202 protein-coding genes, 1 tRNA gene, 1 other RNA gene and 3 pseudogenes (2 of these 207 cut by a window edge) are annotated in these 230,686 nt (G+C 64.9%); 73 read left to right on the top strand and 134 right to left on the bottom strand.

Going from position 1 to position 230,686, the window contains the following annotated elements:
* The 25 genes from IPK65_08250 to rpsB all read right to left on the bottom strand — a co-directional run.
* A protein-coding gene (locus IPK65_08250) for a hypothetical protein (GenBank protein MBK8163126.1) crosses the window boundary here: on the bottom strand, positions 1–526 show its 5' portion. The gene continues 1,646 nt to the left of window position 1, outside the view; 526 of the gene's 2,172 nt are visible here — the first part of the coding sequence; it begins with the start codon at positions 524–526; its stop codon lies beyond the left edge, outside the window.
* A gap of 246 nt (positions 527–772) precedes the next feature.
* Positions 773–1,291: an aspartate carbamoyltransferase gene (locus tag IPK65_08245; GenBank protein MBK8163125.1), complete on the bottom strand. Its 519-nt coding sequence runs from the start codon at positions 1,289–1,291 to the stop codon at positions 773–775.
* A 406-nt stretch (positions 1,292–1,697) separates the two neighbouring features.
* Positions 1,698–2,132 carry a VOC family protein gene (locus IPK65_08240; GenBank protein ID MBK8163124.1) on the bottom strand — a complete coding sequence of 145 codons (435 nt, stop codon included), beginning with the start codon at positions 2,130–2,132 and terminating at the stop codon, positions 1,698–1,700.
* A 75-nt stretch (positions 2,133–2,207) separates the two neighbouring features.
* Positions 2,208–2,699 (bottom strand): VOC family protein, encoded by a 492-nt coding sequence (locus IPK65_08235; protein ID MBK8163123.1) that lies wholly within the window; start codon positions 2,697–2,699, stop codon positions 2,208–2,210.
* Positions 2,700–2,805: 106 nt separating this feature from the next.
* Positions 2,806–3,486 (bottom strand): dihydrofolate reductase, encoded by a 681-nt coding sequence (locus tag IPK65_08230; protein MBK8163122.1) that lies wholly within the window; start codon positions 3,484–3,486, stop codon positions 2,806–2,808.
* Positions 3,487–3,594: 108 nt separating this feature from the next.
* Complete coding sequence (locus IPK65_08225) at positions 3,595–4,047, bottom strand: GNAT family N-acetyltransferase (protein MBK8163121.1); 453 nt, start codon at positions 4,045–4,047, stop codon at positions 3,595–3,597.
* A 348-nt stretch (positions 4,048–4,395) separates the two neighbouring features.
* Positions 4,396–5,085, bottom strand: coding sequence for a DUF4238 domain-containing protein (locus IPK65_08220; protein ID MBK8163120.1), 690 nt, complete (start codon positions 5,083–5,085; stop codon positions 4,396–4,398).
* 700 nt (positions 5,086–5,785) lie between these two features.
* Complete coding sequence (gene tilS / locus IPK65_08215; GenBank protein ID MBK8163119.1) at positions 5,786–7,171, bottom strand: tRNA lysidine(34) synthetase TilS; 1,386 nt, start codon at positions 7,169–7,171, stop codon at positions 5,786–5,788.
* Positions 7,155–8,111 carry an acetyl-CoA carboxylase carboxyltransferase subunit alpha gene (locus IPK65_08210; protein ID MBK8163118.1) on the bottom strand — a complete coding sequence of 319 codons (957 nt, stop codon included), beginning with the start codon at positions 8,109–8,111 and terminating at the stop codon, positions 7,155–7,157. Before IPK65_08210 ends, tilS begins: the two co-directional genes overlap by 17 nt.
* Before the next feature lie 214 nt (positions 8,112–8,325).
* Entirely contained in the window at positions 8,326–11,793 is a 3,468-nt protein-coding gene (gene dnaE, locus IPK65_08205) for a DNA polymerase III subunit alpha (protein ID MBK8163117.1), read from the bottom strand.
* 42 nt (positions 11,794–11,835) lie between these two features.
* Positions 11,836–12,414, bottom strand: coding sequence for a ribonuclease HII (gene rnhB / locus IPK65_08200; GenBank protein ID MBK8163116.1), 579 nt, complete (start codon positions 12,412–12,414; stop codon positions 11,836–11,838).
* A 32-nt stretch (positions 12,415–12,446) separates the two neighbouring features.
* The gene (gene lpxB, locus IPK65_08195; GenBank protein MBK8163115.1) at positions 12,447–13,598 is read right to left on the bottom strand and encodes a lipid-A-disaccharide synthase; all 1,152 of its coding nucleotides are present in this window, start codon (positions 13,596–13,598) and stop codon (positions 12,447–12,449) included.
* Between the two features lie 10 nt (positions 13,599–13,608).
* Positions 13,609–14,379, bottom strand: coding sequence for an acyl-ACP--UDP-N-acetylglucosamine O-acyltransferase (gene lpxA, locus IPK65_08190; GenBank protein MBK8163114.1), 771 nt, complete (start codon positions 14,377–14,379; stop codon positions 13,609–13,611).
* Positions 14,376–14,816, bottom strand: coding sequence for a 3-hydroxyacyl-ACP dehydratase FabZ (fabZ, locus tag IPK65_08185; GenBank protein ID MBK8163113.1), 441 nt, complete (start codon positions 14,814–14,816; stop codon positions 14,376–14,378). The genes lpxA and fabZ overlap by 4 nt, the downstream gene beginning before the upstream one ends.
* Before the next feature lie 52 nt (positions 14,817–14,868).
* The gene (gene lpxD, locus IPK65_08180; protein ID MBK8163112.1) at positions 14,869–15,903 is read right to left on the bottom strand and encodes a UDP-3-O-(3-hydroxymyristoyl)glucosamine N-acyltransferase; all 1,035 of its coding nucleotides are present in this window, start codon (positions 15,901–15,903) and stop codon (positions 14,869–14,871) included.
* 27 nt (positions 15,904–15,930) lie between these two features.
* Complete coding sequence (locus tag IPK65_08175; protein MBK8163111.1) at positions 15,931–16,470, bottom strand: OmpH family outer membrane protein; 540 nt, start codon at positions 16,468–16,470, stop codon at positions 15,931–15,933.
* A gap of 20 nt (positions 16,471–16,490) precedes the next feature.
* Complete coding sequence (bamA, locus tag IPK65_08170; GenBank protein MBK8163110.1) at positions 16,491–18,785, bottom strand: outer membrane protein assembly factor BamA; 2,295 nt, start codon at positions 18,783–18,785, stop codon at positions 16,491–16,493.
* Positions 18,786–18,807: 22 nt separating this feature from the next.
* Positions 18,808–20,175: an RIP metalloprotease RseP gene (rseP, locus tag IPK65_08165; GenBank protein MBK8163109.1), complete on the bottom strand. Its 1,368-nt coding sequence runs from the start codon at positions 20,173–20,175 to the stop codon at positions 18,808–18,810.
* Positions 20,172–21,362, bottom strand: a complete 1,191-nt coding sequence (locus IPK65_08160; GenBank protein ID MBK8163108.1) for a 1-deoxy-D-xylulose-5-phosphate reductoisomerase — start codon at positions 21,360–21,362, stop codon at positions 20,172–20,174. The genes rseP and IPK65_08160 overlap by 4 nt, the downstream gene beginning before the upstream one ends.
* Complete coding sequence (locus IPK65_08155; protein ID MBK8163107.1) at positions 21,359–22,219, bottom strand: phosphatidate cytidylyltransferase; 861 nt, start codon at positions 22,217–22,219, stop codon at positions 21,359–21,361. The genes IPK65_08160 and IPK65_08155 overlap by 4 nt, the downstream gene beginning before the upstream one ends.
* A complete protein-coding gene (locus tag IPK65_08150) occupies positions 22,212–22,997 on the bottom strand; it encodes an isoprenyl transferase (GenBank protein MBK8163106.1) in 786 nt (261 codons plus the stop codon). Before IPK65_08150 ends, IPK65_08155 begins: the two co-directional genes overlap by 8 nt.
* A 65-nt stretch (positions 22,998–23,062) precedes the next feature.
* Entirely contained in the window at positions 23,063–23,620 is a 558-nt protein-coding gene (gene frr, locus IPK65_08145) for a ribosome recycling factor (GenBank protein ID MBK8163105.1), read from the bottom strand.
* 9 nt (positions 23,621–23,629) lie between these two features.
* Positions 23,630–24,361: a UMP kinase gene (gene pyrH, locus IPK65_08140; GenBank protein MBK8163104.1), complete on the bottom strand. Its 732-nt coding sequence runs from the start codon at positions 24,359–24,361 to the stop codon at positions 23,630–23,632.
* Positions 24,362–24,364: 3 nt separating this feature from the next.
* Positions 24,365–25,252: an elongation factor Ts gene (locus tag IPK65_08135; GenBank protein ID MBK8163103.1), complete on the bottom strand. Its 888-nt coding sequence runs from the start codon at positions 25,250–25,252 to the stop codon at positions 24,365–24,367.
* A gap of 41 nt (positions 25,253–25,293) precedes the next feature.
* The gene (rpsB, locus tag IPK65_08130) at positions 25,294–26,253 is read right to left on the bottom strand and encodes a 30S ribosomal protein S2 (protein ID MBK8163102.1); all 960 of its coding nucleotides are present in this window, start codon (positions 26,251–26,253) and stop codon (positions 25,294–25,296) included.
* Positions 26,254–26,723: 470 nt separating this feature from the next.
* Between rpsB and map the strand changes: the two genes are divergently transcribed.
* The 3 genes from map to rrtA all read left to right on the top strand — a co-directional run bounded on the left by map (position 26,724) and on the right by rrtA (position 30,806).
* On the top strand, positions 26,724–27,491 hold the full coding sequence (gene map, locus IPK65_08125; protein MBK8163101.1) for a type I methionyl aminopeptidase: 768 nt from the start codon (positions 26,724–26,726) through the stop codon (positions 27,489–27,491).
* Between the two features lie 68 nt (positions 27,492–27,559).
* Complete coding sequence (gene glnD, locus IPK65_08120) at positions 27,560–30,190, top strand: [protein-PII] uridylyltransferase (protein MBK8163100.1); 2,631 nt, start codon at positions 27,560–27,562, stop codon at positions 30,188–30,190.
* Positions 30,180–30,806: a rhombosortase gene (gene rrtA / locus IPK65_08115; GenBank protein MBK8163099.1), complete on the top strand. Its 627-nt coding sequence runs from the start codon at positions 30,180–30,182 to the stop codon at positions 30,804–30,806. The genes glnD and rrtA overlap by 11 nt, the downstream gene beginning before the upstream one ends.
* A gap of 167 nt (positions 30,807–30,973) precedes the next feature.
* Here rrtA and IPK65_08110 read toward each other — a convergent pair whose 3' ends face one another.
* Positions 30,974–31,198 (bottom strand): hypothetical protein, encoded by a 225-nt coding sequence (locus tag IPK65_08110; protein ID MBK8163098.1) that lies wholly within the window; start codon positions 31,196–31,198, stop codon positions 30,974–30,976.
* A 396-nt stretch (positions 31,199–31,594) separates the two neighbouring features.
* Between IPK65_08110 and IPK65_08105 the strand changes: the two genes are divergently transcribed.
* Positions 31,595–35,143, top strand: a complete 3,549-nt coding sequence (locus IPK65_08105; protein ID MBK8163097.1) for a DUF1631 family protein — start codon at positions 31,595–31,597, stop codon at positions 35,141–35,143.
* An 8-nt stretch (positions 35,144–35,151) separates the two neighbouring features.
* Here IPK65_08105 and IPK65_08100 read toward each other — a convergent pair whose 3' ends face one another.
* From IPK65_08100 to IPK65_08090, 3 genes are all read right to left on the bottom strand, one after another.
* The gene (locus tag IPK65_08100; GenBank protein MBK8163096.1) at positions 35,152–35,616 is read right to left on the bottom strand and encodes a peptidylprolyl isomerase; all 465 of its coding nucleotides are present in this window, start codon (positions 35,614–35,616) and stop codon (positions 35,152–35,154) included.
* A gap of 191 nt (positions 35,617–35,807) precedes the next feature.
* Positions 35,808–36,164 carry a DMT family protein gene (locus IPK65_08095; protein ID MBK8163095.1) on the bottom strand — a complete coding sequence of 119 codons (357 nt, stop codon included), beginning with the start codon at positions 36,162–36,164 and terminating at the stop codon, positions 35,808–35,810.
* 113 nt (positions 36,165–36,277) lie between these two features.
* Entirely contained in the window at positions 36,278–37,099 is an 822-nt protein-coding gene (locus IPK65_08090) for a glutaminyl-peptide cyclotransferase (GenBank protein ID MBK8163094.1), read from the bottom strand.
* Between the two features lie 386 nt (positions 37,100–37,485).
* Between IPK65_08090 and IPK65_08085 the strand changes: the two genes are divergently transcribed.
* Positions 37,486–37,692, top strand: a complete 207-nt coding sequence (locus tag IPK65_08085) for a DUF2061 domain-containing protein (protein MBK8163093.1) — start codon at positions 37,486–37,488, stop codon at positions 37,690–37,692.
* Between the two features lie 84 nt (positions 37,693–37,776).
* On the opposite strand, the gene IPK65_08080 is transcribed toward IPK65_08085, so the two are convergent.
* Positions 37,777–38,619 carry a 23S rRNA (adenine(2030)-N(6))-methyltransferase RlmJ gene (locus IPK65_08080; protein MBK8163092.1) on the bottom strand — a complete coding sequence of 281 codons (843 nt, stop codon included), beginning with the start codon at positions 38,617–38,619 and terminating at the stop codon, positions 37,777–37,779.
* Positions 38,620–38,833: 214 nt separating this feature from the next.
* Between IPK65_08080 and IPK65_08075 the strand changes: the two genes are divergently transcribed.
* Positions 38,834–40,108 (top strand): HAMP domain-containing histidine kinase, encoded by a 1,275-nt coding sequence (locus IPK65_08075; protein MBK8163091.1) that lies wholly within the window; start codon positions 38,834–38,836, stop codon positions 40,106–40,108.
* Entirely contained in the window at positions 40,101–40,652 is a 552-nt protein-coding gene (locus IPK65_08070) for a response regulator transcription factor (GenBank protein ID MBK8163090.1), read from the top strand. Before IPK65_08075 ends, IPK65_08070 begins: the two co-directional genes overlap by 8 nt.
* 72 nt (positions 40,653–40,724) lie before the next feature.
* Here IPK65_08070 and IPK65_08065 read toward each other — a convergent pair whose 3' ends face one another.
* The 14 genes from IPK65_08065 to IPK65_08000 all read right to left on the bottom strand — a co-directional run bounded on the left by IPK65_08065 (position 40,725) and on the right by IPK65_08000 (position 50,683).
* Positions 40,725–41,459, bottom strand: coding sequence for a carbonic anhydrase family protein (locus tag IPK65_08065; GenBank protein MBK8163089.1), 735 nt, complete (start codon positions 41,457–41,459; stop codon positions 40,725–40,727).
* Positions 41,460–41,541: 82 nt separating this feature from the next.
* Positions 41,542–42,273: an LrgB family protein gene (locus IPK65_08060; GenBank protein MBK8163088.1), complete on the bottom strand. Its 732-nt coding sequence runs from the start codon at positions 42,271–42,273 to the stop codon at positions 41,542–41,544.
* Positions 42,270–42,632 (bottom strand): CidA/LrgA family protein, encoded by a 363-nt coding sequence (locus tag IPK65_08055; GenBank protein MBK8163087.1) that lies wholly within the window; start codon positions 42,630–42,632, stop codon positions 42,270–42,272. Before IPK65_08055 ends, IPK65_08060 begins: the two co-directional genes overlap by 4 nt.
* Before the next feature lie 36 nt (positions 42,633–42,668).
* Entirely contained in the window at positions 42,669–43,421 is a 753-nt protein-coding gene (locus tag IPK65_08050; protein ID MBK8163086.1) for a DUF2238 domain-containing protein, read from the bottom strand.
* A gap of 60 nt (positions 43,422–43,481) precedes the next feature.
* On the bottom strand, positions 43,482–43,922 hold the full coding sequence (locus tag IPK65_08045; GenBank protein ID MBK8163085.1) for a hypothetical protein: 441 nt from the start codon (positions 43,920–43,922) through the stop codon (positions 43,482–43,484).
* Between the two features lie 192 nt (positions 43,923–44,114).
* A complete protein-coding gene (locus tag IPK65_08040; GenBank protein ID MBK8163084.1) occupies positions 44,115–44,702 on the bottom strand; it encodes an NAD(P)H-dependent oxidoreductase in 588 nt (195 codons plus the stop codon).
* Positions 44,703–44,719: 17 nt separating this feature from the next.
* A complete protein-coding gene (locus IPK65_08035) occupies positions 44,720–45,379 on the bottom strand; it encodes a glutathione S-transferase family protein (GenBank protein MBK8163083.1) in 660 nt (219 codons plus the stop codon).
* 109 nt (positions 45,380–45,488) lie between these two features.
* On the bottom strand, positions 45,489–45,842 hold the full coding sequence (locus tag IPK65_08030; protein MBK8163082.1) for a rhodanese-like domain-containing protein: 354 nt from the start codon (positions 45,840–45,842) through the stop codon (positions 45,489–45,491).
* Positions 45,843–45,925: 83 nt separating this feature from the next.
* Positions 45,926–46,630 (bottom strand): DNA alkylation repair protein, encoded by a 705-nt coding sequence (locus IPK65_08025; protein ID MBK8163081.1) that lies wholly within the window; start codon positions 46,628–46,630, stop codon positions 45,926–45,928.
* Positions 46,631–46,701: 71 nt separating this feature from the next.
* Positions 46,702–47,607, bottom strand: a complete 906-nt coding sequence (locus IPK65_08020; protein MBK8163080.1) for a hypothetical protein — start codon at positions 47,605–47,607, stop codon at positions 46,702–46,704.
* Between the two features lie 11 nt (positions 47,608–47,618).
* Positions 47,619–48,329 carry a hypothetical protein gene (locus tag IPK65_08015; protein MBK8163079.1) on the bottom strand — a complete coding sequence of 237 codons (711 nt, stop codon included), beginning with the start codon at positions 48,327–48,329 and terminating at the stop codon, positions 47,619–47,621.
* Positions 48,330–48,400: 71 nt separating this feature from the next.
* Positions 48,401–48,643: a hypothetical protein gene (locus tag IPK65_08010; GenBank protein ID MBK8163078.1), complete on the bottom strand. Its 243-nt coding sequence runs from the start codon at positions 48,641–48,643 to the stop codon at positions 48,401–48,403.
* 200 nt (positions 48,644–48,843) lie between these two features.
* Positions 48,844–49,332: a metallophosphoesterase family protein gene (locus IPK65_08005; protein MBK8163077.1), complete on the bottom strand. Its 489-nt coding sequence runs from the start codon at positions 49,330–49,332 to the stop codon at positions 48,844–48,846.
* A 103-nt stretch (positions 49,333–49,435) separates the two neighbouring features.
* Entirely contained in the window at positions 49,436–50,683 is a 1,248-nt protein-coding gene (locus tag IPK65_08000) for a TIGR03862 family flavoprotein (GenBank protein MBK8163076.1), read from the bottom strand.
* 151 nt (positions 50,684–50,834) lie between these two features.
* Between IPK65_08000 and IPK65_07995 the strand changes: the two genes are divergently transcribed.
* Complete coding sequence (locus IPK65_07995; protein MBK8163075.1) at positions 50,835–51,581, top strand: hypothetical protein; 747 nt, start codon at positions 50,835–50,837, stop codon at positions 51,579–51,581.
* A 103-nt stretch (positions 51,582–51,684) separates the two neighbouring features.
* Here IPK65_07995 and IPK65_07990 read toward each other — a convergent pair whose 3' ends face one another.
* The 4 genes from IPK65_07990 to IPK65_07975 form a co-directional block, all read right to left on the bottom strand.
* Positions 51,685–51,921 (bottom strand): hypothetical protein, encoded by a 237-nt coding sequence (locus IPK65_07990; GenBank protein MBK8163074.1) that lies wholly within the window; start codon positions 51,919–51,921, stop codon positions 51,685–51,687.
* Positions 51,922–52,046: 125 nt separating this feature from the next.
* Positions 52,047–52,499 carry a tRNA adenosine(34) deaminase TadA gene (gene tadA / locus IPK65_07985; GenBank protein ID MBK8163073.1) on the bottom strand — a complete coding sequence of 151 codons (453 nt, stop codon included), beginning with the start codon at positions 52,497–52,499 and terminating at the stop codon, positions 52,047–52,049.
* A gap of 256 nt (positions 52,500–52,755) precedes the next feature.
* The gene (locus IPK65_07980) at positions 52,756–53,694 is read right to left on the bottom strand and encodes a peptidoglycan-binding protein (protein MBK8163072.1); all 939 of its coding nucleotides are present in this window, start codon (positions 53,692–53,694) and stop codon (positions 52,756–52,758) included.
* 240 nt (positions 53,695–53,934) lie between these two features.
* Positions 53,935–54,636: a phosphatase PAP2 family protein gene (locus IPK65_07975; GenBank protein ID MBK8163071.1), complete on the bottom strand. Its 702-nt coding sequence runs from the start codon at positions 54,634–54,636 to the stop codon at positions 53,935–53,937.
* 133 nt (positions 54,637–54,769) lie between these two features.
* On the opposite strand from IPK65_07975, the gene IPK65_07970 reads away from it, so the two are divergent.
* Both IPK65_07970 and IPK65_07965 read left to right on the top strand, forming a co-directional pair.
* A complete protein-coding gene (locus IPK65_07970; protein ID MBK8163070.1) occupies positions 54,770–55,708 on the top strand; it encodes a hypothetical protein in 939 nt (312 codons plus the stop codon).
* Entirely contained in the window at positions 55,596–58,619 is a 3,024-nt protein-coding gene (locus tag IPK65_07965) for an OmpA family protein (protein MBK8163069.1), read from the top strand. Before IPK65_07970 ends, IPK65_07965 begins: the two co-directional genes overlap by 113 nt.
* Positions 58,620–58,734: 115 nt before the next feature.
* Here the strand turns inward: IPK65_07965 and IPK65_07960 are convergent, their stop codons facing one another.
* A complete protein-coding gene (locus IPK65_07960; protein ID MBK8163068.1) occupies positions 58,735–58,902 on the bottom strand; it encodes a hypothetical protein in 168 nt (55 codons plus the stop codon).
* A 477-nt stretch (positions 58,903–59,379) separates the two neighbouring features.
* On the opposite strand from IPK65_07960, the gene IPK65_07955 reads away from it, so the two are divergent.
* From IPK65_07955 to IPK65_07945, 3 genes are all read left to right on the top strand, one after another.
* Positions 59,380–59,946: a porin family protein gene (locus tag IPK65_07955; protein MBK8163067.1), complete on the top strand. Its 567-nt coding sequence runs from the start codon at positions 59,380–59,382 to the stop codon at positions 59,944–59,946.
* A gap of 71 nt (positions 59,947–60,017) precedes the next feature.
* Complete coding sequence (locus tag IPK65_07950; GenBank protein ID MBK8163066.1) at positions 60,018–60,257, top strand: DUF2171 domain-containing protein; 240 nt, start codon at positions 60,018–60,020, stop codon at positions 60,255–60,257.
* Between the two features lie 464 nt (positions 60,258–60,721).
* Entirely contained in the window at positions 60,722–62,101 is a 1,380-nt protein-coding gene (locus IPK65_07945) for an L-serine ammonia-lyase (GenBank protein MBK8163065.1), read from the top strand.
* An 80-nt stretch (positions 62,102–62,181) separates the two neighbouring features.
* On the opposite strand, the gene IPK65_07940 is transcribed toward IPK65_07945, so the two are convergent.
* The 4 genes from IPK65_07940 to guaB all read right to left on the bottom strand — a co-directional run bounded on the left by IPK65_07940 (position 62,182) and on the right by guaB (position 66,735).
* Positions 62,182–62,391 (bottom strand): hypothetical protein, encoded by a 210-nt coding sequence (locus tag IPK65_07940; protein ID MBK8163064.1) that lies wholly within the window; start codon positions 62,389–62,391, stop codon positions 62,182–62,184.
* Between the two features lie 83 nt (positions 62,392–62,474).
* Positions 62,475–63,431: an HNH endonuclease gene (locus IPK65_07935; GenBank protein MBK8163063.1), complete on the bottom strand. Its 957-nt coding sequence runs from the start codon at positions 63,429–63,431 to the stop codon at positions 62,475–62,477.
* 28 nt (positions 63,432–63,459) lie between these two features.
* Entirely contained in the window at positions 63,460–65,139 is a 1,680-nt protein-coding gene (gene guaA, locus IPK65_07930) for a glutamine-hydrolyzing GMP synthase (GenBank protein ID MBK8163062.1), read from the bottom strand.
* Between the two features lie 135 nt (positions 65,140–65,274).
* Positions 65,275–66,735 (bottom strand): IMP dehydrogenase, encoded by a 1,461-nt coding sequence (gene guaB / locus IPK65_07925; protein MBK8163061.1) that lies wholly within the window; start codon positions 66,733–66,735, stop codon positions 65,275–65,277.
* 123 nt (positions 66,736–66,858) lie between these two features.
* Between guaB and IPK65_07920 the strand changes: the two genes are divergently transcribed.
* From IPK65_07920 to IPK65_07910, 3 genes are all read left to right on the top strand, one after another.
* Positions 66,859–68,232: an exodeoxyribonuclease VII large subunit gene (locus IPK65_07920; GenBank protein MBK8163060.1), complete on the top strand. Its 1,374-nt coding sequence runs from the start codon at positions 66,859–66,861 to the stop codon at positions 68,230–68,232.
* A gap of 179 nt (positions 68,233–68,411) precedes the next feature.
* Entirely contained in the window at positions 68,412–69,248 is an 837-nt protein-coding gene (locus IPK65_07915) for a peptidoglycan DD-metalloendopeptidase family protein (GenBank protein ID MBK8163059.1), read from the top strand.
* A gap of 209 nt (positions 69,249–69,457) precedes the next feature.
* Positions 69,458–70,030 carry a cytochrome c3 family protein gene (locus IPK65_07910; protein ID MBK8163058.1) on the top strand — a complete coding sequence of 191 codons (573 nt, stop codon included), beginning with the start codon at positions 69,458–69,460 and terminating at the stop codon, positions 70,028–70,030.
* A gap of 146 nt (positions 70,031–70,176) precedes the next feature.
* Here the strand turns inward: IPK65_07910 and IPK65_07905 are convergent, their stop codons facing one another.
* From IPK65_07905 to IPK65_07830, 16 genes are all read right to left on the bottom strand, one after another.
* Entirely contained in the window at positions 70,177–70,632 is a 456-nt protein-coding gene (locus tag IPK65_07905) for a hypothetical protein (GenBank protein ID MBK8163057.1), read from the bottom strand.
* A gap of 273 nt (positions 70,633–70,905) precedes the next feature.
* Entirely contained in the window at positions 70,906–72,750 is a 1,845-nt protein-coding gene (locus tag IPK65_07900; protein ID MBK8163056.1) for an adenosylcobalamin-dependent ribonucleoside-diphosphate reductase, read from the bottom strand.
* Between the two features lie 10 nt (positions 72,751–72,760).
* The gene (der, locus tag IPK65_07895; GenBank protein ID MBK8163055.1) at positions 72,761–74,161 is read right to left on the bottom strand and encodes a ribosome biogenesis GTPase Der; all 1,401 of its coding nucleotides are present in this window, start codon (positions 74,159–74,161) and stop codon (positions 72,761–72,763) included.
* Between the two features lie 280 nt (positions 74,162–74,441).
* Positions 74,442–75,650, bottom strand: coding sequence for an outer membrane protein assembly factor BamB (gene bamB, locus IPK65_07890; protein MBK8163054.1), 1,209 nt, complete (start codon positions 75,648–75,650; stop codon positions 74,442–74,444).
* 7 nt (positions 75,651–75,657) lie between these two features.
* Positions 75,658–76,296, bottom strand: a complete 639-nt coding sequence (locus tag IPK65_07885; protein MBK8163053.1) for a tetratricopeptide repeat protein — start codon at positions 76,294–76,296, stop codon at positions 75,658–75,660.
* Positions 76,297–76,327: 31 nt separating this feature from the next.
* Positions 76,328–77,608, bottom strand: coding sequence for a histidine--tRNA ligase (hisS, locus tag IPK65_07880; GenBank protein MBK8163052.1), 1,281 nt, complete (start codon positions 77,606–77,608; stop codon positions 76,328–76,330).
* Between the two features lie 58 nt (positions 77,609–77,666).
* Entirely contained in the window at positions 77,667–78,806 is a 1,140-nt protein-coding gene (gene ispG / locus IPK65_07875; GenBank protein MBK8163051.1) for a flavodoxin-dependent (E)-4-hydroxy-3-methylbut-2-enyl-diphosphate synthase, read from the bottom strand.
* Positions 78,807–78,819: 13 nt separating this feature from the next.
* Positions 78,820–79,704: a helix-turn-helix domain-containing protein gene (locus IPK65_07870; GenBank protein ID MBK8163050.1), complete on the bottom strand. Its 885-nt coding sequence runs from the start codon at positions 79,702–79,704 to the stop codon at positions 78,820–78,822.
* A gap of 6 nt (positions 79,705–79,710) precedes the next feature.
* Positions 79,711–80,463, bottom strand: coding sequence for a type IV pilus biogenesis/stability protein PilW (gene pilW, locus IPK65_07865; GenBank protein MBK8163049.1), 753 nt, complete (start codon positions 80,461–80,463; stop codon positions 79,711–79,713).
* The gene (rlmN, locus tag IPK65_07860; GenBank protein MBK8163048.1) at positions 80,460–81,596 is read right to left on the bottom strand and encodes a 23S rRNA (adenine(2503)-C(2))-methyltransferase RlmN; all 1,137 of its coding nucleotides are present in this window, start codon (positions 81,594–81,596) and stop codon (positions 80,460–80,462) included. Before rlmN ends, pilW begins: the two co-directional genes overlap by 4 nt.
* Positions 81,571–82,002 (bottom strand): nucleoside-diphosphate kinase, encoded by a 432-nt coding sequence (gene ndk / locus IPK65_07855; protein ID MBK8163047.1) that lies wholly within the window; start codon positions 82,000–82,002, stop codon positions 81,571–81,573. Before ndk ends, rlmN begins: the two co-directional genes overlap by 26 nt.
* A gap of 172 nt (positions 82,003–82,174) precedes the next feature.
* Positions 82,175–82,498: an iron-sulfur cluster assembly protein IscA gene (gene iscA, locus IPK65_07850; GenBank protein ID MBK8163046.1), complete on the bottom strand. Its 324-nt coding sequence runs from the start codon at positions 82,496–82,498 to the stop codon at positions 82,175–82,177.
* Positions 82,499–82,560: 62 nt separating this feature from the next.
* Entirely contained in the window at positions 82,561–83,706 is a 1,146-nt protein-coding gene (locus tag IPK65_07845) for a cysteine desulfurase (protein ID MBK8163045.1), read from the bottom strand.
* A 33-nt stretch (positions 83,707–83,739) separates the two neighbouring features.
* Positions 83,740–84,228: a Fe-S cluster assembly transcriptional regulator IscR gene (gene iscR / locus IPK65_07840; GenBank protein ID MBK8163044.1), complete on the bottom strand. Its 489-nt coding sequence runs from the start codon at positions 84,226–84,228 to the stop codon at positions 83,740–83,742.
* 56 nt (positions 84,229–84,284) lie between these two features.
* Positions 84,285–85,160 (bottom strand): serine O-acetyltransferase, encoded by an 876-nt coding sequence (cysE, locus tag IPK65_07835; GenBank protein MBK8163043.1) that lies wholly within the window; start codon positions 85,158–85,160, stop codon positions 84,285–84,287.
* Between the two features lie 56 nt (positions 85,161–85,216).
* The gene (locus IPK65_07830; protein MBK8163042.1) at positions 85,217–85,984 is read right to left on the bottom strand and encodes an RNA methyltransferase; all 768 of its coding nucleotides are present in this window, start codon (positions 85,982–85,984) and stop codon (positions 85,217–85,219) included.
* Between the two features lie 118 nt (positions 85,985–86,102).
* Here IPK65_07830 and suhB point away from each other — a divergent pair, with 118 nt between their 5' ends.
* The 7 genes from suhB (at position 86,103) to IPK65_07795 (ending at position 97,665) form a co-directional block, all read left to right on the top strand.
* On the top strand, positions 86,103–86,894 hold the full coding sequence (suhB, locus tag IPK65_07825; GenBank protein MBK8163041.1) for an inositol-1-monophosphatase: 792 nt from the start codon (positions 86,103–86,105) through the stop codon (positions 86,892–86,894).
* Positions 86,895–86,975: 81 nt separating this feature from the next.
* A complete protein-coding gene (locus IPK65_07820) occupies positions 86,976–87,221 on the top strand; it encodes a hypothetical protein (GenBank protein MBK8163040.1) in 246 nt (81 codons plus the stop codon).
* A gap of 109 nt (positions 87,222–87,330) precedes the next feature.
* On the top strand, positions 87,331–88,143 hold the full coding sequence (locus IPK65_07815; GenBank protein MBK8163039.1) for a sulfurtransferase: 813 nt from the start codon (positions 87,331–87,333) through the stop codon (positions 88,141–88,143).
* Positions 88,144–88,213: 70 nt separating this feature from the next.
* Complete coding sequence (gene mutS / locus IPK65_07810) at positions 88,214–90,799, top strand: DNA mismatch repair protein MutS (GenBank protein MBK8163038.1); 2,586 nt, start codon at positions 88,214–88,216, stop codon at positions 90,797–90,799.
* Positions 90,800–90,942: 143 nt separating this feature from the next.
* Positions 90,943–91,266, top strand: coding sequence for a ferredoxin family protein (locus IPK65_07805; GenBank protein ID MBK8163037.1), 324 nt, complete (start codon positions 90,943–90,945; stop codon positions 91,264–91,266).
* A gap of 79 nt (positions 91,267–91,345) precedes the next feature.
* Entirely contained in the window at positions 91,346–94,255 is a 2,910-nt protein-coding gene (locus IPK65_07800; GenBank protein MBK8163036.1) for a PD-(D/E)XK nuclease family protein, read from the top strand.
* Positions 94,252–97,665 carry a UvrD-helicase domain-containing protein gene (locus IPK65_07795; protein ID MBK8163035.1) on the top strand — a complete coding sequence of 1,138 codons (3,414 nt, stop codon included), beginning with the start codon at positions 94,252–94,254 and terminating at the stop codon, positions 97,663–97,665. Before IPK65_07800 ends, IPK65_07795 begins: the two co-directional genes overlap by 4 nt.
* 10 nt (positions 97,666–97,675) lie before the next feature.
* On the opposite strand, the gene IPK65_07790 is transcribed toward IPK65_07795, so the two are convergent.
* From IPK65_07790 to IPK65_07745, 10 genes are all read right to left on the bottom strand, one after another.
* Entirely contained in the window at positions 97,676–98,407 is a 732-nt protein-coding gene (locus IPK65_07790; GenBank protein ID MBK8163034.1) for a DsbC family protein, read from the bottom strand.
* Between the two features lie 88 nt (positions 98,408–98,495).
* Positions 98,496–99,431: a site-specific tyrosine recombinase XerD gene (gene xerD / locus IPK65_07785; GenBank protein ID MBK8163033.1), complete on the bottom strand. Its 936-nt coding sequence runs from the start codon at positions 99,429–99,431 to the stop codon at positions 98,496–98,498.
* Positions 99,385–99,942, bottom strand: coding sequence for a methylated-DNA--[protein]-cysteine S-methyltransferase (locus IPK65_07780; protein ID MBK8163032.1), 558 nt, complete (start codon positions 99,940–99,942; stop codon positions 99,385–99,387). The genes xerD and IPK65_07780 overlap by 47 nt, the downstream gene beginning before the upstream one ends.
* A gap of 13 nt (positions 99,943–99,955) precedes the next feature.
* Complete coding sequence (locus IPK65_07775) at positions 99,956–100,336, bottom strand: hypothetical protein (protein MBK8163031.1); 381 nt, start codon at positions 100,334–100,336, stop codon at positions 99,956–99,958.
* Positions 100,337–100,542: 206 nt separating this feature from the next.
* Positions 100,543–100,887, bottom strand: coding sequence for a 50S ribosomal protein L19 (gene rplS, locus IPK65_07770; protein ID MBK8163030.1), 345 nt, complete (start codon positions 100,885–100,887; stop codon positions 100,543–100,545).
* Complete coding sequence (gene trmD / locus IPK65_07765; GenBank protein ID MBK8163029.1) at positions 100,884–101,684, bottom strand: tRNA (guanosine(37)-N1)-methyltransferase TrmD; 801 nt, start codon at positions 101,682–101,684, stop codon at positions 100,884–100,886. Before trmD ends, rplS begins: the two co-directional genes overlap by 4 nt.
* Positions 101,685–101,698: 14 nt before the next feature.
* Positions 101,699–102,214, bottom strand: coding sequence for a ribosome maturation factor RimM (rimM, locus tag IPK65_07760; protein ID MBK8163028.1), 516 nt, complete (start codon positions 102,212–102,214; stop codon positions 101,699–101,701).
* 52 nt (positions 102,215–102,266) lie between these two features.
* A complete protein-coding gene (gene rpsP, locus IPK65_07755) occupies positions 102,267–102,521 on the bottom strand; it encodes a 30S ribosomal protein S16 (protein ID MBK8163027.1) in 255 nt (84 codons plus the stop codon).
* A 218-nt stretch (positions 102,522–102,739) separates the two neighbouring features.
* Positions 102,740–104,086: a signal recognition particle protein gene (gene ffh, locus IPK65_07750; protein ID MBK8163026.1), complete on the bottom strand. Its 1,347-nt coding sequence runs from the start codon at positions 104,084–104,086 to the stop codon at positions 102,740–102,742.
* A 106-nt stretch (positions 104,087–104,192) separates the two neighbouring features.
* The gene (locus IPK65_07745; protein MBK8163025.1) at positions 104,193–104,957 is read right to left on the bottom strand and encodes a 3',5'-cyclic-nucleotide phosphodiesterase; all 765 of its coding nucleotides are present in this window, start codon (positions 104,955–104,957) and stop codon (positions 104,193–104,195) included.
* A gap of 311 nt (positions 104,958–105,268) precedes the next feature.
* Between IPK65_07745 and ccsA the strand changes: the two genes are divergently transcribed.
* Both ccsA and IPK65_07735 read left to right on the top strand, forming a co-directional pair.
* Positions 105,269–106,078, top strand: coding sequence for a cytochrome c biogenesis protein CcsA (gene ccsA / locus IPK65_07740; GenBank protein ID MBK8163024.1), 810 nt, complete (start codon positions 105,269–105,271; stop codon positions 106,076–106,078).
* A 43-nt stretch (positions 106,079–106,121) separates the two neighbouring features.
* Positions 106,122–107,405, top strand: a complete 1,284-nt coding sequence (locus IPK65_07735) for an HlyC/CorC family transporter (GenBank protein ID MBK8163023.1) — start codon at positions 106,122–106,124, stop codon at positions 107,403–107,405.
* Here the strand turns inward: IPK65_07735 and IPK65_07730 are convergent.
* From IPK65_07730 to hrcA, 6 genes are all read right to left on the bottom strand, one after another.
* Positions 107,399–108,241: a hypothetical protein gene (locus IPK65_07730; GenBank protein ID MBK8163022.1), complete on the bottom strand. Its 843-nt coding sequence runs from the start codon at positions 108,239–108,241 to the stop codon at positions 107,399–107,401. The two genes, IPK65_07735 and IPK65_07730, sit on opposite strands and share 7 nt — an antisense overlap.
* Positions 108,242–108,388: 147 nt before the next feature.
* The gene (gene dapB / locus IPK65_07725; GenBank protein ID MBK8163021.1) at positions 108,389–109,192 is read right to left on the bottom strand and encodes a 4-hydroxy-tetrahydrodipicolinate reductase; all 804 of its coding nucleotides are present in this window, start codon (positions 109,190–109,192) and stop codon (positions 108,389–108,391) included.
* Positions 109,193–109,239: 47 nt separating this feature from the next.
* Positions 109,240–110,370 carry a molecular chaperone DnaJ gene (dnaJ, locus tag IPK65_07720; protein MBK8163020.1) on the bottom strand — a complete coding sequence of 377 codons (1,131 nt, stop codon included), beginning with the start codon at positions 110,368–110,370 and terminating at the stop codon, positions 109,240–109,242.
* Between the two features lie 189 nt (positions 110,371–110,559).
* Positions 110,560–112,494, bottom strand: coding sequence for a molecular chaperone DnaK (gene dnaK / locus IPK65_07715; protein MBK8163019.1), 1,935 nt, complete (start codon positions 112,492–112,494; stop codon positions 110,560–110,562).
* 91 nt (positions 112,495–112,585) lie between these two features.
* On the bottom strand, positions 112,586–113,206 hold the full coding sequence (gene grpE, locus IPK65_07710) for a nucleotide exchange factor GrpE (protein ID MBK8163018.1): 621 nt from the start codon (positions 113,204–113,206) through the stop codon (positions 112,586–112,588).
* 119 nt (positions 113,207–113,325) lie between these two features.
* Positions 113,326–114,363: a heat-inducible transcription repressor HrcA gene (hrcA, locus tag IPK65_07705; protein MBK8163017.1), complete on the bottom strand. Its 1,038-nt coding sequence runs from the start codon at positions 114,361–114,363 to the stop codon at positions 113,326–113,328.
* 176 nt (positions 114,364–114,539) lie between these two features.
* On the opposite strand from hrcA, the gene IPK65_07700 reads away from it, so the two are divergent.
* Entirely contained in the window at positions 114,540–115,418 is an 879-nt protein-coding gene (locus tag IPK65_07700) for an NAD(+) kinase (GenBank protein ID MBK8163016.1), read from the top strand.
* A gap of 27 nt (positions 115,419–115,445) precedes the next feature.
* Positions 115,446–117,122 (top strand): DNA repair protein RecN, encoded by a 1,677-nt coding sequence (gene recN, locus IPK65_07695; protein ID MBK8163015.1) that lies wholly within the window; start codon positions 115,446–115,448, stop codon positions 117,120–117,122.
* A gap of 32 nt (positions 117,123–117,154) precedes the next feature.
* On the opposite strand, the gene fur is transcribed toward recN, so the two are convergent.
* Positions 117,155–117,565 carry a ferric iron uptake transcriptional regulator gene (fur, locus tag IPK65_07690; protein MBK8163014.1) on the bottom strand — a complete coding sequence of 137 codons (411 nt, stop codon included), beginning with the start codon at positions 117,563–117,565 and terminating at the stop codon, positions 117,155–117,157.
* Between the two features lie 128 nt (positions 117,566–117,693).
* Between fur and IPK65_07685 the strand changes: the two genes are divergently transcribed.
* Entirely contained in the window at positions 117,694–118,014 is a 321-nt protein-coding gene (locus tag IPK65_07685) for an outer membrane protein assembly factor BamE (GenBank protein ID MBK8163013.1), read from the top strand.
* 10 nt (positions 118,015–118,024) lie between these two features.
* Here the strand turns inward: IPK65_07685 and IPK65_07680 are convergent, their stop codons facing one another.
* Positions 118,025–118,336 (bottom strand): RnfH family protein, encoded by a 312-nt coding sequence (locus IPK65_07680; GenBank protein MBK8163012.1) that lies wholly within the window; start codon positions 118,334–118,336, stop codon positions 118,025–118,027.
* A complete protein-coding gene (locus tag IPK65_07675) occupies positions 118,323–118,760 on the bottom strand; it encodes a type II toxin-antitoxin system RatA family toxin (protein MBK8163011.1) in 438 nt (145 codons plus the stop codon). Before IPK65_07675 ends, IPK65_07680 begins: the two co-directional genes overlap by 14 nt.
* 331 nt (positions 118,761–119,091) lie before the next feature.
* On the opposite strand from IPK65_07675, the gene smpB reads away from it, so the two are divergent.
* Together smpB and ssrA are read left to right on the top strand one after the other, a co-directional pair.
* Positions 119,092–119,574 (top strand): SsrA-binding protein SmpB, encoded by a 483-nt coding sequence (gene smpB / locus IPK65_07670; protein ID MBK8163010.1) that lies wholly within the window; start codon positions 119,092–119,094, stop codon positions 119,572–119,574.
* A 156-nt stretch (positions 119,575–119,730) separates the two neighbouring features.
* Positions 119,731–120,099, top strand: a transfer-messenger RNA (tmRNA) gene (ssrA, locus tag IPK65_07665).
* 470 nt (positions 120,100–120,569) lie between these two features.
* Here ssrA and IPK65_07660 read toward each other — a convergent pair.
* From IPK65_07660 to IPK65_07650, 3 genes are all read right to left on the bottom strand, one after another.
* On the bottom strand, positions 120,570–120,851 hold the full coding sequence (locus IPK65_07660) for a DUF768 domain-containing protein (GenBank protein ID MBK8163009.1): 282 nt from the start codon (positions 120,849–120,851) through the stop codon (positions 120,570–120,572).
* A 160-nt stretch (positions 120,852–121,011) separates the two neighbouring features.
* A complete protein-coding gene (locus tag IPK65_07655; protein MBK8163008.1) occupies positions 121,012–121,773 on the bottom strand; it encodes a dioxygenase in 762 nt (253 codons plus the stop codon).
* A gap of 309 nt (positions 121,774–122,082) precedes the next feature.
* Entirely contained in the window at positions 122,083–122,352 is a 270-nt protein-coding gene (locus tag IPK65_07650; GenBank protein ID MBK8163007.1) for a hypothetical protein, read from the bottom strand.
* Between the two features lie 266 nt (positions 122,353–122,618).
* On the opposite strand from IPK65_07650, the gene IPK65_07645 reads away from it, so the two are divergent.
* Positions 122,619–123,518, top strand: a complete 900-nt coding sequence (locus IPK65_07645) for a LysR family transcriptional regulator (protein MBK8163006.1) — start codon at positions 122,619–122,621, stop codon at positions 123,516–123,518.
* Here the strand turns inward: IPK65_07645 and IPK65_07640 are convergent.
* The 5 genes from IPK65_07640 to IPK65_07620 all read right to left on the bottom strand — a co-directional run bounded on the left by IPK65_07640 (position 123,515) and on the right by IPK65_07620 (position 131,870).
* Positions 123,515–125,980, bottom strand: coding sequence for a tetratricopeptide repeat protein (locus IPK65_07640; GenBank protein MBK8163005.1), 2,466 nt, complete (start codon positions 125,978–125,980; stop codon positions 123,515–123,517). The two genes, IPK65_07645 and IPK65_07640, sit on opposite strands and share 4 nt — an antisense overlap.
* Complete coding sequence (locus IPK65_07635; protein MBK8163004.1) at positions 125,977–126,258, bottom strand: hypothetical protein; 282 nt, start codon at positions 126,256–126,258, stop codon at positions 125,977–125,979. The genes IPK65_07640 and IPK65_07635 overlap by 4 nt, the downstream gene beginning before the upstream one ends.
* Positions 126,189–128,138, bottom strand: coding sequence for a tetratricopeptide repeat protein (locus IPK65_07630; GenBank protein ID MBK8163003.1), 1,950 nt, complete (start codon positions 128,136–128,138; stop codon positions 126,189–126,191). The genes IPK65_07635 and IPK65_07630 overlap by 70 nt, the downstream gene beginning before the upstream one ends.
* 37 nt (positions 128,139–128,175) lie before the next feature.
* Positions 128,176–129,582, bottom strand: a complete 1,407-nt coding sequence (locus IPK65_07625) for an FkbM family methyltransferase (protein MBK8163002.1) — start codon at positions 129,580–129,582, stop codon at positions 128,176–128,178.
* Positions 129,583–129,683: 101 nt separating this feature from the next.
* On the bottom strand, positions 129,684–131,870 hold the full coding sequence (locus IPK65_07620; GenBank protein ID MBK8163001.1) for a tetratricopeptide repeat protein: 2,187 nt from the start codon (positions 131,868–131,870) through the stop codon (positions 129,684–129,686).
* Positions 131,871–132,131: 261 nt separating this feature from the next.
* Here IPK65_07620 and IPK65_07615 point away from each other — a divergent pair, with 261 nt between their 5' ends.
* Positions 132,132–133,898 carry a cation:proton antiporter gene (locus IPK65_07615; protein ID MBK8163000.1) on the top strand — a complete coding sequence of 589 codons (1,767 nt, stop codon included), beginning with the start codon at positions 132,132–132,134 and terminating at the stop codon, positions 133,896–133,898.
* A gap of 30 nt (positions 133,899–133,928) precedes the next feature.
* Here IPK65_07615 and IPK65_07610 read toward each other — a convergent pair whose 3' ends face one another.
* Complete coding sequence (locus IPK65_07610) at positions 133,929–134,645, bottom strand: copper resistance protein B (protein MBK8162999.1); 717 nt, start codon at positions 134,643–134,645, stop codon at positions 133,929–133,931.
* Positions 134,646–134,656: 11 nt separating this feature from the next.
* Entirely contained in the window at positions 134,657–136,501 is a 1,845-nt protein-coding gene (locus IPK65_07605; GenBank protein MBK8162998.1) for a copper resistance system multicopper oxidase, read from the bottom strand.
* A gap of 796 nt (positions 136,502–137,297) precedes the next feature.
* On the opposite strand from IPK65_07605, the gene IPK65_07600 reads away from it, so the two are divergent.
* The 14 genes from IPK65_07600 to IPK65_07535 all read left to right on the top strand — a co-directional run bounded on the left by IPK65_07600 (position 137,298) and on the right by IPK65_07535 (position 153,002).
* The gene (locus IPK65_07600; GenBank protein MBK8162997.1) at positions 137,298–137,519 is read left to right on the top strand and encodes a hypothetical protein; all 222 of its coding nucleotides are present in this window, start codon (positions 137,298–137,300) and stop codon (positions 137,517–137,519) included.
* Between the two features lie 127 nt (positions 137,520–137,646).
* Positions 137,647–137,723, top strand: a tRNA-Arg gene (locus IPK65_07595).
* Between the two features lie 557 nt (positions 137,724–138,280).
* Positions 138,281–140,260 (top strand): bifunctional aldolase/short-chain dehydrogenase, encoded by a 1,980-nt coding sequence (locus IPK65_07590; GenBank protein ID MBK8162996.1) that lies wholly within the window; start codon positions 138,281–138,283, stop codon positions 140,258–140,260.
* Positions 140,261–140,488: 228 nt separating this feature from the next.
* On the top strand, positions 140,489–141,565 hold the full coding sequence (locus IPK65_07585; protein MBK8162995.1) for a MinD/ParA family protein: 1,077 nt from the start codon (positions 140,489–140,491) through the stop codon (positions 141,563–141,565).
* A gap of 74 nt (positions 141,566–141,639) precedes the next feature.
* Positions 141,640–141,918 (top strand): hypothetical protein, encoded by a 279-nt coding sequence (locus IPK65_07580; protein ID MBK8162994.1) that lies wholly within the window; start codon positions 141,640–141,642, stop codon positions 141,916–141,918.
* A gap of 78 nt (positions 141,919–141,996) precedes the next feature.
* Positions 141,997–144,444, top strand: coding sequence for a poly-beta-1,6 N-acetyl-D-glucosamine export porin PgaA (gene pgaA, locus IPK65_07575; GenBank protein MBK8162993.1), 2,448 nt, complete (start codon positions 141,997–141,999; stop codon positions 144,442–144,444).
* A gap of 1 nt (position 144,445) precedes the next feature.
* Positions 144,446–146,398 carry a poly-beta-1,6-N-acetyl-D-glucosamine N-deacetylase PgaB gene (gene pgaB / locus IPK65_07570; protein MBK8162992.1) on the top strand — a complete coding sequence of 651 codons (1,953 nt, stop codon included), beginning with the start codon at positions 144,446–144,448 and terminating at the stop codon, positions 146,396–146,398.
* A gap of 24 nt (positions 146,399–146,422) precedes the next feature.
* Positions 146,423–147,667, top strand: a complete 1,245-nt coding sequence (gene pgaC, locus IPK65_07565; GenBank protein ID MBK8162991.1) for a poly-beta-1,6 N-acetyl-D-glucosamine synthase — start codon at positions 146,423–146,425, stop codon at positions 147,665–147,667.
* On the top strand, positions 147,664–148,110 hold the full coding sequence (gene pgaD / locus IPK65_07560) for a poly-beta-1,6-N-acetyl-D-glucosamine biosynthesis protein PgaD (protein ID MBK8162990.1): 447 nt from the start codon (positions 147,664–147,666) through the stop codon (positions 148,108–148,110). Before pgaC ends, pgaD begins: the two co-directional genes overlap by 4 nt.
* A gap of 215 nt (positions 148,111–148,325) precedes the next feature.
* Positions 148,326–150,170, top strand: a complete 1,845-nt coding sequence (locus tag IPK65_07555; protein MBK8162989.1) for a carbamoyltransferase — start codon at positions 148,326–148,328, stop codon at positions 150,168–150,170.
* Positions 150,171–150,184: 14 nt separating this feature from the next.
* Positions 150,185–150,406, top strand: coding sequence for a hypothetical protein (locus IPK65_07550; protein MBK8162988.1), 222 nt, complete (start codon positions 150,185–150,187; stop codon positions 150,404–150,406).
* Between the two features lie 194 nt (positions 150,407–150,600).
* Entirely contained in the window at positions 150,601–150,753 is a 153-nt protein-coding gene (locus IPK65_07545) for a hypothetical protein (protein ID MBK8162987.1), read from the top strand.
* Between the two features lie 151 nt (positions 150,754–150,904).
* Positions 150,905–152,104, top strand: a complete 1,200-nt coding sequence (locus tag IPK65_07540) for a hypothetical protein (protein MBK8162986.1) — start codon at positions 150,905–150,907, stop codon at positions 152,102–152,104.
* Positions 152,105–152,555: 451 nt separating this feature from the next.
* A complete protein-coding gene (locus IPK65_07535; protein MBK8162985.1) occupies positions 152,556–153,002 on the top strand; it encodes a hypothetical protein in 447 nt (148 codons plus the stop codon).
* Positions 153,003–153,188: 186 nt separating this feature from the next.
* On the opposite strand, the gene IPK65_07530 is transcribed toward IPK65_07535, so the two are convergent.
* The gene (locus IPK65_07530) at positions 153,189–153,329 is read right to left on the bottom strand and encodes a hypothetical protein (GenBank protein ID MBK8162984.1); all 141 of its coding nucleotides are present in this window, start codon (positions 153,327–153,329) and stop codon (positions 153,189–153,191) included.
* Between the two features lie 71 nt (positions 153,330–153,400).
* On the opposite strand from IPK65_07530, the gene IPK65_07525 reads away from it, so the two are divergent.
* Both IPK65_07525 and IPK65_07520 read left to right on the top strand, forming a co-directional pair.
* Positions 153,401–153,838 (top strand): group 1 truncated hemoglobin, encoded by a 438-nt coding sequence (locus IPK65_07525; protein ID MBK8162983.1) that lies wholly within the window; start codon positions 153,401–153,403, stop codon positions 153,836–153,838.
* 175 nt (positions 153,839–154,013) lie between these two features.
* Positions 154,014–154,367, top strand: a complete 354-nt coding sequence (locus IPK65_07520) for a helix-turn-helix transcriptional regulator (GenBank protein ID MBK8162982.1) — start codon at positions 154,014–154,016, stop codon at positions 154,365–154,367.
* 17 nt (positions 154,368–154,384) lie between these two features.
* Here the strand turns inward: IPK65_07520 and IPK65_07515 are convergent.
* The 7 genes and pseudogenes from IPK65_07515 to IPK65_07485 all read right to left on the bottom strand — a co-directional run bounded on the left by IPK65_07515 (position 154,385) and on the right by IPK65_07485 (position 166,241).
* A pseudogene (locus IPK65_07515) lies at positions 154,385–156,720 on the bottom strand (SEC-C domain-containing protein).
* Between the two features lie 285 nt (positions 156,721–157,005).
* Positions 157,006–157,878, bottom strand: coding sequence for a succinate--CoA ligase subunit alpha (sucD, locus tag IPK65_07510; GenBank protein MBK8162981.1), 873 nt, complete (start codon positions 157,876–157,878; stop codon positions 157,006–157,008).
* Positions 157,875–159,047 carry an ADP-forming succinate--CoA ligase subunit beta gene (sucC, locus tag IPK65_07505; GenBank protein MBK8162980.1) on the bottom strand — a complete coding sequence of 391 codons (1,173 nt, stop codon included), beginning with the start codon at positions 159,045–159,047 and terminating at the stop codon, positions 157,875–157,877. Before sucC ends, sucD begins: the two co-directional genes overlap by 4 nt.
* Before the next feature lie 302 nt (positions 159,048–159,349).
* Positions 159,350–160,801, bottom strand: a complete 1,452-nt coding sequence (lpdA, locus tag IPK65_07500; protein MBK8162979.1) for a dihydrolipoyl dehydrogenase — start codon at positions 160,799–160,801, stop codon at positions 159,350–159,352.
* Positions 160,802–160,948: 147 nt separating this feature from the next.
* Complete coding sequence (odhB, locus tag IPK65_07495) at positions 160,949–162,169, bottom strand: 2-oxoglutarate dehydrogenase complex dihydrolipoyllysine-residue succinyltransferase (protein MBK8162978.1); 1,221 nt, start codon at positions 162,167–162,169, stop codon at positions 160,949–160,951.
* Between the two features lie 21 nt (positions 162,170–162,190).
* On the bottom strand, positions 162,191–165,073 hold the full coding sequence (locus tag IPK65_07490) for a 2-oxoglutarate dehydrogenase E1 component (protein ID MBK8162977.1): 2,883 nt from the start codon (positions 165,071–165,073) through the stop codon (positions 162,191–162,193).
* Positions 165,074–165,218: 145 nt separating this feature from the next.
* Positions 165,219–166,241: a tetratricopeptide repeat protein gene (locus tag IPK65_07485; protein MBK8162976.1), complete on the bottom strand. Its 1,023-nt coding sequence runs from the start codon at positions 166,239–166,241 to the stop codon at positions 165,219–165,221.
* An 817-nt stretch (positions 166,242–167,058) separates the two neighbouring features.
* Between IPK65_07485 and IPK65_07480 the strand changes: the two genes are divergently transcribed.
* Genes IPK65_07480 through IPK65_07470 form a run of 3 tightly spaced genes read left to right on the top strand, consistent with a single transcriptional unit; the run spans position 167,059 to position 171,767 of the window.
* Complete coding sequence (locus IPK65_07480; GenBank protein MBK8162975.1) at positions 167,059–168,981, top strand: PrkA family serine protein kinase; 1,923 nt, start codon at positions 167,059–167,061, stop codon at positions 168,979–168,981.
* Positions 168,982–168,993: 12 nt separating this feature from the next.
* Entirely contained in the window at positions 168,994–170,262 is a 1,269-nt protein-coding gene (locus IPK65_07475) for a YeaH/YhbH family protein (protein ID MBK8162974.1), read from the top strand.
* Complete coding sequence (locus tag IPK65_07470) at positions 170,259–171,767, top strand: SpoVR family protein (GenBank protein ID MBK8162973.1); 1,509 nt, start codon at positions 170,259–170,261, stop codon at positions 171,765–171,767. The genes IPK65_07475 and IPK65_07470 overlap by 4 nt, the downstream gene beginning before the upstream one ends.
* Positions 171,768–171,777: 10 nt before the next feature.
* On the opposite strand, the gene IPK65_07465 is transcribed toward IPK65_07470, so the two are convergent.
* From IPK65_07465 to IPK65_07450, 4 genes and pseudogenes are all read right to left on the bottom strand, one after another.
* Positions 171,778–172,032 carry a hypothetical protein gene (locus IPK65_07465; protein MBK8162972.1) on the bottom strand — a complete coding sequence of 85 codons (255 nt, stop codon included), beginning with the start codon at positions 172,030–172,032 and terminating at the stop codon, positions 171,778–171,780.
* Between the two features lie 159 nt (positions 172,033–172,191).
* Positions 172,192–172,638, bottom strand: coding sequence for a CBS domain-containing protein (locus tag IPK65_07460; GenBank protein ID MBK8162971.1), 447 nt, complete (start codon positions 172,636–172,638; stop codon positions 172,192–172,194).
* 283 nt (positions 172,639–172,921) lie between these two features.
* Complete coding sequence (locus tag IPK65_07455; GenBank protein MBK8162970.1) at positions 172,922–175,648, bottom strand: HAD-IC family P-type ATPase; 2,727 nt, start codon at positions 175,646–175,648, stop codon at positions 172,922–172,924.
* Positions 175,638–176,641: pseudogene (locus IPK65_07450) on the bottom strand (sodium:calcium antiporter). The gene IPK65_07455 and the pseudogene IPK65_07450 overlap by 11 nt, the downstream one beginning before the upstream one ends.
* 233 nt (positions 176,642–176,874) lie before the next feature.
* Here IPK65_07450 and IPK65_07445 point away from each other — a divergent pair.
* From IPK65_07445 to IPK65_07435, 3 genes are read left to right on the top strand one after another with little or no spacing between them, the layout of a single operon-like run.
* Positions 176,875–177,078, top strand: a complete 204-nt coding sequence (locus tag IPK65_07445) for a LapA family protein (protein ID MBK8162969.1) — start codon at positions 176,875–176,877, stop codon at positions 177,076–177,078.
* Positions 177,079–177,107: 29 nt separating this feature from the next.
* Positions 177,108–178,841, top strand: a complete 1,734-nt coding sequence (locus IPK65_07440; GenBank protein ID MBK8162968.1) for an outer membrane protein assembly factor — start codon at positions 177,108–177,110, stop codon at positions 178,839–178,841.
* The gene (locus tag IPK65_07435) at positions 178,838–182,617 is read left to right on the top strand and encodes a translocation/assembly module TamB domain-containing protein (protein ID MBK8162967.1); all 3,780 of its coding nucleotides are present in this window, start codon (positions 178,838–178,840) and stop codon (positions 182,615–182,617) included. The genes IPK65_07440 and IPK65_07435 overlap by 4 nt, the downstream gene beginning before the upstream one ends.
* A gap of 210 nt (positions 182,618–182,827) precedes the next feature.
* Here the strand turns inward: IPK65_07435 and phoU are convergent, their stop codons facing one another.
* The 5 genes and pseudogenes from phoU to IPK65_07410 form a co-directional block, all read right to left on the bottom strand.
* Positions 182,828–183,529 (bottom strand): phosphate signaling complex protein PhoU, encoded by a 702-nt coding sequence (gene phoU / locus IPK65_07430; protein MBK8162966.1) that lies wholly within the window; start codon positions 183,527–183,529, stop codon positions 182,828–182,830.
* 49 nt (positions 183,530–183,578) lie between these two features.
* Positions 183,579–184,467: pseudogene (locus IPK65_07425) on the bottom strand (phosphate ABC transporter ATP-binding protein).
* Positions 184,468–184,497: 30 nt separating this feature from the next.
* Positions 184,498–185,820 carry a phosphate ABC transporter permease PstA gene (pstA, locus tag IPK65_07420; protein MBK8162965.1) on the bottom strand — a complete coding sequence of 441 codons (1,323 nt, stop codon included), beginning with the start codon at positions 185,818–185,820 and terminating at the stop codon, positions 184,498–184,500.
* The gene (gene pstC, locus IPK65_07415; GenBank protein MBK8162964.1) at positions 185,813–187,195 is read right to left on the bottom strand and encodes a phosphate ABC transporter permease subunit PstC; all 1,383 of its coding nucleotides are present in this window, start codon (positions 187,193–187,195) and stop codon (positions 185,813–185,815) included. Before pstC ends, pstA begins: the two co-directional genes overlap by 8 nt.
* 99 nt (positions 187,196–187,294) lie before the next feature.
* The gene (locus IPK65_07410) at positions 187,295–188,341 is read right to left on the bottom strand and encodes a PstS family phosphate ABC transporter substrate-binding protein (GenBank protein ID MBK8162963.1); all 1,047 of its coding nucleotides are present in this window, start codon (positions 188,339–188,341) and stop codon (positions 187,295–187,297) included.
* 394 nt (positions 188,342–188,735) lie between these two features.
* Between IPK65_07410 and IPK65_07405 the strand changes: the two genes are divergently transcribed.
* The 3 genes from IPK65_07405 to IPK65_07395 all read left to right on the top strand — a co-directional run bounded on the left by IPK65_07405 (position 188,736) and on the right by IPK65_07395 (position 192,515).
* On the top strand, positions 188,736–190,247 hold the full coding sequence (locus tag IPK65_07405; protein MBK8162962.1) for an NAD(P)H-dependent oxidoreductase: 1,512 nt from the start codon (positions 188,736–188,738) through the stop codon (positions 190,245–190,247).
* A gap of 98 nt (positions 190,248–190,345) precedes the next feature.
* Positions 190,346–190,543, top strand: a complete 198-nt coding sequence (locus tag IPK65_07400; GenBank protein ID MBK8162961.1) for a DUF1289 domain-containing protein — start codon at positions 190,346–190,348, stop codon at positions 190,541–190,543.
* Positions 190,544–190,601: 58 nt separating this feature from the next.
* A complete protein-coding gene (locus tag IPK65_07395; protein MBK8162960.1) occupies positions 190,602–192,515 on the top strand; it encodes an ATP-binding cassette domain-containing protein in 1,914 nt (637 codons plus the stop codon).
* Here IPK65_07395 and IPK65_07390 read toward each other — a convergent pair.
* Complete coding sequence (locus tag IPK65_07390) at positions 192,473–193,111, bottom strand: SprT-like domain-containing protein (GenBank protein ID MBK8162959.1); 639 nt, start codon at positions 193,109–193,111, stop codon at positions 192,473–192,475. The genes IPK65_07395 and IPK65_07390 overlap by 43 nt on opposite strands.
* Before the next feature lie 35 nt (positions 193,112–193,146).
* The gene (locus tag IPK65_07385) at positions 193,147–194,034 is read right to left on the bottom strand and encodes an ABC transporter substrate-binding protein (protein MBK8162958.1); all 888 of its coding nucleotides are present in this window, start codon (positions 194,032–194,034) and stop codon (positions 193,147–193,149) included.
* A gap of 175 nt (positions 194,035–194,209) precedes the next feature.
* Between IPK65_07385 and IPK65_07380 the strand changes: the two genes are divergently transcribed.
* The 3 genes from IPK65_07380 to IPK65_07370 all read left to right on the top strand — a co-directional run bounded on the left by IPK65_07380 (position 194,210) and on the right by IPK65_07370 (position 195,909).
* On the top strand, positions 194,210–194,764 hold the full coding sequence (locus IPK65_07380) for a Slp family lipoprotein (GenBank protein ID MBK8162957.1): 555 nt from the start codon (positions 194,210–194,212) through the stop codon (positions 194,762–194,764).
* A gap of 12 nt (positions 194,765–194,776) precedes the next feature.
* Positions 194,777–195,271, top strand: a complete 495-nt coding sequence (locus IPK65_07375) for a Slp family lipoprotein (protein MBK8162956.1) — start codon at positions 194,777–194,779, stop codon at positions 195,269–195,271.
* A 155-nt stretch (positions 195,272–195,426) separates the two neighbouring features.
* Positions 195,427–195,909: a cyclic nucleotide-binding domain-containing protein gene (locus IPK65_07370; GenBank protein ID MBK8162955.1), complete on the top strand. Its 483-nt coding sequence runs from the start codon at positions 195,427–195,429 to the stop codon at positions 195,907–195,909.
* Between the two features lie 56 nt (positions 195,910–195,965).
* Here IPK65_07370 and IPK65_07365 read toward each other — a convergent pair whose 3' ends face one another.
* From IPK65_07365 to IPK65_07340, 6 genes are all read right to left on the bottom strand, one after another.
* On the bottom strand, positions 195,966–196,394 hold the full coding sequence (locus IPK65_07365; GenBank protein MBK8162954.1) for an HIT domain-containing protein: 429 nt from the start codon (positions 196,392–196,394) through the stop codon (positions 195,966–195,968).
* Positions 196,387–198,609, bottom strand: a complete 2,223-nt coding sequence (locus tag IPK65_07360) for a YgiQ family radical SAM protein (protein ID MBK8162953.1) — start codon at positions 198,607–198,609, stop codon at positions 196,387–196,389. The genes IPK65_07365 and IPK65_07360 overlap by 8 nt, the downstream gene beginning before the upstream one ends.
* A 152-nt stretch (positions 198,610–198,761) precedes the next feature.
* Positions 198,762–200,495: a DUF2339 domain-containing protein gene (locus IPK65_07355; protein ID MBK8162952.1), complete on the bottom strand. Its 1,734-nt coding sequence runs from the start codon at positions 200,493–200,495 to the stop codon at positions 198,762–198,764.
* A 151-nt stretch (positions 200,496–200,646) separates the two neighbouring features.
* Complete coding sequence (locus IPK65_07350; GenBank protein MBK8162951.1) at positions 200,647–201,537, bottom strand: patatin-like phospholipase family protein; 891 nt, start codon at positions 201,535–201,537, stop codon at positions 200,647–200,649.
* A gap of 62 nt (positions 201,538–201,599) precedes the next feature.
* The gene (locus IPK65_07345; GenBank protein ID MBK8162950.1) at positions 201,600–203,540 is read right to left on the bottom strand and encodes a M48 family metallopeptidase; all 1,941 of its coding nucleotides are present in this window, start codon (positions 203,538–203,540) and stop codon (positions 201,600–201,602) included.
* Between the two features lie 15 nt (positions 203,541–203,555).
* Positions 203,556–204,155: a LemA family protein gene (locus tag IPK65_07340; protein MBK8162949.1), complete on the bottom strand. Its 600-nt coding sequence runs from the start codon at positions 204,153–204,155 to the stop codon at positions 203,556–203,558.
* A 241-nt stretch (positions 204,156–204,396) separates the two neighbouring features.
* Here IPK65_07340 and IPK65_07335 point away from each other — a divergent pair, with 241 nt between their 5' ends.
* Positions 204,397–204,900: an ATPase gene (locus IPK65_07335; GenBank protein ID MBK8162948.1), complete on the top strand. Its 504-nt coding sequence runs from the start codon at positions 204,397–204,399 to the stop codon at positions 204,898–204,900.
* Positions 204,901–204,934: 34 nt separating this feature from the next.
* Here IPK65_07335 and IPK65_07330 read toward each other — a convergent pair whose 3' ends face one another.
* Positions 204,935–205,537, bottom strand: coding sequence for a glutathione S-transferase N-terminal domain-containing protein (locus IPK65_07330; GenBank protein ID MBK8162947.1), 603 nt, complete (start codon positions 205,535–205,537; stop codon positions 204,935–204,937).
* 267 nt (positions 205,538–205,804) lie between these two features.
* Between IPK65_07330 and IPK65_07325 the strand changes: the two genes are divergently transcribed.
* Both IPK65_07325 and IPK65_07320 read left to right on the top strand, forming a co-directional pair.
* Positions 205,805–206,179, top strand: a complete 375-nt coding sequence (locus tag IPK65_07325) for a group 1 truncated hemoglobin (protein ID MBK8162946.1) — start codon at positions 205,805–205,807, stop codon at positions 206,177–206,179.
* A gap of 96 nt (positions 206,180–206,275) precedes the next feature.
* Complete coding sequence (locus tag IPK65_07320; GenBank protein ID MBK8162945.1) at positions 206,276–207,250, top strand: 2Fe-2S iron-sulfur cluster binding domain-containing protein; 975 nt, start codon at positions 206,276–206,278, stop codon at positions 207,248–207,250.
* Between the two features lie 74 nt (positions 207,251–207,324).
* On the opposite strand, the gene IPK65_07315 is transcribed toward IPK65_07320, so the two are convergent.
* Positions 207,325–207,651 (bottom strand): hypothetical protein, encoded by a 327-nt coding sequence (locus tag IPK65_07315; GenBank protein ID MBK8162944.1) that lies wholly within the window; start codon positions 207,649–207,651, stop codon positions 207,325–207,327.
* Between the two features lie 367 nt (positions 207,652–208,018).
* On the opposite strand from IPK65_07315, the gene IPK65_07310 reads away from it, so the two are divergent.
* The 4 genes from IPK65_07310 to IPK65_07295 are packed head-to-tail and all read left to right on the top strand — an operon-like array spanning position 208,019 to position 211,475.
* Positions 208,019–209,671: a hypothetical protein gene (locus tag IPK65_07310; protein MBK8162943.1), complete on the top strand. Its 1,653-nt coding sequence runs from the start codon at positions 208,019–208,021 to the stop codon at positions 209,669–209,671.
* Between the two features lie 13 nt (positions 209,672–209,684).
* Positions 209,685–210,674 carry a hypothetical protein gene (locus IPK65_07305; GenBank protein MBK8162942.1) on the top strand — a complete coding sequence of 330 codons (990 nt, stop codon included), beginning with the start codon at positions 209,685–209,687 and terminating at the stop codon, positions 210,672–210,674.
* Positions 210,661–211,203, top strand: coding sequence for a redoxin domain-containing protein (locus IPK65_07300; GenBank protein ID MBK8162941.1), 543 nt, complete (start codon positions 210,661–210,663; stop codon positions 211,201–211,203). The genes IPK65_07305 and IPK65_07300 overlap by 14 nt, the downstream gene beginning before the upstream one ends.
* Positions 211,200–211,475 carry a cytochrome c gene (locus IPK65_07295; GenBank protein ID MBK8162940.1) on the top strand — a complete coding sequence of 92 codons (276 nt, stop codon included), beginning with the start codon at positions 211,200–211,202 and terminating at the stop codon, positions 211,473–211,475. Before IPK65_07300 ends, IPK65_07295 begins: the two co-directional genes overlap by 4 nt.
* 67 nt (positions 211,476–211,542) lie before the next feature.
* Here the strand turns inward: IPK65_07295 and IPK65_07290 are convergent, their stop codons facing one another.
* Both IPK65_07290 and IPK65_07285 read right to left on the bottom strand, forming a co-directional pair.
* Positions 211,543–211,734: a DUF2892 domain-containing protein gene (locus tag IPK65_07290; protein ID MBK8162939.1), complete on the bottom strand. Its 192-nt coding sequence runs from the start codon at positions 211,732–211,734 to the stop codon at positions 211,543–211,545.
* Between the two features lie 106 nt (positions 211,735–211,840).
* Positions 211,841–212,506 carry a Crp/Fnr family transcriptional regulator gene (locus tag IPK65_07285; protein ID MBK8162938.1) on the bottom strand — a complete coding sequence of 222 codons (666 nt, stop codon included), beginning with the start codon at positions 212,504–212,506 and terminating at the stop codon, positions 211,841–211,843.
* A 106-nt stretch (positions 212,507–212,612) separates the two neighbouring features.
* Between IPK65_07285 and rlmKL the strand changes: the two genes are divergently transcribed.
* The gene (gene rlmKL, locus IPK65_07280) at positions 212,613–214,835 is read left to right on the top strand and encodes a bifunctional 23S rRNA (guanine(2069)-N(7))-methyltransferase RlmK/23S rRNA (guanine(2445)-N(2))-methyltransferase RlmL (protein MBK8162937.1); all 2,223 of its coding nucleotides are present in this window, start codon (positions 212,613–212,615) and stop codon (positions 214,833–214,835) included.
* Between the two features lie 87 nt (positions 214,836–214,922).
* On the opposite strand, the gene IPK65_07275 is transcribed toward rlmKL, so the two are convergent.
* Entirely contained in the window at positions 214,923–215,309 is a 387-nt protein-coding gene (locus IPK65_07275) for a group II truncated hemoglobin (GenBank protein ID MBK8162936.1), read from the bottom strand.
* A 150-nt stretch (positions 215,310–215,459) separates the two neighbouring features.
* On the opposite strand from IPK65_07275, the gene gstA reads away from it, so the two are divergent.
* On the top strand, positions 215,460–216,068 hold the full coding sequence (gstA, locus tag IPK65_07270) for a glutathione transferase GstA (GenBank protein MBK8162935.1): 609 nt from the start codon (positions 215,460–215,462) through the stop codon (positions 216,066–216,068).
* Between the two features lie 313 nt (positions 216,069–216,381).
* Complete coding sequence (locus tag IPK65_07265; protein MBK8162934.1) at positions 216,382–216,762, top strand: DUF2892 domain-containing protein; 381 nt, start codon at positions 216,382–216,384, stop codon at positions 216,760–216,762.
* Between the two features lie 240 nt (positions 216,763–217,002).
* On the opposite strand, the gene IPK65_07260 is transcribed toward IPK65_07265, so the two are convergent.
* From IPK65_07260 to IPK65_07240, 5 genes are all read right to left on the bottom strand, one after another.
* Positions 217,003–217,143 (bottom strand): transposase, encoded by a 141-nt coding sequence (locus tag IPK65_07260; protein MBK8162933.1) that lies wholly within the window; start codon positions 217,141–217,143, stop codon positions 217,003–217,005.
* 481 nt (positions 217,144–217,624) lie between these two features.
* On the bottom strand, positions 217,625–217,774 hold the full coding sequence (locus IPK65_07255) for a lmo0937 family membrane protein (GenBank protein ID MBK8162932.1): 150 nt from the start codon (positions 217,772–217,774) through the stop codon (positions 217,625–217,627).
* A gap of 42 nt (positions 217,775–217,816) precedes the next feature.
* Positions 217,817–218,929, bottom strand: coding sequence for an OmpA family protein (locus IPK65_07250; GenBank protein MBK8162931.1), 1,113 nt, complete (start codon positions 218,927–218,929; stop codon positions 217,817–217,819).
* 42 nt (positions 218,930–218,971) lie between these two features.
* Positions 218,972–219,373, bottom strand: coding sequence for a DUF4398 domain-containing protein (locus IPK65_07245; protein ID MBK8162930.1), 402 nt, complete (start codon positions 219,371–219,373; stop codon positions 218,972–218,974).
* Between the two features lie 87 nt (positions 219,374–219,460).
* Positions 219,461–219,781 carry a hypothetical protein gene (locus IPK65_07240; protein MBK8162929.1) on the bottom strand — a complete coding sequence of 107 codons (321 nt, stop codon included), beginning with the start codon at positions 219,779–219,781 and terminating at the stop codon, positions 219,461–219,463.
* Positions 219,782–220,430: 649 nt separating this feature from the next.
* Between IPK65_07240 and IPK65_07235 the strand changes: the two genes are divergently transcribed.
* The 3 genes from IPK65_07235 to IPK65_07225 all read left to right on the top strand — a co-directional run bounded on the left by IPK65_07235 (position 220,431) and on the right by IPK65_07225 (position 222,192).
* A complete protein-coding gene (locus tag IPK65_07235) occupies positions 220,431–221,147 on the top strand; it encodes a Crp/Fnr family transcriptional regulator (GenBank protein ID MBK8162928.1) in 717 nt (238 codons plus the stop codon).
* Between the two features lie 161 nt (positions 221,148–221,308).
* Positions 221,309–222,016 (top strand): Crp/Fnr family transcriptional regulator, encoded by a 708-nt coding sequence (locus tag IPK65_07230; protein ID MBK8162927.1) that lies wholly within the window; start codon positions 221,309–221,311, stop codon positions 222,014–222,016.
* A gap of 29 nt (positions 222,017–222,045) precedes the next feature.
* A complete protein-coding gene (locus IPK65_07225; protein MBK8162926.1) occupies positions 222,046–222,192 on the top strand; it encodes a hypothetical protein in 147 nt (48 codons plus the stop codon).
* Between the two features lie 95 nt (positions 222,193–222,287).
* Here IPK65_07225 and IPK65_07220 read toward each other — a convergent pair whose 3' ends face one another.
* Positions 222,288–230,686: the 3' portion of a cyclic beta 1-2 glucan synthetase gene (locus IPK65_07220; protein ID MBK8162925.1), read on the bottom strand. 451 nt of this gene lie beyond the right edge of the window; only the last 8,399 of its 8,850 coding nucleotides appear in the window; the start codon falls outside the window, past its right edge; it ends in the stop codon at positions 222,288–222,290.

The raw sequence follows: 230,686 nt of genomic DNA, 5'->3' as shown, positions 1-230,686 counted from the left end.
GGTCGGCGTATTCATCGGTATTGATGATCAGTGCGGTACGATCCAGCTCCACCCCGGACAGCAGGACGTTCGGATCAATGGTCGGCGCCAGCGTGACCTGGACCGAGGCGGTGTTGTCCTCCTCGTCCCCCTCCGCGATCTCTTCCACCGGATCGACCACGACGGCGATGTGATACGGGCCGCTGATCTCCACGCTGGAGGGCACGTTGACGTTCAGCTCGTGGTCACTGCTCCCCGCCGGCAGGTCCTCGATGACCTCGGTGCCCAGCGGGATCTGCCTGACTTCGGCGTTGGGATCGGAGGTTTCGTCGATGGCGAACAGCGAGACGGTGACGTTCTCTGCCGGCTGATCCGCGCTCAGCGACACCGTCGTCGTCAGCGGGTAGGCGATGCGGGGGGCCGGGGTATTGACGACGATCGCGACCGCGGTGATGTTGTTCGGCGAACTGTCACTCCCGCTGTTGCAGGCTGGCAGCGTTGATATGGCGATGGCGACGACTGCCGCGCGCATGATACGAATAATCATGAGCATCCCCCCGCTCTCTCCCAGCGTAATGAGGTCGATTCTTGAATATCCGGGTGCATATGTCAATTTTGCGGCCAGATCAGGCCGGATTCACGGGAATGTCATATCCCGCGGGTCGACGCGACAGGTGTCGACGCAGTGCTCTCGCCATGTGCGACTTAGCCGCGAACGGCATCTACGTCATTTATGCAAAGCATCCGGTCGGTTGGCGCGGTGGTCAGGACTGACTCCCGTCATGATCTCTGCTTATTGATTCCCGTGCATATGATGATGAGAATGACCCGGAATAGCATGACGGGCATGATCACTGAGCTGGGCATCGAACCATCGATGGATGGCATTGATCAGCCCAGCATCATTACTTGAGTAGTCGATTTCCGCACCGCCGGGCAGTTCCTTATACACAATCCTGATCCGGCCCGCTTGCGCCGCCCTCAATTCCGCCAGGCCCGGCATGTCATCACCATGGATTTCCGCAGGATCCGAAAAGTTTCCTTGCGTGAACTCCGTTGCGATCTCTGACAGGTGCTCGCGTATCAACTCGACTTGTTCGGTATTGGAATCGTCCTTGACGATGACCTGCTGCAGGCCGCCCTGGTCCGTTTTCGTAAAGATATGGGTTGTCTGCTCCAGGCTGAATGGCATCACATGCGCCCCGTGCCTGGCGACCTCGTCCAGCCGCTCCTCCGTCGCCTTCTCTGCCGCATGGGCGGAGAATGCTATCAATAACAGCGCAGACAATGTCACGGTCAGTCCTTTCTTCATTTTGTCTTTCCTGTTGTATGGTTGATCATGGTCATTCCCTGGCCCCCCCCCCCCGCCCCCCCTTCCCCACCCCCCCCCCCCCCCCCCCCCGCTTTTCTGCCCCCCCTTTTCCCCCCCCTTTTCTTCCCCCCCCCCGGGGGGTTGTCCCCCTTTCTCCCCCCCGTTTTTTTCCCCTTAAAAACCCCCCCCCCGCGCGCCCCCCCCCCCCCCCCGGCGGGTGCCCCCGGGCCTGTGGGGCGCTGGCGTTGCGGGCAGTCTGGGCCCCCGCACCCCCCCCCCCGCTATTTTTTCGCGCCCCCAAAAAAAAAGACGCGCCCCCCCCCGGCTGGCCGCCGCCGGCGCGGCCCTATTCAAGAGCCTTGATCCGATGCGAGGTTATGCGTGCCTCGCATTGAACGCTGCCTGATCACTCCTGGAACGTAATGCGGACCGAGGCAGCGCTGCGAGTTGCTTCACCATGGTAAACCGCCTCGATGTTGTTGCCGTCGGGGTCCAGAACAAAAGCGGCGTAGTAGCCGGGATGGTATGGACGCTCCCCAGGGGCGCCATTATCCGTGCCACCGTGGGCCAGTGCGACGCTGTAGAACGCGTCCACCATGGCCCGGTCCTGCGCCTGGAACGCCAGATGATGACGCCCGGTCAGCCTGCCTTGAGCGGCCTGGCTGTCGGCAGTTGATACGAACAGCTCATCCGCCCAGAAAAATCCATCGCCAGCACCTCCCATGGGGACGCCCAGGACACCAAAGATCGCTGTATAGAAGTCCCTGCTGGCAGAAAGATCTCGCACCACCAACTGGATGTGATCAATCAGACGACCGCGATGCAGTTCTTGCGCCTCCATTGGCTCCTCCTTACGAATGACATCCAACGCAAAAATATACGGCGGTGTGCGTGCGGTTAAACGACGTGTCAGATATCACTTCCGGCCACGAACCGCTGCCTCGATCACGGCGATATCGATCTTTTTCATCATCATCATGGCATCGAACGCCCGCCTGGCGGCGGAGCGATCGGGGCTGGTATATGCCTTGATCAACGCGACTGGCGTAATCTGCCAGGAGATTCCCCACTTGTCCTTGCACCAGCCGCACTCGCTCTCCTGGCCGCCGTTTCCGACGATCGCGTTCCAGTACCGATCGGTCTCGGCCTGATCCTCGGTGGCGACCTGGAACGAAAACGCTTCACTCTGCTTGAACGCGGGCCCACCGTTAAGTCCCAGGCAGGGAATGCCCATCACGGTGAACTCGACAGTCAACACGTCCCCCTGCCTGCCCGACGGAAAGTCGCCCGGTGCGCGATGCACAGCCCCGATGGACGAATCGGGAAAGGTCCTGGCGTAGAACCGCGCCGCTTCCTCGGCATCGCGTTCGTACCAAAGGCAAATCGTGTTCTTTGCGATCTTCGTCATGCTGTTCCTCCATCGTGACTGGAATCAGGGTCTGCTTGGTTCCGGACGACTGCGTCGAACCCCCGTTGGCGGTCTGACGCCATGCCGGTCAGCGGCCGGCCCGCCATCACCCGACGCCGGGTTCCGGCGTGCAATCGTGCCCCTGGCGCCGGAGTACAACATGGGTGGCTTTCTCCGACGCAACGAACTGAACGCATTCGTATCCCAGCGCGCGCATGTCAACCCCGTCGAACAGCCGCTCTCCCCCGCCCAGCAGGACCGGCGAGACAGCGACGTGAAGCTCATCGATGAGGCCCGCACGAAGATATTGCCGGATGGTGCCAGGTCCGCCGCCAATGCGCACATCCATTCCGTTGGCTGCCTCGCGCGCCCGGTCAAGAGCCTCGTGAATACCGCCGGTGACGAAGTGGAACGTCGTTCCGCCTTCCATCCGGATGGGCGGACGCGCGTGATGAGTCAGGATGAACGTTGGAACATGATAGGGTGGGCTATCCCCCCACCAGCCTTTCCAGTTCATGTCGGGCCAGGGACCGCGAACCGGTCCGAACATGTTTCTTCCGAGAATCCAGGCGCCGACATTTCTGAAGCCCCGCGCGGCGAAGTCGTCATCAATCCCCGTTGTGCCGCCGTCGGCGCCGAACAGGGTCCGCTGGAGCGTCCGGGTCGGGATTAACCACTGGTGCAAATCTGTCCCGCCCACGCCGAGCGGATTCCTGATGTCCTGATTCGGACCGGCTCCGTATCCGTCAAGCGAGATGGTAAAGCTCTCAACCCGGACGCGTGTCATTCTAATACCTTCCTTTCGATTGACGCCTGACGCTCGGGCTCAGGGGCGCGTAGCGAAGCGGAGCGTCCCTTGGGCCCATTGTTATGTGATCATTTACTCTGCAACTAATCATTTAAACCTCAAAAACAAACCGAGGTAGTTATCATGGATGGCGCTCTTCCAAGGCTTGCCATAATGCCGAAAACCCAACGTTTCTAAGATTCTCACCATTCCAGGATTGGCAGAAACTTCTGTTGAAGCCATAAGGTTATCTTGACCGTGCGCATCAACCAGCAACTTCGCAACATTCCCGGCGATACCTTTTCGAGTATGTTCCGGGTCAGTAAACAAATATCCAAGCTCCCAATCGAAATCATCACTCAGTTCTGAGAGATCAGCTTTTTGTTCAGAAAAATCTGATTTCGTTTTTGTCTTTATTGCGCCTATGCCAACTACTTCCTCATCTATTCTTGCGATGCAAAGGAGTTTGCACCTATCGGCCTTTTTGCTCAGGTCGCCTTGAACCTTCCCCTGCCGCCTCAGGGCTTCCGCGAAAGTTTCGAACCGAATTGTTGATCTCATTCTTGGCGACGACCTGAAATTCAATCCTCATGCCGATGGTGTTCCCGGGTTTCTTACACATAACGCTGTGCATAAGCCGAGAGCAAAAGCGCCTCGCTTTTGCGAATCGGGCGACCGAAGGGGAACTTATGCATTGTTCGGCGTCCCCATTTCCAAAATATCTCCGATCGTATGAAGTGCCGCTTCCACAACAGCAACGACGACAAGCACCAACGTCAAAATATTCATCTGCCTTGCCATTTTGTCTTGCTCTCGACAAGCAACGTTTGTAGCCGTAGTTCAGGGCGACGGCTCGGGATCGCCGAACCCCGAGCCATCAGAGAACCGGAGGCCCCCGGCCGCGGCTCGTCAGAGCCGTCGCGCCTGCAGCGAATGGTTAGACATCAACACGGCATGCCTCATACCGGTTGAGAATAATCTGACCAGTACCTGCCGGGATGCGCACAACGTTATTTTGGACCCTCCACGAGGTTTCACTTCCAGCCATTGGTCACGGCAAGAATGAAGAATAGTCATTTCCGCAGACCTGACCATTTCCCTGTTCAATAGATGGACAAACTCAGGTTTTGCTGACGCAACCTCATCTTGGGTTCTTTGGTATCTATCCAGCTCCTCAAGGCGGAACTCTGGCGTTCTCGGATCCCTTTTTGTTAGAAGAGCCAATTTTGGAGTTAACGGAACGTACGTGATATCCGTATACGCGCCTTCTCTTAGGTATATCGTCGGCGCAGGATTGTCTGAGGTGATGAATGGCGTGTCTGTTTCATTGTGGAGTACAAGCCATCCTGAGCAGAACAATCTACAAGACAGCGAGGAAAGAACCGCAATTGATTGGGCATGAGCGTACTCGGGGTCAACCTTGACCTTTATGCCGCCGGAGCTGACTTCCCTTTCGATTATTTGTTTTATATCTGGATCAAGCTCGCCGTCCTCCAGCAATGCCTGCGCCAGGTCTCCCGAGCTCCCTCCATTAGCGCCAGCGCGCGCAGGTCCTGGGAAAAGAATACCGCTTATCTCAATGCGCAGATCCGCAAACATTTCCGTTTCAGAAGCGGACCCGCCCAGGATTTTGAAGTGGGGAGGTATGACAGGATCTGGCGAAAGTGGTCTTATCGCCATCAATCTCGCAGATCTGCTCCGGCCCTTGGCTTTCCGACAAGTTTGCAGTCTCTTAACGTGGGATGCCTCCCTCTGCGCGGAAACCCGCAGGTACGTTCGCAGGGATCCTTTGACACGCTACAGCACATCCTTGATGTCTAACAGTATCGAGCTAAGCCGCGCGCGACAGCTTCGGTATTAATACCTCTGCTCATTGATCGCGCGTCGGCTTTTGCGAGTGGTTGAACGGCATAGGGCTCACGGGGCATGCGCAGTTGCCCTGGATTCTGCAATCTGCACCAGCTGCCTGATAATGTGGGATAAATTGGACTAAGCGAAGCAATCGCCGTCCGCATTAACGCCGTTATGCGACGCTTGCGTTGCTTTATCGCCATGTTTTTCGCCCAGCACTATCCGCCATTTGTAGGGTCCGCTCATATTTTATTGTTAAAACTTCTGGGCTTGGGCTTCTTTCCGTGAGGCCTATGATCGGTCAACATTGAGTAGGTATAAAAGTTATACGTTATAACGTAGCAGTTTTAGATATAACACGCATCGTGACTCCCAGATCACGCTGATTCTTCAGAAGAACCATGACATTCACGCGTACAAACGGATAATGTATCGGATATCCGCCACCTCACCCATTCCGGCCACCCTCTTCCGGCGTCAAGGCCTGAAACGTCCATTCAAGCTCCACGCCCGCCTCGCCCTCGCCGGCCTGGAAGCCTTCGCAGATGAACAGGTCGCCGGCGGCGGCGAGCTCGTCGCCGACGTAGAGCAGCGGCACGCGTTCGCGCAGCCAGGGCGGGACGGCGGATTCCTGCAGCAGCTTGCGCAGTTCGTGGGTGTGGCCGCGGCCGGCGGGGCGGCAGTGCTCGCCGCCGCGGCGGAAGCGGACGGTGACAGGGCGATCCTTGAGCAGCACGCGCCGGATGCCGTGCCCGGCGACGTGGCGCGCGACGAGGCGGCCGCCGCAGGTGGGCAGGTCGAGCGGCGCCGCGAGATCCCACGGCACGACCTGTTCCGGGTCGTGCGGCGGCAGCGGCCACATGGCGTAGAGCAGGCTGCGGTAACGCCGCACCTCGGCGCCGGGCCAGGCGAGCAGCGGCGCGCTGTCCTGCGCCGCCTTCAGGATGTCCTCGTGCAGGCGTTCCAGGTGCGCCGTGCTCGGCAGCGGCAGCTCGAGCGTGCGCAGCCAGTAGCGCAGCACGTTGTTGAGGCGCTCGGGACTGAGCTGCATCAGTGCGTCGATGGAGAGCGTCGCGGCCTTGGGGCCGGCGACGGCCGTGAAATCCTCGGCGCCGACCTCGTCGAGCAGGCGCGCGGATTCGGCGTGGTGCGCGGCGCTGCGCGACAGCGTACGGGCGAAGGCCGGCCACTGCCGCTTCAGGAGCGGCATGACCTCGTGGCGCAGGTAGTTGCGGCGCAGGCCGGTGTCGAAGTTGCTCGGGTCGTCGATCCAGCGCAGGTCTCGCGCCGCGGCATAGGCCCTGAGCTCGGCGCGCGTGAGGTCGAGCAGCGGGCGGGCATGCCAGCCGGCGGCAAACGGCGCGTGCGGCGGCATCGCCGCGAGGCCCGCCACCCCGCTGCCACGCAGCAGTTGCAGCAGCACGGTCTCGGCCTGGTCGTCCTGGTGGTGCGCGGTGAGCAGGCAGTCGCCGGCCTCGATCAGCGCGCGGATCGCCGCGTAGCGCGCGTGGCGCGCGGCCGCCTCGGGGCTCTCGCCCGACCCCGGCCGCGCGTCGACCTCGACCGCGTGCAGCGGGATGCCGAGCGCCTCGCAGGCGGCTCGGCACTCGCGCGCCCAGTCGGCGGCGGCGGGCTGCAGGCCGTGGTTGACGTGGACGGCGCACAGTTCGGCCTCGATCCGCGGGCGCAGCTCGGCCATGGCGTGCAGCAGGACGGTGGAATCGAGGCCGCCGCTGAAGGCGACCCGGTAGCGGCGGATGCCGGGCAGGCGCTCCAGCGCCGGGAGGACCCGATCGAGGACTACGGCGCCGGGATCATCAGCCTTTGAAGACACCGTAACTCATGATGCGCTGGTAGCGCGTCTTGAGCAGGTCTTCGATGCGCTTGCTGTCGAGCCGCGCGAGCGATTCGACCAGTGCCTGCCTGACGGTCGCGATGGTGGTCTCGACGTCGCGATGCGCGCCGCCGAGCGGTTCGGGGATCACCTGGTCGATCAGGTTGAGCAGCTTGAGGCGCTTGGAGGTGATGCCCATCGCATCGGCCGCCTCGGAGGCGCGGCTCGCGCTCTTCCACAGGATGGAGGCGCAGCCCTCGGGCGAGATCACCGAGTAGGTGCTGTATTCGAGCATCATGACGTGGTCGCCGACGCCGATGGCGAGCGCGCCGCCGGAGCCGCCCTCGCCGATCACGGTGCAGATCACCGGCGTGCGCAGGTCGGACAGCACGAGCAGGTTGCGCGCGATCGCCTCGCTCTGCCCGCGCTCCTCGGCGCCGATGCCGGGGTAGGCGCCGGGGGTGTCGATGAAGGTCAGGATCGGGAGCTTGAAGCGCTCGGCCAGCTCCATCAGGCGCAGCGCCTTGCGGTAGCCCTCGGGGCGCGGCATGCCGAAGTTGCGCCGCACCTTCTCCGCGGTGTCACGCCCCTTCTGGTGGCCGATGACCATCACCGGACGATCGTCGATGCGGCCGATGCCGCCGACGATGGCGGGGTCGTCCGCGTAGCGGCGGTCGCCGTGCAGTTCCTCGAACTCGGTACAGATGCGCTCGACGTAGTCCAGCGTGTAGGGCCGCTGCGGATGGCGCGCGAGCTGCGAGATCTGCCAGGCGGTGAGCTGGGAGAAGATGGTCTCGGTCAGCGAGCGGGCCTTGTCCTCGAGCCGCCCGATCTCCTCGCTGATGTTGACCGCCTTGTCGGTGCCGACGTAGCGGAGTTCCTCGATCTTGGCCTCGAGCTCGGCGATCGGCTGTTCGAAATCCAGGAAGCTGAGTTTCATCAAAAGTCGGTGTAGCCGTTTTTTGGGGGACATCCGCCTGTAACCGCCATTCCCGCGCGGGCGGGATCGGACTGTGCGGATATCCCCGGATTGTTGTCAGTTCAACACTACGCTGCACGCCATTGTGTCATAAAGATTTTCCGGCGCAAGTGGGGGCGGCGTTATTGTCCCGGCCGCGCCGGCCCCGCTTGACAGCCGCCGGTTTTGGTCCCACTCAATAGATCACCCGCACCCCGTCCGGTCCCGCCACCTCGCCCAGGCGGTGCAGCAGCTCGTCGGTGGGATTGACGCTCCATTCGCGGCCCAGGGCCATGCGCGCCCGCGCGCCCGCGCCCACGTAGTTGATCCACACCGGGCAGCGGCCCTCGCGGAACGGCTCGAGGATGCGCGCGAGCATGGCGCTGAAGCCGTTCGCGGCGGCGCGCGCCTGCACGTCGATCTCCACCCCCTTGGCGTACACCCCGCGCGCGCGGTCGATATCATAGATCTTCTCCGCGCTCATGCGGTATCCGCCCGAATACTCGTCCACGCTGACGCTGCCCTCCACCACCAGCAGCCGGTCCTTGACGAGCAGCTCGCGGTATTTCTGGTAAGCCTCGGAGAACACCGCGATCTCGATGCGGCCGCTGCGGTCGTCCAGCGTGAGGAAGGCGATGCGATCGCCGCGCCGGCTGTTCATGGTGCGGATGGCGACGACCAGCCCGGCCACCACCACGGTCTGGTCCGCCGTCGGCTTGAGCTGCGCGATCGACGCCGAGACGAAGCGCGCGAGCTCCTTGCGATAACGTTCGATCGGGTGGCCGGTGAGATAGAGACCGAGGGTCTCCTTCTCGCCGAGCAGGCGCTGTTCCTCGTCCCACTCCGGCACCGCGCGCGCGAGCGCTTGCGTGATGTCGTCGTCCGGCCCGGCATTCGCCGCGGCACCGCCGCCGCCGAACAGGTCGTTCTGGCCCAGCTCGCTGTCGCGCAACTGGCGCTCCGCCATCTGCAACGCCTCGGTGAGCAGCGTCATCGAGCGCGCGCGGTTGGCGTCAAGCACGTCGAGCGCGCCGGAGCGGATCAGCGCCTCGAGCACGCGCCGGTTGGCCTTGCGCGGGTCGATGCGCCGGCACAGGTCGAACAGGTCGCGGAACCGGCCGTGCTGCGCGCGCTCGGAGGTCAGCCCGCCGAGCGCCGCCTCGCCGACACCCTTGATGGCGCCGAGGCCGTACAGGATGGTGGCGTCGTCCTGCACCGTGAAGGCGAAGTCGCAGAGGTTGATGTCGGGCGGCTGCACCTTGAGGCCCATCGAGCGGCACTCGTCGATCAGCATCACGACCTTGTCGGTGTTGTCCATGTCCGCCGACAGCACGGCGGCCATGAAATCGGCCGGATAGTGCGCCTTCAGCCAGGCGGTCTGGTAGGCGATCAGCGCGTAGGCCGCCGAGTGCGACTTGTTGAAGCCGTAGCCGGCGAACTTCTCCATCAGGTCGAAGATGTGGGCGGCGGTCTTCTCCTCCACGCCGCGCCGGACGGAACCGGCGACGAAGCCGGCGCGCTGCTTGGCCATCTCCTCCGGCTTCTTCTTGCCCATCGCGCGCCGCAGCAGGTCGGCCTGGCCCAGGCTGTAGCCGGCGAGCACCTGCGCGATCTGCATCACCTGCTCCTGGTAGAGGATGACGCCGTAGGTGGGCTTGAGGATCGGCTCGAGATCGGGGTGCGGGTAATTGGCCCGCTGGCGCTTGTGCTTGACGTTGATGAAGTCGTCCACCATGCCGGACTGCAGCGGGCCGGGGCGGAACAGCGCGACCAGCGCGATGACGTCGTCGAAGCAGTCCGGCTGCAGGCGCTTGATCAGGTCCTTCATGCCGCGCGACTCGAGCTGGAACACGGCGCTGGTGGAACAGCGCTTGAGCAGCTCGTAGGTCGGCGCGTCGTCCATCGGCAGGTTGGTGATGTCGATGGCGGCGCCGGTGCGGCTGCGGATGCCCTTCACCGCGCGGTCGATGATGGTCAGCGTGCGCAGGCCGAGGAAGTCGAACTTGACCAGGCCGACCGCCTCGACGTCGTCCTTGTCGAACTGCGTCACCGTCGCGACCGAGCCCTGCTCGCAGTACAGCGGCGTGAAGTCGGTGAGCTCGGACGGCGCGATGACCACGCCGCCGGCGTGCTTGCCGGCGTTGCGCACCAGGCCCTCCAGCGCGCGCCCGAGGTCGATCAGGGTGCGCACCTCCTCCTCGTCCTCGTAGCGGCTCCGCAGCTGCTCCTCGTCCTCCAGCGCCTTGTCGAGCGTAATGCCGAGCTCGAACGGGATCAGCTTGGCGATCTTGTCGACGAAGCCGTAGGGATGGCCGAGCACGCGGCCGACATCGCGCACCACGGCCTTCGCCGCCATGGTGCCGTAGGTGATGATCTGCGACACCTTCTCGCGGCCGTAGCGCTGCGCCACGTATTCGATCACGCGGTCGCGCCCGTCCATGCAGAAGTCGATGTCGAAGTCCGGCAGCGAGACGCGCTCCGGATTCAGGAATCGCTCGAAGAGAAGCTCGTATCTTATTGGATCAAGATCAGTAATATCCAGAGAATACGCGACCAGCGAGCCCGCGCCCGAGCCGCGTCCCGGCCCCACCGGGATGTCGTTCGCCTTGGCCCAGCGGATGAAGTCGGCGACGATCAGGAAGTAGCCCGGGAAGCCCATCTTGGTGATGACGCCGAGCTCCAGCTCCAGCCGCGCCGCGTACAGCGCGCGCCGTTCGGCCTCCTCCTCCGCCGTGGCGCAGGCGGGCATGCGCTGCATGCGCCGCGCGAGGCCGGTGCGCGCCTCCTCCGCGAAATAGGCGTCGGCGCCCATGCCCGGCGGCGTGGGGAAATCCGGCAGCACATTCTCGCCGAGGCTCAGCTCGAGGTTGCAGCGGCGCGCGATCTCGACGCTGTTCTCGATCGCCTCCGGGATGTCCGCGAACAGCTCCGCCATCTCCGCCGGCGTGCGCAGGTACTGTTGCGCGCTGTACTGGCGCGGCCGCCGCGGATCCTCCAGCGTGCGCCCGCTGTGGATGCACACGCGCGCCTCGTGCGCCTCGAAGTCCTCCGGCGTGAGGAAGCGCACGTCGTTGGTGGCGACCACCGGGACGCCGTGCTCGAGCGCCAGCCCGACCGCGTCCTGCACGTACTGCTCCTCGCGCGCGCGGCCGGTACGCTGCAGTTCAAGGTAGAAGCGCTGCGGGAACAGGCTCGACCAGAACTCGAGCCGGCGCGCGGCAAGCGCGCGGTTGCCGGCGAACAGCGCCTGGCCGATGTCGCCCTCGCCCGCGCCGGACAGTGCGATGAGACCCCCGGCGGCGTCGCGCAGCCAATCGCGCCGCACGGTCGGCATGCCATGATACTGGCCCTCGATGAAGGCGCGCGAGATGAGCCGGGTGAGGTGCAGGTAGCCGCCGCGGTCCTGGCACAGGAGCACCACCCGCGCGGGCGCGTCCCTGGGATCGTCCTGCACCCACAGGTCGACGCCGGCGATGGGCTTGACGCCGGCCGCGACCGCGGCGCGGTAGAACTTCACCAGCGCGAACATATTGCACTGGTCGGTCATCGCCACCGCCGGCATGCCGGCGTCCGCCACCGCCTGCACCAGCGGCTTGATGCGCACGATGCCGTCGATCAGGGAGTAATCGCTGTGGACGTGGAGATGGACGAAGCTGGGCGGCATGGCCGGTATTTTAACCAAGCCAGGCGGGACCCGCGAGGACGTTCATGCGCCGCCGAGCAGGTCGCGTACGGGCGCGAAGCTGCGCCGGTGGACCGGCGTCACGCCCAGGCGCTGCAGCGCCTCGACGTGGTCGCGCGTCGGATAGCCCTTGTGGCGGGCCAGGCCGTAGCCCGGATAGAGGGCATCGAGCGCCTCCATCTCGCGGTCGCGCGCCACCTTGGCCAGGATGGAGGCGGCGGCGATGGCGGCAACCTTCTGATCGCCCTTGACTATCGCCTGCGCGGGGCAGCCCAGGCGGGGGCAGCGGTCGCCGTCGACCAGGACCCGGCGCGGGGCGGGATCGAGCGCCGCCACCGCGCGCTGCATGGCAAGCAGGGTCGCCTGCAGGATGTTGAGGCGGTCGATCTCCTCGACCTCGGCCCGCCCCAGCGCCCAGGCAAGCGCCTGCGCCTGGATGGCCGCCTCGAGGCGCAGGCGCCGCGGCGCGGACAACAGCTTGGAATCGTTCACCCCCGCGATGGGGCGGTCGGGGTCGAGGATCACCGCCGCCGCGATGACCGGACCCGCGAGCGGGCCGCGCCCGGCCTCGTCGACGCCGGCGACCAGCAGCTCCACGCCGATCTCGAAGACCGTCACCGGTTCCGCCACGATGCTCACGCCGCCGCCCCCCGGCGCCGCGTGACCAGATCCAGCACCGCCTCTGCCGCCTGCGCGTCGGCGTCGCGGCGCAACATCGCATGCAGTTCGGCGAAACGCTCGCGCAGCCGGCCGGATTGTTCCGCGGCGTCGAGCGACTCCAGCAGCGCCGCGCCAATCGCCGCGGGCGTGGCTGCGTCCTGGATGAACTCCGGGACCAGATCCTCGCCGGCGAGCAGGTTGGGCAGGGCAAAGCGATCGATATACAACAGGCGGCGGGCCAGCCAGTAGGTCAGCGGCGCCAGCCGGTAGGCAACCACCATGGGACGCTGCAGCAGCATCGCCTCCAGGGTGGCGGTGCCGCTGGCGAGCAGCACGGCGTCGGCGGCCGCCATCACCTCGCGCGCGCGCCCGTCGAACAGGGTCACCGGAAGTTCCGGGGCGGCTGCCAGCGCCGCCGTGAAAATTTCGCGCAGCTCCGGAGTGACCAGCGGCACCGCAAAGCGCAGTTCCGGGCGCCGTTCGCGGCACCAGCGCGCGGCCGCGACGAACAGTTCCGACAGGCGGCGGACCTCGCCCTCCCGGCTGCCCGGCAACAGCGCGATCAGGCGACCGGCAGCCGGCAGCCCGAGCGCCGCGCGCGCGGCCATCCGGTCGCCGCCGCCGGGCGGAATCGCATCGGCGAGGGGATGGCCGACGCAGCGTACCGCGATGCCATGCTGTTCATAGATTGCGGTCTCGAACGGAAACAGCGTCAGCACGAGATCGTCCGCGCGGGCGATCTTGCGCAGGCGCCGCGCCCGCCACGCCCAGACCGTCGGACTGACGTAATGCACGGTGGGGATGCCCGCCGCGCGCAGCCGCGTCTCCAGGCCGAGGTTGAAATCGGGGGCGTCGATGCCGACGAAGACGTCCGGCGGATCGGCGCGCAGGCGCCGGATCAGGTCGGTGCGCAGCGCACGCAGTTCGCGATAGCGCCCGAGCACCTCGACCAGGCCCATCACGGAGAGTCGTTCCATCGGATGCCATGCGCGGCAGCCCGCCGCGATCATGCGGGGCCCCGCGACGCCCTCGAACACCGCGTCCGGAATCCGCGCCCGGAGCGCACGGATCAGGCCTGCGCCGAGCATGTCACCGGAGGTCTCGCCCGCGACCAGGGCTATGCGCAGCACAGCGATGTCAGCGCACGATGCCGCGCTGCGAGCGCTCGATGAAGTCCGCCATGACGGCGACCTCCGGGCACTCGGCGCCCAAGGCCTTCAGTTCGGCGACTGCCTGCTCCTGCAGCAGCTTCGACCGGTAGACGATCTTGTAGGCCTGCCGCAGCATGCGCACCGTGGCCGGACTGAAGCCGCGCCGCCTCAAACCCTCGACGTTGAGCCCGTAGGGCTTCGCCATCTGGCCCGACACCAGCACGTAGGGCGGCACGTCCTTGATGATCATGCTGGCGGCCGAGGAGAAGGAGTGCCGGCCGAGCACGCAGAACTGGTGCACCAGTGAACAGCCGCCGAGGATCACGTAATCCTCGATGACGACGTGCCCGGCGATCTGGGTTCCGTTGGCGAAGATGGTGTTGTCGCCGACGATGCAGTCGTGGGCGATGTGGACGTAAACCATGAACAGGTTGTCGCTGCCGATCCGGGTCACGCCGCCGCCCTGCACCGTGCCGCGCTGCAACGAGACGTACTCCCGGATGACGTTGCGGTCCCCGATCTCGAGCGTTGTCGCTTCGCCGCGGTATTTCTTGTCCTGGGGCACCTCGCCGATCGACGCGAACTGGAACACCTGGTTGTCGCAGCCGATCCGGGTCGGCCCCGTGATCACGACGTGCGGGCCGATCCGGCAGCCGGCGCCGATCTCCACATCGGGACCGATGATCGAAAACGGTCCGATGCTGACGCCGGCAGCGATGCGGGCGGCGGGATCGACGATGGCGCGCGGGTCGATCACGCAGTCACTTCCTTGGAGGCGCACATGATGTCGGCGCTGGCGGCGAGCTCGCCGTCAACGCGCGCCTCCGCGCTGAAGAACCAGATGTTGCGTACGTTGCGCGCGAACTTCACCTCGATCCTGACCTGGTCGCCGGGCCCGACCGGGCGCTTGAAGCGCGCCTTGTCGATGCCGACCAGGAGATAGAGCGAACCGTCCGTGGGCTGCGAATCCGTGGTGCGGAAGGCGAGGATACCGGTCGCCTGCGCCATCGCCTCCAGCAGCAACACGCCCGGCATGACCGGCTGCACCGGGAAATGGCCGGTGAAATAGTGTTCGTTGTAGGACACGTTCTTGATCGCCACGAGGTAGTCACCCGGGGCGTAATCGATCACGCGGTCGACCATCAGGAATGGATAGCGATGGGGCAGATACTTGAGGATATCCTGGATATCCATGCCCGCGGCTTCGTTCTGGTTCGTGTCTTTGTCGTTCATCCGGATCCCGTGTTTACTCGCCATCGTCAATCTTGGCCATGACGAGCTTCTCGAGTTCGTGCAGGCGTTTAGCCATCTCATCCAGCTGTTTCATGCGCGCGTGGTTCTTGCGCCAGGCCGCCGTCGCCTCCAGCGGTGCGCCGGAGGAATAGCTCCCGCTTTCGGTAATCGAGTGCGTCACCAGCGTCCGCGCGGTGATCTGCACGTCATCGGCGATCTCAAGATGGCCGAGGATACCGGCCCCGCCCCCGATCGCACAGCGGCGGCCGATGCGCGCGCTGCCGGCGATGCCGGTGCAGCCCGCGATCGCGGTATGCTCGCCGATGTGCACATTGTGGGCGACCTGGATCTGATTATCCAGCTTCACCCCGTCCTCGATCACGGTATCCCCCAGCGCCCCGCGGTCGACGGTGGTGTTGGAGCCGATCTCGACATCGTTGCCGATAATCACGCAGCCGAGCTGCGGGATCTTGATCCAGCCGTCGCGGTCGCGCGCGAAACCGAAGCCGTCGCTGCCGATCACCACCCCCGGATGGATCAGGGCGCGCTCGCCGATGCGGCAGCCGTGGCGCACCGTCACCTGGGCCACCAGCGTGCTGCCGGCGCCGATCTCCACGCCGTCCTCGATGATGCAGCCGGGCCCGATGCGCACATCGCGGCCCAGGCGCACCTGCGCGCCGATGACCGCGTGGGCGCCGATGCTGACCCCGTCCTTGAGTACGCTCGAGGTCTCCACGCAGGCGGTGGGATGCACGCCCGCCGCCGGCCGCCGCGCCGGATACAGCAGCTGCGCCACGCGGGCGTAGACGGCATAGGGATTGTCCGTGACGAGTGCGTGGGTCGGGCACTCGCCGGCGTAGCGCGGCGCCAGGATGACGGCCGCGGCGCGCGTGCCGGCCAGCAGGCCGCGGTAATGGGGATTCGCCAGGAACGAGATCTCGCCGGGGCCGGCCTGTTCCAGGGTGGCGACCGCGTGCACCATGCAGCCGCTGTCCCCGTGTATCTCGCCGCCGAATCGCTCCGCCAGATCTCCCAGGCTGAATTCCACCCGCCGCTTGTCCCTTCGAGGTTTTTGTTATTTGCCCTTCGAGGCGGCGGAGGCGCCCTGATAACGCTTCTTCAGGCCTTCCAGCACCTGGTCGGTGATGTCCAGCGCCGAATTGGCGTAGGCGATGCCGTCGAAAAAAATCAGATCGAAGCGCTGTGCGCTGCCGATGTCCTCGATGGTCTGCTTGATGAGCACCTGCAGGTTGCCGATCGCGTCGTTGCGGCGGATGTTGACGTCCTCGCGGAATTCATCCTGCATGCGGCGCAGCTCGCGCTTGCGCGAGAGTATGTCCAGCGTCTGCTTCTTGCGCTCGTCCTCGCTCATCACCGCGCCGTCGCGCTGCAGCGCCTCTTCCAGCCGTTTGATCTTGTCCTGCGCGAGGGCGATCTCCTCCTCGCGCGAGGCGAATTCGTCCTTCAGGCGGTTGGTGGCGTCCTTCGCCTGCGGCGCCTCGTCCAGCAGGCGCGCCGCATCCACGTAGCCCAGCCTCAGCTCCGCCGCGGCCGCGAATGCGCCACCCGCCAGGGCGGCGACCAGGGTGACCACAATCAATGCAATCTTCTTCAATGTCCGGCTCCAGATAGGTATTAGAAGAAAAACGACCCGAGCGTGAACTGGAATCTCTCTGTATCGTCCTCCGGCTGGTCGTTCATGGGCCACGCCAGACTGAAGGTCATCGGTGCGATCGGGGTAAACCAGAGTACGGAGACGCCCACCGACTGACGCAGCTCCCCGGTGTCGAAATCGTCCACGTCCGCAAAGACACTACCAATATCAAAGAAAGTGCTTACGCGCAACGATTTGTTGTCCGCCGCGAACGGCAGCGGGAAGATAAATTCGAGGTTGCCCACGGTCTTGAACGCCCCCCCGCGTGCGTCGCCATCCTCCTGCGGACCGAGCGAACTCGAACTGTAGCCGCGCACCGACTCCGGGCCGCCGGCGTAAAAGTTCTCGAAAAACGGCAGCCCGGTGGTATCGCCGTAGCTGTCGCCGTAGCCGACGTCGCCTTTCAGCAACAGGGTGTAATCCCCGTACAACGGCAGGTACTGCAGCGCGCGGTAGCGCAGCTTGTAATACTCCAGCCCGCTCCCGGGCATCGCGACCTCGGTGCTGATGCTGTGCAGCCTGCCGCGGCTGGCAAGGATGGCGCGGTTGCGCGTGTCGTGGGTGATTCCTCCGGTCAGCTTGTAGATGTCGAAATGATCGGAGTTCTCCGCGATGAAGTCGAAGATCGACTGCGGCGTGCTGTCGGTGGTCTCGATGCTGGTGTTCTCGTAGCCGAGCGACAGGTTCGCGGTATTGAACTCGCTCAGCGGAAAGCCGTAGTCGACGCTGACGCCCTTGACATCGGTCGTGTAGTCCACCACCACCGAGGTGTCGCCCGCGTCGGTCTCCCGGCTGAAGATGCTGAAGCCGCGGCTGATGCCGTTCAGTGTGTAGTAGGGATTGGTGTAGGAAAAGCTGTAGGTCCGGTTGATCGAGCTGTTGTTCACCGTGGCGCTGACGCGCTTGCCGCTGCCGAGCACGTTGTTCTGGCTGATGCTCGCGTTGACCAGGAATCCCTGCGACTGCGAGTAGCCCACGCCGGCGGTGAGCGAGCCGGAGGGCCGCTCCTTGACGGAGAAGTTGACGTCGACCTGGTCGGCGAGCCCCGGCACGGCCGGAGTCTCCACCGTGGCCTCTTCGAAGAATCCGAGCCGGTCCAGCCGGGTGCGTGACAGGTTGACCTTTTCAGTGGAAATCCACCCGCCCTCCATCTGGCGCAGTTCGCGCCGGATGACGTCGTCCTGCGTCTTCGTGTTGCCCGCGACATTGATCCTGCGCACGTAGATGCGCCGGCCCGGATCGACGAAGAAGACCAGTTCGACCTCGCGCCTGTCCTTGTCCACCTTGGGCGACGGATTGACGTTGGAGAATGCGTACCCCTCCCGGCCCAGGCGTTCGCTGATCGCGGCGGCGCTCTGCGTCGCCGCCTTGCGCGAGAACACGTCGCCGTCCCCGATGCTGATCAGCTTGCGCAGCTCATCCTCGGGGACGATCAGCTCGCCGGCGAGCTGCACGCCGGAAACGGTGTACTTGTCTCCCTCGGTGACGTTGATGGTGATGTAGACGTCGCTCTTGTCGGGGGTGACGGAGACCTCGGTGGAGTCGATGGAGAAGTTGATGTAGCCGTTGTCCAGATAGTGCGAGCGCAGGGATTCGAGGTCGCCGGACAGCTTGCGGCTGGAATACTGGTCGCTGTCGGAGAAGAAAGCGAACATGGTGCGCGGGCTGAGCTCGAAGGCATCCAGCAGTTCCCCGTCGCTGAACGCCCGGTTGCCGATCACATTGATGCGGCGGATCTGCGCCACGCCGCCTTCATCGATGTCGATGACGATGTCGACGCGGTTGTCGGGGAGTTCGGTGACGGTGCTCTGCACCTTGACGCTGTATTTGCCCTGGCTGAAGTACTGCCGCTCGAGCTCGAGCTTCATCTTCTCCAGCGAGGAGCGGTCGAAGATGCCGCCCTCGGACAGGCCGATGGATTTCAGCGCCTCCTTCAGCTGGTCCGTGGTGATGTCCTTGTTGCCCTCGATCTTGACGGTGGCGATGGCCGGCCGTTCCACCACCTCGACGACCAGCACGTCGCCGTCCTCGCGCAGGCGGATGTCGTGGAAGAAACCGGTCTTGAACAGGGCGCGGATGGTGCCCGCCGTGCGCGAGGCGTCGAAGGTCTCGCCCACGGTCACCGGCAGGTAGTTCAGCACCGTGCCGAGCGAGATGCGCTGCAGGCCCTCCACCCGGATGTCCCTGATGACGAAGGGGTCGAACGACCAGGCACACCAGGACGCCGTCAGGCCGAGGATCAGGGCGGTCAGTCTGTAACGCGCGCGGGAAATCATCCGATGATTCTGGGGGTCTGCCTTAACCGAAGAGCTGAACGATGTCGTTGTAGAACGCCAGGACCATCACCCCGATCAGGAGCGCGATGCCTATGCGCTGGCCGAAGGCCTGCACCTGCTCGGACAGCGGGCTGCCCTTGACCAGCTCGATGAGATAATACAGCAGATGCCCGCCGTCCAGCACCGGGATCGGCAGCAGGTTGAGCAGACCAAGGCTGATGCTGATGAGGGCGAGGAAGCCGACGAACTGGACGATGCCTGCGTCGGCGGAGGCGCCCGCGTACTGGGCGATGCGGATCGGCCCGCCGAGGTTGGAGGCGGACACCTCGCCGCCCACCATGCTGACGAGCATCTTCGCCGTCAGCCAGGTCATGTCCCAGGTGCGCTGCGCGGCCACCAGCAGCGCCGTCGGCGCCGCATAGCGTTCCTTCGCGCGCAGTTCGTCGGCCTGGTCGTCGGCCGCGATCTTCACCGCGGCGCCGATGCGCCCGATGTCGCCCTGCTCCGTCGCCACGCGCTGCGGCGTCAGCGTGATGGCGACCGCCTCGCCGTCGCGCTCGACCTCGGCCTCGAGTTCCTGCTCCGGGCGCGCGCGCACATAGTCGACCCATTCCTCCCATTGCGCGATCGGGCGCCCGTCAACCGCGACGATGCGGTCGCCCGCGCGCAGGCCGGCCTGTTCCGCCGCACCGCCCGGCTCGAGCGTGCCGATCACCGCCTCCAGGCTGGGGCGGTATATCCCGAGCCCGATCACCTGCAGCAGGTTGGAGCGGTCGACGCCGGCAGGCAGCCGGCCGAAATCGAGCGCGCGCTCGTGCCCCTCCCCGTCGGCGTCGATGACACTGACCGCGACGCGCTCGCTGCCGAGGCTGCGGTTGAGCAGTTCGAGGAAGACCATGTTCCAGGTCGCGGTGTCCTCGCCATCGACGGCAGTGATGAGGTCGCCGGAGCGGAAGCCGGCCTCGGCCGCGAGCGAATCCCTGTTCACCTCGCCGACGAGCGGCTTGATCCCGTCGACGCCGAGCACGAAGATCAGCCAGTAGGCCAGGATGGCGAACAGGAAATTGAAGATCGGACCGGCCGCGACGATGGCGAACCGGCTCGCCAGCGGCTGGCGGTTGAAGGCGTGCGGCAGATCGGCCTCCGGCACCGGCGCCTCGCGCTCGTCCAGCATCTGGACATAGCCGCCGAGCGGCAGCGCCGCGATGACGTACTCGGTCTCGTCGTTGCGGCGGTGCCAGCTCCACAGCGGCATGCCGAAACCGACCGAGAAGCGCAGCACCTTGACCCCGAGCCGGCGCGCGACGATGAAGTGCCCGAACTCGTGCACCGTCACCAGCACGCCGATGGCGATGATGAAGAAGAATACGGAGGACAGCACGCCGTTCACGCCATCACCCCCAGCGCGGAATCGTGGATCCACTCCGCGGCGCAGGCGCGCCCGGCGCGGTCTGCCGCGAGGATCGCATCCAGCGTCGCCGCCTCGTGCGCCGGCACCGCGGCCAGCGCGGCCTCGACGACGGCGGGGATGTCGGTGAAGCGCAGGCGGCGCTCGAGAAAGGCGTGCACGGCCACCTCGTTCGCGGCGTTCATGACGGCCGGCGCGGTACCGCCCGCGCGCGCCGCGTCGAACGCGATGCGCAGGCAGGGGAAGCGCCCGAGATCCGGCGCCTCGAAGTCGAGCCGCGCGACGTCGAACAGGTTGAGGCGCTCGGCGCCGGATTCCATGCGTTCGGGCCACGCCAGCGCGTGCGCGATCGGGATGCGCATGTCGGGGCTCGCGAGCTGCGCCAGCATCGAGCCGTCGACGTATTCGACCAGGGAATGGATCACGCTCTGCGGGTGCACGACAACCTCGATCATCGTCGGATCCGCGTCAAACAGCCACTTTGCTTCAATCACTTCCAGCCCCTTGTTCATCATGGTCGCGGAATCGACCGATATCTTGCGCCCCATCACCCAGTTGGGGTGCGCGCAGGCCTGCTCCGGCCGCACCTCGTGCAGCGAACGCGGCTGCAGGCGGAACGGCCCGCCCGAGGAGGTCAGCAGGATGCGTCGCACGCCGACCCGCGCCAGGCCGCGGGAATAGTCGCCCGGCATGCACTGGTACACCGCGTTGTGCTCACTGTCGATCGGCAGCAGCACGGCGCCGCGGGCGCGCACCTCCTCCATGAACAGCGCCCCGGCCATCACCAGCGCCTCCTTGTTGGCCAGCAGGACGCGCTTGCCGGCGCGCACCGCGGTGAGTGTCGGCAGCAGCCCCGCCGCGCCGACGATCGCCGCCATGACGTAGTCCGCCCCGGGCAGTCCCGCCGCGCGGCACAAGCCTTCCATCCCGGCCGCGACCTGCGTGGCGCATCCAGCTTCGACCAGTTTGCGCTCCAGACGTTCCGCCGCCGCGGCGTCGGCCATCACCGCGAGTTCCGGGCGGTGGCGCAGGCACTGCTCGAACAGCCGGTCGACATCGGAGTTCGCGGTCAGCGCGGCGACCCGGTAACGATCCGGCCGGCGCGAGATCACGTCCAGGGTGCTGGCCCCGATCGATCCCGTCGCCCCCAGGATGGTCACGCCGATCATGCCACCACTCCCTGCCAGATCAGACCCAGGGCGAACACCGGCGCGGCCGCGGTCACGCTGTCGATGCGGTCGAGCATGCCGCCATGTCCCGGCAACAGGCGCCCGCTGTCCTTCACACCCGCCAGACGTTTGACCATGCTCTCAAACAGATCGCCGATGATGGAAAACAGCACCGTCACGAAACCCAGCAGCGTCAGGGACACCAGGGTGCGCCAGTCGAGGCCGAACCACAGGCCGGCGCCCAGCACCGCCAGGGTCGCCGTCGCAAGCCCGCCGTAGACCCCTTCCCAGCTTTTTCCGGGACTGACCTCCGGCGCGAGCCTGGTGCGCCCCCACAGGCGCCCCGCGACGTAGGCGCCGCTGTCCGCCCCCCACACCACGAGCATCAGCAGCAGCACAAGGTAGCCGCCGGCGAATGCATTGCCATGTATGACGATCACACCGAGCCAGGCCGGCACCAGCACGATGACACCGAGCATACCGAAAAGCCAGCGGGGAGGAAAACCCGGCGGGCGGTCCGGCCGGAAGGAACGCAGAAAGCCGGCCGGGTCCCGGCTGTAGCGCCGGATCAACGTCATGGCGACAGCCCACCAGATCACGGCGCCCGCCAGCACGAACTGGCGCAGCAGCGGCACCGTGGCGAGCCAGGCGGCGCCGGCGATGGCGGCGCCCACGAGCGCGAGGTAGGCGGCGCGCTCCCCGCGCCCGGACAGGCCGACCAGCCCGGCCCATTCCCACGCCCCGATCAGCACCATCAGCGCGACGCACAGCGCGAAGTACTCCGTAGGCAGCGCGAGCACGCACCAGACGAAGAGGGGGAGCAGTACCGCGATGGTGAGCAGGCGCTGCTTAAGCACCCTTGGCCTGCTCTACCTGGTCACCGGTGCGCCCGAAGCGGCGCTGGCGCGATGCGAACGAGGCCAGCGCCTCATCGAAGGCCTGCGCGTCAAAATCGGGCCACAGGGTCGCGGTGAAATACAGCTCGGTATACGAGAGATGCCACAGCAGGAAATTGCTGATGCGCTGCTCCCCCCCGGTGCGGATGAAGAGGTCCGGTTCGGGCAGGCCGCGCAGGCAGAGGTTCTCCTCGATCATGCCGGTGTCGATGTCGTCGGCCCGGATCTCGCCCGCCTCGACCCGCCGCGCGACCTGCCGCGCCGCCTGGGTGACGTCCCAGCGGCCGCCGTAGTTGAGCGCGATGACGAGGGTCAGCCCGCTGTTCGTTGCGGTCATTTCCTCGGCCGAACGCATCATCTCGATCAGTTTCGGCTTGAATGCCGAGCGCTCGCCGATGAACAGGAGGCGCACGCCGTTCCTGTGCAGCTTGTCTATCTCGCGCTGCAGCGAGGTCAGCAGCAGATCCATCAGCAGGTCGACCTCGGCCTCCGGCCGGCGCCAGTTCTCGCTGCTGAAGGCAAACAGTGTCAGCACCCGGACGCCCTTTGCGGCGCAGGCCTCGACGATGGTGCGCACCGCCTCCACCCCCGCGCGGTGCCCGGCGATGCGGGGCATGTGGCGCCGCCTGGCCCAGCGGCCGTTGCCGTCCATGATGATGGCGACGTGCACGGGCGGCGCGGCGGACGGTTCCGCCGGGGCCGGGGTGAGTGGGGGCGAACTCTTGGAGAAAAACGCCATGCGGATGCAAACCGGGACTGTTGATCGGGGACTTTCCGAAATGCTGGACGGCGGCCGCTGAGGTTTTACACCTCCATCAGTTCCGCTTCCTTTTCATGCAGCAGTTTTTCCACCTCGGCGACGTACTTGTCGGTCAGCGCCTGGATCTCCTCCTGTCCGCGGCGCTCCTCGTCCTCGCTGATGTCCTTCTCCTTGAGCAGGTCCTTGAGGTCGCCGTTGGCGTCGCGGCGCACGTTGCGGATGGCGACGCGCGCGGCCTCGGCCTCGCCCTTCACCACCTTGACGAAATCGCGGCGCCGTTCCTCGGTCAGCGGCGGGATCATCACGCGGATGACGTTCCCGGCGGTGGAGGGGTTGAATCCAAGGTTCGAGGCGATGATGGCCTTCTCCACCACGGGCACCATGGCCTTCTCCCACGGCGTCACGGTGAGCATGCGGGCGTCGGCCGCGGAGACGTTTGCCACCTGGTTCAGCGGCATTTCGTTGCCGTAGTACGACACGCGGATGTGGTCCAGCAGGCTGGTATGCGCACGCCCGGTGCGCACCTTGGAAAATTCGTGCTTGAGCGACTCGATTGACTTGCGCATGCGGGAATCCGCGTCTTTCCTGATATCAGTGATCATCCTTCGCTCCTATTCGACGATCGTCCCCTCGTTCCCTTCCATGACCACACGGCGCAGCGCCCCCGGCTTGTTGATGTTGAAGACGCGCAGCGGCATGCGGTTGTCGCGGCACAGGACGATGGCGGTGGCGTCCATCACGTCGAGCTTGCGGTGCAGCACGTCGTCGTAGCTCAGACGGGGATAGAATTCGGCATCGGGATGCTTGTGGGGGTCGGCCGAATAGACGCCGTCGACCTTGGTCGCCTTGAGCACGGCGTTGGCGCCGACCTCGATGCCGCGCAGGCTGGCGGCGGAGTCGGTGGTGAAGAAGGGATTTCCGGTGCCGGCGGCGAACACCACCACGCGCCCCTTCTCCAGGTGGCGGATGGCGCGGCGCCGGATGTAGTCCTCGCAGATCTGGTGGATCTGGATGGCGGACATCACGCGGGCGTACATGCCGTGCTTTTCCAGCGCGTCCTGGATCGCCAGCGCATTGATGACAGTCGCCAGCATGCCCATATGGTCACCGGTGACGCGATCGAGCCCGCCCTTGGCGAGCTGGATGCCGCGGAAGATGTTGCCGCCGCCGATCACCAGCGCCACCTGGATGCCGTAATCGATCAGGTCCTTCACCTCCACGGCGATGCGGTTGATCACGGCCGTGTTGATGCCGTAGTCGTCCTCCCCCATCAGGGCCTCGCCGCTCAGCTTGAGCAGGATGCGGCGGTACAGCGGCTGCGAGGATCCTGCCCGCGCCTGCATGCGTCAGCCTCCGCGGACCTGGGCCATCACTTCGGCGGCGAAATCGGTGGCGGCCTTCTCGATGCCCTCGCCCACCTCGTAACGCTGGAACCGGATCACGCGCGCCTTTGCCTTGTCGAGCAGCTTGGCCACGGTGGTCTCGGGGTCCTTCACGAAGGGTTGCCCCAGCAGGGTGACCTCGGCAAGGAATTTCTTGATGCGCCCCTGCACCATCTTTTCGATGATCTCCGCCGGCTTGCCGCTCTCGGCGGCCTGCGCGCTGAAGATCTCCTTTTCCTTGGCGATGACATCCGCCGACACGTCCTGCTCGGAGACCGCGACCGGACGGCTGGCCGCGATGTGCATGGCGATGTCCTTTGCCAGCGCGGCGTCGCCGCCCTGCAGCTCGACCAGCACGCCGATGCGCATGCCGTGCATGTAACCACCGACGATGCCGCTTTCCGGCCTGAACTGCACAATGCGGCGCAGGTTGATGTTCTCGCCGATCTTCATGATCAGTTCCTTGCGCGCGGTGTCGATCGTGGTGTCCTTGCCCGCGTCGATCGGCAGGGCAAGCAGCTGATCGACATCCTGCATGTTCGCAGCCACGGCGCGCTTCAGCGCCTGCTCGGCGAAGGCGTTGAAATCGTCACCCTTCGCCACGAAATCCGTCTCGCTGTTGACTTCGAGCATGGCGCCCGAGCGACCGTCGGCGGCCACCTGCATGACGATGCGCCCGTCAGCCGCGATACGGCCGGCCTTCTTGCCGGCCTTGACCAGACCCTGCTTGCGCATCAGGTCGATGGCGGCCTCGACGTCGCCCCGGGTCTCGACCAGGGCCTTTTTGCATTCCATCAGTCCGGAGCCGGTGCGCTCGCGCAGGTCCTTAACCAGTGCTGCTGTGATTTCCATCTTCAAACCTCGTATATCTGTTGACCGTGCGATCGATCCGCTCAGACCCCGGCGACCGGCTGTTCCAGATCTTCGTCGACGGCGTCCACGGCCTTGTCGCCGTCGCCGGCTTCACCTTCCTTCTTCTTGCGCACGCGCGCCTTGGGCGCCGACACGGTCACCTCGGCAGCACCGCCTTCGGCGGCATCCTTGGTCGCGCCCTTCCGCTTGACGGCGACCTTTCTGGCGACGGCCTTCTTGCCCGGCGCCTTCGCCTGCGGCGCGCCGCTCTCGTCCACCTCGACGAACTCATCGGCCTCACCCTGCATCTGCAGGGCGGCGGAGCGTCCTTCGAGGATCGCGGCGGAAGCCGAACCGAGGTAGATCTTGATGGCGCGGATGGCGTCGTCGTTGCCCGGAATCACGTAATCCACCCCGATCGGGCTGCCGTTGGTATCGACCACCGCAACCACCGGGATGCCGAGCTTGACGGCCTCGCTGACGGCGATCTTTTCATGCCCGACGTCGATGACGAACAAGGCGTCGGGAAGTCCGGCCATGTCCTTGATGCCGCCCAGGCTGCGCTCGAGCTTGTCCAGCTCGCGCCGGCGGTTCAGGCCTTCCTTCTTGTTGATGCGCTCGTGCCCGCCACCTTCCTCGAACAGCGCCTCGAGATCCTTCAGGCGCTTGATCGACTGCTTGACGGTCTTGAAATTGGTCAGCATGCCGCCCATCCAGCGCTGGTTCACGTACGGCATGCCGCAGCGCACCGCCTCTTCCTGGATGGTGTCGCGCGCGGCGCGCTTGGTGCCGACGAACAGGATCTTGCCGCGATTGGCCGCAAGACTGCCGACGAAGTTCATCGCGTCATTGAACAGCGGCAGGGTATGCTCGAGATTGATGATGTGGATCTTGCTGCGTTCCCCGTAGATGTACGGTGCCATCTTGGGGTTCCAGTACCGGCCCTGGTGGCCGAAATGCACGCCAGCCTCAAGCATCTGGCGCATGGTGACGTTTGCCATGGTAACTACACTCCTATTATGGGTTAATCCTCCACATACCCCACGTATCCACCCGCTGCGCGGGCACCCAGATACATGTGCGTGGCATGTGTGTGAAATTCAGCCTGGACAATCTGCGGCGTATCGCCCCGGGTTCCGCCTGCGCGGACCGGGAGCGCGAAAGCCCCGAATTATACGCACTGAAATGTACTTTATATATAGTATGTTGCGCGCGTTTTATACCACATACCGGGGGACAGTACAAATCCGGCGTGGATGCGGGACCGGGCCGCATCGCGGCGCTGTAAATTTGTCCTGATCCACTGTACTATCCGTAGGCATGGAAGAATCTTCAGGTATAACAGTCATGTACCAAATCGTCGGCGGCCGGCGCGCGGCCAATTCCCACCCCCGCAGTCAACCACCCGCGCGGTGCGCCGGGAGCGGTCGGCCTCCGTCCGGGCCGCGGGCCGGGACATGAGCACGCGAACATGAGCATCCACATCAAGACCGCGGAAGAGATCGACAAGATGCGCACCGCCGGCCGCCTCGCGGCCGAGGTGCTGCGCATGATCCGCCCCCACGTCATTCCCGGCGTCACCACGGTACGGCTCGACGACATCTGCCACGATTACATCACGCGCGTGCAGGACGCGATCCCGGCGCCGCTGAATTATCACGGCTTCCCCAAGTCGATCTGCACCTCGATCAACCACCAGGTCTGCCACGGCATCCCCGGCAACAAGGTGCTCAAGGGCGGCGATATCGTGAACATCGACATCACCGTGCTGAAGGACGGCTATCACGGCGACACCAGCAAGATGTTCTTCGTCGGCGAACCGTCGATCATCGCGCGGCGCGTCACCCAGATCAGCTACGAATGCCTGTGCATCGGCATCGAGATGGTCCGGCCGGGCGTGCGCCTGGGCGACATCGGCTTCGCGATCCAGCATCACGCCGAAGCGAACAACATGTCGGTGGTTCGCGAATACTGCGGCCACGGCATCGGGCGCAACTTTCATGAGGAGCCGCAGGTGCTGCACTACGGCATGCCCGGCACCGGGCTTGCACTCGAGCCCGGCATGACCTTCACCATCGAACCGATGGTGAACGCCGGCAAGCGCCACGTGAAGCTGCTGCCGGACCAGTGGACGGTGGTCACCAAGGACCGCAGCCTTTCGGCGCAGTGGGAACACACCATCCTCGTCACCGGAAACGGCCACGAGGTACTGACCCGCCTGCCCGACGATCCGCTCTGAAGCGCAGCCGCCGCGCTTCCCGTCGCAGCACATCCCTGAACCGGACATCCGCCGTGCCCCTCACCGACATGCAGCTCTTCTTCAGCGGTTCCTTCGACCGCGCTCTGGCGAGCACCACGACGCCGCTGGAGCTGTTCCGCCATACGCTCCAGTCCGTCGACCAGGCGCTGGCGGAGCGCTTCGCCAAGGGCGTCCCGGTCACCGACCTGGTGCGCCAGCGGGTATGGTTCGTGGACGAACTGCTGCTGCGCGCCTGGCACCGCTTCATCCCGCCGCAGGGCGGCGGCATCGCGCTGGTCGCGGTCGGCGGTTACGGCCGCCATGAACTGCATCCGAATTCCGACATCGACCTGCTGATCCTGCTCGAGCCGGACGCGCAGGCCGCACGCCAGGGCAGCCTGGAGAAATTTCTCGCCTTCCTGTGGGACATCGGCCTCGAGGTCGGGCACAGCGTGCGCACCGTGCAGCAATGCGTCGAGGAGGCCGGCCAGGATGTCGGCGTCGCCACCAACCTGATGGAGGCGCGCCTGCTCGCCGGGGACGATGCGCTGTTCCAGACGATGTGCGCCCGGACCGGGCCGGAGCATGTCTGGCCGACGCGCGCGTTTTTCGAGGCCAAGTGGCGCGAGCAGCTCGCCCGCCACCGCAAATACCACGACACGGCCTACAACCTCGAGCCGAACGTGAAAGAGGGACCGGGCGGCCTGCGCGACATCCAGACCATCGCCTGGGTGGCGAAACGCCACTTCAGGACCGGCACGCTGCGCGACCTGGTCGCGCGCGACTTTCTCACCCAGCGCGAGTACGCCGACCTCGCCCAGGGCCGGGAGTTCCTCTGGAAGGTGCGCTACGCCCTGCACCTCCTGACCGGACGCAACGAGAACCGCCTGCTGTTCGATTACCAGCGCACCCTGGCCGCGCAGTTCGGCTACCAGGACGACCATCGCCTTGCGGTCGAAAATTTCATGAAGGACTACTACCGCGCCATCACCGAGCTGAGCCGGCTCAACGAGATGCTGCTGCAGCTGTTCCAGGAAGTCATCCTGCACGCCGACGCTCCGGTGGAGATCGTCAGGATCAACAAGCGGTTCCAGTCCTGCAACGGTTTCATCGAGGTCGCTGACACGGGTGTGTTCAGGCGCTATCCGTTCGCGCTGCTGGAGATCTTCCTCCTGCTGGAACAGGACCGCACCCTCAAGGGCGTGCGCGCGGCCACCATCCGGCTGATCCGCGACCACCGCCACCTCGTCGACGACCGCTTCCGCAACGACCTGCGCTGCCGCAGCCTGTTCATGGAGATCCTGCGCCAGCCGAGCGGCGTCACCCACGAGCTGCGCCGCATGAACCGCTACGGGATACTGGCGGCCTACTTCCCGGCCTTCGGCACAATCGTCGGTCAGATGCAGTATGACCTGTTCCACGTGTACACGGTCGACGACCACACCCTGCACGTGCTGCGCAACCTGCGCCGCTTCACGGTGCCGGCCTACGAGCAGGAGTTTCCGCTCTGCAGCCGCATCATGAAGCGCATCCCGAAGCCGGAGCTGCTTTACCTCGGCGCGCTGTTCCACGACATCGCCAAGGGGCGCGGCGGCGATCACTCCGAACTCGGCGCCGCGGACGCCTTCGCCTTCTGCCGCCATCACGGCCTGAGTGACTACGACGCCCACCTGGTTTCCTGGCTGGTGCGCAACCACCTGATCATGTCGAGCACCGCCCAGCACAAGGACATCAGCGATCCGGACGTGATCGCCGAGTTCGCGCGCAAGGTGGGCGATACGGCCCGGCTCGAGTACCTCTACCTGCTCACCGTGGCGGATATCCGCGGCACGAACCCGACGCTGTGGAACGGCTGGAAGGACGCCCTGCTGATCGACCTCTACAGCTCGACGCGCAGCATCCTGGGACGCGGACTGGATTCTCCCGTCGACAAGGACGAGCGCATCGCGGAGACCCGCACCGCCGCCCTCGCGCTGCTGGCGGTCGCCGATGCGGAGCGCATCATTACGGTCTGGAGCGAGCTCGACGAGGAATATTTCCTGCGCCACTCACCCGACGAGATCGCCTGGCAGATGCGCCTGATCCTCGCCGGCCGCCCGGAGGACCTGCCCCTGATCCGCGTGCGCGAGGAGACCGGCCGCGGCGGCACCGAAATCTTCATCTATGCCCGCGACCAGGACCATCTCTTTGCCATGACCACGAGCGCCCTCGACCAGCTCGGACTGAACGTCCTCAACGCGCGCGTCATCACCACGCGCAGCGGTTACACGCTCGACACCTATATCGTACTCGACGAGAACGGCGGCACGATCCGGGATCCGCACCGCATCCGCGAGATCGCCGACACCATCCGCACGCGCATCTCCCGCGGCGACATCCGCGCCGCGCGCACCTCGCGCCGGCCGGCGCGCCAGTTGCGCCACTTCTCCATACCCACGCAGGTGGTGTTCAGCGAGGATGCGCATCACCGCTACACCATCGCGGAACTCACCACCGTCGACCGGCCCGGCCTGCTCGCGCGCGTGGGCCAGGCCTTCGTGGAGTGCGGCGTCCGGCTGCAGAACGCCAAGATCGCGACCTTCGGTGAACGCGTCGAGGACGTTTTCTTCGTCACCGACAAGAGCAACAGGCCGCTGAATGGCCAGGCGCAGCTCGATGCGCTGCGCGATTCCCTCATCAGGCATCTCGATGAAAAATGACGCCGGCACGGGCGCACGGCGCGGATACGGGGAAATTACGGCGCGGCACGCCCTGCCGCTCGCCCTGGCACTGCTCGCGGTGGCGGCGATGATCGGCGGACAGGAGCTGCGCCCGTGGCTGCGCTACGACCGGGCGGCCATCCTCGAGGGTGAGGTCTGGCGCCTGCTGTCCGCGCACATCGCACACCTCGGATGGAAGCACCTGGCAATGAACCTGGTCGGGCTGGGCCTGATCTGGATGCTGTTCGGACGGTTCCACACCATGCTCGAATGGCTGGCGGTCACGCTGTTCTGCATGCTCGGCGCCAGTCTCGCCCTGCTGGTGCTGCAACCCGAGGTGCACTGGTATGTCGGACTGTCCGGCGTGCTGCACGGCCTGTTCGTGGCCGGCGCGCTGGCAAGCCTCGCGGCAGGGTATCGCGCGGAGCTACTCCTGCTCGGCCTGCTCCTTGCCAAACTGGTATGGGAACAGATGTTCGGCGCGCTGCCGGGCTCGGAGAGCTTCGCCGGCGGCACCGTGCTCGTGGACTCGCATCTCTACGGCGCGATCGCCGGGCTGCTCGCCGGCGCGATGCTCCTGATGCGCACGCGGCGGCGAGGCAAGGCGGCGGACTAGTCACGTCCGGGGCCGCCGCGGCAACGCGGCGGCGGCCCTCGTCAGGCCCGCGCGCCGCGCGCATATCTATATAAAGAGGAAAGGGCCCATGCGGGCCCTTTCCGGGTATATCATCCGCCGCGGCGCCCGTATCTCCCGGGTTGCGGCAAGACCGGAGGCCCGGTCCGTTACTGCCCTTCGGCCGGAGCGGGTTCCGCGGGTGCTGCGGGTTCCGCGGGCATCTCGCCCATCGTGGCGTCGTGGCTCTGCTCGTCGGTATGCTCCATCATCGTGTCGGCGGAGTTCTCCATCGTGTCCTGCGGCTCCTCCATGCTCTCGTCCTTGCCGCTGCAGCCGGCCAATCCCAGCACCAGGGCCAGCATCACCGCCGATATATTCGCTGTCTTGTTCATTTCCGTCTCCTTGTCATATAGATATCTCATGCATCGCCAGGCGAAGAATCTTCCGCTCGTCAACCCGCGTGATTGTAGGGAGCGCCTCAGGCAAAGTCCACATGGGGGCAGGAGGCGCAGCCGCATCCGGGGACCGGATCCAGGGGCCGGGTTCCGCGCTGACGAAACGCACCTTGCCGCCGCCCAACCCGGGGAACAGCTTGAACGGCCTGGGATCAATCGTAAATTCTAATATATTTCATTTAGTTACAGGATCGGCGACGATGCCGTAACGGTCACAGCCCGTCTGTCCCCAATGACTGCCCGCTTCCCGCGCATCCCGAAAATGCGAACTGATTCAAAATTCTTACCGTAACGCCGATAGCCTCTACCAAGGGGAATAGCCGGCATCCATTTATGTCATCAGCGAGCAAACGATCGGTTACGAGCGAGCGCGGCGGCGCCGACAAGCGCCATTTTCAGCGCTATCGCGTGCGCCTCGACGCCGTCTGCAGCACCCTCCGGGGCTCGCCGCAGCACCGCTGCGAGATTCGCGATCTCTGCCTCAGCGGCATGCTGCTGAACTACCAGCAGGACACGGCGAAGAATTTTCTGCCGGTGGTCGGCGAGCAGGTGGACATCCGCTGCGCCGTGCCGGGCGACGCACGCCAGAACAACCTGCGCTTCCGCGCCCGCGTCGTTCGCACCGACGGCGAAAGCGCCGGCGTCGCGCTGATCGATCCCGACCTCAACGCATTGCAACTGCTCATCGACTTCGCCGTCACACAGGAAGGCGGACGGCGGCGGGACGCGGACGCCGGGAGGACGGCTCCGGTCGCGGGTTCGCCGGGAGCCGCAGACAGCCGCCGCCTGCTGGACGCGTGTCGCGGAATGGCGCGCGATATCATGCGTCCGCTGATGGAGGGTTTCATCTCCCATGCCGGCGGCCAGTTGTTCGACTCGGCGGACCATGCCAGGAACGTCACGGAACAAAACTCGTATTTCGACGCGCTCGGCATCCTCAACCGTTCCCACGGCATCCTGCAGGAAAATTTCACCGGCTCCTACCTGGAGCGCCTCGAAAGCACACCCAGGGCCCTCGCAGGAAACGCCGGCGGTGCCGGCCCGTCTGCGGCCAAGCTTTCACTGGTCGAAGAGGACGTGCTGGACGACTGGCTCGCCGTTTCGGACATCGCCAACTACATCGAAGCGCGCCAGCAGAGGGAAATGAACGAGCTCGAGCAACGCCTGGGCCTGCTTTACGGCGTCTCCGTCGACAGGGAGGGCAACCCGCTCGGCCCGTATGCCTTTGCGCAGGCCTTCCAGCAGGCGCTCAAGCTGCTCGAACTGGCCCGGCCCGCCACCCAGATCTGTTACGCGTCGTTCAAGGCCGTGCTGCTCGATCACCTGAGCGATCTGTACGCCCGCATGAACGCCTGCCTGATCGAGAACGGCGTGCTGCCCGACATCAAGATCGGCGTCATCGTGAAGCGCACGGAGGCCCAGGAGTCACAGCGCACCCGGGAGGAAGCGCCGCGGAAAGCCCGCGCGGCGACCCGCACGGACGCCGCAACCGTCCCGGCCGCCACGGAGGGCGACCGCAATGATGGTGACCGCGATCTCTACGGCATCGTGCGCGACATCTTCTCGCTGCGACGCCAGTTCGGCCACCACGACGGCGGGATGGAAAGCTTCGACCTGGAACAGAACAGCGCGGCCGCCGGCGGCACGCCCGCGGCGGGCGACCCGCACGGCGGCAAGGTTTATTCCACGGAAGAGATACTCACCGCCCTCTCGCAGTTGCAGGGCAGGCGCGGAGACATGCAGGAAAGCGGCGGCGCGGGCGGGTATCACTCGAAGATTCTTCCGCTGATCAGCGAGCGCGGCGCCCTGGGCGATGCGGACAAGCGCATCGGAGGGCGCGAGAGCGGCATCATGTACGTCGCCGGCAATGTGTTCGAATCGATGTTCAAGGACATGCTGCTGGAGAAGGGCGTGCGCGCCTGGCTGCAGCGCCTCGAGATACCGCTGCTGAAACAGGCCATCCTCGACGAATCCATCTTCCTGGACAAATCCCACGTCGCGCGCCAGGTGGTCAACAGGATCTCGCAGCTCGAGCTGTACGGCGACGGACAGGACGGCGACGGCGGCAACGCCATCCAGAGACAGGTGAACACGCTCCTGAACCGCATCGCCGACGAGATCGACATCGATCCCGAGGTCTTTTCCAAGGTGCTCAGAAAACTCAATACCCTGGTCCAGATCCAGGACACCGCCTACTCGGAAAACGTGCGCGACGTGATCGACGTCTGCGAAAGCGAACAGGCCGTGGACGCTGTGCAGGAGGCCCGCGCCGTGGAGGACGCATCCGCCGGCACGGACACGGAGGAGCTGCAGGAATGGCGCAAACGCGCATCGCGGCTCAAGGTGGGCAGCTGGGTGCTGTTCGTGACGGACTCCGACAACCCGCAGCGCCTCCGGCTCGCCTGGGTTTCGAAAAACTGCGACCGCTACGTGTTCGTGAACCTGCGCGGACTGCGGGAAAAGACCGTGGAACTCGGCCAGCTGTCACGCCAGCTCCATGACGGCGCCGCCGTCATCCTGGACAGCGGCGACGAACCGGCGATGGACCGCGCCCAGTACAGCATGCTGCAGAACCTGCACCACCAGCTGCTGTTCGAGACCACCCACGACCAGCTGACCGGCCTGTACAACCGGCGCGAGTTCGAACGCCTGCTGCAGGAAAAGATCGAGGATGCCCGGCTGGGGGCCGCGGTGCACGCCCTGCTCTATATCGACATCGACCAGTTCAACGTGATCAACACGACCTGCGGCTACGACGCCGGCGACAAGCTCCTGCTGGAGATCGGCGAGCTGATGAAAACGAGCGCCGCCGGCATCAATGCGATCGCGGGACGCATCGGCGCGGATGAATTCTGCCTGCTGCTGGACAACTGCTCTACCATGGAGGCGAGCCGCATCGCCGAGGAACAGATCGACAGGATCCGCGACTACCGCTTCACCTGGGCGGAAAAGAAATTCTCGGTGTCCTTCGGCATCGGGCTCGCGCAGATCGACGGGACGTCCAGCCATGCCGCGCAGGTGCTCCAGGCGACCGAATCCTCCTGCCGCGCCGCCAAGCAGCAGGGCGTGAACCGGATCCAGATACACCGTCCCGACGACGCGCTCCTGCGCGACGAGCAGCGCTCGATGAAATGGATTTCACGCATCGACAAGGCGCTGGAGGAAGGCGAGCTGGACCTGCGCTACCAGAGCATCGTCCCGATCGCGGGCGAAGGTGCGCAGCCGCCGCACCACGTCGAGGTCCTGCTCGGCGTGACCGACGAGGACGGCAACCCGATGTCGCCGCAGGAGCTGATCCTCGCGGCGGAACACTATCACCGCATGCCCGCCATCGACCGCTGGGTGATCCGCACCGCGTTCGCCTGGATGGCGGAGAACCGGGACAAGATCGACGCGCTGGGCGGACTCGCCATCAACCTGTCCGGACGCTCGCTGAGCGACGATTCGTTCAAGGATTTCATCCTGGATGAGGCGGCCCGCAGCGGCGCGCCGATGGACCGCGTCTGCTTCGAGGTGACCGAGACGGCCGGCATCGGCAGCCTCACCGACGCGGCCGAGTTCATCCTGGACATGAAGAAGAGCGGCTGTACGTTCGCGCTCGACGACTTCGGCAGCGGGCTCTCCTCCTACGCCTACCTGAAAAACCTCCCGGTCGATTTCCTCAAGATCGACGGCGCCTTCGTCAAGGAGATGGACCGCAACCCGAGCGATTACGCCGTTGTGAAATCGATCAGCGAGATCGGCCACTTCATGGGCAAGAAGATCATCGCGGAGTACGTCGAAAACGAGGCCATCCTGGCCCTGCTGCGCGAGATCGGGGTGGATTACGCGCAGGGATACGTCATAGACAAGCCGCGCCGCCTGTTCGATTTCACCGGCTGACGCGCGCCCTAATGGGCGTGCCCGTGGGCCAGCTCCTCCTCGGTCGCGGTACGCACACCTTCGATGCTGACGCTGAAATACAGGATCTGCCCCGCAAGCGGGTGATTCGCATCGATCAGCACGCCCTCGTCGTCGCTCTCCCTGACCGTGACGCGCATGACCTGTCCGTTCGGCCCCTGGGTCTGGAACTGCATGCCCGGCTCCACCCGCTCGATGCCTTCGAAGGCGTCGCGCGGTACCCGGCGGATCAGGTCCGGATCGACCTCGCCATAGCCGTCCTCCGGCTGCACCGTGACCTCGAGCCGGTCACCCGCGCTGCCGCCGACCAGGGCGATTTCCAGCCCCGGGATGATATTGCCGGCGCCGTGAAGGTATACCAGGGGATCCTGGCCGACCGAGGAATCGAGCTCATCGCCCTCCTCGTTGGTCAAGGTGTAATGAATGGACACCACGCAATCGTCTTGTATCTGCATCTGACCCCTCCGACAAATGAATAGACAAAACCGCCCGCCCGGCCCGTGCGATTTCCGGTCCGGCGTCCTCCCCTGCAACCTTCGCATTATCGGCCGCGGACTGCAACCGCGGCCGGTACTGTCGCCCGCTCCGACCGCGAGGTGTGCGCATCCTGCCGCCGCGCCACGCCGGCCGTCGGACGGCGCCCGGCCTATGCAGCGAACACCTTGGCACGGAACAGGAAAAACACCGCGCCGAGCAGGCACAGACCCGCCCACAGATAATCGAGGGTCAGCTTTTCCTTGATGTAGAACAGCGCGAACGGGACGAACACCGTCAGCGTGATGATCTCCTGCAGGATCTTCAACTGCCCGACGGTCATCACCTGGTGGCCGATCCGGTTCGCCGGCACCTGAAACATATATTCGAAGAAGGCGATGCCCCAGCTGACCAGCGCCGCGATCACCCAGGGCTGATGGGGAAGGCTCTTCAGGTGACCGTACCAGGCGAAGGTCATGAAGATGTTGCTGCAGCACAACAGAAGGGTTGTCGTCAGATATGCGTTCATCGGTCTGCCTGCCAGTTGGAGAATGGTCATTGGCGGGCGCGTCGGACGCGCCCGGCGCCAAGATACCGCATTCCGGCACAAACCGGATACCGCCCGCGCCGGCCCCCGCCGCTTCACCGCCGCGGCGTCTGCCCGTCGACCAGCCTGATCTCGAACAGTCTCGGCCACCGCTTGCCGGTCACGAACAGCCGGTCGTTTTCCGCATCGTAGGCGATGCCGTTCAATACGCTGCCCGGGGCGCCCTTGTCCGCGGGTGCGAGCAGGCCCGCGAGGTCGATCCAGCCGGTCACCGCTCCGGTCCCGGCCGCGATGCGCACGATCCGGTCGGTCGGCCACACATTGGCAAAGATCTCCCCGTTCACGTATTCCAGCTCGTTCAGGCCGGTGATCTCGCGCCCGCCGTCACGCACCGGCAGGACCCCCATCTCCTCATAGGTCCAGGGGTTGAGGTAGCGCAGGACGGAAGTCCCGTCGCTCATGATCAGGCGCTCCCCGTCGTGCGTCAGCCCCCAGCCCTCGCCGGCATAGGTGAAGGTCTGGCGCAGCCGCAGTGTGGCGCGGTCGTAGACGAAGCCGAGATTCGAGCGGAGCGTCAGCTGGATCAGGTTCGGCCCCCAGGCGGCGAGGCCTTCACCGAAGTACTTCCCGTCGAGTGGCAGTTTCTGCAACACCCGGCCGCTCTTGAGCTCGACCCGGCGCACCGACGAGGCGCCGTTGAGCCCGGTACCCTCGTACAGCTCGCCGTCCAGGTAGACCAGGCCCTGCGTGAAGGCACGGCGGTCGTGCGGGTAGATGCGCACGATGCGGAAGCCGGATACCGGGGCGGACCCTGCCTGACCCGTGGCGCCCGCCGGTGCCGCGCCGTTCACATCGGCGAGGAGGAAGGCGCACAGGATCAGGGACAGCAGAAGTCCCCACCGCGCAGGTGAATGCATGCGCGCTGTTCGCGGGATCATAGAATGAGATCGTGCGTCACGTTAGATCAGTACCGCTTTCTCACGGCCGACGGGAGCTTCACCGCTCCCCCTGAAAGTATTATGGTGGATGCCGGATCAAACGGCTATGGTAAGAACCAGGAGACGTACTGCCAGGGACGGCCATCATAAGACGGCGAGCCCGGCATCGATCCGACACCGCTGTCATCCGCCATGCGCGTGCGATCGTTCATGGCACCTACGCATCACCTTCCTGTCCCCTGCCACACCGCGTCACTGAGGCCCCGGCCATAGCCGCGCCCTATCGCCCGCCAAGAATAAATCGACTTTGATCCTGCATGAGAACCATTATTATCTATTACAGGACCTCGTGAACGGGACAGACCATGACCAAGACACTGACATTCGCCATCCTGCACTTCTCGATCGCCTTTGCGGTCGCCTGCCTGCTGACCGGCGACGTGGTGATCGGCGGCGCGGTGGCCCTGATCGAGCCGGCGGTAAACACGGTGGCGTTCTACTTCCACGAACGTGTGTGGCGCAGGATCGAGGCGCGGGGCGGGACTCATGCCCCGCCGCACCTTGCCGCCTGAATGACGGGCGGTGGCTGGCGCGCACCCGGCAGGGAACACCCTGCCCGCGCCTCTCCAGCCGGATGACCGGCTGAAGAATCCCGGCTACTCCGGCACCAGCTCGAACATGCGGTAGTGGCCGCCGCCGTCCCGGCCCAGCGCGTCGGCGAGAAACGGCAGCACCGCCTCCATCTCCTCGTGCAGGGTCCAGGGCGGGTTGACCACGATCATGCCGCTCGCGGTCATGCCGCGCTCCCGGCCGTCCGGTTCGACACCCAGCTCGAACAGCATGACACGGCGGACCCCGCTCCGCCGCAGTGCCTCCTCCATCCCGTCGATCCTGCGGCGCTCGATCACCGGATACCAGAGCGCGAAGATCCCGGTCTCGAATTGACGACAGGCGCGCGACAGCGCCTCGACCGCCCGGCGATAGTCGGTCTTGATCTCGTAGGACGGGTCGATCAGGACGAGGCCGCGCCGCTCGGTCGGGGGGAGGAAACCGATGCATTCGCGGAAGCCGTCGCCGTACACCACCTTGATGCGCCGGTCCTTCTGCGCGAACGATTTCAGCTCCCTCAGCTCGGTCGGATGCAGCTCGCACAGCACGAGCCGGTCGCGGGCGCGCAGGCGGCGGCGCTCGAAATACGGCGATCCCGGATAGGCGCGCAGGCGGTCGGAGGCGTTGTACTCCTGCACCGCGGCGAGATACTCCGCGAGCGGGGCCGGCAGGTCACCGCGCCCCCAGAGCCGGCCGATGCCGCCTTCGAATTCGCCGTTTCTGCGCGCGTACGTGCCGGTCAGGTCGTAGCCGCCCGACCCGGCATGGGTGTCGAGGCAGAAAAAGGGCTTGTCCTTGATGGCCAGGTGGGCAAGGATCCGATCGAGCACCAGATGCTTGAGCACATCGGCGAAATTACCTGCGTGGAAGGCGTGGCGATAGCTCAGCATGGCGGAGGACCCGGGGCGACCCGCGCATGATAGCAGGATGGCCGCACGATCACACGACAGCGGCCCGCGGCAAGACAGGCCGCCACGGCCCGCCCGTACCTGGCGCAGAAGCCATCCGCGCCGGCCGGCGTACTGCGACAAAATGCCGCACCCCGGCCCCCGGGCGCGGGCCTGTGCTATAGTTTGCGCCGAGCCGCCACGTCACGCGCAATCCATGCACGCGCTACTCCCCGCATTCACCGCCTCCACCCGCCTGAACCTGCAACGCCTGGTGCTGTTGCGCGCCGTCCTCAACGGGGGCGAACTCGTCGCGCTGATCGTGGCCACGACGGCGCTGGGGATCCTGCTGCCCGTGGCGGCCATGAGCGCCGTGGTGCTGGCGCATGTCCTGCTCAATCTTTATACGGCCTGGCGCCTGCGCCGCCCGTCTCCGGTCCGCGAACGCGAGCTGTACGTACAGCTCGCCCTGGACATCCTCGCCTTCGGCGCCCTGCTCTACCTCAGCGGCGGGGCCACCAACCCGTTCTCCTTCCTCCTCCTGCTGCCGCTCACGGTGTCGGCGGCGGCGTTGCCGCAGCGCTACAGTTACGCCACTGCCGGGCTCGCGATCGGCGGTTACAGCCTGCTGATGCTGTTCTACCGCCCCCTGCCGCAGCCGAGCGCGCACGGTTTTCACATGCACGTGGTGGGCATGTGGATCGGGTTCGTCCTGAGCGCCGCGCTGATCGCCTATTTCGTGACCCGGATGGGCATCGCGCTGCGCGAACACCAGCAGCGCCTGGCGCACGCGCGCGAGCGCGCCCTGCGCGACGAGCGCCTGCTCGCGCTCGGCACGCTCGCGGCCGGCGCAGCCCACGAACTGGGGACGCCGCTCGCCACCATGGCGGTGGTGACCGACGAGCTGGCGCGTGAATGCGCGGACGATGCCCGCCTCGGCCGGCGGCTGGCGATCGTGCGCGCCCAGATCGACCGCTGCAAGCAGGTGCTGTCGGGGCTCTCTGAACAGGCCGGCGAGGCGCGCGCGGAATCCGGACGCAAGCTGGGGCTGCGCGCGTATCTCGACGCACTGATCGAGCAATGGCACCGGCGCCGTCCGGAGGTCCGCCATCAGGTCGACTGGACGGGCGCGCAGGGAGCGGGACCCTGGATCGTGGTGGACCGCACGCTGGATCAGGCCTTGTACAACCTCCTCGACAACGCCGCCGACGCCTCGCCCGACAGCGTGGAGATCGTGGCGGGCTGGGACGAGGATACGCTGCGAATCAAGGTCTGCGACCGCGGCCCCGGCTTCCGGCCGGAGGACCTCGCGCGCGCCGGCCAGGCCTTCTTCACCACCAAGGACGGGGGACAGGGGCTCGGACTGTATCTGGCGCTCGCCACGGTCACCCGCTACGGCGGCAGCCTGGATATGCACAACCGAGGCAGCGGCGGCGCCTGCGTGCACCTGACCCTCCCCCTCGCGCGCATCCGGGTGGACGCGGATGAATGAGTCCGCCGCCCCGCGCCTGCTGCTGGTCGACGACGACGCGATCTTCAGCGAGGTGCTCGCCGAGGCCCTGGCGTATCGCGGCTACCGTGTCGATGTCAGCCACGACGCCGTGGACGCCCTTGTGCAGGCGGAACGTGCGCCGCCGGATTACGCGCTCCTCGATCTGCGCATGCCCGGCCCCTCGGGCCTGACACTGATCAGGGCCCTGACCGAGCTAAACCCCGCCGTTCGCATCGTGGTGCTGACCGGCTACGCCAGCATCGCGACCGCCGTGGAGGCGATCAAGCTGGGCGCCGTACACTACCTCACCAAGCCGGCCGGCGTGGAGGATATCCTCGCCGCGCTGCGGGACACCGCGGAAGCCGTCTCCCGGCCCGGGTCGCCGCCCCCCGCGCAACGCCCGTCGCCCGAGCGGCTGGAATGGGAATACCTGCAGAAGGTCCTGCAGGAGCACGACGGCAATGTCTCCGCCACCGCGCGCAGCCTCGGCATGCACCGCCGCACCCTGCAGCGCAAACTCGGCAAGCATCCGGTCAAAAAATGATCCGCCAGCGGCGGGGTCCGGTCCCGGATGAGGCCCGGCGCGCCTGCGCCGGGCCATGAGAAACGTCAGTAGTTACTGCAGAACGGGACGTGCGAAGAGCGGCTGCAAGGGACGGTTGGTGGGATGGTGCATCACATGCGCGAAGTGTTCGATCTGCGCCTCGGATGCCGTCATGGCCTCCTTCATCACCAGCCAGCGCACGCCCTCGGAGCACGGCGGCGTGGTCAGGGAGCCGTTGAAGCGATAGTAATCGCGCTGCGCCGGCAGCAGGCCTTCCGCCGAGACTTTCGCACCCAGCGCCGACTTGTCGCCGGCCTTCTCCGGCATTACCTTCCAGGCCTGGCCGATGACCTCGTTGGCCGCGCCCGTCTCGAACATCACCGCCACCACCGCAAGATTGCCGTCCTTGTCGGCATGCACCAGATGTCCTTCGAGGGCATAGGACCTGCCTTTGATATGATTTTCACTCGGGGCATGGAAGTGGAACTGCTTGAGATCGAACAGCCGCCCGTCGATCGCGATACTGCTGCCGGACTCGAAGTTGACCTGGATGGTATGGCCGTTATTTATTATCTCATGTCCGGCGGCCTGATACTTGAATTCGATCGGGGCCAGCTCGGCCTCGATCATGGCGTCGAGGTCGATCGGCGTCTGGTTCCTGCCGGAACCGCACAGGCTGAATTCGGGACTCAGCTCCCCCCAGTGTTCCGGTCCGGTATGGCCGGAATATTCCCAATGTGATTTGTCCCCGGCCCAGGCCAGGCCGGTGGCAAACAGGATCCCCGAAACGAGCGCGGCACTTTTCATCAGCTACCTCCGTTGCTTGGTGATGGAAAAAAACGCGATGGTAGCAGGTCGCGCGCGGCAGGAAAACCGCGGGCACGGCGCCTCAGATGATGTGCGCGACCAGCCGCATCAGCCAGGGCAGGATGAGCGAACTCGCCAGCGCCGACAGCGCCATGGCCAGTCCGGAGAACGCGCCCATTTCACTGCTGATCTGGAAGGCGCGCGCGGTACCGATGCCGTGCGAGGTCACTCCCATGGCGACGCCGCGGATCCCGTCGTCGCGGATGCGCAGCAGGTCGAACACCTTTCCACCCAGCACGGCGCCGAGTATGCCCGTCATCACCACGAGGACGGCGGTGAGCGACGGCAGCCCGCCGATGCGTTCCGAGATGCCCATGGCCACCGGCGCGGTCACCGACTTGGGCGCGAGGGACAGCGCGGTGACCGGGGTCGCGCCGAGCAGGCGCGCGATCACCGCCGCGCTCACCGCCGCGGTGCAGACCCCGGCCAGCACCGCCGCGCCGACCGGCAGCCACAGCGTGCGCAGCTTGGACAACTGGCGGTAGAGCGGCACCGCCAGCGCCACCGTCGCCGGACCGAGCAGGAAGTGGACGAACTGCGCGCCCTCGAAATAGCTGCCGTAGGGGATGCCGGTGATGAGCAGGAAGGCGATCAGCAGGCCGACCGCGACCGCCACGGGATTGAGCAGCGGGCTCGCGCCGGCGCGCTGATAGAGGTGCCACGCGGCGAGGTAGGCCACCAGGGTGACGGTCAGGCCCAGCAGCGGCGAGGCGGAGAGATAGACCCAGATGTCCGACAGGTCCGTGCGCATCACTCCGGTCCTCCGCGGGCGACCAGGCGCTGCATCACGCGCATCACCAGCGCCGTCACCGCCAGCGTAACCAGCGTGCCGAGCACGAGCGCGACGCCGATCGGGAGCCACTCGTCTCCGATCCGGTGGAAGTGCACCAGCACACCCACACCGGCCGGCACGAACAGCAGCGAAAGGTGGCTCAGCAGGGAGGTCGACGCGTTCTCCAGCGGCGCCGCCGCGCCGCGCCGGATCACCAGGGTCAGGAACAGCAGGGCCATCCCGACCACCGGCCCGGGGACCGGAATTCCCAGCAGCAGCACCGCCGCCTCACCGATGAGCTGATAGATCACCAGTATCGTAATGCCGGTCAGGAAATCCATCGGGCCCCATCCTTCCTGCTGTCCGTCCGGCGCACCCTACTCATCGACGCGGTGATCCTGCTTCTCCCGCCACAGGCGCGCGATCTCGTCCTCGCCCAGCGGCCGGACATGCTTGACGCGCAGGCTTTCGGCCCATTCGCGTGCGAAATCCTTCTGCAGGTAGAGGTTGATGCCGAGCACGATCAGCATGGCGATCAGCGCGCCGATGCTCGCCAGCAGCATGTCCTTGTGCGCGTCCCAGATGTCGCCCTGGGTGCCGAGATAGGCCATGCCGAGTTCACCGCCGAACGCCTCCGCTGCCGCCCACTCGATCAGCTCGTACACCATCGAGGTGGACATGGCGAAATCGAGCGGCAGGAAATAGCCCCAGAAGCCACCCGCCCGCGCGACCCGGAAATAGATCTCCCGGATCGGATAGAACAGCAGCAGGCCATAGAGGAAATGCACGATGCGGTCGAAGTTGTTGCGCTCCCACCCGACCAGCTCGTTGAAACCCGTCCCGGCAAGCGCGTGGAACCATGCGTCGTAAGGGACCTCCGCATAGGTGTAGTGCGCGCCGACCTCGTGGATGAACAGGAACGCGAAGATCAATGTATAGGAGACGCGCGACAGCGGCAGCCGGCCGGCCGTGAGCCAGAGCAGGCCGAGGAACAGCACCGGCAGCACGTTTTCCAGCAGCCAGTCGCTGCGGTAGCTGGGATCGATCGCCAGCAGCAGCCATTCCACCAGAAACAGGAGGGTGAGGATCAGCAGGTAGCGGCGATGGGAAACCGGGCGCAGCGACATCATGTCGATAACCGCATGTGAAATCCCGTCCGGCCGTTCATCGCCGCCCCCGAAGGCCTGATACTAGAACCGCGAGAAGACCACTGTAACCATCATGGCCGCCGCCACCCCGGCGACCGGGGCCGCGATCACCGCCAGCATCGGCAGCGGTCGCGGCGCATCCGCGTCCTCCGCACCCCGGCCGGGAACCGTCATGAAGACCAGCGTCAGCAGCGGGAACAGCAGGACGGATCCGATCAGCCCGAGAAAGGCCTTCGGCACGGACCAGCCGAGATCGAGCGCGCGGCGCAGCGTGAGCGGGACGAACAGTAACATCAGGACGGCCATCAGCACGAGATTGACGCCGAAACCCAGGCCGCTGATGCGCGTGTCACCGCCGGTCTGGCCATCGAGCGTCACGAGTGCGAGCGTGAGCAGGGCTCCGAGCACGAACAGGATCCCGGCGACGAAGCGGCCGCGGTCGAGGGCGCCCCAGGCATGAAACAAGGGCTTGCGCTTATACACGTGTGGAATTGTTCTTCTCGTCGTCAAACATGCCGCCGGCCGCGACTGCGGCAACCGGAATCCCTGCCGGACCCCTCCGGGACATTGCGCCGGAAATCGATCGCCGCCCGTGACTCCAGACAGCATGATATCGCCCGTTCCACCGGCGGGCAATGCGGCGTGTGGTTCCTGTTGCGGCGGAGCGCCGGGCGCTCAGGCACCCGCGCGCCCCAGGTCGCGCATACGATCGAGCCAGCGTTCGCGCCGTGCGGCGGCGCCCGCCTCGACCATGCCGATCAGGGTCTCCCGGATCGGGCCAATGCCGCAGAAGCGCAGGATGTTGCGTTCGAGGCTCCTCAGGCTGTGGGCGCGGAAATACCAGCGATACAACAGCGCCGGCATGCCCATCGTGACAACGATGCGGGCGCTCCTGCCTGCGAGCAGTTTCCTGCCCATGCCGCCCTCTTCCGGCCGCGCGATGGCGAAGCCCGGACGCATGACCTGTTCGAGGAAGGCCTTCAACAGCGCCGGCATCGAGCCGAGCCAGAGCGGATAGATGATGAGCAGATGCCCGGCCCAGGCGATCGTCTCCTGCGCCTGCCGGATCGCCTCCGCCGGCGGCCCCCGCTCCCAGTCCTGCCTGCCGCGCAGCAGGGGGAAATCGAGTGCGCCCACCTCGATGACCCTGACCTCGTGGCCCGCCGCGGCCGCGCCGCGCGCATAGGCCTCGGCCAGCGCGCGCCCGAAGCGTTCGGGCGCCGGATCGGGATGGCCCTGGATGATCGCGATGCGTTTTCCCATGCCCGGCCGCTCCGTCGTCAGCCGTACGGCTCGAACTGCTCCAGCCGCTCCGGCTCGCGGCGCGCGGCGTCGACCCACTCGACCATGGCCGGCAGGGCCAGCAGGGTGCTGACGTAGGCGGCACAGACGGGATCGAGCTTCACATCGTAGGTCTGGAAACGCAGCGCGACCGGCGCGAACATCGCATCGGCAATGGAAAAATCCCCGAACAGCATGGCGCCCTCCTCGCCGAAGGTCGTGCGGCAGTGCCGCCACAGGGCGAGGATGCGCCGGATGTCCTTCTGCGTCTCCGCGTTGAGTCCGCGGCCGGGGAAGTACCCGCGGCAGTTCATCGGCATGTGTTCGCGCAGGGCGCGGAATCCGGCGTGCATCTCGGCGGAGGCCGAACGCGCCACCGCGCGCGCCGCCTGGTCCGCGGGCCAAAGCTGGCGGTCGGGATGGAGCTCGTTCACGTGCTCGCAGATCGCGAGGGAATCCCAGACCGCCACCTGGCCGTGCCGCAGCACCGGTACCAGGCCGGAGGGTGACAGCGATTCGATCCGCGCCCGCGTGTCATCGCGGTACAGCGGAAGCCGGACCTCCTCGAAGGGGATCCCGGCGTGGCGCAGCAGCAGCCACGGCCGCAGCGACCACGAGGAGTAATTCTTGTTGCCGATGACGAGGGTCATGGCCGACATGGCGCGCATGTTCCCATCCGATCCTGTTCAGGCGGATCTGTGCGTTAATGAATGCGATACGCAACCGGGCCGGAACCGCCCGACTGCTGCCCAGACCCGCGGGCGCGGGTCAGGAAAGGGTATGGCTGCCCTGCTCCATCGGGAGCTCGGCCGCCAGCCAGCCGCGGATGCCGTTGGACAGGACGCAGACGTTGATGTAACCCATCTGCTTCGCGCGCCGCGCGGCATAAGGGCCGGCACCGCACCACGGCCCGGAACAGTAGAAGACGACGCAGGTATTTTTGTTTTCGGGAAGATCGCGTTCCGGATATTCCGAAGGATCGACGTTGACGGCACCCGGAAGGTGGCCGTTCAGCCAGCTCAGGTGGGGATTCGCGTCAAACACGGAGACCGATCCGAGCTGCATCTTCTGATGCAGCCTCCACGGCGATATCGTTGCCACACCCATCATTCGCGCAAACATGCTGGTGCCCTCCCAAGGTCGATGCCAATCTATGCTGCCATCCGATGCAACGGGGGTAACGAAAATCTGAGCCTGTTCAAGATCTATGCTACCCCTTCCAGGTACATGTTTCTATCCTTGGGTGGAAATTTCTCGATCGCATAGCGCAGCATGGTGCGGGGCATCACTGTGTAATGCTTGTTTAGGAAGGTTTTTTCCGCAGACAGGTCGCGCTTGCCGACCTCCCGCAGCATCCAGCCGACGGCCTTGTGGATCAGGTCGTGCCCGTCCTGCAGCAGCAGGGCGGCGATCTTCAGGGTGTCATCGTAGCGATGGCCCCGGAGGAGATGCAGCGTCGCGGTGGTCGCGATGCGGCGTTCCCACAGCGAGGCGGAACGCGCGAGCCGGTACAGGACTCGCCTGTCGCGGTCCTCGAGGTAGGCGCCGACGATGTACGGCGCGGAGGAGTCGACCAGATCCCAGTTGTTGACGCAGCCGGTATGCGCCAGATACAGGCGGTAGATCGCCGCCCGCTCCGCGGCGTCGCCGCGGCGGAACCGGTCCACCAGCAGCAGGAGCGCGAACAGTCGTTCCTCGTGAAACGCGGAATGCAGCAGGGGCAGGGTTTCAGGCAGCGCCAGGCCGCGGCAGTCTTTCACGATGCGCCGCAACACCGGGACACGTATGCCGAGGAAACGGTCACCCTCGCCGTATTCTCCCTTCCCGGTCTTGAAGAACCGCCGCGCATGCACGGCGATGGCGGGATCGGCGAGGCTCCTCAGCGTGTTGCGAACGGCGCGTGCGGTCATTTGGGGTCAAGCCTGGCGAAACAGAGGGATCCCGCGCGCCCGTCGCCGGGATCCCCGCATCGATCGTAGCGCTAGAAACCCAGTTCCTTTTCCAGGTCGTCCTGTTCCTGCTTGAACTGTTCCTGCCGCCTGGACTCTTTCTTCTGATTGGCCTCTTTCGTACGCTTCTCGAGGTCAGCCGCCTTGTCATCGGCGCCGGCCAGAATGTAGAAGTTTGCCGCCGTCGTCGTCTCGCCGGTCTTCACGTAGGCATCCCCGAGACGCAGCGCCTTGTCCTTCACCTGCTGCACCTTCTGCGGTTTGTCGGCCAGGTTGAAATAACGGATCGCATTTTCGAGCATGCCCAGTCCGTCCTTCACGATCAGTGCGTCGCCGCGCTTCTCCGCGCGCGCGGACTTCCGCGTCATCTGGTCGTCGCCGAGATAGCGCAGCCAGTCGCCCGCCCTGTCCAGCTCATCAAACGAGACCAAGCGCGCGGCGAAGGCCCGCTCCTCATCGGCCAGCAGCTTGTCCGCGTTCTTTGCCGCCATCGTGAGCAGTTCCTTCAACGTGGACTCGGCCTCGCGGCGCTTGAAGTGGTCGTAGGCATTGCCGAAGACGTTGATATCCTCGGGCCTCGACTTCACGTGCAGCAGCTTCACCCGGTCCGCCTCGGCCGCATGGCCTCCACGCTCGTACCAGTCAAAGGCGGCGGCGAGCTGCCCCTTCTTCTCTTCCTGTCCGCCCAGGGTCCTGCCGACGCGCTGCCTGAGCGCATCGACGCGCTTCTGATCGGCGCACATCGTGTCGACCGATACCGCCGTGTTGTAGGCCTCGCTCAGCTTGCCGGCCTTTTCCAGCGCCTCCGCCTTGTTAAGCTGCGCCACCGCCTGCCTTTCATCCTCGGTGGCGCAGCCGTCCGCCCGCACCGTCGGGATCGCGGCCGCGAGACCCGCCGCACACGCCAGCAGCGCCAGCGCCTTTATGCCTGCCCTCATGGATCGCCCCCTCAATTCACCATGTCGATGATGCCCTTCAGCCCGAAGCCGCGCTTTTCCTTCTTCTCCGCCGGCGCCTGCTCCTGTTCCTCCGCATCGGCAGACCCGGACTCGCCGCCCTCCTCCCCGCCGCCGCCCATCAGCATGTTCATCATGCTCATCTTCTCGTATCCCGCGGGGATCTCGAACAGCGCCGGATCCTGGCGTCCGACGTTGATGTTCTTCAGCTCCTTCTTGATGCGCGCCTTGCTGCCCTTGTCCATCGCGATCACATCCATCTTCACCACGATGCCTTCATTGCTCGTCCACCAGAAGCCGCCCATCTTGTCGCCTTTCCTGCCGGTCATGACGATCTTGCTCTTGGTCGTCATGACGCCGTTGACCTCTTCCGGGCCGACCGTCGTCTGCTCGATCTCGTAGCCCGACAGATCACCCTGGCCGGCGCCGGCGTCGCCCAGTTTGATCTCCAGGTACATGCGCTGTTCCGGCATCAGCGTCCACATCACCTTCTTGTCGGGACGCGTGATCATGATCTGGCGCATGCCCTCAATCAGCGTCTCGCGTCGCTCCTTTCCGGCGGAGTAATACGCCGTGCCTTCGATCGACATCTCCGCCGTCTGCATGGTCTCATCGGCGGAGTAATCCACCGGCGCCGGTTCCACGGCCATCGCCGCCCCCGCCAGACCCCAGGCCGCCAGTGCCAGCCATCCTCTGTTACGCATATACGATCCCCCTGTGGTTGTGTTACATCATGCGCATGGACGCGCCGTGCCGCCTGCAGGACATGAAGGCATCAGGGCGTCCGTGTCTGCTCCGTCGCCATCCCCTCGTCCTGCGCCTCCTTGCGCTCCCGCCGGTACTGTTCGTAGCTGACGCGGTTGACATTGTCGAGGCAGGACTGCACCTCGCCATGCGGCAGCCTGTAGCACTCCTGCCGCCGCGTGTCCTGAAAACCCTCGTACCATGCCTTGTAGGTACAGCCCGTGCCGGACAGGGACAGCAAAATCACGGTCCCGGTGAGATATCGCATGGACAAATCGCGCCTCCCCTCACCGCCTGCGATTGCCGTCTCCCCGCAACCGGCATGATCAGTGCGGCGGCATGGGGCGGTTGAGTGGCGGCGAACCTGGTTACGGACATGGCGGATTCCCGTTGGAGTGCGCTCGGAGCATGATACCCCAGCCGCTCCGGCCGGGTACATTCACCCGCGCCGCAATACCCGATTGGCGCGCCGGGTTATCCGCCGCTGTCGATCTGTAACTCGAACAGCTTGGGCGCAATCCGCCCGCCCGTGATCACGAGCTGGCCGACCGCGACCGGCAGGGAAAAACGGCGCGGTCCCGCGCTGCCCGGATTCACGTACAGCACGCCGCCCTTGTTCCGCCAGCCCGGCCGGTGCGAATGGCCCGAGATCACCACCCGGAAACCGGCCGCCGCCGGGTCGAGATCGATGTCGGCAAGGTTATGAATGACGTAGATGGAAACTGCACCGGCGGTCAGCACCTCCGTCTCGGGCAGGCGCCTGGCCCACGCCTCCGTGTCGTTATTGCCGCGGATCGCCGTGAGCGGCGCCAGGTCGGACAATGCCGCTAGGATATCCCGATCGCCGATGTCGCCCGCGTGGACGATGAAGTCGCTGCCGCGCAGGGCCTCCACGGCCTCGGGCCGCAGCAGCCCGTGGGTGTCGGAGATGAGCCCGACGGTGAGTGATCGATGCGATGCCATTCTTTATCCTGCTTCCATGTGGCCCGGATGCAGCGCAGCGGAATCCGGGATACTCCGGGACATCCCCGGATGACGGCGCCCCGCGCCTGCATCTGGCTACCCTCTACATATCCCTGATCCAGTCCAGTACGCCGCGACCCGCCGCGTGCCCGCTGGCGAAACAGGCGGTGAGCAGATAACCGCCCGTCGGCGCCTCCCAGTCCAGCATCTCGCCGGCGCAGAACACGCCCGGCAGCGCGCGGATCATCAGGCCTTTGTCGAGCGCCTCGAAGGGAACGCCGCCCGCCGTGCTGATCGCCTCGGCGAGCGGCCGCGCGGCGACGAGACGCAGCGGCAGGGACTTGATCACTGCCGCCAGCCGCTCCGGATCCGCGAAGTCCTGCGCCGGCGCGCACTCGCGCAGCAGCCCAGCCTTCACGCCCTCGATCCCGAGCCGGCGGCGCAGGTGGCCCGCCATCGACTTCGATCCGCGCGGCTGAGCCAAGGCCTCGACCACGCGCGAAGGCGCACGGTCGGGCACGAGGTCAAGGCGCAGGATCGCCTCGCCGCGCGCCGCGATGGTGTCGCGCAAGGGCGCGGACAAGGCATAGATCAGGCTGCCCTCCACGCCGCCGGAGGTGACGATGAACTCGCCCTGGACGCGCTGCTCGCGGCCCGCCGCATCGGTAAACGCCGCGCCCACGGTCTTCACCGGCTGGCCGGCGAAGCGCGCGCGGAAATGCTCGCTCCACCCGGCGTCGAATCCGCAATTCGAAGGCTTCAGCGCCGCGACCGGCACGCCGCGTCCCTCCAGCAACGCCGCCCACGCCCCATCGGAACCGAGCTGCGGCCAGCTCCCGCCGCCCAGCGCCAGCACCACGGCGTCGGCGCTCACCTCGCGCGGGCCCTGTGGAGTGTCGAAGACCAGCGCACCGCCGTCCGACCAGCCGCGCCAGCGATGACGCACGTGGATGCGCACACCGGCGCCGCGTAGGCGGTGCAACCAGGTACGCAGCAGCGGGGCCGCCTTCATCCCGGCGGGAAAGACGCGACCGGACGAGCCGACGAAGGTCTCGATGCCCAGCCCGCCCGCCCAGGCGCGCAGGTCCTCCGGCCCGAAGGCGTCGAACAGCGGCCCGATCTGCGCACGCCGCGCGCCATAGCGCGCGAGAAACGCCGGGCGCGGCTCGGAATGCGTGAGGTTCAGGCCGCCCTTGCCGGCGAGCAGGAATTTGCGCCCCACCGACGGCATGGCGTCGAACAGCTCGACGCGTACCTCGCCGGCGCTCAGGACCTCCGCCGCCATGAGCCCGGCGGGCCCGCCGCCGATCACGGCAACGGGGAAAGCGGAAGGAGCGGACGGGGCAGACATGGATTCGACTCGACGGCGACGATGATGGCGCAGACTACCACATCCCGCGGTGCAAGCGCGCCGTCCTGTGCGTTACAGCCGATCCGAGGTGTCGCACGCGGGGCCGCGGCATTTGCACTTTGCCGCGCGGGCACGTATTAATGACGGCATCATGAGCGCGACGTCCCCGGAAAGCGTACCCCTCACCGTCCTCGGCGCCGGCTATGTCGGGCAGGCGCTGCTGCGGCGCTTCCCCGCCACGGCAGCGACGCGCCGCCGGGCCGCGCCGCCGCTGCAGTCCTTCGACCTGCGCGACCCCGCGAGCTGGGGCAACCCGCCGCTCTCGGGGCGCGCGGTCGTCTGGACCTTCCCCGCCGAGCCACTCGCCCTCGTGCAGGCGTTCTTCGCCGCGCACCTGCAGGACGCCGCCGGCCTCATCGTGCTCGGCAGCACCTCGGCCTATCGGGTGGCTGATGCCGCGGGATCGCCCATCGTCACGGTCACCGAACAGACTCCGCTCGACCTGGGCCAGCCGCGCGTGCAGGGCGAGGAATGGCTGCGCGAGCGGGGCGCGACCGTGCTGCAGCTCGCCGGCATCTTCGGACCCGGACGCGACCCGGTGAGCTGGCTGCAGAAGGGACTCATCAGGGACGGCGCGAAACTGGTCAACCTGATCCACGTCGACGACATCGTCGCGGTCATCGCGCACGTGCTCGTGCAACCTCTGCCCGGCGCGCGGATCAACGTCGTCAACGGCGAACCGCTGCCCTGGCGCGAACTGGCGGCGCGTTTCCGTGCAGACGGACGCCTGCCGGCGGATTTCGTGCTGCCGGAAACCGGCCCGCTGGAGTTCGGCAAGCGCATTGACAACCGCCTGCTGCGTTCATTGTTGCCTGACCACCGCTTCCTGCGGCCCTGAAATCAAGGATTGAAACGCGGGGACAGATTTGCTGCGGCAAGAGGGGACAGATTTAAAATCTGTCCCCGTATTTATTAAGAATAAATCTGTCCCGGGTTTTCTTCTAAGCCCTTTCGACCAGCACACGGGTCAGCCTCCTGACCAGCGGCAGCACCGCAGCAGGTCGGAAGGCGATCATCCATGACCAGCCCCATGCCCCCGCCAGGTGTGCAGCAAACCATGGGTCTGCCCATGCCTGCAGCGTGCTGACAAAAGAGACGATGCCGCTCATGAAGATGGACAGCAGCAGAGGCATGACGATACCGGCGTAGCGCCCAGGGAGCTTGCGCAGGCCAAAGATCGTACGGGAAGGCGGTGAATCGGAACTCATGGGTTCTCCTCGAACAGGTACCGACTGGCAGGCAGGGGGACAGATTTATAAATCTGTCCCCATTGATTGCGATATTCCGTCCGGCGTTGGAAAAATCAGCGCCGCTGCCGGAAGAAATCCGTCAGCAGGTGCCCGCACTCCCCGGCCAGCACAACGCCATCGACCTGGACGAGGTGATTGACCTTGCCCGAGGCGAAGACGTCGAACACGCTGCCCGCCGCGCCGGTCTTGGGATCGGCCGCGCCGAACACCAGCCGTTTCACGCGCGCATGCACGATGGCGCCGGCGCACATGATACAGGGCTCCAGAGTCACATACAGGGTGGTATCAACGAGGCGGTAATTGCCGAGCGCCGCAGCGCCCGCACGCAGCGCCCCGATCTCGGCATGCGCAGTGGGATCCTGCCCGGAGATCGGATGATTCCAGCCCTCGCCGATGATCGCGCCATCCTGCACCAGCACCGCGCCGACCGGCACCTCGCCTGCATCCGCCGCGCGGCGGGCGAGCGTTAGGGCGTGGTGCATCATCGCGGTGTCGATATCAGTCATGCTGCCGGATGGGAGAGGCACGATGGAACGGATCATTGCGTCAGAGTCGGGCAGCAGCAGGTTTGGTCAAAGGCTGTATTCAGACGAATTCTACCATCATCATTCCAAAAATACTGTGTCGAGCGGTGAGCCCGCAGAGCCCCCTATTGAGGACAGAACACAGATACTGCAGCCTTCCCCCCATAATCCGGGCGCCACTAATAAAAAACGGCCCTGCGCGATGCACAGGACCGTGTATATTCAATTTCCTGAACCGTTACTTGGCCAGGCCGAACGAGGGCGAAGTCACCCAGCCTTCATTGCCGAGTTCATCCTGCACCTTCCACCACACGCCGCTCTTCTCTCCGGTGGGGTACAGCGTCATGCCGGTATCCAGATCGCGCACCTTCTCGCTCTTGTTGTTGGCTTCGGAAAACATCACGCCGGCCTTGGCCATGGTGACCGACTGCTGCACATTGGCGGTCTTCGCGTCCGGTTCACTGTTCCTCACGTCATCGACCATCTTGATGTAGGCATCGAGATAGGCCTTGGTCACCACCTGGCCGATCTCGGTGTTGGCATAGCTGCTGGCGCCGGCCGCGGCAAAGCCGCCGAAGAACGCCCCGCCGCCCGCGCCCCAGCCCAGGTCGGTCTTCTTGGCGTGGCCCTGCTGCAGCGATATCTGCTCGGTGGAACGCACGTCAGTCAGGGTCAGCACCACATCTGCCGTCTTGCTCTTCAGGCTGACGCCGCCCATCAACGCGCCGGCCGTGCCGCCGACCATGCCGCCCAGCAGACCGCCGATGTTCGAGCCGCCGGCCTTTGCGTTCTTGCTGACCAGGTCAGGCACCAGCACGTAATCCGCCGCCTTCATCTGGCCCTTGCCCACATTGGAGCCGCCGCGCAGTTCGCCGCCGCTGGCGAGCGCGCGTTCGGCCTGCGCCGCCTCCAGTCCCTTGCCACGATCCACCAGCGTGAAACATTTCGATTCCGACACGAATACCTTGATCAGTGCGACCGGCGATTCGAGCTGAAGATCACGGTACCAATAGCGGTTGGGGGAGTCTTCGGGTTCCACCACGGAAAGCGTGCCGTACTTCTTCTCGCAGGTGGGGATGGTGGGTTCCTTGTCAGCGGCATAGGCTGCGCCGTTCAGTCCCAGAACTGCCGTTATCGCAGCGGCCGCCCAACCGGCGCCGGTCTTGTGCTTGGACATATATCCGCTCCTTTTATTATTTGAGTGCTGAGAAGGATAAACGCCCTTTATGTCCGGGTCCAGCAGTGCATTCCGTCAGCGGACTGGCCGAACACCGTCCGACGCACCGAAATGATCCCGGATACCCTGTCCCCGGTAAAATCTGGCACAGATTTATTAACCGCCAGGGGCAGTTTTCCCTTTCTGGGGACAGATTTTGAAATCTGTCCCCTCCTGAAGCAGTTGCGACGACGGGCAGTTTCACACAGGTGCGCCGGCCTGCCGGCCGCCTCGCAGCGCAGGTACGAGTCGACTGAGCACCGCGCACAACACGAAGCAGATCCAGCCGGTCCACAGCGTGTGGCTGGGATAGTGCGCGCCGCGCAGCATCTGGGCGCCGCCGAACACCACACCGGCCAGCAGCACGCCGGCCAGCCACCAGCGCGCCGCGCGCGGAGCGTGTATCCGCAGCGCGAACCAGCCGCTCACGAAGGAGAATGCCGCCGACGCGTGGCCCGACGGGAAGCAGCGCCCCGGCCCGCCATCGGTAACCCCGCGCACCCAGTGCGACACATACTGCGCGGTGCCACCGAACTCGATCAGATCCCACGGGCAACTGGTCAGACTGCGCGCCTTCAGCAGCGGGATCACACTGGCGCAGACCAGCGTAGCCAGCACCCACCACATCTGCACAACCTTCGGCAGGGTCCGCGCAAACGGGAGGGGGCGCCAGATGCCGACCACCAGCACGACGAACACGAGCCAGCCGGCGATCCGCCCACCCCGGTGCAGCACGTCGCTCGTCAGCCAGTGCCTGCGCCACGGGAACCCGTCCGGCCCGGCCACCTGACGCACCGCCCACAGATCCGCGCCGCTAGCATCCCAGGCCATCAGCGCCAGCAAGGCGACAACGATCACGATCAGGTCATACAGCCACAGCGGGCGGCGGGGGTGAATGTGCATGGGCGGGGATGATGGCAGGAAAACCGTGGCATGTCCCCAATTGACACATATTTCCCATGATTTGGATTGAATTTAGCGCAACAGACAGGCACCATGTGCCGTCCTTCACCGGAACAGTCATCGGGGAATAATAATGACAAAGATACAGATGCTGGCCGTGACCGCGGCCGTCTATGTTGGCACCGCCCTCATCGGAACGGCCAGCCACGCCGCCCCCGGCACGTATTTCACGCACGTGGACAACGCCAGCAACGCGAACGTCCCCGGCACCAACACCAACACCGTCCCTGACAACGACATGGCGACCGGCAGCCTGCTGACCGAGCCGGCGCCCGGTATCACCTTTGGTCGCACCGACCCGGAGGCGCCGATCGAGTTCAATATCGATGTCACCGTCCTGCCGGTGAACTCGGCCTCGCTGACGATCCGTGCCTATGACGTCGACGAGGAAGACGGCGAGCAGGACGACGTCTATCTGAACGGTCATCTGCTCGGCAGGCTGACCGGCGCCAACAACGTGTGGAGCACCACGGTACTCAGCATCTCCGACCTGTCCTGGCTCGTCGCGGACAACAACCTGGTGCAGATACAGATCGATACCAGCGGCGACTCCACGAACTGGGTGGCCGCCGCGCGCTGGGGCCAGCTCCTCGCCGACGGCGGCGCGGCCGACCGGGCCAATACCGGCAGCGTCGTCATCACCGGCTGCGTGACGCGCACCGCCACGGCGGCGGGCTGCAGCGTCTCCAATGCCGTAGCCGCCGGTACGGTGCGGATCGACACCGAGGCGACGGTCAACGTCGTCACCGCCGGCAACTATCGTCTGGAGGTCACCATCATCGACCCGGCGGGGAATTCCTCCTCCGTGCTGACGGACAGCTTCTCCGCCACGGCCGGCAGCACCGATCCGCACGGTCTCGCCGACCTACGCCCTGAACGGCGCCACCGGCACGTACACCGTGCAGTCGCAGCTCTTTTACATCGATGGCAGCAATTTCCCGGTGCAGCAGGACATCGCGACCGCGACCTTCCGGCACACCGCCGATGTGGGTCCGACCGACCTCGACGATGACGGCCTGACCTATGCCGGGGAGACCGCGCTGGGCACTGACCCGATGGACAGCGATACCGACGGCGACGGCATCACCGATGGCGTCGAGGTGGGCGCCGATGCCAACAATCCCGTGGATACTGACGGCGACGGCATCATCGACGCGCTGGAGTCGGACGTGACGGACACCGACGGCGACGGCAGCGCCGACGCGGCGGATACCGACAGCGATAACGACGGCATCCCCGACGCCGTGGAGCGCGGACCCGATGTGAACCCGGTCGATACGGACGGCGACGGCATCCCGGACTACCAGGACCGCGACAGCGACAACGACACCCTCCCGGATGCCCTCGAGGCCGGCCCCGTGCCGTCGTCGCCCGCCGATACGGACAATGACGGCCGGCCGGACTACCTGGACCGCGACAGCGACAACGACGGCGTGCCGGATCGCCTCGAAGGCGGCGGCCTCGGGCTGGACAGCGACAGCGATGGCATTGACGATGTCTTCGATGTCACCAATCAGGGCGGCGTCGACGTCAATCTCGATGGCGTGGCGGACGGCCTTGGCTCGTACGACATCGATCTGGACGGCGTGGCGGACTTCCTCAGCGTCGACAGCGACAGCGACGGCATCCTCGATACCGCCGAGACCGACCTGTCCGGGCTCGACAGCGACGGGGACGGCATCGACGATGCGCTGGATACCGACCTCACCCTCGGCGCGGACCTCGATGGCGACCTGATAGACGATGCCTACACCCTGCCCGATACGGACGGCGACGGCGTGCCCGACTTCCGCGACCTGGATACCGACAACGACGGCATCCCCGACGTGAACGAGGCCGGCTTGCCTGACGCGGACCTGGACGGACTGATGGATGCGGGCGGCACCCGCACCGGCGCCCCGCGCGACACCGACAGTGACAACACGGAGGATTACCGCGACCTCGACGCCGACAATGACGCTGCGTTCGACATCGCGGGCACGGACAATGCGGCCGCCGACGCGAATAACGACGGGCGCGTCGATGCCGCGACGGATACCGACGGCGACGGCATTGCCGACGTCGTCGACGCGGCGCCCGCGCTGTTCGGCACCCACCTCGACAGCGACGGGGACGGCATCCCGGATGTCGCGGACCTGGACGCGGACAACGACGGCATACCGAATGACCAGGACGGCACGGACGACGTGGACGGCGACGGCCTGCCCAACTACCTGGATCGCGACAGCGACAACGACGGCCTGACCGACACCATCGAGGCCGGCGGCGTCGATGCGGACCGCGACGGCGTCATCGACGACATCACCGACACCAACGCCAACGGGCTGGCCGACAGCGTCGAAGTCGCGCTCGGCGGCTCGTCCCTGCCGCTGCCGGACACCGACAACGACGGCCAGGCCGACTATGTCGACCTGGACAGCGACGGCGACGGCCTGAACGACATTATCGAATCGAACGGCGTCGATGCCGACAGCGACGGGCGCGTCGACGCCGCCGTCGATTCCGACAACGACGGACTGATGGACAGCGTCGATGGCGACATCACCGGCAGCGTACCGCAGAACCCGGTGGACAGTGATGACGATGGCCGGCCCGACTATGTCGATGTCGACAGCGACGACGACGGTATAGCAGACAACCGCGAGGGCGTTTCCGATTCCGACGGCGACGGGATAGCGGACTATCGCGACCCGCCGGGCAGGCTGGAGACGGCGCGGCGCGGCATCGGTGCGTTTGACGGCTGGATGCTGTTACTGCTGGCCCCGCTGCTGTGGCGGCGCCGGGCGCTGGTACGGTCCGGCGTCCCGGTCGTGCTCGCGGTGATGGTCCTGGCGGGCCTGAACACGCCGGCTGCGCAAGCGGAGATCGCCGACGATCACAAAGGCGAATGGTATCTCGGCGGCGACCTGGGCCGGTCCTGGCTGGAACCGCGCGACATCAACGGCGGCTATCGCGTGGATGACACCACCAGCCACGGTTATCGCCTGCTGGCGGGTAACCAGACCTGGCGGGATTTCTCCCTCGAAGGTTTCTACATCCATGCCGGCGAGGCCGGTATCAGCTCCGACAATCCCGTCGTGGGACACCTCGGCGAGGTGGAATACGACCTGTACGGCGCGGGCACCGAATGGACGCCGCTCACGGGCGGCCGCGCCCGCACCCTGTATCCGGTGCTGAAGAGCGGCCTCGTGGTGACCCGCAACAGCACCAACAGTCCGACCATCAACTACGACAAGGTCCATTCGCTCAGCATCTATATGGGAGCGGCCGGTGTCTGGCAGTTCGCCGAGTCCTGGCGCGCACAACTGGAACTGTCAAGCTACGACCAGGATGAACTGATGCTGACCGTCGGCCTGCGCAAGACCTTCGGCGGCAACCGGCAGTCGGCCGTAGTCACTGAACCCGAACCGGAGCCGGCCCCCGTGCCGGTGGAACCGGAGCCCGCGCCGGAACCCGAACCCGTTCCGCAGGAAGTAGCCCCTGCCCTGCCGGCAGACGGCGACCACGACGGCGTACCGGATGCGGACGACCTGTGCCCGACCACCCCCGCCGGTGACGCGGTGGATGGATCAGGCTGCAGCCTGAACGTGCGCCTGCAGGTGTACTTCGAAAACGATTCCAGCCGGCTCAAGCCCGAATCACATGCCGACCTCGATCGCCTCGCGGCCTTTCTGCAGGCGGTGCCGCAGGCGGCCGGTGAAATCCAGGGCCACACCGACAACGCCGGCCCGGCCCGTTACAACCTGACCCTCTCGAAGAAACGCGCGGAGTCAGTCCGGGCCTATATCGTCGGCAAGGGCATCGACGCGGCACGCCTGCAGGTGAACGGTTACGGCGAGACGCAACCGGTGGGAAACAACAAGACCGCCGAAGGTCGTGCCGAAAACCGCCGTGTACTGTTCGTACGGACGGATGTTCAATAAAAATCGGGGGCAGACCACGGTCTGACGATATCGCTGATTTCTCTATACGGGGACAGATTTTGAAATCTGTCCCCTCTCGCCGCGCCCTGTAAGTCGCGCACGGCGACCTACTCCCCTACCCTGCCGTCCTGTATCGCCACAGCCTACGCCTGCTGGCGATAACCAGCATCTCATAGCCGACGACCGTGACGACCGGCGCGAGCATCAGGATGACGAGGCACACCGCCATGTCGACGCCGGAAGCCGCGGCCGCGCGTCGGTATCGCAGGCGGAGGCGAACCATAAAAAATTGATCCACACCCGGCAGATCGCGAAGCTCGCGAACCCGAAGCCGGACAACGCAGCACCGCAACGCCCCTCCACCGGTCAGCGGGAGAACTGCGACGCGTCCAGCTCGAAGGCTGCCGAGAAGGTCAGGTCAAACAGCAGATCGAGCGGGGTCGCGGTTCGCTTGTAGCCGGTCGCGACAGCCTATGGCGCGGGCGTGGTCATGTAATTTGCCGGCGTCGGGCAGAGCGGTATTCATTTATTATTCATCCGTCGCAGGACCAGACTGGAATTATCCTGATCACCAGGCGTTATTATTCAACAACCTGCGCCGCCAGTTCGCCTGAACACACTTCATACGTGTTAATTTCCTGTGTTGCATAGCGCACAGACGATATCTTCCAATAAGTCTACTTTCGATCCCCGGTAAGCCATTTTCCCGTTTGTACTTCTTCTATTTATATTGAAAGGAATCGCCATGTTAATGAACAGAATGAAATTCTCCGCATTATCCATAGCGCTTATCGGAGCGATGTGCACAAGCGCCGCCCATGCGGTCGACAATGGTGTCTATATTGGATTGGACGCTGGCAATGCTGAGGCGCGCAAGTATTGCAGCAATATTGCAAACTGCGATAGCGCTGATACCAGCGTTCGCGGTGAGCTTGGCTACCAGTTTAACAGCGGCCTGGGTGCTGAATTGGGCTACACCAGTTTCGGAACATTGTTCGACTCCAGCGACAACAATGTTAATGCCAAACAGGATTCCAGCGCGTGGACATTGAGCGTACTAGGAACATGGCCGTCCACCGATGGCTTCGGAATCTTTGGGCGGCTGGGCCTCGCTCGATACGACGTCGACAACAGCGGTACTGTGCAGGGAGTTCCAGTCGATGACGATAACGGCACGGAGCCATATTATGGCGTCGGCGTGAAATTCGATCTTTCGAGCAACTGGATGCTGCGCGCGGAATACCAGCTTTATGCGGATATTACCGGCGTTGACGGCACGAAGGACAATGTTCATGCGTGGTATGCAGGCGGGGTATATCGCTTCTGAATGGAGACAGACAGTAATATCGATGATGCCTATTGATCGAGAAACCACTCAATCTTAACAAGGAGAGAAACATGATAAATATAGCCCAGATCAAGCCTGATATGCCTGTTGTCTGTTCTGATGACGGCCAGTTTGGCACTGTCGATCATATGGAAGGACGGAATAGCATCAAGTTGAAGAAAGACAAAGCCGGCCAGCATCATTACATTCCGGCAAGCTGGGTAACCACGACCGAGGGTGGAAAGGTTAAAGTAAATCGCCCCGGCGACCAGGCAATGCGGGAGTGGACAACAACGCCGCCTGCCATATAGGTGAATGCATTGAAATAGCGCTGCGCACCAGTATCGAGCAATTCGATATCTTACTTCTATATTTCCGCGCCCAAGGAGCCTTCATCATACGCCCTCGTAATATTGGCTCCGGATTATTGGACCTGATTATTGGGTCGGTCCAGTTATGCGGTTTCCGTACAGACCCGGCCTGATGGGTAACCTCAGTATTTTCTGATTAAATATCCAGCCCTGGATTTCCGGACAGCAGTTCGAGCGGGGTTGCGGCGCGGTGCGCCTCGTGCGGGTCGCGGCCGCCCATGGTGCGGGCATGATGATGCAAGGTGTCGGCATCGGGCGGAGCGGTATTCATTTTCTTCTTCCGTCGAAGGGCAGAACGGCGTTAGATTATCACCAAAGGATGGCAATATGACCTGACAAGGCGTGGGCCAACTGTCTGTTACCCGGCCTCGGAATGCCGTCGAATGGATGACCGTGGAGCCGCCATGTTCATAAGCGTGCTGGATCTGTTCAAGATAGGTATCGGCCCGTCGAGTTCGCATACGCTCGGCCCGATGATTGCCGCACATGCCTTTATCGGACACCTGCGGGATAAATACTTTGCTGACGCCAGCCTGAAGGGCGCATGCATCCGCTGCACGCTGAAGGGATCGCTGGCCTTCACCGGCAAGGGACACTCCACTGACCGCGCCGTCGCCCTCGGGCTGCACGGCCACCTGCCCGCCGATCTGGTCGATGCCGACATCGACGGCCTGATGACACAGATCCGGGAGCGCGGCCGTATCAGCCTCGGGGGAAAGCCCGCCATCGCCTTCGACCCCGACACGCATATCGTGTTCGACAAAGGCGAACCCCTGCCCCAGCACCCGAACGGGATGGTGTTCGCGCTGATCGGATCCGAGGGCACGGAATTCTATTCGGAGACGTATTTTTCCATCGGCGGAGGCTTCATCAATACGCTGGCGGAGATCAGCCAGTTGCAGGCCCCGCTCAAAATGGAATCGGCCGCCTCATGCCGCTATCCATTCGATTCGGCGGCCGCCATGTTGCGAATGGCGCAGGAGGACGGCCTGTCCGTGGCGCAGATGAAGCGGGTCAACGAACTCGAACACCGGCCGGCTGCCGCCCTCGATACAGGCATGGACACTATCTGGCAGGCCATGCAGACCTGCATAGAACGAGGCTTGCAGACCGAAGGCACCTTGCCGGGCGGGCTGGACATCCCGCGGCGCGCCAGAAACCTGTATCAGGGCATCAAGGCCCATCCGGCCGGCGCGACCATCAACGACTGGCTGTGCGCCTACGCCATGGCCGTCAACGAAGAGAACGCCGCCGGCCATATGGTGGTAACCGCGCCGACCAACGGCGCGGCCGGCGTCATCCCGGCCGTGCTCTATTATTTCATCACTCATGAACAGGGCACGCAGGAACAGATGCGGGACTTTCTGCTGACCGCGAGCGCGATCGGCGGGTTGATCAAGCACCGCAGCTCCATCTCGGGCGCCGAGGTGGGTTGTCAGGGCGAGGTCGGCGCCGCGGCGGCAATGGCCGCGGCCGGCCTGTGCGCGGTGCGCGGCGGCACGCCCCGCCAGGTGGAAAACGCCGCCGAGATCGCGCTCGAACATCACCTCGGCATGACCTGCGACCCCGTCAAGGGCCTGGTCCAGGTGCCGTGCATCGAACGCAACGGCTTCGGCGCGATCAAGGCGTACACGGCCGCCTCGCTCGCCCTGCGCGGCAGCGGCGAACACTTCATCCCGCTGGACAACTGCATCGAGGCGATGAAGCGTACCGGAATGGAGATGTCACATAAATACAAGGAAACGGCGCTGGGCGGGCTGGCTGTAAGCCTTACTGAATGCTGATTGGCTGCCTGTCGCGCTGCGGAAACCATCAAAGCCGTATCGCACTAAAATCCGCGGTCTGTCCGCGTTAATCTCAATTCTCACATGTTGGATGAGTCACCCTTGTCTACCTGCTTCATTAGTGTCTGCAACTGCCATCCGCACAAACAGATGAACGCCCGATCCAAAACGTCCTTGCCCGCGTCATCTGCTGATAGATAAACATCTGCCAGCATCTGGGACTGATCCTCGTCGTCGTTCGCCATCTCATGACTGATGTGTGCTACCAGTCGCTCGTATCGGTCGGTCATTGATTGCTCCTGAATAGTCAGTATTACAGTCGAGACCACGAACGATCCTGGCACCTACCCGAGTCAAATGGAATGTGCAGTACCTACGGCGATATAGCCGACAGGAGATCCAGCAGCGGATCCGAAGCACGACCCAATGCTTTGTCGAACACAGCGTTCCGATGATACTCAAGGTAAGCTTTCTGCTTTTCGTCGAACAATCCGCAATTGCGGCCCACCTTCAGATTCAGGCCGATCCGATCGATCACACCTGCTGGAAGTTGATTCGACCGTAGCAGCGCTCCGCCATCTTCAAATGAGATCCACCCTCGATCGAACAGGAAATCAGCATGAGGACTCAGTAACAGTCCGTTGTTTCCATCAACTCGTTCGCCACCCGTTGCACATTTGGACCACGGCTTAATATGGCTTGCACGTAAGAACCGAAGATCCGCAATTCCAGTCAATCGGCATTGCTTTTCTACTGTTAGAAGCCTTCTTCGGAACAGCGACTGCTTTGATCTCACGGATACTACTTGCGATGATGATGTTGCCGCCAACTCGATTACAGAATCTGATGGCACCTCATCTGCGATCGCATTCTGGAATGGTCTGAAGTCCTGCTCGATAGGCTCTAACTTGAATACGATGGCTACACGAGGCACACCGCTGGTATCAGGAATTCCTGGCTTATGGTATGCACTTCTGAATCTGAATTCCCCCCAAAATCGAACAGGACGATGGGAACCCATCATTTGAAATAGCAAAAGGCGTTTGCCGTTCTTTAGGTGCTCGCGGATGGCACGATTGCCACCCTTGTCCTTCATGTCACCTTTCTGTCCCTCGCCGAAATAGTGGAGAACATTCTCGTCGTCCCAGCGATCATGGTACCCGTGCTGTTTTCCTGCTTCACCGGTAAATAATATAACAAACGGACTATTTGCAGGTGTTGATATTCCACCTTGGGTCTGGCCGCCGAATCGCCCATGAATATCTTCACGGCGCTTATACAAGGCGCCGACCTCAAAGGGAAGACTATCTGAGATCAGCAATCCTTCCATAACTGCGTACTTCTAGTAGCCACTCGATCTACTCCCACTCAATCGTAGCCGGCGGCTTGCTCGAAATATCGTAAGTCACGCGCGATATCCCGCGCACTTCATTGATGATTCTGTTGGAAACGTGTTCGAGGAGTTCGTACGGCAGGTGCGCCCAGCGGGCGGTCATGAAGTCGATGGTCTCGACGGCGCGCAGCGCGATGACGTAGTCGTAGCGGCGCTCGTCGCCCATGACGCCTACGGATTTGACGGGGAGGAAGACGGCGAAGGCCTGGCTGACCTTGTCGTACCAGCCGCTCTTGCGCAGTTCCTCGATGTAGATGGCGTCCGCCTGGCGCAGGATGTCGGCGTATTCCTTGTGCACCATACCCAGGATGCGCACGCCGAGGCCGGGGCCGGGGAAGGGGTGGCGGTAGACCATGTCGGACGGCAGGCCGAGCTCGACGCCGATGCGGCGCACCTCGTCCTTGAACAGTTCGCGCAGCGGCTCGACCAGGCCGAGCTTCATGTCCTCGGGCAGGCCGCCGACGTTGTGGTGCGACTTGATCACCGCGGCCTTGCCGGTCCTGGCGCCGGCGGATTCGATCACGTCGGGGTAGATGGTGCCCTGCGCGAGCCACTTCGCGTCCTTGATCTTGCCCGCCTCGTCCTCGAACACCTGGATGAAGGTCTTGCCGATGGCCTTGCGCTTCAGTTCAGGATCACTGACGCCGGCGAGCGCGCCCATGAAACGCGCCTCGGCGTCGACGCGGATCACCTTCACGCCCATGTGCTGGGCGAACACGGCCATGACCTGGTCGCCCTCGTTCAGGCGCAGCAGGCCGTTGTCGACGAAGATGCAGGTGAGCTGGTCGCCGATGGCGCGGTGCAGCAGCGCGGCGACGACGGAGGAATCGACGCCGCCGGACAGGCCGAGCATGACGTGGTCGGAGCCGACCTGTTTGCGCACCTGCGCGATCAGGTCGTCGATGATGTTGCCGGAGGTCCACAGCCCGGCGCAGCCGCAGATCTCGTGCATGAAGCGCTCGAGGATGCGCTGGCCCTGGCGCGTGTGCGTGACCTCGGGGTGGAACTGCACGCCGTAGAAGCGGCGCGCCTCGTCGGCCATGGCGGCGATGGGCGCGTTATCGGTGCTCGCCATCAGCTTGAAGCCGGGCGGCAGCGCGATGACATGGTCGCCGTGGCTCATCCACACGTCGAGCATGCCGTAGCCCTCGGGCGTGGCGTGGTCCTCGATGTCGCGCAGCAGTTGCGTATGGCCGCGCGCGCGCACCTGGGCAAAACCGAATTCGCGATGCTTCGCGCTCTCGACCCTGCCGCCGAGCTGCGTGGCCATGGTCTGCATGCCATAGCAGATGCCGAGCACCGGCACGCCGAGCTCGAACACGATCTGCGGCGCGCGCCCGGTGTCCGCCGCGGTCACGCTGTCCGGCCCGCCGGACAGGATGATGCCCTTCGGATTGAAGGCACGGATCGCCGCCGGGTCCATGTCCCAGGGGTGCAGTTCACAGTAGACCTTGCCCTCGCGCACGCGGCGGGCGATGAGCTGGGTGTACTGCGAGCCGAAGTCGAGGATCAGGATGCGGTCGGCGTGGATGTTCGGATGGGATGCAGTGGCCAAGGCGGTCGATTCTTTAGTTGCGGTGGTGGTCCTGTTTCGTTGGGCAAGGCGCGCCGCACCATGCCCAACCTGCGTATTTCTTGTTGTCATCCCCGCGAAGGCGGGGATCCAGGGTTCAGTCTACTCGGACGGGCTGGATTCCCGCTCGCGTGCCCTTCAGGGTATTCGCGGGAATGACGGACTTAGTGCTCTCCGTCCTCAGTCCTCAGTCCTCAGTCCTGTGTATTAATCAATCCGGTAATTCGGCGACTCCTTCGTGATGCTGACGTCGTGGACGTGGCTCTCGCGCATGCCGGCGGTGGTGATGCGCACGAACTTCGGCTTGCTGCGCATGTCGTCGATGGTGTGGCAGCCGGTGTAGCCCATGCTGGCGCGCAGGCCGCCGATGAGCTGGTGCATGATCGCGATCACCGAGCCCTTGTACGGCACGCGGCCCTCGATGCCTTCCGGCACCAGCTTCTCCACCGCCGACTCGGCGTCCTGGAAGTAACGGTCGGAGGAGCCGTAGGCCTCGGCCATGGCGCCGAGCGAACCCATGCCGCGGTAGGACTTGTAGGAGCGGCCCTGGTACAGCTCGACCTCGCCGGGCGATTCCTCGGTGCCGGCGAACATGCTGCCGATCATGACGCAGTGCGCCCCCGCCGCGATGGCCTTGGCCAGGTCGCCCGAAAAACGGATGCCGCCGTCGCCGATCAGCGGGACGTCGGTGCCGCGCAGGGCGTTGGCGACGTTGGCGATCGCGCTCACCTGCGGCACGCCGACGCCGGTCACGATGCGGGTGGTGCAGATCGAACCCGGACCGATGCCGACCTTTACCGCGTCGGCGCCCGCCTCGTACAGCGCCCGCGCCGCCTCGGCGGTGCCGATGTTGCCGCCGATGACCTGCATGTCGGGATAGCGCTTCTTGAGCGCGCGCACGGTGTCGAGCACCTTCTGCGAATGGCCGTGCGCGGTGTCGACCACGATCACGTCGACGCCGGCGGCGACCAGCGCCTCGGCGCGGTCGTCATTGGCGGTGCCGACCGCGGCGCCCACGCGCAGGCGGCCGTGGTCGTCCTTGCAGGCGCTGGGGAAATCCTTCGCCTTCTGGATGTCCTTCACGGTGATCATGCCGCGCAGGTGGAACTTGTCGTTCACCACCAGGATCTTCTCGATGCGGTGCTTGTGCAGCAGCCGGATGATCTCGTCGCGCTCGGCGCCCTCCTTCACGGTCACCAGGCGCTCCTTCGGCGTCATGATGCTGGAGACCGGCTGGTCGAGCTTGTTCTCGAAGCGCAGGTCGCGCCGGGTGACGATACCGACCAGGTCCTCGCCCTGCACCACCGGCACACCGGAGATCTGGTTCTCGCGCGTGATCTTCAGCACGTCGCGCACGCTGGTGTCCGGCGAGACCGAGATCGGGTCCTTGATCACGCCGCTCTCGAACTTCTTCACCATACGCACCTGCTGCGCCTGCTGGTCGGCCGGCATGTTCTTGTGCACGATGCCGATGCCGCCCTCCTGCGCCAGGGCGATGGCGAGCCGGGCCTCGGTGACGGTATCCATGGCCGAGGAGACCAGCGGGATGTTGAGCGTGATCGTGCGCGTCAGGCGGGTGCGCAGGCTCACTTCCTTCGGGAGCACCGTCGAGTGGTCGGGAAGGAGCAGGACGTCATCAAAAGTCAGCGCATTCTCGAGATTCTTCATAGCATTCCGCCTGTCGGAGAAAAATTCTGTCTATTATAAGGATCCGGAGGGGCTGGGTAAACCGCGGCAAATCCTTAGGCCTGAAGCGTTTTTTCCCCGCCGGCTGGGGTATCATGGCGCGCTATGGATGAGGAATTCGACCCGCTGGAGGCCTCGACGCCGGGGCGCGACGTCTATTCGGTCTCGCGCCTGAACCGCGAGGCGCGCGAGCTGCTCGAGACCGGCCTGCCCCTGTTGTGGGTGGAAGGCGAGCTGTCGAACCTCGCCCGACCCTCCTCCGGCCACCTCTATTTCTCGCTCAAGGACCCGTCCGCGCAGGTGCGCTGCGCCATGTTCCGCAACCGCAACCAGCTCGTCCGCTTCCGCCCCGCCGACGGCATGCAGGTGCTGGCGCGCGCCCGGGTCAGCCTGTACGAGGCGCGCGGCGACTACCAGCTCATCGTCGAATCCCTGGAAGAGGCCGGCGACGGCGCTCTGCGCCGCGCCTTCGAGCAGCTCAAGCAGCGCCTGCTCGCCGAGGGCCTGTTCGACGCCGCGCGCAAGAAATCCGTCCCGGAACTGCCGCGCCGCATCGGCGTGATCACCTCGCCCACCGGGGCGGCGATCCACGACGTGCTGACCGTGCTGCGGCGGCGCTTCCCGGCGATCCCGGTGCTGGTCTACCCGGTGCCGGTGCAGGGCAAGGCGGCCGCGCCCGAGATCGCGCGCATGATCCGTCTCACCTCGGCGCGCGCCGAGTGCGACGTGCTGATCCTGTGCCGCGGCGGCGGCTCGCTGGAGGATCTGTGGGCCTTCAACGAGGAGATCGTTGCGCGTGCAATAGCGGACTGTGAAATACCGATCGTCACCGGCATCGGCCACGAGGTCGACGTCACCATCGCCGACTTCGCCGCCGACCTGCGCGCGCCGACACCCTCCGGCGCGGCGGAACACGTCAGCCCCGACGGCGCCGACTGGCTGCGCCGCCTCGACCGGCTAGACGAGCGCCTGACCGGCCTCGCGCGCGGCGACCTCGCGCGCCGCGGCGAACGCCTGCACTGGCTGGTCCGCCGGCTGCAACAGCAGCATCCCGGCCAGCGCCTGCGCCAGCAGGCGCAGCGGCTGGATGAACTGGAACAGCGCCTGCTGCGCGGCATACGGGCCGGTCTCCAGCGCCGGCGCCTGCAGATGGAACACGGCCTGGCGCGGTTCATGCGCCACGTGCCGCTGCACCGCATCGAACGCGCGCAGGAGCGCAGCGCGCAGCTCGCACAGCGCCTGCGCCAGCACATGCAGCGCCGCCTCGAGCGCAACCGCGACCGCATCGACGGGCTCGGCCGCGCGCTCGACGCCGTCAGCCCGCTCGCCACGCTCGGCCGCGGCTACGCCATCGTGCGCCGCCTGCCCGACGGCGGCGTGGTGCGCGAGGCGACGGCCGTCAAGGTCGGCGATACCGTCGAGGCCCGGCTCGCGCGCGGGCATCTGGTTTGCGATGTGAAAGAGACGCGGGATGAGTAGCGAACTTAACGCGGGGACAGATTGCGCTAGGAAAGGGGGACAGATTTCAAATCTGTCCCCTACATGAAAATCTGTCCCCTACCGGCGCAGACGGATTTCAAATCCGTCCCCGACCACTTCAAGAGGGGACAGATTTCACAATCTGTCCCCGGGACAGTTGCTAGGGGACAGATTTTCAAATCTGTCCCCATCTCCTACTGCTGCTCCTCTGCCTGCTCGCCGTCACCGCTGCTTCAGCGCGCGAACTCCCCTCCGCAACGCCGGTCCCCGGCGGCGTCGCCTTTATCCCGCTGCCGGCCGCAACCGGCGATGCGCCGCGCGCCTATTACGCCGGCCGGCGCGTGCTGGTGGCCAAAGACGGTACGGACTGGATCGCGGTCGTCGGCCTGCCGCTCGACACCACGGTGGGCAAGCACTGGCTCTACCTCGGCAGCCCGGACGACAAGGCGAATACGATAGCTTTCACGGTTCAGGCCAAGCAGTACGCGACCCAGAGCCTCACCATCACCGACCAGCGCAAGGTCGAGCCGCTGGCGGAGGATCTCAGGCGCATCGACAATGAGACCGCGCGCATGAACGCGGTCTATGCCCGCTGGGAGGACCGCCCGCTGGGCCTGCCCTCCTTCGACCTGCCGGTGCCGGGCGTGCAGAGCAGCCCGTTTGGACTGCTGAGGATATTCAATGGCTTGCCGCGTAAACCTCACAGCGGACTCGATCTCGCGGCGCCGACCGGCACCCCGGTGCACGCCCCCGCCGACGGCGTGGTGACCGACACCGGCGACTACTTCTTCAACGGCAACAGCGTCTTCCTCGACCATGGCCAGGGGCTGATCACACTCTACTGCCACCTGAGCGCGATCGACGTGAAGGAAGGCCAGGCCGTCAGACGCGGCGACCTGCTCGGCAAGGTCGGCCAGACCGGCCGCGCCACCGGCCCGCACCTGCACTGGGGCGTGAGCCTGAACGGCGTGCGCGTGGATCCGTCGCTGCTGCTGAACACACCGGTGCCGCAATGAATGTGAGTACGGGGACAGATTTATAAATCTGTCCCCATCTGTCTCGCCAGGACATTTGGGGTCAGAGTAAAAATTCCGGCTAGAGACAGGCGAAGTTCAAATGAGCATTTGGATATTTTTACTCTGACCCCAAATGTCTTGCGCGTAAACCCGGGTATCCCTCGGGTATAATGCCGCCCGTCAAAACACGTCCGCAGAGATTCGATTCAATGAACAGGTTCTACAGGCTGATCGCAGTAGCGTCACTCGTCATCGCAGCCGGCATGAGTCTCGCCGCGGAACAACTGGAGCCGGTGCTGAAGGAACGGGGTCGGCATTTCCAGACCGAGGGCGAGGTCGTCCCGGTCGGGAAGGACGGCATACACGACCCGGAAAACCCTGCCGTGACGGTGTTTCAGCCGCCCTCCGAGGCCCTCACCGATTTCCCGCGCGACAGCGCCGGGATCGTCGACTGGGTGCAGGCGGTCAAGCAGGGATACATCGAGCCGCGCGCGGACATCGACGGCGTGTCAGAGAAACAGACGCTGGACCTGGACATCATCTTCACGGACACCGGCGCGATGCCGAACGTCCGTTTCCCGCACCTGTCGCACACCCTGTGGCTGGACTGTTCCAACTGTCATCCGGCGATCTTCGTGCAGCAGAAGGGCGCCAGCAAGATCGCGATGAACGACATCTTCCAGGGCAAGTATTGCGGCGTCTGCCACGGCAAGGTGGCCTTCCCGCCGACCCTGAACTGCGCGCGCTGCCATTCGGTGCCGAAGACGGCCGGACAGAAATGACCGGGGCCGATCCCCTTCCGCTGCGCAGTCCGGGTTGAATGAAATGAAGTCCAGCGATGGGGGCAGATAATACGTCAGGCCTCGCAGGCCCGGCCCGTACTGAAAACGCCGGATAGTGCGGGTCGGCCGGGTGGAGCGCGGCTTCGTTATCCTGCCTTCACCTTTCCGTGCTTTGCCGCCGGCATATTAGCCCAGTCGTCTTCCTTCTTGAAATCCAGCACGAAGCTGTCGCCGTCGAATGACACCAGGCGGCCCTTGATATCCCTGCGCACGTGGTACTTCTTGCTGGCAGCCGCAACATCGAGGCCCGCATCGACGAGGTCTGTCTCTACCGTGGTCGCGAAGACGATGCGCACCGGCGTATTGTCCTTGAGCGCGCCGGCCAGGTGCTCTTTCAGCAGCGTGCTGCCCGCTTCGTTGGCCTTCCAGCGCGAGAACGTATCGCTGTAGCGGAGGGTGCCCTTCTCGGGCGTCTTGAAATAATGGCTCCAGCAGCTCACCACCAGATCGCCGTTTTCGGCGATGGACGACATCGCCCACTGCCGGTTGACCAGCTTCGCGCCGTACTGGGCGTATGCTTCGTTGACAGTCATATTGCTCATTTCAGAATCCTCTTTCGTAATGCTGCAGGCTGACCATAGACACGCCGTGACAGCTTCAGGAGATCAAACAACGCGCGGAAATCGCGACTGTGTCGTGCGGGCGGGAACACGCTTCAGTATAGCAGGTATGGGCACACCGGCCGTTTATTTCTCTAATCGTCAGCGTAATGAGCCGCTTAGTCTGCGGTACATGTCGCAACCCCAGGGCAGGACGAATGCAACGGATCGCAGCATGCCAGGCGGGGATATCTGCTAACTCTTCGTATGCCGCCCTCAATCCGCCTCGCGCTCCAGGTCGCAGCAATGCGATCCCTTGTCGAAGCCCTCGCCCGCCGCGCTCAGGATCTCGCCGGTGACCGGGTTGGGGCGGAAGGTGGTGCAGCCCTTGAGCCCCTTGTCGTAGGCGTACTGATAGATCTCGCTGAAGGCGGCGAAGTCGTAGTCCTGCGGGATGTTCACCGTCTTCGAGATCGCATTGTCGATGTAAGGCTGGATCGCGGCCTGCATGTCGATGTGCGCGCGCGGCGGGAGCTGTCGTGCATCGACGAAGGTCTCCGGCGGCGCCTTCGCCTGCGGCATCAGCCCGGACCACAGCTCATGGGCGTAGTCGCGCAGGCTGTATTCGGTGTAGCTGCCGTCGAGCTCGAGCACGCGGCGCCGGTAGCTGAAGTCGAACACCGGCTCGATGCCGCTCGAGACGTTGTTGGCGAGCAGGCTGATGGTGCCGGTCGGGGCGATCGCGGTCAGGTGGCTGTTGCGGATGCCGTGGTCGCGGATGCCGGCGCGGACGTCCTCCGGCAGCGCGGCGACGAACGGCGACCTGAGGAAGGCATCGCGCTGGAAGAACGGGAAGCTGCCCTTCTCGCCCGCCAGCTCGACCGAGGCGCGGTAGGCGGCGTGGCAGACCGTGCGCATCACGCGCGCGGCGAAGGCGAGCGCGGCCGTGCCGCCGTAGGCGATGCCGAGCATGATCAGCGCATCGGCCAGCCCGGTGACGCCGAGCCCGACGCGGCGCGAGCCGCGCGCCTGTGCGGCCTGCGCCTCGAGCGGGAAGCGCGAGGCGTCGATGACGTTGTCGAGCAGGCGCACCGCGACGCGCGCGACCTGATCGACGCCGTCGAAGTCGAATGCGGCGTCGGGCGCGAAGGGATTCTTCACGAAGCGCGTCAGGTTGATCGAGCCGAGATCGCAGGCGCCATACGGCGGCAATGGAATCTCGCCGCAGGGATTGGTCGCGCTGATGTGCTCGCGGTAATGGAGGTTGTTGAGCTCGTTGATGCGGTCGATGAACAGCACGCCGGGCTCGGCGTAATCGTAGGTGGCGCGCATGATGCGGTCCCACAGCTCGCGCGCGCGCACGGTGCGGATGACACGGCAGCGCACCGGCCGCGTGTCGCCCGACCAGACGCGTGTCACCGTCGCGCCGGTGCTGTCGGCGAAATCACGGTCGGGGAATACCAGCGCCCACTCGGCATCCTGCTTCAATGCCTCCATGAAGGCGTCGCTGACCAGCACCGACAGGTTGAAGTGGCGCAGCGCATGCGCGTCGCGCTTGGCGTCGATGAAGGCCTCGATGTCGGGATGGTCGCAGCGCAGTGTCGCCATCATGGCGCCGCGGCGCGCGCCGGTGGACAGCAGGGTCGCGCACATGCTGTCCCAGATGCGCATGAAGGACACCGGCCCGGAGGCGACGCTGCCGACGCTGCGCGCCGGTGTGCCGGCGGGGCGCAGGGTGGAGAAGTCGTAGCCGACGCCGCCGCCCTGCTGCAGGGTGATCGCGCCCTCCTTGAGGCCGTCGAAGATGCCGTCCATGGAATCCGCGACCGTGCCCATGACGAAGCAGTTGAACAGCGTGACGCGGTGGCCGGTGCCGGCGCCGGCCAGGATGCGGCCGCCGGGCAGGAAGCGGAACCCCTGCAGGATGTCGTAGAAGCGGTTTTCCCAGACGTCGCGATCGGAGGTTTCGACCGCCGCCAGGGCGCGCGCGACGCGGCGCCAGGTGGCCTCGACGTCGGCGTCACGGTAGCCGTCGTCCTCGCGATGGCGGTACTTGCTGTTCCAGATGTGACGCGAGATGGCGGCGGTGAAAGGATCGGTGTTCCCTTTGCCTGCTGCCATGTTCGCGTCCTCAGTGGCGTGTGCGCTTTCCCGCGCGGCCGGTATCACCGCGGCGCCGGCGCCGCTGCTGCGCCGTCGGCGGCGACGGCCGGTCCTTGTAGGGGTTGGCACCGGTCTTGAATTCGATGCGCACCGGTGTCCCCTCGAGTTCGAGCGCGTCCCGGAACACCCCTTCCAGGTAGCGCCGGTAACTGTCCGGCACGGCCTGCGTCTGCGTGCCGTGGATCACGATCAGCGGCGGGTTGTGGCCGCCCTGGTGCGCGTAACGCAGTTTGATGCGCCGCCCGCGCACCAGCGGCGGCGCATGGCGCTCGACCGCCCGCTCCAGGATCTTGCTCAGCATCGGCGTCGACAGCTTGCTGTTACTGGAATGATACGCCGCCGTGATCGAGGCGAACAGGTCGCCGACCCCGCTGCCGTGCAGGGCGGAAATGAAGTGGATGCTGGCGTAATCGATGAAGGCGAGCTTGCGTTCCAGCGTGGACTTCACGGCGGTGCGTTCCGCGGGACTCAGCCCGTCCCACTTGTTGACGCCGATCAGCAGCGCCTTGCCGCTCTCGATGATGTGGCCGAGCAGCTTGGCGTCCTGTTCCGCCACGCCCTGCTGCGCATCCAGCACCAGCAGCACGACGTGCGCCTCGCCGATCGCCTGCAGCGTCTTGATGACGCTGAACTTCTCGATCGCCTCGTGGACGCGGCCGCGGCGGCGCACGCCGGCGGTGTCGATCAGGGTGTAGCGCACCCCGTCGCGTTCGAACGGGACGTAGATGCTGTCGCGCGTGGTGCCCGGCTGGTCGAAGGCGAGCACGCGCTCCTCCCCGAGCATGCGGTTGAGCAGGGTGGACTTGCCGACGTTGGGGCGGCCGACGATGGCGAGCAGGATGCCGCGCTCGTCCGCTTCCGCGCCTTCCGGCGACTCGAGGTCGAAGCGCGCCAGCACCTCCTCCATCATGTCCTCGACACCGGTACCGTGCGCCGAGGCGATGCAATAGACGGGTTCGATGCCGAGGCGCGCGAATTCGCCGGTGGTCAGATCCTGCTCCAGGCCTTCCGCCTTGTTGACGGCCAGCACCAGCGGCTTGCCGCTGGCGCGCAGGCGCGCGGCGATCTTCTCGTCGGCCGGGGTGAGTCCGTCGCGCGCGTCGACCAGGAACACCACCGTGTCGGCCTCCTCCACCGCCTTCAGCGCCTGCGCGACCATCAGCCGGTCGATGGCGTCCGCCTGCTCGCTCAGCCCCCCGGTATCGACGACGATGTAGGCGCGGTCGCCGAGGTGGCCGCCGCCGTAATTGCGGTCGCGCGTCAGCCCCGGATAATCCGACACCAGCGCGGCGCGGCTGCGCGTGAGCCGGTTGAACAGGGTCGACTTGCCGACGTTGGGGCGCCCGACCAGGGCGATGACGGGTTTCATGGAGAAAAAATGGAGAGAAAAACGGGGACAGATTTATTTTTGACAGCATGGCTATTAAGAACCGGAAAATCTGGCAAAAATTAAATCTGTCCCCGTTTTTTGGATTTACGTACTGATCGGGGACAGATTTATTAATCTGTCCCCATGCCATGATGATCGGGGACAGATTTGCAAATCTGTCCCCGCGATGCGCGAAAAATAAATCTGTCCCCGTTTCTTTCATGGCGGTAAGGGGACGATTAATAAATCTGTCCCCGATCTTCCTTCAGATCTGTCCCCATTACTCCGGATCGATCTTCAGGGCGTGCAGCGCCCCGCCGGCGGTCTGGATGTACATCGCGTCGTCGGACACCGCCGGCGCAAGCGGGATGCCGTCCTCGCTGATGCGGAAGCGCGCGACGAAATGTCCGTCCTCGGGCGAGATTCCGTGCAGATAGCCCTGCTGGTCGGCGACGTACAGGTTCCCGCGGTACAGCACCGGCGCGGTGAGCGCGCGGCCGGCGAGCTTGTCCTGCTGCCACAGCACGGCGCCGGTGCGGCGGTTGATCGCGAGCACCTGGCCGTCGTCCTGGGCGAGGTACAGCGTGTCGGCGCCGAGCGCCATGTCCTGGGCGGTGGAGACATCACGCGACCACAGCACGCTGCCCGCCACCGACGTCAGCGCCACCAGTCGTGCCTGGTAGGAGGCGGCGTAGATCACGCCGTCGGCCAGCACCGGATCGGCATCGATGTCGACCAGGCGCTCCAGCTCCGAGCGGCCCTCGGGCACGCCGACCGTGGCCTCCCACAGCACCTCGCCGCTGTCGAGCGCGAGCGCCGCCAGCCTGCCGTTGGCGAAACCGGCGAACACCCGGCCCTGGTCGATCACCGGCCGGCTCGCCCCGCGCAGCGTCAGCGCCGGCACGGTGCTCGTGTAGGTCCAGAGAGGATTGCCGCTGACGGGTTCGAGCGCCGTGAGGCGGCCGTCGTTGGTGCGCACGACCAGCGCGCCGTCGCGGGCCAGCGGGATGGTCAGCACCTCGCTGCTGAGCTGCGTGCGCCAGCGCACCCCGCCGTCGCCGGGATCGAGCGCGATGATCTCGCCTTCATCGGTGCCGACGTACAGCAGGCCTTCCCCGGCCCCGATGCCGCCGGACAGGCGCGGTGCGCCGTCATCCTCGCCCGAATGCGGCGGTATCACGGAACTCCACTGCGGCCTGCCGCTGCGGGCGTCGAGCGCGACCACGCGGTCGGGGCGGTCGGAATAGAAGAAGCGCTTTCCCTCCACGAACGGCGTCAGGCGCGCCTCGTCCGCTTCGTGGCGGATCTGCGGCTGGCGGTACCACATCCCGCGCAGGCGCATGTCGGATTCGACGCGCTCCAGCTCCGGCAGTTCGCTGCGCGGCTTGGCGCCGCTGCAGGCGCCCAGCGCCAGCACGGCGACGACGGCGCACATGGCCGCCGCTGCGCAGCGGCCCGGCGCGCGCTGGCTGCGGTGCGTGGACATCATCACGCCGTCACCCGGCCCCGGCGCCGAGATTGTCGAGCTTGATGAGCAGCATGCGGGTGTCGCTCTCGGCGCCGGCCTTGTCCAGCGCGAGTTCATAGGCCTGGCGCGCCTTGGCCGTCTGCCCGGTCTCGGCGTAGATGTCGCCCTTCAGCTCCTCGTACTCCGCGGCATAGACGTCCGCCTGCACCGGCTCGAGCAGGGCGAGCGCCTGCGCACCCTCGCCCATCGCAAGCAGCAGCTTGCCGAGGCGCAGGCGCGCGATGTGCACGAACTCCGGCTGCTTGCCGTGCTCGACCACCCACTCCAGGCGCGCGCGCGCCGCGGCCGGATCGCCCTTGTCGACATGCTCGCGCGCGAGCGCGAACGCGGCGAGCACCGCGTACGGGGTGCCCGGATAGGTGTCGATGATATACGCGCCGCGCTTGGACACCGCCTCGGCGTTGCCGGCGTGCAGTTCCACCTGCATCTGCTCGTATTCATTCGAGGCGGAGACGGTGAGATCGCCCTGGTGTACCACCCAGGCGCGCACGCCGACGATGGTGACGATCCCGGCCAGCAGGCCGTAGATCACAGGGTTGCGGTACTTCTCCCACCACTTCTTCAGTTCCTCGAGCTGTTCTTCCTCTTCACGACTGTACGCAGTCACGGATGCCTCTCCCGGTTGTCTTGTTCCGAATTCAGTTGGTTTCCAATAGCGCCGCCCGCAGGCGGCGCGCCAGTTCGCTCCGCGGCACGAACTCCTGCGGGGTTTCGTCGCGCAGGAATTTTACCCCGACGACGCCGCCCTTCAGCTCATCCTCGCACAGGATCAGCGCGACCCGCGCGCCGCTCTTGTCCGCCCGGCGGAACTGGGACTTGAAGTTGCCGCCGCCACAGTTCACGCACAGGCGCAGCGCGGGCAGTTCATCGCGCAGCGCCTCGGCGAAGCCCGGCGCGGCGCGTTCGGCAGACTCGCCGACCGCGATCAGGTAGGCGTGCGCCGACTGCACCGCGGACGTACCGGCGTCCTCCTCCAGCAGGGCGAGCAGTCGCTCGATGCCGAGCGCGAAACCGGCCGCCTGCGTCGGCCGGCCGCCAAGCTGCTCGATCAGGCGGTCGTAACGCCCGCCGGCGCACACCGTGCCCTGGGCGCCGAGGCGGTCGGTGACCCATTCGAACACGGTCTTCTCGTAATAATCCAGCCCGCGCACCAGGCGCGGGTTGACCTCGTAGGCGAGGCCCGCGGCATCGAGCAGGGCGCGCAGGCCGGCGAAGTGGTCCTTCGATTCCGCATCCAGGTAGTCACCGAGCGCCGGCGCCGCGTCCAGCAGCGCGCGCAGCTCCGGGTTCTTGCTGTCGAGGATGCGCAGCGGATTGGTGTGCAGGCGGCGCCGGCTGTCCTCGTCGAGACGATCATGGTGGCGCGACAGATAGTCCACCAGCGCCTGGCGGTAGGTCGCGCGCGCCGCCACCGTGCCGAGCGAATTGATCTGCAGGCGCACGCCGTCGATGCCGAGCGTGCGCCACAGGCGTGCGCTCAGCAGGATCAGTTCGGCGTCGATGTCCGGTCCCGCGAAGCCATAGGCCTCGACGCCCCACTGGTGGAACTGGCGGTAGCGTCCCTTCTGCGGCCGCTCGTGGCGGAACATCGGGCCGAGGTACCACAGGCGCCGCGTCTGGTTGTGCAGCAGGCCGTTCTCGATGCAGGCGCGCACGCAGCCGGCGGTGCCCTCGGGTCGCAGGCTGAGGCTCTCGCCGCTCAGGTCCGTGAAGGTGTACATCTCCTTCTCGACGATGTCGGTGACCTCGCCGATGGTGCGCACGAACAGCTCGGTCTTTTCCAGCAGCGGGACGCGGATCTCCTCGTAGCCGTAGCCCTGCGCCAGCGCGCGCAGGACGTGCTCGAGCGCCTGCCACGCCGGGGCTGCCTCCGGCAGGACGTCGTGCATGCCGCGGATTGCCTGGATGCCTTTGCTCAAGTGGATGCCTGATCGGGTCTGCGTTTATATTCGGAGGCGGCCGACGGGCCGGCCGCGTTCAGCCGGATATCGTCTTGACCGGGATGCGCACCGGTTCCGCCTGCCCGGCGTCACCCTCGGCCCGCCGCCGCGCGAGGCGTTCGCGGATGGTGCGCTCGAGGTCGTCGAGCAACTGGTCGTCGTTGACCTTGTGGTTCGGTTCGCCGTCGACGTAGACCAGGTTCGGCGAGCCGCCGGTCAGGCCGATGTGGGCCTCGCGCGCCTCGCCGGGTCCGTTCACCACGCAGCCGATGACGGCGACGTCGAGCGATTCGGTGATGTCCTCCAGGCGCGCCTCCAGCGCGTTCACGGTGGCGATCACGTCGAACTGCTGGCGCGAGCACGACGGGCAGGCGACGAGGTTGATGCCGCGGCTGCGCAGGTGCAGGCTCTTCAGGATGTCGAAGCCGACCTTGACCTCCTCCACCGGATCGGCCGCGAGCGAGATGCGGATGGTGTCGCCGATGCCGTCGGCGAGCAGCATGCCGAGGCCGATCGCCGACTTCACCGTGCCGGAGCGCAGCCCGCCCGCCTCGGTGATGCCGAGGTGCAGCGGCTGCTCGATCTGGTTCGCGATCAGGCGGTAGGCCTCCACCGCGAGGAACACCTCGGAGGCCTTCAGGCTGACCTTGAAGTCGTGAAAATCCAGCTTGTCGAGGATGTCGATGTGGCGCATGGCCGATTCGACCAGCGCCGCGGCGGTGGGCTCGCCGTATTTGCTCTGCAGGTCCTTTTCGAGCGAGCCGGCGTTGACGCCGATGCGGATCGGGATGCCGCGCTCGCGCGCCTTCCCGACCACCGCGCGCACGCGATCCTCGCGACCGATGTTGCCGGGGTTGATGCGCAGGCAGTCGACGCCGAGGTCGGCCACGCGCAGGGCGATGCGGTAATCGAAATGGATGTCCGCGACCAGCGGCACGTTCACGCGCGCGCGGATCGCGCCGAAGGCCTCGGCCGCCTCCATGCTCGGCACCGAGACACGCACGATGTCGGCACCCGCGCGCTCCAGCGCCTGGATCTGCGCCACGGTGGCCTCGACGTCGCAGGTCTCGGTGTTGGTCATGCTCTGCACCGCGATCGGGGCGTCGCCGCCGACCGGCACCTTGCCGACCATGATCTGGCGCGACTTACGTCGCTGGATCTGGTTTCTGGCTCGCATCTTCCTTCACACCCTAGTCATTGTGCTCGCCCAGCCGGAAGCTGGCGACATTGGTCCGGCCGATCGGGACGTTCTCGTACGGTTCGCCATTGTATTCTATCGTGACGTTGCGGGCATTGCCGAGCAGGATATCGAACGGAGCCAGGCCGCGCAGACGCAGCACGTCCGGGAAATTGGCCATCCGGTAGGCCATGCGGCGGCCGGTGACGTCCGCCGCCTCGACCCAGGATTCCCCGCTGAAGCGCAGCACCAGCTCGTCCATCGGCTCGTCGGGGTTCGGCGGCGGCTCCTCCCGGATTTCATCGTCCTGCGGCTCCTGCGCGGCGGAAGCGGGCGTCTGCGCCGGCACAGCCGCGGACTCGGGCGTGGCGGCGGCGGTTGCCTCCGCCGCGGGCGGCGCCTCGGGCGCGACCGCGGCAGGCGCCGGCGGTGATTGCTCCCCGCCGTTCCCGCTGCCGGTGTCCGCCGGCTGCAGCACCACCCACAGGAGGAGCAGGAACGCGATCGTGCCGCCCGCGAGCAGTACCGCGCGGATGCGCGCCGGCATGCCGCGGCGTCGCACCGACGGCATGGCGGCGGTCAGTTCGGACAGGATGGGCGGCTGTTCCAGTCCCTGCCGCTCCAGCGCCCTGACCACCTCTTCCGGGTCCAGGCCGAGCAGCCGCGCGTAATTGTTCAGATAGCCGCGAATGAAGATGGGGGCGGAAAAATGCGCGTAGTCGTCGTTTTCCAGCGCCGCCACCTGGGACGGGTGCAGATGCAGGCGCTCGGCGGCCTCTTCCTGCGTCAGGCCCTGCCCTTCGCGCGCCTCGCGCAGGCGGCGTCCGGGCAACTGCACGGGCTCCGGCGGGGTCTGCGCCTGCTGCGGGTCCGTCTGCGGCATCGAGGCTTCACTCATGGCTGGTCACTTCATCCGTCGCAGCTCGCCTGCTTCCTCCGACTGCGGAAACCTGGAGCGCAGTTCCAGCGCGTAGTGCTCCGCCTCGCTCACGTTGTCGAGCGCGCGTTCGACGCGGAAGGCCAGCCACAGCGTCTGCGGCGTGGGCGACGCGAAGGCGGAGTAGCGCTGCAGGAACGCGCGCGCCGGCAGGTACTGCTGCGCGTTGAAATTCAGCAGGGCCATCTGGTAGAGCGAGTTCGGGAGCAAGGGATTGATCTCCAGCGCCCGGCGAAAATGCGACTCGGCGCGCTTCGGATCGGGGATGCGCAGGGCGCACAGGCCGGCATTTTCATGCGCCTCTTCGGGACGCTGGTAGGTTGGGATCCCGGTGGCGAGCATGAAGTGTTTCTCCGCCTCGTCATAGCGCTTGCGGCCGCACAGGTAGACGCCGAAGTTGTTCTGGATCGCGGGGTCGTCCGGCTCCAGCCTGAGCGCCTTTTTGTAATGGTATTCGGCGAGCTCGTGGTTGTTGAGCGCCTTGTAGAGCTCCGCGCTGTAGTGGTGCGCCGCAACGGAATCCGGATCCTGCTCGAGGGCCTTCTTCAGTTTCTCCATCGCCACGTCGTAGTCGCCCTGCTGCATGTAGCTCAGGCCCAGCTTCGCGTTGATGTCGGCGGAGGAATCGCGGTGCTGCTCATATTTCTTGGGCCCCGAGGAACAGGCCGCCAGCACCAGCAACAGCGCCACCGCGGCCAGGCTGCGGGTGGACCGCCTCACTGCGTCCGCCCTTCCGCGGCGATCTGGAAACGCTGACTGCGGCGCGTGCGGTCGAGCACGCTGCCGGCGAGCTGGCCGCAGGCCGCATCGATGTCGTCGCCGCGCGTCCTGCGCGTCACGGTCATGATGTCGGCTGCCATGGCGATGTTGCGGAAACGGTCGATGGCCTCGGCATCCGAGGTGGCGTAGCCCGCGTCCGGGAACGGGTTGAACGGGATCAGGTTCAGCTTCGAGGGCACACCTTTCAGCAGGCGCACCAGTTCGCGCGCGTGCGCCTCCCCGTCGTTCACCCCGGCGAGCATCACGTATTCGATGGTGATGCGGCGGCGCGGCTGGCGGTCGACATAGCGCTTGCAGGCGGCGATCAGCTCGCGCAGCGGGTATTTCCGGTTGATCGGCACCAGTTGGTCGCGCAGCGCGTCATTGGGGGCATGCAGCGATACCGCCAGGCTGACGTCGCACACCTCGCGCAGGTGGTCGATCTCCGGCACCACCCCGGCCGTGCTGAGCGTGACGCGCCGCTTGGACAGCCCGAAGGCGAAGTCGTCGAGCATCAGGTGGATGGCCCCGGCCACGTTGTCGAAATTGAGCAGGGGTTCGCCCATGCCCATGAAGACGACGTTGGTGATCGGGCGCTCGCCGTAGCCGTAGCCGCGCAGCGCACGCTGCGCGATCCAGATCTGGGCGATGATCTCGCCCGTGGTGAGGTTGCGGTTGTAACCCTGGCGCGCGGTGGAACAGAAGGTGCAGTTCAGCGAGCAACCGACCTGGGACGAGATGCACAGCGTGCCGCGGTCGTCCTCCGGGATGAACACGGTCTCGATGCCGTTGCCGTCGTCGAGCCGCAGCAGCCACTTGACGGTGCCGTCGTGCGAACGCTGCTCGCGCGCGATCGCGGGCAGGCGGATCTCGCCGCGCTCGCCCAGCCAGCCGCGCAGGGACTTGGCCAGGTTGCTCATCTGGGTGAAGTCGTCGCAGCCGCGCTGGTAGATCCATTGCAGGACCTGAGAAGCGCGAAAGGCCTTCTCGCCGTTCGCGACGAAGAAGGCCTCCAAGGCGTGCCTGTCGAAATTGAGCAGGTTGATCTTGTCGGTGCGCGCGGAGTCTTCAGCGGGTGCGGGGGCAGAGTTCATTGGGTTCAAAGAAAAAGGCTATCTCCGTCTTGGCCGTATCCGCGGCATCGGAGCCATGCACCGCGTTCTCTTCGACACTGGCGGCAAAGTCGGCGCGGATGGTGCCGGGGGCGGCGTCCTTGGGATTGGTGGCGCCCATGATGGCGCGATGCTTCGCGACCGCGTTCTCTCCTTCCAGCACCTGCACCATGACCGGGCCCGAGGTCATGAAGGAAACCAGGTCGTTGTAGAACGGCCGACTCTTGTGCACGGCGTAGAACCCGCCCGCCCGGGTCTTGTCGAGGTGGACCATTTTCGCCGCCACGACGCGCAGGCCGCCTTCTTCGAAGCGGGTGTAGATCTTCCCGATCAGGTTTTTTGCCACTGCATCGGGTTTGATGATGGACAAGGTTCGCTCAATCGCCATAACTGGACTCCGGAATTCCTGCTGCTGCCGCACGCGGTGAATAGTAATGAGCCCGCACGGGCGGGCTCGGTTTCGGAAAGCCTGTGTATTCTAACCTCTTGATTGAGCGCAGGCAATTCCCGCGCCGGGAACGCGGAGTCGAGACGGGGAACGGCGCCGGATCGCCGGCGCTTCAGACGCTGAAGCTCTCGCCGCAGCCGCAGGTGGCCTTCTCGTTCGGATTCTTGAAGCGGAATCCCTCGTTGAGTCCTTCCTGCCGGTAATCGATCTCGGTGCCGTCCAGAAACGCCAGGTTCTTGCCATCGACGGCGACCTTTATGTCGTGATGCTCGAACACCACATCGCCGGGCGCGACCTCATCGAAGATTTCAACGACGTAGGACAAGCCCGAACAACCCGTGGTCTTGACGCCGAGGCGTAGCCCACCGCCGCGCCCGCGCTTGGCCAGGAAATCCTTCAGATGGTCCGCTGCCGCCTTGGTCAAACTGATGCTCATGCGCAAACTCCGTCAGGTTACATATCTTTGACAATCGAACTGCCCCGGCGTTCAGGCATGTTTCATGCCGTCTCGCGCAGGGCCATGCCCCGCAGTACCTCGATCTCGCGGCCCAGGGTATCGGCGAAGGCGTCAACCTGTCCGGGTGTATTGCCCGCCCCGAAGCTGATCCGGATCGCCCCGTAGGCGCGTTCGCGGTCGACGCCCATCGCCAGCAGCACGTGGCTCGGATCCGGCTGCGCGCTCGCGCAGGCCGATCCGCTAGCCGCGGCGAATCCGGCCTGGTCCAGCTTGAGCAGCAGGGTCGCGCCGTCGATGCCCGCCACGGCGAAGAACACCGTGTTGGCCAGCCGCGCGGCTTCGACCCCGAAGATCTCGGTGCCGGCGATGGCGCGCAGGCGCGCCTCCAGCCGCTCCTGCAGTGCGGCGGCCTGGGCGGCGCGCGCCTCCAGCGTCCGCTGTGCCAGTTCCGCGGCCGCGCCGAAGCCGACGATGCCGGCCACGTTTTCCGTCCCGGCGCGCAGGCCCATCTCCTGGCCGCCGCCCTGGATCAGCGGCTCCAGGTCCACACCCTTGTGCACCACCAGCGCGCCGACACCCTTGGGCCCGCAGATCTTGTGCGCCGACAGGCTCATCAGGTGGACGCCGCTGGCGGCGAAATCGAGCCCGATCTTCCCCGCCGCCTGGACCGCATCGGTGTGCATGAGGGCGCCCCGCGCCCGCGCGCGGCCGGCCAGCGCGGCGATGTCCTGGATCACGCCGGTCTCGTTGTTGGCCGCCATGACCGACACCAGGCGCGTATCCGGCGCGATAGCCTCGTCCAGCGCCGCCGGGGGGATCCTGCCCTGCGCGTCGGGTGTCACGAAATCGACCCTGCACCCGCGCGCCGCCAGCACGCGGGCCGGCCCCAGCACGGAAGAGTGTTCTATCGCACTGAGCACGACGGCCCCGTCAGTGCCCGGGGCCGCACCGAGCAGGGCCAGACTGTTTGCCTCGGTCCCGCCGCTGGTGAACACGACGCGGGCGCCGCGGGCGTTGACCAGGCCGGCGACCTGCTCACGGGCCCGCTCCACCGCCGCGCGCGCGCGGCGGCCGGGGGCATGCTGACTCGACGGGTTGCCGAACGCGTCCTGCAGATACGGCTGCATCGCCTGCCACACCGCGGGATCGACGGGGGTGGTGGCGTTATGGTCCAGGTAGACGCTCATGCACCGGGCTCGCGGGCGCGCGCCCGCGGCAGCTTACTGGTTGAGGCTTTCAGCCGCGATCACGGGGATGTATGGCTTGCCCTTCTGCATGTTGTCCTGGCGCGCGCTGACTTCCTGCACGCCGCGGCGCTCGACCAGTTCCCCGAGGCTGATGTTGCTCAGGAAATCGAAGATCTGGTTGCTGAGGTCCGTCCACAGATCGTGCGTCAGGCAGGTTTCGTCGTTCTGGCAGTTCGCCATCCCGCCGCAGCGGCGCGCGTCGACGTTTTCATTGATGGCGGTGATGACCTCGGCGATGGCAATGTTGCTGGCCGCGCGGCTCAGGCGATACCCGCCCCCGGGTCCGCGGGCGCTGTCCACCAGGCCCTTCTTGCGCAACTTCGAGAAGAGCTGTTCCAGATACGAGAGCGATATCCCCTGGCGCTGCGAGATGTCTGCCAGTGGAACCGGGCTTTCCTGCGCGTGCAAGGCGAGATCCAGCATGGCGGTCACCGCATAGCGGCCCTTAGTCGTGAGTTTCATGTTACAGCCCCTAAGATTCGGATGGGTATCTCATTGTACATAGTTGACTGTTTTAATCAACTTTCACTCCCGCCCCCGCGGCCAGCGCTACCCGAGGAACGGACCGGGGTATTTTCCTCTTTATTTGTAGTGTTTTCAACGGAATCTATCCCGTAGACATCCAGGTCCGGCAGCGGGGTGACATCGACATGGGCACCCAGCCGGTTCAGCTCACGGGTCATGACCTCCACCTGGGCATCCAGTTTATGCACATGATCCAGAAGAGAATTTACCGCCCGCGCGACGGGGTCAGGCATGTCCTGCGCGGTGCCGTAGGCATCGAACCCGATCTTTTTCGCGAACGCACGCCGCTGCCTGTCATCCGTATCCCGGAGATGGTTCGCGATGTGGGCGGGCACACCGACCGCGGTCGCACCGGCCGGCACGTCCTTCATGACCACCGCATTGGACCCGATGCGGCCGCCGTCACCGACCAGGATGGGTCCCAGCACCTTGGCCCCGGCGCCGATGATGACGTTGTTACCCAGCGTGGGGTGGCGCTTGCCCTTCTCCCACGAGGTGCCGCCCAGGGTGACGCCGTGATAGAGCGTGCAATCGTCGCCGATCTCCGCCGTCTCGCCGATCACCACGCCCATCCCGTGATCGATGAAGAAACGCCGGCCGATCTTCGCCGCCGGGTGAATTTCGACCCCGGTCAGCCAGCGCGACAACGACGACAGCAGTCGCGCCAGCCACTTCAATCCGCCCGACCACAGCACATGACTCAGACGGTGTATCAACAGGGCGTGCACCCCCGGATAGGTGGTCAACACCTCGAAGGTGTGGCGTGCCGCGGGGTCGCGATCGAAAACGCAGCGGATATCTTCCCGGATTCTGTCAAACATACATGCTCGTGAGCTGTCTCTCTGTGCTTTGGTGACCACGGCATCCAGGGCCGCGACGTCTAGTGTAACGTGAAGGCAAAGGCGCGGATATCAAGCGCCGCGGTTTACTCCTCGCCCGGCTCCTGCCGGGCCGCCGGTGCGGCCTGCCCGCCACAGCGGGCGTGCACCGCCGTCAGGATGCCGCGCAGGATGTTCATCTCGTTCTGATCGGGCTCCGCGCGGTTGTACAGGCGGCGCAGGCGGCGCATGAGGTGGCGGGGCCGGGCCGGATCGAGAAAACCGATCTCGACCAGGATCTGCTCCAGATGAAGGTAGAATCGCTCCATCTCCGCCGCCGGCACCGGCGCGTTGTCGCCCGCCGCCGCGCCCGCCTCCATGCCGACCCGCGCCGTGAAGTATTCATAGGCGAATATCTGCACCGCGGCGGCGATGTTCAGCGAGGGAAAACCGGGGTCCACCGGGATGGAGAGCTGGAAATGGCAGCGGTCCAGCTCGGCGTTGCTGAGGCCCGAATGCTCGCGCCCGAACACTACTGCCGCCGGTCCCGCCTGCGTGCGCGCCGCAATCAGCGTGACGCATTCGCGCGGGGTGAGGCGCGGGCAATCGATGGCGCGGGTGCGCGCGCTGGCGCCGATCACCAGCGGGCAATCCGCGATCGCCCGCTTGAGGTCCGCGCACACCACGGCGTCCGCCAGCACGTCGTCCGCGCCCGAGGCGCGCGCCGTTGCCTCGGCGCTGGGATAGACCTTGGGATCGACCAGGTACAGCTCGCGCAGGCCCATGTTCTTCATCGCCCGCGCCACGGCGCCGATGTTGCCGGGGTGCGTGGTGTTCACCAGGACGATGCGTACATTGGGCGAGGGACCGGACATGCGTGACAACGTTAACGCGTGTCGCTCGGAACACGCAAGTGTCACAACGGCACCTCCTTATCTGATATGCTGTGCCGCTGACGACCCAGGCCCCGCGGCAGCAACCATCGACTCCAGCATGAATCCGGCACTCAACATCGCGATCATGGCGGCCCGCAAGGCGGGCGGCGTCATCCTGCGTCATATCGACCGCATCGACACCCTCACCATCACGAACAAGGGCCGCAACGACTACGTTTCCGAGGTCGACCGCCTGGCCGAGGAGGAGATCGTCCGCGTCATCCGCAAGGCCTACCCGGAACACGGCATCCTGGCCGAGGAAGGCGGCAAGCGCAGCGGCAATGACTACCTGTGGATCATCGATCCGCTCGACGGCACCACCAATTACCTGCACGGTTTCCCGCAGTTCGCCGTGTCGATCGCGCTCAGCAACCGCGGCAAGGTCGAACAGGGCTGCGTCTACGATCCGCTGCGGGAGGAGCTGTTCACCGCCAGCCGCGGCAGCGGCGCCTTCCTCAACGACCGCCGCATGCGCGTCAGCGCGGCCAAGACGCTGGAAGGCACCCTGCTCGGCACCGGTTTCCCGTTCAAGCAGCAACAGTATCTCGACGCCTATCTCGAGATGTTCAAGGTGCTGCACCGGGAAAGCGCCGGCATCCGCCGCGCCGGTTCCGCCGCGCTCGACCTCGCCTACGTCGCCGCCGGCCGGCTCGACGGTTTCTGGGAGATCGGACTCAATCCCTGGGACATGGCGGCCGGCGCGCTGCTGATCCAGGAGGCCGGCGGCATGGTGAGCGACTTCCGCGGCGGCGACGCCTATCAGGAAAGCGGCAACGTCGTCGCCGGGAACCCCAAGGTCTTCCAGGCCATGCTGCAGGCGATCGCACCCTGCCTGACACCTGAACTGTAAGTCCGGACGCCCCGCCACTCTCCACCCCGATTCAAGATGTCCCCCGCTGCACCCGACATAAAGGCCGGGCGCACAGCGAGCATGACCGATACCAGCGACAAACCGGGCGATCCGGCACAGGCACCGTCCGCGCGATGCACCGAACGCGGAATGCGCGATACCCTCGTCAACCTGGAGGAATTCGCCCTCATGATGTGCTGCCGCTCGTCGATCCGGTCGCTGGAGATCCTCGAGGTCGTACCGCCCGGCCGCGAAACGCCCGCGGCGCCGCACCCGCGACCCGCATCCGTCGCCATCCATCCCGCCATTCGCAAGAAGGACGAGTGAACACCTCCGCAAGCGGGCGCGCCTGTTTGCAATCTCGACGCATTCAGGTAATGTCTTGCCATTCCCGCGCGGGATACCTCTGACTAACCCTTGCACGGCCGGAGACCCTATGACTGCTACCCCGCTGATCCTGCAGCCCGCCGAACTGGCGCGGCAACTCGACGCCGAGGACATCGTGATCGTCGACCTCTCGAACGCCGCATCGTTCTTGCGCCAGCACATCCCGGGCGCGGTCAACATCGACGCCGCGCAGGTCACCGCCAGCCGCCCGCCGGTAATGGGCCTGCTGCCCCCCGCCGAGAACTTTGGCCGCCTGCTGTCGGATGCCGGCATCTCGCCGCAATCCCACGTCGTCGCCTACGACAGCGAGAACGGCCTCAAGGCCAGCCGCTTCCTGTGGACGCTGGACGTCATCGGCCACGCGCGCTTCTCGCTGCTGGACGGCGGTCTGCAGGCTTGGCTCAATGCGCAGCTTCCGGTGGAAAGCGGTCCGGCTCCCAAGGTGGAGGCGAGCACGTATCCGGTCAGTTACCGCCCCGAGCACCAGACCGACATGAAGTACATACGGATGCACCTGGGCGACCCGGCGGTCGCCATCCTCGACGCACGCACCCCGGCCGAGTTCGCCGGCACCGACAAGCGCGCCCAGCGCGCCGGCCACATTCCCGGCGCGGTCAACGTGGACTGGTCGCAGGCGCTGGCCGGCGGCGGCGATATGCGTCTGCGTGCGGACGATCAACTGCGCGCACTCTACGCCGCCGCCGGCATCACGCCGGACAAGGAGATCATCCTGCACTGCCACACCCACCAGCGTTCGGCGCACAGCTACATCGTGCTGAAGTCGCTCGGCTACACCCGCATCAAGGGCTACCCCGGATCGTGGTCCGAGTGGGGCAATAGCCCCGACACGCCGATCGAATAACCGCGCCGGGCAATAACTCCTCGTCCCCGGACTGCAATAATGCGGGGCGGAGCCCCGGACACCCTGGTTGATGCAAGTGGATACTGCGCTCGAAACTGAAGCCCTCCAGCGCCATACGCCGATGATGCAGCAGTACCTGCGCATCAAGGCGCAGCATCCGGACATGCTGCTGCTGTACCGCATGGGGGACTTCTACGAACTCTTCTACGACGACGCGCGCCGCGCCGCCGCCCTGCTCGACATCACCCTGACCGCGCGCGGCCAGTCGGACGGTGCGCCGATCCCGATGGCGGGCGTGCCCTACCATTCGATCGACAGCTATCTCGCCCGCCTGGTCGCGCTGGGCGAGTCGGCGGCAATCTGCGAGCAGATCGGCGACCCGGCGCAGAGCAAGGGACCGGTCGAGCGCAAGGTGGTGCGCATCGTCACTCCCGGCACGGTCACCGACGAGACCCTGCTCGACGAACGGCGCGACAACCTGCTCGGAGCCGTCCATGCGGATGGCGTCATGTATGGCCTCGCCACGCTCGACCTCGCCAGCGGACGCCTGGCCATCCAGCAGGTCGAGGACGCGCGGGCGCTGCGCGACGAGCTGGAACGGCTGCGCCCGGCCGAACTGCTGATCAGCGAGGAGCTGCGCGCGGCAGAACCGTTCAAATCGCGCCGCGGGATCCGCACACGCCCGCCCTGGCACTTCGACTTCGAGCATGCCGTGCGCCTGCTCACCGCACAGTTCGGCACGCGCGACCTGCGCGGATTCGGCGCGGACGAGGCATCCGCCGGCGTCGCCGCCGCGGGCTGCCTGCTCGAATACGCGCGCGAGACCCAGCGCACCGCGCTGCCGCACATCCACTCCCTGCGGGTCGAATGTCGCGACGAGGCCGTCATCATCGACGCCAGCAGCCGGCGCAACCTCGAGCTCGAGACCAGCATCGCCGGAGGCAGCGAGCACACCCTGGCATGGGTCATGGACCGCACCGTCAACCCGATGGGCGGCCGCCTGCTGCGGCGCTGGATCAACCGCCCGCTGCGCGATCGCGACATCCTGCGGCAACGCCTCCACGCCGTCGGCGCGCTGTTCGAGCGGCAGGGCTTCAAGGCCCTGCGCGAACAGCTGCACGGCATCGGCGACGTGGAGCGGACGCTGGCGCGCATCGCGCTGCGCACCGCGCGTCCGCGCGACCTCGCCCTGCTGCGCAACGCGCTGTGTGATCTGCCCGGCCTGCGCGCCGCCGTGCAGGGCTTTGATTCGCCGCGCCTGCGGCAGCTCGACACCGACCTCGGCGATTATCCCGGGCTGAGCGGGCTGCTGCGCCGCGCCCTGGTCGAGACGCCGCCCGGCCTGGTGCGCGACGGCGGCGTCATTGCACCGGGTTACGACGCCGAGCTCGACGAGCTGCGCCTGCTGAGCGAGAACGCCGGCCAGTACCTCATCGACCTGGAGGCGCGCGAACGCGCGCGCAGCGGCATCCCAAGCCTCAAGGTCAGTTACAACCGCGTGCACGGTTATTACATCGAGATCACCCGGTCACGCGCCGAGGCGGTGCCCGCGGACTACATCCGGCGCCAGACACTGAAGGGCGCCGAGCGCTTCATCACGCCCGAACTGAAGCAGTTCGAGGACAAGGTGCTGTCGGCGCGCGAACGCGCGCTGGCGCGGGAGAAGCACCTGTACGACGGGCTGTTCGAGCTGCTGGCGCCACACCTGAAGGCGCTGCAGACCAGCGCAGAGGCGATGGCCGAGCTGGACGTGCTCGCCAACCTTGCCGAGCGAGCCGACAGCCTGAACCTGAACGCGCCCGAACTGACCGATCAGCCCGGCCTGCTGATCGAGGGCGGACGGCATCCGGTGGTGGAGGCCGTGCTGGAGCAGCCCTTCGTGGCCAACGACACGCGGCTCGCCGACGACCGCCAAATGCTCATCATCACCGGTCCGAACATGGGCGGCAAATCCACCTACATGCGGCAGACCGCGCTCATCGTCATTCTCGCCGCCATCGGCAGCTATGTCCCCGCGGCGCGCGCCGTGATCGGCCCGATCGACCGCATCTTCACCCGCATCGGCGCAGCGGACGAGCTCGCGAGCGGGCGCTCGACCTTCATGGTCGAGATGACCGAGACGGCGAACATACTGCACAACGCCACCGCGCACAGCCTGGTGCTGATGGACGAGATCGGCCGCGGCACCAGCACCTTCGACGGCCTCTCGCTCGCCTGGGCCTGCGCCGCGCACCTCGCGCGCGAGGTGCGGGCCTACACACTGTTCGCGACCCACTACTTCGAGCTGACCGCGCTGCCCGAGACCCTGCCCGGGGTGGTCAATGTGCATCTCGACGCAGCCGAGCATGGCGACACGATCGTCTTCCTGCACGCCGTGATGGAGGGCCCCGCCAACCAGAGCTACGGCCTGCAGGTGGCCGCGCTGGCCGGCATCCCGCGCCGCGTCATCGAGGAGGCCCGGCGGCGCCTCCAGCAGCTCGAGGAAGGGGCGGTCGCGCGCGGACGCGTGATGGACGCGCGACCGCAGCTCCCGCTGTTTCCCGCGCCGGATCATCCCGCCCTCGCCGCCCTGCGCGACGCCGACCCGGACGGCCTGAGCCCGCGCGAGGCGCACGAGCTGCTCTACCGCCTGAGGCGTCTCGCCGACCGGGACTGAGGGCCGTAAAACCAAGCGTGTTGTGCGGGTTTCGCGCCGGGTTTCGCCAGCCCTCCCACTGGCGCGGCACCGGCATAGCGATTACCATAATGCCCATAATTAGAACGACGGCGACACCGCTTGGAAACTGAGGAGAACGACGGATGACTTTTGTGGTAACCGAGGAATGCATCAAGTGCAAATACACCGACTGCGTCGAGGTGTGTCCGGTCGACTGTTTCCATGAAGGCCCCAACTTCCTGGTGATCGACCCCGACGAGTGCATCGACTGCACCCTGTGCGAACCCGAATGCCCGATCGAGGCCATCCACTCCGACGACGACGTGCCCGCGCACCAGCAGCAATACATCCAGCTCAACGCCGAACTCGCCAAGCTCTGGCCGGTGATCAGCGAGAAGAAGGACGCGCTGCCCGACGCCGACGAATGGGCGAAGGTCACCGACAAGACCCAGTACCTCGAGCGCTGATCGCGGGCAAGCCGCGCGCCCCGATGCCTTGAACGCCGCACCGCCTGCCCCGCCCGCCCCGAACCATCCTTCGATCATCGTGGTCCCCTACGCGGGGGACCTCTTCGCCGAGCTGGCGGATCGTCTCGTCGCGCGACACGGGGCCGACCTCCCCGACCTCAGCCGGGCGGTCGTGCTGCTGCCCGGACCGCAGACCGCCGACCGCCTGCGCCGGCTGCTGCTCGCGCGCGCGCGGCGGCCGGCGCTGCTCGGTCCGCATATCGACACCCTGCCGCAGTGGATCGACCGCACCGTGGCGGACAGCGCCCTGGTGCTGCGCAACGAACTGCGCCGCGAGCTGATCCTCGTCGAGGTGCTGCGCGAACACCGGCGGCTGCTCGGCGCGGGCAGCGCCTGGGCGATGGGCGAAAGCCTGCTCGTGCTGTTCGATGAACTGACCCGCCACCAGATCCACCTGCCCGCGGGCGGGGAACTCGAGGGACTGCTCCGGCGCGGCTACGGACTCGGCGCGGGACAGGCGGTCTCCGCCTTGTCGCGCGAGGCGGCCCTGATCGATACGCTGTGGCGCGCCTGGCATCTCCAGCACGCCGAGGAAGGCAGCAGCGACCCGCATGCGTCCTACATCAGCAAGCTGGCCGGGTACGCCGCGCCGCCGGAGGGCCATCTCTATCTCGCCGGATTCTCGCACTTCACCCCGGCGGAGCGTGCCTGGCTGCGCCCGCTGCTCGCGCAGGGCCGGGCCACCCTGTTCGTGCAGGGTAACGCCGCGTCGCGCGCCGGCGCCGACGACTTCCATCCGGACGCGGTCACGCGCGGCGTGCTCGCGGGTTTCGATGTTCCGCCACCGGAGGCACCGTCCGTGCCGCCGGATTTCATCGACGCCGTATTCGCCGCGCAGCCCGCGGATGAGCAGCTCGCGGAACGCGCCGCGCGCTTCCGGCGCGCACATGCGGTGAGTCCGGTACGGGACCGCTTTCATCAGTTCGTCGCCGACAGCGCAGAGGACGAGGCGCGGGCGATCGATCTCCAGGTCAGGCGCTGGCTGCTGGCGGGCCGGCGCGAGGTCGGCGTCGTCATCGAGGATCGCCGCCTCGCGCGGCGCGTGCGCGCCCTGCTTGAACGCGCCGGCGTCGTCCTGGTCGACCGCGTGGGCTGGGCGCTGTCGACAACCAGTGCGGCGGCGGCGCTGGAGCGCCTGCTGGAAACGGTGGAGGAGGATTACCATTACCAGCCCCTGCTCGACCTGCTCAAATCGCCCTTCCTGTTCCGGCCCGACGAGCGCGAGGCCCGGCTCAGGTCCGTCTATCACCTCGAGCAGGACATCGTGCTGCACGAGAACATCGCCCGCGGCTTGCGCCGCTACCGTGATCACATCGATTACCGCTACGCGCGCCTGCGCGAGGAGCTCGGCTGGTCGGACGACGAACGCCGCGCGCTGCATGCGCTGCTCGACCTGGTCGAAGAGGCGACCCGGCCGCTGCGCGCCCTGGCGCGCGGACGCCACGGCGCGGACCGCCTGCTCGACGCCCTCGATCACGCCCTGCAGCACCTCTCCCTGCGCGACAATCTCGCCGCGGACCCGGCGGGGGACGCCGTGCTGGAAAAACTGCGGGAGATGCGCGCCGCGCTGCGCGAGCGCGCGCCGACGCTGGACTGGCTCGAGTTCCGCACCTGGCTCGGGCGCGCGCTCGAGCGCGCGAACTTCATCCCGCCGCGCGCGGATGGTCCCGTACACCTGCTGACCCTGGCACAGTGCGGATTGAACCGGTTCGACGGCCTTGTCATTGCCGGCGCGGACGCGCGCCAACTGCCGGGCGGCGACAATCCGAGCCCCTACTTCAATACCGGTGTGCGGCGCGAACTGGGCATCCCCTCGGCGCAGGAGCGGCAGAACCAGCGCTTTTATCACTTCCGCTGCGCGCTGGAATGCGCGCCGGAGACGCTCTTCACGCTGCACCGCGAGGCGGATGCCGCCCCGCTGCCGAGCCCGTGGCTGACGCTACTCGACACCTTCCACCGCCTCGCCTACGGACAGGATTTCGGTGATCTCGGCCTCGCAGCGCTGGTCAGGGATCCGCGCGCCCAGATCGCCCCGACGAGCCCGGCGCCGGCCCGACCCGCGCCGGCGCCGCGCGTGCAACTGCCCGCGGACCTGCTGCCGCGCGAGTATTCCGCCACCCGCTATCAGCGTCTGATCGACTGTCCGTACCAGTTCTACGCCGCGGATTGCCTCGGGCTGAGCGCGCCGGAAGACGTGCGCGAGGCGCTGGAGAAGGCCGACTACGGCGAGCGCGTGCACCGCGTGCTCGAGTGGTTCCACGGCGGCAGCCGCGACGGCCGCGTCCAGCCGTTCGACGCCACCCCCGGTCCGCACGACCGCGCGCGCGCCATCGCCTGTCTGGAGGAACTCTCGCGCCGCGTGTTCGCCGACGACCTGGAGGACAATGTCGTCCACCGCGCCTGGCTGCAGCGCTGGCTCGAGATCGTGCCGGACTACGTCGACTGGCAGCTCGAGTTCGCGCGCGAGCGGCGCGTGCACGCGGTCGAGGTGCGGGCGGTGCGCGAGGATTTCCATCCCGGCGTGACCCTGCGCGGCCGCCTCGACCGGATCGACCGCGGCGATGACGGCGCCACCGTCACCGATTACAAGACCGGCGCCGTGCCCACCGCGGATGAGGTGATGAGCGGCGAAGCCGTGCAGCTTCCCTTCTATGCGCTGCTGCTGCCGGAGCCGCCGCAGCAGGTGCAGTATCTCGGACTCGGACACGACAAGGTGCGCGCCGGGGCGGTGCTGGAGGGCGCGGCGCTCGCGGACCTCGCGCGCGCCAACGCGGCGCGTCTGGTCGAACTGGTGGAGCAGATGCGCGCGGGCGCCGAACTGCCGGCCTGGGGCGACGAGGCGACCTGCGCATACTGTTTCGCCCTGCCGCTGTGCCGCAAGCAGTCGTGGGCAGATGCGGAACCTGAACCCGGGGCGATAGCGCCATGAACACCGCCACCGATCCGGTCGTCGCCGCCTCGGCGCCGCGCGACAACGTCACGGTGATGGCCTCGGCCGGCACCGGCAAGACCTGGCTGCTGATCGCGCGCCTGATCAGGCTGCTGCTCGACGGCGCCGAGCCCGGCGCGATCCTCGCTGTCACCTTCACGCGCAAGGCGGCCGGCGAGATGCAGGCGCGCCTGACCGCCCGGCTGGCCGAGCTGGCCGCGCTCGAGGAGACGGCGCTGGAGCAGCAGCTGCACGCCATCGGCGCGCCGACGGATGCCGGCGGCCGGCGCGCGGCGCGCGGCCTGTTCGAACGCCTGCTGCGCGCGCCGCACCCGGTCCGCACCACCACCTTCCACGCCTTCTGCCAGGAGATCCTGCGCCGCTTCCCGCTCGATGCCGACGTCCCGCCGGGTTTCGAGGTGACCGAAGACGGCGGGCTGCTCGAACAGGAGGCGCTCGATGCGCTGTATGCCGAAGCGACGGCGACGCAGGATGGCGCCCTTGCGCTGGCGCTGGACGAGCTGTCCCGCCGTGGCCGCAGCCCGGCCGCGGTGGCGGGCGCGCTGCGCGAATTCCTCGTCCACCGCGGCGACTGGTGGGCCTGGACGCAGGACCTGGACGACGCACCGGCCGGCGCCGCGGCGCGCCTGGCGGACGAGCTGGGGATCGAGCCGCGAGCCGCGCCGGAGGCGGATTTCTTCACACCCGCGATCGCACAGGCGCTGGACGAGTTCCGCGTCCTGCTGCGGCGGCACGCCACCGCCACCAATGCGCGCCACGCGGACCGGCTGGATACGGCGCTCAACCAGACCCTCACGCTCGATGAACGCATCGCAGCGGCGGGCGAGGCATTTCTCACCGGGGACAGCGAGCCGCGCCAGCGCAAGGCGGGTGCGGCGCAGGAAAAATCGCTGGGCGCCGCGGGGCAGGCGCGCCTGCTGGAACTCCACCTCGCCCTGTCGGAGTCCCTGCGGCAGCTGCAGCAGCGCCGCAGGCGCCTCGCCACGCACGCGCTCTCGCAGGCCTGGTACCGGGCGGGCGCGCGCCTGCTCGCGATCTACCAGCAGATCAAGCGGGAGCGGCGCCTGCTCGACTTCAACGACCTGGAGTGGAACACCTACACGCTGCTCAACCACAGCGACAACGCCCACTGGGTGCAGTACAAGCTCGACCAGCGCATCGATCATCTGCTGGTCGATGAATTCCAGGACACCAATCCGACCCAGTGGCGCCTGCTGCTGCCAATGCTGGAAGAGCTGGCGGCCGGGACCGAGCGCCGCCGCAGCGTATTCCTGGTCGGTGACGTCAAGCAATCCATCTACCGCTTCCGTCGCGCCGATCCGACCCTGTTCGCCACCGCACACGCCTGGCTGCAGACCCGGCTTGACGGCAAGAGCTACCCGCTCAACGCCTCATGGCGGTCTGCCCCCCGCATCCTCGAATTCATCAACCTGGTGTTCGGTTCCGGCGCTCTGCACGAAGCCCTCACCGGATTTGAACCTCATGTGAGCCGCCGCAGCGAACTCCGGGGCCGGATCGAACTGCTGCCCCTGATCCAGCCCGCCGTCAGCGAACTCCCGGCCGAGGCGGCGCGGATACTGCGCAACCCGCTGCGGCAACCGCGCGCGGAGGAGCTGGACCGGCGCCATTACCGCGAGGGACGCCAGATCGCGGCGCAGATCGCCGCGCTGCTCGCCACCGGCACCGTCGCCGACCGGGATGGCGGACACCGCGGCGTCGACTACGGCGATATCCTGATCCTGATGCGCAACCGCACCCACATGCACGACTACGAGCTGGCGCTGCGCGACGCCGGCATCCCCTTCCTCGGCGGCGGCCGCGCCAGCCTGCTCGACAGCCTGGAGATCCGCGACATGGTCGCCCTGCTCGAGGTGCTGACGACGCCGTACAGCAACCTGGCACTCGCCACCGTGCTGCGCTCACCGCTGTTCGGCTGCAGCGACGCCGACCTCATCGCGCTGGCGCAGCGCGCGCGCGGCGGCCAGACCGGGATGGCGCGTCCCTGGTTCCACCTGCTGGCGGAACTCGCGCCGGCACTGGCACCGGAGGCGCCGCTGCGGCGCGCCTGGGTCAGGCTGCAGGCGTGGAAGTCGTACGCCGACCGCATGCCGGTGCACGACCTGCTCGATCATATCTATTGCGACGCCGGCGTGCCGGGCTGTTATCTCGCGGCGTTCCCCCGCCACCTGCGCCCGCGCGCGCAATCCAACCTGATGCGCTTCCTCGAGCTCGCACTGGAAATCGAGAGCGGGCGCTATCCGAGCATCCCGCGCTTCATCGCCAGCCTGCGCGAGCTGCACCGGCACGCACAGGAGTCACTGGAGGAACCGCCGGCGCAGGAGGGGCTCGCCGGGGTGCGCCTGATGACCGTCCACGCCGCCAAGGGTCTGGAGTCCCCGGTGGTCATTCTGGCGGACGCGGCGCGCGGGCCTTCCGCGCAGCGCGGATTCCAGGCCATCGTGGCCTGGCCGGCGGAGGCGGCGCAACCGCGGCATTTCCTGCTGGGCGGGAACAAGAAGGACATTGACGACTGGAGCGGCGCACTGCTGGCGCAGCAGGCGGAACAGGATACGCGGGAAGAGACGAACCTGCTGTACGTGGCGCTGACGCGCGCACGCCAGTACATATATATATCCGGCTGCGCGCCCAGGCGCGGTGAGGCGCTCGGCTGGTATGGGCAGATCGCCGCGCGCCTCGGCGACGACCCGCTTCAGATCGCCACGGAGGGCTGGAGCCTCGCCGACCCGGACCTCCCCGTGCGTGCGCCGTCCGGCGCGGCGAAAACGATTGCCCCCGCCCAGGCGGCGCCCGACCCGAGGCTGTCGCGTCCGCTGGCATCACCACAAGGCGGGGGCACGGCGTCCACCGGCGACGCGGGACATGCCGCCGGCGACGGCGAACGCCGGCGCGGCAGCATCATCCATCGCATGCTCGACCTGCTGGCCTCGCCGGGCGCGGCGCCCGCGGCCGAGTCTGTGGCCTATGAATTCGGGCTGGATCCGCACGACCCGGAACTGGCGGAATGGTGGCGCGAGGCGCGCGCGGTGGTCGCTGCGGCGGAGCTGCGGGACTGCTTCGATCCGGCGCGCTATCAGCGCGCCTACACTGAGATGCCGGTCGTTATCGATGCACAGGAGGGGCGCCCCGCATTCGGCGTGATCGACCGCCTCGTGATGCATCCCTCCGGCCTCACCCTGCTGGACTACAAGACCCAGCGCGATATCCCGCCGGATCGGCTGGAACATGCGGCCCTGCGCCATCGCGAGCAATTGCGCCTCTACCGGGCGGCGGTGCGAAAGCTGTGGCCGCAGCTGCCGCTGCGGGTGCTGCTGGTGTTCACCGCGGGGCCGCGGGTCTACGAATGCGGCGAGGCGTACTTCGGCGCCTGAGCGGCCCGGCTCAGTTGGCGAGCTGGGTGTTCAGGTACTGGGTGAGCTGGGCCGGGTTGAGATAGCCGGGCAGCATGCTGCCGTCGCTGAACACCAGCGTGGGCGTACCATTCACGCCGAGCTTGCCGCCCAGCGAGAACTCCGCATCCACGGGATTGTCGCAGCGGCGCTCGGGGGGCTGGCGCCCGGCCTTCGCCTCGGTCAGCGCCGCCTTGCGGTCGTCCGCGCACCACACCGAGACCGCCTTGTCATAAGACGGGGAATCGATGCCGGTGCGGGGATACGCCAGGTAGCGGATCTCGATGCCGAGATCGTTGTAGCGCTTCATCTCCTTGTGCATCTGGCGGCAGTAGCCGCAGTCGATGTCGGTGAAGACGTACACCGTGTGCCTGGGCTTGTCCTGCGGGGAGAACACGATGGCGTCCTCCTTCTTCACCGTCCGCATCAGGGCCAGGCGGTGTTCGGAGCGCCGCTTCTCGGTGAGGTTGACCTGGGTCTTCAGGTCGAGCAGGTCGCCCTGCAGCAGATAGCGTCCGTCCGCGCTGAGATAGAACGTTTCCGCGCCGTACGTCACCTCGTAGAAACCGCCGATCGGCGCCGCGCGCACCGCGTCCGGCGTCTGATCCGGAATGATCGCGGTCAGCATCTTGCGCACCGCCTCGGGCACGGCATCCTCCGCCCCGGCGAGCGGTGTGAGGCAGACGGTGGCCAGGAGGGCGGCGGCAAGGACGTTCTTCAGCATGGCGATCGTTCTCGTGATTGAGGTGATGCACATGATAGCAGAGTCGCGTGCGGATTTTCGTGCCCGGGTAACACTCCCGGCACGCCGGTCAGCCACGCGGGTGGTGCCTGGCATGCAGGCTTTTCAACCGTTCGCGCGCGATGTGCGTATAGATTTGTGTAGTCGAGAGGTCGCTATGGCCGAGCAGCATCTGCAGCACGCGCAGGTCCGCGCCATGATCCAGCAGGTGGGTCGCGAAGGCGTGACGCAGGGTGTGCGGCGACAGCGGCTTCACGATCCCGGCCCGGTGCGCGTAGCGCTTTATCAGGTGCCAGAAGGCCTGGCGCGTCATCGCGTCACCGCGCGCGGTGACAAACACCGCCTCTGACGCACGCCCGCCCAGCAGGACGGGACGGCTGTCGCGCAGATAGGTCTCCAGCCATGCCAGCGCCTCTTCGCCAACCGGGACCAGGCGTTCCTTGCCGCCCTTGCCGAGGACGCGCACGACGCCCTGGCGCGGATTGACGCGGGTCAGGGCCAGGCCCACCAGCTCCGAGACGCGCAGACCCGCGGCGTACAACAGCTCCAGCATCGCACGGTCGCGCAGGCCCAGCGCGGCGGACGCGTCGGGCGCGGCGAGCAGTGCCTCGACCTCGGTCTCGGTCAGCGATTTGGGCAACGGCCGCCCCAGCCTGGGGGCATCGATGCGGCTGCTGGGGTCGCTCCGGGCAAGCCCCTCACGCACCAGATACTGATAGAAGCGGCGCATGCTGGACACCAGCCGCGCGGTGGTTCGCGGGCGTGCGCCGGAGCGCACCCGCGTCGCGAGGTAGTCGTGCAGGTCACCGCTCCCCGCTGTCGCCAGCGTACGGCCGCCGCCGGCCAGCCAGCGCCCGAGTCCTTCGAGATCATTGCGATAGGCGCTCAGGGTCGCGCGCGTCAGGCCGCGCTCCATCCACAACGCGTCCAGGAAGCGTTCCAGACAGGCGAGCTCGTCTTCAGGCAGTCGCGGCGGCGCGGCGGCCGACGCGGTGGCGGTCTCCATCCCGATATCCTTCATGGGCCAGCAGCCAGGACTTGATCCGGTGCAGCGGCCCCCCGGTCGTCCCGGAATATCCGCCCAGTCCGTCCGCCGCGACCACGCGATGGCACGGTACCACGATCGGCAGCGGATTCGCGCGGCAGGCGCCACCCACCGCGCGCGCCGAGGTCCCGAGCCGGCGCGCGACCTCCCCGTAACTGCACGCCCGGCCTGGCGGGATGGCCGTCAGCTCCGACCACACACGGCGCTGGAAGGCGCTCCCCGCCGGCGCCAGCGGCAGGCGAAACCGGAACGACGGATCGGCAAGATACCATTTCAGCTGCTCGGCGCAGCGGCGCGCCAGGCCGGCGTCCGCATGCTGCCCGGCGCGGTAACCTTCCGCGCCGGGCAACAGGAAATCGACCGCAACCACCGCCCCGTTTCCGACGCGGACGCCGAGCCGCAGGCCCGCGAGCGGCAAGGCCACGATGGCGGCATATGCCCTGACCCCGCTCCCTGCTCCGGCCACCACCATCGTGAGCAGTGCCTTACTGGGCGGCGAGCGGACGCAGTTTCTGCGCGTCCGCGGCCGACGGTTTATGGTTGATGCCCAGGAGAACTTCCGCCAGCGTGCGCTCTTCCGCGGTGGCGCCGTCCATCTTCAGAAGGTCCTGCAGTTTCTGCCTGTCTGCGCCGCCGACCTTGTGCTCCATGTTCACCAGGGCGGAAGCCAGGGCGCGCTCTCCCGCGGTGGCGGACGTGTCCTCGGCAATCCCGCGCAGGGTCTTTTTCTCCGCGTCTGATGGGAAATGATTGAGGCGCATGGTGATCTCGGCCATCTGCTGGATGGCGGTAGATGCGTAGGCCGGTACCGCGGCCAGCGCCAGCGTAGCGGACAACAGGAACGGAGTGATTCTGAGCAGCTTCATGACTCACCTCCATTGTGACAAGGGAAACCCACGTGGGCTGGGTTTCAACGCACTAGAGATATAACGATTCGGGGCGGATTACAAGAGACGCCGGCGGGGGTAAAACCATGCGAGAAGCATGAATATTAGCGGCGGACGCAGGTACTACGCCGCGTTATACGCCGGCAAAGCGGCACCGGCCGAACCCGGCCGGTGCCTGGCAGAGATCAGAGTTTTTCCTTGATGCGGGCGGCCTTGCCTTCCAGTTCACGCAGGTGATAGAGCTTGGCCTTGCTGACGTCCCCGCGGCGCTTTACCTCCACGGAATGGATCGCCGGACTGAAGCTCTGGAAGACGCGCTCGACGCCCTCGCCATGCGATACCTTGCGCACCGTGAAGGCGGAGTTGAAGCCGCGGTTGCGCTTGGCGATGACCACGCCGGTAAAGGCCTGCAGGCGCTCGCGCTGACCCTCCTTGACCTTGACCTTGACCTCGACGGTGTCGCCCGGCGCGAACTCCGGCATCTCGCGGCCCATCTGTTCCGCTTCCAGCTGACTGATTATATTGCTCATGAGCTTTCTCCTGCTGTTCCTGTCTTACCGCTGTTCGTACTGTCAGATTCCAAATCCCGGGCGTCCTCCGGCGGCAGTTCCGCCAGCCATTTACGCCTCACCTTGTCCAGCTCCAGTCCGGCGAGCAGCTCGGGCCGCCTGCGCCGGGTGCGCAGCACCGCCTGCTTGAAGCGCCACTCCTCGATCTCCCGGTGGTTGCCGCGCAACAGCACCTCGGGCACCGTGCGCCCGTCGATCTCGCGCGGGCGCGTGTAATGCGGATACTCGAGCATCCCCGTGGTGAAGGAATCCTGCTGCACGGATTCCTCGTCCCCCACCGCCCCGGGCAACAACCGCGTCGCGGCGTCGATCACCACTGCGGCCGCAAGCTCACCGCCGCTCAGCACGTAATCCCCGATCGAGAGCTCCTCGTCGATCTCGCTCTCCAGCACCCGCTCGTCGACTCCCTCGTAGCGCCCGGCCACGAGCACCGGCCGCGGTCCGCCGCCAGCGAGTTCAAGCGCCCGCGCCTGATCGAACCGCCGCCCCTGCGGCGACAGATAGATCACGTGCGACGGACCCGGCGCCGCGGCGCGCGCCGCACGGATGGCGTCGCGCAGCGGCTCGACCATCATCACCATGCCCGGTCCGCCGCCATACGGGCGGTCGTCGACGGTGCGGTGGACGTCCCGCGCGTAGTCGCGCGGATTCCACATGCGCAGGTCGAGCAACCCGGCCCTGGCGGCGCGCCCGACGATGCCCCACTCCATCAGCGCGGCGATCATCTGCGGAAACAGGGTGACCACGTCGATGCGCATGGCAGGCCGCCCGCTCAAACCACCTCTTCCCAGTCGACCACGATCCGGCGCCGGGCGAGGTCGACCTCGAGCACGTAGCGCCCGATGACGAACGGTATCAGGGTCTCGCCGCGTTCGCCGCGCACGACCAGGACATCGTTCGCCCCGGTTTCGATCAGGTGATCCACCCGGCCGAAATCCATACCGTCGCGCCTGATGACCGCGCACCCGAGCAGATCGGCCCAGTAATATTCATTCTCGGCGGGCGCCTCCAGCTGGGACCGTTCCACCGCTATCTCGGCGCCCACCAGCTCACATGCGGTGTCACGGTCGGCATAGCCGGCAAACTGCGCGACCAGACCCTTGCCGTGGCGGCGTCCGTCATTCACCCGCAGCACCTTCCAGGCTCCCCCGACGCAGATCTGCCAGGGTTCATACCGCAACAGGCCTTCCGGCGATGAGGCGTACGAAATCACCTTGACCCAGCCGCGGACACCGAAGAGCCCGCCGATCCTGCCCATCACCACCCGCTGGGAGTCGTGCTCAGCCATTGCCTGTCGCCCGACCCGCGGTCCTTGCGGACGGCGGAGGTGGCTGTTCGACTCAGGCGGCGACAGCCGCCGCGTTCTGCTTGGCCAGCATGCTGACCCGCTCTGAGGGCTTCGCGCCCTGGGACAGCCAGTAGTTCAGACGCTCGCCGTCGAGCGTCAGCTTCGGTTCGTTCTTGGCGGCAACCGGATTGAAATACCCGATGCGCTCAATGAACCTGCCGTCGCGCGGCCGACGGCTGTCCGCCACGACGATGTGGTAGAACGGCCGTTTTTTGGCCCCTCCACGGGCCAGACGTATGGTCACCATGTGATACCGATCCCCTGTATTCGTGTCGCTGCTGAGAAAAAGTGCCTCATTTTACGCGATTTATCCCAAAAGGGAAGCGGGGACGGGGACAGAATCGCAAGGGAGATGACACCGGGGCACCGGCCGGGCTCGCGCCCGGGGCGCAGGATCCGGAAATGCCTGATCTGCCGCCTGCCCGACGGCGCATCCCCTTGTACGCAGTAGCTTTACGCCGTTTCTTAAAAGGGCAGCTTGCCCTTGAATCCGCGCAGCAGCTTGCTCATCCCGCCCTTGGACATCTGCTTCATCATGCGCTGCATCTGCTCGAACTGCTTGAGCATTCGATTGATTTCCTGCACCTGGACGCCCGCGCCGGCGGCGATGCGGCGCTTGCGCGAGGCCTTGAGGATGGCCGGGAAGCGGCGCTCCTGCGGGGTCATGGAGTTGATGATGGCCTCCATGTGGATGAACTGGCGGTCGTTGACCTGGTCGCGCGAGGCCTGCGGGATATTGGCCATGCCGGGCAGCTTGTCGAGCAGGCCGGCGACGCCACCCATGTTGCGCATCTGCTGCAACTGGCTGCGGAAATCCTCCAGGTCGAAGCCCTTGCCCTGTTTCAGCTTGGCGGCGAGCTTTTCGGCCTCCCCCCGGTCGACCTTGCGTTCCGCCTCCTCGATCAGGCTGAGGATGTCGCCCATGCCGAGGATGCGCGAGGCGACGCGCTCGGGGTGAAACACCTCCAGCGCCGCGGTCTTCTCGCCCACGCCGAGGAACTTGATCGGTTTGCCGGTGATGTGGCGCAGCGACAGCGCCGCCCCGCCGCGCGCATCGCCGTCGGTCTTGGTGAGGATCACCCCGGTCAGGGCCAGCGCATCGTGGAACGCCTTGGCGGTATTGGCCGCGTCCTGTCCGGTCATGCTGTCCACGACGAACAGGGTCTCGACCGGGCGCAGCGCCGCGTGCAGCCGGCGCGCCTCGTCCATCATGGCCGCGTCGATATGCATGCGTCCGGCGGTGTCCACGATGACGACGTCGATGAACTGCTTGCGCGCGTGGTCGACGGCGGCGACGGCGACGGCGACCGGATCCTGGTCGGTGCGGCACGGGAAGAACGCGACGCCGACCTCGGCGGCCAGGGTCTCGAGCTGCTCGATCGCGGCCGGGCGGTAGACGTCGACGCTCACCACCAGCACCTTTTTCTTCGCGTGCTCGCGGATCCAGCGCGCCAGCTTGGCCGCCGTCGTCGTCTTGCCGGAACCCTGCAGGCCGGCGAGGAGGATGACGGCCGGCGGCGCGACGTTGAGATCGAGGCCGGAGGACTGCTCCCCCATGACGGTGACCAGCTCGTCGCGCACGACGCGGATCAGCGCCTGCCCCGGAGTCATGCTCTGCAGGACTTCCTGCCCGACCGCGCGCAGGCGCACGCGCTCGATGAAGTCCCGCACCACGGGCAGGGCGACGTCCGCCTCCAGCAGCGCCATGCGCACCTCGCGCAGGGCGTCCTTGATGTTGTCGTCCGTCAGGCGGCCCTGGCCGCGCAGGCTCTTCAGCGCCTGGCCGAGGCGTTCGGTGAGATTCTCAAACATGGAACGGGAAGGTATCCGGGATCAACGTGCCAGCCGCCCATGATACACGGCTTGCGGAACCCTGTTAAGGAACCGGGGGAAGGAGGGCCGGAGGACGGGGCTGCCCTCAGACCTCGATGACGAGGCCGCCGGTCAGCCGCTCCAGCTCGCGGTCGGTGACCAGTTCGCGGCATTGCGTGACGATCAGCTCTTCCTCGCCCGGCTTGTTGTGGGTGAGAAAGACGCGCGGGCGGTGGCGGAGCTTCTTCAGGTCCTCCGCCAGCAGCGAGGGACAGTAATGGCGTGACTTGAGCGCGAGCTCGCGGAAGGACTCCTTGAATGCGACCTCGACGATCAGCACGTCGAGCCGGTCGCGCGCGTTGAGCTCCGCCCAGAAGGTATCATTGGTAGTGGTGTCGCCGCTGAAGGCGACCGCGCCGCTCGCGCACTCGATGCGATAGCCGACCGTGGGAACGATATGGTTGACCGGCATCATTTCGAAGCTGCGCCCGTCGATGACGCACACCTCGCCCATGCGCAGTTGCTCGTAGCACATCACCGGATTGTCGGTGGTCGGCAGACTGGCGAAATCGGGCCAGATCGCCCAGTTGAAGATGTGCTTCTTGAGCACCTCGATGGCGGAGGCGTGGCTGTGGATCATCATCGGCTCGACGATGTGCGGAAACATGCTGTCGACCATCAATGGCAGGCAGGCGATGTGATCGAGGTGGGTATGGGTGAGGAAGATGTGCCGCACCTTTTTCATCTCGTCGAGGCTGAGCTCGCCGAGCCCGGTGCCGGCATCGATCAGGATGTCGTCGTCGATCATCAGCGCGGTCGTACGCAGTTCACCCCCGATGCCGCCGCTGCACCCCAGTACGCGCAGTTTCATATATTTGTTCTCTTACGATCCCGTCGGAACCGCTTTCCGCTCCCGCTACACCCACCGCCCCGATTTTACCCGCGGCGCATGGGGCTCCCCCCCCGGACTTCCCCTTCCTGCTTTGACCGCGAGCGGAAAAATCGCTAAATTCGTCACGGTGATAGCAGAATCCGCACCCGTCAGACACGGACGACGGTATGCATACCACAATTCTATCGACCTTGAACAGAATATCTTCAGTGAATCAACGCCCTGATACTGCTAGGATGGCACCCTGACAGCTCCCGTTCAGACCCGAGCCCGATACCCGACCCCCTGACATGGATACGCTCCTGCTTTGCTTCCTGATCGTTCCGGCCTATCTCGCGGTCGCCGCGCTGCTGGTCCTGCGCCTCGCCGGCAAGACGGTACCCGTCGGCCTGACCAAGCAGAGGATCCTGCTGCTCGCCCTCGCGGCGGTGCTGCTGCATGCCGTCCTGCTCTACCACCAGCTTCTCACGCCTGAGGGCATCAATTTCGGCTTTTTCAATTCCCTGTCGCTGCTCACCTGGCTGATCGCCCTGCTGCTGGCGCTCACCTCCTTCGATCGTCCGGTGGAAAACCTCGGCATCGCCGTCTTCCCGCTCGCCGCGGTCGCCGTCATCCTCGAGGCGGCATTTCCGAGCAACCATATCCTGAGCCCGCAGCGCGACATCCTCGATATTCATATCATCATCTCGATCACTGCCTACAGCATCCTGTCGCTCGCGGCCGTGCAGGCGGTCCTGATCGCCATCCAGGACAAGCACCTGCACGAGAAGCACCCGGGCGGTTTCATCCGCGCGCTGCCGCCGCTGCAGACGATGGAAACGCTGCTGTTCCAGATGATCGGGATCGGCTTCGCCATGCAGAGCCTGTCCCTGGTCTCGGGCTTCGTCTATCTGGACGACATGTTCGCCCAGCATCTCGCGCACAAGACCTTCTTCTCCATCCTGGCATGGCTGGTTTTCGCCATCCTGCTGTGGGGGAGATGGAAGTTCGGCTGGCGCGGCAAGACCGCCATCCGCTGGACCCTGGGCGGATTCGTGTCGCTGCTGTTCGCCTACCTGGGAAGCAAGCTGGTGCTCGAACTGCTGCTCGGGCAGCACTGACGATGACTCGCGATGGCAAGCCGCGCGTCGGTGTCCTGACGCCATGACTGACATCTCCATCGGCGGCCTGACCGCCGTCCTCGTCCTGCTGATCGTCCTCTCCGCATGCTTTTCCGCCGCCGAGACCGCGATGATGCGCCTCAACCAGTACCGGCTGCGCCATCTCGTCCACGCCAAGCACCGCGGCGCAGTCTACGCCAGCAAGCTGCTCCAGCGCCCCGACCGCCTGATCGGCTTCATCCTGATCGGCAACAACTTCGTCAACATCCTGGCCTCATCGATCGCGACCATCATCGCCCTGCGCACCTTCGGCGAGGCGGGCATCGCGATTGCGGCCGGCCTGCTGACCTTCGTGCTGCTGATCTTCGGCGAGGTCACACCGAAGACCCTGGCCGCGCTGCACCCGGAGCGCATCGCATTCCCGGCCGCCTACATCATCACGCCGCTGCTGATCCTGTTCTCTCCCTTCGTCTGGGTCATCAACGCCATCAGCAACTCCCTGCTCAAGATCATCGGTGTCACACCGGAGGATGCCCTCACGCATCAGCTCAGCGCGGAAGAACTGCGCACCGTGGTCAACGAGGCCGGCGCCGTGATCCCGCGCAAGCACCAGCATATGCTGCTGAACATCCTCGACCTGGAAAAGGCGCGCATCGAGGACATCATGATCCCGCGCAGCGAGATCGTCGGCATCGACCTCGACCGCAGCGAAGAGGAGATCGTAGCCCTGCTGTCCTCCTCGCGCCATACGCGCCTCCCCGTCTACCACGAGGACGTCAACGAGATCACCGGCATCCTGCACGTGCGCAGCGCGCTGCCGCTGCTCACCCGGGGGCAATTCAGCAAGGATGCGCTGATGCGCATCGCCGAGGAGCCCTATTTCATCCCGGAGGGTACGCCGCTCAACACGCAGCTGCTGAACTTCCAGCGCCAGAAGCGCCGCATCGGGCTGGTGGTGGACGAGTACGGCGACATCGAAGGACTGGTCACACTGGAAGACATCCTGGAGGAGATCGTCGGCGAGTTCACCACCGACGTTTCGGCCACCGTCAAGTTCGTCCATCCCCAGGCGGACGGGAGCTACCTGGTCGACGGCAGCGCGCACATCCGCACCCTCAACCGCATGATGAACTGGAAGATGCCGACGGCCGGGCCGAAGACCCTGAACGGCCTCATCATCGAACACCTGGAATCTATCCCGACGGCGGGCACCAGCCTGCGCATTGACGGCTATACCATCGAGATCATGTACATCACTGACAACGCGGTCAAAACCGCGCGCATCGTACCGCGGAGCACGACACCGGCCGACCGGATGCCTCAATAACGGTAACCCAGCACCACGCCGAGGGTATCAGCGTCGCTGCGCGGCTGCCAGACCTGGCTCGAGCCGATCTGCTCATCCTCCGATTTACCCAGCCGGTAACCGCTGTAATAGAATTTCACATAAGAGCCGGAGGCCCCCGGCGGGCCCAGCGCGACCTGGTAGGACAGGAAGGCGGATGCAATCTCGCCCGGCGAGAGGTGGATCGTCTGCCCCTGGATCCGCACCTGTTCTCCGATAGAACGCGGTTGCCGGAAGCCCATCTGCAGATAACCGCCGGGAGAGGCGTCGCGCAGCAGGATGCCGATGCCGTAACGCAGATAATCGACGTCGTACTCCTCGGTGAATCCGGATACCGATTGCCCGATGGAATTGACGCCGCCATTGATCTCCCGGCGCCAGTTGTCCAGGCCCACACCACCGAAGAGGTCTATAGTGACGCCCGCGACGAGATCGGGAATGCGGTACCCCCCGTTGACCTCGCCGGACCAGCCGGAATAATCGGACGCCGTCCCGACGAAACGGCCGTTATTGTCCTGCCCGTCGTAGTCGACATCGCCCAGATGGCCGCCCAGGCGTATCTCGAAGATCGGCCCGCCGTCGGCATGGAGGAAGTTTCCGAGCGCGGCGCCCAGCACGAAGCGCGGCCCCTGTTCCGTCAGCAGGCGCCGGCCTTCGTCGTCGGCCTCGCGCCAGCGGAAGCTTTCAGCACCGGCCTCGATGGCGACGCGCGCATGCGAGTCGCTTGCGGGACCGGGCAGTGCGCCATGCGATGTGCCTCCGTGGACAGCAACCATCAGCCCGCCGGCCACGGAACACAACCGCCTCAGCCCACTCATGCCGCCTTCCCCCGCACGATTCTTGTTATGAATTCTTGTCCGATCCCGGCGCCCCGCTCCGGGTGCGATCCCGGCAGGGTACCACCGCCGGTGGCGGAAAGACAGATCCGCGCGGCCCGGCTGCCGGCGCGGATGCGAATGCCGCGCTTACCTGAGGCCGAGCACGTCCTGCATGTCGAACAGCCCCGCATCGCGCTGCATCACCCAGCCGGCCGCCCGCAGCGCGCCGCTCGCGAAGGTGTATCGGCTGGTCGCCGTATGCATGATCTCGACGCGCTCCCCGACTCCCGCGAACATCACGCGGTGCTCGCCGACGATATCGCCGGCGCGGATCGTCTCGAAGCCGATGGTGGCGCGGTCACGAACTCCGGTATGCCCCTCGCGTCCGTAGACGGCGCAGCGCGCCAGATCGCGCCCCAGCGCCGCCGCGACCACCTCGCCCATGCGCAGCGCCGTGCCGGAGGGGGCGTCGACCTTGTTCCGGTGGTGCGCCTCGATGATCTCGATGTCGGCCTCGTCGCCCAGTACGCGCGCGGCGATATCGAGCAGCTTGAAGCAGAGGTTCACGCCGATGCTCATGTTGGGCGCGAGCACGACCGCGATGTCGGACGCGCCCTGCTCGATCTCGCGGCGCTGGCCGGGGGTGAACCCGGTCGTGCCGATCACCATGCGGCGGCCGGCGCTGCGGCAGACCGCGGCATTGGCCACCGAGACCTCGGGCAGGGTGAAGTCGATCAGCACGTCGAAGTCGCGCGCAACCGCCGCGAGGTCCGCGCCCACGGTCACCCCGATCGGCCCGATGCCCGCCAGCTCACCGGCGTCGCGGCCGAGCGCCGGGCTGCCGGGCCGGTCGACGGCCGCTGCAAGCCGCACGCCGGCATGACCGTGGCTGGCCTCGATGAGTGTGCGGCCCATGCGCCCGGAGGCGCCGGTGACGGCTATCCTGATCATGCCAACCTCCCCGGACACGGCGCCCCGACGCAGCGGTGCGCGATCGATTACAGTTTGAGATCCTCGAAGAACTTCTTCACCCCGTCAAGCCAGCTGCGCGCGCGGGGACTATGGCTCTCGTTCTTTTCCTGGAGCGCGCGCTCGAAGTCCCGCAACTGATCCTTCTGCTGCTCGCTCAGGTTCACCGGCGTCTCCACCACCACACGGCACATGAGGTCGCCGACCGCGCCGCCCTGCACGGAGCGTACACCTTTGCCGCGCAGGCGGAACAGCTTGCCCGTCTGGGTCTCCGCCGGCACTTTCAACGTGACGCGTCCGTCGAGGGTCGGCACATCGAGATCGCCGCCGAGGGCTGCGGTGACGAAGCTGATCGGCATCTCGCAATGCAGGTCCGTACCTTCGCGGACGAAGATGGGATGGGTCTTGACGCGGATCAGCACGTAGAGGTCGCCCGCCGGCCCCCCGTGCTCCCCGGCCTCGCCTTCACCCGCCAGCCGGATGCGATCGTCGGTGTCGACGCCCGCCGGGATCTTCACCGACAGGGTCTTGGTCTCCTTGACGCGGCCGTGGCCATGACAGTCGGTGCAGGGCTCGCTGATGATCTTGCCCAGGCCGCGGCAGCGGGGGCAGGTCTGCTGGATGGAGAAGAAGCCCTGCTGCATGCGCACCTGGCCCTGGCCGCCGCAGGTCGTGCAGGTGACCGGGCTGGTCCCCTTCTTGGCCCCGCTGCCCTCGCAGGTCTTGCACGCCACATGGGTCGGGACACGGACCTTGACCGTGGTGCCGCGCACCGCGTCCTCGAGGCTCAGCTCGAGATCATAGCGCAGGTCGGAGCCGCGCTGAACCGAGCCGCGCCCGGCGCGCGCGCCGAAGATGTCGCCGAACACGTCGTCGAAGATGTCGCTGAAATTCGCGCTGCGGTAACCGCCGTGCGCCCCGGCGCCCGCGGCGGCATCGACCCCGGCGTGGCCGAACTGGTCGTAGGCGGCGCGCTTGCGCGCGTCGGACAGGACGTCGTAGGCCTCCTTGGCCTCCTTGAATTTCTCCTCCGAATCCTTGTCGTCAGGATTGCGGTCGGGGTGATGCTTCATCGCAAGGCGACGGTAGGCCTTCTTGAGTTCGGCCTCGCTGGCATTGCGCGCCACGCCGAGCAATTCGTAATAATCCTGCTTCGCCATTATTCTTCTGCTGATTCCACTGCCGCTTCATTCCGGCCGACGCCGCGCGCCGCCGGACTGCCAATACGCAAAAGCGCGGGACGACCTGCCCCGCGCTTCGCTGTCCGCCGCCACGTGCGCGGATCGTCGGGTATCATAGACCAGGCGCGCCGCGAACGCGATGCATCCGGGGCGCCGGTCCGTCAGGACTTACTTGCGCCGGTCCTCCTTGACCTCCTCGAATTCAGCGTCGACGACATTGTCCTTCGCGTCGCCCGCGCCGCCGCCGGCGGCGGATGACGCCTGTCCGGCGTCTGCGCCCTGCTGGGCCTGGGCGTAGGCACGCTCCGCGATCTTCGCCGAGGCCTGCGTCAGGGCATCGGTTTTGGCCTCGATCGCGGCCTTGTCGTCGCCCTTCATCACCGCCTGCAGTTCGTCCACAGCCTTCTCGACCGTGGATTTCTCCTCTGCGGAGACCTTGTCGCCAAGATCGGCCAGCGTCTTCTTGACCGCATGAACCATGTTGTCGGCCTTGTTGCGCGCATCCACCAGTTCGTGGAAGCGGCGGTCCTCGTCCGCATGCGCCTCGGCATCGGTGACCATGCGTTTGATCTCGTCTTCCGACAGGCCGCTCGAGGCCTTGATCACGATCGACTGCTGCTTGCCGGTCGCCTTGTCCTTGGCCGAGACGTTGAGGATGCCGTTGGCGTCGATGTCGAATGCGACCTCGATCTGCGGCATGCCGCGCGGCGCAAGCGGGATGTCGCTCAGGTCGAAGCGGCCGAGCGACTTGTTCGCCACCGCCACCTCGCGCTCGCCCTGCAGCACGTGCACCGTCACCGCGGTCTGGTTGTCATCCGCGGTCGAAAACACCTGCGAGGCCTTGGTCGGGATCGTGGTGTTCTTCTCGATCAGCTTGGTCATGACGCCGCCCATGGTTTCGATGCCGAGGCTCAACGGCGTCACGTCGAGCAGCAGCACGTCCTTGACCTCGCCGCCGAGCACGCCAGCCTGGATCGCGGCACCGACCGCCACGGCCTCGTCCGGATTCACGTCGCGGCGCGGTTCCCTGCCGAAGAAATCCTTGACCACTTCCTGCACCTTCGGCATGCGCGTCTGGCCGCCGACCAGGATCACGTCGTCGATGTCGGAGGCCTTCAGCCCGGCGTCCTTCAGCGCGGTCTTGCACGGCTCCATGGTGCGGGTGATCAGCTCCTCGACCAGGGATTCGAGCTTGGCGCGCGTCACCTTGATATTGAGATGCTTCGGACCGGCGGCGTCCGCCGTGATATAGGGCAGGTTGACGTCGGTCTGCTGGCTGCTGGACAGCTCGATCTTGGCCTTTTCGGCCGCTTCCTTCAGGCGCTGCATGGCAAGCGGGTCGCCGCGCAGGTTGATGCCCTGGTCCTTCTTGAATTCGTCGGCCAGATAATCGATCAGGCGCATGTCGAAGTCTTCGCCGCCGAGGAAGGTATCGCCGTTGGTGGACAGCACCTCGAACTGGTGCTCGCCCTCGACGTCCGCGATCTCGATGATGGAGATGTCGAAGGTGCCGCCGCCGAGGTCATACACGGCGATCTTCGCCTCGCCGCGGTTCTTGTCGAGGCCGAAGGCCAGCGCGGCCGCGGTCGGCTCATTGATGATGCGCTTGACCTCGAGCCCGGCGATGCGCCCGGCGTCCTTGGTGGCCTGGCGCTGGGAATCGTTGAAATAGGCCGGGACGGTGATCACCGCCTCGGTGACCTCTTCGCCGAGATACTCCTCGGCGGTCTTTTTCATCTTCATCAGGATGCGCGCGGAGACCTCCTGCGGCGCCATCTTCTTGCCGTTCACCTCGACCCAGGCGTCGCCGTTGTCGGCCTTGACGATCTTGTACGGCACCAGGCTGATGTCGCGCTGCACGACGTCTTCATTGAAACGGCGTCCGATCAGGCGCTTGATGGCGTAGAGCGTGTTCTTGGGATTGGTGACCGACTGGCGCTTGGCTGCCTGGCCCACCAGTACCTCGCCGTCGTCGGAGAACGCAACGATGGAGGGCGTGGTGCGGGTGCCTTCGGAGTTCTCGATCACCCGGGGCTTGCCGCCTTCGATCACGGCGACACAGGAGTTGGTCGTGCCCAGGTCAATTCCAATAATCTTGCTCATCGCGGGAATTCTCCATTTTCTGTTGATATGGCGGTGTCACCGCCGCTAAACACCTCAAGTTGTGAGGTATATTGGGGCAGGCGATACGCTTTCAAGCCAGTTCGTCGATTTTCTTCTCCGCCGGACCCTCCGGCTTGCCGGTGCCGCCGGCCGCGGAAACCACCACCATGGCGGGGCGCATCAGCCGGTCGTTGAGCAGGTACCCCTTCTGGTAGACCGCCAGTACAGTATTGGGCTCCGCGCCGGACGCCGGCTGCACCGCCATCGCCTGATGCTGGGCGGGATTGAACTTCTCGCCCGCCGGATTGAGCGCGCGCACGCCGAACTTCTCCAGGCTCGCGGACAGGATCTTGAGGGTCAGCTCCATCCCCTCGCGCAGCTTGACCGGGTCCACGCCCTCACCGGCGGCAGACGCGTTTAGACCCATTTCAAGTCCGTCGATGACCGGCAGCATTTCGGCGGCGAACTTCTCCAGGCCGTACTTGTGTGCATTTTCCAGCTCGCGCTCCGCCCGGCGCTGCTGGTTGGCCATCTCGGCCCGGAGCCTGAGCAGCTGGTTCCAGTAATCATCCGCCTTGGCCCGCGCGTCCTGCAGGCTCAACAGCAGATCCTCGCCCTCGCTGCGCTTCTCCGTCCCGGACCCCTCACCGGCGCCGCCCACAGGCAGATCCTGTGCATCCGTTTCCATGGCCGGATCCTTGTCTGTCGCCATCACACCTCCCAAACCTGGTTCATCAAGATATGGCAAACCGCCGGAGTCCCGCGGCTGGCCGCGCCGTCTCCGGGGGCGCGGTCCGCCGCGCCGGCGTCATTGTGGCTGAATCTGGTGGCCTAGTGGTACTGATTCAAGGCCGCGGTGAGCAGTTTCGCCGTCGCCTGCACCAGCGGTATCACCCGCTTGTAGGACATGCGCGTTGGCCCGATCACGCCGAGCACGCCGACCACCTTGCCGTCCGCCGCGTAGGTCGAGGTCACCACGCTGCAGTCATCGAGCTCGTTGCAGCCGGATTCCTTGCCGATGAACACGCGCACACCCTGGGTGTACAGGCACTGGTCGAGCAGGTGCAGGATCTTGCGTTTCTCGCTGAAGGCTTCGAACAGCACACGCAGGCGGTCAAGGTCCGACAATTCGTCGAATTCCATCAGGTTGGTCTGGCCGGAGACGATTACATCCTCCCGGTTACCGCTCTGCTCAAACACCTGTTCGGCAAGGAGGATCGCGGTATTCATGGAGCGATCCATGCGCGCGCGCGTGTCGCGCAGCTCATTCATCAGCTGCAGGCGGATATCGGCGAGGTCCCTGCCGGCGAACGCCGTATTCATGTAATTGGTCGCCCGTTCGAGCTCGGCGGCGGTAAAGACGCGGCCGGTATGGATGACCACGTTGTGCGCCTCATGTTCGTTGAGCATGAGTATCGCCAGCACGCGCTGCTCAGACAGGGCGACGAATTCGATATGACGCAGGATCAGGCGCTCGCGTCGCGGCACCATCACCAGACCCGCCATGCTGGTCATGCCGGACAGGAGGCCGGAGACCGAGATGGCGAGTCCCTGCAGGGTTGCGCCCTGTTCAAAGAGGGATTTCAGGCGCTGGATCTCGCGGCTGTCGCCCGGCTCGAGCGCCAGCAGGGAATCGACGAACATGCGGTAACCCTTGTCGGTCGGAATACGCCCGGCCGAGGTATGGGGCGAAGCGACCAGGCCGAACGACTCGAGTTCCGCCATCGCGTTGCGGATCGTGGCCGGACTGAGGTCGAGCCCGGATTCCTGGGACAGCGTACGCGACCCGACCGGCTGGCCATCGCGGATATAAATCTCGATCAACACCTTGAGCAGGTGGCGGGTACGTTCATTAAGTTCCCTGATCATCGCGTCTCACCTAAATACCATTTTGTTATCATCAGCTTAACCAGGAGGTCGGGGCGCCGTTGCAAGGGTCACGGGGAAAGTAGCAACTCAGTCCCACCGTGTCAAGAAAGCCGGCTTGGTGATCGGCAGGCCGCGTGATACCTTTCCTGCATCCTTGATATTGTGGATACGACGCAGTGACTTTCAAGAGCATCGGCATCATAGGAAAATTCAGCGATTCCAGCGTCGCCGGTGCTATCCGCGCCCTGGGCGCGCACCTCGCGGCCAAGCAGGTCGCGGTGCTGCTGGACGCCGACACCGCCGCGCTGTTCCCGGACATCCGGCTGGAAACCGGCAGCCGAGACGAGATCGGGCGCCGCTGCGACCTCGCGGTGATCGTCGGCGGGGACGGTACCCTGCTCAACGCCGCCCGCTCACTCGCGCCGCACGACGTGCCGCTGGTCGGCATCAATCTCGGCCACCTGGGCTTTCTCACCGACATCTCGCCCGGGCAGATGCTCGAATGCATGGACCAGATCCTGCGCGGCGACTACCGCATGGAGGAACGGTTCCTGCTCGGCTGTACCGTCACCCGCGCAGGGGCCGAGGTCAGCGCCGGCAGCGCATTCAACGAAGTGGTGGTGCACAAGCGGAACGTCGCCCGCATGATCGAGCTGGAGACCTACATCAATGGACGCTATCTCAACAAGCTGCGCTCAGACGGCGTGATCGTCTCCACCCCGACCGGCTCCACCGCATACGCGCTGTCCGCCGGCGGCCCCATTCTCGATCCCACGCTGGACGCCATCGTCATCGTCCCGGTCTGTCCCCACACCATGAGCCACCGCCCGATCGTCGTCGACGGCGGCAGCGAGATCGAGGTGATCGTCGGCAACGGCAATCGCGACCACGCCCAGGTCACCTGCGACGGCCAGGTCGCCTTCGACCTCACCGCCGGCGACCGATTGTGCATCCGCAAGCAGGCGTCGGTGCGGCTGGTGCACCTGCCCCTGCACGACCATTACGAGTTGTTGCGCGCGAAACTGAATTGGGCGGAAAATCCGAAAAACCGCTGACCCATGCCTGCGGCTGACGTGACGGCCATGCTCATCCACCTGCACATTCGCAACTACGCCCTGGTCGACGAACTCGAGCTCGAGTTCGCCCCCGGCTTTACTGTGCTGACCGGCGAGACGGGCGCCGGCAAGTCGATCCTGATCGAGGCCCTCGGCCTCGCCTTCGGCAACCGCGCCGACAGCGGCGTCATCCGCCACGGCGCGGAGCGGACGGACGTTACCGCCACGCTGACGCTGTCGGACAACGCGGGGGCGCGCGCCTGGCTGGCTGAGCAGGAACTCGCCAGCGGCGATGACTGCGTGCTGCGGCGCACGGTCGCCGCGGACGGCCGCTCGAAGGCCTGGATCAACGGCAGCATCGTACCGGCGCAGACCCTGCGCGAACTGAGCGACCTGCTGGTCGACGTGCACGGGCAGCACGAGCACCACTCACTGCTAAAGCGGGATCACCAGCTCGCCCTGCTCGACGGCTACACCGCGCAGCCCGCACTGCTCTCCGCCGTGGAGCAGGAGTACCGCGCATGGCGCGGACTGACCCGCGAGCGGGAGGAACTCGCTGCGCCCGGCGCGGGAGGCGAGGAACGGCTCGACTTCCTCCGGTTCCAGCTCGATGAACTCGACGGCTTGAATATCACGCCCGAGGAGCTGCAGCGGCTCGACGCGGAGCACCGGCGCCTGGCCAACGCCGGCCTGCTGATCGAGACCTGCCAGGCCGGACTCGATGGCCTCGACGGAGACGAAGACTCCCTGCGTACCCGGCTGACCCGTGTCCTGGGCGACCTGCGCCAGCAGCGCGAGACCGACGCGCGCCTGCGGCCGGTGATCGAACTGCTCGACGGCGCCGCGATCCAGCTGGAGGAGGCGGCCGGCGAACTGCGCGCCTACGTCGACCGGCTCGAACTCGATCCTCGGCGCCTGGAGGAGATCGAACAGCGCCTGGCCGCCATCCACGCCGCCGCGCGCAAGCATCGCCTGCCCGCCAGTGAGCTGCCTGAACTGCGCCGGCGCCTGAACGAACAACTGGAGCGCCTGACCGGCGCCCAGCAGCGGCTCGACGGCCTGGACCGGGAGATCGCGGCCGCGGAAGGACGTTATCGCGCCGCCGCCGGCAAGCTGGGCGCGGCGCGCGCCAAGGCCGCCCGCACGCTGGAGAAGAAGGTCGTGCAGGAGATGCGCCGCCTCGGCATGCCGGATGGCGCGTTCGCCATCGAACTGCAGCCGCGCGCGGACGAAACACCCTCCCCGTCCGGACTTGAACGCGCCGAATTCCTCGTCAGCACCAACCCGCACCAGCCGCCGCGCCCGCTGGCGAAGGTCGCCTCGGGCGGCGAGATGTCCCGCATCGGCCTCGCCATCCAGGTGATCACCGCGCAACAGGTGGACGTGCCCACCGTCATCTTCGACGAGGTCGACGTCGGCATCGGCGGGCGCGTCGCCGAGATCGTCGGCCAGGGGCTCCGCCGCCTGGGCGAGCATCGCCAGGTGCTGTGCATCACGCACCTGCCGCAGGTCGCCGCGCTCGGCCATCACCACCTGCAGGTGAGCAAGCACAGCTCCGGCAAGCAGACCCTGTCACAGATCCGGGCCCTGACGCCGGAAGAGCGGCGCGAGGAGATCGCGCGCATGCTGGGCGGTGTCGAGATCAGCGCGCAGACGCGCGCGCACGCCGAAGAGATGATCAAACGATCGGAGGAATATGCCTGAACGCGCCGGCGGCGCGGACGGAGGCGGACCGGCTACTTCTTCTTTTTGCGGCAGTCGGCGCAGACGCCGAAGATGTTCAGGTAGTGGTCGGTCATCTCGTAACCGGCCTTCTTGGCGATCGCGCGCTGGCGCTCCTCAATGACGTCGTCCATGAACTCGTCCACGCGGCCGCACTTCACGCACAGGATGTGGTCATGGTGCGCACCCTGATTCAGCTCGTAGACCGAATGCCCTTCCTCGAAGTGGTGGCGCGTGATCAGCCCCGCGCTCTCGAACTGGGTCAGCACACGATAGACGGTGGCGAGTCCCACGTCCTCGCCGGTATCGAGCAGCGCCTTGTAGACGTCCTCCGCACCCAGGTGGCGCTTCTCGCTGCTCTCCATGATGTGCAGGATCTTGACCCGCGGATGGGTGATCTTGAGGCCAGCCTTCTTGAGGTCCATGCCCTCAACATTGCTGTCGCTGAAACTCTGCTTGGTCGCCATGTGGGATTCTCCGACCGCACCACTGCGGGTTGACGGCTAATTATATATAATGAGGCGCCTTCAACAACCGCAGTATGGACACACACATGGAAAAATCGCGCATCCTTGGCCTCGGCTGCCTCATCCTGATGACTCTCTCCTGCACCATGCATCGGGTGGAAATCCAGCAGGGAAACGTCATTACACCAGAGATGGTCGCGCAACTCAAACCGGGGATGACGCGTCAGCAGGTCCAGTTCGTGATGGGCACGGCATCCATCATGGATCCTTTTCACCCGAACCGCTGGGATTACGTGTATGTCCTCAGGATCGGCGAGGAAAAGGCAGAGCAGAGGCATGTAGCCGTGTATTTCGACGGCGATCAGCTGCTGCGCGTTGAGGACGACCAGGATAGCGCGGGCGAGTGAACGCGCGCGGCTAGGTCGGAGCTTTCGGGGCCTCCTTGCCCTCCGCTGCGCGCTGGCGCCGCGATTCCTTCGGGTCGGCGATCAGTGCGCGGTAGATCTCGACGCGGTCTCCCGGCATCAGCTGGGCGCTGAGCTTGGACAGCTTGCCGAACACACCCACCTTGTTGACGGCGAGATCGATGTCGGGAAACTGTTCCAGCACTCCGGACAGCCGGATCACCTCCTCCACCGTGGCGCTCGCATCCGCCTTGACCGGGATGATCACCTGCACATCCGGGCGCGCGTAGCTCACCTCGACCTCGATCTTGTCAGCGTTTTCCATACAGTTCCGCCGCCCGTTCGCAAAAGGCATCCACCAGCGTGTTGGCGATCTGGCTGAACACCGGTCCGATTGCCAGCCGCAGCAGGTGGCTGGAAAACTCGTATTCGAGATCCAGCGACACGCGGCTCGCCGCGGCGCCGAGGGTCTCGAAACGCCAGAATCCCTCGAGATGGTGGAACGGTCCCTCCACCAGCCGCATCTCGATCATCTTGTCCTTCTGCAGCCGGTTCAGGGTGGTGAAGGTCTTGTGGATGCCGCCGCGGTGCAGTTCGATCGACGCCTTCACTTCATCCGCGCCGCGCGTCCACTCCCTCGCGCTGCGGCACCAGGGCAGGAACTGCGGATAGGTCTCGATGTCGTCCACCAGCGCGTACATCTCCGCGGCGCTGTACGGCACGAGGGCGCTCCTGTTGATTACCGGCATCGGCGTCTCCGCGGACTCAAGCGGAAACCGCGGCGCCGCGAAGCGCCATTACCTGACCAAGAAACACCGCCAACCGCCACCCCGATACCGACTGTATCTATATGATGAATCCACCGGGCCCGGCCCGTCGCGTCCGCCTCGATGCGGCCGCAGCGCAACATGATATGCGCGACCGGCAACTCCGGCAAGCCGGCTGCGGGAACCGGGCAAAACGCTCAACCCGGCCCGGGCCTCCGTGTATAATCAGCGCTTCCGCGGAACCGCTCCGACCGCCGCGACCGTCACGACCCCAGCCGGTTCGCCGGCAAATTCCGCGCAGCATGGGCACCCGATGAACAAAGGCAAAAAGAACAAGGAAGCCAGCGCCTCGAGCACCATTGCGGATAACCGGCGCGCGCGCCACGAGTATTTCATCGAGGAGCAGCACGAGGCCGGCCTCGTGCTCGAGGGCTGGGAGGTCAAAAGCATGCGCGCCGGCCGAGTGCAGCTGCAGGAAAGCTACGTGCTGATCAAGGACGGCGAGGCCTGGCTGTTCGGGGCGCACATCTCACCGCTCGCCACCGCCTCCACCCACATCCACCCCGATGCCACGCGCACGCGCAAGCTGCTGCTGCACCGGCGCGAGCTCGACAAGCTGATCGGCGCGGTCGAACGCAAGGGCTACACGCTCGCACCGCTCGCCCTCTACTGGAGCCGCGGCCGCGCCAAGCTCAAGATCGGCCTGGCCAAGGGCAAAAAGGAATTCGACAAGCGCGCCGTCGAAAAGGAACGCGACTGGCAGCGGGAGAAACAGCGCATCATGAAGATCAAGTGAGCCGCCCTCCGACTGCGCTCAGGGGACAGATTTATAAATCTGTCCCCTCCCTCACGATAAATCTGCCCCCTCCCTCTCCTGTCCGAACCCACCACCCTCTCCGTTTTTCCTTCCAGCCCTTTTAATCACCCCACCCCGCCCCTATAATGATTCGCAGGGGGCGACTTGGCTTCGACGTGGGTTGCAAAACCTGAAGTGCATGCCGAGGGGCAGAAAACCTCGTAAATCCAGCTGCAAACAACATAGTTGCCAACGACGACAACTACGCCCTGGCTGCTTAAGTCAGCCAGCCTCTGACCGGATACGTGCTTGTGCGTCCGTAGTCCTTCGGGACGAATCAGGGGTCATCTCTCACAAGATCGCGATAAGGCTTGCTCCGGGCCAAGTCGCTAAAACCTTAGGGGCTCGCCGTCTGTCTTCCCTGCCCGTCGGGTAGCAGCCGGTTAAATCAATGACGCGGCTACGCATGTAGAACTGAGGGCGGAGGACTTGCGGACGCGGGTTCGATTCCCGCCGCCTCCACCAGATACCAATCCAGGCACCTCCAGTAAAGTTCATCAGCCCGCCTAAAGCGGGCTTTTTTTATAGGCTTTTCCGGCCTGACCCATCCGGCGGAGGGCAACATCGGGGCAAGTCCGCCATCACCCTGAGGTGTTGCCCCCAATGCCGTTAACGGACACTTCAATACGCAACGTCAACCCTCTCAGAAGCCTTTCAGGCTGTCCGATGGACGCGGGTGATTGGCAACGGATCTCCTGGCATCGTGGACACAGCGGGCGGCGACACAGACGGCGTTGACTAGCGGCTTTCTTCCAGCGGAACCGTGCCGGCAAGGGCCGGACACAGTAATAGGCACGCGACGACAGTCGAAATCCTAATTGCTTGCTTGTAGAGATCGGTGTGTGCGAAATGACACCGGAAGCTCAATTGCCGTATAACCGCGCAACATGCTGAATGCGCTGGTGAGCCGGTGTGAGTGAGTCGGGCGGCGGGGATCAGTCGCCGTCTTCATTCTCCATCGCCAGTTGCGACTTGAGATGATAGGCATCGATGTCGAAGTCGGTGCTGTCCGCGACCGCGGCCAGGACCCGGGGCGTGACGCGCTCCCGCTCCTCCTCGGTCTCGAAGCTTGAGAAGTTGGCCGCGGCCGCCTCGGCGAACAGTTGCTCCGTCAGCCGCGCTGCCCGCGCCTCGTGGCTCTCGAGGTCGGAATTGGCGCCGGGAGGGATGTTTTCCTCGATCCAGGTCTCGACCCACCGCAGGAAGCGATTGCTCATGACTGCCCCCTTCTCCTACGCCGTATCCGGCGCCGGTTTCCCGGCCCGCTGTTCGACTTGAGTATACGTCGGGAGTCGCCGCCCCACCAAATAGACACGGGCTGGACCACCATGGTCCAGCCACGCCCAAATATACTCAGGCTTCTGAAACTTAATTGCTTCACCCAAACTGGATTCCCGACACCGGCATGCCGATGAGCTGGCCGGAGAACGTGCGCCGGCCGCGGTCCGCTCCGGCGGCGCCGGCCGCCACAAACAACGGGGTCAGGTGTTCGTAGGTCGGCTGATGCGACGCCAATCCGCCGGGCGCCTGTTCCCATTGCACGAGACGTTGCGCCCGCACTGCAGGATCGGCCTCCTCCACCGTTGCAGTCAGCCAGGCATCGAACTTTGCGCCGGCCTCTGCGTGGCGCGGATGGGGCGAGAAAAACGCGTGCATATTGTGATAGCTCATGCCGCTGCCGACGATCAGCACGCCCTCTGCGCGCAGCGGCTGCAGGGCGCGGCCGATATCGAGATGCGCCTGCGGATCGAGGTCGCGCCGCAGCGAGAGCTGTACCACGGGGATACTGGCCTCGGGATAGATCAGCATCAGCGGGATGAAGGTGCCGTGGTCGTAACCGCGCCGCGCGTCCTCATCATTGGCGATCCCGGCGCCGGTCAGCAGCTCGCGCACGCGATTCGCCAGCACGGGTGAGCCGGGGGCCGGATAGCTCAAGCGATAGGTGTTGGGGGGAAAGCCGCTGTAGTCGTACAGCATCGCAGGCTGCGCGGCGCTGCTCACCGTCGGCCGCGGTGCGACCCAGTGCGCCGTGACCACCAGTACGGCGGCGGGTTGCGCGATTACGCGGCCGATGTTGCGCAGATATTCGGCCAGCCCTTCCCAATTCTCCGGCGGACCGAAGGCGGACGGGATGTCCATGAACGGCCACGGCCCGGCACCGTGCGGGAGATAGATTGTCGGGAGGTGCGGGCCGCTCGTAAACTGCTTCACATACCCTCCTGTGCGGTAACACCGTATGCCGCAAGGCGTCGGGGCACGCCGCGGGCCGGGCAAGGGGGATCTATAGTAGGACGCCGGTCATTATACGTAAACTGTCCGCGCCCGCGGCGATGCAGTTTCTCCGGGGATTGCCTCCGGAAAAGTCGGATAGCCGCACAACAACCCTTCGGGTGCTCCGGCGGCGATCAGGCCCGCACGCATGTGTTACACAGATCGATATTCCCGAGGCTAGGATTTCATCCGCCACACGCATACAGCCGCCGCCGTGGTGGGCAGGGTGAAAATCAGCGCAAAATTCCGCGCTTCGTCGATGATCGGATAACCCGCCACGTAGACGCAGAACCACAGATTCAGCACTGCGCATCCCAGCCAGATCGGAATGAATATTTTCGCCACGGTCGCCGCCAGCTCCTGCCCGGAGCCGTCCAGGAACCGGCAGGCCAGCAGCAGGACTCCAAGCAGGGCAAATCCTCCCAGCGTCACCAGAACGGTATGCATTCGTTCACCTTGGGATCGACGTGATATATGGCGGGTATTGCCGGAACACTCGGCAGAAAAATGGGGTCCAGTCATCCGGCAGCCCCATCCAGTCGGCGCGTATGGTGGTGAATATCTACGGTTCTGCCCCACCGCGCCGTCGTTAAGTATAGGATTACTCCGGGCTATCGACGCTGCAGCAAGTCTATTGATCATTGTTCCTTGAATAAACACGTCTAATCCGGATAGACTGGTCAGGATATCTGAACAATCCAAAGGGATGCGCCGTGGACCGGATCGATACTATGTATGTATTTCTGCGCGTCGCCGAAACGGGCAGCTTCACCAAGGCCGCGAATCAGCTGAGCCTGCCGCGCGCGACCGTCTCGAGCGCGGTGCAACGACTCGAATCCACGCTCGGCACACGCCTGCTGCATCGTACGACGCGCAGCGTTCAACTCACCCGTGACGGATCGGCACTGCTGGATCGCTGCCGTGGACTCCTGGCAGAACTCGATGATATCGAAAACCTGTTCCGAGATGTGCCGGCGCGGATCAGGGGCAGGCTGAAGGTCGACGTACCGACACGTGTCGCGCGCATCATCATCGTCCCTGCGCTGCCCGATTTCTTCGCGCGCTACCCGGAAATCGAGCTTGAACTGGGCGCCACAGACCGCCCCGTCGACATATTGCAGGAAGGTGTCGACTGCGTGATCCGCGTCGGCAGCGCACACGCGAGCGGCATGGTAACTCATCAGATCGGACACTTCCCCTTGCTCAGCTGCGCCAGCCCGTCCTATCTTCAGCGTCATGGCGTCCCGGCCAGGCCGGCGGACCTCGATGATCACTGGATAGTGAACTATGCCGCACCCAGCAACGGCAGCATCTGGCCATGGAAATATTCCGAGGATGGCGTGTACCGTACCCGCCCGATGCGCAGCCGCATCACGGTGAACAACGCCGAAACCTATGTCGCAAGCGGTTTGGCCGGCATGGGTCTGATACAGGCCCCGGCGTACGGACTTCTCGATCACATCGCGCGGGGCGAACTGGTCGAGGTGATGCCGCAGGCGCGCCCCGAGCCGGTGCCGGTGTATGCGATACACCCGAACCGCCACCAGTTGTCACACCGGGTACAGGCATTCATCGACTGGATGAAAGAACGGCTGTCCGCTGCACCCGGCTAACTGCCGCACCACGTCCGCCACATGGCGCGGTAGGCGGCCTCGAGCTCGCGCGTGAAGCCCGCCTCGTCGCGCAGGACCGAGGACTCCATGCGCGCACGCAGCCCCGCCCGCAGCTCCGCGCGACGACCCGCGTCACGTGCCAGTTCCACCGCCGTGCGCACGTAGCCCGCCGCGTCCCGCGCCGCCAGTCCCTCCAGCCCCACCGCCTTCAGCAGCGCGTATCCGGCGCGCGATATCGAGGCCTCCCCCGCCAGGCTCACCACCGGGATCCCGCGCCACAGCGTGTCGCAGGTCGTCGTCGTCCCGTTGTACGGATACGGATCGAGCGCGATGTCGACGCGCTCCAGCAGATCCCGGTACTCCGCGTATGGCAGCTTGCCGTACAGCTCCAGCCGTTCCGGCGCGATCCCCTCCGCCGCGAAGCGATCCCGCAGCCGCGACCGTGCCTCCCCTTCCGGTACGCTCGTCATCACCAGCCGCGACGCCGGGAGCGTGTTCAGGATTTCGCACCACAGACGCAGCGTCTCGGGCGACACCTTGGCGAAGGCGTTCATGGAACCGAACACGATTTCATCGCCGCGGCCAGGGCGGACAGCGGCGGCCGTACCCGGATCCAGCAGCGGCCGGTAGCACCACAGGCTGCGCGGCAGTCGATGGAGCCGTTCGCTGTGCCAGGCCTCGGCGCCGGGCGGATCGGTATCCTCCGTGCACAGGCGGTAGTCCATCGCCTCGAGACCCGTCGTGCCGGCATAGCCCAGGTAGGTCACCTGCACCGGCGCCGGACGGCGCGCGAACGCGAGCAGGCGGTTGCCTTCGGTATGCCCGGACAGGTCGACCAGTATATCGATGCCGTCCGCGCGCACCCGTTCGGCGAGTTCCTCGTCCGACCATGCGGCGCTCGGCACCCAGTGGTCCACATGCTTCCGGATGAGATCGGTCACGTCGTCCTGCTGGCGATGGGTGTAATAGGCGTAGACCTCCACCTGATCCCTGTCATGGCCGGCGAGGATCGGCAATATGAAGTACGCGACCGAATGGCGGCGGAAATCACCCGAGACGTAGCCCACCTTCAGGCGCCGCGCGGCATCGCGCGGGTTTGCGTGGGGATGCCAGAGCTTCTTGAGCGGCGCGGCGCAGCGCTCCGCGAAGAACTGCTGTGCCGCACGGAGATCGGCCGGGGTGGTTGAGGCGAGATAGTGCAGCGCAAGCATTCTGGCGCTGTGCGCCTCGACCAGATCCGGATCCAGGGCCAGCGCGCGCCCGTAACTGGCGAGCGCCTCCGGCACGCGACCCAGCTGGACATGGGCGAGACCGAGATTGACATGGGCCTCGGGGTAGTCCGGCCGGAGCGCCAGCGCCTGCTGATAGCATGTCACCGCCTCGTCCAGCCGCCAGAGGCCGAAGTACGCCAGTCCGAGATTATAGTGCGCGCCCGCCATGTCCGGCCTGAGCTCGGCCGCGCGCGCGCAACTCGCCACGGCCTCGTCGTAGCGGCGCAGTGCGATGTACACATTGCCCAGATTGTTATGGGCCTCCGCATAATCCGGCTTCGAGGCGAGCGCCTGCCGGCAGCTCGCCGCGGCCTCCTCCAGCCGTCCCTGCTCGTACTGCGCCATTCCAAGCGTGAGCAGCGCCTCGGCCAGAGCGGGCCTGAAGGCCAGCGCCTGACGACAGGCCGATACTGCTTCATCCAGACGCCCGCGGCGCACCAGGATATTGGCGCGGTTGACATGTGCCTCGGCGTAATCCGGCCGGAGCGCGATGGCCCGCTCGAACCCGGCGAGCGATTCCTGCATCTTGCCCAGGCTGAAGAACACCAGCCCGAGGTTGTAGTGCACGAGGGGGTTGTCCGGGTTCAGCGTGCGGGCGCGCGCAAAATCTTCCGCCGCCTCGTTGAACTGCGCCTGTGCACTGTGGGCCATCCCCAGATTGAGATGGGCGTCAGCGGATCCCGGCTGGAGCGAGATCAGTCGCCGGAAACAGTCCGCGGCCTCCCCTGCGCGGCCGAGCCGGAGCATGGACTGGCCCAGGTTGTGATGCGCCGCCGCCAGGTCCGGACGCAACGCCAGCGCCCTCCGGTAACAGTGCGCGGCGTCTTCGAAACGGCCGCGGGTGAGATGGACGTTGCCGAGATTGAGCCAGGCCTCGACATGTCCCGGCTGTGCGGCGAGGACATGATTAAAATATCCGATGGCCTCGTCGAAACGTCCCAGCATGCAGCAGCACAGTGCAAGGTCGCAGGTGATCGCCGTATCGCCGGCGCCGGCGCGATGCGCGCGCGTCAGCCAGTCCAGCGCGATGTCATGACGACCGGCCTGGCGCGCCAGCGTCGCGAGCAGGTGCATGGCCCGGGAGTGCTGCGCATCCTGCCGCAGGATCTGCTCGCACAAGGCCTGAGCCTCGGCGAGGCGCCCCGACTGCTGCAGCCGTACGGCCTGCGCGAACATCTCCATACTCGTCATGATTCGCACCACGTCCGCCACATGGCGCGGTAGGCGGCCTCGAGCTCGCGCGTGAAGCCCGCCTCGTCGCGCAGGACCGAGGACTCCATGCGCGCACGCAGCCCCGCCCGCAGCTCCGCGCGACGACCCGCGTCACGTGCCAGTTCCACCGCCGTGCGCACGTAGCCCGCCGCGTCCCGCGCCGCCAGTCCCTCCAGCCCCACCGCCTTCAGCAGCGCGTATCCGGCGCGCGATATCGAGGTCTCCCCGCCAGGCTCACCACCGGGATCCCGCGCCACAGCGTGTCGCAGGTCGTCGTCGTCCCGTTGTACGGATACGGATCGAGCGCGATGTCGACGCGCTCCAGCAGATCCCGGTACTCCGCGTACGGCAGCTTGCCGTACAGCTCCACCCGTTCCGGCGCGATCCCCTCCGCCGCGAAGCGATCCCGCAGCCGCGATCGCGCCTCCCCTTCCGGTACGCTCGTCATCACCAGCCGCGACGCCGGAAGCTCGCGCAGAATCCCCGCCCATAGCGATACGGTGATCGGTGAGATCTTTGCGATCATGTTCATCGAACCGAAATTGACTGCACCAACCCGCGGCGCTGCCGCGGTCCATTCGTCTCCCGTGAGTCCGGCCGGAGGGCGGTAGCACCACAGGCTGCGCGGCAGTCGATGGAGCCGTTCGCTGTGCCAGGCCTCGGCGCCGGGCGGATCGGTATCCTCCGTGCACAGGCGGTAGTCCATCGCCTCGAGACCCGTCGTGCCGGCATAGCCCAGGTAGGTCACCTGCACCGGCGCCGGACGGCGCGCGAACGCGAGCAGGCGGTTGCCCCGGGTATGGCCGGAGAGATCCACCAGGATATCGATTCCGTCCGCGCGGATTCGCTCCGCCAGCTGCTCGTCCGACATCCCGCGGCAGGGTACCCAGTCGTCCGCGGCGGCGCGCAGGCGTTTGCTCATCCCGTCCTGTTGATTGTTGTTGTAGTAACAGGTGATCGAGAACCGTGTGCGGTCATGCGCAACGAGTATGCCCTCGAAAAAAAACGCCACCGAGTGGTAACAGAAATCCGCCGACACATAACCCAGCCTGAGCCGACGTCCCGGGTCGCGGTCGTTCGCGTGCGGAGTGTGCAACGACCTGAGTGGGGCCTCGAACCGTCGCCCGAACTGAAGATGCTCGGCATACAGCTCGGCCGCCGGTGAGACACCCGTGTAGTGCAGGACCATCAGCAGGGCGCTATGCGCGTCACTCAGGTCGGGATCCAGCTCGCGGGCACGGCGGCAACAGGCGGCGGACTCCTCCAGCCGCCACTGGCGCAGCAGGGCATTGCCCAGGTTCAACTGCGCCCTGGCGTTGCGCGGGTCGATCGCAACCGCCTCCTGCGCGCGGGCAACGGACTCGTCAACCCGGCCCACATCGCCATAGAGCAGGCTCAGGTCGAGCAGGGTCTCGACGCGGCCGGGTTCAAGCGCCAGAGCCTTCAGATAGGACTCCTCCGCCGCGTCGAGCCGGCCGAGGTTGTACAAGGTCAGCCCAAGATTGTAATGCGCGAGCGCGAGACGGGGTTTGAGCGCGAGGGCCCGCTGGTAGCTGCGTACCGCCTCGTCCGGCCGGTCCTGCCGGCTGTACACCATGCCGAGGTTGTGATGCGCCTCGGCGAGATCCGGATTACAGGCGAGCGCCTGCAGGTTGCTCGCCGCGGCCTCGTCCAGCCGGTCCTGCCGGATGAGGATCACTCCGAGATTGTAATGCGCGGCGACCAGATCGGGACGGAGTGCGAGCGCCTTCCGGAAACACGCGGCGGCCTCCTCCAGTCGGTCCTGGCTGAGGAGCGCAAGCCCCAGGTTCAGCTGCGCCTCGACATGGTCCGGCTTGAGCTCCAGCACCCGGCCGAATTCTGCTGCGGCCTCTGCATACCTCCCGACCGCGCCGTACGCCCGTCCCAGGTCGTAATGCAACCTCGGCTCGGCGCGATTGAGCGCGGCCGCCCGCTCGAGCAGACCGATACCGTCCGCGAATCTCCCCGCCTGACAATGGAGCGCACCGAGCAGACGCAGCGCCTCGGGATGGTCCGGCTGCATGTGGAGTACCCGCTGGTAGATGGCTTGCGCTTCCGGGAAGCGGCCCGCCCTGTGGTGTTCCAGGGCCTCCCGAATTGCCTGATCGCTGCTCATCCCGCCTGTCGCCGCCGGCAAGGGCAAGGCTGCTGATTCAGATGCTGCGGTTCATTCTGCGGCGGGCCAGTTCAGCCCTTCTTTCCATGCCGGGAGTGGAATACCCGAGCCGGTTGATCTCGCCGACGATCTGCAGGGTCTGGTCGGGCGCGGAGAAGTAACTGGAGTAGCTCCGGAATTTCTCGTAGGCATCCAGCGCCGAGGTGACTGCCCAGTTCTGCGGCACCAGGCCGGGCAGGATCCGCTCATATTCGCTGGACGGGGACAGATACGGCTCTCCCGCGATCAGTTCCCCGATGTGTTGCTGGATCGACTTCAGGAAGAATGCGAGCGCCTGCACTGCATTCACCCTCAGGCCAAAATCCGCAGCAACGCGGGCGAACGACAACAGGCGGGGCAGACTTGCGCGCTGCTGCACCAGCCTCTCCAGGATCACGTAACTGGCGGACAGCGCATCGAAGCGAGTGGTGATGTCCTGATCAGCGGAGCGCGACACGGCATAGAGGTTCAATGCCGTTTCATAATCCCGCCACGTGTCCTCGGGATTCTTCGAGGTCCTGTCCAGCCATTCGTCGACGCGCGCCCTGCCGTAGGGGAACCCGCGCAGAAATTCCGGCCAGGCGGCCGACGGCGCGGCGGCCGCCTGGGATGATCCCGGACTCATCACCAGCCTGTTCTGCGATGACAGTACGGCGGCGCGATCCGCCTTGCAGCAGAAGGTGTTCAGCTGGAATCCGTCGATCTGGCCGTTGATATCCTGCGGCGCCAGCGCCTGCAGTCCCGGGATCACCCGGTAGGATCTGTAGCCGTGCGAGATAAGATAACTGACGGGGACGAGGTCGATGTTCACGCCGGCCTTGATCTCGCACATCACCAGGGGCGAGGCGGTGGTGAAGAACCGGACCCCTCCCTCCATAACCTGGAGTTCATGTCCCTCGGCGTCGATCTTGACGAGATCGACGCCGCTCCAGTCGTGCAGCGCGCCTTCGGAATCCAGCGTGGCCAGCTCAACCTGCTCGCCGCGGCCCTGGTCGTTGGCGTCGGTCAGGGCGTTGAGCTCGGAATTGTCGCCGTTAGACAGCCGGCCCATCCCCGCCTTGTTGGAGAGTGCCTTGTTGATCAGGGTCATGTTGTGGATCTGATTGACGCCTATGCTCTCGTTGAGATAGCCCGCCGTCTCGCTGCCCGGCTCATAGGACCACACATGCCCGTCCGGGCAGAGTCTGGCAATGGACAGGGAATACAGGCCGTAGTTCGCCCCGATGTCGATGAACTTCGTATCCGGCCGTACGATCTCGCGCAGAAATTTGATCTCGTCCTCGAACCAGTCCTGCTGCTCGTTCAGGATGTAGGGGGTCATGAAACGGTAGCCGACCGGGCAGCAGATCTTCACCTGGCCGACGATTTCATGGGTTGCGTGGCTGTCCGGGCGGATGATTGTCATGACGGGCGCGAAATATTTGTAGTACGTGATCCGGAGTTCTGCGGTGCCCCGTTGTGCGGACTGGCCCGCATGTCATCTCCTTGTCCGCGTGATGCCCTGCATCACGCGCCGGAGATGTGATCCGATTTTGAAGTACACCAAGTATACCACATGGTCCGATAGGCCGCCTCCAGGTCGCGGGTGATACCGGTCTCGTCACGCAGGGCGGATGCCATCATCCACTGCCGCAGACCCGACCTCAACCCGGCCAGCCGATCCTGATCGACGGCCAGCCCGGTGGCGATTTCCACATAGGCGCGCGTGTCCGCGGCCGCCAATTCTCCCAGTCCGACGGATTTCAGCAAGGCATGTCCCGAGCGGGACACCGAGCTGATGCCGGTGAGCGTGACCACGGGGATGCCCATCCACAGGGTTTCACAGGTGGTGGTCGTGCCGTTGTAGGGGAACGGGTCGAGGGCGATATCGACCTGACCGAGCAGCTCCAGGTACTGATCGCCCGGCACCCTGCCCCGCAGGATCAGCCGCTGCGGTTCGATACCGCGCGCGGCGAAGCGTTCCTGGAGGGATTGCCGCATCGAGCCTTCCGGTACGCTGGTCATCAGAAGGCGCGAGCCGGGGGTTTCGTGCAGGATATCGCCCCATACGGCGAGCGTTTCGGCGGATATCTTTGCGAATGCATTGAGCGATCCAAACGTGACCGCGCCGAACCGCGCAGAGGGCGGACGCCCCGCGGGTTTGGGCCGGTCGGCGGGCGGCCGGTAGCACCACAGACTGCGGGGCAGGCGGTACAGTGCCTCGCTGTGCCACGATTCCTGGCCGGGAGGATCGACCTCACACGCGGTCAGGCGGTAATCCATCGCGGTCAGCCCCGTGGTCGCGGGATATCCGAGGTAGGTCACCTGTACCGGCGCCGGCTTGCGCGCAAAGGTCAGCAGGCGATTGTCCATGGTGTGTCCGGCGAGGTCCACCAGGATATCGATGCCGTCCGCGCGCACGCGCTCCGCGAGCTGTTCATCCGACAGGCCCTTGCAGGGGGTCCAGTGATCGGCGCACGCCGCGATGCGGCGCGTCACGTCGTCGTACCTGGTGTGATTGTAATAACAATAGACCTCTACCTGTGTCTTGTCGTGACAGGCCAGGATCGGCTCGATGAAATGGGCGACGGAGTGACGGCGGAAATCCGCGGAGACGTAACCCACTTTCAGGCGTCGATCGGGATCGCGGGAATTACCGTGCGGGCGCCAGCGTGGCTTGAGCGGTAATTCGCACCGCTGCGCGAATCGATGATGTTCCTCGAAGATCGCCTGCGGAGAAAAACTTGGCTGAAAGAGCATGGTGAACAGCAGGGTGCTGTGCGCCAGCGCGGAATCGGGCTTGATCTGCAACGCCTTCCGGTAACAGGCCGCGGCGTCCTCCAGCCTGCCCAGGTTGATATAGACGAGACCCAGGTTCACCAGCGCGCCGACATAATCCGGCTTCCGCGCCAGCGCCTCCGTATAGCTGGCCGCCGCGTCGTCCAGCTTTCCCTGATTGAAACAGGCAAGACCCAGGTTGTAGTGCGCGATCGCACTACCAGGATTGAGCGCGATCGCCTGCCTGCAACAGGCCGCGGCCTCCTCCGGCTTGCCCTGGTCGATATAGGCGTTAGCCAGGTTGACGTAAACCTCATGATAGTCCGGCTTCAATGCCAGCGCCGCCCGGTAGCTCGCCACGGCGTCATCGAACCGGCCCAGGGTGTAACAGGTATTGCCCAGATTGAAGTGCGCAACCTCCGAGTCCGGCCTCAGTACCAATGCCTTGCGGAAACCTTCCGCCGCTTCGTCCTGCCTGCCCAGAGCGGCACAGGCGCAGGCGAGATTCACCTGCGCGCCGAAGTGATCGGGTTGCAGCGCCAGTGCATGCTGATAAGAGGCCGCCGCCCGGTCGAGCCGGTTCATTGCACCATAGGCCAGACCCAGATCGTTGTAATAGCCGGCGTTCGATCCGTTCCTGCTGACGGCGCGTTCGATCAGTTCAGCCGCCAGCCGGTGCTGTCCCGCCTCGGCGGCGAGCTGGCCGAGCAGGTGCAAGGCATCGGGCCGCTCCGGGTCAGCCGCCAGCGCCTGGCGACAGGCAACCTCTGCCTGCGCCAACCGGCCTTGCCTGCGGTGCTCAGCTGCGGATTCGACCAGTCGGGCTGCGCCTCCCTCCGCCGGAGCGAACGCCACCCTCGCCTTATCCATGCAGCATTTCTTGTATTTCCTGCCACTGCCGCAGGGACAGGAATCATTTCTGCTGGGAACGGTCATCGCATGTCCGCTGCCTGATCGAATCCGAATCGGATGAATATCGGCTGGTGTTAACGGCCGCGTTCCGGCGCGGCGGCGGGGTAATCCTGCCCCCCGCAAGTATGGCCCAGTAGACCGTCATTTATCCAGCGCGTCATGCCTCGCCAGCCGGACGGTGCGGATGATTTCCGGGCTGTTACCGTTACTGTCATAATGAATCGGCCTCGCAGCTGCGTCCTCGACGCGACTGAAACGACACGACAGGACGAGCTCGACAACAGCGTGCACACCGTCAATTTTATCCAGGATCTCGCGGTCATCATGCTTATCGCCGGCGTGATCACCGTGCTGTTCCACCGCCTCAAGCAGCCGGTGGTCCTCGGCTACATCCTGGCGGGGGTGATCATCGGCCCCCACACGCCGCCGTTCCCGCTCATCACGGAACAGGCCACCATAAACATGCTGGCCGAGCTCGGCATGATCTTCCTGATGTTCTCGCTCGGACTGGAGTTCAGCCTGCGCCGGCTGCGCCAGGTGGGGATGACCGCGCTGGCGGCGGCCCTGGCCGAGATCGTGCTGATGATCTGGATCGGCTACGAGATCGGACGCTTCTTCGGCTGGCAATCCATGGACGCGCTGTTCCTCGGGGCGATGCTCGCGATCTCCTCCACCACGATCATCGTCAAGGCGCTGGAAGACCTGAAGCTCAAGCATCAGCGCTTCGCGCACCTGATCCTCGGCATCCTGATCGTGGAGGACATCCTCGCCATCGCCATCATCGCGCTGCTCTCGAGCCTGGCCCTGTCGGGATCGATGGACATCGGCCAGATGGCTGGCACGCTGACGCGCCTGTCGGTATTCATGGTGGCCTCGGTGGTCATAGGCCTGCTGCTGGTGCCGCGCCTGCTCGCCTATGTGGCGCGTTTCGACAGCGACGAGATGCTGCTGGTCACGGTTCTCGGCCTGTGTTTCGGCTTCTGCCTGCTGGTGATAAGGCTGGATTACAGCGTCGCCCTCGGGGCCTTCATGATCGGCGCGATCATTGCCGAGGCGCGCGAACTCAAACGCATCGAGCGGCTCATCGAGCCGGTGCGGGACATGTTCAGCGCGATATTCTTCGTCGCAGTGGGCCTGCTGCTCGACCCGAAGGTGCTGATCGATTACGCACTGCCGGTCGCCGTCATCACCCTGGCGGTGGTAATCGGCAAGGTCGCCACCTGCACGATGGGCGCCTTCGTCGCCGGCAATGACGGCAGAACCTCACTGCGCGTCGGGATGGGGCTGGCTCAGATCGGTGAATTCTCCTTCATCATCGCCGCCCTCGGTATCAGCCTGCAGGTGACGAGCGATTTCCTCTACCCGATCGCAGTCGCCGTCTCGGCGATCACCACCCTGCTGACGCCGTACCTCATACGCGCCTCCGATCCGCTGGCGGACCTGCTGGCGCGCCGCGTGCCATACACGCTGCGCAATTCCCTCCCCCTTTACACTGAGTGGCTGCAAAGCATCCAGCCCCGTGGCGACCGCGCCGTGCTGGCGGCCATGGTGTGGCGCATCGTGGCGCATGTCGCGGTCAATGTGATGATCATCGCGGCCGCCTTCTTCGGCATGGCCTACTTCGCCGATCCGCTCTCCTCGTGGCTCGGCACCTCGGAACTGGGCGAACGCTATCAGCGCACTGTGCTGTGGGCTGTGGCGCTGATCCTGTCGCTGCCGTTTCTGGTGGCCGCCTACCGCAAGCTGAAGGCGCTCAGCATGCTGCTGGCAGAGACCGGCGTGCGGGAATCACTCGCCGGCAAGCACACGGCCAAGGTGCGTGAAATCCTCTCCGAACTCATCCCGCTGCTCTCGATGATGCTGTTCCTGCTTCTGATCGGCGCGCTGAGTTCGAGCATCCTGCCGCCGCTCGAGCTGCTCGTCCTGACCGGTTCAGCGGTCACGCTGCTCGGCATCGTGCTGGGACGCAAGCTGATCCGGTTCCATTCCCGCCTGCAGATCGCCCTGATGGAAACCCTGCAGGCCAACGGCAGCGACGGAAAGCGGGATTAGCCTCACTGCGCGTCCCGGCGCATGTCTCGCTCAAAACCAGGCGCGCACACCCGCGAGCAGCCAGGCATCGTCGGTCCGCCGGTCACCGGAACGGGCGAAATCCTCTGTCGCGCCGAACCGCCTGCGCCCTTCGATCCCGACATACGGGGAGAACTGTCGCGTGACCTGGTAAAACAGGCGCAATCCACCCTGCACAGACGATAGCCCCGAACCGATGCCGAGCGCGGGATCATCCTCACCGTAGGCGTTCGCCTCCAGTTCCGGGCCCAGGATCAGCCGGCGCGAGAGCCTCAGTTCGTATTCGGCCTTGAAGCGCAGCGCGGTACGCCCGGCCTCACCCACGAACAGCGCGGCGTCGATCTCGATGTGATATGGCGCCGTCCCGCGCAGGCCGAGCGCCAGCCAGTCGCGGCGCGGATCCGGCTCGATGTCCGCGCGCCATCCGGCCTGCACGTCCCAATAGGGGGCCACGGCGCGGCTGTACAGCAGTTCAATATCAGCCGCATTCGTCGTGCCGTCGCTGCGCCTGCCTTCGGTCTTAAGCCACAGTTTCCGGAGATCCCGCCCCAGCCACGCCTCAACGTCCCATCTCACCGGGTTGTCTCCCTCCATCTCGCGCATCTCTAACGCGTCGACCATGAATTTTCCCAGCACCGGATCGTCATCCATGTGCGCGTGCACGCCGGCGCCGGCGGGGGCCAGCCACAGGGAGACGAGTAATACGGGCAGCCTTTCATATCTCTTCATGACACATCTCCTCAATCGACGCGGACCTCGCGGAACATGCCCATCATGTGATAGAGCAAGTGGCAGTGGTATGCCCAGCGCCCCTTCGCATCAGCGCTCACGAGATAGCTGAGCTTCGCTCCCGGCTGCACGACAACCGTATGCTTGCGCGGGAGGTAGTCGCCGTCACCGGTCTCGAGGTCGCTCCACATGCCGTGAAGGTGGATCGGATGACTCATCATGGTGTCATTGACGAGGGTGATGCGCAGCCGTTCTCCGTACGCGAAGCGCAGCGGCTCCGCGTCGGCGAAGGATACGCCGTCGAATGACCACATGTAGCGGCTCATGTTTCCGGTCAGGTGCAATTCGATCTCGCGCCCGGGTTCACGCGGATCCGGCGTATCCCGCAGGTTGCGCAGGTCCGCGTAGGTCAGCACGCGCCGCCCGTTGTCGCGCAGGCCAGGCCCCGGGTCTTCCAGGCGATAACGCGGGGCGTCGGCACGCATGTCCGTCTGCGGTCCCCGCTCGCTGCGCGGATGCCGCACGTCGCTGCTGCTGCCATGCCCGGCCTGTCCCGAGCCCATCTCCGGCGCGGACGGCATGGCGCCTGCATCGTCGTGCATGCCGTGGTCCATTCCGCCCGTGTCCGCCTCCATGCCCTCGTGACCCATGCCATGCGTGGTGTGCCCCATGGAGTGCGCATCATGTCCAGCGTGCTCTCCGCCGTGCGCCATGCCCATGTCCGCATGGGTAAGCACCGGCAGTGGATCCAGCGCAGGTACGTCCGCGCGCAGCGCGGGATCGGGCGTGATCAGTCCGCGCGCGTAGCCGGAACGATCGATCGCCTGGGCGAAGATCGTGTAGGCGCTGTCACCCTCCGGTTCGACCAGAACGTCGTAGGTCTCGGCCACGCCGATACGAAATTCGTCAACGGTCACGGACTCGACGTTCTGGCCGTCAGCGGCGATGACCGTCATCTTCAATCCGGGGATGCGGACATCAAAGAAGGTCATCGCGGACCCGTTGATGAATCGCAGACGCAGCTTTTCGCCGGGCCGGAACATTCCAGTCCATCCATCGGCGGGCGTCCGGCCGTTCATCAGGAAGGTGTAGGTGTAGCCCGTCACGTCGGAGAGGTCACGGTCGCTCATGCGCATCTCGTTCCACATGGCACGGTCCCGCCATGCCGCGGCAACGCCTTTCGCCCGGATTTCATCCCACAGGTCGACGGCCGTGCGCGGATTCTGATTGTAGAAATCGCTGTGCTTTTTCAGCCGGGCGAAAATCTCACCCGGCTCTTCGTCCGACCAGTCGGACAGCATCACTACGTAGTCGCGGTCATAGCCGTACGGCTCGGGTCTCAGCGGGTCGATCACGATGGGGCCATACAACCCGGTCTGCTCCTGAAAGTTGGAGTGGCTGTGGTACCAGTACGTACCGCTCTGTCGAACCTGGAAACTGTATTCGAAGGTCTCGCCCGGACGGATTCCGTGGAAGCTCAATCCCGGCACCCCGTCCATATCCGTGGGAAGGATGATCCCGTGCCAGTGGATGGAGGTGTCGACGGCGAGGCGGTTGGTCACCCGCAGGTTCACCCGGTCGCCCTCCCGCCAGCGCAGGATCGGCGCGGGCAGCATGCCGTTGACCGCGGTCGCGACGCGCCCGCGCCCCGTGAAGTCAACCGGAAGGTATCCAACATCCAGGTCGAAGCTCCTGCCGGATAACGTTATCTGATTGTCGAAGGGTGTGGTTCCCGCACGGACCCAGCCGGCGCGACCGGCGACGGTCAGCGCCCCGGCCGAGAGAGCGCCGAGCACAAAGCGTCGGCGTGCATGGGATACGCACCCGCGACCGGGTGCAACTGACTTGATGGACATCGCAGACCCCCTGATCGAATAGGAACCGGGAAGGCACATGAGTTACGGCCGATCCCGAAAACCAATCTGTTGATATGCCGCCACCCGTAGGACGCGGCATGCAGACCGATGCAGATCTAGAGGCGTATTGGCGGGCGGTACAACGACTCGGCGGAAGAGGACTGATGGAGGGCAAAATCGCGAGGCGGGTAAACCATCGCTGTATGCGGCAGCAGGAGCCTGGCAGGGTCAACAATCACGGGGACACAGCCGGCCATGCAGCAGGCGCCTCCCCCGCAATGAGCACAGAAACCGCCAGCGTCGTCCCCGCTGACAGCGACGGGTTCGGCAGCAGGCGAGCAGTGGTCGTGCCCGGACGCCAGCACCGAAGACGGGGCATGATCCCCCCCTCCCAGGTCGGCATGGGCGGCATGGCTCTGGGCGAGGGCGACGGGCATCGCCAGTCGCAACAACAACGCCAACATGGCAAGCACTGCGACCACCCTGCGCTGAACCCGCTGATTTGGCACCCTGCACCTTTCGGCTGTTGAGACCAGGGAGACTATAACCAAGCCGGATCAGACCGACAAATTCCGGTGAACCGGAGATTCGCAGAGATATATATGAGTATGCCGGATCCCGATCTGCTAGACCTCGACCTCACTCCCCCTCCTGAGCCCAAAAACGGCTGCCGTTTTTTCCAGTATCTGTGAAATGGCTCACAGAACGAGGCAATCGCCTGACTTAGCATCGGGCATGAAGGTTCATTGGCATGTAAACGAAATCGAACAAGAAACATCCACATCAAGGGGGGACCATGGGGACTAAATCGTCGCACACTTATGTGTGTCTGAACAAGAATGACAAGAACTTCCTCGAAGAAACCAATCTCGAAGAAATCCTGGATGTCGAAGAACGCAAGGACGTCCCGCTACGCTCTGACAATGTACGCAAATCTATAGAGCGCCATATGGAACGGAAACGACTGAAGCAGAATATCGCCGATTTTGATTTCAAGGATGAGTACGAAGAACATTGAGGGCGCCTGGACGCCCATGAATCATGGGCAGCAGGCATAATCGAAGTAACAGCCGGGCTTCTCTCAGACCCGATTCTTGGGCGAAGCCCGGCATGTTGTTGCTATAATCGCCTGCAAATCCATCCATGCCCCGGTAGCTCAGCTGGATAGAGCATCCCCCTCCTAAGGGGAAGGTCGGACGTTCAAATCGTCTCCGGGGCGCCAGTGACACCAAACCACAACATCCTCTGGTTCTGACACCGACCTCCTATCTCATCTCTTTCACGAATTCACTATCCAAGCTGATTGAAGTAAATAATAAAATTTCTTATCCACAAAATCAGTGCATAACATTGTGGATAACTTTTTAATAAATCGAAAATCACCCATCTTGTCTTATAATTTTATTAATTTGTTCATATTTTGTTCATGTATATTTTCTTTGACCGACAGCTAGTTATATAGGGAACTCGTATCCCCCTCTTTTCAGTTCACGAAATTGATGGTGAATTGGCGCCGTTTCCTCCCCGCATCCCGTTCTGTGTATAACGCCCGAACCTCGTGCGGGCTGTTTATAAAGAATCCAAATTGCTTCCTATTGAAACGGAGACTGAACGCGCCAGGGTGACAGATACGCGGACGTTCGGTCACGTGAGCGAAAACTATTGTAGAATTTCTACTCTTGCGGATGGGCGCGACCTGGCGGCAATACCCGGGATCTGATCAACGACACATGATACTTGCGCACAAACAATCAATTACAATCAAAAGGTTTGCAGCACATGCTCAACCGTTGGAATAACCAGGAGGCAGCGGCATTCACAAGTCCGCTGGCCTTGCGCGTATACACCTCCCGCCTGCTTGGGCTGGACCCCTCTCTGGTGCTGCACGGCGGTGGCAACACCTCGGTCAAGGAAACGGTGCGGAATATCCTCGGCAACCACGAGGAGATCCTGTATGTCAAAGGCAGCGGATGGGACCTCGAGACCATAGAAGAGGCGGGCTTTCCAGCCGCCAATCTCGATCACCTGATCGCCCTAGCCCGGCTGCCTGCACTGGGCGATATGCAGATGGTCAACGAGCTGCGCACGCATATGACCAAGGCGAGCGCGCCCACGCCCTCGGTCGAGGCGATACTGCACGCGGTCATCCCGCACAAGTACGTCGACCACACCCACGCGGACGCCATTATCGCCATCACCAATACGGCCAAGGGACGTGAACGCATCGCCGAAGTGTTCGGCGACGATGTCGTGGTCATCCCCTACGTGATGCCGGGCTTCGACCTGGCGCGCCTGTGCGGGGAACGATTCTCAGCAGAATCAACATCAAAAACAATCGGCATGGTGCTGATGAATCATGGTATTTTTTCATTTGGACAAACGGCAAAAGAATCCTATGAGCGCATGATCGAGCTGGTGTCGCGGGCGGAGAACTACCTGAAGGGCCAGCGTGCCTGGGACCTGCCTGACCCTTCACCGCGACGCGCAGCCACAGGGGCGGCTTTGCGCCTCGACATCGCCACCCTGCGTCGGGACGCATCACGCGCCGCGGGATTCCCGTTGCTGCTGGTGTGCCACCGCGACGACCGCAGCCTGGACTTCGCGCAGCGCCCCGATCTGGCGACGCTGACCCAGCAAGGTCCCGCCACGCCGGACCATGTCATACGCACCAAGCGCATCCCGCTGCTCGGACGCGATGTCGAGGCCTATGTTGCCGCGTACAAGCGCTACTTCGATGAGCACGCCCCGCAGGCGCGCGACAAAAAGACCATGCTCGACCCGGCGCCGCGCGTCATCCTGGATCCTGAGTTCGGAGTCTGCGCGCTCGGCCGCAGCGCGAAGGACGCGGGTATCGTAGCGGACATATACGGTCACACCATCGAGATCCTGCTGCGGGCGCACGTGCTCGGAGGCTATCAGGCCCTGCCTGCCAGAGACATCTTCGACGTCGAGTACTGGGACCTCGAGCAGGCCAAGCTCAAGTCGGCCGGCGCCCCGCCGCCCTTCGCCGGAGAGGTGGCGCTGATCACCGGAGCGGCCTCCGGCATAGGCAAGGCCTGCGCCGAGCATTTCCTGAAACAGGGCGCCGCGGTCATCGGCCTCGACATCGATGCGGGCGTCGAAAGCGCCTCGCGCCATGCCGCCTATCTTGGACTGACTTGCGACGTCACGCAGGAAGACCAGCTGGCCGCCGCCCTTGAGACTGCGGTCCGGCGCTTCGGCGGACTGGACATGCTGGTACTCAACGCCGGCATCTTCCCGGCGAGCCGGCGCCTAGACTCGCTCGACAGCCGCGAATGGCGCCGCGTCTTCGACATCAACCTGGACGCCAACCTCAACCTCCTGCGTGAGACTCACCCCCTGCTGAAGCTGTCGCCGCGCGGCGGGCGCGTCGTCATCATCGGTTCCAAGAACGTCATGGCACCGGGCCCCGGGGTCGCCGCCTATTCCTCCTCCAAGGCCGCACTTACCCAGCTTGCCCGCGTGGCGGCACTGGAATGGGGGGAGGACGGTATACGCGTCAATTCCATCCACCCGGACGCGGTCTTCGATACTGCAATCTGGACCGACGAAGTACTTCAGGCCAGAGCGAAGAATTACGGCTTAACTGTCGAAAATTACAAGAGAAAAAATATCCTGAAGACCGAGATACAGTCACGGGACGTTGCCGATATGGCGATTGCCATGTGCGGCCCTCTCTTCGCCAAGACGACCGGGGCCCAGGTCCCCCTGGACGGCGGCAATGACCGTGTTATATGAGCATGCTGACCGCCCAGGACATCGGCCGAACCGGTCATCACATCATACGAACCTCCCAATCTTCCATAAAAAAGTGATACAATTTCAATGCTCAATCGCTAATACTAAAAACATTTTCTGAACATGGCGGATCGGGTTTCGGTGATCTGCAATCCAGGATGGCCAGCACGGACTTTCGTCTTGGCACAGAGGAAACGGACTCAGTCATATAGAGATCGCATCCGGACCATGAACATCTTCCCCATCAAGCCACCCAGGCCCGCGCGTTCATCGACGCGTCAACCGGCCGACACCCAGTACCCCAAGGTCATCGCCATTACCAGCGGCAAGGGTGGCGTCGGCAAGACCAACGTCACCAGTAACCTCGCCATCGCGCTGGCCAAACACGGCAACCGCGTCTGCATCTTCGACGCCGACACCAGCCTCGCCAATATCAACATCGTGATGGGTCTGAGTGTCGAATACACCGTAGAGCACCTGCTCGCTGGCGAGCGCACGGTGGACGAGATCATGGTCGAGGGGCCGGAGGGCGTTATGGTCATCCCCGCCGCCTCCGGAATCGCGGAATGCGCCAATCTCGACCAGGACCAGCGGGACCGCCTCATTGCCGCCCTCGAATCGCTGGAAGACCGTTTCGACTACATCCTCATCGACACGGCCGCGGGAATCGGCGACACGGTACTGTCTTTCGTACAGTCCGCGCAGTATGCCATCGTCGTGATCTCGACCGAGCCGACGTCTCTGACCGACGCCTTCGCCCTGCTCCGCGTGCTCCGGCGGCGCAACTACGAACACCCGGTCTATGTGCTGGTCAACATGGCAATCAACTACGCCAACAGCATGGAGGTGTTCAAGCGCTTCGAGGCCGCCGTCAAGAAGTACCTCAATATGAAGGTGCACTACTTAGGCTACATCACCGAGGACAAGGCGATCCGCACCTCCGTCAGCGCACAGCGCCCGGTCCTGCTGGAACACCCGGAGTCGCTTGCCAGCCGCTGTTTCACCACCCTGGCCACCGTCCTGAGCAAGCAGTTCTCCGGCACGACCCAGCCCCACAGCTTCAGCGCGTACTGGAATGGCCTGACCACGGCCCCCGCACCGACGGCCGGATCGCAACCCCCGGTCCGGAATTGCCCGCGGGCTGGCAGGAATCTCCGGACCAGATCTGGGCGCATGCCAACGAGCTGGTGCAGGATCCGTCCGTACCCGAAGAGGAGCTCACGCGCGCGCTGGAGACGCTGCTGCGCGCCTACCATGCGCGCTTTCATACCCTCCCCGTCGCCATCGACCAGCTGCTGGCACTGAGCGAGGCAGGGACTCGCCCTGAGACCGAATCGCATGGGCTGAGCGCCAGACTCGAGACGCTCCTCGGCCGGCACGTGAGCGAACCGGCGCCGCGACGCGAAACGCCGACCACGTCGCCGTCGGAACAGGATACAATCCTGCTCGAATACCGTCGCTCGGCGGAGCGCATCCAGGCGGAAGAAACGTTGCTGCATCAGGCCTTGAACCGCCTGTACACATATATCAACCGAGAACTCGTCCCCGCCGGGAAGGGTTCGCCGTTCGCTGAAGAGCAAGGACAGAATGGCAGGGAAGTGGATGAAGATCTCCGTCATCCCGGGCCAGGCAGGGATGACGCGAAATCCGTGAACTGATCCACCAACGCGCACAGTCATCCAAGCTTGCGCCGGTCGTCATCCAGAATGAGAAGTTTGAACAACAACCCACGCCCCGTGCCCCACGCCCGTTTCCGCCGTCCGCCGACATGCCTCGTCGCGGTCCTGCTGGGCATCCTCGCACTCGCGTGGCAGCCGCAACCGTCCGCCGCCACCCCGGAGCAGGAATACCAGGCGGCCCTGCGCCTCGCACGCGCGGGTAATCTCGCCGAGGCGCTGGAGCAGCTCGGCGCGCTGGTTGAACGCCATCCCGACAACCGGCAGTATCTCTACGACTACATCGCTGTGCTCGGCTGGGCAGAACGTGACCGCGAGGCGCTGGACCGTGCCGCCGCCCTAGATCTGGCGGATATCCCCTCGTATTCACTCGACGCCCTGGGAAAATCGGCGCGCAACGAGCGGGAATATCCGCTCGCCATCCGCATCTACCGGACCGCGCTCGAACGCGACCCGTCCAGTACCGCGAGCCGCGTCGGACTCGCCCTCAGCCTGGCCGACAACGGCGACGTCGAGGAGGCGCGCGAGATCGTGGACAGACTCGATGCCTCCAGCCCCAGAGACCTTGAGGTGCTCGGCGCGCTCGCCTATGTCCAGCAGAGCCAGGGCCTGCCCTTCCAGGCCCTGCACACCTACGACCGGATGCTGGGCATCGATCTCGCCAACCGCGACGCGCGACGCGGCAGGATACTGACCGCGTACCGCCTGGGCGCGCCGCATCTCGCCGCCGACCTGGCCGATGCGGCGCCGGAACTTCTCAGCCCGGACGAACGCGATGCGATCGAACGCGACAAACAGGCCTTTACGATACGCTGGAGCCGCCTGCCCGCGACATCGGAAACCGCGCCCAGACGCGAGTCATTCAAGGCGATTCTCGATATGCGCAAGGAGCTGGACTTCCTCGAAGCCGGCGCCCAGGGCGATACGCCGCACGCGCGCCAGGTGCGCTACGACCTGCTCGTTTCACTGCATGAGCGCGGCCGCAACCGTGAGGCCATCGACCTGTACGAGACCCGCATCGCAGCGGATGTCGAGGTACCGACCTATGTTCTCATCACCGCGGGCGATACCTACCTCGCGCTGCGCCAGCCGGAACAGGCGAGCGACCTGTACCGGCGCGCGCTCGAACAGGATCCGGGCGACTTCACCACCCGCCTGTCCCTGTTCTACGCCTATATCGAGGGCGAGGACTTCGACAGCGCGCTGACGCTGATCGACGCGCTCGCCGCCGAAGAACCGGCATGGCTGGGCGAGCCGCCGGACCACCGACCCAATTCCGCCAGGCTGCGCGCAGACCTCACCGCCGCCTACGCGCGCGCGTTCGCCGACAACCTGCCCGAGGCCGAGCACCGGCTCGCCCCGCTCGCGGAACAGGCACCGATGAATGCCGAATTGCACACCGCGCTGGCCACGATCTACCGCTGGCGCGGCTGGCCGCGCCGCGCTCTGGGCGAGTACGCGATCGCCCGCAACGGCCGGCCCGCGAACCTGCCGGACGCGCGCGCAGGACACGGCCTCGCGCTTCTCAGCCTCGGCGACTACCCCGCGGCGGACGCGGTACTCAAGGATCTGCGCGCGACGGCCCCGTACAGCGGCGCTACCGCCACTCTGGCGCACGAGTGGGAACTGCACAACCTGCGCGAGCTCCGCCTCGAGGCGTCGCGCACGGAAAGCTCGGGTGCGCAGGAAGGCAGCGAGGACCTGGGTTTCGACGGCTGGATCTACGGCGCGCCGATCAGGTACCACTACCGGCCCTTCCTGCATCATCATTTCGAGCAGGCAGAATTCCCCGAAGGCGACGCGACCTACCGGCGCATCGGCGCCGGGGTCGAATATCGCGCGCGCGACGTCATGGCGACGGCGGAACTGGACCGCGACGCAGGCGACAGCGTCAACGCAGGACTTGCTGTCAGCGGGCGCTGGAGTCCCTCGGACTACTGGTCCTTCACCGCGGGCGCCGACACCTGGAGTGACGCGATACCGCTGCGCGGCCGCCTCAACGAGGACATCGACGGCTGGTCGATCGACCTCGGCACCGACTGGCGCGCGCACGAGGGACGCAGCGCGCATGCCGGCCTGCAGCGTGTCGATTTCAGCGACGACAACCTGCGCACCGCGGCGAACGCGCGCGGCGCCCAGCGCCTGATGACGCGCCCGCACTTCCGCATGGACGGCCTGCTCGGCGTCTACGCCTCGCGCAACACGCGAGAAGGCGCGCCCTACTTCAATCCGGCGAGCGACGTCTCGGTCGATTTCACCCTGAACAACGAATGGCTGCTGTACCGGCGCTATGAACACTCCTTCCGTCACCGCCTCGCGCTCAGCGTCGGAAACTATCGCCAGGAGGACTTCGACTCCGACACGATCTGGGCAGCACAGTACGAGCAGCGCTGGAATCCGCACGACCGCTTTGAACTCGGCTACGGCCTGATCCGCGCACGCCGCGTCTACGACGGCACGCCCGAACACCTGACCACGCTCTACCTCAATCTTGGCTGGCGCGTCTGACATGCACGCCCTGACACGACTCATCGCCGCACTGATCCTGCTCCTGCCGGCGGCCCTGCCCGCCGCACGGGCCGCGGATGAATTCACTGTCCTGAGTTACCACGACGTGCAGGATGACCCCGTGCGCGACCGCCTCGGGGACGCCGTCACCATCGCCACGGCCGATCTCGTCGCCCAGTTCGCCTGGCTGCGCGAGCACGACTATCAGCCGGTCAGTCTGGACGACATCGCGGCAGCGCGCGAAGGTCTCAGACCGCTGCCCGACAACGCCGTGCTGCTGACCTTCGACGATGGCTACGCCAGCACCTACACGCGCGTCTTTCCGCTGCTCAGGCTGTTCCGCTATCCCGCCGTAGTGGCGCCGATGGCGGCGTGGATCGACCAGCCGGCCGGCAGCCAGGTAAGTTACGGCGACATGCCGATCCCGCGCACGGGCTTCATGACCTGGGCGCAGATAAAGGAAATGGCAGACTCCGGCCTGGTGGCCATCGCCTCGCACAGTTACGACCTGCATCACGGCATCGCCGGCAATCCGCAGGGCAATCTGCAACCCGCCGCCGTCACTCGGGCCTACGACGCGAAGGGCAAAACCTACGAAGACGATGCGGCCTACCTGAAACGGGTCGGCGCCGACCTGGCGAAGAGTGTACGCGTCATCGAGCGCCGCACGGGACATCGGCCGCGCGCCATGGTATGGCCCTACGGCCGCTACAACGACGCGCTGACCGCGCTCGCCGCCGAACACGGCATGCCGCTGAGCTTCGACCTCGGCGACCACGGCGGCAACAGCGCCCGCGACGTCGGCGTGATCCGGCGCGCGCTGATCACGCATCGCGCGACCCTCGACACCCTGATTGAGACCCTCAACGAGCCGTTGCGCGGCCCTGCGCTCCGCGTCGTGCAGGTCGATCTCGACTACGTCTACGACCCCGATCCGGCGCAGCAGGAACGCAATCTCGACCACCTGCTCGACCGCATCAAGGCGCTCAACATCAACACGGTGTACCTGCAGGCCTTCGCCGATCCGGACGGCGATGGCAGTGCCGATGCGCTGTACTTCCCCAACCGTCACCTGCCGATGCGTGCCGACCTGTTCAACCGCGTCGCCTGGCAGCTCGCCACCCGCGCCGGCGTCAAGGTCTACGCCTGGCTGCCGGTGCTCGCATACGTGCCGGAGGATGGCAGTCCGCTGCATGGTCAGAGGGTAATGCGCGACGCGGCGGATAACGCGCATGCGCCGCGCTATCCGCGCCTCTCGCCCTTCAGCGCGGAGGCGCGCGCGTTCGTCGGCGACATCTACGAAGACCTCGCCGTGCATGCCCACATCGCTGGCCTGCTGTTCCACGACGATGCCACGCTCGCCGAGGACGAGGACGCCTCCGCCGCCGCGCTCGAAGTCTATAAAGGCGAATGGGGCCTGCCATCCTCAATCGCCGGTATCCGCGCCGCGCCTGAACTGCTGCAGGAGTGGACGCGGCGCAAGACCCGCGCACTGATCAGGTGGACCGACGACCTCGCTGCGCGCGTGCGCGTGTACCAGCCGCACATCAGGACCGCGCGCAACCTCTACGCCCCGGTCGCGTTGGACCCGTCCGCGGAGGCGCGCTTCGCGCAGTCGCTGGCGCTCACGCTCGAACATTACGACTACACGGCGATCCTCGCCATGCCCTACCTGGAGGCGCAGTCGGACCCGCATGCCTGGCTCGAAACACTGGTCGCGCGCGTCTCCCGCGAAATCAACGGACTCTCGAAGACCGTGTTCGAGCTCCAGAGCGTCGACTGGCGTGACAAGTCTCCGGTAGAGACGGGAACGCTGCGCGACCAGATGGACGTGCTGCGCCGCCTCGGCGTGCGGCATTTCGGCTATTACCCCGACGACTTCATCGCCGGACATCCCGCGATCGCCGGCATCAGGCCCGCGATGTCGCTCAACACCTATCCGTATCCGGAGTAAGGCGTGGCGGAATTCTTCACAAAGCTGACCAGCGGAATACTCTACTTCGAGTTCTATTACCCGCTCTTCATGGCCTACCTGTGGATGGTCGGCGCGCTCTATTATTTCGTGCACTGGGAGCTCGACATCAGTAAGCGCATCGACCAGCCGCCGAAACTCGAGGAGTATCCCGGCGTCTCCTTCCTGGTGCCCTGCCACAACGAGGGCGAAAACGTCGAGGAAACCATTGAATACCTGGCGAACCAGCAGTATCCGGAGTTCGAGATCATCGCCATCGACGACGGCAGCAAGGACAACACCGGCGAGATCCTCGACCGTCTGGCGGAAAAACACCACCGCCTGCGCGTCATCCACCTGGCGAGCAACCAGGGCAAGGCCATGGCGCTGCGCATGGGAGCCATGGCATCGAACCACGAGTTCCTGGTCTGCATCGACGGCGACGCCCTGCTCGACCATCACGCCACGGCGTGGATCATGCAGCACTTCGTCAACGGCCCGCGCGTCGGCGCCGTCACCGGCAACCCGCGCGTGCGCACCCGCTCCACCCTGCTCGGCAAGATCCAGGTCGGGGAATTCTCCGCCATCATCGGCATGATCAAGCGCGCGCAGCGCATCTACGGCCGCGTGTTCACCGTTTCCGGCGTAGTTTCCGCCTTCCGCAAGAGCGCGCTGCACAACGTCGGCTACTGGAACCTCGACATGGTCACCGACGACATCGACATCAGCTGGAACCTGCAGCTCAACCGCTGGGACATCCGCTTCGAGCCCAACGCGCTGTGCTGGATCCTGATGCCGGAGACACTGCGCGGCCTGTGGCGCCAGCGCCTGCGCTGGGCACAGGGCGGCATGGAGGTGTTCCTGAAGTACCTGCCCCAGGTCACAAGCTGGCGCAAGCGCCGCATGTGGATGGTCTACCTCGAGTACCTCACCAGCGTGATCTGGGCCTACCTGATGATCGTGGTGATCCTGCTCTACCTGATCGGCAAGTTCGTCGACCTGCCGCCCGGCATGCACGTCGCCACAGTACTGCCGGGCTGGAGCGGCGTGGTGCTCGGCATCACCTGCATGCTGCAGTTCGCCGTCGCGCTGCTGATCGACGCCCGCTTCGAGCGCGGCATCGGCAGGGTCTACTACTGGATGATCTGGTACCCGGTGGTGTACTGGCTGCTCAACGTGCTCACCGCCGTGGTGGCCGCCCCCAGGGCCATCATGAAACGGCGCGGCGCCCGCGCCACCTGGGTCAGCCCCGACCGAGGATTGAAACCATGAGCAAGCGACCGCTGATTATCGAGAATCCCGAGTTGCAGACCCCGCGCCAGCGCTACGCCTTCGCCGCGCTCACCCTGTTCTTCTGGATCATCTGGTTCTACCTGTGGATCCCCATCGTCAGCCTGCTCGCCTGGCTGTTCGGCGCCGAGCGTTTCTATCAGGCCATGATCATGCGCAGCGGACTTGATGCGCTGATCGAGCTGCTCGGCCTGTATTCCATCATCATACTCGTCATGGGTGCGCTGCTCGCCGGCTGGGCCTGGTACAACCAGATGCGCTTCCGCGGCCGGGAAAAGCGCCGCGTCTCGACCGTCGTCACCCCCGAGGAAGTGGGATCGTTCTATGCCCTCAAGCCGGAACAGCTCGAACTCGCGCGCTACGCCAAACACGTGGTGATCGATCATGACGAACATGGGCAAGTGAAGGATATACGGGTGGGGTGACAACCCTTGTCCGGCGGGAACCGGTCAAAGCCACTTACCAGTGGCTTCAGACTGTAGTAGTATGCGCCAAAACCTGAAAGTAATACTACATTCTGCCGATAACCGTCATGGACATCGGGGGCAATCTTTACGATGAAAGTTTTCTTATCAGGCCTAATGAAGCCTGAACAACCCCGACCTCAACTATTTCAGCTTGATCCTGGCGTTATATCTTTATGACTACGATTCTCGGTATCTCAGGCTTCTACCATGATAGCGCGGCTGCACTGGTCTGTGATGGCGATATCATCGCGGCTGCGCAGGAAGAGCGCTTTTCACGCAAGAAGCACGATGCGCGCTTTCCACAGCATGCAATCAGATACTGTCTGCGCGAAGCCGGCATTTCCCTGTCCGGCGTGGATCATATTGTTTTCTACGATAAACCGCTGCTGAAATTCGAGCGCCTGCTGGAAACCTATCTTTCCTTTGCGCCGGCGGGGTTCAAGTCGTTCCTCTCCTCCATGCCGCTGTGGCTGAAGGAAAAGCTCTACCTCAAGCATCAACTGCGCAAGGATCTGGCAGAGCTCGGGGACATGGATAAGCGCCAATTGCCTGATCTTCTGTTCACAGAACATCACCAGTCGCATGCCGCCAGCGCATTCTTTCCCAGCCCCTACGAAAGCGCCGCTGTCATGTGCCTGGACGGCGTCGGTGAATGGGCAACCAGTTCAGTCTGGCAAGGCAATGGCAATAACCTGACACCACTCTGGGAAATCGACTTCCCCCATTCACTCGGCCTGCTCTACTCTGCGTTTACTTACTACACTGGATTCAAGGTCAACTCGGGCGAATACAAGCTCATGGGCCTGGCGCCTTACGGAGAGCCGAAATACGCCTCCCTGATTCGTGAACATATCCTAGATGTCAAGGAAGACGGCAGCTTCCATCTGAACATGGATTATTTCAACTATGCCACCGGCCTCACCATGACCAATGACCGGTTCCATGAGCTGTTCGGCGGCCCTCCGCGGGCGCCTGAATCGCCACTGGAACAAAAGCACATGGATATGGCCAGATCGATTCAGGCGGTAACTGAAGAAGTGGTGCTACGACTGGCGAACAACGTTCACCGCGAAACCGGTAACGATTACCTCTGCCTGGCAGGTGGCGTTGCCCTGAACTGCGTCGCGAACGGTCGTCTCTTGCGCGAGGGTCCGTTCAAAGGTATCTGGATACAGCCCGCCGCTGGTGATGCCGGTGGCGCACTGGGGGCGGCGCTTGCGACCTGGCACGTCTATCTAGGCAAGAAACGACACCTCAACGGAAAACTGGATGGGATGATGGGCTCCTACCTGGGGCCCAGGTTCAGGAATGACGAGATCGGGGTATGGCTGGATAAATCCGGCGCCCGATATCGCCGGCTGGAAGACAGCGAATTGTTCGATTTCATGGCAGATGTCCTGTCACAAGGAAACATCGTGGGCTGGATGCAGGGACGCATGGAATTCGGTCCAAGGGCTCTGGGTGGACGCTCGATCATTGGCGATCCGCGCAATACCCGCATGCAATCTACTATGAACCTGAAGATAAAATACCGTGAATCATTTCGCCCCTTCGCCCCGTCCGTACTGTCGGATCATGTCTCCGATTACTTTATCCACGCCGGGCCCAGCCCGTATATGCTGATTACCGCGCCGGTGCAGGAGAACATCCGTATACCCATGACTGCTGAACAGCAGCAACTATTCGGCATAGAAAAACTGAACGTACCCCGTTCCAACCTGCCCGCAATCACTCATGTCGATTACTCTGCGCGCATCCAGACCGTACATAGTGAAACCAATCCGCGTTATCACGCTTTGCTCCAGGCGTTCCACAAGAAAACCGGATGCCCAGTCCTGGTCAACACTTCTTTCAATGTCCGAGGCGAACCGATCGTCTGCACTCCGGAAGATGCCTACCGATGCTTCATGCGCACGGAAATGGATTATCTTGTGCTGGAAAACTACATATTGGCCAAATCGGACCAACCGGCACACGAGAAAGACGACTCGTGGAAAACCGAATTCGAACTCGATTAACTCTGAGGCCGGTCATGAATCAGAAATCGGAAGCAATACCCACCACTGACCCGGATCGCAAGGCGCTGCGCAGCTACGGTCTGCTCATGGGAGGGGTGATTGTCATCCTGTTCGGACTGCTCCTGCCCTGGTTGTTTGACGGGGCCTTTCGCGCATGGCCCTGGATCATCGGTGGCGCATTCGCACTCCTGGCGCTGGCGACCCCGATACTGCGCCGCCCCATCTACAAGCTATGAATGCGATTCGGCCATATCATGGGATTTATTAATACCCGTATCATCCTCGCCGTGCTTTTCTATATAATAGTAACGCCCATCGGATTCATCATGCGCATCAATCATGATCCGATGCGCAGAAAAATGACTGATCAACCCTCTTACAGGATATCGAGCCACGTCCGGGCACCGAAAGACATGGAGAAGCCATTCTAATGCTGGACCTATTATCCGATCTGTGGGCCTTCATGCGTGAACGGAAAAAATTCTGGCTCGCACCCGTGATCCTGATTATGGTGCTGCTGGGTGGCCTGATCGTCCTGGGACAGGGCTCCGCTATCGCGCCGTTCATCTATACCCTGTTCTGAGCCTGGCCTGACCCCCGGCGTCAAAGACTGGCCAGCATGCAACAGATTTCATTTCGCGCCAGCGAACGCTACTGGATTTCGCCCGACTGTCTGGCCGTGTCATGCTCATCATTTCTGGCCGGCAGAACAGTCAATCAAGGATGCCGGCTCCATGGCCTACCAACAGCAGGTCATGGAAACATTCCGAGCATATGACATGTCTGCATCCACCAACCTGAAAAACCTTATTCTGCTGCTGACCACGACATTGGTCGCATTGCTGTTTGTTGAACTTGCTCTCCACCTTCTGGGAATACCCCCTCGGCAACTTACACAGGAGATGATCCGGGACGACATTCTTGTCAATCGCATGCCGACCGATTATCCCGAGATCGATGGCAAAGGTTTTCGCAACGGAAAAAGCGAAGTTTCAGGTCATGTCGACATAGTTACGCTCGGCGACTCCCACACGTATGGTTACAACGTACCCATGTCGGACAACTGGCCAAGCCAGATATCCCGCCTGACCGGACAATCCGTCTATAACATGGGCATCGGCGGATACGGGATACTCCAATATGCCTACCTGGTGGACCGGGCAATGGAATTCAAGCCCCGACACATCATGCTGGGCCTCTACCTTGCTAATGATCTCAAGGACATTTGTTACGCGTATCGAATGGCGCCGTACTGGAAGGAAAATTATTCAACGGAAGAACTGAATCTCGCATATTGTGACGCGGCTGACGTCAAGGATGCGCGTACTGAGAATGCACACAGTGAGAACTCGAGTCCAGGCATAGCTGAAATCCTCAAAAATTCGCATCTGTGGGCACTCTGGGACAGGGCCAAACCCGCCCTTGAGCGCACGCTTGTAAAACGGAGCATGAACAAGTACATCGTGGTCGACGATGACAAGAACTCAACCTTGATTTCACGCTACCTGGTCAAAGAACATGGAAAATACATGGACCCCGAAGAGACCGAGGTCTCCAGAAGCCTGGAAGCAACCAAGAAAATTATTCGCAGGATGGCGGAAAAAAGTAACCGCGCTGGCGCCACGCTGGTCATAATGTTCATCCCGTCGAAAGAACTCGCGTTTCATGACTACCTGCGCGACAGGAATATCAATCTTCCCGATTACTATGAGAAGGCATTTGAGAACGAAATTTTTCTGAAATCGGAGTTATCCGCCTTCCTTAATACACTTGATATCCCGACAGTAGATGCCGCCCCTGCCGTTATCAGCGCACTCAATGAATCCGGTGAGATATACACCAAGGACGATGATGGGCACCCTGTTACGGCCGGATATCACGCCTATGCGACCGCCATGTATCAAAATTACTGGACGAAATTCCTCGCCAGATAACCGGGCGAATTATCCGGTCTCCCGTATGTAATGCTGTTCGGCAATCCCGTTTGACTTGAAGACATCCCTCCACCTGCCGACACGGAGGGTGCATCCATCCACCGAATTGAGCCCGCCGTGCGCGTAGAACAGCAGGTGTTTTCCCGATCAGGGCGGGCTGGTGATCAGGTCACGGAAGTCGAATGCATCGCAGTTTGTCGCGGACCTTCTCTGCCATATCAAAGGCCGCTCTGGCCAGAATGATTTAGTAATTCAGCAAAAAATGCTCGCACCCATTCGATGGCATTACGTTAAAGGATGTCGACTCCCTCCCCGCATTCGAGCGCTCCGGCACCTTGGTCACCAATACCGGCGGACACATTGTCCAGATCTGCTCGCCGATCCGGATTTTTCCTGTATCCTCTCCCATGGCTGACCTCATACAACGGACTTGCGTACCCGGAGAAACTACATGGAAATGGCCATATGGCGCGGCATCGTCGAGGATCTGACAACGCCCGATTCTGGCGGCGCCGTCGAGTGCCGTCTCGCGCAGGGCAAGATCAAACTGCACTCCGACCTGACGAGCAATGTCGGACGCGGCGACAAGGTGCTCGTGGCCGGAAACATCGCGGACGGCGTTCTGCACGCGATGGCCGTCCACAACCTGACGCGGAACAGGCTCACCCACATCGATCCGAGCAACCAGGTCCTGCTCGCAGGCCTGTGGGGATTCATCGGCATGATGTCCGCGGCTTTCGGCTGGCCCATGCTCGGCCATCTCAGCGCACTATCCGTGGTGCTGAACGTATTGGCCATCGTCGGCATCGTCGGAGTGATACGAAGCGCCCTGCACATCATTCGCGTCACCCTGGCCGCGAACTGGATCCGGTATCCGGATCTTGCCGAGCGTTCCTGACCCGGCTGCCCGCCGCCGCGAATCTCGCATCCCCTTCACGGCACCCGCACGGGCACACATCCCGGCGCGCGCCTATCCCGGTGACGCATCAGCCATTGGGCGGATTGTGCCGGCACTCGCTGGGCTCGCCATCCAGCGACGCACCGACCAGGATCGGCGCCTGTCGCTGGTCGACATCCACCTCGATCAGGTGCGTGGTGTGCTGGCCGGGACTTTCCACTTCCTTCCGATGCCTGAGCGCATCACTCCGGGATGAATGCGCCCCAATATATAGACCTTGTGCTGCGGATCGTTCAGCGCCAGTTTCATCACCAGCCAGATCTTCATGAATACCTCCCGGATAATTGACGTAATCATTATGCGGGTTTAAAAAGGGAGAAGCCACCCGGGAGTCCCGCATGAAGCAGACACTGTATGAGGCCATCGGCGGGCTGCCGACGCTGGAGAAGGTGCACAAGATCTTCTACGACAAGGTCTACGCCCATCCCTGGCTCGGCCAGTTCTTCAAGGGCCACGACCAGAAGATCATCGAACTGCGCCAGACCCAGTTCATGGGCGAGAAGTTCGGCGGCGACATCCGCTATCCGGGCATGGACCTGGAACTGGCCCACCGCCGCATGTACATCCCCCCCGAACTCTTCGAGCTGCGCCAGAACTTACTGCGTGAATCACTGCAAGAAGCCGGCGTTACCAAGGAACATATCCGCCGCTGGCTGCGGATCGACAGCGCCTTCCACCGGCAGATCGTCAAGAAATCACTGGCGGCCTTCGATGCGATCGACCTCAAGTATGAACGGCCGGTGGTGATTCCTGATCCCGGGGAGGCCGCGCATTGAAAAACGGGAAATCCGGATTTCAGAGCTCACCGGACCTTTCGCGTAGCCTGCGCCGCAGAAGCAGCTGCCTTGGTACACATTTCCTGTATTCATGATGTCCTCCTGATCATTCAGGGAAGCTCCTATTAATTCGTCATTCCCGCGAACGCGGGAATCCAGTAACTCAATATTCTGGATGCGCGCTGGCGCTGATCCACGGGCAGCCCGCCCCTGGACGGTGAAAGCACTCGACTCCGAGGCCGCGCTGTCCCGCTCGGCATTCTTCGAACGCTTCGTCCAGGTCATCGGCCAGCCACCCATGCAATACCTCACGCAGTGGCGCATGCAGGTGGCGTCGAATCTGTTGCGCAACAGCCGCGCGCCGGTCGTCTCGATCGCGCTGGAGGTAGGTTACGAATCGGAGCCAGCGTTTACGCGGGCGTTCAAGAGGCTAGCGGGGGTGCCGCCGGGGGTGTGGCGAAGGAATCAGGGCAAAGAGTCATTGACAACAGATTCAGAGAATAATGAGTTAGCAAACAAAGGGCCCTGACCCCTTTTCTTCCGCATTTAACGACCAAGACATCTCTTGTACTTTACATCACTGCCGCACGGACACGGATCATTCAGCCCCGGCTTTTTTGGTCTACTCAGGAGGAGCGACGCCTCTCGGCTGATTGAGGTTTACCGCCCGCGTGGGTTGAGCCAATCGCGCGGCGTATTCGTAGATGTGGGCGTTTTCTTCCGTTCGCTCTGTCGGTACGTGGACCGCGAAAGACTGTGCCCGATGGTAGGTTCCGTTGGCACTAACCTCTGCCATGACGCCGATAACGTTAGAAGTCTTGAGGGCCAATGCAGCTGCGCTGGCCTTGTCATTCATCCTGGTCCAGTCAATTTGGTGGTCGTGTCGTTGAAGCCAAACGAAGAGTGGCTCGCCGTCCCCGGCCAGAATAAAGTAGCGAGCGGGGTGCTGGTTCAGGGTTTGGCGAAGGTCGGACAGCATCTTGGCCAGATTATTCCGGCCTTCCTCTCCAAGGTCACGGATATGGCTCTCTGCTGAAAGCCACCCGCGTGCTCGGGTGGCGTCGAGCGCCCCAAGCAGCTTCAGCACCTCCTCCGGGAAGTCCTGCGTCGGAAACGGCCCGCTTTCCCAGTCTTCACCCTCGAAGCTCCTGTCGACGATGTCGCTCATGCCGTCCCAGATAAGCGTGTTCACCTTGCTATCCTTTTAGCTGCTCAGCAATGTCCTGATCGAAGCGGTTCTTCTTCAGGTACGCGCCCAGATGGTCAAACTCGTCAAAGAGATGGGCCCGGCGCATCCCCGCCACGGCCTGCCGTACCTCCATGTAGTGAAAAAATTCGCCGGGGGTGGGTAGGAGACGCTTGAGCACAAATAGGTCGTCGACGGACAGCGAAACGAAGGCATGCCTTCCAAGTAGTGGCTCAATCTTCGGTAGTTCCTTGCAGTATGTAGAAAAGGGCGAGAATGACTCGACCGTCAACCCTATCGGCACCATCACGCGGTAGTCGGAGCGGCGGACACGGCCGCACTCTTCGTATTTGCCGTCCGCCAAGTGGTAGAGCGGCACTTCATCCGCCGAATTCAGATAGTTGAAGAAGCGTTCACATTGCTTGTAGGCCTTGAGTATCAAATCCTGTACGGACTGGGCGTGGCGGCCGAAATCAAGCGCTGGCGATGCGATGGTGGCGGCCGCGCCGGCCTTGGCTTCAACCAGGAACAGCACGTCATCGACTAGGATGAGGGTGTCGTTTTCGGACCACTGCTTGCTGGCAGGGTCCTTGTAGTAGACCTCCTGGAAGACTGTGGCGCCGGGAAGCTGGGCAGCCAGAATGTCGGCGAAGGCAGCTTCGCTCATTGTCTTCTGCCGATCTTCAAAGGTCTTCTTGTAATCCGGTTTTCGCTGAAGGAGGTTGTAGAGGAGCGCACGATACCCCGCATCACGGGCGAAGCACGGGTCGACGGCGTAGTAGTCCGATCCAAGCTGAATTAGGGGTTTCTTCCGGGCAGGCAGTGTCCGATAGGGTGTCCCCGCAAAATCGCCCGCTGCGAAGAACTCGGTTTCTTCTCCGCGCCGGTACGCCAAGTCTGCCAAGAGCTTCGGGGGTAGCGTCGTGTGACGGCTCACGTTGGTGATGCCGCCCCGAAACATATCATCCACCGCCCGCCCGGCGGATACCGACTGTTCCTTATTGGCCGCAACCCACGCCTCCATGGCGTCTTCCAGAGGCTTGTCCTGGGCCACAGCGAAGGCCTGCGCCGCTTCAAACTGCTTCATCATCTCCGTGATAGCGTCGGCATGCCCAGAACGCGTGGCGTCAGCCATGGCCTGGAAGCCTTCCGCGATATCGGCGGCGCCGACGCCATACACTTCTTTCAGGACATCATTGTGAGGTGCCAAAACGTAGCGGTAGAACTCGCCTTCCAAAACTTGGTAGCGGTTCCCGCGTAGCATGACCCAGGTCGATTTGGCGCGGAATTCAATGTCGGCCGTGTCGGGACCAAAGACGCCTTCCTTAACATCGGTGGACGTGGCCATGGCGAAAAACATGGCCTGATCTCGCAGTTTACGGCCAAGTTCATACAACTCGGCGCATCGAGCTTCGTCGAATGTCACGTCCGCAGGGGCTGCATCTGACGCGAGCACCGCGTGCACGTACTCTAGGAGAAACTGGTTTTCATTGATCAGGTCATCCGGGCCGTCCGCTTCCCGTTCCTCATCGGCGACGCTCTGGTCTGCCATCGCTTTCATCATGTGTTGGGCGTATATATATCCAAGCAGATCATGCGGGGACATCGCGACAATCAGTGCGCGCATTCGAGCCGCAGTCGTTTCCATGTCTTTCAACAAGGAAGCAGCAGTCTCTTTTCGTTTTTTTTCATCCATAACACTTATTCCTGATGTTGCTGAAGCCTCGATCCGTACCAGGCAGCTAGCTCAGACGACCTTCCACCGTTCAAGTAACACAGGGGGTTACGGGTACACGAAAGGATATCCTTGTATCTTGTGGGGCGCCAAGATTAATGAAAAAGAGGCCACTCATCCCAGCCAGTGGAGCCGGGATAAATGAGTTCGCTACAGTTTTCCAATTAGTTACAGAATTCCTGCTTTCGCGGGAATGACATTACCAGAATGGATTAGCCATGACGGCCGTGCTGATAACCAGCGCCGTTACTTGCCGAGCAACCCCGCCACTGTAATCCCCAACTCCGCCGGCGACCGTGTCGTCGCGACGCCAGCCGCTTCGAGCGCGGCGTACTTCTCCGCCGCGGTGCCCTTGCCGCCGCTGATGATGGCGCCGGCGTGGCCCATGCGCTTGCCCTTGGGGGCGGTGACGCCGGCGATGTAGGCGGCGACCGGTTTGGTGACGTGGTGTTTGATGTAGTCGGCGGCCTCTTCCTCGGCGCTGCCGCCGATCTCGCCGACCATCAGGATGGCCTCGGTCTGCGGGTCCTGCTCGAACAGTTGCAGGCAGTCGATGAAGTTCATGCCGGGGATGGGGTCGCCGCCGATGCCGATGCAGGTGCTCTGGCCGAGGCCGAGGTCGGTGGTCTGCTTGACGGCCTCGTAGGTCAGCGTGCCGGAGCGCGACACGATGCCGACGCGGCCGGGCTTGTGGATGTGGCCGGGCATGATGCCGATCTTGCACGCGCCGGGGGTGATGATGCCGGGGCAGTTCGGCCCGATCAGGCGCGCGCCGGCCTCGCGCACGCAGCGCACGGCCTCCAGCATGTCGAAGGTCGGGATGCCCTCGGTGATGCAGACGATCAGTTTGATGCCGGCGTCGGCCGCCTCGAGGATCGCGTCGAGCCCGAACGGCGCCGGCACGTAGATGACGCTGGCGTCGGCCTGCGTCGCCTTGACCGCGTCGCGCACGGTGTCGAACACCGGCAGGCCGAGGTGGGTCTGGCCGCCCTTGCCGGGCGTGACGCCGCCGACCATGCGCGTGCCGTAGGCCAGCGCCTGCTCGGTGTGGAAGGTGCCCTGCTTGCCGGTGAAGCCCTGGCAGATGACACGCGTATTCTTGTCGACCAGAACGCTCATGGCCTGCCCCGCTTCACCGCCGAAACGATCTTCTCTGCCGCCTCGTTCAAACCTTCGGCGGCGATGATGGTGAGTCCACTCTTGCGCAGGATGTCGCGCCCGAGTTCGGCGTTGGTGCCTTCGAGGCGCACGACGACCGGCACCTTGATGCCGACCTCCGCCACCGCGCCGACCACACCGTCGGCGATGATGTCGCAGCGCACGATGCCGCCGAAGATGTTGACCAGCACGCCCTTCACGTTTTTGTCGTCGAGGATGATCTTGAACGCCTCGGCCACGCGCTCCTTGGTCGCGGTACCGCCGACGTCGAGGAAGTTCGCCGGCCGGCCGCCGTGCAGCTGCACCAGGTCCATGGTCGCCATCGCGAGCCCGGCGCCGTTGACCATGCAGCCGATGTCGCCGTCGAGCGCGATGTAGCTCAGGTCCCACTGCTTGGCGCGCACCTCGCGCGCGTCCTCCTGGCGCAGGTCGCGCTGCGCGGCGAGCGGCTTCTGGCGGTAGAGCGCGTTGTCGTCGACGTTGATCTTGGCGTCGAGGCACAGCAGATCGCCGGCATCGGTGACGGCCAGCGGATTGATCTCGAGCAGTGAGAGGTCGCGCTCGCGGAACATCCGCGCGAGTCCCATCGCGATGGTCTGGAACTGCTTCATCTGCTCGCCGTTCAGGCCGAGCCCGAAGGCGAGCTCGCGGCACTGATAGGGCTGCAGGCCGACCAGCGGATGGATGGCCGCGCGCAGGATCTTGTCCGGGGAATTCGCTGCGACTGTTTCGATATCGACGCCGCCCTCGGTCGAGGCCATCAGCACCGCCTTGCGCTGCGCGCGGTCGACGACCATGCCGAGGTAGAGCTCGCGCGCGACGGCGGAGGGCTTCTCGATCAGGATCTCGTTGACCGGCTGGCCGTCGGCATTGGTCTGGTACGTGACTAGGCGCGTGCCGAGCAGTGCGCGGATCGCCGTGATCGCTTCCTCGCGGCTGCGCACCCGTTTGACTCCGCCGGCCTTGCCGCGTCCGCCGGCGTGCACCTGCGCCTTGACGACCCAGTCGGAGCCGCCGAGCGCGTCGAGTGCGGCCTTCGCTTCATCCGCCTGCGAGACGACGCGATGCGCGGGCACGGCGACGCCGTACTCGGCCAGCAGGGCCTTGGCCTGAAATTCGTGGAGGTTCATGACTTCCGTAATGCTGCCATAAAGGCCGTACGATAGCATAAAACACGGTGAGGAGTGAGGCGTGAGGGGTGAGGCGTAACGGCAAAAGGGGACGGACTGGAAGTCCGTCCCCGAACTGTGGCGACGTGGTTTAAACGCGGGGACGGATTGTGAAATCCGTCCCCTCTTGAAGTGGGTGGTGGGGACAGATTTGAAATCTGTCCCCTTACTTCTCAGATTTATAAATCTGTCCCCGACTCCCGATAAATCTGTCCCTGACTCCCGGTCCCCGACTCCTTTCTCCTCCCCTTACTCCTCACACCTCACTCTTCACGCCTAACCTTCCGGGGTGACGCGCGGTGGATCGCCAGCCCGCCGACATCCAGCGCCGCCTCGTGCAGCGCCTCGGACAGGGTCGGGTGGGCGAACATGGTGGCGGCGAGGTCTTCGCTGCTGGCGCCGAATTCCATCGCGATGACGGCGCCGGCGAGCAGTTCGGAGCAGTGCGCGCCGATCATGTGGACGCCGAGGATGCGGTCGGTGGCGGCGTCCGCCAGCACCTTGATGAACCCGCCGGTCTCGCCGAGCGCGCGGGCACGGCCGTTGGCGGCGAAGGGAAACACCCCGGCGCGATACGGCCGGTCCGCCGCCTTCAGGGCCTGTTCGGTCAGTCCGGCCCAGGCGATCTCGGGGCGGGTGTAGATCACCGACGGGATCGTCGCGTAATTGACCTGCGCCCTGTGGCCGGCGATCAGCTCCGCGACCATGATGCCCTCCTCCGAGCCCTTGTGCGCGAGCATCGGTCCGCGCACGAGGTCGCCGATGGCGTAGACGCCGGGCAGGTTGGTGCGGCACTGTTCGTCGACGTGGACGAAGCCGCCGTTGTCGAGCAGCAGGCCGGCGTCGGGCGCGCACAGGCCGTCGGTGTTCGGCTGGCGGCCGACGGCGACGATCAGCCGGTCCACCACTTCGCGATGTTCGCCCTCGCCATCCTGGTAGTCGATATCGACCCGTCCGCCCTCGAGCGCGCACGCGGTCACGCGCGCGCCGAGGCGGATGTCCAGCCCCTGTTTGCGGTACTGGCGCAGGGCCTCCTGCGCGATCTGGCGGTCGCACATCGACAGGAAGTCCGGCTGCGCCTCGAGCAATATCACCTCGGAACCGAGGCGGCGCCAGACGGCGCCGAGTTCGAGTCCGATGACGCCGGCGCCGATGACGCCGAGGCGTTTCGGCACGGATGCGAATGCGAGCGCGCCGGTGGAATCGACGATGAGGTCTTCGTGCAAGGGTGCGACGGCGAGCCGGGCGGGCTTCGATCCGGCCGCCAGGATGACGTATTCGGCCTCGAGCACGACCGCGACGTTCAGACGCAGGGACGTAACCTCCACGCGGCAGCCGGACAGCAGCTTGCCGCGCCCCTCGATGCGCTGGATGCCGTTGGCCTCGAACAGGCTTGCGATGCCGCGCGTGAGTTCGGAGACGACGCGGTCCTTGCGCGCCATCATCGCCTCGAGGTCGAGCCCGATGCCCTCGACGCGGACGCCGTAGTCCGCGAATTCATGGCGCGCCTTGTCGTAGACCTCCGAGGCCTCGAGCAGCACCTTGGACGGGATGCAGCCGGCGTTGAGGCAGGTGCCGCCGAGCGCGCTCTCGCCCGCCGGATTGGTCCAGTCGTCGACGCAGGCGACCGACTTGCCGAGCTGCGCGGCGCGGATCGCGGCCACGTAACCCGCCGGCCCGGCGCCGATCACGATGACATCATAACGGTCTTTCATGTCGACTCCTGAGTAAGGGGGCAGATTTATAAATCTGTCCCCTTGATTAGCCGGTATGGGGACGGATTTGAAATCCGTCCCCGGTATGGGAAAAACGGGGACAGATTTGAAATCTGTCCCCATGCTTTGGCGTAATCCGTCCCCAACCTATACCTCCAGCAGCATCCGCGCCGGATCCTCCAGCGCCTCCTTGACGGTGACGAGGAACTGCACGGCGTCGCGGCCGTCGATCAGGCGGTGGTCGTAGGACAGCGCGACGTACATCATCGGGCGCGCGACGATGGCGCCCTCCTCCACCACCGGGCGCTCCTGGATCTTGTGCATGCCGAGGATGGCGCTCTGGGGCGGGTTGATGATCGGCGTTGACAGCAGCGAGCCGAACACGCCGCCGTTGGTGATGGTGAAGGTGCCGCCGCTGATCTCCTCCAGCGCCAGCGTGCCGGCCTTCGCCTTGTCGGCATAGGCGGCGATGCGGCGCTCGATCTCGGCCATGCCGATGCGGTCGGCGTCGCGGATGATCGGTACCACCAGCCCGCGCGGCGAGGAAACGGCGACGCCGATGTCGTAATAGCCGTGGTAGATGACGTCCTTGTCCTCGACCGAGGCGTTGATGACCGGAAACTTCTTCAGCCCCTCGACCACCGCCTTGATGAAGAAGGACATGAAGCCGAGCTTGACCTCGTGTTCCTTCTCGAAACGCTCGCGGTAGCGCTGGCGCAGCGCCATCACCGGCTGCATGTTGACCTCGTTGAAGGTGCTCAGGATCGCCGCCGTGTGCTGCGCCTCGACCAGGCGCTCGGCGATGCGCGCGCGCAGGCGCGTCATCGGCACGCGCCGCTCGGGACGCTGTTCAATGTCACCGGTAACAGGCGCTGCAGGCGCCGCGGCGGGCTCCGGCCGTGCCGGCATCTCCACCGCGCGCAGCACCGGCACAGCAGGCTTCTGTTCGAGTACGCGCAACACGTCTTCCTTGAGGATGCGTCCCCCCTTGCCGCTCGCCTGGACCGCGTCCGGGCTCAGGCCGTGCTCATCGAGCAGGCGGCGCGCGGCCGGCATGACGATCTTCTGCGCCGGCACCGTCTTGTCCTCGCCGTTGCCGCGGGCCACCGCCGCGGACGCGGGCTTCCCCGTGGCCGCGTCGATGCTGGCCAGCACCTGGCCCGCCACCACGGTCGCGCCTTCCGGCTGCAGGATCTCGCCGAGCGTGCCGTCCTCGGGCGCCGGCACCTCGAACATCACCTTGTCGGTCTCGATGTCCACCAGCTTCTCGTCGCGTTTCACCGCCTCGCCGGGCTTCTTGTGCCAGGCGACCACGGTGCCGTCGGTAATGGATTCGGGGAATCCCGGTACCTTGACTTCGGTCTTCATAGATTGTCCCTGTTATTGTTTTCAGTCCGCGCTCATGGCCCGCGGCAGCGGACCGAAGGCCTCGTCCACCAGCGCGCACAACTGCTTGATGTGCAGCAGCGGGTAGCCGACCGCCGGCGCCGCCGAGGCCGGGCGGCCGGCGTAGATCACCGGGGTATCGCCCACCGCCTCGCGCAGGTTGTGCTCGGTCGAGTACCATGCGCCCTGGTTCTTCGGCTCCTCCTGGCACCAGACATATTCCCGCGCATGGCCGTAACGCGCGATCAGCCCGGCGAGCTCGCGGTGCGGAAACGGATAGAGCTGTTCGAGGCGCACCAGGGCGACGTCCGCGCGGTTGTCACTGCGGCGCTTCTCGAGCAGGTCGAAATAGACCTTGCCGCTGCACAGCACGATGCGGCGCACCTCGGCCGGATCGGGATTGTCCACGTCGTCGATCACGCGCCGGAAGCTGCCCTGCGTCAGGTCCTCGAGGGAGCTCACCGCAAGCTTGTGCCGCAGCAGGCTCTTCGGCGTCATCACGACGAGCGGCTTGCGGCAGTCGAGCAGCATCTGGCGGCGCAGCAGGTGGAAGATCTGCGCCGGGGTGGTCGGCACGCAGACCTGGATGTTGTGCTCGGCGCACAGTTGCAGGTAGCGTTCGATCCGCGCCGAGGAATGTTCCGGGCCCTGGCCCTCGTAGCCGTGCGGCAGAAACATGACCAGGCCGCTCATCCGGTTCCATTTCTGCTCGCCGGCGACGATGAACTGGTCGATGACCACCTGGGCGTTGTTGGCGAAGTCGCCGAACTGCGCCTCCCAGATCACCAGCGTCTTGGGGTCGGTGGTGGAATAGCCGTACTCGAAGGCGAGCACCGCCTCCTCGGACAGCAGCGAATTGGTGACCAGGAAGTTGCCCTGCCGCCCGGAGATATTGCGCAGCGGCACGTAGGCGGAATCGTCCTTCTGGCAGTTCACCACCGCGTGGCGGTGGAAGAAAGTGCCGCGCCCGCTGTCCTGGCCGGACAGTCGCACGCCGAGGCCGGCGTCGACCAGCGTCGCATAGGCGAGGATCTCGGCGCAGCCCCAGTCGATCGGCAGTGCGCCGGCGGCCATCTTGCGTCGGTTGTCGAAGATCCTGGCCACGCCGGGATGCAGCTCGAAGCCGGCGGGAAGTTGCAGCAGGCGCGTGGTGAGGTCGCGGATCGCCTCCTGCGTGACGCGGGTGTCCACGTCCACGGCGCAGTCGCCGCGCACGAAGGGCTGCCAGTCCACGGCGCCGTGGACGACGATATCCGTGTCCTTGCTGAGGTAGGGCACGACGCAGGCCCCGGCGTCGAGCGCGGCGCGGTACTTGTCGACGTAGGCGTCGGCCTCCGCCCCGGCGATCACCCCGTCATTGACGAGCCGTTCCGCGTACAGTTCGCGCGCGGTCGGGCGCGCGCGGATGCGCTGGTACATCAGCGGCTGGGTCACGGCGGGCTCGTCTGCCTCGCTGTGGCCGTGGCGCCGGTAGCACACCAGGTCGATGATGACGTCCTTGCGGAATTTCATGCGGTAGTCGAGCGCGATCTGCGCCGCGGTGAGCACGGCCTCGGGGTCGTCGCCGTTGACGTGGAAGATCGGCGCGTTGACCATCTTGGCGACGTCGGTGCAGTACAGCGTCGAGCGCGCGTCCTTCTGGTTGCTGGTGGTGAAGCCGATCTGGTTGTTGATGACGATGTGGAGGGTGCCCTTGGTGGAGTAGCCGCGCGACTGCGACATGTTGAAGGTCTCCATCAGCACGCCCTGGCCGGAGAACGCGGCGTCGCCGTGGATCAGCACGCAGGCGACCTCGGAGCCGTCCCTGTCGCCGCGCCGCTCCTGGCGCGCGCGCACCGAGCCCTCCACCACCGGACAGACGATCTCGAGGTGGGACGGGTTGAAGGCCAGCGCGACGTGCACGGGGCCGCCCGGCGTGTCCATGTTGGAGGAGAAACCCATGTGGTATTTGACGTCGCCGGAGCCCACGCCGCTGTAGGCGGTCTTGCCCTCGAATTCCAGGAACAGGTCGGCGGGCGCCTTGCCCATGATGTTGACCAGTACGTTGAGGCGGCCGCGATGGGCCATGCCGATGGCGATCTCCTTCAGCCCTGCCGCGCCGCCGCGGCGGATGATCTCGTCGATAAGCGGGATCAGCGACTCCGACCCTTCCAGCGAGAAACGCTTCTGGCCCACGTACTTGTTGTGCAGATAGCGTTCCAGCGCCTCGGCGGCCGTCAGGCGCTGGAGCAGTCGCCGGCGTGCCCCGTCCGGGAATCGCGCGCGGAAGTGGTCGCCCTCCAGGCAGGCGCGGATCCAGTGTTTTTCATGGGTGTCGGCGACGTGGACGTATTCGCTCGCGAGCGGGCCGCAGTAGGCGGTGCGCGCCATCTCGACGATCTCGCCCAGGGTCGCCCGGTCGCGCCCGCCCAGCCCCTGGGCGGCGAACACCGTACCCAGGTCCGCGTCGCTCAGGCCGTGGTGGTGGTAATCGAGTTCGGGAACCGGGGGGATCTCGCGCAGTTCCAGCGGATCGAAGGCGGCCACGAGATGGCCGTGCTGGCGGCAGGACTCCAGGTAAGCATAGACCTGGGACTGCTTGATGGCGTAGACATAATCCTGCTGCGCCGCGGGCGGAGCGGCATCGGCCGGAGGGCCGGTGTGGATCCTGTCCTCGCCGCGGTCCGGGCGCCGGAAGGTGCGTTCCACCTGTGTGTGGGAGATATCCTGTCCGCCGCCGTTGGCGAGGGGAAGCGCGTCGAAATAGTGACGCCAGCCGGGATCAACTGATGCGGGGTCTTCGAGGTAGCGTTCGTAAAGCAGGTCCAGATAGGCGGCATTGCTCGCGCTGAGCGGGGAAATCTCCCCCCAATCAGGCACCTTGTCGCGCTTTGCCGTATCATCCATGCTGCGTCACCCCGGACCCGCAGATTGCCACGAGCCATAGCGCAGGTATATCAGCAATATTGATGCCACGTCCAGAAGACGTGATCAGAACGGCGCGCCGTCACAGCGCGGTAAGGAAGGGGGTTACTGCGATCGGTGCGCGGGATCAGGCGATGCGGGCGCGGATCTGCTCGGCCCTGGGGTGATCGCCGCGGGCCTCGTAAATCTTGATCATGGTCTTGAGAGCACGCAGGTTCCCCTCGTCCCGCCGCAGGATCTGCTCGCAGCACTGCAGCGCGTGGTCATATTGCTTCTGACAGAGGTGGAGGTTGGCCATGCCGAGCAGCGCGTACTGGTCGTAGCCGAGATCGAGGCTCTTCTGATAATAAAAGCGGGATTGATCCACGTCCCCGAGGGTGAGCAGCGCGTCGCCGACGCGGGTATACAGGTTCTGGTTGTGCGGCTCCTGGCGCAGCACGCGCTGCCACAGGGCGATGGCCTCCTCCAGTTGCGACAGGCCGCGCTTGCAGTTGCCGAGGCCGTACAGGGCGAAGGCGTTTTCCGGGTCGCGCTCGAGCGCCTGCTCGAAATAGCCGGAGGCGCGCGCGAATTCCTTGCGCCGCTGGTAGATGTTGCCGAGCATCGTCAGCACGGCCACGTTGCCGGCATCGAGCTTGATGAACCTTTCGAGGTAGTGCAGCGCCTGTTCGTCGTCGCCGCCCTTGTAATTCAGGTTGCCCAGCCCGAGGATGGCGAACTTGTCATTGCCGCCGATCTTCAGCGCGGCGAGGTAGAGCTCCTTCGCCCGCTCCATCCTGTCCAGCTTGCGCAGGGAATCGGCGAGCCGCACCATGACATGGGCGTCGCTGGGATTGCACTTGAGGTAGCGCTCCCAGTACAGGATGGCCTGTTCGGGGGACTGCAGGCCGCGGTAGGCGTTGCCCATGCCGCGCAGGGCGAAGACGTTGTTTGGATCGATTTCGAGGATCTTCTGGTAATAACCGATCGCGTCCCCGAATTTTTTCAGCTTGCGGCAGACATCACCCAGACCGACCAGGACATAGGCGTTCCCGTTGTCCATCTCGTAGGCCTCGAGAAACGCCTTCTCAGCCTCGCGATAACGGCGCCGCTCCAGCAGGAAGTAGGCGCGTTTGGACAGTGATATCAGACTCTTGACTGGTCCTGTCATTGAAGTCTTCTTGTCCATATGGTCGGCCCGATCAAACAAGATCATCTCACAGAATATTTGGGTGTGTAACGCTTATCCGTATAACTCCATGTATCGGCCGGGTGCTGCATTACATTTAAGAATCTGATGCCCGGATGATCCGCGCGAAAGCGACGCCAGAGTGCGAAACTCCTCGCATTTCCCGCTGAATATCATGGACATATGCCCACAACCTCTGCATCAGGCACGACAGCGGCGCGGAGGCAGGACTCAGCGCAGCCGCCGCAAACAGGCTGCTAATCTACGCAGGCGTCGCCAGGCTGTAAATCACCCATACTGATGAAGCGATGATGGGGCGGCGCGGACGGGCATCGCGCCGCTAGCGCACCTGTTTGGACCGCGCCCGCGCGACAGGAACCTATCCCGGGGCAACCGGTCTAATTATTTGTCAGAAGTTCGGATCACGGCGGATCCTGCGGGCGCTGACATTCCGGCACACTGCTCTTTGTCCAGTTTGAAATCTCCGGCAGACGCTCCCATGTTCCATCATGGAACGGTCAGCGGGCGTGCCGGCGTGTCTTGGACGGCGTATCCTTAGTAAAGCGGAGAGATGAGTCGATCTGTATGGATCGGGGTGATGGACGCGGAACACCGCTTTATCCATACAATATGGCATAAGCGTTGCATTATCATATACAGGGATACGTGATCATTAGAGTCGGCAGGATGACAACCCATACGGTGCGATAAAATAGGACACAGAACAAGCAGGTGAGGCAATCGTTACGGGTGCTCCATTCTAGAAGCAGCGAGGTACAGTTTCAGAGAGGGCATTGCTATGACAATCTTCAATCACTACCAGTCCCGTTTCGAGGAGTCCAGGGAAGAGGAATTCACCCTTCAGGAGTACCTTGAACTGTGCAAGACCGATCCTTCGGCCTACGCCAGCGCCGCCGAGCGGCTGCTGATAGCGATCGGGGAACCGAGGATGGTGGATACCAAGAAGGATCCCCAGCTCAGCCGGATCTTCTCCAACAAGATCATCAAGATCTACCCCGCGTTCAAGGATTTCTTCGGCATGGAGGAGACGATCGAGAAGATCGTGTCCTTCTTCAAGCACGCGGCGCAGGGCCTGGAGGAAAAGAAGCAGATCCTCTACCTGCTCGGACCGGTCGGCGGCGGCAAGTCCTCGCTCGCCGAGAAGCTCAAATACCTGATGGAACGGCAGCCCTTCTACGCCATCAAGGGATCGCCGGTGAACGAGTCGCCGCTCGGCCTGTTCTCCCGCGATGAGGACGGCCCCATCCTCGAGGACGACTACGGCATCAACCGGCGCTACCTGAACGGCATCATGTCGCCCTGGGCGGTGAAGCGCCTGCGCGAGTTCAACGGCGACATCAGCAAGTTCCGCGTCGTCAAGCTGCGGCCGTCGGTGCTGAACCAGATCGGCATCGCGAAGACCGAGCCCGGCGACGAGAACAACCAGGACATCTCCTCGCTGGTCGGCAAGGTGGACATCCGCAAGCTGGAGCAGTATTCGCAGGATGACCCCGACGCCTACTCCTACTCCGGCGGGCTGTGCCTCGCCAACCAGGGCCTGCTCGAATTCGTCGAGATGTTCAAGGCGCCGATCAAGGTGCTGCACCCGCTGCTGACCGCCACCCAGGAGGGCAACTTCAACGGCACCGAGGGCATGGGCGCGATCCCGTTCGACGGCATCATCCTCGCGCACTCAAACGAGTCCGAATGGCTGAGCTTCAAGACCAACCGCAACAACGAGGCCTTCCTCGACCGCATCTACATCGTCAAGGTGCCCTACTGCCTGCGCACCTCCGAGGAGGTGAAGATCTACGAGAAGCTGATCAAGCACAGCTCGCTCAGCGACGCGCCGTGCGCGCCCGACACCCTGGACATGATGGCGCAGTTCGCCGTGCTGTCGCGCCTGAAGGAGCCGGAAAATTCCAGCATCTTCTCCAAGATGCGCGTGTATGACGGCGAGAACCTCAAGGATATCGATCCCAAGGCCAAGTCCTACCAGGAATACCGCGACTTCGCCGGCGTCGACGAGGGCATGGCCGGCCTGTCGACGCGCTTTGCCTTCAAGATCCTGTCCAAGGTGTTCAACTACGACCACAGCGAGGTCGCGGCCAACCCGGTGCACCTGCTCTACGTGCTCGAACAGCAGATCGAGCAGGAGCAGTACGCGCCCGAGGTGGAGGAGAAATACCTGTCCTACATCAAGGGATTCCTCGCGCCGCAGTACGTCGACTTCATCGGCAAGGAGATCCAGACCGCCTATCTGGAGTCCTATTCGGAATACGGCCAGAACATCTTCGACCGCTACGTGGTCTACGCCGACTACTGGATCCAGGACGAGGACTACCACGACGCCGACACCGGCGAGAACTTCGACCGCGCCGCGCTGAACGAGGAGCTGGAGAAGATCGAGAAACCGGCCGGCATCAGCAATCCGAAGGACTTCCGCAACGAGATCGTCAACTTCGTGCTGCGCGCCCGCGCGCAGAACAACGGCAAGAACCCGCCGTGGACGAGCTACGAGAAGCTGCGCGAGGTGATCGAGAAGAAGATGTTCTCCAACACCGAGGACCTGCTCCCGGTCATCTCGTTCAATCCGAAATCCTCGGAGGACGACATGACCAAGCACCAGAACTTCGTCCAGCGCATGATGAACAAGGGTTACACCGAGAAACAGGTGCGCCTGCTCACCGAATGGTATCTGCGGGTGCGCAAATCGAACTGACTGTGAGGGCACGTGACCCAGGTCATTGACAGGAGGCTGAACGGGAAGAACAAGAGCGCCGTGAACCGGCGCAGGTTCATCCGGCGTTTCAGGCAGCAGATCCGCGAGGCCGTCGCCGAGGCGATCACCGAGCGCAGCATCACCGACATCAATTCCGGCGAGAAGATCAACATCCCGGCGCGCGACATCGGCGAGCCGAGCTTCCGCCACGGCCCCGGCGGCGAACGCGAGAATGTCTACCCGGGCAACACAGAATATGTCACCGGCGACAAGATCAAGCGTCCGCCGGAGGGCGGCGGCGAGGGCAAGGGCCAGGCCAGCAACAGCGGAGAAGGGCTCGACGACTTCGCCTTCAACCTCACGCGCGAGGAGTTCCTCGAATTCTTCTTCGATGACCTCGCCCTGCCCGACCTGGTCAAGACCCAGCTCGCCACCCAGGTCGAATACAAGAAGGTCCGCGCCGGCTATTCCCGCACCGGCATGCCGGCCAATATCAACGTCATCCGCTCGCTGAAGGGCGCGCTGTCGCGCCGCATCGCGCTGCGCTCGCCGCACGAGCGGCGCCTGGAAACCCTGCAGGAGGAACTGGAGAGTCTGGAATCCTCCAGCGCCGCGGACGCCCCGGCACGCGCCGCCGAGTTGCGCGAGGAGATGCGTCGCATCACCGCGCGGATCAACGTCATCCCGTTCATCGACACCTTCGACCTGCGCTATAACAACCGCATCCGCCAGCCGCGCCCGACCACCCAGGCCGTGATGTTCTGCCTGATGGACGTCTCGGGCTCGATGGACGAGGAGCGCAAGGACATCGCCAAGCGCTTCTTCATCCTGCTGTACCTGTTCCTGACGCGCAACTACGAACGCATCGAAGTGGTCTTCATCCGCCACCATACCACCGCCAAGGAGGTGGACGAGGACGAGTTCTTCCACTCGCGCGAGACCGGCGGCACGGTGGTGTCGAGCGCGCTGGAGCTGATGCACAGGATCATCTGCGAGCGCTACCCGAGCTCGCTGTGGAACATCTACACGGCGCAGGCCTCCGACGGCGACAACTGGAACGACGACTCGCCGCTGTGCCGCAACCTGCTGATCGAGAAAATCATGCCGCTGCTGCAGTATTTCGCCTACGTGGAGATCAAGCCGGACGAGCACCAGAGCCTGTGGCGCGAGTACCAGCACGTCAGGGCGCGCTGCGCCAACTTCGCCCTGCAGCGCATCGACGACCTGACCGACATCTATCCGGTATTCCGCAAGCTGTTCAAGAAGAAGGCGGCCGCATGAGCCGGTACCTGTCCGAGGGATCGGAGTGGACGTTCGAGCTGATCACGCGCTACGCGGAGGAGATCGGCCGCATCGCGGCGCAGTACGGGCTCGACACCTACCCGAACCAGATCGAGGTCATCAGCGCCGAACAGATGATGGACGCCTATTCCTCGGTCGGGATGCCGGTCGGCTACCACCACTGGTCCTACGGCAAGCAGTTCCTGAACGTGGAGCAGCGCTACCGGCGCGGCCACATGGGGCTGGCCTACGAGATCGTCATCAATTCCGACCCGTGCATCGCCTACCTGATGGAGGAAAACACCCTGACCATGCAGGCGCTGGTTATTGCCCACGCCGGCTACGGCCACAATTCCTTCTTCAAGGGCAACTACCTGTTCCGCACCTGGACCAGCGCGGACGCCATCATCGATTACCTGCTGTTTGCCCGCAACTACATCTCCGAATGCGAGCAGCGCCACGGCGAGGATGCGGTCGAGCTGATCCTGGACTCCTGCCACGCCCTGATGAATTACGGCGTGGACCGCTACAAGCGCCCCTCGCCGTTGTCGGCGCGGGAGGAGCTGCAACGCCAGCGCGAGCGCGCGGACTACCTGCAGTCGCAGGTCAACGACCTGTGGCGGACAATCCCGAAGAAGGGCGATCGGGAGGAGAGCCGCTCCCAGAAGCTGTTCCCGTCCGAGCCGCAGGAGAACCTGCTGTATTTCGTCGAGAAAAACGCGCCGCTGCTCGAACCCTGGCAGCGCGAGATCGTGCGCATCGTGCGCAAGATCGCCCAGTATTTCTATCCGCAGCGCCAGACCCAGGTGATGAACGAGGGCTGGGCCACGTTCTGGCATTACACCCTGCTCAACCGCCTGTACGACGAGGGGCTGGTCAACGAGGGCTTTATGCTGGAGATACTGCAGACCCACACCAGCGTCATCAACCAGCCGCCGTACAACAGCAATCATTTCAGCGGCATCAATCCCTATGCGCTCGGCTTCGCCATGATGAGCGACATCCGCCGCATGAGCGAGCAGCCCACCGACGAGGACCGCCGCTGGTTCCCCGACATCGCGGGCTCCGACTGGCTGAAGACGCTGGATTTCGCGATGCGGAACTTCAAGGACGAGAGCTTCATCGCCCAGTACCTGTCGCCCAGGCTGATGCGGGAACTGAAGCTGTTCGCGGTGCTGGATGACGACCGCCGGCGCCGGCTGGAGATCACTGCGATCCACAATGACGAGGGCTACCGCCACGTGCGGCAGACGCTGGCCGGCCAGTACAACCTCGGCGACCGCGAGCCCAATATCCAGGTCTACAACGTGAACCGCGAGGGCGACCGCTCGCTGACGCTGCGCCATCTGCAGCACCGGCGCCGTCCGCTCGACGCGGACACCGCGGACGAGGTGCTGAAGCATCTCGCACGCCTGTGGGGTTTCACGGTGCGCATCGAAACGGTCGACCCGGACGGCCGGGTGGCAAAGACGCAGGAGTGCCGGCCGACGCCGGCCGCGGCCTGAGACCGGGCGCTCAGCCCTTGCGCGAGAGTGAGAAGACCGCGTCCTTGTGCCTGGCGTAGCAGCGCGGGCAGATGTGCTTGTTGTTCGAGGTCATGATCCAGCCGTATTCCGCAATCTCGTCGGGCTCCCCTTCGATCCAGCTGTAATTATCGGTAAAGCGCCGCCCCGCCGACACGCCGCCTTCCCGCGCCTGGTCGCGACGATCCACCTGGTGGATGCACAGGGGGTTGCAGAGATCGCAGAATACGAATGTTTTCAAGCTCATGGGATGTGTACCGCTGCGCCCGGGGACGGACTCCGCGGATACCGCACGGGGACCCGGGACCGCCCCTACTACTACGGCAGCCGCGTGCGATTCTGCACCCGGCGCGCGGAACTGCGCGGCGAAACCGGAAGAAATCCGCCGCGGGATGGAATCAGTGGTTCACGGCGGGTGAGGCCTGATGTCACGCTGGCGGTTGGCCACGCGCGCCAGGTCCACCAGCTCGCCGGAGAGCAGTTCGAGCAGGTCGTCCAGGGAAAGGATCCCGACCAGCGCGCCCTGCTCGTCGATTACCGGCATGCGCCTCACCGCATTGACGCGCATGCGCTGCAGGGTGTCCCACAGGCTGTCTTCCTCGTGGGCGGTCACGAGATCGAGGCTCATGATGTCGCCGACGCTGACCGCGTCCGGGGCCAGGCCCTCGGCGATCACCTCCACCACCACGTCGCGGTCAGTCACGATCCCCACCGGAACGCGCACCTCGCCGCGCTCCTCGACGACCACCACGTCGCCGATGTGGTACTCCCGCATCAGCCGCGCAACGGACTGGATGGTATCCTCCGCCCGCGTCACGACGACGTCCCGGTTGCAAATCCTGCCGACGGTCATGGCTAGTCCTCCCTCGGATTCGCCGGCACACCACCGGCGCGGTTACGCCTCCATTCCAGCCGCGCGCGGCGCGCACCTCCGCCGCATCTGCGTCCCCACTATAACGCCAAACACGTGGAACTCCTATGCGGCCACCGCCGCTGGAGGAGCTGAGGCCGGTGGAAGCCGCCGACGGATCCGAGCCCGAGCCGGCCGACATGGCCGAACTGCCCCCGGACCAGGACATGAGCTGGTGCCCTGTCGCGAGTGACGCGGATCGCGCGTCATCATTCACTTAGAATCGCTACGAAGCCGCCCGGCGGCGGGCGAAGAATTTGCGGATCTCCTCCAGCCACAGCACGAGGCTGGCGCAGGCCACGATGATCAGCAGATCGGCCGGCGGGATCGGCACGGTGTGGAACGACGCGTTCAATGGCGCGGCGTAAATCACCGCGCACTGCAGCAGGACACCCAGGGCAAGACCGCCCATGAGCCACTTGTTGCGCAGCACGCCGAGGCGCAGCGCCGAGCGGGTCTCCGACTCGCAGTTGAGCACGTTGAACCACTGGCACACGGCCAGCACGGTGAAGGTCTCGGTCTGCACCAGCTCGAACGGGGCGCCGGACGACAGCCGCCAGACGAAGAAGCCAAAGGTCGACAGCGCCATCGCGGGGATCATCAGTGCCACCCGCCGCAGCAGCGGCCGGCTCAGCAGCGGCTCGGCGAGCGACATCGGCCGCCGCCGCATCTCGTCGCCCTCCGGCGGCTCCATGATCAGGTTCACCGTCACGGTGCCCTCGGTGACGATGTTGATCCACAGGATCTGCACCGCCGCGAGCGGCAGCGGATAGCCCAGCAGCAAGGCGCATAGCAGCACCGCGATCTCTGCCATGGAGGTGGCGAACAGGTAAAGGATGACCTTCTTCAGGTTGCGGTAGACCAGCCGCCCCTCCTCCACCGCCTTGACGATGGTGGCGAAGTTGTCGTCGGTCACGACGATCCTGGCCGCGCTCTTGGCGACCTCGGTGCCGGTGATGCCCATCGCGACGCCGACGTCGGCGCGCGCCAGCGCGGGGGCGTCGTTCACCCCGTCGCCGGTCATCGCCACCACATGGCCCTGCGACTGGAAGGCCTCGACGATGCGCAGCTTCTGCGCCGGGTGCACGCGGGCGAACACCGCGATGCGGTCGAGATCGTCGCGCAGCTCCTGTTCCTGCATGCGCTCCAGCTCGCGGCCGTCGACGGCACGGTCGCCCGCGCGCGCGATGCCGAGCAGGCGGGCGATGGCAAGACCCGTGGCCTTGTGGTCGCCGGTCACCATCACCGGGCGGATGCCTGCCGCCTGGCATTCCGCGACCGCCTGTTTCACCTCCTCGCGCGGCGGATCCATCTGCCCCACCAGGCCGAGCAGGACGGCGCGCCCGCGGAACTGCTCGAAGCCGACTGCGTCGTCCAGCTCCGCGCCTGCGACGTCCGCCACGGCGAGCACACGCAAGGCGCGGCCGGCCATCTCCTCCGCCGCCGTGTGCGCCCGCGCCCGTCCCTCGTCATCCAGCGGCACAAAGTCCCCCCCCTGCCGGGCCAGTCCGCACAGATCCAGTACCGCCTCCGGCGCCCCCTTGATGAGCACGCGGCGATGCCCCTCCGCGTGACCGTGTCCGGTGGCCATCATTTTGGCGCCGGCGTCGAACGGCAGCTCGCCCCAGCGCGGCCAGCTCCGGTTGAGCACCTCGAGATCAAGCGCGCCCTTCAGCGCCAGGGTCAGCAGCGCCGCCTCGGTCGGATCCCCGAGCGGGCGCCAGCGCGAATCCTCGCTGTCCGGCGGCACCAGCCTGGCGTCGTTGCACAGCGCCATTGCCTCCAGCAGGGCCGTCAGCGCGGAATCCGGTGGCGATTCACGCCCGTCCTCCCGCAGCGCGCCCTCGGGGTGGTAACCGGCGCCGCCCACCTCGATGCGCCGTCCGCCGGGCAGCCACACATCGGTGACCGTCATCTCGTTGCGCGTCAGCGTCCCGGTCTTGTCGCTGCAGATCACTGAGGTGGAACCCAGAGTCTCCACCGCCGCCAGCCGCCGCACGATGGCGCCGCGCCGCGCCATGCGCTGCATGCCGACGGCCAGCGCGATGGTCATCGCCACCGGCAGCCCCTCCGGCACCATGGAGACCAGCTGGCTGATGGCCACCATGAAGATATCGATGAAGTTGAAACCTCGCACCAGGCCCAGGCCCAGCACCAATACAAACATGCCCAGCGCCGCGGCGACCAGATAGTTGCCGAACTGCGCGATGCGGAGCTCCAGCGGGGTCCTGGGTTCCTCCGCCATCGCGGTCAGGCGCGCGATCTTGCCCACCTCGGTCGCGAGGCCCGTGGCCACCACCACCGCGCGCGCGCGGCCGGAGGTGACGTGGGTGCCGGAATAGACCATGTTGACACGGTCGGCAAGCAGGGTGTCCTCGGGGAGCGCCCCGGTCTGTTTGGCCACCGGCAGCGATTCGCCGGTCAGGGCCGCCTCGCCGGCCTCCAGGGAGGCGGCCTCGACCAGCCGCGCATCGGCACCGACGGCATCGCCGGCCGCCAGCAGCAGGATATCGCCGGGCACCAGCTCCCCCGCCTCGACCTGCTGCTCCGCGCCGTCGCGCAGCACGCGCGTGCGCAGGGTCGACAGCCGGTGCAGCGCCGCCATCGAACGCTCCGCGCGTCCTTCCTGGAAGCTCCCGATCAGGGCATTGACGGCCACGACGATGAGGATCACCACGGCGTCGCCCTGCTTGCCCATGAACATGGCCAGCAGCGCGGCGATGAACAGGATATAGATCAGCGGGCTCTGGAACTGGCGCAGGATCAGCCGGAACACCGAGCGCCGCTCGGCCTCCGGCAGGGTGTTCGGACCGTACTCGGCCCGGCGCCGGGCTACATCCTCCGCGCCGAGTCCCCGCACAGAGGACACGCCGAGCCGCTCCGGCGTCTCGGCCGCCGTCAGGGCATGCCAGGATACGGGAGCCTGATCCGCGCGGGGCTGCTCAGTGGCCATAGAGATAGATGGCAAAGGTATTAACCAGGAACACCGCCAGCAGGAACAGGCTGATCCAGCCCACCGTCCGGAAGACGCGCCGCTGCGGCCGGTAGAACAGGCCGACGATGGCGATGCCGCTCATCATCATGGCGGACAGGGCCGAGACCGCGTGCACCGGGGAGACACCCGACAGCAGCGGACCCGGCAGGTAGGCGATATCGTCGATGGCCAGAATGGCCATATTGAACAGGTTGCTGCCGAACAGGTTGCCCATGGCCATGTCCAGCGCGCCGAGGCGCACGGCCGCGATCGAGACCGCCGCCTCGGGCAGCGAGGTGACGGCGGCGATGAACAGCGTGCCGACGAAGCTCTCCCCCCACCCCATCATCTCCGCGATGTCCTTGCCCACGAACGGCAGCCAGACGCCGGCCGCCACCACCACGGCGGAGGCCAGCACGTAACCGGTCACCGCCTGCCTGAGGGTGACGTGCCGGTAGCGCCGGTCCCCGGGATCGACCACCGGCAGCTCCTGCATCTGTTCGTAGCGGTATACGGTGCGCATGGCGAGGGCGTAGATGAGCAGGATGATCGGCGTGTACAGCCCCACATGCGCCACGGCGGGCTCGATGCCGTTGTGCGCCAGCAGCAGGTTGATACCCACGAAACCGATCAGGATGACGCCGAAACCGGCGGAGAGGACATGCCGACGCGGGCGCGGGTGTAGACCGACTCCCCGCGGTGCAGGAAATCCAGAATGACGATCAACAGCAGGTTGAACACACAGGAGCCCAGCACGTCGCCGGCGGCGATGTCCGGCGCGCGGGCGACGGTGACCGCGCTCAGGCCGGTCACCAGCTCGGGCAGCGAGGTGACCGAGGCCACCATCACCACGCCGATCCAGGACCGGGACAGATTCAGCTTCTCCCCGATCATGTCGCCGTACAGGGACAGGCGGTAGCCGGCACCCGCGATCAGGACCAGGCAGAGGGCGAACTCAAGCCAGACGATCATCGACGTGCCGCAGCGGGCTCAGCTTCAGGTTCGGGAACCCGCAATCTCTCATGGGGACAGGGGTGGCACGCCATGGGGCAGACCTTAACGCATGAGCTCCGGTCTGTTCAAGTTCATCATCGCGCGCACCGGATGACGCCACCCGTCACCGTGCTCAAGGGCAACGGATTGGCGATTCAGAAAAACGGCCCCAAAGGCTAGAATAGACATTATCGCGTCCACGAGGGAACGTCATGAATGCCAAACTCGCCGTCAGCCTGGTCCTGCTCCTGATCGTCCTGGTTTTCATCGTCCAGAACACCGCCGTGACCGAGCTGCGCTTCCTGTTCTGGACGCTGTCGATGTCGCGTTCGCTCATGATGTTCCTGCTGCTCGGCATCGGACTCGCCGCCGGCTGGCTCCTGCACGCCCACTTCACTTCCAGGAAAAGGCGCTGACACTGCGGAATACGCCACGCGTACACACCATGTACCGCCGCAGCCTGGTACTCACCTGCGCGCTCCTGCTGATCTGCGCCGCCGCAGCGGCGCAGCCGCCGCGGCTCGAGATCGAGATCACCGGCGTGGCCGGCGAGCTGCTCGAAAACGTGCGCGCGAACCTCAGTCTGTACCAGCAGCGCGAACACCCGCTGCTCGGCGACGCCCTGATCCGGCGCCTGCATGAACGTGCCGACAGCGAGGTCCGGTACGCGCTGGAACCGTTCGGCTACTACCGGGCCCGCGTCGACGGCGCGCTGACCCGTACCGACACGGGCTGGCGCGCGCGTTATACCATCGATCCCGGCGAACCGATCCGCCTCGACGAGATCGCCATAACGCTCGAGGGCGACGGGTCCGCCAACTTCGCGCTGCGGCGCTGGCGCGCGGAGTATCCCCTGCACGAGGGCAGCGTCCCGCTGCACAAGTCCTATGAGGACGCCAAGCAGGCGCTGCTGCAGCTGGCGCGCGAACGCGGCTATATCGAGGGGAGGCTGCTGGAACACAGTATCCTGATCGACCTCGAGCGTTACCGCGCCGCGATCACCGTGCGATACGACACCGGCCCGCGCTATGCCTTCGGCGACGTCGCCTTCGTCCAGGAGGGGTTCGACGAGGATTTCCTGCGCCGCTACCTGAACTTCCGCCCCGGCGACCCCTACAACGCCGCCAGGCTGCTCGAACTGCGCCGCATCCTCGCCGACAGCGATTACTTCGAACTGGCCGAGGTCGTCGCCCTGCCCGATCAGGCGGTCGAGCGCCGCATCCCGGTGCGCATCGAGCTGACCCCGCGCAAGCCGGCGCGCTATTCCGCCGGCATCGGTTACGCCACCGACACCGGGGCGCGCGGCATGCTGGGGTACGAGAAGCGCCGCGCGAACGCGTTCGGCCATCATTATGACTTCATCCTGCGCAAGTCGGAGATCGACGCCAGCGCGACGGCGCGCTACCGGATCCCGTTACGGCGGCCGGCGACCGACTCCCTCACCTACCATGTCTCCTGGATCGATGAAAACACCGACACGGTGCAACGCATCACGAATTCCACCGGCATCGACCTGACTGAACAGAAGGGGCGCTGGCTGCGCGGCATCGGGCTCAGTTACGAGATCGAGCGCTACCGCCTGGGCAACGACGACGACTCCACCCTGCTGATCCCGCGCATCCGCTGGGAGCGCGCCAGCACCACGCGTCGCATCCAGGCGCGCGAAGGCTGGCTGTTCGATGTTGAGTTCCGCGGCGCCTACGACGAGCTGTTTTCCGACACCTCGTTCTTGCAGACGCGCAGCAACGGCAAATACATTCAGGGGCTCGGCGAACACGCACGCCTGCTCCTGCGCGCATCGGCCGGCGCGACGACCACGCCCGAGTTCATCGACCTGCCCGCCTCGCAGCGTTTCCTCGCGGGCGGCGACCAGAGCATCCGCGGCTACGCCTACGACTCGCTCGGCCCGACCGACGCGGACGGTGTGGTCATCGGCGGCAGGCACCTGCTGGTCGGCAGCGTCGAGATCGAGCGCGAAGTCCGCAGCGACTTCGCGCTCGCAGCGTTCCTCGACGCCGGCAACGCCTTCGACTCCGGAGATTTCGACATCGTGCGCGGCAGCGGATTCGGCCTGCGCTGGCGCACGCCGATCGGCGCGATCCGCCTCGACCTTGCGCAGGCGCTCGACAAGGAAGGCCGTCCCTGGCGCCTGCACCTCACCGTGGGTCCCGATCTGTGAAACGCCAGCTGATACCGGCCCTCACCCTCGCCCTCGTCGCGGCGCTCGCCGCCGGCGCGGCGGCGCTGCTCTACACCGGGACCGGGCTGCGCTGGGCGTTCGATCAACTCCAGCACCGGGTTCCGGGGCAGCTCTCGGTGGAGGGATTCGACGGCCGGCTCGCCGGCCCGCTGACGATCAGCGGGTTGCGCTATGAAGACGGGAAACTCAGCGTCCGGGCCGACCGCATCATGCTGCGCTGGCGGCCGGGACGCCTGTTCGACGGCCTGATCGTCATCGACGCGCTCGAACTCGGCGCGGTCGAGGTCACGATAAAACCCGCCCCCGACGCGGATCGCGGCGGGGCCTTCGACTTCTCGCTGCCCTTCCCGGTTGAGCTCCGGCGCATGACTGTTGCCCCGCTGGTCGTCGCACTTCCGGAGCGTGAGCCGCTGACCGTCGACACCCTGGAATTCAGCGTCACGGCCCGCGACGAGATCGTACACCTGTCCGCCCTGCGCCTCGCTGCGCCGTGGCTGCGGCTCGAGGCCGAGGGCGAGCTGCCGCTCAATCCGCGCAGGCCGCTGCAGGCCGCGCTGCGCTGGGAAACCGCCGTACGGGATACGGCCATGGCAGGCACCGGCACGCTCGGCGGGACCTGGCGCAACATCCGCGCCGACCTGCACCTCGCGCGGCCGCTCGGCCTGAACGCCACCGCGCAGATCGATACCGGACTCGGCGCCGACGGCGTCCCGTCGCGCTGGAGCCTGAACGGGGCGGTGGAATCCTTCGCCCCGTCCGCATTGCTGCCGCAGGCACCCGCCGGCGAGGTCACCGAACTCACCGTGCGGGCGGAGGGAGGCGGCGACACCATTAGCGCCGACAGCAAACTGATCTGGCGCGACGCGCGCCATGGCAACTGGGCGCTAGGCCTCGCTGCGGAGCGAAGCGGGACACAATGGGAATTTCCCCGGATCCACATCGAGTCCCTCGACGGCGCGGCGAAAGTCGAAGGCAGCGCGCGCCTCCAGGTCGCGGACGGCGTGCCGGCCGGGTTCGCCCTCGATGCGCGCTGGCGTGACCTGGCCTGGCCGCCGGACAAGGGTGGCATTGTATCCAGTCCGCAGGGTGAACTGCATGCTGAAGGGACACCGGAGCGCTACGACTTCACGCTGAGCGGCGCGCTGCACCCGCCACACGCACCGCCGCTGCGCCTCGCCGCCTCGGGCCACGGCGACCGCGCCGGCGCGACCGTCACGGAGCTGACCGGCACCTGGCTGGACGGGACCTGGTCCGGGCAGGGCATGCTCGCCTGGTCGCCCGGCCTGCGCTGGGACGCCACGCTCGCGGCACAGGGCGTCAACCCGGCCGTGTACCGGAAAGGCTTCGACGGACGGATCGACGCCGCGGGCCGGGTGCACGGCGAATATGCCGGCGGCGCGCTCGCGCTCGGCATCGACGTCGATGGCGTCGAGGGCACGCTGCGCGGGTATCCCCTCTCGGCACAGGGCCGCATCGCGCTGCAGGAAGGCGAACTCCGCATCGACGACTTGCGTCTGCGCTCCGGCGACGCGACGCTCGACGGCAGCGCGCGCCTAGGCGCACAGTGGCAGCTGGACTGGCGCCTGCATGCGCCGGAGCTCGCCGCGCTCCATCCGGACCTCGCCGGCGAACTGCGCACGCAGGGCAGCGTCAGTGGCCCTCCCGACGCCCTGCGTACGCGCATCGAACTCGAGGGCAGGCGCCTGTCCTTCCGCGACCTGCGCGCGGACGGTCTGCGGCTGAACGCGGATGTCGACCTCGCCCCCGCGGGGCGCTGGGAGGCGCACGCGGAGGCCGCTGCCGCCGGACTGCGCGACCTCCCCCGCGCACGGATCATGCTGGACCTCAGCGGCGATTCGCAGGATCACGCGCTGCTCCTCACGGCCGAACAGGGTGAATACCGTTTCGAACAGCACCTGAGCGGCATGCTGCGGGACGGGGTCTGGCAGGCGCGCCTCCACGACGGGGAGCTCGTGCTTGCCGCCTTGGGCGCCTACACACAGGAGACGGAGGCCGGGCTGACGCTAGCGCCGGAGGCGTTCTCCCTGCAGGACTGGTGCTGGCGCCGTGACACCGCGCAGATGTGCATGGCGGGCGCAAGCAATCCGGGCGCCGGCCTGCACGGGGAGCTGCGCTGGCGCCAGATCGATCTCGCGGACCTCTCGGCGCTGCTGCCTGCGTCCGCAGTGAAGCTGGGCGGGAGCGGCACGGGAAGCCTGCGGCTGGACTATTCAGCGGGCCGCCTGCGCGCCGTGGACGCGAGGCTCGTGGCTACCGGCGGCGCGCTGAGTTACACCGTGCCTGGAAATGGATCCACTGCGCAGGCCCACACCGTTGCATATCGCACGGCCTCACTGGAGATCGGCGGCGGCGAGGACGGCCTGCGCGCCGGCCTGCGTGTCGATATCGCCGATGGCGCCCGCCTCGAGGCGGAGGCGCAGCTGCCGGAGTGGTACGCCGCCGAGCCGCAGTTTTCGCCGCAACAGGCGCTCACGGGCCGCATCGACCTCGACCTGAACGATCTCACCCCGATCTCGCTGCTGCTGCCCGACCTGGTGCCCGGCGGCGAAGCCCGTTTGCAGGCGCACGCCATGCTGTCCGGTTCCCTCGACGACCCGCGCATCGGCGGGCGGCTCGATGCCACCGTCGCGACACTCGCCGTGGCGCGGCTCGGACTCAGCCTGCGGGAGGTGAACCTGGGCCTGCAGGCGGAACAGGACCGCTGGAGGCTGGACGGCGCGCTGCGTTCAGGCGCGGGGCGGCTGGAAATCGAGGGCGACGGCGTCGTGCATGGCCGCGATTCATGGGAGGGCACGCTGGCGCTCAAGGGCGAACAGGTCGAGATCGTACGGCTGCCGTCGGCCGAGGTCACCGCCTCACCCGACGTCACGCTGCGTCTCACGCCCGGCGATCTCGAGTTCAGCGGGACGCTCGCCATTCCCGCGGCCCGCATCGAGCCCTTCGCGGCGGAGGCCGCGACGGGCGTCTCCGAGGATGTCGTCCTCGTCGGCGGGGAGGCGCGCGACGCGCCGCCGCGGCTGCGCGTGCACGGCGAACTCCTTCTCATCCTCGGGGACGAGGTGCGCGTCGCGGGCAAGGGACTGGAGGGCCGCCTCGCCGGCCGGCTGCGCATCCTGATGAACACCCCGGAGAATATCAGCGGCCAGGGAGAGATCCGCATCGTCGAAGGAAAGTATCGCGCCTACGGCCAGAACCTGAGCATCGAGCAGGGACGCGCGCTCTACGCCGGCGGTTCGATCGACAACCCGGCGCTCGACGTCATCGCCTCGCGCCAGCGCGGCGATGATATCAAGGTCGGCGTGCGCGTGACGGGCACCGCGGACCACCCTCTGGTGCGGCTGTTCTCCGACCCCGCCATGGACGACGGCGACGTGCTGTCCTATCTCGTCCTCGGCCGTCCGCTCGATCAGGCCTCGGCGACGGAGGGACGCGCGCTGTACCAGGCGGCGACCTCGCTCGCGCTGGTCGGCGGCGAGGCCCTCGCCACCCGCATCGGGGGGGTGTTCAACCTGAGCGAGGTGAGTATCGAGGCCGGCGAGGTGAGCACGGATACGGCGCTGGTGCTGGGCAAGTCGCTGTCGCCGCGGCTGTACGTGCGGTATATCCAGGGGCTGGTGGAAAACACCGCGGCGTTCCAGATCCGTTACCGCCTGAGTGACAAGTGGACGCTGGAAACGGAGAGCGGGACACGCGTCGGCTCCGGCGCAGACCTGATCTACAGTTTCGAGCGCTGAGGGACGCGGTATTCAGCCGCCGCCGGGATATTGAAGCGTTGTGAGCGGCTCGACACAGCCCGTGGGCCGGCTGCCGGCGTTGCAGGCACCTGTAGCCCGCCCCTGCGGTTGGTCATCGCCTCCGCGCGAAGGCTGCGTACCGCGTTTCTGCTACGAGAGAGATAGAGGGCGCTGAACACCCGCGCCGTCATCCCGGCACGGGGGGACCGTTCACCGCCTGATCTCCTGCCGATTGCGCACGTCGGTGCCGCTGACCATGTAGACGACGTACTCGGCCAGGTTGCGCGCGTGATCGCCGATGCGCTCCAGCGCCTTCATGATGAGCACGGCGTCGATCGCCTGGCCCAACGAGCGGCTGTCGCCCGGGACCAGATTCGCCAGGCGCCGCAAACCCGCCTCGAACTCGCGCTGCATGATGCCCTGGTCCGTCAGCAGGGCCTCGGCGCGGTCGATGTCGAGGGTATCGAGCAGCTCGACCGCCTGGGTAAGGATCTGACCCGCCGCCAGACTCATTGCATGGGCGTCGTTGAGCGTTCCACCACCGTCCGCCTCCGGATTCGTCTCGTACATGCGGATGCACAGGTCGGCGATGCGCATTGCCTCGTCGCCGACGCGTTCGAGGTGTGAGACGATCTTGGAGAACGAGATGATCACGCGCAGATCCATCGCCAGCGGCGCACGCCGGGCCAGCATCGCGACGATCTCCTCGTCAACCTCGACCTCCAGCCTGTCCACGTCGCGCTCGCGACGCATGACCTTGCGGGCCGCGTCGAGGTCGCGCCCGCCCAGGGCGTGCAGCGCCAGCCGTGCCTGGTCCACCGCCAGGCCGGCGATCTCCAGCACGCGCATATGCAGGTTGTTGAGTTCGCCGTCGAAACGGCGTACGGAATGTCCTTCCAGAGACTGAACCATATGTCGCTCCCGTGTCGGTACGGGTTGATGATGCCGCGCGGCGGAGCCGTCAGCCGAAGCGTCCCGTGATGTAATCCTCGGTGAGCTTGTGCACCGGATTGGTGAAGATCTGCGTGGTCTCGCCCACCTCGATCAGGTTGCCGAGATGGAAATAGGCGGTGCGCTGCGACACGCGCGCGGCCTGCTGCATCGAGTGGGTGACGATGCAGATCGAATAGTGCTCGCGCAGCTCGTCGATCAGGTCCTCGATCACCGCGGTCGCGATCGGGTCGAGCGCCGAGCACGGCTCGTCCATCAGGATCACCTCGGGATTCACGGCGATGGTGCGCGCGATGCACAGGCGCTGCTGCTGGCCGCCGGACAGCCCGGTGCCCGGCTGGTCGAGCCGGTCCTTCAACCTCACCCCACAGGCCGGCGCGCTGCAGGCTGGTGACGACCATCTCCTCGAGCTCGGCCTTGTTCTGCGCCAGGCCGTGGATGCGCGGACCAAATGCAACGTTCTCCCAGATCGACTTCGGGAACGGATTCGGTTTCTGGAACACCATGCCGACCATCGCGCGCAGCGGGACCACGTCGATGCCGGATGCGTTGATGTCCTGGTCGTCCATGAAGATCTGGCCGGTCACGCGGCAACCCACGATGGTGTCGTTCATGCGGTTGAGGCAGCGCAGGAAGGTCGACTTGCCGCAGCCGGAGGGCCCGATCATGGCGATCACCTCGTTGCGGCCGATGTCGAGGTTGACGTTCATCACCGCCTGCTTCGCGCCATAGTAGACGTTGATTTCGTTGCAGCGCACGCGCGGATCTTCCACCCGCACATCGCCGACAGTCTCCCGCTGTTCCCGCTTCGTAGTCAGTGAATCCATGCCCTTCACCACTTTCTTGACATTGGTCCGATCCAATTGTACCGCTTCATCAACCGTATCTACAGATGACATATGCCAGCCCTCTTGCAGGTATTCGTAAAATCACCACCTGCGCTCGAACCGCTTGCGCAGGATGACGGCGACCGCATTCATCAGGATGAGAAACGCGAGCAGCACCAGGATGGCCGCCGAGGTCTTCTCGACGAACGCCCGCTCGGGGCTGTCGGCCCAGAGGAAGACCTGCACCGGCAACACGGTGGCCGGGTCGAACACACCCCCGGGTACGGTCACGATGAAGGCCACCATGCCGATCATCAGCAGCGGCGCGGTCTCGCCGAGCGCATGCGCCATGCCGATGATGGTTCCGGTCAGCATGCCCGGCATGGCGAGCGGCAGCACGTGGTAGAACATGGCCTGCATCGGCGAGGCGCCCACGCCGAGCGCGGCCTCGCGGATCGAGGGCGGCACCGACTTCAGCGCGGCGCGGCTCGCAATGATGATGGTGGGCAGCACCAGCAACGTCAGAACCAGCGCGCCGACCAGCGGCGAGGAGCGCGGAATACCGAAGAAGTTGATGAACACCGCGAGTCCCAGCAGGCCGAACACGATGGAGGGCACGGCCGCGAGGTTGTTGATGTTGACCTCGATCAGGTCGGTCAGCCGGTTGCGCGGCGCGAACTCCTCCAGGTAGACCGCGGCAGCCACCCCGATGGGGAAGGACAGTAGCAGGGTCAGCAGCAGCGTGTACAAGGATCCGACGAGCGCCCCGCGGATGCCGGCCAGTTCCGGATCGCGCGAGTCGCCCGCAAGGAAGAAATTCGTGTTGAAGCGCTTCTCCACGCGGCCGTCCGCGACGAGCTGGTCGATCCAGGCGATCTGGTCGTCCTTGACGCGCCGGTCCAGCTCAGGAACCGTGCGATCAACGTGGCCCTTCATCAGCATGTCGACCTCGTCGTCGGCCACCAGCCAGACTTCCTGCCGGGCGCCGATCAGAGCGTGATCGTCCAGCACCCTGTCGCGCAGCTCGAAGCCCGCGCCGGTGCTGATGATGCTGTAGAGATCACGACGCTCGCTGCGATCCGTCACGGCAGGGAACATCTCACGCAGGGATGCCTTCACCAGACCGGCGTAATCGGCGGTGTTGAGCGTCTCCGGATCACGCGTCCCTTCGGGATCGATCCCGGCAGGGTCGAAGTATACCGGTACCTTTATATAGGTCTGCGTGAAGGCTGTGTAGCCGTTGCCGACGATGCTCACGAACAGCACTGAAAGGGACGCCAGGCCGAGCACGATCGCCGCAAAACCGTAGATACGGAAGCGCGTTTCCGCCGCCTGGCGCCGCTTCAGACCGGCGCGCACGATCTCGATGGTGCGCCGGGAATCCAGCCCGTCGGCGCCGGCGTTATCCCTTTCCTGATTATTCATATTGCTCCCGGTACTTCCGCACGATATGCAGGGCGAATACGTTCAACAGCAGCGTCGCGACGAACAGCACCAGGCCGAGGGCGAACGCGGCCAGGGTCTTCGGACTGTCGAATTCCTGGTCTCCCGTCAGCAGGGTCACAATCTGCACTGTCACCGTGGTGACCGCATCCAGCGGGTTGGCAGTCAGGTTCGCGGACAGGCCCGCGGCCATGACCACGATCATGGTCTCGCCGATGGCGCGTGACACGGCCAGCAGGATGCCGCCGACGATGCCGGGCAGCGCGGCCGGCAGGATCACCTTGCGCACCGTCTCCGACTGGGTCGAGCCCAGGGCGTAGGCGCCGTCGCGCAGCGCCTGCGGCACCGCGTTGATGACGTCGTCCGACAGCGAGGAGACGAAGGGGATGATCATGATGCCCATCACGAGCCCGGCGGCGAGCGCGCTCTCCGAGGCGACGTCGAGGCCGAGGGTGGCGCCGGCGTCGCGGATCATCGGGGCGACGACCAGGGCCGCGAAGAATCCGTAAACGACGGTCGGGATGCCCGCGAGGATCTCGAGCAGCGGCTTCACGTTGGCGCGCAGCCTGGGGCCGGCATATTCCGACAGGTAGATGGCGGAGAGCAGGCCGATCGGCACCGCCACCACCATGGCGATGAACGAGATCAGCAGGGTGCCGGCGAACAGCGGCACGGCGCCGAACGCCCCGGAGGAACCGACCTGGTCGGCGCGGAGCGCGGTCTGCGGGCTCCAGTGCGGGCTGAACAGGAACTCGAAGATGGAAATCGTCTGGAAGAAGCGCAGCGATTCGAACAGCACCGAGAGCACGATGCCGATAGTGGTGAAGATCGCGATGCTCGAGCAGGCGATGAGCAGCGCCATGACGATGCGTTCGACGGCGTTGCGGGCGCGGTAATCCGGCCTGATGCGTGCCAGGCTGAAGGTGCCGGCGACGATGACGAGCGCGAGCGCGACGACGCTCAGCGCGGCGTGGCTCGTAGCGCGCAACTGGCGGTAATGGTCTGACGCCGCCAGCATGGCCGCGTCGGCCTCCCGCGAGGTGACGTTGCCGCTGACCAGATTGCGAATATCGTTGACCACCAGGTTGATCCGGCCCGGATCCAGGCTGCGAATCTCCTGCGGCAGATTCTCAACCAGTATGCCCGTGATGATCGCATCCTCGGCGGAAAACCAGATGCCCGCCACCAGCAGGGCGGGAAGTCCGCACCACAGGGCGACGTAGTAACCGTAGTAGGACGGCAGGGAATGCAGGTTGCGGACCTTGCCCTGCGCGACCGAGAGGGCGCGCCGCCGCCCCAGGTAGAAGGCGATCGAGCTGAGGATCAGCAGGACCATGATCAGCATGGAGGTTTGCATGGCCTAGACCGTCGTTATATTTCTGTGCAGTAAAATATCAAACAACGTTCGTGACAAAAATGCGGCGGCCGGCATGCGCCGGCCGCCGCGTTACGGATCTTACATCGACATCGGCGTCAGTTTCACCGCCGCATCGCGGAACTTGGCGCGCTCGGCGTCCGGCATGGAGATCAGACCGCGATCGGACAGGTAACCCTCGGGGCCCCAGGCCTTCTCGCTGCTGAACTCCTTCAGGAATTCCTCGATGCCCGGGATCACCCCGATGTGGGCCTTCTTCACGTAGAAGAACAGGGGCCGCGAGATCGGATATTTCCCTTCCGCGATCGCATCATACTCGGCGGCCACGCCGTCCACGATGGAACCCTGGACATAATCCCGGTTCTGGTCCAGGAAGCTGTAGCCGAAGACGCCGACGGCGTTGGGGTTGCTTTCCAGCTTCTGCACGATCAGGTTGTCGTTTTCACCGGCCTCGATGTAGGCGCCGTCCTCGCGCACGGTCATGCAGATGCGCTTGAACTGGTCCTCGTCCTTCTTCTTGAGATCCTTGATCCAGCTGAAGGTCTGGCAGCCGCCTTCCAGTGCCAGCTCGGCAAAGGCGTCGCGCGTGCCCGAAGTCGGGGGCGGGCCGAGGACTTCGATCTTGTTGGCGGGCAGGGCCGGGTTGACATCCTTCCAGGTCTTGTAGGGATTCGGCACCACGCGGTCACCGCCCTTCGGATCCGGCACTTCCTTGGCCAGGGCCAGGTAGATGTCGCGCAGCGTCAACTGCATCTGTGCCGCCTTCTTCGAGTTCGCGACGGCGATACCGTCGTAGCCGATCTTGACCTCGATGATATCCTTCACGCCGTTCTGCTGGCAGGCGTCGTATTCGCTCTTCTTGATCGCGCGCGAGGCGTTGGTGACGTCCGGATGTTCGACGCCGACGCCGGCGCAGAACAGCTTGAAGCCGCCGCCCGTGCCGGTGGATTCGATCTTGGGGGTCTTGAACTTGGTCGCCTTGCCGTACTGCTCGGCTACTACCGTGCTGAAGGGATAGACCGTGGACGAGCCCACGATACTGATATAGTCGCGCGCGGCCTGCGCGGACACGGCGGCAGCCAGCAGGGCTGCGGTGAATGTCGCCATTAGAACCGGTTTTCTAAGCATGTCGTTTTCCTCTTAATATATCAGTCAGGTTGATCACCTGGGCCGGCGCCGCGGCGGGGCATCCATCGCGGCCACCGGTCATTCCCTCTGAATGCACCCCTGGTGAGGCGCTGTTTGCGAACACCGACTTTATAAAGGAGCTGTATGACAGTTTAATTACAACCGGCCTGCGGCATTACTGCCCGGGCCATTCTCGCACGGCCGGTGTCACGCGGGCGTCACAATTCCCCTATTCTGCCTGGGTCATGGGGATACACACGAGCCGGCGAGTGCGGCTGATGTTTGTATTAGCAGCTAACTTCATGCAAAATCACGCATTATTTACCAGCACAGGTAGACACCGAATAATTGCGGAGCGGACGGATGAGCGCTTCGAACGACACCCGGAGGGCGCATGAAGGTCCTGGTCATCCTCGGTCACCCCAATCACTCCAGCCTGTGCGGTGCGCTGGCCGAGGCCTATGCCGGAGGCGCGCGTCAATCCGGACAGGATGTCCGTATCCTGCGCCTCGGCGATCTGGCCTTCGACACCAACTATCCCACCCGGCCGCAGGACGCGCAGGGCGATGAACCCGACCTGGCCCAGGCCCGCGCGCACGTCACCTGGGCGGATCACCTGGCCTTCGTCTTTCCGAACTGGTGGGGGATGATGCCCGCCCTGCTCAAGGGATTCATCGACCGGATCTTCTCGCCCGGCTTCGCCTTCCAGATGCATGACGATGGCACCTGGGACAGGCTGCTGAAGGGAAAAACGGCCCAGATCATCACGACCATGGATACCCCGGGCTGGGTCTACCGCCTCATCTACGGCCAGCCGGGCATCAACGCGCTCAAGCGCGCCACCCTGCAGTTCTGCGGCGTCACGCCGGTTCGCGTGCTGCGCTTCGGTACCGTGTTCAATTCCACGCCGCCGCAGCGGGCGCACTGGATCGAGAAGGCGCGCGCGGCCGGGCGCCGCCTCGCTCTCGGCGTGCCGGACCGCGGCGAGGCCGTGGCGGCGAAGACGCTGAGCTGGATCCGGGCGATGCGCCTGCAGTTCTACCCGATGACCTGGCTCGCCTATACGCTGGGTGCGGGTATGGCCCACGGCGTCGGCGTGTTTGCGCAGCCGGTGTACTGGCTGGGATATCTCGCGGTGTTCCTGCTCGAGTTCGCCGCCGTGCTGATCAACGAATATGTCGACTACGACAGCGACCGCCGCAATCGCAACTTCAGCCCGTTCAACGGCGGTTCCCGCGTGCTGGTCGACGGCGCGCTGAGTTTCGCCGAGGTGCGCTACGGCCTGGCCTTCGCGCTCACCGGCTTCGCCGCCAGCGGCCTGCTGCTGTCCGCCGCGGGCGGCGTGCCGGCGGCGACGCTGGGCGCGCTATGCGTGAGCGGCGTGATACTCTGCCTGGGCTATACGTCGCCGCCCCTGCGGTTCTGCTGGCGCGGCCTCGGCGAGGTTGTGGTCGCACTCACTCACAGCTTCCTCGCCGTCGTCTGCGGCTGGCTGCTGCTGGGCGGACCGGCCGCGGACCCCCTGCCCTGGATGCTCGGCCTGCCCCTGTTCTGGTCCATCCTGCCCGCCATCACGCTGTCGGCGATCCCGGACCTGGAGGCCGATTCCGCGGTGGGCAAGCGCACGCTGGTGGCCGAACTCGGGGCCGGTCGCGCGCTCGTGTTCTGCATGGCGGCGGTCGTGGCCGCGGCGGCGTTCGCGCTGGCGTGGCAGGTGCTGGGGATCGGCGGGGACAGCTATGCGGGCATAGGCTGGTTCGTGCTGCCGCACGCGGCGCTGCTGCTCGTCATGCTGCAGCGCTACCGGCGGAGGTACCGCCGCCCGACGCGCATCAACGGCCTGATGGCCACCGCCCTGAGTTACATACTGTGGTTCGTCGCGGTGCCGTTCTGGAATACGCTGTAGGTACAGCCACGGTGACGCATCCCGGCGCGGATTCTATGCGATAATGGCGCCCGGAAATCGAACCCGGCCGAACGGCGTAAACTGTCTGAGGAGATCCCATGGGAAGTGCAGTCAAATCGCCCTGCGTCAGCGAGTGCATCATGGATGATAACGGTGTGTGCACCGCATGCGGGATGACGGATAAAGAGTCCAATACCTGGTACAAGCTCTCCGACGAGGAGCGCCTCAAGATCGTCGAACGCCTGGCGGCGCAGAAGAAACCGCAGGCGGGCGGCACCGGCAGCACGCAGTCATAAACCGCCGGACGGCGGCTGGATCCGGCGCACCCGGGACCGCGCCGCGCGCAATTCAGCCATGACGCTCCTCACGCTCAACGAGGTCTCGCTCGCGTACGGCCACCACCCCCTGCTCGACCATGTCAGTTTCGAGATCGCGGCGGGCGAGCGGGTGTGCCTGATCGGACGCAACGGCGCGGGAAAATCCACCCTGTTCCGCGTGCTCAGCGGCAAGGCTCAGCCCGACGACGGCAAGGTCTGGCGGCGCGACACCCTGCGCGTCTCGCACCTGGAACAGGAGGTTCCCCTCGACATTGATGCGACCATCTATGATGCGGTAAGCGCCGGGCTGGGCGATGTCGGCCGGCTGCTCGGCGACTACCACCGGGCGGCGCAACGGCTCGACGGCGCCGCGCCCGGCGCGCTCGCCGAGCTGTCCGCACTGCAGCAGCAGATCGAGACACGTGATGGCTGGAACCTGGCGCAGCAGGTCGAGACCGTATTGAGCCGACTCGACCTGCCGCCGGACCAGGCCGTCAACACATGCTCCGGCGGCGTGCGGCGCCGCGTGATGCTGGCGCAGGCGCTGGTCAGCGCGCCCGACCTGCTGCTGCTCGACGAGCCGACCAACCACATGGACATCAAGGCGATCGACTGGCTGGAGGATTACCTGCTGTCCTTCCGCGGCGCGCTGATCTTCATCACCCATGACCGCACCTTCCTGCGCCGGCTCGCCACCCGCCTCATTGAACTGGACCGCGGCCGCCTCACCTCGTTCCCGGGCGACTACGCGAACTACCTGCGCCGCAAGGACGAGATGCTCGCGGCCGAGGAGCAGGCCAATGCCCGGTTCGACCGCAAGCTCGCCGAGCACGAGGTGTGGATCCGCCAGGGCATCAAGGCGCGGCGGACGCGCAACGAGGGCCGCGTGAACCTGCTGGAGCAGATGCGCCGCGAGCGCGCGGGCCGCATCGACGCCGCGGGAAAGGCCAGCCTCGCCGTCGACGCCGGAGAGGCGTCGGGCCGGCGCGTGGTCGACCTGCGCCACGTCAGCTTCAGCTACGGCGGCCGCTGCATCGTCCGCGACTTCTCCACCAGCATCGTGCGCGGCGACCGCATCGGAATCATGGGACCGAACGGCTCCGGCAAGAGCACGCTGCTGAAGCTGATCCTGGGCGAGCTCAGTCCCGATTCCGGCGACGTGGTACACGGCAGCCGCCTGCAGATCGCCTACTTCGACCAGCAGCGCGAACTGCTCGATCCGGACAAGACCGTGCGCGACAACATCAGCGAGGGCAGCGACTTCGTCGAGGTGCGCGGCCGTCCGCGCCACGTGGTCGGATACCTGAAGGACTTCCTGTTCCCGCCGGAACGCATCGACGCCCCGGTGCGCATCCTCTCCGGCGGCGAACGCAACCGCCTGCTGCTCGCGCGCCTGTTCACCAAACCCGCCAACATGCTGGTACTGGACGAGCCGACCAACGACCTCGACGTGGACACCCTCGAACTGCTGGAGGACCTGCTGTCGGATTACGACGGCACCCTGCTGATCGTCAGCCACGACCGCAGCTTCCTCGACAACCTGGTCACCAGCACGATCATGTTCGAGGGCGGCGGCCACGTCTCCGAATGCGTCGGCGGTTACGAGGACTGGCTGCGCCAGCGCCGCCCCCCTCCGTCGCCGGGCGTGCGCCCCGCCGCGGACAAGACGCCGCGCGCACTGCCTGCGGCGACGCACAAAGCCGCGGCAACAACGCCGGCGAAACGCAAGCTGAGCTTTGCGGAAAGGCGCGAACTCGAAGCCCTGCCGGGACGCATCGAGGCGCTGGAGCAGGAACAGCGGCAGCTCGAACAGGAGGCTGGCAGCGGCGAATTCTACCAGCAGGACAAGGCCGCCATCACCGCCGCGCTCGCGCGCCTCGAGGAGCTCGGCCGGGAACTGCAGTTGGCCTACGACCGCTGGGAGTCGCTCGATAAATTGGGGTCAGAGTAAGAACTTTCGCAATCCTGCACATCATTTGTCCCGGTTGCTGAACAGTTTTTACCCTGACCCCGGGTATCCGTCTCCAGCTGTCCCGAATAGAACAGTTCATCCCCGCAGCGGCGGCAGCGGTAGCGCGCACCGTGCAGGATCAGGTTGTGCCGCCGCGTGGTGAGCGGATGGACGAGACAGGCGCAGCGGTAGGCGTGGCGACGCTGTGCGCGCGTGGGTATCCCCTCCAGGTCATGCTCGCTCGCGGCGGAGGGATCGACGCCGAAGTCCTGCATCACGGCGCGCCACTCGCGCCCGTGCGGACGCACGCGGCGCAGGCCGTACAGGCGGTCGGTAACGTAATGCGCGACCTCGTGCGGCACCGTCACCGAGAGGCTGTCATGCGGGTATTTGGCGAACAGGTACGGGTTGTAGCGGATCACGCGCTCGCCGCGCCGCACCCGGTACATCCCCGCGGCGCGGCCCATGAGGTCGAACAGCACCGGGATCGGCTCGAAGCGGCGGCCGAAGATCGCGCCCGCACGCGCGATCCAGGCGTGCGTCGCCTCGACCACCGCTGCCTGCCGCATGTCATCGATCGCTTCGTACCGGTTCATATGACGCCCATTGTGCAGGATCACGCCACGGCTGCTCAAGGCGGCGGGACCACCGCCGCAGTATAAGGATGCCGCCGGGTGATCAGCCCGCTGTAGAGAAAGACGTCGAGCAGACGCTCATAGGCCGCGGGCGAGATCGCCGGGTCGGGCGCCCAGCAACCCAGGCGCTGGTACGCGGCCACCGTGCGCGCCAGCACCGCGGGATCGACCGCCGGGAAGAAGCCGGCCTCCCGCAGCAGCGCGGCGATCCCGTCCGCCGGCGCCACGATCGCGTGTTCGCGCGCGCGGCGGTAGGCGCGCGTGAAGGCGCGCGCCATGTCGGTGGCGAGCCAGGCGCGGTCCGCGCACAGGCTGCTGAAGGCCACCGGACCGACCGCGTCCCCGACGGCGGCGACCACGCAAGCGATTCCCTCATGTTCGAGCTGCTGCGGCGCCGGACCCTGCAGGTGCACGTAGTCACCGCTCCCGTCGCGGAAGGCGCGCTCGATCGCCTCCACGCCGCCGGCGTCGATCACCTCCAGTGCCGCGACATCGACGCCCCTGCGGTGCAGGGCGTAGCGGAACATCGCGAGCGGCTGGAAGAAGTGATCCACCAGCACCGTGCGGCCGCGCAGGCGGTCCCAGGTGAAATCGGGCTCGGGTCTCCGGCCGGCGAGGAAGAAACCGTCGCGCTCGTTGATCTGCGCGAAGTGCGCGACCTCGATGCGCTCGCCGCGTTCGAGCGCGGCGAAACTTGTCGCGACCGCCGACTGCGCCACGTGGCAGGTCCCGTCGGCGAGTGACGCCGCAACCGTCCGTTCCGGAGTCGCGAGCGCGTACCTCGGCTGCAGTCCCTCCGCGCGCAGATAACCGCCCGCCACCGTCAGCAGGTACGGCGCATAGAAGGCGGAATGCCGCAGGGCCATCAGATGAATGTGTGTCACGCCGCGACCATGCCCCAAGTCGTTGATTCGATGAATTATGACAGCTACGGACCCGCCGTGGAAACCGCCCCGGCGGATCCCGGTCCGCGCGCGGCGCGTCTGTCCTTATAATAGCGGATGCAGACCGGGCGGCTCACCGCCGCAACTTTGCCCGGGTCGGAGGGTCTCAAAGAGTATGAAGTACTTATCGACAGTCACTGGTGTGCTGTGCGCGGGACTGATCGCGGGATGCGCGTCCAATATCCCGAAAGAGATCAGCGATGCACCGCCCGGCAGCCCCATGGTCGCCGAGGTGCGTGTCGACGCGCAGCAGTTCATCGGCGCGCACGTGCGCTGGGGCGGGACGATCGCCGCGGTGGAGAACCGCGAGAGCGAGACCTGGGTCGAGGTCGTCGCGCGCGAACTCGACGGCTCGGGCCAGCCGCGCATGACCGACCGCAGCGCCGGTCGCTTCATCGCCGTGATCGACGGCTTCCTCGATCCGGCGCTCTATGCCGAGGAGCGCGAGATCACCGTTTCCGGCGTGGTCGAGGACGAGGTCACGCGCAAGATCGGTGACTACGATTATGCCTTTCCGCGCGTGCGGGTGAACAATTACCTGCTCTGGCCGCCGCGCCCGGAATACGATCCGCGCAACTATCCGCCCCCCTGGTACTACGATCCGTGGTTCCCCGGGTACCCCTATTACTCTCCCTATCGTTACAATCACCGCCACCCGGTGAAAAAATAGGAGCGACACCCCATGCATCGCCTGACCCTTCCCGTGTTGGCGGCGACCCTGATCGGACTGGCGGCCTGCGCCACCGGCCAGCGCTTCGACAGTGCCAGGTACGACGCGAAGTCACACCCGTCCGACGTGGCGGAAAACCCGGAGTTCTACACCGACGCGGCCTTCCTGTGGGGAGGCGTCATCGTCAACAGCTCCAACACCCAGAACGGCACCCAGATCGAGGTGCTGTCCTACCCGCTCGCCTCCTCCCAGCAGCCGGACACCGACCGCACGCCGAACGGCCGCTTCCTGGTGACCGATGAACGCTATCTGGAAACCCTCGACTACGCGCCCGGGCGCCTGCTGACCGTCGGCGGCACCCTGAGCGGCACGCGCAGCGGCCAGATCGGCGAGGCGGACTACGTGTACCCGGTCATCCGGCCCGACGGGCTCCGGCTCTGGCCCAAGGACAGCCAGCGCAACGATCCGCAGTTCCACATCGGCATCGGTGCGGTCTTCGGCCGCTGACGCCACAGGCGGACGGTGACGGAATTCTTGTGTCAGGTGACAGGCTTACGCGTCTGTCCCCGGGAGCAAAGCGCCGGGTGCATCATTAGTATTGCCGTCCCACTTGCATTAAAATCCCCACTACCTGAGTCAGTCTTTGAGGGGGAACGGTCCATATGAGCGAAAAGGTGGATGACAAGCGGCTCCGCGCCTCGGCGATCGGAGAGGATCTCAGCGAACAGGAATGCCAGATCCTGGCGGGAATAATGGGGGTGCGCCACCTGCACGACGGCGAACTGCTCGTCGCCGAGGGGCAGGCGGACAACACCCTGTTCATCCTCATTGACGGCAAGCTCGCCGTCACCGGCAACGTGCTCGGGCAGGAGATCGTGGTCTATACGATGAAGGTCGGCGAATGCGCCGGCACGCGCGCCTTCGTCGACCGCACGCCGCGCAAGGCGACGCTGCGCGCGGTCGGCCCGGCCACCGTGTACACCATGAAGCCGGACGCCTTTGAGTCGCTGCTTGAAAAACACCCGCACATCGTCTACGGCGTCATGCGCGCGCTGTTCCGCATCACCCACGCCAACCTGATGCGCATGAACCAGGAAAGCCAGGAACTCGTCAATTACGTCTCGAAGATTCGCGGGCGTTATTAAAGAAAAATGGGGACAGATTTGAAATCTGTCCCCTCTTCCTCACTTCCCATTCCATCTTATTCCGCCGGCTTGAAGCCGGACTCCGCCCCCAGCGCATAGCGCAGCTTCGCAATCACGCCGTTGAGGCAGTCAAACTGGTATTCCGCCGCCGGCACGCGCCCCCATACCGGGGCGGGCCAGGCGGCATCGTGGCGATAGCGCACGATATGGTGGATATGCAGCTGCGGCACCACGTTGCCGAGCGCGGCGATGTTGAGCTTGTCGGGCTTGAAGGCCGCGACCAGCGCCTCGGACAGCAGGGTGGATTCGCGCGCGAGCTGCAGCTGGTCGTCCGCGGAAAGATGGTGGATTTCGGTCACCTCCGCGCGATCCGGCAGCAGGATGAACCACGGATAGTTCGCGTCCTTCATCATCAGCAGCCGGCACAGGCGGAAGCGGCCGACCTCGACCGTATCGGCCTTCAGTTGCGGGTGCAGATCAACCATTGCCGGCGCGCCCCCGGCCGCGACGTTTGGATACGCCTGTTTCCGCGCGGGCGGCACGCGACTTTGCGCCGTCACGTCCCCGCGCCGCGCGCGGCTGCGGCGGCAGGCCGGTGTGCTGGGTCAGGAATGTCCCCTTTTTCACTGCCGGCGTGCGCCGCCCTTCCGCCTGCTCGCCCGTCCCGGCCGGCTGCCAGGCCGGTACCAGATGCCGCTTGCCGTTGCCGATCAGGTCGGCGCGGCCCATGCGCTTCAGGGCCTCGCGCAGCAGCGGCCAGTTGTTGGGATCGTGATAGCGCAGGAAGGCCTTGTGCAGGCGGCGCTGTTTCAGTCCCTGCGGGATCGGTACCGTCTCGCTCTTGCGCGTCACCTTGCGCAGCGGATTCCTGCCGCTGTGGTACATCGCCGTAGCCGTCGCCATCGGCGAGGGCAGGAAGTTCTGCACCTGGTCGGCGCGGAAACCGTTGCGCTTCAGCCACAGCGCGAGCTGCAGCATGTCCTCGTCGGTGGTGCCGGGATGGGCGGCGATGAAGTACGGGATCAGGTACTGCTCCTTGCCCGCCTCCTGGGAATATTTATCGAACAGGGCCTTGAAGCGGTCGTAGGCGCCCATGCCCGGCTTCATCATCTTCGACAGCGGGCCCTGTTCGGTGTGCTCCGGCGCGATCTTCAGATAGCCGCCGACGTGGTGCTGCACCAGTTCCTTCACATAGGCGGGCGACTTCACCGCGAGGTCGTAGCGCAGGCCGGAGGCGATCAGCACCTTCTTCACTCCGGGCAGCGCGCGCGCCTTGCGGTAGAGCTGGATCAGCGCCGAGTGGTCGGTGTTCAGGTTGGAGCAGATGTCGGGATAGACGCAGGACGGACGCCGGCACGCCGCTTCGATCCCGGGATCCTTGCACGCGATGCGGTACATGTTCGCGGTCGGCCCGCCGAGGTCGGAGATTACGCCGGTGAAGCCCGGCACGCCGTCTCGGATGGTCTCGATCTCGCGCAGGATAGAGGCCTCGGAGCGGTTCTGGATGATGCGCCCCTCGTGCTCGGTGATGGAGCAGAAGGTGCAGCCGCCGAAGCAGCCGCGCATGATGTTGACCGAGAAACGGATCATCTCCCACGCCGGGATGTTCGCCTCGCCGTAGGCCGGATGCGGCCGGCGCGCGTAGGGCAGGTCGAACACGCCGTCCAGCTCCGGCGTGGTGAGCGGGATCGGCGGAGGATTGATCCACACCTCGCGCTGGCCGTGGCGCTGGATCAGCGCGCGCGCGTTGCCGGGGTTGGTCTCGAGATGCATCACGCGCGAGGCATGCGCATAGAGTACGGGGTCGTCCTTCACGGCGTCATAGTCCGGCAGGCGTATCACCGTGCGCGCGCGGTCGGCACGCGGGATCTGGCGTTCGAAGCGCACGATCTGCGCGCCGTCGGTCGTCATCTGCGGTGTGGCACAGGCGGCGCTGCCGGGCACGGTCATCGCGTAGGGGTCGATATGGACATCGACCTCTCCCGGCGTATCGAGATGGGAGGAATCGAGCTCATACCAGTCCGGTGGCGCACCCTTCCGCACAAAGGCGGTGCCGCGGATGTCGGTCAGCGCCGTCACCGGCTCGCGCGCGGCGAGTCGGTGCGCGATCTCGACGATCTGGCGCTCGGCGTTGCCGTACACCAGCAGGTCGGCCTTGGCGTCGAGCAGCACCGAACGGCGCACCTGGTCCGACCAGTAGTCGTAATGCGCGATGCGGCGCAGGCTCGCCTCGATGCCGCCGATGACAACGGGCGCATCGCTGAAGGCTTCGCGGCAGCGCTGCGCATAAACGATCACCGCGCGGTCCGGCCGCCTGCCCGCGACTCCGCCCGGCGTGTAGGCATCGTTGCTGCGGATGCGCCGGTCGGAGGTGTAGCGGTTGACCATCGAATCCATGTTGCCGCCGGTGACGCCGAAGAACAGGTTCGGCCGTCCCAGCGCCGTGAACGCCTCGGCGCTGTGCCAGTCCGGCTGCGCGATGATGCCGACGCGGAAGCCCTGCGCCTCCAGCGCACGCCCGATCACCGCCATGCCGAAACTCGGGTGATCGACGTAGGCGTCGCCGGTGACCAGGATCACGTCGCAGGAATCCCAGCCGAGCTCGTCCATCTCGGCGCGCGACATCGGCAGGACCGGCGCCGTGCCGAAGCGCGCAGCCCAGAACTTGCGATAGGAGGATAGAGGACGTGCGGTCTGCATCATGGATGCCCGGGGATAACCACGCCGCCCCGGAACTCGGGCTCAATGGAGCGGCCATTATACCTGATAAACCACGGCTGGACCGTCCCCGATTCCCCCATACTACGCAGGGAAGAAAATGGGGTCAGATTTAACTTCTTTCCCGCAGCGGTTTATACCGATTGCGGCTTGCCGTCTGTTGCCGCCCGGGCTCGCTCGTCGAGCCTGTCCACCTTCCGGTACATCCACCCGCCCATGTAGAGCGTGACCCCGAGAATCACCAGGGAACCGATCCGGACCAGAGGCGTGGCTATGGAGAGATCGAACAACAGCACCTTCATCGCCGATGCGGCGAAGATCAGCAGGGAAGACTTTCCCAGTGCCTTGTCATTTATCCTGAAGGCAAGCGCCAGACAGGCAAGCGCAATGACACCCCAGGCAAGAGAGACCAGCAATCGCTCGTCGAAAATCCGGACGGCGGCAACCATCAACGCCACATGGCCGGCATACAGCAGCGGGACGGCGAGATTTTCCAGCCTGCCGAGGCGCTGCACAAGGTAATAGGCGATGTAAAGCTCGAAGGCGTAGACCAGCGCCAGTATCTCGCGACCCGGTACCGCCTCGATGCCCGTATTGGCGATCACCCGCAGGTAATTGATGGAAAATATTACCCCGATCAACGCACGGACCGGCCAAGTCACATAAGCATTCCCGCCTCGCAGAAGGAAGTAAACGGCCGCCAGGGGCAGAACAATCAGACCGACCCAGGGCTCGAACTCCTGCGGAACCAGCTCCATGTAGCCGGCGTGGAACAGCGCCAGCGAGGCATAGGCGCCCACCAGCAGTTCACCTGCCTTCAACGGCCGTGCCATCGTTTTTCTGGCCAGGAGGTAAACCAGCGGCAATACCGCCGCGCTGCCCAGCGCGATCCACGGCGCCAACTCCGGCAGGTGAACCTGGAGCAGAGAATACTGCAGCGCGTAGAAGATCAGGAGCAGCGGCAGATGGGCAACGGCGTCATCCATTTCCATCGGGCTATTGTGACGAATGGAGAAACCGACCGCGCCCCCAAGAAAGCATGCGAACTGAATCACCTGAAAGGTAAAGGCCGCCACCCATTCGTCCGGAGCCATCCGGCCCCAGAGGTAGTGGAATCCGAGCAATGCCATGTACGCCGCCAGGAGATAGGTGCGCCTCTGGCCGATCCAGACGGCATAGACGCAAAACAGAACGCTCCACGCTGAATAATAGATCGCCAGACCGGTTACCGATCCGGACAACGTCTGCAGGAGAAACGGCGCCGAGTATGAACCGACCACCGCGAACAGCGCATAGATCTCGCTCTCGAACAACCTGTTCAGCCACAAAGAACCGATACAGACGGCGATCACCGCGCCTGCCGCCATCTGGTCCCCGATAAAATGGTAATAAAGATGCGCGCCGTAGATCGACAGGAACAACACGACCAGACCTCCGGCCGGCAGCAGGCTGGCATACTTTCGATCGGCGCTGCGCAGCCCGAGACCGGTGCCGATGAGCGCGAAACCGCTCAGGGTCGCCAGGCCGAGTTGCCGCGCGGGCGTCAGCCAGCCCACGTCGATCGCCAGACGGATCAGATATGCCATCGCCAGCACCAATGCCGTCGCACCGGTCCAGCCCAGCACGTGAGTGACCGATATCGCGCGAGGCGTACCTTCCCGGGCCTGCCACGGATCCTGTTTCGCTGGCCGCTCAGGAGCTGCCTGCGGTTTCCCCCGCTCCGATTCCGTCGGCAAAGGCGCTGCCGTGTGTACAGATTTGTCCGCACCGGCATCAGCGCGCTTCGATGCCAGCATCAACTTGAACAACCGCTCCAGCCTGTCAATCCGGCCTTCAATCTGGGCCAATCGTTCCTCGATTGTTTTCATTCCGCTCTCCTGAGATAGTTGAACCCCAGATAAAACTCTTTTGACCGCCGTTCAGGCATGGATGCGGTTGACGCATTCTCCCCCAAAATTTCCGGCATTCCACATGCTGCAGCAGCCTGATACTCAATTACCCCTGCGCGCTGGCCGCATCTCACCGAGCGGACGATGCCGCGAGCGCGCCCGCCGCCTTTACCCGTCCCAGCTCGATCAGCTCCCGCGCGCGGTAGAACTCGAACAGACGCGCCGCATCGCGCGGGATGGTGATCGTGACGTCCGGTGTGTAGGCGGCGAGCTTGAGGCGCGTGATGGTGTTCTGCATGGTCTCCATCGAGAGGGCGATGATGTCGAAATAGCTCCAGTCCGGCTCGGATTCCTCCGGCCGGAATCGCTCCTGCAGCTCCTCGATGAAGGCCTGGATGCGCACGCGATATCCGTTGCCCGCGCCCGTCGCAGTCTCCACGGGTGCGGGCGGCGGCGGCGCGTTCTCCGGCGGACCGCTCAGGTTCACCGCGACGGTGAGATCGGTCTGGTCGCGCAGCGTCGGCGCGATCGGCAGCGGATTGACCAGGCTGCCGTCGAGCAGGCGGCGTCCATTGATCCTGTACGGGGTGAATACCAGCGGCACGGAGATGGAGGCGCGGATGGCGTCGAACAGCGGACCCCGGCTCAACCAGACCTCCTTCTGTTCCTCCACGTCCGTGGCGACTGCCGTGAAGGAGATCGGCAGGTCCTCGATATTGCGTTCACCGAGCAGTTCGCGCAGCGTATCGATGATGCGCGCACCCTTGAACAGGCCGGAGAATCCCAGGTTCGGATCGAGCAAGCGGAGCACGTCGCCCTTGTCGAGCGCCGTGACCCAGTGTTTGTAGACTTCGAGCTTGCCGGCGGCGTAGATGCCGCCGACCAGGGCGCCCATCGACGAACCCGCGATGGACCGGATCTCGTAGCCGTTCTCCGTCAGCCACTCGATCACGCCGATATGCGCGAGCCCGCGCGCGCCGCCGCCGCCCAGCACCAGTGAGACACTCGTCATGATGTACATCCGTCCCGGCAAATGACAGATGCATCATCGCCCGGCGCGACGGGTGGTGCAAGCCGGCGCCGTCACCCTGCGCCGGGCGTGATCACGATCGGCGGCGCCGGACAATGCAGCGCGGCGGCGACCGCCCGCAGTGCCTCGAACTCCTGGACATCGACCGCGCGGTTGGCGCCGACGACCCGGGCGCAGGCGATCAGCAGGCGTTCCTTTTCGAGCGGAACCAGCCGGTCGAGCTGCCGGAGCGCATTGTCGACCGTATCGAACGTCAGCACACCGCGGTCGTAGGCGGCGAGCCCCGTCGAGCCGAGCGATTCCGCGCCCTGCCTGAACGCGTGCTCCACGGCGCCGGGGTCCGCCGGCCCGGCATGGGCCAGCACCGACAGGATCACGCGCACCTGGATCTTCAGCAGATCGAGCCTGTGCACCGGCAATCCGGGATGGCGCGCGGCAGGCTGCAGGGTGTTTGCAATCACCGTCGCCATGGACCATTCAAGCAGCGTGACACGCCGATCGGAGCGGATGACGGCGGTGAGCGTGTCCAGGAAACGCCCGGCCTGGGGCGGAGAGAGTCCGCGCAGCGCAGGCAGCGCGAGTTCGACGACGGGCAGGCGGTACGCGCGGTCCAGTTCCCTGATACTCGCATGCAAGGCCAGCGCCTGTTCCTGCACGATGCCCTCCTCGCGCAGGCGCAGGGCCTCGATCTGCACGGCGCGCGCCGCGTCGTCCGCATCGAACAGGATGGCGTAGATCAGCGCGCGGGCGCTGTAAGGCTCGCGCGCGGCGGCGGTTATCACGTCGGGCAATCCGGCCAGCAGGTAACGCGCGTAGTCCACGTGCTCGGGCCTGACCTCCGCGCCCGGCGCAGGGGGCGCCAGGACCGCGCCGAGCACCACGGCCACCTTCTCCATGATCTGCACCGGGGTCGGCTCGGGCGGTTTCGGCGCCGTCGGCTCGCGCTGCAGCGGCTTGACCGCGGGATAGCGGCCATCCCACGCGGGGTCGATGCGCCGGATGCGCCGCTCCAGCGGCGGATGCGTCGCGAACAGGGCAAAACCGCCGGCGCCGAACAGCCCCTTGAGGCCGGCGGCGAAAAACATATGGCTCACCACGGGCGCCGCGGGGTTGTCGATGCGGGAACCGAAGGCGTGACCGCCGATCATCTTCAGCGCCCCGCCGATACCGCCCGGGTTGCGGGTGAACTGCACCGCCGAGGCGTCCGCCAGATACTCGCGCTGGCGGTTGAGCGAGGCCTTGATCAGCCGGCCGAAGAAGGTGCCGCCGTAACCGATCACCATCAGGCCGGCGCCCACCGCGAGCAGCCCGCCCGCGCCGTCGCTGCGCGCGGACCGGTAGCGGCGGCGGCCGCGGGCGACGGCGCGCACCAGCCACTCGCCGATGAGCCCGATCAGCAGGATCCCGTGCAGCACGCCGACGACACGGGCATTGAGCCGCATGTCGCCGTTGAGAATGTGACTGAACTCGTGCGCGACCACGCCCTGCAGCTGCTCGCGGCTGAGCAGCGCGAGGCATCCCTGCGTCACGCACACCACCGCGTCGTCCGTCGTGATGCCGGCCGCGAAGGCGTTTATGCCAGGTTCATCCTCGAGCAGGTAGACTGCGGGCACCGGGGCACCGGCCGCGATCGCCATCTCTTCCACCACGTTGAGCAGGCGCCGGCGCTGCGAATCGTCGTCGCCGGGCGGCACCGGCCGCGCACCGACGCTCTCCGCGATGCGCCGCCCGCCCTCGGAGAACTGCAGGTACTTGTAGACGCTGCCCGCGAGGATGACCAGCAGGACCGGAACAGCCGCCGCGAGGTGGATGGACGGATCGGCCTGCGCGGCGTAAGACCCGAAGCCGGAGCCATACGGTTGCTCGGACATATACATTACGCCGAGCAGCAGCAGGTCGGCCCCCGCCACCAGCGCGAGGACGGAGAGCAGGAACAGCCAGACCAGGCGGCGGGTGGCGCGGCGCGCCTCGTCCTGTGCCGCGTAGAAATTCATGCGCCTGCGCCGGCTTCAGGTGAAGGAGACTTTGGGCGCCTCCTGGATCGCCGCGCTGTCCTTGAACTCCAGCAGGGCCGCGTCGGAGCGGAAGCCGAACATGCCGGCGAAAACATTGGGCGGGAACGACTGGCGATAGGTGTTGAATTCCATCACTGCGTCGTTGAAGGCCTGGCGCGCGAACGCCACCTTGTTCTCGGTGCTGGTGAGTTCCTCCGTGAGCTGCTGCATGTTCTGGCTCGCCTTGAGGTCCGGATAGGCCTCCATCACCACGTTCAGCCGGCCCAGTGCGCCGGCCAGCGCGCCCTCGGCCCCGCTCAGCGACTGCACCGCGGCGACGTTGGCGGGATCGGCCGCGACCGTTCTGAGCGTCGCGGCCGCGGCGTTGCGCGCGGCGATCACCGCCTCCAGCGTCTCGCGCTCATGCTTCAGGTATCCCTTGGCGGTCTCGACCAGGTTCGGGATCAGGTCGTAGCGGCGCTTGAGCTGCACCTCGATCTGGGCGAACGCGTTCTTGAACCGGTTGCGCAGGTTCACCAGCCGGTTGTAGATCGACGCGATGTAAAAAACGATGGCGAGCAGTACAACGATGGTCACTATGCCGGTGAAATCCATGACACCTCCTGTCCCAAGAGAATCCCGAGCGCCGCGCGCAGTGCCGCCATCTTAGCGCATGTGGCAGCGATCGGGCATTACAGGCCCATGAATCGACATGGAATCCTGATTCCGGCGCACGCCGGCGCGCCATCCTTCATCACGCAACGGCCAACCGCCATTGGCCATCCATTTCCGTCGGCTACGGGGGGTTTGCTAGTGTATAGTGCAAGCAGTTCACGCCAGTCTCAACGGAGGAGCCATGACCGGACCACACAAGCACACCGACCCCGCCCATCAGCCCAGGCGCGACCGCATGTACGAGGAGCACGTGAAGGATCCCTACCTCGAGCGCGGCAAGCCGCCGGAACCGGCGGCTTGCCCGGACTGCGGCGCCGTGTTCCACAAGGGCCGCTGGCAATGGGGCGAGGCGCCGGAGAAGGCGCATCCGCACCGCTGCCCGGCCTGCCAGCGCATCCATGATCGCGTGCCCGCGGGCGAACTGATCCTTGAAGGCGATTTCTTCGCCGGCCATCGCGAAGAGATCACGCATCTCATCCGCCATATCGAGACCAGGGAAAAGGGTGAGCATCCGCTCGAGCGCATCATGGACGCGCGCGACGAAGGCGGCCGCCATATCGTCACCTTCACCAGCCAGCACATCACGCGCGGCGCGGGCGACGCGGTGCACCATGCCTACCAGGGCAAGCTGGAGATCCGCGCGTCCGATAAGGACGGCATGCTGCGCATCACCTGGCGGCGCTGACGCCGCCCGTCTTCGTTCCGAACCAGTACGGCGCCTAGGCAGGCGCCTGCGTTTCCTTCAGGCACGGCCGCCCGGCCACACCGGCAAGCCAGCGCGCCAGCGCCGGGTGTGCGCCGCGCCAGTCGTGCGCATAGCGCATGTCGATGTATTCGAGCGCGACCGCAAGTGCGATGTCGGCGATGCCGAAACGCGCGCCGACCAGAGGTGCGCCCTGCCCCAGCCGCGCCTCCGCGAACCTGAGCGCGGCCGCGACCTTGCCCTCCTGTTTCGCGATCACGCCGGCGTCCTGCTGTTCCGCCTTGCGCCGCGTCTCCATCAGCCGCGCCACCACCGCATCGCAGATCCCCTGCCCGAGCGCATGCCAGCGCTGCGTGCGCCAGCGGTCGTCGCCGGCGGGCGGGATCAGCGGCGCGCCGCCCAGGCCGTCGAGATAATCGATGATCAGCGGCGAATCGAACAGCGCCTCGCCGTCGTCGCGCAGCAGCACCGGCACCTTGCCAAGCGGATTCAGGCGCGGCACCGTCCCGGCGGGATCGCCGGGGGCCGCGATGACGAATTCGTGCGCGATGCCCTTCTCGTGCAGGAAGGCGCGCACCCTGCGAACGTACGGTGATGTCAGCGTTCCATACAGCTTCATGAGTGATGCTCCTTTAAGGTTGACCCCCGCGCGGCACGTCGCCTGCGGGGCGGCAGAGACTCCTGCACCCATCGTGAAATGCGGCCGCCCCGGGGAATTCCCGAGCGCCACACTAGGATATAACCCATTGTAATGTTTGTAAATTGTTGTTGACAGCCGGCGGGACGCATCGTATATATGCATCCTAGATACATCTTATAACGCCGCTCTCGAAACCGGCAATGCGGGATGTAACTACAGCCAGAAAACCATATAAGGAGGAGAACCATGACACAGTCACTCTACGAACAACTCGGCGGCGAACCGGCGGTCAACGCAGCGGTCGACATCTTCTACCGCAAGATGCTGTCCGACAACCGCGTCAGCCGCTTCTTCGAAGGCGTCGACATGGAACGGCAGGCCTCGAAGCAGAAGGCCTTCCTGACCATGGTATTCGGCGGCCCTGCCAAGTACACCGGCAAGGACATGTACGAGGGCCACAAGCACCTGATCAAGATGGGCCTGAACGACAGCCATGTCGATGCGGTGATCGAGAACCTCGGCGCCACCCTGAAGGAGCTCGGGGTGAAGAACGAGCTGATCGCACAGGTCGCGGGCATCGCCAACAGCGTACGCGACGACGTGCTCGGCCGGGGTCACTAGACGGTCTGCGGATGCGCCGCCCCGCCACGGACCGGCGAGGCGGCGTCGCCGTTTCGGTCCTCCCGTTCCACGCACACAGACTACAGTCACCGCACCATGCCGACGCTGATCTTTGAGAAGCAGGCTTACCAGCGCAATCCCGAAGAAACCGTCCTCGACTGCCTGCTGAGGCACGGCGTATCCGTCCCGCATTCCTGCCGCAGCGGCGTGTGCCAGTCATGCCTGATGCGCTCGATCGACTCCGATCCGCCGGCCGCGGCGCAGCACGGACTTAAAGACTCCCTCAGGCAGCAGCGCTACTTTCTCGCCTGCGCCTGCGCCCCGGAGGGCGACTTCACGGCCACCCTGAGCGGTCCTGTACTCATCCGGTTCCCGGCCCGCGTCATCTCGGTGGAGAAGCTGTCGCGCAGGATCGCACGTGTGCGGCTCGACCCTGCGGGCGCCTTCGACTACCGCGCCGGCCAGTTCATCAATCTCGCGCGCAGTGACGGGCTCACCCGCCCCTATTCCCTCGCGAGCCTGCCGTACACCGAGGACTTTCTCGAACTGCACGTGGCGCGCCATGAACAGGGCCGCATGAGCAGCTGGATCCACGATGAACTGCAGCCGGGCGACGAGATCGCCGTCAGCACGCCCATAGGCGAATGCTGCTACCGGCCGGAGCAGCCGAAGCAGCCGCTGCTGCTGGTCGGCACCGGCTGCGGCCTCGCGCCCCTGTACGGCGTGATCCGCGACGCGCTGCATCACGGCCACACCGGCCCGATCTGGCTCTATCACGGCAGCCGCGACCGCGAGGGACTCTACCTGGTCGAAGAACTGCGCGGCCTCGCACGCGATCACGACAACTTCAACTATGTTCCGTGCCTGGACAGCCCCGCGGCCGGGGATGAGGACGTCACAGTACAGCGCGCGCATGAGGCGGCCCTCGCCAGGCATGCGGACATGAAAGGCTGGCGCGTATTCCTGTGCGGCCATCCCGAGATGGTGAAACAGACGAAGATTAAGACGTATCTCGCGGGTGCCGCGCTGGCGGACATACACGCCGATCCCTTTCAATCCGCCGCACCCTGAGGCAGAACGTCAGGCAAAAAAAACGGCCGGATCCGGGCATCCCGGATCCGGCCGCGCTGCTGCGATCGCAACCCTTACTTGGATTTCTTCTGGGCGGGTTTCGCGGCGGGCTTTGCCTTGGCCTTCAGCTTCGCCAGTTCGCTCCTGGTCGAATCGAGCTCACCCTTCAGCTGCCCGACCTGGCTCACCGCGTCGTCGCGCTCGGACTGAACGGCCTGCACCTGTGCCTGCAACTGACTGACCTCGCTCTCCCGCGCCGCCAGGGTACTGTTGGCCTGGGAAAGCTGTTGTTCCAGGGTCGCAACCTGGTTACGAAGCTGCTCCCTCTCCTTTGCATCACACCCCGACAAAAGACCAATGACAACCACAGCGATCGCCGCTGCGACAGCCACATGTTTCATATGTACTCCTTGCTTGGAAATGCTGGGATATTCCAGAGATGATGAACCACTACCCGGATCCTCCCGGATAGCGCGCGGCCTATTATACGCAGCCGCGGTCGCGCTTCAATCGGGCGGACAGGTTCCCGTGAACTCCGGGTGCAAGGCGCCTGCGCCTGCTTCCGCCAGCTTCCGCTGACCGCGTTCGAGACCCGCCTCCGCGCGCACCACACCCCCTGCGACAATTTGTCGCATTCCCATAGGATAAATATGTATTTATCCTTGATCCCGATCGGGTCACACCCGACGCTCGACTTCAGATTCTGCTTCAGAATATGAATTCTATTAATTGTTTATACAGTTTATTTATATATCGAGGTACTTGACGATGATGCCTGCCTGCAAATTCTCCCATGCCCTCCATGCATCGCTCCTCATTGCGCTCGGCGCCCTAAGCGCCTGCGGCGGCAGCAGCAGCGACGAATCGACCACCGCCATCGGTGGTTCCGTCTTCGCCGCCGCTGTCGGCGGGGCCACGGTCACGGTCGAAGACACATCCGGCAATACGGTCGCCGGGCCGGTCACGACGGACAGCGCCGGAGGATTCACCCTCGACATCCCCGATGACCTGCTGGCAGACGACCTGGTCTTCCGCAGCGCAGGCGGCACGTTCACCGACGAGGCGAGCGGAGACTCCGGCGTGGCAGGCGGAAGCCTGGGCGCCTATGTCGCGGGAGGCGCCCTGGGCGCCGCCGCCGAGGTGCACCTGACGCCCGCCTCGACCATCGTACAGAATCTCGTCACCGGGCACGGCGACAGCCTCGCCGACGCGGAAGCGCTCGTCGCCGCCAGCTTCGGCGAGTTGTCCGAGCTTGACGTCGCGCCGCTCGACGCCACCCAGACGCCGGATGCCGGTGCCGACCAGGAACGCGTGCGCGCCGGGCTGCGCGCCGCCGCCTTCAGCCAGCTGGCGCTCGACCTCGGCCTCGATCCGGCTGATCAGTTCGATCTGCTCGCGGCGCTGGCCGCCGATCTGTCCGACGATGCACTCGACGGCGAGGACGCGTCCGGACCGGTCCCGGTGGGCGCGCAGACGCTGCCGGCCGACGTCCAGAACCGCTTCGAACGTGCGCTGATGAACTTCCGCGACGGCGGCAACGACAACAGCGGCCTGACCGCCGACCAGATTGGCGATCTGGCCTTTGCGAAGGTGGCGCTGACCGACAGCTACCGTATCGAGTACGTGCCCGGCGCGAGCATGGCGACGGAAGGCAAGACCAGCTTCTCGCTGAGCATCACCGACCGCGACACCGGTCTCGGCATCGACGGCCTCACCATCACCGTCTCACCGGAGATGTACATGTCCGGTATGAGCCACGGCACGGCGGTGGACGGCTGCGTGGCGGGCGCCACGGCCGGTCTCTACGACTGCACGGTCTATTACCTGATGGCTTCGAGCATGGCGAACGGCATGTCGATGGGCTACTGGGACCTGGGGATCAGCGTCGACGGCGGCGCAATCGAGACCGCCCACCTCTATCCGCACGTCATGATGGCCATGGGCGATACCACGCGCTCGGTCCTGAAGGGCCAGGCCGACCAGATCGCGATGATGGGCATGGGCATGCCGGAGAGCCGCAACTACTATGTCTTCCTCGACACGGTCGCAGCGGCGATGGGCGGCGGCCACGACATCGCCCTCTTCATCGCCGCCCGCGAGACCATGATGAGTCATCCGCCGGTTTCTGTCGGCACGGTGCTGAACGACGGCGACATGGCCTATGAGCTATCCGTGGCCAGCATGACGGTCGAACTCTCCACCGACGGGATAAACTGGACCGCGGCGACGGACAACGGCTCCGGCCACTGGTCGGGCGCCGGCGTCGCCGGGCTGACCGACGACGAACAGGGCGAGCTCCATGTCCGCCTCACGGTCAACGGTGAGCAGAAGACCACGAACGGCGCCGCGCCCGCCGGCGACGGCAGCAACGATTACGGCACCTTCCTGGTCACCCCGGGCGGTGGCGCGATGATGATGTGACGCCGGCGGATCGATGCCCGTCAGGTTACTTCACGCCGTGGTGAGGCGCGGCGCGTTGTTCTGCGCCGCGCTCGCCCTGCTGCCGGCCGCGCCGGCCGGGGCCGCCTCCTGCTGCGGCGGCGGCTCCGCCAGTTCGCTGGTGCTGCCGAAGTTTTCCCATGCCATGGTCGACATGGCGGTTGATGTCGAGCGTTATGACGGCTTCTGGAACGATACCGGCGAGCAAGTGCCCGACCCGCCGGGATCGGACCTGAATCAGTACCGCCTGAACCTCGGCTATGCCCGCCGCCTGGCGCCGCGCTGGCAGGCGAGCGTCTCCCTGCCCTACGTCTGGAATCAGAACCGTTACGCCGCGCTGACCTCGAACACCGACGGCCTCGGCGACATGACGGCCACGGTATGGTACGAGGCCTTCGATGCCATCCAGTGCGTGTGGAAGGTCCGCAACGCCAGGGATCTGATGCCGGCGGCCTACTTCGGCGCCTCGCTGACCGTGCCCACCGGCGTCTCACCCTACGACGATGTGGAGAACAGCTTCGACATCACCGGGCGCGGCTTTTACCGCCTCGACGGCACCGTGCTGCTGGAAAAGACCGTCTATCCGTGGAACGCCGGCGTGCAGTTCAGCTACGGCCGCCATTTCGAGCGTGCGGTCAACCGTGAATATGGCAATTTCGTCGAGCCCTACCACAAGCAGCTCGGCGACCGCGCCCTCGGCTCGGTGTCCGGCGGCTACACCCATTTCCTGGAATCCATGGCGTCACTCACCTTCACGCTCGCCTACGCCGACCTGTGGGAGGACGAAGGCGAGATCGACGGCCGCACCGACCCCACCACCGGCCTGCGCAAACGCTCGCTCGCCGGCACCTTTGCCTACGCCACCCTCGACCGCGACTGGGTCGTCAAGCTGAGCCTGGGCCATGCCCTGCGGCAGGACGGCCGGGGGGAGAATTTTCCCATCACCGACATCGTGACCGTGGGAGTCACCCATGTGTATCGCTAGACTGGCCGTCCTCGCGCTCGCCCTGTTACTGTCCGCCTGCCAGGACGTGACGGACGACCTCGATCCCTCCGGCACGGACCGGCGTCCGGAGGTCGTCGCCGGCACCAGCGGCCATGCGGTCGGACAGCTCGCGCCGGATTTCACCGTGCCGGACTCACGCGGTGTGAGCTTCACGCTGTCCGCCGAACTGGGCGGGACCAGCGGTGTCGCGATGTACTTCGCGATGTGGTGCCCGATCTGCGACAGCCATATGAGCCACATGCGCTCGCGTATATCCGCCGATTTTCCCCAGGTGAAGTTCATCATCGTGGATTACGTGAGCGGCTCGGCGGGCGGCGCGCGCGCCGCGCAGATCGCCAACGGCTACACGGACCTCAGGGTGCTGGCCGACGGCGACCAGGCAATCCTGAATCTCTACGACGCGACCATGGGCAGCACGGTCGTCGTCGACAGCGGCGGCGTGGTGCGCATGAACGAGGACTACAAGGACGGGACCAAGCTGCGGCAGACGCTGGAGGCACTGCCGTGAGACGGACGGGCGCGCTCGTCATCGCCGCGGGGCTGCTCGCGGGCGCGGCGTCAGCCGACGGGCCGGAGACGGGCCGGCAGCTGTTCGAGGCCCGCTGCGGCGCCGGCTGCCATCAGCTGCCCGAACCCGACAGCCTGACGCCGGCCCAGTGGCCACTCGTGCTGCAGACCATGCAGAAACGCATGCAGCGGTTCGGGATGACTCCGTTGACGGAGGCGGAGTACGACGCGGTGCTGGCCTACCTGGTCGCGCACGCGCGCCGCAATCCCTGACAGCCGCGCGCCCCGTGCCGGCCGCGTGCATGTCGCAGTTGCCGGCCGGAACGCGGGAATTTGCTTATCAGGCGGCGGGCTTCTTGCAGGTGTTGATGCCCAGCAGCGAATAGGGCGGGCACCAGCCCAGCACGGCGGTCACGATGAGCACCGCGCCGATCAGACCCCACAGGCTCTGGTAGTACAATCCGGCGCCCGCGATAGCGAGACCGGCGATCAATCGTATGGTCCTGTCGACACCACCCACGTTCTTGTTCATGACTCCCTCCTGGTTGAATGAATACGCGGAACGATAACCGCGATGCCCTCAGGGTAAACAGGCGCCGCCATCCCTGTCTGTGACAAATATACCTTCACCGGCCGGCTTAACACAGGGCCCGCAGACGGGCCGGGTCCATCACCTGCAGTTCTCCCCGGCCGACCTTCACCAGGCCGCGGTTCTCAAAGTCCTTCAGGATGCGGCTGACCACCTCGCGCGAGGTGCCCAGCTCGGCGGCGATCTCATGATGGGTGACGCTGAGCACGGACGACTCATCGGCCAGCCGGGCGACGTAGGCCGCGATGCGCGCGTCCATGCGCTGGAACGCGACGTCCTCCAGCACCGAGATCACGTCGGCCAGGCGCCTCGACACCAGGCCGAAGATGAAGGCGCTCCAGGCCGGTTCGGTCATCCAGGCGCGGGTCTGCCCGGCGGGGATCAGCACGGCGTCGATCGCGGTCTGCGCCTCGGCGATCGCCGGAAACGGCGAGTGACTCATGATGCAGGAGGCGGTAAGCACGCAGCTGTCGCCTGCGCCGATGTGGTACAGGGTGATTTCCCTGCCCGTGGCGGCGGTCTTGAACACCCGCACCTTTCCCGCGACGAGCAGCGCGAGCCGGGCGCACTCATCGCCCTCCATCGCGATCACCTCGCCCCGCCCGATGTGCGCCAGACTCGCGGCCTGGAAAAACCCGGCACGAAAATCGGGGGAGGCGTCCTGCAGCAAGGGCAGACACCCGGTCACGCGCGACTGTTGCGCCCGATCAATCACACCCGTTTCCTTTCTGGCTGATATCCCCTCACTATATCCCATCTCCTGCCTGACGCCACACGCCTGACACCTCACCCGTCACCCATTACCATCCCCAGGTTCCTTGATGTACCATGTCTCCCTCACCTACGATCCAGATCCCGTGAACGATTTCCAATTTTTCGCCTCCGCGCCGAGAAACCTGGAGGCCCTGCTGGCCGAGGAACTGCGCGGCCTCGGCATAGTCTCGGCGGTGGAGGGACGCGGCGGCGTGAGCTTTCACGGCGCCCTCGCCGACGCCTACCGCGCCTGCCTGTGGTCGCGCGTGGCGAACCGCATCCTGCTGCCGCTGGCAAGGTTTCCGGCGCCGACGCCCGAAGCCCTCTACGAGGGGGTCCGGCGCATCCCGTGGCAGGACCACTTCGGCATCGATCAGACGTTCGCGATCGATGTCACCGCCGCGCAGGCGGGAATCACCCACAGCCATTACGCCGCGTTGAAGACGAAGGATGCGGTCGCCGACCAGTTCCGTGAGCGCGCCGGCGCGCGCCCCTCGGTGCAGACCGGGCGCCCGGATCTGCAGATCAACGTCTACCTGCGGCGCGACGAGGCCGTGGTGAGCATCGATCTCAGCGGCGAGTCGCTGCACCGGCGCGGCTACCGCACCGCGGGCGCGGCGGCGCCGCTGAAGGAAAACCTCGCCGCCGGGATCCTGCTGCGCGCCGGCTGGCCCGGGATCGCGCGCGCGGGCGGCGCGTTCCTCGACCCGCTGTGCGGTTCGGGCACGCTGCCGGTCGAGGCCGCGCTGATCGCGGCCGACATCGCGCCGGGATTGCGGCGCGAATACTGGGGCTTCCACGGCTGGCAGCGCCACGATGCCGGCCTCTGGCAAGGCCTGATCGCGGAGGCGGAGGAACGCAGGTCGATCGGACTGGCGCAGCTGCCTGTGATCCGCGGCTGCGACCACGACGCCCGCGCCGTACGCGACGCGCTCGCCAACGCGGCACGCGCCGGCCTCGAAGGTCGCGTGCACTTCGAGACACGCGCGCTGGCGGACTGCACGCCCGCGTGCGCCGGCGGGACCGGCCTGCTCGCGACCAATCCGCCCTACGGACAGCGCGTCGGCGCGGCCGCTGATCTGCCCGCGCTCTATGACCTGCTCGGCCGCGTCATGAAGGAGAGGTTCCAGGGCTGGCGCGCCGCCGTGCTCACCGACGACCCCGAGCTGTGCCGCCACTTCGGCCTGCGCGTGCGGCGCATGCACACGCTCTACAACGGCGCGATCGAATGCCGCCTGATGAACTACGAACTCACCCCGGAGTGGTTCCACGCCGAGCGCCCGGAATCGGAACAGGGTCCGCGCCCGCTGCCCGCCGCCGAACGCGGCGAGGGCGCCCTCATGTTCGCCAACCGCCTGGTCAAGAACCGGCGCCACCTGCGTTCGTGGCTCGCGCGCGAGGACATCCACGCCTATCGCCTGTACGACGCCGACCTGCCGGAATATGCGCTCGCCGTCGACGTCTACCAGGGAGAGAAGCTGTGGGCACATGTGCAGGAGTACCGCGCCCCGGCGACCGTCGACGAGCACAAGGCGCGGCAGCGCCTGCGCGAGGCGCTCGGGGTGATCCTCGAGGTGCTGGAGATCCCGGAGGGGCAGCTCTTCTTCAAGGTGCGGCAGCGGCAGAAGGGTGCGGCGCAGTACGAGAAGCTGGCGGAGAAGCGCGTCTTCCACGAGATCCGCGAAGGCGGGCTGCGTTTCCTGGTCAACTTCGAGGACTACCTCGACACCGGGCTGTTCCTCGACCACCGCCCGACGCGCGCACTGATAAGGAAGCTGGCGCCGCGCACGCGCTTTCTCAACCTGTTCGCCTACACCGGCACCGCCAGCGTCTACGCCGCGGCGGGCGGGGCCGCCTCCACCGTCACGGTGGACATGTCGAACACCTATCTCGAGTGGGCGCGTAGCAACATGACCCTGAACGGCTTCACCGGGCGGCAGCACGAATTCATCCAGGCCGACTGCCTGGACTGGCTGGCGCAGGCGGGACAGCGGCGCTTCGACCTCATCTTCCTCGACCCGCCGAGCTTTTCCACCTCCAAGCGCATGAGCGGCACCTTCGATGTGCAGCGCGACCATGTCGATCTGATCGGCAGGACCGCCGGACTGCTCGCGACCGGCGGCACGCTGATCTTCTCCAATAACCTGCGCAGTTTCAGGCTGGACGAAGGCGCGCTCGCGGACCTCGGCCTGGCCGTTGAAAACATCTCACGCGCCACCTTACCCAAGGATTTCGAGCGCGACCCCAGGGTGCATCAGTGCTGGAAAATAACCAGGAGAGGTGAGGCGTGAGGCGTTAGGTGTGAAGAGTAAAATCAGCAAGGCGTATTTCGATTCACGCCTAACACCTAACCCCTCACGCCTAACGCCTTTGTCTTCCTATTGATTCCTCATATGGTCTGCGAGCTGGCTCAGCGCCCGGAACAGGTGGTCGTTCAGGGCGGGGTCGATGCCGGTCTCGGCCAGTGCCTGGGCCATGCACAGCAGCCAGGCGTCGCGGTCCTCCTCCCCGATCGGGAACGGCAGATGGCGCGCGCGCAGGCGCGGGTGTCCGTACTGCTCGATGTAGAGCGGCGGTCCGCCCAGCCAGCCGGACAGGAACTTGAACAGTTTGTCGCGCGAGGACTGCAGGTCCGCGGGATGCAGCGCCCGGATCCCGCGCGCCTGCGGGAGGGCATCCATCAGATGATAGAAGCGGTCGACAAGGCGGCGCACACCGTCCTCGCCGCCGAGGGCCTCATACGCCGATTGTTCCGTCTCACCCATCTCTTCTCCCTCTATCCCGCGCCGTGCGGGTGGAAATGATCTTCGCATGTTTCTGATTGACCCTGCCGGCGGGCTTGGCCAGAATAGCACCCTCCGGAAACGACCCGGTAGCGCCATCACGCAAGTTCAACGGCACCAAGGAGCATTGTCATGAAGCTGTATTTCAAACCCGGCGCCTGCTCAATGGCCCCGCACATCGCCCTGCGCGAGGCGGGTTATGCCTTCGACCTGGAGAAGGTCGATCTCGCCAGGCACCAGACCGCGGCCGGCGAGGACTACCTGCGCATCAACCCCAAGGGTTATGTGCCGGCGCTCCGGCTCGGCGACGGGGCGATCCTGACCGAGTGCGCCGTCATGCTCCAGTACATCGCCGATCACATGCCCGCCGCCAATCTCGCGCCGAAGGCCGGCACCACCGAACGCTACCGCCTGATGGAATTGCTCAACTTCCTCGCCACCGAGGTGCACAAGCCGTTCGGTCCGTTCTTCAACCCCAAGGCCGGGCCGGAAATCAGGGAATACAACCTGCGCCTGCTGACACGGCGCCTCGGCTATCTCGACACGCAGCTGGACGGCAAACCCTTCCTCATGGGCGACCGCTTCACCGTGGCGGACTGCTACCTGTTCACGCTGCTCAACTGGTGCAACCTGCACCAGATCGACCTGGCCCAGTGGCCGGCGCTGAAGGACTACATGACCCGCGTCGCGGCGCGCCCCTCCGTGCGCGAAACGATGAAGGCTGAAGGTCTGATCAAGTAGCGCGGGCCCCAGACCGGTCCATCTATCTTGACCGGCTGCGGAAACCACGGACTATGACTGACATGCGACTCATGCCTGCAGGAAGGCTCTGATTGGAATGCCATTCCCGCACCAACGGGGATCCGGTCCGCACGGTAGCTGCGGCCTGACGGATCCCCGTCTGCACGGAGATGACTCGTACAGAGGCTCCTTAAAGATAATAACGTCAGCCAGGTGCCAATGTGTTCTAACGTACAGTGACACGGCTTCCATTGGCTCATAGTTTCTCCTCGCACGTTCAGTTTGCATCACATGGTGCAAGGGAGAAATATAAATGGACACCAGTAAACAAACCAATCGGGCTGTGACGGGTCGATTACGTGTAGTACAGAACCTTGGGTTGATGGACCGCGTGGTCCGAGGACTGATTGCAGTGCTTCTGATTGCCGGGCCGATTATTCATCTGGCATTGGGTAACATTTTAAGCTGGCATGGTTATGTAATGCTGGCAGGCATCTATCCTGCACTCACCTCTATATTGGGATGTGATCCGTTTTACGCCATGCTCAAGGTACGCAGCTGTGGCGCATCGGATCGCACTCAGTGTGGAACATTCCCCTATGAAGTTGACGCAGCACTGGGAAATAGTCCCGTACCAGTCAAGGGAAGCGAACACGACCATAGTCTATACGCAGCCGATCACAGAAAATTATGAATGATATCTCGCAGACTTCGACGCCAAATACGTACATCAAGCAATCGACTTCAGAGTTATGACGTTGGCTCGTCGCAGGCTTACCCGCTGCAACGGTTGTTGACCAACCTCCTGGTCTTGCCGACCTCGTGGCTGATGATGCCGAGGTTCACCCCGTTATTGGTCAGATCCATGCCGGATACCAGTTGCTTCTGAAGTCCCGGCTGGCTGACACTTCCTGCTCAACTCGCCCGGTGTCAGCTACCCGGGTGAGCCATGAGGCCTGTGTTTGTTGCAGTCAATCCGCCAGGCCTCCAACCGCCCCGCCGCGCCCTCGTCTTGACTTACGAAGTCATGGACATTCAGGCACTCGCCCCGAAGACATTCATTGAACGATTCTATCTGATTGTATTACACTGGTTTTCAGGGATCGATAACGTCGAGCAACACCACGCGCCGACAGGCCCGCTCATCTAGTGCACGAGAAGATATTCCGTCCCGACGTCGACCGAATGGCCCTGGGATGGGGCGACCGATTTATCAACACGCCCGGCCCTGCGTCTCGGCCGCCCACCGATAGAGTCGGTGTAAAGCCGTACTCAAGTACGTCACGCTCCCGAATCCATAGATCGAAAAAACCTCAGCACCCGGATGCGGTGCTCGACCGATACTGAGATCCGGAAATGCTACAGCGTCTGCTCCCATACCGTGCTCTGCAACAAAACGACGGGCACTTAAGCATCATCAGCCGTTACGCGCGCATGATCTCCGACTGATCCCGGAGCAGACCGCTATCCAGGCATCGAAAACCATGCGCCGCGCCGGTAGTGCTGTAGACTTTATTGCACCACTGCCCGCAGGAGGATGCGCCTAGTAATGCCTGCTAAACGACCCGACGACCTTGAATAAGTCGTACCAGAATCACTACGATGGCAATAACCAGAAGAACATGAATGAACCCGCCCATGGTGTAGGAAGAAACCATGCCGAGCAACCATAGAACAACCAAGATGACCGCAATAGTCTGCAGCATTAGCCCATCCTCCTCTGTCGCAAGCTGGCGGCAATACAACAATCAACGCGACGCAATGGGGTCACTGTCGCTGGAAATAATGATCTCAACACGCCGGTTCGACTGACGCCCGGAAGTTGTTTCGTTGCTGGCCACAGGATTCGTCTCTCCATAACCACGTGTACTTACGCGATCGCCTGCAACCTGCATGTTTATCAAGGTATCGCGCACGGCAATGGCACGGCGATCAGAAAGATTCTGGTTATAGTCGCTACTGCCCGTACTGTCAGTATGACCTTCTATCAGTATCTTGCGCTCCGGGTATTCCTTGAGAAATTCGGCAAGCTTCTGAACACTATTCGTGCCAACCGACCTGAGCTCTGCCTTGTTGGTATCGAATAACACGTCACCGAGAGTAATCACCATGCCGCGCTCCGTTTCCCTGGCATTCAGGTCCTTCAGCTCTTCCTCCATCTGACTGATTCTGGCATTGGCTGCAGCCAACTCCGCCATTTTCTGTTTTTCGCTTTCCTGCGTTATCATCGCCTGCTGCCTGGCTGCCGCATCGCTTTCCGCCATTTGCGCATCGAGAAGTAATTTTCCACGTTCAGTATCGGCAGTAGCCACCGCTAATGCGGCTGCAGCTTCCGAACTCGCCGCCTGTTGCCTGGCCGCCGCATCACTTTCCGCCGTTTGCGTCTCAAGTCGGACTTTACCGCGTGCAATATCGGCATTGGCTACAGCAAGCTCATCAGCATTCTGCCTGGCCGCCACCTGAGCGGTCTCCAACTGCTGCCTGGCGGCATCGGCTTCCGTCGTTCGCATCTCAAGGCGGACTTTCTCGCGCTCTGCACCTGCGTTGGCAACGGCCAGCTCTGCCGCTTTCTGTCTGGCTCTTTCCTGCGCTATTTCCACTCGCTGCTTGGCCAGATAAGCGAGATGATTGACTGTCTTCTGGTCTTCATGTTCGCTCTGGGCATGGTTGGCTTTATCCATCGCCTTGCCAGCCTGTTGCAGTTCGATCGCTGCATGATTGGTGACATCCGGATTTACTTGCGCAGCGCTGTAGCCACTGCGGGCTTCTTCCAATGCAGTGTTTTTCTCCGGTGTCATGCTGCAGGCCGCAAGCGCGGCGCCGGTCAGTATGATGGTGGGGAATGTATAAGTTTTTCTCATGATAAACTCCTTATATGATCAATCCAGGTAATGCGTTTCCTGTTACTGGGTAGTCCGATTAATCTCTTCACGCAAAACACGATTCGATTCCAGTGTGTCATCGACCGTCTTTTGCGTCTTGGCCAAATCGGCCTTTGTTTCTGCCAGCTTGGCATCAAGCTGTGCCTGTTCTGCCAATCGTCCGGCAAGAAGGTAATCTTCCTTTTGCATCGCCTGCTCGGCGCGCTCCATCTTATCCATGGCGGATTTGAGTTCCAGCGGAGCATGCTCGTTGCCGCCGCTTCTGGTTGCACTCGATATTGCCGCATTTGATACTGCGAACTGTTCCGTAGGAGCCGGAATGCTTGCGCATCCAGCCATAAAGATCGTAGTAACAGCGACAATCGCAGGCACGCCGACCCATTTTGCCGATCGATTCGATCCGTGGTTATCAAGTATCTTCATGATCGTTTCCATCCATTAATGGTTAAATACCGTTTAATCTCCAGCATTGAATATCTGCATGTCCCGGATCCTGCCGGAAGACCGCCGTTATCCATTCGCACCTGGCTCTCTACCTGTGCCCCACTTGGATGGGGACACTGCTTTAGCCGCACTCTTCCTGAAATAATTCCATACATCATCAGCAGTCACTTTGACCTTTTCCCAGGCATCGTCACCGGAATTCTCCAACTCTTTCATTTTTCTTGCGACCTCACGCCGTTTGGCGTGCAGCACGTCAAGGTCACGTAAATATCTGAGCTTCTCACCTGCTTTGGCATTCTCTGCCTTGGCGTCCAATAACTTGATCTGGGCAATCCAATCATTCAGTTGAGCATCCAGATTTTTCTTATAGGCTTCTTTCGTCTCCATGTATTACTCCTTCGTTGCCATGTATCCGTTTCATACTATCCACAGGATTTCCCTATTAATCTGCCGTTCAGTGGATATACAACGCACGTCCTCCCTTGAACATGTACACAGGATACGGGGCTATTCGGGTGTGCTCAGTACGGTATCGAACATAGGCTACACTCCTTATGCTCGTCATCGCACAACCGAAGAAGTTACGGCGTCAAGCAAATGTTCTGCCGCTCACGGAACTTTAGCCGGGGCCATGGAAGTGCATTCATCAAAATAACGTGCCTGTTGACTTCAGTAACCGAAGTTTAATCACGCCAAAAAAAAGCCCTGCGGGGGGTGCAGGGCTAAAAGGGGGACAAGAGTCGCCTGCCTGACCAATCCAGGTATGGCCTGCTGCCACCGCAATCTTTATACACTTCTCACATACGACGCTCTGTGCGATGACGTACATAGGGCTGTCAGGCGGTGATTCCAGTTACAACTGATGGTTAACTAGTGCATCGTGACCTTATGTTTATGTTCGGTAAAGGACATATACATTGTGAGAAAGGGCGGGTGGTGTATATACTGCATGTACAGGAAACTGTCCGCATACCGATCGATCGGCCATGTTGTCGATATAGAACAGCCGGGCAATCTGTCCGCATGGAGTTCCCAGATGTCTTCCCCGAAACCCGAGCAAAACAATCTTCTCGCCGCCCTGCCCGGGGACGCAATCGAACGCCTGCGTCCGCATCTGGAATATATACACATGCCGCTGGGCGATGTCCTTTACGAATCCGACAGCCAGTTAAATTATGTCTATTTCCCCACGACCTCCATCGTGTCTCTGCTTTATGTCATGGAAGATGGCGCATCGGCCGAGATCGCCGTGGTGGGCAAGGAAGGCATACTTGGCATTGCCCTGTTTATGGGGGGTGAAACGACCCCGAGCCGGGCGATTGTACAGAGTGCAGGCCACGGATTCCGGCTCAAGGCGCAGTTCCTCAAGGAGGAGTTCAACCGCGCCGGTCCGGTAATGCATCTTTTGTTGCGTTACACCCAGGCACTGATTACGCAGATGTCCCAGACGGCGGTCTGCAATCGCCATCATTCCGTACACCAGCAACTGTGTCGCTGGCTGCTGCTGAGCCTGGATCGGCTGCCTTCGAACAATCTGGTCATGACGCAGGAATTGATCGCCAATATGCTCGGCGTACGCCGCGAGGGGGTCACCGATGCCGCCGGCAAGCTGCAACGCGCCGGGTTGATTCTATACAGTCGCGGACATATCACCGTACTGGATCGGCCGGGACTGGAGGCGCAGGCCTGCGAGTGCTACCGGGTGGTCAAAGCCGAGTTTGATCGCCTGCTTCCCAACGAAATCGCCGTATAATTCCATACGGGTCTTCGGGCTCCTTTCCGTTGAGCAACCTGATAGCAGTAACAATGCGCTATGTTAGCCGGCGTACAGAGTCTGTTAACAGTTCCTCCTATCATCGGCGAACATAATAGTTTCGTCTGCCGGCTTCAGGCCCGCCAGCATAGGAGGTTTCGATTTCCACCACGGCGCGCGTACCCCATGCGAATCGTCTGCTTGCCGCGCTACCCCGCAAGGACCGGCAACATTTCCTTGTGGGCTGTGAACAGGTAGAGCTTGTTTTTGCCGACGTTCTCTGCGAACCCGGCGAGACTATACGTCATGTTTACTTTCCCACCGAAAGCTATATTTCCCTGGTGAACCCGCTCGACAGCCACGCCGGCCTGGAGGTCGCCCTGGTCGGAAACGAAGGCATGCACGGCATTTCCATCGTACTTGGAGTAGACACTGCCCCGCTGCACGCATTGGTGCAGGGCGAGGGTCCTGCATTGCGCATGAAGGCCGCCCTGTTCAGGCGTGAACTCCTGCAGAGCCCGGCACTGCAATGCTGGATGAATCGCTATATCTATATACGGATAAGCCAGCTCGCGCAGACGGCTGCTTGCACCCGTTTTCATGTGGTGGAGGCGCGTCTCGCCCGCTGGCTGCTGATGACTCAGGACCGCGCGCACTCGGACGAGATGTATATCACCCATGAATTCCTCGGCCTCATGCTGGGCGTACGCCGGGTCGGCATCACCAAGGCCGCAGGCTCACTGCAGAAACGCAAGCTGATCAACTACAGCCGCGGTACAATCACGGTGCTCAACCGAAAAGGCCTGGAAGCCGCCTCGTGTGGATGCTATCAGGCCGACATGGCGGTTTACGATCGCGTCATGAACTAGCAGTCCAACGTCATGCGGACGCACACCATATGAACATGGTTACAACTATTGGCCTGGCTGTATTGCTGTTCATCGGCACAGGTTTTGTCTTCTATTTAATGAAGCTGAACCGACAGGCCAAGAAGCAGCAAAACGAGATCGATCCGGACAAACTTCGCACGTGGAGTGACGACTGAACCGATCTTGATGTGGATTTCTGCCGTGATCTGGATATGCGCGGGGGCATCCCGCAGTCAACACCCACCTTTGCGGCGGCCCTGCGCGCCGACTGTCACAATGGCCCTGCTCCGCAATGCCCGCTCCTGACTCTTCCCGCCGGCCCTCGCTCATGTCCCTGCCACGGGGGCTTCCCGCTATTGCCTTGCTCTCCCTGGCGCGACGGTTTGATTCTCACCTCGACCGTGTGATCCAGATGATCGTCCGTCAGCGGAATGGTATTATCGGTTTGTGCGATGCCATCAAGTGTTACCGTGGCTCCTTCCGCGGCAGACATTTGCAGAATGGAGATCCGGTAGGTCGTACCGCAATAGCGATATCTCAGTGAGAATTCCGTCCAATCCTCGGGAATGCAGGGCGTAAACCGCAGCCGGCCATCCTCCAGCTTCAGCCCCAGCAGCGATTCCACAATCAGCCGGTATAGCCAGCCCGCCGAACCGGTGTACCAGGTCCAGCCGCCGCGGCCGGTGTGTGGCGCAATCGCATAGACATCCGCGGCTACGACATATGGTTCGGTCTTGTATATGTCAACGGCCTGCGCGGTCTGTACATGGTTCAGCGGGTTGATCAGCGCGAGCAGCTCCCAGGCCCGACGGCTGTCGCCGAGGGCTGCAAAGGCCATCGCCGCCCACACCGCCGCGTGCGTGTACTGGCCGCCGTTCTCGCGAACTCCGGGGACGTAGCCCTTGATATAGCCGGGATTCATTGCCGACTTGTCGAACGGCGGGTCGAGCAGCTGGATCAAGCCATGGTCGCGGCGCACAAGGCGCCTGTCCATTGCATCCATCGCCATGCTCGATCGTTCAAGGTCGCCTGCTCCGGAGAGCACCGACCAGCTCTGCGAGATCGAATCGATCGTACATTCGTGATTGGACGACGAACCGAGTGGTGATCCATCGTCGAAGTAGGCGCGGCGATACCATGCACCGTCCCAGGCGTGCTGCTCGATGTTTCGGCGCAGGAGTTGGGCCTCCTTGCGGCAGCGTTCGGCGATGGGCGGATCATCGTGCAGGTGTGCGAGCTCGGCAAACGACATCAGCACCTCGTAGAGAAAGAACGCCAGCCACACGCTTTCACCCTTGCCGTGTATTCCGACCAGGTTCATGCCGTCGTTCCAGTCACCGGAGCCCATCAAGGGAAGGCCGTGCTCGCCGAAGCGGAGCCCTTGCAGAATCGCGCGCACGCAATGCTCGTACAGGCTGGCTGCATCCGTGGAGTGACCAGGCATGTCGCTGTACGATTCCTCCTCTACGCCGAGCGTGCGGCCCTCGAGGAAATGCACGCTCTCGTCGAGCACGCCGGTATCTCCGCTGCTCAATACATAGCGACAGGTCGCGAGCGGCAGCCACAGATAGTCGTCCGAGCAGCGCGTGCGCACGCCGCGTCCGTAAGGCGGATGCCACCAGTGCTGAACATCGCCTTCCGGATACTGGCGCCCTGCGCAACGCAGCAGGTGCTCGCGCACCAGCCGAGGTTCCGCGTGCACCAGCGCCATCACGTCCTGCAACTGATCGCGGAATCCGAACGCTCCGCCCGACTGGTAGAATCCGCTGCGCGCCCAAAGGCGGCAGGCCAGCGTCTGGTAGAGAAGCCAGCCGTTGGCCAACACGTTCAGGGACGGATCGGGTGTTTCGATCTGTACGGCTCCGAGCGTGTGCGTCCAGTATTGCCGCACCTTTTCCAGTGCATTGCGCGCCGTGCCTGTTTTCCGCATGCGCTGCGCCAGTTTGCGCGCCTGCTCGAGGTCGATTCCGGCGCCAAGCCGGAAGATGATCTCGCGCTCCTGCCCGTCAGCCAGATCAAAGGGAACCTGGATCGCGCCGCAGGGATCCTGTGCCGGGCCGACTTTACCTGATAGCTGCGTGCGCGACAGTCCCGCCGGATTCTCCAATGTGCCGTTGCGTCCGAGAAATTCGGTGCGGTTACCGGTCAGCGTTCGCGAGATATCGTCGACATCAAAGAACGCGACCCGACCGACGAACTCGGTGTTGTAGGCATTGCGTGCGAACAGCGCCCCGCTGGCGGGATCGATCTCGGTGACCACATGCATTGCTGTTTTCGGACGCAGATCGCCGAGCACCCATTCGACATAACCGGTGGCGGAGAGCCGTCGCATTCGGCCTGATCCATTCCGCACCTTCAACACTGAGAACTTGACAGCCTCTTCGAGATCAACGTAAACCCACAGCTCTGAATGGATACCGCCCGCAGTGTGTTCAAATACGCTGTAGCCAAACCCGTGTCGACTGAGGTACGGCATAGCTCCGCGGCTAGGTAACGGGGTCGGCGACCAGAAATGTCCGCTTTCTTCATCGCGCAGGTAGAAGGCCTCCCCGCCCGACGTTCCGACCGGATCGTTGCTCCAGGGCGTCAGCCGGAATTCATGCGCATTCTCGCTCCAGGTGTAGGCGAGGCCGCTCTCCGACACGACAGTTCCGAAGCCCGGGTTAGCTATCACGTTCACCCATGGCATCGGCGTCATTTGCGCCTGCACGGTGGTAATGACGTATTCGCTCCCATCCGCCGTAAATCCTCCCAGATCATTGCCGAGAATCAGGTCCTGTCGAGGCGTATCGGGCAGCGCGGCAGGTTCGGGACGATGGGCCCTGGTTGGCCTTAGCCGAGCTACCCGTTTATCCGCAAAACCCCGCCGGTTAACCTGTTCCACCAGGGATCCATGGCTGTCGGCGATGATGACGCGCGCGACCGCCTGCAGCAGGATGCGATCCTCATTCGAAATCTGCTCGGCGGAACGCACGAATATGCCACCGGGCCGGTCGATCGCGTTGGCTTCAGTGCCGGTGGCGATCAGCCCCACAATAAGGTCCTGCAGCCGATGGCGGTAGCCGACGTGGTCTTCATTCCAGATCACCAGATCGACTGCCAGCCCTTTCAGGCGCCAGTACGCGTGACACTGGATCATCTGGCGCGCAAGATTGATATTGGCCTCGTCTGCGATCTTCAGCAGTACGATCGGCAGATCTCCGGAAATGGCGTAACCCCAGAGACCGGACTGCCCGCGCCGGTTCTGCATGATAATGCCGGCCTCGGCGCGCAGCGCTGCATTGGCATAGAGCACGAAGCCCGCCAGGCGTCCGTAGAGCTGTGCGTCGGCCTCGGTGGCATTGATCTGCCGCAGGTTCACGCTGCTGTGAGTCCATGCAAGATCAAAGGCCCGGTCGGCAAGATGGCGGTCCTGGTATTTCTTGACCAGCTCCATGCAGGCCTCGCGGCTGTTGCTGGCACCAGACACCAGATCGATCGTCGCCGACTGCCCGGGCTCGATCACAATGCGGCAGCGGATCGCTACGATCGGGTCCAGAACAGAACCCTCGCTGCCGGAGAGATCAGCAATCCCGCTCAGTGCGAGCGGCGCCGCGACCGTGCGCCCGCGGCCGATGAAGCGCATGCGGTCGGTTTCGTAGGATATCTTGCCGATGTCGGCCCCATGCGTTGCCATCAGGTGAAACATCCACGGTGTCTGGTCGCTCACCGAGCGCGGCCGCCGTGTGCACAGGATCGCGCGGCACGTGGGAATGATTTCCGTCTGTACGAACAGGTTTCCGAACGAGGGCTGCATGGCATCCGCGGCCGGCGCCGCCAGCACCACCTCCGCGTAGCTGGTGACCTCAATTATCCTGCGCACACGGGAGTGGTTGGTGATGCGCACCCTGCGCAGTTCGATATCATCCTCCGGCGATACTACTATCTCCGAATATGCCTCGTAATCATGATCGCGGCGACGGTATTCGGCGCGCCCCTCGGAGAACATCGCTTCGTAGCTCTCCGCCCGCTTGAGCGTCGGCTGGTGTGTGGCCGACCAGTAATCGCCGCTGCTTACGTCGCGCAGATAAATAAAAGTGCCCCAGTTGTCGCATGTGCTGTCTTCGCGCCAGCGCGTGACCGCACGGTCCTTCCAACGGCTGTAGCCGCCGCCCGCGTTGGTGACCATGATGTTGTAGCGGCCGTTCGACAGCAGCTTCACCTCCGGCGTCGGCGTTTCTGCGCCGATGGGCGTCTGCACCGGCGCTCCCGGAGCATCGGAAAAGGCACTGTCTTCTTCATGTTCACCGACGCGCGTGCGGATCACGGAATTCCTCGGAATCCTCTCCTGCAGCAGCAGCATGGCAGCCTGGAACAAGGGGTCCGATTCAAAACGCCGCTGCATCGGTCGATCGAGAATCAGATGGGTCAGTGACAGCAGGTTCATGCCCTGGTGATGCGCCATGAACGAACGCACAACGACGCTCGATTGGCCGCGTGCCAGACGTGAAGGCGTGTAGTCGATGGCCTCATAGAACCCGAACCGGCCTTCGAGCCCACAGGCCGCCAGTCGCTGCAGATTCACGCACGCAGCCTCGGGCGTCACCATCAAAGCCAGCGCGGAGGCATACGGGGCAACGACCATATCATCCGCCAATCCGCGTTTCAGGCCGAGACCAGGTACGCCGAACGCGCGATATTGAAAGTTGAGGTTCGCATCGACGGTGTTATAGCCGGACTCCGACACGCCCCATGGCAGGGAACGCTGGCTGCCGTATGCGATCTGCCGCGCCACTGCAGACCGGCAGGTCTGGTCGAGCAGCGTGCCGTCATAAGCCGGCATCACCAGCAGCGGCATCAGATACTCGAACATCGAACCGCTCCACGACATCAGAATCGGCTCGCCACCGGCGGTCGTCAGCAGCCGGCCCAGCGCAAACCAGCTTTCCTGCGGCAATTGCCCCTGGGCGATGGCGACGAAGGTGCACAGCCTCGCTTCCGAAGCCAATAGATCGTAGAAGCTGGTGTCACGCCGGTACTCGTCAACGTTGTAACCGATCGCCAGCAGGTGACGGGCCCTGTCGTACAGGAATTCGTACTCCATCGACGCTAGTTCGGTCGCTTGCTGGACCAGGCGATCGCAGTTCTCGATTCGTTCTGAAGCACGGTTGCTCCCCGCCGTGATCAGCCTGCGCAGCTCACCATGCCAGACCTGCTCTTCCGGTGTCATATCCTCATTAAGTCGTGCATCCAGGGCCGGCAATAACTTGTCGGCGCGTCCCGCCAGATCGCGCAGAGTCGGGATTACGCCCAAGTCCGCGTACTTGTCCGGGTACTTGTCCGGAAAGTGCGGAGCGGCGGGCAATAACACCAGCCATGGCGCGAGAAACCTCAGTTCATCGAGCGCATCCCGGCATTGGCGCACGAAAACGTCCGCCCACCACTTCGCCTCACCTTCAGGCGTGGTATCCAAGCTGGCGGTCAGGATCGCCGCGCAGCTTGCCACCGGCTCGAGACATTGCAATACTTCCGGGAGCGTCGCGGGACGCAGAGTGCAGGCGGTATTCAGCAGCGCCTGCAACCGGGCGATCGGCGCCTGAACCGTTTCGGGCGCGGTGTCGGCGAGGATGGAAAGCGTATCGACGAGCCCGTCGAACAGACGCGCCCCGACAATATTCTGATCAGGCAGGGCGATCAGACCCGCACGAAGCGTCAACAGATGGCCGGCGAGATTGCCGCTGTCCACCGACGAGATGTAGCGGGGGGGCAGCGGCTGCAAAGACCGCGTGTCATACCAGTTGTAGAAATGTCCCTGATGCCGTTCCAGCGACGTCATCGTGTGGAACGCATTTGCGGTGCGTTCGATGAGTGATCCGGCCGGAATAAAGCCAAAGTCATGGGCGGATAAATTCGCCAACAGCGCCAAACCCATGTTAGTCGGGGAAGTCCGGTGTGCGATCACCGGACCGGGATGCTCCTGAAAGTTGTCGGGCGGCAGCCAATGATCTTCGGCAACGACGAAGCTTTCGAAGAAGCCCCAGGTCTTGCGGGCGATCTTGCGCAGGAAGATCGTCTGATCCACGGTCAGTTTCACCTCGCGGCGAACCAGCGGCCGGCTGAGCCACCAGGCGATGGCTGGCGCCGCCAGCCACAGGCACAGGACAGGTCCGGCTGCCGCCAGCACTTCAGGTCCGGACCAGATCGCGGCCATTGCCACCGAAACGGCGACAAACGGGGCGCTCCACATCGACCGGTACGAGGACGTTATTTCAGCTGCGGGTCCGCCGGGTCCGACCCGGTAATCCTGCTCGCCGGACACACACCATTCCAGCAGCCGGCGGTGCGTGAACATCGTGCGCCATGCCGTGCGCAGGATCGCGCCAAGGCTGAGCAGCGCCTCATACGGGAGACATGCGATCCTGAACCCGGCCAGCGCGAAATTCCGCCCGGCCGAATGCAGTACGGCAGCCAGATGCTGGCTCAGGAGTGCTTCCCTGGGCTTGCGGAACGCATCCACAAGGCAGGCCATAAAGGGTGGAATCAGAACAATACCGGCCACCGCGAGGGTCCAGAACCAGGGCTGTGGCAACACGAACCAGCCCAGAAGCAAGAGCGGCACCAAAGCGGCTTGGGCGAGACTGCGCCGAAGATTGTCGAAGATCTTCCAGCGCGACAGCAGCGACAACGGATTCCGCACTTTCCGCCTGTCCATACCCGGAACATACGGCAACATCCAGTGTGCAATCTGCCAATCGCCACGCAGCCAGCGCAGCTGACGTTTCACGTCTGCCTGATAGCGAGCGGGATACTCCTCGAACAGATGTACATCGCTCAATAACCCCGAACGCGCGTAGCAACCCTCCAGGAGATCGTGACTGAGAATCTGGTTCTCCGGGAAACGTCCTTGTAGCGCGCGCTCAAACGCGTCTACATCGTAAATACCCTTGCCGATGAACGATCCTTCACCGAACAAGTCCTGGTAAACGTCGGAGACAGAACGTGTATACGGGTCTATACCGGGTTCGCTGCCGCACAGGCGTGCATAGAGCGACCGGTTCGCTCCGGACAGGTTCGCGGCGATACGCGGCTGCAGAATGCCATAACCGCCGCAGACGCGCTGTCTGTCCTCGTCGTAGCGCGGGCGGTTCAGTGGGTGTGCCATCGCACCGACGAATTGCCGCACCGAGTCGCGCGGCAGTTGCGTATCGGTATCGAGTGTAACGACGTAACGTACATCCGCCAGACCACCTGCGTCTCCGACAATCAGCGAGAAGTTCCCGCGCCCGCTCCCGCGCAACAACGCGTTAAGATCCGCGAGCTTCCCTCGCTTGCGTTCGTAACCCATCCAGATCCGCTCCGACGGATTCCAGCGTCGCGGGCGATGGAACAGGAAGAATCTGTCGCACTCTGAATCCGGGTATTTTTCATTCAGCTTTTCGATCCCGGCCCGGGCCAGTCGCAGCAGCGGTTCATCCTCGGCAAGCGCCTCCTCCTGCGCATCGCGGAAATCGGTCAGCAGGCCAAAATGCAGGTGCCCATCCTGGTTTCCCAGATAGCCGACTTCCAATGCCTCGAGCAGCGCTTCGACGCTCTGTGTACTGCTGAGCAGCGTCGGGATCACCGCAAGAGTGCGCATGTCCGGCGGCAGTCCCCGCGAAAAGTCCATTCGCGGCAACAGATGCGGCTTCATCAGCAAGGTGGCCAGCCAGTTCACCAGTGCCGACGCCAACTGGCTCGAACCCAACAGCGACAAGATCCCAAGCAGTACGAGTCGCCATCCGTCCACACCATTGCCGTGCGCCTGCGCCAATAAGCCCCCGGCGAAGAGCACCGTCATCAGGAGGATCGCACCGAGGTAGAGGGTCAGCGGGAATCGGCCAAGCCATTGGCGCAGAAGCTCATCGGGGGAAAAAAGGGCCTTCACCGCGTACTCGAGCTGCGGCAATCCGCGATCGATTAGATAGTAACCGACGTGCGCGGAATGATCGTTTGCGCCTTTGGTAGTCGCGTTCCGATGTGCCAGCCCGATCGCCTCACGTGCAATTGCGGTTTCGGACAGTTGACTGCGCTTAGCGAGCCTGTCGACGACATGGCGGTAGCGATCCCTCGTGGCAAAATCCATGCCGTGATAAACGCCTCCGAGATCCTCCAATAAGACCTGTTCGACGAAGCTCATCGTCTCAACGAACACGCGCCAGTCCATTGCCCCCAGGAAACGGAGGCTCCCGATAGTATTACTGATCGATACCTGGTCCGCCGCCTGTTGCTGGTTCTCCGACAACACCATCTGCTCGATTGTAAGACTCGATTCGGCGAGTCTCTGCTCGATCCAGGTGAGCGGTAAAGCAAGGGAGGGGCCATGACCCTGAAGGCGGCGTGCCAGTTCTGCTACGAACGGACTCACCATCGGCGGGTTCGACCGCGCCATGTCGGCGATCACCAGAATCAGGCTCTTTGGATCGCTTTCGGCGATCACCATCATCCGGTCCGCCCAGGCCTGCGCCTGGTTAAAATGGATTCTGGCGGTGGTGATCCGTGCGCCCACACGGCGCAGATTCTCGATCAGCGCCAGGCGCAGCATGATCGGAATCGTCCACAGCTCGCCCAGCGTAAGCGGAGTGACAGTCTGATACGCCGCCACGAAACGGCTGAGGATTTCCGAATCCACACGCCCGTCGCCGTGCGAGATCG

The sequence above is a fragment of the Gammaproteobacteria bacterium genome, from assembly GCA_016712635.1.
Taxonomy (GTDB): Bacteria; Pseudomonadota; Gammaproteobacteria; order SZUA-140; family SZUA-140; genus JADJWH01.
This window is presented reverse-complemented; position numbering and strand designations above follow the sequence as displayed.

Bases quoted from the DNA above. Each gene is read 5' to 3' on its own strand.
- IPK65_08245 (MBK8163125.1), bottom strand. From the start codon at position 1,291: ATGAAGAAAGGACTGACCGTGACATTGTCTGCGCTGTTATTGATAGCA.
- IPK65_08240 (MBK8163124.1), bottom strand. From the start codon at position 2,132: ATGGAGGCGCAAGAACTGCATCGCGGTCGTCTGATTGATCACATCCAG.
- IPK65_08235 (MBK8163123.1), bottom strand. From the start codon at position 2,699: ATGACGAAGATCGCAAAGAACACGATTTGCCTTTGGTACGAACGCGAT.
- IPK65_08230 (MBK8163122.1), bottom strand. From the start codon at position 3,486: ATGACACGCGTCCGGGTTGAGAGCTTTACCATCTCGCTTGACGGATAC.
- IPK65_08225 (MBK8163121.1), bottom strand. From the start codon at position 4,047: ATGAGATCAACAATTCGGTTCGAAACTTTCGCGGAAGCCCTGAGGCGG.
- IPK65_08220 (MBK8163120.1), bottom strand. From the start codon at position 5,085: ATGTTTGCGGATCTGCGCATTGAGATAAGCGGTATTCTTTTCCCAGGA.
- IPK65_08210 (MBK8163118.1), bottom strand. From the start codon at position 8,111: ATGAAACTCAGCTTCCTGGATTTCGAACAGCCGATCGCCGAGCTCGAG.
- dnaE (MBK8163117.1), bottom strand. From the start codon at position 11,793: ATGCCGCCCAGCTTCGTCCATCTCCACGTCCACAGCGATTACTCCCTG.
- fabZ (MBK8163113.1), bottom strand. From the start codon at position 14,816: ATGGATATCCAGGATATCCTCAAGTATCTGCCCCATCGCTATCCATTC.
- bamA (MBK8163110.1), bottom strand. From the start codon at position 18,785: ATGATTTCCCGCGCGCGTTACAGACTGACCGCCCTGATCCTCGGCCTG.
- IPK65_08160 (MBK8163108.1), bottom strand. From the start codon at position 21,362: ATGATCGGCGTGACCATCCTGGGGGCGACGGGATCGATCGGGGCCAGC.
- IPK65_08150 (MBK8163106.1), bottom strand. From the start codon at position 22,997: ATGGCGTTTTTCTCCAAGAGTTCGCCCCCACTCACCCCGGCCCCGGCG.
- frr (MBK8163105.1), bottom strand. From the start codon at position 23,620: ATGATCACTGATATCAGGAAAGACGCGGATTCCCGCATGCGCAAGTCA.
- pyrH (MBK8163104.1), bottom strand. From the start codon at position 24,361: ATGCAGGCGCGGGCAGGATCCTCGCAGCCGCTGTACCGCCGCATCCTG.
- IPK65_08135 (MBK8163103.1), bottom strand. From the start codon at position 25,252: ATGGAAATCACAGCAGCACTGGTTAAGGACCTGCGCGAGCGCACCGGC.
- rpsB (MBK8163102.1), bottom strand. From the start codon at position 26,253: ATGGCAAACGTCACCATGCGCCAGATGCTTGAGGCTGGCGTGCATTTC.
- map (MBK8163101.1), top strand. From the start codon at position 26,724: ATGAGCATCCACATCAAGACCGCGGAAGAGATCGACAAGATGCGCACC.
- glnD (MBK8163100.1), top strand. From the start codon at position 27,560: ATGCAGCTCTTCTTCAGCGGTTCCTTCGACCGCGCTCTGGCGAGCACC.
- rrtA (MBK8163099.1), top strand. From the start codon at position 30,180: ATGAAAAATGACGCCGGCACGGGCGCACGGCGCGGATACGGGGAAATT.
- IPK65_08110 (MBK8163098.1), bottom strand. From the start codon at position 31,198: ATGAACAAGACAGCGAATATATCGGCGGTGATGCTGGCCCTGGTGCTG.
- IPK65_08105 (MBK8163097.1), top strand. From the start codon at position 31,595: ATGTCATCAGCGAGCAAACGATCGGTTACGAGCGAGCGCGGCGGCGCC.
- IPK65_08100 (MBK8163096.1), bottom strand. From the start codon at position 35,616: ATGCAGATACAAGACGATTGCGTGGTGTCCATTCATTACACCTTGACC.
- IPK65_08095 (MBK8163095.1), bottom strand. From the start codon at position 36,164: ATGAACGCATATCTGACGACAACCCTTCTGTTGTGCTGCAGCAACATC.
- IPK65_08090 (MBK8163094.1), bottom strand. From the start codon at position 37,099: ATGCATTCACCTGCGCGGTGGGGACTTCTGCTGTCCCTGATCCTGTGC.
- IPK65_08085 (MBK8163093.1), top strand. From the start codon at position 37,486: ATGACCAAGACACTGACATTCGCCATCCTGCACTTCTCGATCGCCTTT.
- IPK65_08080 (MBK8163092.1), bottom strand. From the start codon at position 38,619: ATGCTGAGCTATCGCCACGCCTTCCACGCAGGTAATTTCGCCGATGTG.
- IPK65_08075 (MBK8163091.1), top strand. From the start codon at position 38,834: ATGCACGCGCTACTCCCCGCATTCACCGCCTCCACCCGCCTGAACCTG.
- IPK65_08070 (MBK8163090.1), top strand. From the start codon at position 40,101: ATGAATGAGTCCGCCGCCCCGCGCCTGCTGCTGGTCGACGACGACGCG.
- IPK65_08065 (MBK8163089.1), bottom strand. From the start codon at position 41,459: ATGAAAAGTGCCGCGCTCGTTTCGGGGATCCTGTTTGCCACCGGCCTG.
- IPK65_08055 (MBK8163087.1), bottom strand. From the start codon at position 42,632: ATGGATTTCCTGACCGGCATTACGATACTGGTGATCTATCAGCTCATC.
- IPK65_08050 (MBK8163086.1), bottom strand. From the start codon at position 43,421: ATGATGTCGCTGCGCCCGGTTTCCCATCGCCGCTACCTGCTGATCCTC.
- IPK65_08040 (MBK8163084.1), bottom strand. From the start codon at position 44,702: ATGGGAAAACGCATCGCGATCATCCAGGGCCATCCCGATCCGGCGCCC.
- IPK65_08035 (MBK8163083.1), bottom strand. From the start codon at position 45,379: ATGTCGGCCATGACCCTCGTCATCGGCAACAAGAATTACTCCTCGTGG.
- IPK65_08030 (MBK8163082.1), bottom strand. From the start codon at position 45,842: ATGTTTGCGCGAATGATGGGTGTGGCAACGATATCGCCGTGGAGGCTG.
- IPK65_08025 (MBK8163081.1), bottom strand. From the start codon at position 46,630: ATGACCGCACGCGCCGTTCGCAACACGCTGAGGAGCCTCGCCGATCCC.
- IPK65_08020 (MBK8163080.1), bottom strand. From the start codon at position 47,607: ATGAGGGCAGGCATAAAGGCGCTGGCGCTGCTGGCGTGTGCGGCGGGT.
- IPK65_08015 (MBK8163079.1), bottom strand. From the start codon at position 48,329: ATGCGTAACAGAGGATGGCTGGCACTGGCGGCCTGGGGTCTGGCGGGG.
- IPK65_08005 (MBK8163077.1), bottom strand. From the start codon at position 49,332: ATGGCATCGCATCGATCACTCACCGTCGGGCTCATCTCCGACACCCAC.
- IPK65_08000 (MBK8163076.1), bottom strand. From the start codon at position 50,683: ATGTCTGCCCCGTCCGCTCCTTCCGCTTTCCCCGTTGCCGTGATCGGC.
- IPK65_07995 (MBK8163075.1), top strand. From the start codon at position 50,835: ATGAGCGCGACGTCCCCGGAAAGCGTACCCCTCACCGTCCTCGGCGCC.
- tadA (MBK8163073.1), bottom strand. From the start codon at position 52,499: ATGACTGATATCGACACCGCGATGATGCACCACGCCCTAACGCTCGCC.
- IPK65_07980 (MBK8163072.1), bottom strand. From the start codon at position 53,694: ATGTCCAAGCACAAGACCGGCGCCGGTTGGGCGGCCGCTGCGATAACG.
- IPK65_07975 (MBK8163071.1), bottom strand. From the start codon at position 54,636: ATGCACATTCACCCCCGCCGCCCGCTGTGGCTGTATGACCTGATCGTG.
- IPK65_07970 (MBK8163070.1), top strand. From the start codon at position 54,770: ATGACAAAGATACAGATGCTGGCCGTGACCGCGGCCGTCTATGTTGGC.
- IPK65_07960 (MBK8163068.1), bottom strand. From the start codon at position 58,902: ATGGTTCGCCTCCGCCTGCGATACCGACGCGCGGCCGCGGCTTCCGGC.
- IPK65_07955 (MBK8163067.1), top strand. From the start codon at position 59,380: ATGAAATTCTCCGCATTATCCATAGCGCTTATCGGAGCGATGTGCACA.
- IPK65_07950 (MBK8163066.1), top strand. From the start codon at position 60,018: ATGATAAATATAGCCCAGATCAAGCCTGATATGCCTGTTGTCTGTTCT.
- IPK65_07945 (MBK8163065.1), top strand. From the start codon at position 60,722: ATGTTCATAAGCGTGCTGGATCTGTTCAAGATAGGTATCGGCCCGTCG.
- IPK65_07940 (MBK8163064.1), bottom strand. From the start codon at position 62,391: ATGACCGACCGATACGAGCGACTGGTAGCACACATCAGTCATGAGATG.
- IPK65_07935 (MBK8163063.1), bottom strand. From the start codon at position 63,431: ATGGAAGGATTGCTGATCTCAGATAGTCTTCCCTTTGAGGTCGGCGCC.
- guaA (MBK8163062.1), bottom strand. From the start codon at position 65,139: ATGACAACAAGAAATACGCAGGTTGGGCATGGTGCGGCGCGCCTTGCC.
- guaB (MBK8163061.1), bottom strand. From the start codon at position 66,735: ATGAAGAATCTCGAGAATGCGCTGACTTTTGATGACGTCCTGCTCCTT.
- IPK65_07920 (MBK8163060.1), top strand. From the start codon at position 66,859: ATGGATGAGGAATTCGACCCGCTGGAGGCCTCGACGCCGGGGCGCGAC.
- IPK65_07910 (MBK8163058.1), top strand. From the start codon at position 69,458: ATGAACAGGTTCTACAGGCTGATCGCAGTAGCGTCACTCGTCATCGCA.
- IPK65_07905 (MBK8163057.1), bottom strand. From the start codon at position 70,632: ATGAGCAATATGACTGTCAACGAAGCATACGCCCAGTACGGCGCGAAG.
- IPK65_07900 (MBK8163056.1), bottom strand. From the start codon at position 72,750: ATGGCAGCAGGCAAAGGGAACACCGATCCTTTCACCGCCGCCATCTCG.
- der (MBK8163055.1), bottom strand. From the start codon at position 74,161: ATGAAACCCGTCATCGCCCTGGTCGGGCGCCCCAACGTCGGCAAGTCG.
- bamB (MBK8163054.1), bottom strand. From the start codon at position 75,650: ATGATGTCCACGCACCGCAGCCAGCGCGCGCCGGGCCGCTGCGCAGCG.
- ispG (MBK8163051.1), bottom strand. From the start codon at position 78,806: ATGCGAGCCAGAAACCAGATCCAGCGACGTAAGTCGCGCCAGATCATG.
- IPK65_07870 (MBK8163050.1), bottom strand. From the start codon at position 79,704: ATGAGTGAAGCCTCGATGCCGCAGACGGACCCGCAGCAGGCGCAGACC.
- rlmN (MBK8163048.1), bottom strand. From the start codon at position 81,596: ATGAACTCTGCCCCCGCACCCGCTGAAGACTCCGCGCGCACCGACAAG.
- ndk (MBK8163047.1), bottom strand. From the start codon at position 82,002: ATGGCGATTGAGCGAACCTTGTCCATCATCAAACCCGATGCAGTGGCA.
- iscA (MBK8163046.1), bottom strand. From the start codon at position 82,498: ATGAGCATCAGTTTGACCAAGGCGGCAGCGGACCATCTGAAGGATTTC.
- IPK65_07845 (MBK8163045.1), bottom strand. From the start codon at position 83,706: ATGAGCGTCTACCTGGACCATAACGCCACCACCCCCGTCGATCCCGCG.
- iscR (MBK8163044.1), bottom strand. From the start codon at position 84,228: ATGAAACTCACGACTAAGGGCCGCTATGCGGTGACCGCCATGCTGGAT.
- IPK65_07830 (MBK8163042.1), bottom strand. From the start codon at position 85,984: ATGTCCGGTCCCTCGCCCAATGTACGCATCGTCCTGGTGAACACCACG.
- suhB (MBK8163041.1), top strand. From the start codon at position 86,103: ATGAATCCGGCACTCAACATCGCGATCATGGCGGCCCGCAAGGCGGGC.
- IPK65_07820 (MBK8163040.1), top strand. From the start codon at position 86,976: ATGACCGATACCAGCGACAAACCGGGCGATCCGGCACAGGCACCGTCC.
- IPK65_07815 (MBK8163039.1), top strand. From the start codon at position 87,331: ATGACTGCTACCCCGCTGATCCTGCAGCCCGCCGAACTGGCGCGGCAA.
- mutS (MBK8163038.1), top strand. From the start codon at position 88,214: ATGCAAGTGGATACTGCGCTCGAAACTGAAGCCCTCCAGCGCCATACG.
- IPK65_07805 (MBK8163037.1), top strand. From the start codon at position 90,943: ATGACTTTTGTGGTAACCGAGGAATGCATCAAGTGCAAATACACCGAC.
- IPK65_07795 (MBK8163035.1), top strand. From the start codon at position 94,252: ATGAACACCGCCACCGATCCGGTCGTCGCCGCCTCGGCGCCGCGCGAC.
- IPK65_07790 (MBK8163034.1), bottom strand. From the start codon at position 98,407: ATGCTGAAGAACGTCCTTGCCGCCGCCCTCCTGGCCACCGTCTGCCTC.
- xerD (MBK8163033.1), bottom strand. From the start codon at position 99,431: ATGGAGACCGCCACCGCGTCGGCCGCCGCGCCGCCGCGACTGCCTGAA.
- IPK65_07780 (MBK8163032.1), bottom strand. From the start codon at position 99,942: ATGGTGGTGGCCGGAGCAGGGAGCGGGGTCAGGGCATATGCCGCCATC.
- IPK65_07775 (MBK8163031.1), bottom strand. From the start codon at position 100,336: ATGAAGCTGCTCAGAATCACTCCGTTCCTGTTGTCCGCTACGCTGGCG.
- rplS (MBK8163030.1), bottom strand. From the start codon at position 100,887: ATGAGCAATATAATCAGTCAGCTGGAAGCGGAACAGATGGGCCGCGAG.
- trmD (MBK8163029.1), bottom strand. From the start codon at position 101,684: ATGCGCATCGACGTGGTCACCCTGTTTCCGCAGATGATCGCCGCGCTG.
- rimM (MBK8163028.1), bottom strand. From the start codon at position 102,214: ATGGCTGAGCACGACTCCCAGCGGGTGGTGATGGGCAGGATCGGCGGG.
- rpsP (MBK8163027.1), bottom strand. From the start codon at position 102,521: ATGGTGACCATACGTCTGGCCCGTGGAGGGGCCAAAAAACGGCCGTTC.
- ffh (MBK8163026.1), bottom strand. From the start codon at position 104,086: ATGTTTGAGAATCTCACCGAACGCCTCGGCCAGGCGCTGAAGAGCCTG.
- IPK65_07745 (MBK8163025.1), bottom strand. From the start codon at position 104,957: ATGAAACTGCGCGTACTGGGGTGCAGCGGCGGCATCGGGGGTGAACTG.
- ccsA (MBK8163024.1), top strand. From the start codon at position 105,269: ATGGATACGCTCCTGCTTTGCTTCCTGATCGTTCCGGCCTATCTCGCG.
- IPK65_07735 (MBK8163023.1), top strand. From the start codon at position 106,122: ATGACTGACATCTCCATCGGCGGCCTGACCGCCGTCCTCGTCCTGCTG.
- IPK65_07730 (MBK8163022.1), bottom strand. From the start codon at position 108,241: ATGAGTGGGCTGAGGCGGTTGTGTTCCGTGGCCGGCGGGCTGATGGTT.
- dapB (MBK8163021.1), bottom strand. From the start codon at position 109,192: ATGATCAGGATAGCCGTCACCGGCGCCTCCGGGCGCATGGGCCGCACA.
- dnaJ (MBK8163020.1), bottom strand. From the start codon at position 110,370: ATGGCGAAGCAGGATTATTACGAATTGCTCGGCGTGGCGCGCAATGCC.
- dnaK (MBK8163019.1), bottom strand. From the start codon at position 112,494: ATGAGCAAGATTATTGGAATTGACCTGGGCACGACCAACTCCTGTGTC.
- grpE (MBK8163018.1), bottom strand. From the start codon at position 113,206: ATGGCGACAGACAAGGATCCGGCCATGGAAACGGATGCACAGGATCTG.
- hrcA (MBK8163017.1), bottom strand. From the start codon at position 114,363: ATGATCAGGGAACTTAATGAACGTACCCGCCACCTGCTCAAGGTGTTG.
- recN (MBK8163015.1), top strand. From the start codon at position 115,446: ATGCTCATCCACCTGCACATTCGCAACTACGCCCTGGTCGACGAACTC.
- fur (MBK8163014.1), bottom strand. From the start codon at position 117,565: ATGGACCTCAAGAAGGCTGGCCTCAAGATCACCCATCCGCGGGTCAAG.
- IPK65_07685 (MBK8163013.1), top strand. From the start codon at position 117,694: ATGGAAAAATCGCGCATCCTTGGCCTCGGCTGCCTCATCCTGATGACT.
- IPK65_07680 (MBK8163012.1), bottom strand. From the start codon at position 118,336: ATGGAAAACGCTGACAAGATCGAGGTCGAGGTGAGCTACGCGCGCCCG.
- IPK65_07675 (MBK8163011.1), bottom strand. From the start codon at position 118,760: ATGCCGGTAATCAACAGGAGCGCCCTCGTGCCGTACAGCGCCGCGGAG.
- smpB (MBK8163010.1), top strand. From the start codon at position 119,092: ATGAACAAAGGCAAAAAGAACAAGGAAGCCAGCGCCTCGAGCACCATT.
- IPK65_07660 (MBK8163009.1), bottom strand. From the start codon at position 120,851: ATGAGCAATCGCTTCCTGCGGTGGGTCGAGACCTGGATCGAGGAAAAC.
- IPK65_07655 (MBK8163008.1), bottom strand. From the start codon at position 121,773: ATGGACATCCCGTCCGCCTTCGGTCCGCCGGAGAATTGGGAAGGGCTG.
- IPK65_07650 (MBK8163007.1), bottom strand. From the start codon at position 122,352: ATGCATACCGTTCTGGTGACGCTGGGAGGATTTGCCCTGCTTGGAGTC.
- IPK65_07640 (MBK8163005.1), bottom strand. From the start codon at position 125,980: ATGACGAGTATGGAGATGTTCGCGCAGGCCGTACGGCTGCAGCAGTCG.
- IPK65_07630 (MBK8163003.1), bottom strand. From the start codon at position 128,138: ATGAGCAGCGATCAGGCAATTCGGGAGGCCCTGGAACACCACAGGGCG.
- IPK65_07625 (MBK8163002.1), bottom strand. From the start codon at position 129,582: ATGACAATCATCCGCCCGGACAGCCACGCAACCCATGAAATCGTCGGC.
- IPK65_07620 (MBK8163001.1), bottom strand. From the start codon at position 131,870: ATGACCGTTCCCAGCAGAAATGATTCCTGTCCCTGCGGCAGTGGCAGG.
- IPK65_07610 (MBK8162999.1), bottom strand. From the start codon at position 134,645: ATGAAGAGATATGAAAGGCTGCCCGTATTACTCGTCTCCCTGTGGCTG.
- IPK65_07605 (MBK8162998.1), bottom strand. From the start codon at position 136,501: ATGTCCATCAAGTCAGTTGCACCCGGTCGCGGGTGCGTATCCCATGCA.
- IPK65_07600 (MBK8162997.1), top strand. From the start codon at position 137,298: ATGGGGACTAAATCGTCGCACACTTATGTGTGTCTGAACAAGAATGAC.
- IPK65_07590 (MBK8162996.1), top strand. From the start codon at position 138,281: ATGCTCAACCGTTGGAATAACCAGGAGGCAGCGGCATTCACAAGTCCG.
- IPK65_07585 (MBK8162995.1), top strand. From the start codon at position 140,489: ATGAACATCTTCCCCATCAAGCCACCCAGGCCCGCGCGTTCATCGACG.
- pgaB (MBK8162992.1), top strand. From the start codon at position 144,446: ATGCACGCCCTGACACGACTCATCGCCGCACTGATCCTGCTCCTGCCG.
- pgaD (MBK8162990.1), top strand. From the start codon at position 147,664: ATGAGCAAGCGACCGCTGATTATCGAGAATCCCGAGTTGCAGACCCCG.
- IPK65_07555 (MBK8162989.1), top strand. From the start codon at position 148,326: ATGACTACGATTCTCGGTATCTCAGGCTTCTACCATGATAGCGCGGCT.
- IPK65_07550 (MBK8162988.1), top strand. From the start codon at position 150,185: ATGAATCAGAAATCGGAAGCAATACCCACCACTGACCCGGATCGCAAG.
- IPK65_07545 (MBK8162987.1), top strand. From the start codon at position 150,601: ATGCTGGACCTATTATCCGATCTGTGGGCCTTCATGCGTGAACGGAAA.
- IPK65_07540 (MBK8162986.1), top strand. From the start codon at position 150,905: ATGGCCTACCAACAGCAGGTCATGGAAACATTCCGAGCATATGACATG.
- IPK65_07535 (MBK8162985.1), top strand. From the start codon at position 152,556: ATGGAAATGGCCATATGGCGCGGCATCGTCGAGGATCTGACAACGCCC.
- IPK65_07530 (MBK8162984.1), bottom strand. From the start codon at position 153,329: ATGAAGATCTGGCTGGTGATGAAACTGGCGCTGAACGATCCGCAGCAC.
- IPK65_07525 (MBK8162983.1), top strand. From the start codon at position 153,401: ATGAAGCAGACACTGTATGAGGCCATCGGCGGGCTGCCGACGCTGGAG.
- IPK65_07520 (MBK8162982.1), top strand. From the start codon at position 154,014: ATGCGCGCTGGCGCTGATCCACGGGCAGCCCGCCCCTGGACGGTGAAA.
- sucD (MBK8162981.1), bottom strand. From the start codon at position 157,878: ATGAGCGTTCTGGTCGACAAGAATACGCGTGTCATCTGCCAGGGCTTC.
- sucC (MBK8162980.1), bottom strand. From the start codon at position 159,047: ATGAACCTCCACGAATTTCAGGCCAAGGCCCTGCTGGCCGAGTACGGC.
- lpdA (MBK8162979.1), bottom strand. From the start codon at position 160,801: ATGAAAGACCGTTATGATGTCATCGTGATCGGCGCCGGGCCGGCGGGT.
- odhB (MBK8162978.1), bottom strand. From the start codon at position 162,169: ATGAAGACCGAAGTCAAGGTACCGGGATTCCCCGAATCCATTACCGAC.
- IPK65_07490 (MBK8162977.1), bottom strand. From the start codon at position 165,073: ATGGATGATACGGCAAAGCGCGACAAGGTGCCTGATTGGGGGGAGATT.
- IPK65_07485 (MBK8162976.1), bottom strand. From the start codon at position 166,241: ATGACAGGACCAGTCAAGAGTCTGATATCACTGTCCAAACGCGCCTAC.
- IPK65_07480 (MBK8162975.1), top strand. From the start codon at position 167,059: ATGACAATCTTCAATCACTACCAGTCCCGTTTCGAGGAGTCCAGGGAA.
- IPK65_07470 (MBK8162973.1), top strand. From the start codon at position 170,259: ATGAGCCGGTACCTGTCCGAGGGATCGGAGTGGACGTTCGAGCTGATC.
- IPK65_07465 (MBK8162972.1), bottom strand. From the start codon at position 172,032: ATGAGCTTGAAAACATTCGTATTCTGCGATCTCTGCAACCCCCTGTGC.
- IPK65_07460 (MBK8162971.1), bottom strand. From the start codon at position 172,638: ATGACCGTCGGCAGGATTTGCAACCGGGACGTCGTCGTGACGCGGGCG.
- IPK65_07455 (MBK8162970.1), bottom strand. From the start codon at position 175,648: ATGGCCACTGAGCAGCCCCGCGCGGATCAGGCTCCCGTATCCTGGCAT.
- IPK65_07445 (MBK8162969.1), top strand. From the start codon at position 176,875: ATGAATGCCAAACTCGCCGTCAGCCTGGTCCTGCTCCTGATCGTCCTG.
- IPK65_07440 (MBK8162968.1), top strand. From the start codon at position 177,108: ATGTACCGCCGCAGCCTGGTACTCACCTGCGCGCTCCTGCTGATCTGC.
- phoU (MBK8162966.1), bottom strand. From the start codon at position 183,529: ATGGTTCAGTCTCTGGAAGGACATTCCGTACGCCGTTTCGACGGCGAA.
- pstA (MBK8162965.1), bottom strand. From the start codon at position 185,820: ATGAATAATCAGGAAAGGGATAACGCCGGCGCCGACGGGCTGGATTCC.
- pstC (MBK8162964.1), bottom strand. From the start codon at position 187,195: ATGCAAACCTCCATGCTGATCATGGTCCTGCTGATCCTCAGCTCGATC.
- IPK65_07410 (MBK8162963.1), bottom strand. From the start codon at position 188,341: ATGCTTAGAAAACCGGTTCTAATGGCGACATTCACCGCAGCCCTGCTG.
- IPK65_07405 (MBK8162962.1), top strand. From the start codon at position 188,736: ATGAAGGTCCTGGTCATCCTCGGTCACCCCAATCACTCCAGCCTGTGC.
- IPK65_07400 (MBK8162961.1), top strand. From the start codon at position 190,346: ATGGGAAGTGCAGTCAAATCGCCCTGCGTCAGCGAGTGCATCATGGAT.
- IPK65_07395 (MBK8162960.1), top strand. From the start codon at position 190,602: ATGACGCTCCTCACGCTCAACGAGGTCTCGCTCGCGTACGGCCACCAC.
- IPK65_07390 (MBK8162959.1), bottom strand. From the start codon at position 193,111: ATGAACCGGTACGAAGCGATCGATGACATGCGGCAGGCAGCGGTGGTC.
- IPK65_07380 (MBK8162957.1), top strand. From the start codon at position 194,210: ATGAAGTACTTATCGACAGTCACTGGTGTGCTGTGCGCGGGACTGATC.
- IPK65_07375 (MBK8162956.1), top strand. From the start codon at position 194,777: ATGCATCGCCTGACCCTTCCCGTGTTGGCGGCGACCCTGATCGGACTG.
- IPK65_07370 (MBK8162955.1), top strand. From the start codon at position 195,427: ATGAGCGAAAAGGTGGATGACAAGCGGCTCCGCGCCTCGGCGATCGGA.
- IPK65_07365 (MBK8162954.1), bottom strand. From the start codon at position 196,394: ATGGTTGATCTGCACCCGCAACTGAAGGCCGATACGGTCGAGGTCGGC.
- IPK65_07360 (MBK8162953.1), bottom strand. From the start codon at position 198,609: ATGCAGACCGCACGTCCTCTATCCTCCTATCGCAAGTTCTGGGCTGCG.
- IPK65_07355 (MBK8162952.1), bottom strand. From the start codon at position 200,495: ATGAAAACAATCGAGGAACGATTGGCCCAGATTGAAGGCCGGATTGAC.
- IPK65_07350 (MBK8162951.1), bottom strand. From the start codon at position 201,537: ATGTACATCATGACGAGTGTCTCACTGGTGCTGGGCGGCGGCGGCGCG.
- IPK65_07345 (MBK8162950.1), bottom strand. From the start codon at position 203,540: ATGAATTTCTACGCGGCACAGGACGAGGCGCGCCGCGCCACCCGCCGC.
- IPK65_07340 (MBK8162949.1), bottom strand. From the start codon at position 204,155: ATGGATTTCACCGGCATAGTGACCATCGTTGTACTGCTCGCCATCGTT.
- IPK65_07335 (MBK8162948.1), top strand. From the start codon at position 204,397: ATGACCGGACCACACAAGCACACCGACCCCGCCCATCAGCCCAGGCGC.
- IPK65_07330 (MBK8162947.1), bottom strand. From the start codon at position 205,537: ATGAAGCTGTATGGAACGCTGACATCACCGTACGTTCGCAGGGTGCGC.
- IPK65_07325 (MBK8162946.1), top strand. From the start codon at position 205,805: ATGACACAGTCACTCTACGAACAACTCGGCGGCGAACCGGCGGTCAAC.
- IPK65_07320 (MBK8162945.1), top strand. From the start codon at position 206,276: ATGCCGACGCTGATCTTTGAGAAGCAGGCTTACCAGCGCAATCCCGAA.
- IPK65_07315 (MBK8162944.1), bottom strand. From the start codon at position 207,651: ATGAAACATGTGGCTGTCGCAGCGGCGATCGCTGTGGTTGTCATTGGT.
- IPK65_07310 (MBK8162943.1), top strand. From the start codon at position 208,019: ATGATGCCTGCCTGCAAATTCTCCCATGCCCTCCATGCATCGCTCCTC.
- IPK65_07305 (MBK8162942.1), top strand. From the start codon at position 209,685: ATGCCCGTCAGGTTACTTCACGCCGTGGTGAGGCGCGGCGCGTTGTTC.
- IPK65_07300 (MBK8162941.1), top strand. From the start codon at position 210,661: ATGTGTATCGCTAGACTGGCCGTCCTCGCGCTCGCCCTGTTACTGTCC.
- IPK65_07290 (MBK8162939.1), bottom strand. From the start codon at position 211,734: ATGAACAAGAACGTGGGTGGTGTCGACAGGACCATACGATTGATCGCC.
- rlmKL (MBK8162937.1), top strand. From the start codon at position 212,613: ATGTACCATGTCTCCCTCACCTACGATCCAGATCCCGTGAACGATTTC.
- IPK65_07275 (MBK8162936.1), bottom strand. From the start codon at position 215,309: ATGGGTGAGACGGAACAATCGGCGTATGAGGCCCTCGGCGGCGAGGAC.
- gstA (MBK8162935.1), top strand. From the start codon at position 215,460: ATGAAGCTGTATTTCAAACCCGGCGCCTGCTCAATGGCCCCGCACATC.
- IPK65_07265 (MBK8162934.1), top strand. From the start codon at position 216,382: ATGGACACCAGTAAACAAACCAATCGGGCTGTGACGGGTCGATTACGT.
- IPK65_07255 (MBK8162932.1), bottom strand. From the start codon at position 217,774: ATGCTGCAGACTATTGCGGTCATCTTGGTTGTTCTATGGTTGCTCGGC.
- IPK65_07250 (MBK8162931.1), bottom strand. From the start codon at position 218,929: ATGAGAAAAACTTATACATTCCCCACCATCATACTGACCGGCGCCGCG.
- IPK65_07245 (MBK8162930.1), bottom strand. From the start codon at position 219,373: ATGAAGATACTTGATAACCACGGATCGAATCGATCGGCAAAATGGGTC.
- IPK65_07240 (MBK8162929.1), bottom strand. From the start codon at position 219,781: ATGGAGACGAAAGAAGCCTATAAGAAAAATCTGGATGCTCAACTGAAT.
- IPK65_07235 (MBK8162928.1), top strand. From the start codon at position 220,431: ATGTCTTCCCCGAAACCCGAGCAAAACAATCTTCTCGCCGCCCTGCCC.
- IPK65_07225 (MBK8162926.1), top strand. From the start codon at position 222,046: ATGAACATGGTTACAACTATTGGCCTGGCTGTATTGCTGTTCATCGGC.